This window comes from Limibacter armeniacum, from assembly GCF_036880985.1.
GTDB lineage: Bacteria > Bacteroidota > Bacteroidia > Cytophagales > Flammeovirgaceae > Limibacter > Limibacter armeniacum.
This window is the reverse complement of sequence record NZ_JBAJNO010000009.1, coordinates 115,343-346,028: the sequence shown is the minus strand read 5'-3', so window position 1 is coordinate 346,028 and position 230,686 is coordinate 115,343. Positions and strand designations below refer to the sequence as shown.

Below are 230,686 nucleotides of genomic sequence, written 5' to 3'. Positions count from 1 at the left end.
GAAGGTACCATAAAATTGCATACAGGAAGTGTAGAAAAGTTTCTGACAGCCATTGGAACTCCACACGAGGAGATTTACAATGAAGTAATTCATGACTACGATGTCAGGATTGACGGAGAGTTGGCTAGCGTTTGGACACCTTATACATTCAAATTGGGAGAAAACATCTCACATTGTGGTGTCAATGCTTTTCAGCTTGTAAAACTGGACGGGAAATGGCTCATATTGCAAGTGACCGATACAAGACATAAGGAGAACTGTCAATGAACTGAATCATGGGCAGAATGAGAATACAAAAACGAAGAACTGAATGCTGAAGGACAAGATCTTAAATAGAGAAGCAGGACTGCTGTTTTATGGAATTACACCTCCAAAATTGAACAATGACCCTGAAAAGTTCAAAGAAATAGCAGCCAAGCAGATGGACAGGTTAAGAGGGAAACCAATTGATGGACTGATTCTGTATGATATTCAGGATGAATCTTCAAGAACGGATATGCCTAGACCATTTCCTTATCTGCGAACGCTTTCTCCTCAGATATATGCAGACGAGTACCTTACCGAATTGGAGATCCCCAAAATAGTGTACCGAAGTGTAGGGAACTATTCACAGTCTGACTTTGAAAATTGGATTGAGGAATCGAGAGGGACGGATACTTTTTCAGTATTTGTAGGTGCGCCATCTAAGGATCAGCAGACGCCGTTTTCGTTAAGCCAAGCATATCAGGTCGCTAAAGACGCTGAAGCGGATGTAGTTTTGGGAGGGGTGACCATTCCAGAGAGGCACGACAAAAAGGAAGATGAGCACATGAGGATCTTGTACAAGACTGCCAAAGGTTGTCGCTTTTTTGTTTCTCAGTGTGTATATAGTTTGACCCACGCCAAAAACTTGTTGGCAGATTATTTTTACTATATACAAAAACAGCAATTGCCCGCAATGCCAATCATTTTTACCTTGACGCCATGTGGGTCTTTCAAGACGTTGGAGTTTATGCAATGGTTGGGAATAGACATTCCAAAATGGCTGTACAAGGAGCTGAAATATGCAGATGATCCTTTAGAGAAATCATTGGATGTTAGCCGCAAGATCGCTGATGAACTCTTGGATTATGCCATTGAAAAGAATATTCCAATCGGGTTCAATATTGAAAGTGTAGCGATCCGAAAGAGTGAGATCGAGGCATCTATCCAACTGCTGGAAGATGTAAAAGCAATGATGGATAAAAAGTATGGTGAAGTGGAGAGGATATAGCCAAACCATTCGAAAAAAATATATGTGCAAAGCCTTTTGGGAGAATAGCTGACTGTTTTTCCAAAAGGCTTTTTTTTATTGGGGTAAACTGAAGGCGCTTCCGTATGTGACGTGAGTGATGGATTGCCTCCCTTTCAGGGCTGAAAAGATTATCTACATGACGATGGACCAAAGTCTATCGCTGACATATTTTGTCCTTTCAGGAATTTGCTCTGAAAAGGCAGAATAAGTCGGTTATTTATTCAACCCATCCAAACGAGTGACAAAATTCCTTCGGCTCGGCTCAGGAACCAGATAGCGGTGGCTGAGCGGAGCCTAAGCTCAAATATCGCTCCTTTTGGGAGAACTTGTGGAAATGGCATAATTGTCCAGCCCTCAGTTATGCAGTGACGCATAAAGGTCCGATGTAATTTTTTATTCGATTATGTATCTGAGGTCAGCCTGCGGCTTTCGGGATGTGTGCGAAAAACCCGAATGTAGCAGTGATTGGGGCGTATTCGGCTTTTGGAACAAAAAGGCTTTCAGCAAATGACTTGATCCATGATTGGGCACTGATAAGTGGCATTTCCTTGAACTGCGCCACAATGTCAACAGTCTCAGGTATGTCGTCTTGAAGCACCTGCATTTTTTGTAGCCCCTCTTCGTAAAGTACTTCCAATTTTTCTGAAAGCGATCTTAGTGATTGCTCCCTGATCTTCAGTTCCTCTGCTAGCATAACAGGATAGCTGCGGAAAAAGGATTCAATCCTGCACAGCTTGATCATGCATTTTTGGTACTGTGCCTCATATTTTATCTTGCTCTCCCAAGCAAGCTGTCCAACTTCATTCAGGCATTTGGATACTGACTCCAACTCTCCAGCCAATCGCTTGTACTGTGCTTCCATCTCCATGTATTTGCTCTCCAGCTTGCGGATTTTGACATAGAGCCTCATGCGGTCAAGCTCAATAACTTCCCGTTTCAGCCGCAGTTTGTCTAGGTATCTTTTCATTGTTGCGATTTCAACATTCGGGTTGATCATATGTCTAAGGTTTGGGTAGCAGGTTTATCAGAAGAAAAAAGATAGGAATATATCGGAGTGCAAGAAATAATGAGCGTGGGAGATGGTGTAAGGTAAAAGCCTAGTTTATATTTTTGTTGGCAGCCATAATGGAGGTTGGGCAAATGCTCGTTGCCTTTGCCTTGTGTTGCTTGTCTTTGATAGGGAGTTCTCATCAAAAAAACCATTGAAAACCCAAGGAATGGTCCCAATGAGGTGTTGAATTGCATTTTTTTAGAGCAATTGGACAAAAAAATGGATCCTTTATGGCTTCAAGTAACCTGAATTAGGATTGATACCACCCTTTTAAGGCTAAAAATTGGCGTAAGCCAACGATGGGCAAAGCCCACCGTAAAGAAAGGCATTTTACTCCTTTATAAAATGTTTTCTGCTAACTCCTGAAGCTGTAGTGATTTCGATAATGTAAATGCCCGTTTTCCAGTTAGCAATAGGCTCTTTTACCTGAAGAGTGCTTTGATTAAAAGCTTTCTCTAGTATAGTTTTTCCATTCCAATCAAAGACCTTGATCTGTTGAATATAATTTTCATTTTCTGATGAGATAGCAAGGTGGTTTTGAGAAGGGTTTGGGAAAATTTTTAAAGACAGAGAGGAAGATTGATCAGGTTCAGAGAAGTCAAAGTCTAACTTTTTTTCTGCTTTTTTGGTGGTAATAAGTATAATCCCGTAAATATTTCTTTCACAAAAAAACTGTGATAGTGTATCCCTTTTAAGGACATTGATTGATTCAATCTCGTTAGGGTTTAACTCTTTTAGCATTTTGTCTTCTGAACCTTTATCCAAAGGAATCCCATCAATAATGTATAAGACATCTTGAGGAGTAGAGGTTGCTGTACATCGTATTCTTAGGGGGGCATTCTGATTATCTATGGTTTGGCTTAAGAGTGTAAAGGGACATATGAATAAGCCTAACAGTAAGAGGAACCTAACCTTGTTAATTAAAGAAGCGTTGAACATAGTTTTTTGAGGTTTGATTGAAAAATGATTGACAGATATTATTAGCTTCTCAAGTCATTATTTATCAGAAAAGTGTGAAGGGTAATGTACAGGAGTTAGAAATTTTGGTTGATGGAGAAAGTCGAGGGACAATAGGAGAGTTTAGTTATCTTCAGGTTCAAGTAAAGAGCAATCAGGGTTTTGTTAATCTAGAAATAAAAGGTGAAGAAAGTACTTTCTATACTTTTACTCCTGTAGAGGGAGCTTTAAATTTCTTGAAATGCAAAACCTCAAAAAATAATCCCAAGCCAAAAGTTGAACAGCTTGAGGAAGAGCTGGCAATGGTAGATATAAAATATATCAAGCATGTTCAGAAGAAAAAGAAAGTTCAGTAAAACAATTTAGATGCTTTTGAACTAGATATTTCAAAACAAGAAGCTTTGATAAGAGTGAGTTCTTTTAAGAACTTTCTTTTATCAGGGCTTTTTTTAGGTCAAAATGTGCAACTTAAGTTCAAGTTATTTTCCAATTAGAGATATAGTTTAATCATAATTGAATTTCTACTAAAGGCATTTATAAACGGTAAAACGAAATGTACTCACAATTCTAATCGAATTGTACCTGAATTTATCACAATCACACAAAAATATAAAAGCCTTCCATAACCGGGAGGCTTTTATATTAATAATTAGAATAAAGTATTGTACCATCAACAGTCCGTATTTTCAGTGGTTTATTCTCCAGCGGAGCGGCAATCGTCGAACCATCCGCTACAATGATTTCCAAAGGAAAACCTCCATTGTCAGCATTCTGGTATCTGATTGTCGTGTTGTTCAATGTAACACCTGACCAGTCATTCACACCTCTAAGTTTTGAATCCCTGAAGTCACACACAACCGCGCCTATACTGTTCCCTACTCCAGAAAAAATGAGTTGTTCGGCACTACAATATCTAAATGTAAATCCTGCATTGAGAGATATTACATAATCTGACAAATCCAAATGTATACCTGAATCTACATTTAACAGATTTAGCACGTTTATAGTCGAGCCTAATGGGGCTTTAAACTCATATATACTATTGTAAATAACTTGACTTATAGCAACTTGATTCGAGAAATCAATTTGATCCGCCGTTGAAATTGGGGTATTACCAGCATTAAAAGAGAAAGTATTCTGTGTACTCCATATTTTCCAGCCTTCCATATTGAGGTTGTTACGGATAAATATACCTACCAACCCATCGTCAAACACTTCAAAGTATTTTATCTGATTTAGTATCTGATTACCATCAAACGACACCCCAAAATCTCCTTCTTTCCAAGCTACATTCTCATTTTCAGTATAATCCCCAGAGCCAGTAGCATTAAAACCAGAGAAACCCGAATCAGGACCTATTCTAAGTTTAGGATAAATTACATTTAGATTGTCAATTACTTTAACAGCATCTATCAATTCACTTTTGAGAATATCACCATCTTCATATAAGTCAATTGTTTCACTCGCTAATATATCGAGAGTAAATTCATTTAAAGGGTTGAGTCCTTCTATCTCATATATAAGATTAAATAATACTTGCTTTGATGCAAAACTATTTCTAGCTGATAGTTTTGATCCACTTAACAATGACTGTGTTGGAATAATATTACCTGAAATAATATTGTCGATTATAACATCCATCAAACTAGCAGGCTCCGTATGATAAACCTCCACCACATCATTTTGATTCACATACCCACTAACAAACACTTGCCCATTCACTAGCCACAAATCCTCCCCAGCATTATCTGTGACTCTTCCTCTTGTGTCCAAAAATGTTTTAGCAGAAACTTTAAAAGACAGAAGCTTATCATACACAATCTTCACATTCCAGCCATTCGCTATCAAGTAGTCAATATCAGCCAATAGGTCTGCATCTTCCGCTGGGTCTGTAGTGATAATACCAATATCCAAGGTTCTGTTAGGATTGGCAGCAACATCATTGACCTGTTTAACATGTGCTATAAAAGGTTTTAAAAGGTCTTTAAACACATAGCTATTCACCACTTCAATAGTTACCCCATCCTGATTAATCCAATCACCTACACGCAAATCAAGATTTGTAGCCTTATTGACACAGAGGTACACCAAGGAAGTCCAACCAGCATCTGATACATCCACCACACCAGACACACCCGCATCACATAGGTAAATACCTGAAACAGCAGACTTCCCAGCAGTTGCAAACAAATAAGAAACGCCGCCTTCATGTCTCCACTCTCCAGTACCAGCTATACTGATACCTACAGGATTTGAGGCATTGATAACCAAATCCGCAGAAATAGTGGTAGCCTCTGCCACATTTGAATAATCAACAGCTCCAGCAAAGCCAAGAATACGCACCTTATACTCATAAGTCACCCCATGACCTAGCCCAGTATCAACATAGCCTACTTCTGCCACATCCGTTTCCTCCACTAGCGTAAACTCCAATGCTCCCTTACGCCTACGCCATACCTCAAAGCCATACAAACCTTGGCTGTTATCTGCCCAGCTTAAGGTGATTTCACCGATAGCAGTAGCTACAGCTATAAGTTCTGAAGGTGATGCAGGTGATTCAATATCTCCAGTATTCACCCGAAGGTTACGCCCTTTGAGATAATCCACCACACTACGGCTCTGGACTTCCTCCGTATCCACAACAATCTCAGTACCTGCGGGAATAATCCCATTGGGATTAATACCAGGATTGCGCTGAAGGAAATTTACAATCCCCTCAACGCTTCCCTCTTCGGTTAGTACTATATCCAGAAGGTTCATTCCTTCTGTGGTGCGTTTCTTTAGCTTCATAGTGGTAGCTTTATTACCTTGCCCAAAACCATATAAGGCTGCCTGTTTTCATGAGCTTGCCCACCTCCTTGCATTGGAATGGATTTTGGCGTTGTAATTACATCAGGCTCAACTCCTTTTCCTTCTGCATCCACTGCATCAACCGTCCAACTATTGGTATCAGTAGTGGCAGACCTACGAATCAGACCAAAGTCACCTTGTGCGACACTGGCAGTCCCATTCCCTACATTATGATTATGCTCAGGCATTTGGTTGATGGTAAGGATAACTTCCCTTAAACCTCCCACATTCCCTATTTCAAAATATTCATTCAGGTTGGCTTCTGGGTTTCCACCAGCAAGTGAAGAGTCTCCCTTGCCAATAATCACGCGACCTCGGAGGTCTGGCGTTATGAATTGACCACTTGGAAGGTCATGTGTTTGTCCATTACAAAGGGCATAGCCAATCATGTCGCCAATACCCAAACCAGAACCATTAAAATTTGAAAGACTGCCATAGTAATCCACAATCATCCCTGGCAAAAGCCCCTGAAGTCCCGCAATGGCATCACTGTTTCGCTTTACAGGGTTCTTGATAATGGCATCATAATCAAACAATCCCGTTCCGGCAGCCCCAAACTCAGGCTTTAGCTTTTCCTCGGTACAGAGAAAGAATGAACCTACCTTATTAAAGCCCTCGTAAAGGTCATGAGGCTCATGAACTGCATTTACGGTCTGTAGCTTGAATACAGGTACCTGTGCACCAGTGGCAGTTCCTGAAAATGCTTCCACCTTATAAATGGTATTCTGATACAAAAGCCAACCTTCGGTACAGCTATAATTCGAAACATTCACTGTCCATTCCACGCCTGTAATCCTGACAGGTGCCGCACTCTCGGTGAGTACCCCTGAAAGCGCATCAGCCAGTTCCTTTACAGACTTATACAGGTGCTCAAAATCAGCAGTATTATAGATTGCTCCCTTTGGAGGTGTATTGAATTTTTTCATTAGATATACTCGATTTCATAAATCACAGCTACATGCAAATAGCGGGAAAGAAAAACCTTTATTTCATTTTCCTGCGGCTGCAATGCTACAGGTACCTGTACAGTCAGTTGAGTACGGAACAGGTCAATTGCCTCTCCAGGTGGACGGACCTTGACTTTGGCCACGCCCTTTTCAGCCACAAGTGGCGTAAGTGATCGGTATTCAGGCGGGAATACCAGAAACTCATCCAGTTCCACCAGCTGGGTGACAAGGAATATGTTCTGGTTATTGAACCGCTCCCTAGCGAGTGTTTCCACTGCCAGTTTGGAGCGTCCCCATATCAACTCATCCTTTACCTGTGAGCGGAACAGCTTAAAGTCAGCCGTCAGTATCTTGATGTTATGTACAAGCAGGTAAATCCAAGAAAGTAAAGTCCCTTTCCGCAAAAAGGAAGGCAAAAGCCTGTAAGTGATCAGAGAGAAGTCAATATCAAACATCAGCTATAGGGGTTACATTGTAGTCCTCCAGTTCCATCCAGCCAGAAGCTGGGTAATACCGTGCCTGTACATCCTCATAGGTGCCAATATCCGGGCGGGCACGCAGCACTGTGATATAAAAGTCACGCACGCCTGCCACATCCTTCACATAATCCACCAGATCGGATACTGCCAAAATACCGTTAAAGTCCAGTCCGGAGATATAGGTTTCAACAGCCGACCGGACCGCCGCTTCCACTGTAGCCTTATCCAGTTCCGGCTCATAGTACAGGTCTGCATACAGGGTAAGCTTATCAGAGTCCAGGTTGATCAGTGCCAATTGCGCCCCCGGCTCCTGTATCTCCCGAAGGTAAGCCTCTGCGCCTTGTGCCTCATCTGTCGAGAGCCTACCAGCTACGCCCTTTACCTTCACAAGCGCATAACCACGTCCCGTGACCGCCACACTTTTCACTACCTGTTTACTTTCATCCACTACCTCATAGTAAGGCTGTTTAGTATCTGGATGCAAAAGAATCAGATCACCATGCTGATACTCCAGCATGCGTTCGGCATACCACCCGGCAGTGTGCACCTTGGCAGAGGCAATCAAAGTGTTTACCTCTGCCTTGTGCGCATCAAACACCTGCTCATGAAGCCATATGCAATAGGACACGATATACAGCCAAAGCCTCCATACTGCCACCTTGCTACCGCTCTGTACCTCTGCCATCTCTGAAAGCGCCTCCTTGATCTGCTTCTCATCAGAGAGCACATCCAGCTGCTGCACCCGGTTCTTTTCAGCTATTATTTCGTCGTATATTTCCTTTCGTGTCCTGGCCATTTCTAGATGATTTGCAATGTCCACTCATTTTCACCGATACAATCCCATAGGGCATCACATTGCCTGCGGGAGCTGACCACATCCTTGTGCCCATCCCCGTCTATGTCTATGAAGTCTGTCCCCAATAGCACACACCCTTGGATATCCCTGTGGAAGTTACCAGGGTGGATCAGGATCAAGCTCCTGCCCGGTACCCCACTTATCTCGTAGTGCCAGCCTCTGGCATCGGTATGGCGGGGGACCACCTTGTACGTACCCCTTGGAATGCAGCTAATGTTTCGGGCATTCCCCTTGTCGGAAAGCTCCAGCGTACAGGTACTGAAAACCTGGTCAATTCCCCTGTACACATGCATGCGCCCCAATACCTGCCTGCCGTCATCCGGAAAGCGCTTCAATACGCCTTGAATTTGTCCTTTAGCCATTTCTATACTTTTTCAGATTGATAAAAGTCGCTGCCGCCCCTAAGGCGACAACGACTGCAAATACTACCCAACCCATTTATACATCCGCCTTCACACCAGGCTCGATAATGTCCCTGAGCTTATCCAGGATACCAGCCGCCTTTGCCTCTGTCAGGAATTCGTGCAGCTCATCCACCCCGCCAGCTTCGGCGGTTAGCTCCAGCGTCTCCACTACCTTGGGGATATTCTGTGGTGTCAGTTCCAGTGCCCCGAAAATCTCCTTGACCTTGTCCGCAGCAGCCTTTAGGGGCTCCTTGTGTTCCAGCAGGTTTTTACCCGACTTGACCAGGTAAGTCACCAGGTCAATGATCCATGCGTACTGAAGTACGGCTTTAAGAATTGTGAACAGTTTTCCCATTGTTTAATCACTGTTTAAACGGTTAAAAATAATTACTGGCCCTTCTCTAGGGCCTCGATTCTCCTGACCATTTCCGCTTGGCCCTTCAGCAGTTCCTTATGCTCCTTCTTGCTTTCGCTCTGGTAGTTGTCTATCAACCCAATGAGACTTCTGTTCGTGGATGAGTTCTGCTCGATGACTTGCACGGCCCTGGTGGAGAAATTATAGAACATGCTGCTGACGGTAATGACCCCCGCCAGTAGAATGACCAGCATGCTCACAAGCAGCCTGACCACATAGGGCTGGCTCTTGGTATCTGACAATAGGGAGGCAGACTGTTGCGCCATACTAAGATGCTCCATTGTCCCCCTGGTTAATGATCACTGAGAAATCATCCAGAATGTCAATGTCCACCCCTAGGTAGCCATCCAGTTCCAAATTTCGCTCAATGTCCCTTTTCAAACTGATTTTACTGTTGCCCTCCCGGTGGTTGATGGCTTCCACGCCAAGCACTGGGGATTCCCTCCAGTCCCCCTTAGCTGACTGCATCAGGAGTTCTATGTGCTGCTCATCGCTTTCACCCACCACAAAGTCACCGTTGATGATTTGTGGGTTATGGTCCTCGTCCAGTAGGATGTCTTTTCTAGCCATGTCTTACTCTTTGGTTTTCTATTTCTGAAAAGTCTTCACTCTCCAGGCTGGAGAGTGAAGACACGATACTGGCCTTGAAGGAGGCTCCGCCATCACCGGCGGCCACAGGCGCTTTCCCCAAGGCTTCTATTATCTTGTCCACCCGGTTGCTGAGCTTGCCCAGCTCCCTGACCAGACCTTGCCCCTTGACTGTCGTGTTGGTATTGCCGTCCAGGTTTATCTCTGCGTTGATGGTGACCTGCTCCACCTCGGAGAAGGACACCACCACCCCTGACACCTGGTCTGGAAAAAGCAGTACTACCACCGTGCTACCAACCTTGGGGGTCACAAGGAACTCCTCGGAGGCATTGGGGTTGAGCATAATGTCCTGGTACAGGACCTCACTCTCGAAAGGCTGCACGTCACAGGTGGTCCTGTCCACGGCCTTCACCTCCCCGGCAATCACGGTGACGGGTTGCTGCTCCCTGATCAGCTGTACCAGCAGGCTCCTTACATCCCTCATAACTTCTTGCCTATTTTCACCTTCCGCCTGAAGGTGTCTGAAAATTCAATATCCACCCCATCGGACAGGTACCTGGCATCCTCATCCACATACTGCTGGTCTATAATCCGGACGGCATCCCCGTGTGCGATATAGGGAATGCCAAAGCTTTCCAGGCTTCCCGAAAAGCCATCCACCCTGAGGTTATCCAGCTCCTTGGTGGCAAGTGACCTGAGCTGCTCCTTGCTCAACCCCGGCATGTAGTTGCGGGTGCGTACCGGACCGCTGCCCACTTCCACCACGGTTTTTTTGGCAGTCTTGTCTGCCGCATTGGAAATGGCCCTGATGGTCACCTGCACATCCTCCTTGCCCTGGTACTTCAGGCCCGAGCTGTTGGCTACATTCCTCTGCCGGTGCAGTATGGCTGTATCCTTGTCGGTAACCAGGTCATAGGGGAACCCCACAAACAGGGTGGGCCTGGTGTTGTTGTCCGGGTTATGGCGGAAGTAGGCCACCAGCCCAAAAGTATCCCGCACCTGCATCAGCACATCGGCAATGCTGCCTTTCTCTAGACGAACCTTGCCAAGGTTGACATCCACGACCTCAGAGGCAATGCCCAAGCCCGCAGTAAGGTAGGTCACCAAGCCCTCCAGCGTGACACTTGCCCACGCCTTGGGCTCCACCTTCCTGTCCAGCAGGTAGGCATAATCCTCGCAGTAAATCCTGACGGGCACATCCCGTTCCACCTTCCTGACAAAGCCTGTGAACTCACGCTTGAGGCCACCATTGTACCCCAAGAAAATGTCTACCCGGTCACCACGCTTGACCACCTCATCTAGGGACTTTCCCTTCAGGTCAAGGTTACGGGGCAACTCAATCACTGCCGTATCCGTCAGCTCTCTCCAGGTGGAACGGACCTGTACCCTTGCCACATGCCTGGTCCGTAATTTCCCCGCTGTTATTTCACAGCTCAATACATATATCATAGCAGTGCTGTTTCTAATATCTCCAGTTCGGCACTCTTGATCGAACGGGCACTGATCACAAAGGGCTGAGAGTCCTCATACCCTTCCAGGGCAGGCAGGCTAAGGCTTCTTATGATAAGGTTATCGATGCCGTGCAACGACAGCAGGTAGCTGGAGCAATCCAGTACGGCATTTTCCTTGACCATCCCAAGCAACCGTTTCAGCTCCTTTTCCGGATAGTTCCCGTCAGGGTTCCACAGCACCCCACGTATGGTGATGTCAATGGCTTCCATGCCGGACATCTCCACCACGGACTCGCTGCCGTTGACAGGGGTCTCGGTGATCTTTTTCCGGTATTGAAGCTCCAGTAAGGGGTCTGTCTGGAAACTGTAGGTATTTCCCCCTGAGGTTGCCAATGCTATCCGGTCGAATAGCGGGGTACCAAAAGTGGAGGAACGGTAGCGCACTTCCCTCTGCCTGACGGCTCCCAGCTTGGGTCCTTCTTCAGGCTGGTAGTCAAACCCTGCGTCCTGTCCCAGCACCACGTCCTGAAACGCCGCCTTCAACCTGTCCTTCAGTGCGTCCGTTCTGATCTCCATTTTCCAGTTCCTTTATATATTCAGCCTTGGCGATGTATGTTACCCATTCGTCATCGGATAGGGTTGCGGGGTCCACCTTGAACATGTACTCAATGATGGCATCCCACTTGTCTATCCAGGTTAAGCCTTTTTTTTGATCGAAGAGACCAAGACACCTTTGTAGCCTGTCACGATCTTGTTGATGGTCCTTCCAACCCTGATCGTTAGTTGAAGGTCTTCCAATACCGTTCTCTTGTCACCATGGACAACACATCTTGCGATAAGCTGACGCATGGCATCTACTGGTACTCTTTCTGATTTCTTCAGGAAATCATTCATGATATCCTTGTTCGGTGATTTCACCAGCAAGGATATGAACTCGGTGAATGTCTCATTGGTGGCTACCTCAACAAGGTGCAGGTTAATGCCCTTCTCAGCATACTTCCCTTTCAAGCTGTTGAACTCTTCCGCATCCATATCCAACGCTTTCAAAACCCTTGGTTCTGGTTTGGGCGACTTGGTAAGAATAGGGTCAGACCCATTGATCATTTCCTGCAATGGGGAAAAGGCTGCCATCAACTTTTCTACATCCTCACAGATACGTTCATCACCGGCTACCATACAGCTACGCAAGAAGACAGTGACTGCCTCAATCGGTTTCTGCTCTGCTTTCACCAGATAGTGGTTGACATGGTACCGGTTCGGTTTCTTGACAAGCATATGAATATCAGCCTCTACCTCATCCTCCCGTTCTTCTGTGATTTTCAAAAGAAACAGCTCCCCATACTCCTCAAGCAGTTTTACATAGTCCTTTTCTTTCAAAGACAAAAGTTTGCAGTGCTCCTTCTGCTCTGAGGTGAGGCTTACTTTTTCTTCCAGTTGTTTTTCGGTGTTTTCCATGTGTCTATATGGGGTTTAAACGCCGTTAAACGGCTATGTTGAAATTAATGTCCGAAGCGACACCAGGCAGCTTCCTGGTCAATGAACTGGTCGCCTTGCGCTGCACCACGTCCAATGCTGGTGAACTCAAAGTCCCGGATAATGTCCTGCACCACCCGCTCCCCATTGTCATAGGTCACCGGGATGTCAAACGGCTCCAGGTCCAGCAGGTCATAGCCTTCCCCGTACTTGCCACGGATATAGTCCTCAATCGCCACCACCGTTTCCATCCCAAGCGTGATGGACACCTCCACAGACTTGTTGCCTCTCCCTCTTCGGTTCGGGGAGGAGCCGCGTCCATAGCCGTTGCTCTTCTCCTGGGCCTTGCTGTAACTGATCTCCTGGATATATACCGGGACGGTTCCCAGTATCTCCGTATCGATGTCACTCCACCCGTAAGCTCTCTTAATTGCCATTGTTCAAACTGTTTTTGAGTGCGAAACTAACTTGAATGGTATCGGCAGAACCCACCGGAACCACCTCCAGTGAGACCTTCAGCACGGGGTTGGGCGGCAGCAGCACAGAGTCCTTGTCGACAATCACGCGTCTTGCCGATATCTCGCCTGCCAGCTGGCGGTCAATGGCCTTTTCTGCCGCTGCCTTGAAGGAGGCCACCATGACAGGTGGCAGTTTTCCATTGGCATCCAGCAACTGGGGGCTGTTCACTTTCGGGATCAGGGCTGCATACACCGCTCGTATCGCCTTGTCTGCGGTACGCCCGAAACGCTGCTGACTCTCGTTCATCGTGCCGTCCTCGGCTACCTCCACCTGGGTACAGGTATGGTCCCCATTCCAGCGGAAGCCATCCAGGTGCGGGTACTTGATGGCAAAGATGTACCCCTTGTCATCCAGTGCACCCCAGTCCTGCTGTATGGCCGTGGCTGGCGTATGGTTGGAGAGCCCGGCGGAAAGCCAACGGCCCTTGCCCGCATCGGTCAGGTTGAATTGCTCGACCCATCCCATGCTCTCATGCACCCTTGCGGCAGCCATGGTCCCCAGGGCTGTCCCCACGGCGGCGTAATGGCTGAAGGCTGCATCCCTGGCGGCATGGTTATAATCCTGAGCGACCACTACCGACACGTTGGGAGCCGACACATCTGTCAGGTTCCTAAGGTCCTCCACGGCAGCCACGGGGGGCGTAAAGTTGCGCCCTTCCAGAATGACACGGGTCGGGAACATGGCCGAGAATGCCCAGTCAACCGTTGCCTGTGCCACCGGAATGGCAGCCACCAGGTCACTCTCCAGCCCGTTTACCATCGCATCATCTACCGTTGGGTTGGTGGCAATGCCTACCTGGAACACCTTTCCTTCCGTATCCTGTACCAGTTTCTTGAGGTAGCCCTCACCGGCCAGTACGGTCTGGGTACTGTCTTTCGCCACGGGCATCACATAAAGGGATACCCCCTCACCGGCCATCGCGAAAAACTCACGGATGTGATGGTAGACCACCACACTGTTGGAAAGGTCATAATCCTCACTCAAGCCAGCCGCCTGCGCGTCACGGATACTCAGGAAATGGTAGAGGTTGCCAGCCTCAAACTTGCCCGCCACATCCACCGCCTCGACGATCAGCCCTGAGGTAGCCACCTCCGCCAGCGATGCTGACGGGGATGGTGTAACCTTGATTATCTCTACTCCCTTGATCATTTGCTATCGGGGGTTTCTTCCTTTATCTCTTCCTTGGAAGGTGCAGGGGCCTGTGGCTCCTGTACCTCCTCCTTTGCCTTTATCAAAGCGATCCTGTCCTTATCGCCACCTACCGAGTGCAGGGCCCAGTCTTCCTGTGTGAAGTAATGTCCCTTCGCGTTGACCCATACCCGGTTCACCTGTTGTGCTTGCATGACCTCCTGCGCCAGATCAATCATTTTCTTGGTTGCCTTCATTATACACTTGCGTCTTGGATGAGAGAAACAACACCGGACTGGTCCGTGTAGGAGTGCTTGCCGCCGGCCCTTGCCATGGCAGAGAAGATGTCGCCGTAGTAGGCTGCCTCCCCGGCATTGTGGAAAATCTTCACGTTGCCTTTTGCGTACTTGACACAGTCCTCATGCCAGAACAGCACAGACTCCTTGTCGTCCGCAGCTCCTGCGGCCCCCAGGGCTTTCAGTGAGCCGGCCGTGTCGAAAATCATTGCATGGCTGCGCATGTATACCCAGAAACCGTGAATGCGGCCGATCACCCCGGAAGGGATCACCGCCGCCCCGAAACGCGAGGCATCGATAAAGGCATCGTTGGCCAGCAGGTCATTGTACATGGATGCCGAGAACAGCGCGTAACGCCCTTCGGTATCCACATCCTCCAGATCCAGGATAGACTTTGCCTTTAGGATATCCTTGTTATCCACTGCCTTCCTGTTGCCGGTAGCCGCGGGGGCTGTCGCTTCCCTTTCCCCGCCGGTAGTGGTGATCACCCTTCCCGCTGCCGTGGCTGCCCAGTTGTTCAGGATCAGGCCTGCCGCCTTCTTGTTCAGCGTCTTGCCGTGCTGGGAGATGATGCTGTTGCGCTTGTCGTAGCTGGTCTCGATCTCCTCAATATCCCTGAGCAGGGTGGGGTCGGTGGTCAGCTCGGAAAGGTCCCAGGTCAGGTCAGCATCGGTTCTCTGTGAAATGGTGGCAGGCACCGTAGCCCTGTTGACCGCCACGTTCGGGTCGGCCCCTTCCTGCGGGGAGTGTACGGTCTTGCCGTTGACCACAAACGCTGTCATATCCTTGCCCTTCGTCATGAAGGTGTTGTCCGGATAGAAGTTCCTGGCCAGGTCCCTTTCCCAAATTTCTACTTCTAAAGCCATCCTCTTATTGGTTAATGTATGCTTGAACTAATTCACTGTATTTCTCCGGCTCCTGCTCCTTGATGTGCAGCAAGGCCTTCGGGTCTTTCTTTTGATAGTCATCAAAAGTCCAGTTATCTCTGCCTGCCTGCGCCTTTGGCGAGGTTGGCGTTTGCTTTTCTCGTTGCAGTTGCTGCGATACCACAGCTACCGGCTCCAGGCAGGCCAGGTAATTGCGGATGGCCTCAATGCCGGAAGTCTCCAGCATGGGCTTGAGGTTCTCCGCCTGCTTGGCCGTCAGCTTTCGCTGTGCCACAGCCTCCCCCAGGAGCTGTTCCCCTTCAGAGGCCCTCATCTGTGCCTCCAGCTTTTCCTTTGCCTGTACCAGGGCATTGAACCTGGCGGTAAAGGCGCCCATAAACGCCTCGTCGCTTGCCGAGGCCTGCGGGTCCAGCGACATCCCATGCATCGCCAGCAGTGCCATTAGTTGTTGTTTCATCTTGCTTTTCGGTTTCCCTAAAATCTGCTTATCATAAAATGCGACCATGCGGTCCGCTTCCATTCCTTCCGGGGGCATCATCAGTCTGCTTTCGTAGATGCCGTCAATCAGGCCAGCCTCCAACGCTTCCTGCGCAGACAAGTGCACCTCGTTTTCCCCCAGCCAGTTCTCCAGTACCCAGGAGGCTTCCTTGCCGGTCTTCCCGGCATAGATTTCCGCCATCTGACGGTTCATGCTCTCAATCTCTTCGGCCGCTTTCCTGTACTGCGCGGGGGTTCCCCTCCCGGCAGGTGACACGGCAGCGCCATGCACAAGAAAGCGGGCGTTCCTTGCCGCCTCCACTCTTCCGGCCGCCAGCATCACAATGGTCATCATGCTGGCCGAGATACCATCCACATAGGCATTCACCTTGACAGGCAGGCTCTTCAGGTAAGAGTAGATGGCAGACCCCTCGAACACGGACCCCCCGGGGGAGTGTATCCGCAGGTTAATGGTGCTGTACTTGCCCAGCAAAGGCGCAACCGCTGCCTTGACCGTATTCAGGTCCACCTCGCCCCATTTCATGATATCGCCATGCAGCATGATATCGGCTTCTCTCTGACTGGATTTTGCTACTATCTCGAACATACCTTACGTGTTGAATTCCCTACAAACAAATGAGGTTGAGGCAGTATTTTCAAACCGGGTTTCGCAGCATTGCCTCCCCCTATGCAACCCTTGCAACGCCCTTACGCAGGGTGCGGAAGTTCTTTTGAAGTTGACTGGATTTTCAGGCTCTTTTGTATCAAAAAGGATGGAAAAAGGGGCGCTCACCGAACAGGACAAAAGGAACTATGCACTGCAACTCTATGTGCATACCGACATGACACAGGAGGAAATCTGCAAGATTGTCGGGTGGAAGGACCGCAAGACCTTCACCAACAACAAGGCAAAGTATGATTGGGACAATATCAAGAAGGCCAACACCATCACCTCGGAGGCGGTAATTGCCAACCTGACGGAGAAGATCCACAAGGTCTCCATCTCGGAGGATGCCGTGGAAAAGGCCGACTCCATCGCCAAGCTGGTCAGCTCCATCGAGAAGCTGAGGGGCAACAAGCTGCTGGCCTCCAACTACATCCAGGCTTTCAAGGAGCTGACCCGCTTTATCCAAAGCCGTGATGTGGAAGCGGCCGGAAAGATGAACAACTGGATGAGGCTTTTCATTGATGAGAAAATCAAGAACGGGGAACTATGAACAGGAAGGATTACAACGAGTGGATTGAGTTCTGCGAGCTGGTTGCCGAGGCCACACCCATTGACCTGAACGAAACGGAAGAGGACAAAGGCAGAAGGATACAGCACCTGCTGGGTGACTATTCGGCTTTTTGTTCCTACTACTTTCCGCACTATGTCAAATCGGAAAGTGCCTGGTTCCACAAGCGCATGGCCAACAAGCTGAAGAAGGCGCAGTATGTCAGCGCCGTTTGGGAGGCCTTCCGGGGGGCTGCCAAGAGCACACACGCTGATGTGTTCTTTCCCCTCTACTGGAAAGCCAGCGGGGAGCTGAACTACATGCTGCTGGTGGGGGAAACCGAGGAAAAGGCCAAGCTGCTGCTATCCGACGTGCAGGCCGAGCTGCAATACAACCAGCGTTACATCAATGACTTTGGAGAACAGATGCAATCCGGGGAATGGTCAGAGGGAAGGTTCCAGGCAAAGGACGGCACCTACTTCTCCTGCATCGGTCTGGGGCAATCGCCTAGGGGTATCCGCAAGCGGCAGCACCGCCCGGACTATATCGTGGTCGATGACTGCGACTCAAAGAAGCGTTCCGCCAACCCCCGCAGGGTCAGGGAGGCGGTGGAATGGATACTGGAGGACCTGATGGGCTGCTTCTCGGACTTGCGCCAGCGGTTTCTCCTTGTGAACAACCGCATCCACAAGCAGAGCATCCTGGCAGGCATCCTGGAGGCCTTGCCCAATGCCTACCACTTGCAGGTCAACGCCCTAGACAAGGAGGGGAAGGTGAACTGGCCACAGAAGTACACCAAGGAGTACTGGGACCGCTTGCAGGAGGAAATCCCGCACCGCTCCTTCCAGCGGGAGTACATGAACAACCCGATCGAGGACGGGACGGTGTTCCAGGCAGACTGGATTCGCTGGAAAAAGCCCCTGCAACTGAGACAGTACGACACCCTTTGCCTGTATGGGGACCTTTCCTACACCGAAAACGGGGACTACAAGGCCATCCACCTGGTGGGTAAGAAAGGGCGTGAATTCCACATACTGGAAGCCTTCGTGCGCAAGACCACCATTACCAATGCCGTGCAGTGGTGCTATGACCTGTACGAGGACCGCTTACAGCATGGCAAGGTTCCCTGCGCCATGATGATGGAAGGCAACTTCATCCAGGACAAGTTCATCAATGAGTTTGACGAGGAAGGCGACCGCCGGGGGTACTACCTGCCCGTGGTGGCCGACCGGAAACCCAAGGCCAACAAGTATGAGCGTATAGAGGGGATTTCCCCTTTCTGGGAAAAAGGGATGGTCTACTATAATGAGAAGCATAAGGAGAACCAGGACTTCACTGTTAGCATTGACCAAACCCTTGCTTTTGAAAAGGGGTCCGGGGCGCATGATGACGCCCCCGACAGCCTGCATGGCGCCATCTCGGAACTGATGCGCAGGAACCATGTGGAAAGGCAAAAGCCCAGGACGGGCAAACGCAGGAAAATAGAAACGTATTAAGAGAATGGAAACAGAAACAATCGTAGTGCTGCTCACCTTTGCCACCGTGTGGGCAGTACTGATTTTTGGGGGCTTCTTCAAGGCCTCAGGCAAGCGGGAGCTGCACGAGCTCAGGTTTATCTACCAGTTCGAGTACAAGGGCGAGCACTATACGGCAAGCCTCTCGATGCCGGACCACTTCTACTCTGCCGAGGACTTGCAGCGCCTGATCATGAAACACGCCTGCAATGTGCTCCGCAGCGAGGACGAGGGGCGCTTTATCAGGGAGTCGGAAATCATTTTCACACTAATCAGCAAGGTATGAGATTCCTGACAGACACGGACTACGAAAGCATCGTAGAAGCAGACGAGCTGGAAGTGCTCACCGAAGGAAGGCAGAGCGTCCTGCTCAAGGCTGAGCGCATGGCGGTGGAGAAGGTTCGCAAGATCATCAGCAGGCAGTATGATACGGCACAGCTGCTTATCCAGGTGCTCACCTTCACGGATGGACAGACCTATTACCCCGATGATGTGGCCAGCTACACGGATGGCAACGGGGACACCTACATCTATACGTGCCTCACGGAGACTGCCACCGGTCCGGAAGCCAACCCGGCAAGCTGGCAGGTGGGTGACCCCAGGGACATTACCCTGGTGGAGTACAGCATTTACTTCACCCTTTACATCCTTTACGGGAAGGTGGCCAAGCGCACCGTGCCGGAAGACCGGTACGAACAGTACAAGGAAGCGCGGGATTTTCTTGTCTCCCTCCAGAAGGATGAGGTACATGTGGACTGGCCCAGGCTCCTGGATGAGAAAGGGGAGGAAGAAAGGCCCCTGATCAGGAAGGGAAAGCCCTCCACGGCAAGGCATTACTATTAATGGCCGGAAACACCCCCATTTAAACGCAGTTAAACGGTGTATTTCGGATTATATCAGCATCTAACGTCTATTTGTATATGTATTACACAAAATCAAGCAGGAGCGCTCTAAACCGCCCATCCTCCAAAAGGGTGAAAATGCAGCAGCGCAGCCGCTACCTGGAGCGGATGGATACCGAGAAATGGCGCAAGGCACACCAGGCCGCCATTGACATCTACCGCCCCAGAAGGGAGGAGCTGGTACGCATCTATGAGGACGCCCTTCTCGATACGCACCTGCAAACCGTGCTGAATACCCGAACGCTCTCGGTGCTCAATACGCCCTTCCACATCCTTGATGCGAATGGGGAAAAGAACGAGGCACTCTTTGAGGAGCTGGACAAGAAGTGGATGCACGACATTATCCGCATGGTCGTCGAGAGTATCTACTACGGTTACTCGGTCATTGAGTTTGTCTTGGACAAGGGGCATGTGGTGGCAGTCCAGTCCATTGACCGGGCCCATGCCATCCCGCAGGAATGTGCCGTACTCTCAGATGTGAACGGGGAGCAGCGCTTTTTCCTGGCAGAGCCCCCCTACAATGACTTCTACCTTTTCCTGAAGGACGATACCACGGACCATACCGGGTTGCTCCTGGAGGCCTCCCGCTACACGGTATTCAAGAAGCAGGCCGTAGGCTTCTACAGTCTCTACCAGGAGGTATACGGTTTCCCGTACCGGATTGCCAAGACCGATAGCCGGGACAAGCAGGTACTCGATGGGCTGGAGGAATACCTAGAAGCCATGGGGGAAGCCATGTACGCCATCCTGCCCTTCGATGCACAGTTTGAGATCCATGAGTCCAAGAATACCGATGGGCAGAAGGTGTTCACCTCTGCCATCGAGCTGGCGAACAAGGAAATATCCAAGCGGGTGCTGGGGCAGACCATGACCACGGAGGATGGCTCCTCCAGAAGCCAGGCGGAGGTGCACGACACCACCAGGGAACAAATATACAAGGCCGATATCCGCTATGTAGAATACATGGTCAACGACTACGTGCTGCCGCTGCTGGGCAAGCATGGCTATGCTGTGGAGGGCAACCACTTCCGCTTCGATACTTCCAAGAGCCTCAAGCTGGCAGGAACGCAGCTGGAGGTGGACAAGTGGATCGCCACCCAGTACCGTATCGATCCGGAATACATCACTGAAACCTATGGCACCCCCATCCTGGCAGAGGAGCCCAAGCCAGTGGAAAAGCCGGGAAAGGGTAAGGGGAGCGGACTGGAGCAACAGCTGGTCGCGCTCTACCATGAAACGGGCTGTTGCATCACCGGCCACCAAGAGCCACAAATGGCAGAGGGAAATCCTGAACTGCTTAAACTCTTTCTAAAGGTGGCTGAAAGGCTGTTCAAAAGGGGGTTCAAGGGACTCTGGAAGACCAGGGACTTCAAGGCACTGGCAAACCAGGTGGGTGACACCTTATATAAGGGAGTCGAGCAAGGGTATGGAAAAAGGCTGGTCGACCTGGATTATGACTCCCCGGACCACACCATGCTCAAGTCACTCAAGGAGAATGTCTACCTGTTCTCCTCCTTCAAGGAGGCTGTGCTTTGCCAGGAGATCAATGCCCTGCTGTTGCAGGATGGCCGCCTCAGGGAATGGGATGCCTTCAGAGAGCTGGCTCTGGAGAAGCACCATGCCTACAATGTCACCTGGCTGCGGACGGAATACGATGCGGCCATAGCGCAGGCCACGATGGCGGCCAGGTGGCAGGAAGCCGAGCAGCACAAGGAGGACTACATGCTGCGCTACAGCACGGTCAATGACAGCAGGGTCAGGGAGGAGCACCGAAGGCTGGAGGGGATCACCTTGCCGGTAGACGACCCGTTCTGGACAAGCAACTATCCGCCGCTGGGCTGGGGCTGCCGCTGCGACGTGGAGCTGGTACCCAACCAGACCGCACGGAAGACCCCAAAGGAACGCCTGCGCTACCCTGACAAGGTGCACCCCTTATTTGCAAAGAATGTGGGAAAAGAAAAGGTGATCTTCGATGAGAGTCACCCTTACTTTAAGCTCAAGGGCTTTGAACCTTAAAGCATGTCGTAGATCTCCTTGATCCTGTTGATTGTCATGCTTTTGGACTGGCCGTTGGAAACGGCGAACATCAGGTGAAAAAGCTTGTCCTTGATCAGGGCTTGCCTGCCGGGCTGTTCATTGGTGATAATCTGGTTGTGGTCGCCCTTGACGGTGACCTTGCTGGACTTTACATCAGGCATAAACATTGTAAAAAATATGAAATTTAAAATACATGCTAAAAATATAAACAAAATAGAAGGATTCAAAGAAAGGTTATTGTTTAAAATATTAACATTAGTGAAATTTATATGGGCAGTTTAATTGATATAGGCATACGGTTCAACATCAAGGACAGCTTTTCACAAGGGCTGGACGGCATCCGGAAACAGTTCCGGAAGGTGGAAACCGCTACCGAAAGCCTGAAAACCAAGACGAAGGGGCTCTTCTCCCGCTTCCGCTCCGGAACACAGGAGGCCAGCCAGGGGCTGAAAGCCTTTTCCCTTCAGAATATGCAACTCTATGAGGCCATCTCCAGCAAGGTGCCCTTTATGGACCAGTTGGGGCCTATGCTCTCCAACCCCTACCTGGCAGCGGCAGCGGCGGTGGTCACGCTGGTGACAGGTATCTACAAGCTGGGGCAGCACCTTGTAAAGGTGAGCAAGGAAGCCCGGGAGCAGCAAACCCAGGTGCGCCTGCTCTTCCAGGTGACCGGGCAGGAGCTGGACGACCTCACGGCCAAGGTGATGGGTATCAGCTCGGTGTTCGGAAAGGAAGCCAAGGAGGTCAGGGAGGCTACCAATGCCATGTCAAAGGAATTTGGCATCACAGGCATGGAGGCCGCCAAGGTGATTGAGGATGTGCTGCTGGCTACCGGAGGCAATGCTGACCTGGACTGGATCAAGGAATACTCCACCCAGCTGAAGGCGGCAGGACTGAATGCCGAGCAGTCGGGGGCCCTGATCGTGAAGTCCTTCCGGGAGGGGATCTATCAGGACAAGGCCATAGACTCCATCAAGGAAGCCAACCTGCGGCTGAAGGAACTCCCGAAAGCGACCAGGGACAGCCTGCAAAAACTGGGGGTGGATGTCAATGCCATGTCTGCCAGGATCAAGGGCGGGGCCATGACGACAATGGACGCCCTGCAACAGATCAGTGGCGTGATGAAAAACGCCGACTTGCAGGCGCAGCAGGAAATCATCGCCAACCTGTTTGCCGGTCCCGGTGAGGATGCCGGAAAGCGCTTTATCGGCATGCTCCGGAACATGGACCTGGAAATGGGCAAGCTTATCGACATGAACGATCCTTACATCCGGAAGCAAAAGCAGCGCCTTGCCCTGGAGGAGGCCATCAACAAGGAAGTGTTGAAATTCTCAGGAACCTTCTCCGCTGTAGGAAACTTCTTTGATACGCTGACACTGAAAGCCCGGCTGCTCTTTTACCAGACCATCAACCAGGCAATGGCCTTTATCAATGCCCATGCCGAGCAGTTCCGCATCACCTGGGAATACATCAAGGCTGCCATCGCCCCTGTAGGGCTTGTGCTCAAGGTCGCCATCTGGGCCGTGATGCAATCCATCAAGGCGGTGGCGAAAGAGCTCTACATGGTATGGATGCTGTGGACCTCCGCCCTGAAGGGGATCGGCAAGCTCTGGGATTGGCTGGGGGGAAAGGTCTCGGAATTCTGGCAGAAGATTGGCGGCAAGGCACTGGTGGACCGCCTCTTTGGGGAAGGCAGTACCTGGGACAGGATGAAATCCAAGATCCTTTCCAGCATACAGGCCGTGACGGGAGCGGCAAAGACTGCCTTCGAGATTGTCAACAACCTGCTGGCGGGTGACTTTGACCTGGCAAGCGCCAACTGGGACAAGCTGAAGAAGGACTTCAGCAGTGACCTTGCCGGAAAGAAGGAGATTATCCAGGTGAAAACCACGGATACCCCAAAGGCCAGCAACCCGGAAGCCAACAGCACGATGGCTGGTGGTGGAACCGCAACGCCCGTGACCCCTCCGACGCCGGAGGCCTCCAACTCATTTGGGGGAAGCGGCAGCGGTGCAGGACGGAGCATAACCGTCAACCTGGGGGCACTGGCTCAGAACGTTACCATCCATGTGAAAAACAGCATTGCAGAGGCAGAGGACCTTGAGTCGCAGCTCAGCGAACTCCTGACCCGTGTCGTGCGCAATGCAGAAACAGCTTACTAGATGAAAGAGTGGATAAAGACACAGGATGCACTGCTGAAAGCCTACCGCAAGACCCCACAGCTGGTAGGTGTGACGGCGGTCAGCTTCTACAAGCAGTCCTTCAAGCGGAAGGGCTTTATCGACCGGGGCTACCAGCGGTGGAAACCCACCAAGAAGGATGAGAAGGGCCGATGGGGAAAGACGGGCAAGAAAAAGAACCTGACCACCCTGGTGCAGTCCGGAAGGCTCCGCCGCAGTATCCGTATTGTAAGCAAGAGCCGTGACAGTGTCACGGTAGGCACCGATGTCCCTTATGCAAGAATCCACAATGAGGGATTTAAGGGAACGGTGCAGCAGCGCATCAAGGGTACAACGGTAAGGGAGCATACCCGAAGAGGGAGCAAGGTCAAGGCGCACAAGAGAAGCGGGCACAGCAGAACCATAAAGCAGAATATCCCCAAACGGCAGTTTATGGGAGCTTCTGCCTTTCTGGGAAAACGCATACAGCGGCAGATTGAGGAAACGATTAAATCAGGATTAAAACGTATTTAAATGCTGGATATACTCTACAAGGCAATAGCCGAAGAGCTGAAGAGCCAAAGGGCAAAAGACATCTTCGCCACCTACGGGCTGGAGGACGTGGCGCACGTGGACCTGTTCAACAACCAGTACCTCTACGAGGAGTCGGAAAGGGCTTACCCCCTTCCGGCGGTGTTTGTGGAATTCTCCGAGGCCACCATCAGGCAGCAGGGAAGGAACACGGACGCCAGCCAGGAACTGGTCAACCTGCATCTGGAGAGCAAGGAGCTGGGCAGTACCCGCTACCGGACTATTGACAGCCAGCGCATGGAAAAAGCACTGGAGCATTTGCGGCTGGTTGCCGCCGTCAATGAAGTGGTCAAGGGGATCAGCCACCCCGCTTTCTCCCGCCTGATAGGGATCGGCAGAAAGCTCGACAGTGACCATGAGGGCGTGCCGGTCCATATCATCTCCTACAGCACCAGCCTGCACGACCTGAGCTGCGACAGCTGGAAGGCCCTGACCGAAACCGCCGGTGCTGGGCTTGAGCTTGGCAAGCGGGTGATGCGGCAATAAAAAAATCCCTCCTGCAAGGCAAGGGGGATTTTCAAAACTTCACATAAAACCCAAATGGATACAAATGGAATCCGCTATATATCTTTGCTGAACAGGGAAGAGGAGGAGAGCATCCGCTTCATGTTCTCAGTCGGTTCGAGGATCTCCTCGCAGAAAAGGATATCAGACAGCCTGCGCTTGCTCAGGAAAAACTCATACTGCAATTTTTCCAGCACGATGTCCTTCCGGCTGTCAAAACGCCCGTAGGGCATCTTCTTGATCTCTTCATCAAACCGCTTCTTGATGGCATATTTCTTCAGGTCAAAAAACTTCATACAGTGAATGGTTTCAGGGTACAGGTCTCAAAAATGTTATCTTTTTTAAATGATGGGAACTTTTTTAACAATTCATGCCAAAATAAAAAGCCTCCAATCCGGAGGCTTTGATTAATCGTATTTCCACATGAAGGGGCTGTAAGGGGTTCCATTATTCACCTTGATATCGGGTTATAGGTGGTTAGCTTTCGGCCCCCTATCAGGAACTTTATCCCTGCTGGAGTATGATAGGCATAGTTCACCTCTCTGTGATTCGGTAAGTTAATTGAAACCCATTGAACCTCGTAATCAGATAGCTTGGGTTTTTCCTCACAGACAATGATCCACTTGTATGGGTCCAGCGGGATTCTGATGTAGTAGTCAAACGGCTTGACTCGCTCTTCTGGTTCCAGCCATATCTGCTTTTCCCTGATCCGCCTTGTTTTCAGCAGCATAAACTCCCCCTTTAGCAATGGCTTGATCCGTTTGTAATCCCTGTCGGTTAGAAAGGTGAAATACAGTATGGCTTTAGGGTTACTCATCGTCGGTTTCATCTAGGTGGTATGTTGAATAAGAGAAATGCCGTTCGTATAAAAACCATCGGTTGCAGTTGCCACACCTGGACTCTCCCTCATTGTCATGATACTCATCTACATCCTCATCTTCATAACCACAATGGGGGCAAACTATCTGGGGGGTGAACTCATGGTCTATTTCGTTCAAAAAACCATGCTCATCAATGTATTGTGCCATAGTTAATAGGGGTTAAGGTATGGAATAGGTCACCTGTCTTGTCGCAAAGACCCTGTGTATCACTCTTCCCTCCCCGTTGACAAAGGAGTAGGCCAGCGACTCGAAAGGGTGGTCCTTTGTGGTAGACCCGCAAAGGTGATGCTTCAGCTCGCCTTTCCCCCTTGCCTTTACTATCCAGGACTCCAGGCGGGCAGGCAAGTAGTGGAGTAGCCAGAACCAGAAGTAGAGGTCAAACTCCATTTCCAGCACCATAGCGTTTTGGCGGTTCAGGCCTATTCTCCTATTGTCCCTGGCACACCGTATGGAGCTGTAGCAGGGAGTCCCAGCAGGGATCACCCCATTAAAGAGTAAATTAGCAATCTCAGCACTGCTTGAATACCAGTAAAACCTTGCCTTCACTTTTCTATTCATTATCCTTCTTAGCATAGTACGTTGCTTTTAATGTTGCTGTAGTTTTTTACCTGCATCCTTCCGGCTCCCGGTGCCGGCTCTGCGGGGCTTCCGGCCTTATGCCTGCCGAGAAGTTTTCCCATGTCCCCACCCAGATTGGTATCCTTACCACCTGACCGGTGCTGGAGATGGGTTACCGTGAAGTCCTCCTCCATTTCGGCCACCTTGCCGGCCGTGAGGGGGATGACTTGGAGCAAGGTATAGACCTGTACCTTGTCAAGCGGTTTCCCTTCCCTTTTGAAGGTGCTGTAGAACCGCTCCAGGCTGCCGGTCTCGGGGTGGTACTCCAGTTGCAGGTAGCCCGTCAGGCCTTTTCGCCTTAGCCTGTACTTGAGGGTCCTCTTTGTACGGGTGTATGGGGTGGCTTTTACGCCACAGAACATCAGCCTCTTGGCTGCCTCCACAAGGCTGGTGGCCCTGACCGACACCTTGCCTTTCTTGGTCTCGAAGACGTAATCGTGGTTTATGCGCATTTGATTTTTAAGGTTTTGTTTCCGATACAGGGTGTTTAGGGGTGAAAGGTACAGGGCCACGGAATGGGGCCGCCACCGGGTGGGTGGCAGCTCCGGCCCGTTTGCCTACCCGAGGGAGACGGTCTTTTTGGGGATACTGTCAAAAAGCTCCTCCACGGTGCCGAACACCCTGCTTTCCGGCACGTCTATGCGCTCCTGCCTGCCCACATACACCGAGTAGCCCACCTGCCCGGTCTCCTCGTCCAGCAGGAAGATGGCCGACACCAGCGTTTGCAGGATCATGCCCTTGTGGAACACATATACCGAATCGCAAAGGAAGTAGCGGTTTCTGATTGGGGCCAATACCGTTGTGCCCATCTCTTCGTTCATCATAAGATTTTCCATTGTCGAGTTAGATTAGTTGTTGTTGATTATTGCTCTAAGTGTTTCAAAGGCCTTCATGACCTCCTTGCGGGTCTGCTCGCTCATCTCCCCGTTCACGATCCTCATCAGCAGCTCTATCTGCGCATCCTTCAGGGCCCCGCTGTGGTGCTCCTTCCTTTTGCGGTCCGCATGGGTGAAGTCCTTGGCCCATTGCTTCAGCTTCCGGGCTTCCGGGTGGGAGAAGAAGTCGCACAGCTTGATGATGCCCTGTCGGCTCCAGCAGGTGGTGAGCTGGTAGCCCCCGGCGGTCGGCATCCGGAAGATGATCCAGTCGCTGTCCCGCTTGAGCACGTCCAGGTTGTTGCTCTTGATGTTGCGCAGGTAGCCGGGGTCAACCTTCAGGGCCCTGGCCGCATCGGTGTTGGTCACCACAAAGTTGTTGATGTCCTCGCTGGAGTGGATGCGTATCGTCAGCGTCGGGTCAATCTCCACAATCATTAGTTCCAGTTCTGTTTCCATAGTTTTTAGGCGGTTTTATGTAGTTGTTGTAAAATATTGATGCTTACCCAGCTGTCGAGTGCTCCCCAGAGTGCGCAGATAAAGTGCTTTTCCTCCTGGCTGGCGGCATGGCTGCCCCATGCGGCGCGGACCATGTCTTTCAGTACCACGGTCTCGGACTCCTTCAGTTGCAGGGTGGTCAGGTAGCCTGAGGTGTCCAGCTCCCCGATAGCCCCGGACAGCTCCCGCAGCAGCAGGTAAGGGAGCGGGGGGCCCTGTTTGCCGCTTTCCAGTGCCTTCCTGATGACCTCCCGGAGGATGTCCCATTCCTGCCGGTAGAGCGAGAGTGTAAAGTGTTGGTGATTCATCTTGTGCCGATCTTTAGGTTTTTGAGTTCTTCTTGCAGGTAGGCATTGAAGCGGGTGCGCCGGAAGTTGTCGGCCATCTGCTCGAACTGGCTCACCAGCCGGGGAAGTTCCTTGTATGCGTACTTGCCCAGGGGCTTTTGCAGGTAGCTGCGGCGCTCCATAAAGCCGTTGAACAGGTCCCAGTTGATCTGCCCTTCCGGTGCGAAGCCGCTCTCGCCTGCCAGGTGCAGGATCTTGCTACGCATCCGCTTGACGGATACCTGTTCCCCAGTTACCGGCAGCTTTCCGGCCTGTCTGCCCAGGTCATCGAGCATGCGGCTGACCTCCTGCTGGCTCATGGCGGCGGTGCTGTCGGTGCGCCCTTCGGTGTACTGCAACACCAGCAGCCCCTTCTGCTCCTGCAACCCCAGCTTCTTGAGCAGCACGTAGAAGTATTTCCTTTGCCTTTGGTTCATCTCACTTTCAGGTTAGGGGGCAGCGGGTTGGCCACCGCCCCCGGTGATACATTTACTGCTTGTCTGACGGTGGGTAGGCCGTGATCGTCAGGCGTTTTTTCGGGTTCTCCACAATGCGGATGCCTGCCTGCTCCAGGTCGGCGGCCACCTTCTCCAGCGACATGGCCTTGCTCACCTTGGCCAGCGGCAGCTTGATGTCAACCAGCTCGGGGTACTCCAGGGCAAACTCCAGCGCCTCGAAGTCCGGACTGACCTCCACCTTGCGCTGCGTGGTCAAGGCCAGCTTACCGCCCTCCAGGTTCAGCGTGTTGCTTTCCGCAAACTGCTCCGGGTGCGCGTCCACCCACTCCTGGATCTTGGCCTCCAGCTCGCGCTGCTCCTCGGCGATCCTTTCCTTCTCCAGCCTGATCAGGGCCAGTTTCGACAGCAGTGTTTCCGGGTTGTTGAATTTGTTCTTGTTCATCGTTCAGATTGTTTTTAATTGTTAGACATTATGACTAGGTATGGTATGCTCAGTTGCTGTTCAGGCGTTCCTCCAGCTGCACCTTCATCACCTCCTTGCGGATGCGGCGCATGTCAAAGCCCGCGCTGATGGTCAGGATGTTCTTGATGGCCTCCTGGTTTTTGATCCCCTGCGCCTCGACAATGTCACGGGCCATGGCCCTCATGAACTTCAGCCTTTCGTGCCCCTCCGGGATCAGCCTGGTGTACTTGCCCCCGAAGCGGCTGAATATCTCCTCGTAGCCGTTCTTCCTCAGCCTTACGCCGGTGTCCATCTTCTTCCTGAGCCCCTCGGCCCCCAACATGTACAGGCCACAGGCGAATTCCAGCTCGTTGTAGAGGCGCTTGAGCAGCAGCACAGCGCTCTGCTCCAGGTCACCCGCCTCGTCCAGGATGACGATGGGGTTGGTCAGCGTCTTCAGGTAGTAGACGCAGTCCATGAAAAGCTGCTCCAGGCTGCCCGCCTGCTCAAAACCCAGTGTCCGGGCCAGCAGCTTGATGAAGCCCGACTTCTTGGGCGCCTCCCCGCAGTTGAGGTAAAAGGCGTTGGTGTTCTGCTCGGCGTAGGCCTTGCCCGCATGACTCTTGCCGATGCCGGCGATGTCGCAGAAAATGCCCGTGGTGCTGTGCTGCTGGCAGAAGGTGAGCTGCGCGCTGATCACGGAGAACACCTGCGTGCGGGCGGTCTTCCAGGACAGCTCGCTGTGGTGGCTGTAGCCCACGAAGCGGGCGATGCGCACCCAGTTCTGGTGCGAGAGCAGCGACTTGCCGCCCTTGTTGGTGTACCTGCCGTTCTTGAGCTGGGAGTAGACCCCCTTGTTCAGCCCGATGCTGACGGCAAACTTGGCGTCGCTGCCCAGGCTGGACTGCTCCCGCTTGTACTGGAGCAGGTCAATGATCTGCTGCTTTTCCTCGGTGGTGTATTCCATTACTTGTTCCATGTTCTCAAATTGTGTTTTAGGGTGTATCAGGGACGTAAAAGGGTGAAAGGTACAGGGCGCAAAAGCCCGGGCTAGAGCATGTCTATGGCCTTCTTCCTTAGCTCCTCTTCGGTCATCTTCTTGCTTGTGTTTTTCTTCGGTTCCTTTTTGGGTTTTGCCTGCTTCTGCTTAGGCTTTGCCTCCTCGGCCTTCCCGATGCCAAACCTGTGGGCTTCCGCCGCCTGGTTGTGGGTGTCCTTGTACTTTCCATCCAGACTGGTATCTCCCAATGACCAGTCATAGCGGGCGTGCAGCTCCTGGTCGGCGCCCGAAAGCTGGATGCCCACCGCCTCGTCAGCCTCCTTCAGCCCTTGCTCGAAGGACCTGACCTGCTCATCGACGGAACTGGCGTTCCTGAGGTGCTTGCCCAGGGCGCTCAGGTCCCCGTCGGCTGCCTCCTCCTCAATCACGGCGGCTCTTTGCAGCTTGCCGATGCTGAAGAGGTATTCCTCTTCCAGGCTGTACAGGTCCGCCATTTCCCCGGACTCGTCCCAGTAGATTTTACACTTGGGAGAAGTAGGGTTTTCGCTGTGCTCCACAATGGTTTGGATGTTGTCGTGGTAGTTCGGCAGCTCAAAGGAGTAGTCCTTGCCGCTGTTTGTGACCGTGATCACGTTGCGGCGGTAACTCATATCAATAATGGTGTTGAAGCCGAACACCAGCCTTTTCACCTGGTCATCAAACGGCTGGCACTCCTGGTTTTTATCCTCCTCATACCACTGCATGCGGGTCCTGCCATCCTGCATCACCTGGTTGTTGTTCTCCTGCACCAGCGCCCGGAACTGCTCCAGCACCTCGTACATATCCGGCAGCTCCTCATTGCGGGGGGCATAGTCCGGGTTGTGGGTATTGTTGATGTCCCTGGCATTTAGCCCGACCCCTAGCCAGTTGTCAAACTTACGCCCCAGATTGGAGAGCATCTTGACCGAGATCTCCGCTGGGTTGGCCTTGGAGTTGCCCGGGGTGATCGTGGTGAAGCGGTTGGCGATCAGCCCCAGCCATTCCCTCATGCCCATGCCGGTATTGGCCGAGCCGTTGTCGGAGATAATCACCTTTGGATGGATGTACCCGGCATTTTTGACCGCCATCTGCACGGCTGCCCTTACCAGGGCGCTGTCCTCATTGGCTCCATAGCTCCAGCCCAGCACCACCCGGCTGTGCACGTCGATCACACGGACGAAATACATGTTCTTGCGGACTACCCTGGTCCTGCCTCCAGTGGTGTCTACCGTATGGTAAGCCAGCTTGCCCGAAGAGCCGTCAATGGCCCAGAGGCTGTTGCTGTATTTCACCGCATGGCGTGGCACATAGGGGCGGTAACGGTCGTATTCCTTCTTGCCGTGACGCTGCCTGGCCATCAGCACCTTGTTGTCGAACTTGTTGAGGTAGTTGCCTATCGTCCTGATGCTTACCAGCTCGTGCTCGGCAATCCCGAGGGCTGCCATTCGCTCCGTGTACTGGTCGTACACATCCTTCTTGGTGTACTTATTGGCCTTGTTGAAGTTCATCCACAGGCTGTAGACCATGGCCTCGTGCACGTCGAACTCCATCACCTCCCCGGTCACGGGGTGCGCCAGCTCCATGGCCCCGAACTTGCGGGCGTGGTCGTTGTTATACTTGCCGCTGACCACGAAGTTGTAGCGGTTTTCACCGCCTTCCACCTTCCTGTAGTCCACCAGCCGCTTGCGGATATAGGCCTCGGTGCTTGCCTTGAAGCCCTCCAGGTTGCGGGCAGCCAGATGGATGGCCGCCACCTCGAACAATTCCCTCTGGGACTTGCACCCCCACTGGGTATACAGCTTCTTTTCCACGTTGTCGGACTGGGAAAGGAACTCCAGCCACCCCCAGGCCTCCGCCAGCTCATAGGACTTCTGGATATTGAAGGTCCTGACAGCACTCCGGTACATAAAGAAGTTCACCACTTCCCTGATGCGGCCATCCATAAAGGCATCGTAGGCTTTTACCACCTCGTCCCTGGCCTGCAGCTTGCGCTGGCGCTCCAGCCTGACGGCTCCCTCCCGGGAAATGCCCGCCAGTTTTTCAGCAATTCTTTCCAGCTCCTCCCTTGGCGGCAGTTGCGAGCGGTAATGGGTCGGGCGTCTGTTCGGGATGCGGGCCTCGTCGTAGTAGAAGCGGTCATTGATACGCGCCCAACGCCAGCTCTTGCCGGTGTCGGGAAGCTCCGAAAGGTAACGCTGGGTGGGGGGAACAGACTTTTTATATCTTGGGCGTGATATCTTCATAAAATACTCTGATGATATCTCGCAGATACTCTCCAATATCTCCTGACTAACCCAAACGGTGCCTTCCTGTATCAATATGTCTCCTACATTATACTGCATCCCTTACATTCTGTCTTGGTTTCTTCCTATTCCTTGTTTCTTTGTTTACTTTCATTCTCCAGCTGCGATAGGCTATTAGTGTATGCCACTCTCGCATAATACCCAGGTGATCGGTACGCTGTCCGTTAGCCATAAGGCTGACAAGCTGCTTGCTACAACCTTTGATTTCGGCTATCAAACCGATATCGCCTGATCTCCAACCACAGGGCAAACTGATGTTTGTGTCCTGTTTTTTCATATATTTGATTGTTTACGTATTATCTACACTGCAATCTTACTACATGTATTAAACTTTTACAATATATAGTTTAATAAATGTTGTAAACATTTATCTATATGCCTGAAAATCAAGAAGAAAAAATTAACGAAAGAATTAAGAAGATTCTTGTAATGAGTGGATTATCTAAGTCAGATTTCGCTAGATCTATAGGGGTAACTCCTCAAACCTTAAATAATGTAATAGGACCTAAGCAATCTTCGCCAAACGCAACTATTCTAGCTAACATTATTACTACATATAGTAGTATTAATCACATATGGCTTCTAACTGGTAGTGGCAGCATTCACACTGAAGAAGAGGAGTCGGATAAGGCAGTTAAAATAAGAGGAAAGGGGAATATTGTTGCAGACAATAATACAGGTGTATTAGGTAACAACATTAAAACATCTAGTAGAAGTGAAGAGTCTATTAAACTAGAGTTATTATTAGAAAAGGAAAAAGTAAGATCATTATCTGAAAAAGTTAACTCATTATCTGAGCAACTAAAGACAAAAGATGAGCAGATAAAAACTAAAGATGAGATGATCGAATTGCTAAAATCAATGCTCCAGAAATGATGGTATAATTGATGGTGTAAATGATGGTGTTAGTTTGTAAAACAAAAAGTACAGATTTGCACCATCATTTTACAAAATCAATGCTTCAGAAGTAGGATGAAAAGGGTGGTATAAAGGGTGGTATAAAGGGTGGTGTGTATTTAGAAAACAAAAGGTACAGATTTACACCACCCTTTAATAAAAAAGCAGCCCCTGGGAGCTGCTTCTTTTCGCTAAAACTAAAATGAATGTATCGGTAATCCCTAACCGGGCTAATGTGTGGGCTTATAGTAAGGTGTGTAAAGTTAAGCCCACTATAATTCAATTATTAAACTAATAATCAATTAATTAATCATGATTGAACTTCAGAATTCCTTAGAAAAAGTCAGTAAAGAACTAGGTAGATCAGTTAGTTACCCAGAAATTATAATAAGTATTATAGACACTGTCACCGCCAGTACTATAGGTCTTTGGAAAAAGAACCCTAGCTTATTTCACAATAATGTGAATACAGCTAGGGATTTAGCTTTAAAAACCATTATCAATAATATAAATGGTATTGATAATAAAATCAGAGAAGGATTAAAGACTCAGGATCAGGTGTTTATTGACCATTGTGGTATTGAATACTGTTTCTCACAACCCTTGTTAGAAGATTAGTAAGTTCCTGCTCTAGGTCTTCGGTCCCCTTCTGGATGGCTTTCTGTTGGCTCCAGAAGCGCTGCACCTCTTCCAAAGAAGCGATGTTATTGATTTCTACGATCACGGACTTACTGTCCTCTTTGATTACTTTAATGTTTTCCATGGTCTAATATGATGGCTTATAGTAAGGTGTGGAAGTGTTTTAACAGGAAAAGAGCCATTACCAGGTCTCTCAATACATCTGATGCCGCATCACAATACTTGCTATACAGCTTTCCTTTAACCTCTGAGAGTAGGGATATAACGATTACAACACCCACTAACAGGCTCTCAAAGACAAATAAATAGGCAAATAACCATAAGTAAGGTGCTAATAATAAGTGTCTTGGCAGGTTGTTGATATGAATAACACCTTTTTTTACATCATAATAGAACTCGAATTTCACTAGCAGTATAAAAGCTGCTGTCACTACTAAAACCTGAGTGTATGGATTCATTAAACAAGACTTTAGATTCAACACAATATTTTGATATCCTGGAGAAAGTCGCCAAGCTGGAGGATGGGAATACGATAGGCTCCAGTCTAGACAGCCTCTATGAGGAGTGTCATAAATTTAACCCTAATTATGTTGAATATCTTTACCAGCACGCTACAGCGGTTCAGGATCAGGACAGCTTCAGTACGGAGCCTATGATTGTGGATGGGGATTTCACTATAAGAAAGGGTGATATAGCACTAGGAGAGCGTTTTACGCCTATTCATTATGCCTTATTGTGGTGCCAGTTTAAGTTTATGGATCGTCTTGAGGAAGTGTTAAATTCAGAGTCAGACAATCCTATTGCTGCTATGCAACTCCTTGATAAGGAAGATAACAGGCTTATGAAAGACTACCTGTCTGAAGAATCTATGCAACGCCTGGACCGCAAGAGAGCCAAAAGGATTGCTGATTCCTGTTATCAAAAAATCAAGAACGTTTCCTTTGACTATATGAAAGCTCTTGATTTCGCTGGCAAGGGTCTTGGACTTATACTTGCCATGGATAAATTAAAGGATCTTTAAATATCATTTAAATGGGGATCAAATGAGGGGCGATGTGGAAATTTCACCCCTCATTTCAAAAGGTCATGTGGATCTAATGTGGGGAGGCTGCTCCCGGCTACCTTTGTTTTTGGTTGCGCCTTCCCCCATTTTACCCTGTACCTTTCGTTCTGCCCCTTACACATTATCACAAAACGAACAATAATCTATCATGAAAATACTACTATATGGAGCCAATGGGTATACAGGAAGACTGATTTGTGAACAAGCGGCGGAAGCTGGGCAAGCGCTTGTGCTAGCAAGTCGGAATGCCGAAAAAATTAAACCTATTGCGAAGCATTATGGGTGGGAGTACCGTACAGCAGATCTGAATGATCCTAGGGCGCTGGACTTTCTTCTTTCAGAGATGACGGTGGTGTTACATTGTGCAGGGCCATTTAAGTTTACAGCAAAACAAATGATGGAAGCATGTATTCGCAATGGTGTACATTATCTGGATATTACGGGTGAAATTGAGGTGTTTGAATTGGGGAAATCCCTTGACCAAAAGGCAAAAGCTGCCAATGTAATGGTGATGTCAGGTGTAGGGTTTGATGTGGTGCCTACAGATTGTACTGCTTTATACCTGAAGAAGCAGCTACCTGATGCTACACATTTGCAGTTGGCGTTTACATCAGTAGGAGGTGCTTTTTCTCATGGTACAGCCAAAACAATGGTAGAGAACCTTGGGGAATTTGGTGCAATCAGAAAAGATGGGGCGATTACGCCTGTTCCAATGGGGTATAAAGGAAGGTGGGTAGATTTTGGAAAGAAAAGGCTTTTTGTGATGACCATTCCTTGGGGTGATGTGGCTACTGCTTTTTATACAACAGGCATTCCTAATATTGAGACCTATATGGGTGTGCCAGAGAAAGCATTCAACGTGATTCAAAAATTGAGATCTCTGGAATTTTTGTGGAGCAATGGGTTGGTGAAAAGAATTTTGAATTGGCAGATTGATAATAATTTGACAGGCCCCGACAAGGAAGCAAGAGCAAAATCCCAAAGTATGGTATGGGGTAGGGTGACTAATGCAAGTGGAGAAGAAAAAGAGGCTAGGTTATTTACTCCTGACGGATACACCCTGACTGCTAAGACAGCCTTGCTGATTGCACAAAAAGTTTTGTCTGGAAACTTTAAGGCAGGATACCAGACCCCTGCTGGTGTTTATGGCGAAGACTTGATTTTGGAGATACCTAATACGGTCAGAGAGGGTTAAATCGGTTGGTGTTTGTGCGAATATTTCAAAAACATTGACTTTCGTAATCCCTTTTTGATTTTTTTGAGGGGCATTTTTGCCTTATGAAGGAAGAAATGAAAATCATGCCGTCAAAATTATGGAATGGGGAGCGGCATTATAATGCCCATGTTGACTATTTGAAGCAAACTTATGGAGGAAGAGTCCAGAAGGTTTCCATCAATGCAGACTTCACTTGCCCTAACCGAGATGGGAAGTTAGGGAGAGGAGGTTGTACTTTTTGTAATAATGATAGCTTTACTCCTGCCTACGTAAAGGAAACACCAAGTATCACAGCGCAGCTTGATAAGGGAGTTGCATTTCTGAGGCAACGTTACAAACGGACAGCCATGTTTGTGGGTTACTTTCAGGCATATACCAATACCTATGGTGATTTGGCGTCTATCAAAAAAGTATACGAGGAAGCGTTGGCCCATCCTGATATCTCAGGGCTCGTGATCGGTACCCGTCCTGACTGTATCACTGAAGAGCAGTTGGATTACTTTGAGGCTTTAGCCAAAAAATATTTTATCGTTTTGGAGTATGGCATTGAATCCTGTTACAATGATACATTGGCAAGTGTGAACAGAGGTCATTCTTTTGAGGATACTGTCCAGGCTTTGGAAATGTCTCAGGGGAGAGGGTTTCATGTTGGAGGGCATCTGATGTTTGGTTTTCCGAATGACTCAAGGGAGCGGATGCTTGCTCAAGTTGAAAAAATTAATCAGCTGCCTTTAGATGCTATCAAGTTTCATCAGCTACAAGTCGTGAAGGGTACTGTAATGGCAAAACAGTACAGGGAGTACCCTGAGCAATTCAATTTTTTCACTTGTGATGAGTATATAGATTTTGTTGTTCAGTTTGTAGAAAGGATGCGACCAGATTTGCAGATTCAGCGCTTCACTAGTTCTGCACCACCCAGCATCAAGTTAGCGCCTGATTGGGGTAATGTTCGAGAAGACCAACTGATTCTACGGATTGAAAAAAGGTTTGAAGAACTGAATACTTGGCAAGGGAAGTATTATGAAGGTGATTGGGCTAATTAGTATTGTGAGAAAAAAAAGAGTCCATTGATTGCTGTGAAATCAATGGACTCTTTATTTACGGTGCAGGTGACTTACAAGAAGTCAGGAGCTTGCTCCAATCTCATAATTGGGTAACGCAGGTGCGCTTTTTCGTAATGAGGTGTTTGCTTATAGATAAATACAAGTTGAGCATATGCGTTGTCCGCAAATTCCTTGTCTTCTTTTTTCTTAGCTTCTAAAGCTTCACGGATTTCAGGATGTTCTTCCAGATACTTGGCTGCATGGTCCTCAAAAACGTAAGGAGAGAAATGCTCCTTTTGCTGTAGAATAGCATCAAAGAAGTTCCATGCAAAAAATGAATCTGTTGCATGTGGCTCAAGTGTTTCTACAATATATCGGTTAGCAGACTGGTTTACCTCTACTATATAATCGCCCGCATTGATGGTGACTTCTTGTGGCTTGCTATTTACTTCTACATTATAATGGAGGTAGTGTCCTTCGTATGGAGCTGAAGTTGTTTTGTAGTCAGCAATGTAATACACGCTAGCATTGACAGTCTTGGAGTCGTGTATTTGTGTCACCTTAATATTATTGAGTTTTAATAAGTCTACAACTTTTTGGTGCCCAGCAGGGATGATATAGGCAAAAGGTTTCTGTACTGACTTATCAGCGACATACTGATTGTAAAACTTGATGTCTTTTTCGAAAGGCTTGTTTCTATCGTAATAAAGTCTTGGCAGTCTGCTTACATCACTGATTTTATAACCACCTTCATAACCTTTGAATTTTCTGACCTCAAATTCTAACTTGTTAGCTTTCCAGGCAATCGGGAAAGTCTTTTGCATTTTAACAGCTTCTTCAGTTTCTTTTCTTAAAGCCTTGACTTCTTTTCCATTATTCTTCAAGTAATCAATAGCCTCATCCAGAAAAGCATAAGTAGCTTCTGTTCTTGTCTTGAATGGTTTTAGCATATGTGTTTCGGTCACATAACTCAAGGTATTGAAGAGAGTTGTATAGCCCGAAGAGTAGCGAGGAGTATCAATGAACTGTACATACCCTGAGTCAGGTACTGTTCCCCAAACGTTTACGTAAGGTGTCATGTCAAATCCTTTAGCTGACATCTTTTTTTCCATTGATGGAGTCAGCTGATTTCTCATATAATCACCCAGTTTACCCCCTAATTTATCCTCTTGTGTTGAGAGGTAGGTCATCACATATTGGTAGTCTGCACCGTTACTGACATGCGTGTCAATAAATAGGTCTGGGTTTAGAGAATGAAAAATCTGAGTGAAACTTTTCATGTTCTCCGAATCAGCCTTGATAAAGTCACGGTTGAGGTCAAGATTTTGTGCATTGCCTCTGAAACCATAGGATTTAGGACCAACTTGGTTGGCTCGGCTATGTGAGTTACGGTTTTTGGCCCCGCCTATATTGTAAAATGGGATAACGGCTATTACTACATCTTCTAAAGAGGCGAGACGTTCTTTGTCTTGCAGGATATCTCTTAAGAGCATGAGACTGGCATCAACCCCGTCAGGCTCTCCTGGGTGAATGGCATTATTAATAAGCAGGATGCTTTTATTCTGTATTTGATCAAAATCAAATGTTTGATCTGCTGAAAGTAAAGCGAGATGTAAAGGTTCTCCTGAATCTGTTTTACCAATGGTTTGTAACTTTAGTTCAGGGTGATAAAGGGCGAGTGTTTCCAAGTATTGGATGCCTTCTTCATAAGTGACAGTCTCAGTTCCTTGAGTTTTTTCAAATTTGGTTTCCCATTCAAATGTTGACTTTTGTTGTGCTTTTTGACACCCTATAGCCAAGATTGCTAGGATTGCTGGTATAAAAAGTTTTTTCATGCTAAAAAATATTGCATTAATAAAGTTTGTCGGTATATCTGTTTGTACTATTTAGCAAAGATAGACTGAAATTATGAAAGTGCTAAAAAAGAAAGGACTTCCTGTAAATGCAGAAAGTCCTTCATATATGCTTTGGGAGTGAATACTATTCACCTCTGTGAGATACCATCTGGTCTTTAAATGCAGTGCATCCAAGCCATAAATCCTTAAGTTCCCGATCAGGAAATGCATTGATTTTTCCTTGAATAGAAGCCCTGTTTGCCATCTCAAAATATTTACAAGCTGTTGCAGCATCATGATTGGCGACACAGGCAACGGCAATCATTTGAAAGTAATTTCTTTTTACCTCCATAGATTTTTCACCTTTTAGCCCAGCTGATATATACTCAATGGCAGACTCATATTGTCCTGAGAGTAGGAGCAAGTTACCGTACTCAAGCTTATAGTCTCTTTCAATTGTTTCAGGAGAAAGGAAAGTGTCAACCAAATAATTTTTCTCTTCTAGTGCTTTGGCTGTTTCTTCCAGAGAGTTTCTTAATTCAGAACGACTCATCTTGGTTTGTTTTTGCCATTGATCTAGAATTCTGTGTGCTTGTTTTTCTAAATACTCCAACGGGATAATGCTGGTATGTTCCTGTGAAAGAGCAGGGGATTGCACTACGGATAAGCCCATGGACATAAGGACTGATAAAAGAAATAAGGTCTTGGTAATTTTAGTATGCATAAGCTAGTTGTTTTTGGACCGATTTGGTTAGGTGTGAGCAGGCAGCTGGTTATTGGGAGAAATACCTTTGAGATAAGCGCTGTGGTATCGGGGATAAGCCTGCATAAACAAGTTAGTATTCCATTTGGAATATTACTGTCAAATCTTGTATCGATCTTACAAGTGCAGGAGCGAAGTGGAGTACATTAAATCTTTATAAGAGTCAATAATGGAAAGAGGGAATTAGATTAATCTAATTTTAATATTGACCTAAGGTAAGTCAGGATTGAAGGTTGCAGCTGAAATAGAGAAATTTGGTTATAAATTGCCCGAAAACCTACCTGTCAAGGGTGTGGTTAGGATGTTAAAAGATTGAAATTATAGGGTTTAAGCAAGTGGAAGAAGAGTCCGGCTTTGAGTGTCTAAAGCCGGATATTAGAGTTAACCTCAAATTCCTATTCCATTTCTATAATTAAGCCTCTTAGCCCCATATCAACTACATTTTCCTGAACCACTCCTGTGACATCAATATCCCATTCTCCATTTTGGTTGGTATCGACCCATTCAAAGCTATTGTTGACGGAGAATGACAGGATAACTTGTTTGTCTACTGTTTCATCACCAGTAATAACTAAAGGTTCCTTGAGTTTACCGGTCACGATGCATGAGCCTTGTGGAATGGTAACACCAAACTCATCCAACAGGTTGACAACAGTTGTCGATCCGGCAGGTGCCTGACCCGTAATTGGAATGGAAGCAGTGATGTACTTTTGGTATGGATCATCCAATTGTGGTTCAAAAGCCCAAAAACCTTGTGGTTTTTCTCCATTTACTTTTATGCTGTAATTCTTTACCTGATGGCTTGTTATATAGGTGTTGAACCCAATAAATCCTGCAAGTGTACCAGTTTGGTCTTTTAGTTCACTTGGAAGTGGAGAAGGAAGGTTGATCAGGTTGAAGCGTACATCAGCATTCTGATAGGTTACTGATACCCTCATGTATTCATAAGTACCAATTGGGAGTTTACTGGTAGGGACTTCCAAAAATATTTCATTAGCACCACTTTGAATTGCTTCATCAAAGACAATTGCTTTTTCGAATTCCGAAGAAACAGATGGCATAGATACACCTTCGTATACAACAGCGCCTTCACCAACCATTGTCCATTTGTTTGGCACAAACTCAATATAGTGAACACTCATACTGTTGAACTCAGGAGATAAGGCAGCGTGTCCTTCTGCTATTGTAACTTCATTTCCCAAGTTATCGAGTCTAGCTTGTGTCTTGTCGAATTCAAACTTGAACTGTAGGTTAGGACCTGTTAGTTTAAGATTGTTGTCATCAGACCCCTCACAAGCGGTCAAAATAGTAGTAGCAAGAAGTAGTTGAAGAAGTTTGTTTTTCATCTTTATCACAAAAAGTTAATTCTATTAGAATCAAAAAAAGCCGTCATTTGACGGCTGGTTTTTTAGTAGTTTATACTTTCAATGGTGAATGTTTTCAGTCCGGCAGGGGTCTGTACTTCAACGCTTTCACCTAGCTTCCTGTTCAGTAAGGCTTTTCCGATAGGAGAGACAACACTGAGTGTTTGCTGCTTGATGTTAGCCTCATCTACACCAACAAGTCTAAACTGCATACTTCTCCCTGTCTCATCTTTGAATTTGACATAAGCACCGAATGCTACGATTGATGTATTTCTTACCTCAGGATTGTATACGGTTAGGATCTTAAAACGCTTGTGTAGAAAGCCGATCTTACGGTCAAGTTCACGAAGTCTTTTTTTGCCGTAAATATATTCAGCGTTTTCAGAGCGGTCACCCATTGCTGCAGCTTCAGATACAGCTTCTGTTACCTGTTTGCGCTCATCCCAAAGCGCTTCCATGTCCTTGTTTAATTTCTGCCAGCCTTCAGGCGTAATGAATGTCGCTTCCTTCATATTGATATCAGAATATCTTAGAATTTGCTGCTTTACAAATTAATACTGTTTCCTATTTTCTTGTGAATAAAGGCTTAAACATAGCTTTTATTGCTAATAGCAAGGCACAATATCATAAAATACTAGTGATGTTCAAAAGGGAGTGAATAAGTGAGATGTGTGGTTAGAAGGTTATGCTTAATCTGGGATTGACGATTTTAATATGAAATGGCTTGTAAATGAGTTGGTTAAAAAATGGTAGGCGTAAGTAGAAGTTTGGCAAAAAGTTATGGCCAAAGAATGATAGTTTAAAATGTTTGTGTAATACTCTTTACTTGTATGGAATCAGGTTGACATCAAAATGTAAGATTTGTTTGAAATCAACACCAGCTTCTTCCATATCTTCATCTGTTTCTTCATAATACCAATTGAGAACGACTTCTTTTCTGTTAGCAATTGATTCTAGCACTCGGAACATATCCATCAGACATTTCGCAGTGCTAGTATTAAAGTAGCATAATCGAATGTCGCAAACAGTTCTATCTTGAGGTTGGGAGACATACTCTTTTACCCAATCCATAGTATGGCGGTAAAAGTCAAATGGGTTGGAGACTAAAGCAAAGCCAGAAATGCTGAGATAACCTTTTTTGTAATTCAGACTGATCTCAGGCTTTTTCCTTTGAGCAGGCAGATAATAGTTTTTCATAAAGGGAGCAAATAGGCGTAAAGAATCCGATGAGTTTTAACAAACTGATATCGGTTATGATGTTGTTAAGCGTGTGATATTGTGTTTTTAGAATGCATTATATAGCATTTCTAATGAAATTACCGTCTAATTAAATTTATAAAATAATTTTAAGATTATCCTATCATGTAAGGTTTTTTTGAGAAAAGAAAAAAGACAGCCCTTTAAAGGACTGTCTTAGCATGAAAAGCAGACTTATTTATTTAGTAGGTCTTTTGCTGTTGTCTGTATTTTTAGCTGTAGTCTTGCCATCTCGTCCTCACTTACCTGATGATCGAAAGTGAGGTTCAATGCCTTGTTAAAAGCTTTATAAGCATCTGCTATTTTACCTGTTCGGTAATGATAGTCACCGAGTATTTCAAGGTTTTGTGGCGAAGAGTTCAGCTGTATGGCATGTTCTATCCATGCTTTAGCTTCTTGAAGATTGTAGCCTCTGTTGATACAGATTTGTGCAGCATTGGCATAAGCTTCCGCATTGCTACTTCCTGCATTTTCAACATAAGTTCTCAGCTCTGCAATTTCTTTTGCAGCAGTGGAGTGGCGTAAATCGCCTGTACCGGCAAAAGCATTAAAAGAGATAAGGAAAGCTGACAGGATAACAGTAATTGAGTTTTTGATGATCTGGTTCATTTTTTTAATCAGTAAATTAATTTGACACTAGATTTTTTAAGTAGATGGCTATCTGCCATTTGAAATTTAATTTTTGACACTTGCCCTTCTAATTTGCTATTTGTGTGCCATAAAAATGTAAATGATTGTAATTCAATCTTTTACGATTGAAATCTTTCTATGTGGGATCTATGATTTATGTTCGTTTTTGAACAGAAGGTGTTCAAACTCAGGAAAGTAAAAAGGGATTGAACTTATTTTTAGGTTGCACTTGAGATGTGATTAATCTTAAAATTCATTTAATTGTAATATTACAAATTGAAAAAATCACATCTATATCTATGAGGTTCCCAAGAGTTGTCTATTTCTTTCTACTAATAGTAGCAGTTAGCTGTAATAATAAGGTACATCGATTGGTACATAAGGATTTTACAAAGCATGCCGTTCTTTCTCAAAATTTTAGTGGGCTAGCAATCTATGATCCTGGCCGTAGGGAAATGTTATATGAAGAAAATGCAGATAAGTATTTTACACCTGCTTCTAACACTAAAATTTACACTTTCTTCACAAGTCTAGAAGTACTTGGGGATTCCATTCCAGGGCTAAAATATATCACTAGAGGTGATTCATTGATCTTTTGGGGAACAGGAGATCCTTCTCTTTTGAATCCAAATATGGAACAAACTTCAGATAGAGTATTTGATTTTTTGAAGAGCAGACCTGAAAAGTTGTTTTATGCCAACAAACCATATTCAGACCCTTCTTTTGGTCCGGGTTGGGCATGGGATGATTACAATGACTACTATTCAGCAGAGAGAAGTCCATTTCCGGTTTTTGGTAACGTAGTCTCAGGAGTTAAAGAAAAAGGAGGGCTGAATGTCTCGCTGACTCCATCATTCTTTACTACAGTTTTTGAAGAAGGGATTTATGAAGAATCAGCTTATACCAAAAGGGATAAAAACGATAACAGATTCATTTATGCATTTAAGGAAGAAGACGAATGGAATGAGCAAGTTCCTTTTATTTGGTCATCTGAGTTAGCGATTGAGCTTTTGTCTGATACATTGCACAAAGAGATCGCACATTTCCCATTTAGTCAGGAGTTTTATGACGAATCTGTCCAAACCGTTTACAGTATTCCAACTGATACGCTACTGAAGCGAATGATGCTTCCGAGTGACAATTTTATTGCAGAACAATTACTGTTGGTCTGTCATGATGCATTGACAGATACATTGGCTTCTTCAGAAATGATTGATATCGCGCTGGACTCCATTTTGAATGATTTGCCTGACAGACCTAGGTGGGTAGATGGTTCTGGACTTTCAAGATATAACCTTTTTACACCTCGTAATACTGTTTATATTCTAAATAAGCTCTACCAAAAGCTTCCTGAGGAACGAATTTTTGAAATGTTTCCTGCTGGTGGCAAAAGTGGAACGCTGAAAAACTATTATAAGGCAGATGTACCATATATATATGCAAAGACTGGTAGCTTCTCTAACAATCATTCACTGAGTGGCTATTTGATTACCAAAAAAGGGAAACGACTTATCTTCAGTTTTATGCACAATAATTATATGGTTAGCTCAAGGTTGATCAAGCAAGTGATGGAGGAAGTATTAATCAAATTGAGAGATAACTATTAATAACAACAAACTTGATTCAAACGCTAATTTTTTACTATGAACAAAAAATTGATTTTATCAGGCATATGTCTGGCAGCTACATTCTTTACCGGATGTCAAAAAGAAAAAGCAGATGCTATCTATACAAATGGTATCATATACCAAGTTGATAGTACATTTTCTAAAGCAGAGGCTTTTGCAGTGAAAAATGGGAAGTTTTTGTCTGTTGGCTCTTCAGATGAAATATTGAGTCAGTATGAAAGTGATAAAATGATAGACCTTAATGGAAATCCTGTTTATCCTGGCTTCTATGATGCACACTGTCATTTTGTAGAATTGGGTAATGTTTTGCAGACAGCTAATTTGGTAGGGACAAAGTCGTTTTCAGAAATTCTTGAAAAACTAAAAGGATTTAGAACGGCACATCCTGCTCAAGCGTGGTTAGAAGGTAGAGGCTGGGATCAAAATGATTGGGAGGATAAATCTTTTCCAACGAAGGATTCTTTAGATATCTTATTCCCTGATGTTCCTGTAATTCTGACCCGTATTGATGGACATGCCGTATTGGTCAATAGTAAAGCTTTGGAGTTAGGAGGTGTAGATGAAGGAACTAAAGTTGAAGGTGGAAAAGTAGTGCTCGAAAATGGACAGCCGACTGGTATTTTAGTTGATAATGCTGCCAATTTGGTGATAGAGGCAATGCCTGACCTAACTGAAGCACAACTTGGAGACAACTTGAAAATAGCGGAAGAACTTTGTTTTCAAAATGGAATAACGACTGTTGCAGATGCAGGATTAAGGAAAAAGCAGATTGATTTTGTGGGCAAGATGCATGACAATGGAAACTTGAAAATAAGAATGTATGCGATGGCTCATCCTGCAGATACATCCTTTTATTTTGGAAATGGCCCTGTTAAAACTGATAGGCTAAATGTCACTTCCTTTAAGATTTATGCAGATGGGGCACTTGGATCACGAGGGGCTTGCCTGTTGCATCCTTACCATGATGATCCTGATAATTCAGGTTTTTTGTTAGAAAGTGTGGAAGACTTGAGAAACCTAGTTAAAGCAATTTCATTACTTGATTTTCAGGCAAATACCCACTGTATTGGTGACTCAGCCAATCGTGCATTATTGGATATTTATGGAGAAGTACTGAAAGGTGAAAATGATAAGAGATGGAGAATTGAGCATGCACAGGTGGTATCGTCTGATGATATGGAAAAGTTTGCTAAGTATAATGTAATTCCATCTGTTCAGCCGACACATGCTACTTCAGATATGTATTGGGCTGAAGACAGGCTTGGAAAGGACAGAATTAAAACGGCATATGCATATAAGACGCTATTGGAGCAAAATGGCATGCTGGCAATCGGTAGTGATTTTCCGGTAGAAGATGTTAATCCATTGTATGGTTTTCATGCTGCAGTAGCAAGACAAGATGGCGAAAACTATCCAGAAGAAGGTTTTCAGATGGAAAATGCTATTTCAAGAGAAGACGCATTAAGAGGAATGACAATCTGGGCGGCTTATGCTCAGTTTGAGGAAAATGAAAATGGTAGTATTGAAGAGGGTAAAAAAGCTGACTTTGTTATTTTGTCCGAAGATATTATGACCGCTCCTAATGAGAAGCTTAGGGATGTTAAGGTAATGAATACAATCGTTGGTGGAGAAGAAGTATTTACTCAACAAAAACTTGATAAGGTAAATATGTAAAAGAAGACTTAGTTTAATCGTGAATCAGACTGATCCCTTTCTTATGCAGTAATAACTGTATAGGAAAGGGATTTTTATATTTTTCAATTGGATAAAATGTGGTAAGTATTCGAACACTTTTGTTCGTTTATGAACAATTTAAATTGTGTGAGTAAGGGTTGTTTTTGGTTGTAAGTGTAAGTAAATGAGGTGTTTGCGTTAATTGGTACGCTTATGGAAAAGTAATTGGTATATCGTCATAAGTTAACTAGTGTCAAACAACGTATTAGCGAGCAAGTGAATTTGCTCAAAATCTAGTGTCATCAGAATGCCAAGAGGATTAGCCTCTTGGCATGAACTAACAAATTTCTAGTGTCGAATTTTAAAGATATGAATAATAAGCAAAGTACAATGATAACAGTGCTGTTAATATTGGCATTAGCAATGTCGTACTTTTCAGCTTTTGCAAACTTATCGTCAAAGTTTGCTTCAAAGGAAACAATTTCAACTGTAATACCGAAAGCGATTAGCGAATTCAGCGAAAGCTCCGGAATTAATTGAAAATTGGATAGAAGATAGATAGATTTGGGAATCCTGGTAGCTATTTGGCTGCCAGGATTTTTTATTTTGTTTGATGATCTAAAACCAAGAGCACATGGATATTGACCTTTTGATTTTGGCAATGGCATTATCGATCTGTTGGTAAACAGAGGGAAGTGACTCAATAGAAAACCCATAGAGATGCTCTTCGATGATATATCTTAAGTCTGTGGAAAGACCTTCATCTATAATCTCCCCTTGCTCCATCATTTCAGGATACTGTCTTTCAATATAATGACAACAAAGATTGTAGAGAGAGGTATGCTTGTATTGAAGCAGCTTATCTCTTTCCGTTAGCATCTGAGTTTGTTCGCGATCAGCCAAATTAAAAAAACTTTTCAGTGAAGGGTTATAAAAAGTATATGTATTCATATCTGTATCTTAATCTTCAATAAGTTGACGGTAAAGTTTTCCAAAAGCGCCATTAGTTTTAGCATTAAGCTCGCCCAGCTTATCATATTCATTTCGGTTAACCTTACCAGGTAAGTTTATAGTCATCATTTCTTCTGACCTTAATTTTTGAGCTTTTCTTAACAATGTAGACGCTAATATTTTTTGATCTCGGGTCAAACCTCTATTCAAGTCAATCATACTAAATCAGTTAGACAAACCTTGTTAGGTATTTATTTGAATTGGTCTGTATTTATCTATAATGTTAAATATTGTAACTCAAAATTACTAAATGCTTTTTTTATTGTCAATAAAATACTTAAAAATGTTTATTTAAATAGCATTAAATGGTGGGATTCCGTTCTTGAAATTTTTTAAGTGGTATTGAAATGAAATATTGCTCGTGTAATAGTTATTAAGAATCCCCAAAGTTTTCCCATCCAAAAAAGACCAACTTGTACGACGGTCCCTTGAGTGCTTAGTCGAACAAAGACTCTGTTGATGGGGCTAAAACTGAACTTCTTTTAAACCAGTCACTATGAAGAAATTATTACTACTAATTTTCATTTCAATGATGTTCCACCAAACAACTATTGCACAGCAAGTGCTGAAAGGAAGTATGAGTGGTTCCGCCAGAAACACATTGGTGAAAGAGGCTACTGACATCATCGATGATTGGCGTAATAAAACAGGACACAATACGACAATGCTGAATGACAAACTTAATAAGGCCAATAGTAAGCTGAAGTACTTAGAAGCGGATAGGATATCATTTTTGACCGATGACGAACAGCTATTGAGCTACATGAAAGAGAAGGGGAGACTCAGTTTATTATTAGGTGAATATGATGAGGCAATTGGTAGCTTAAGACAATGTCTGGTACTTGAGGCTAGCCCAGGGTTGGCTGCAAAATACGCTCAAATGCTTGGTGTTGCATGTGTAGCTGCTAGTCAACATGAACGGGCGTGTCAGTATTTTGAATTGGCATCTGAGCTATCAGGAGGAAAAAATGATCATTTTGATCGGGATGTACATCAACTTTGGAAATCTTGCTGTGGATTGTAACTTCTTACTTTAGTTTATCATATGGGCTGTCTAATTTAATTAGACAGCTTTTTTTATCTATCAGTGAGTGATATTGATCAGAATTTGAGGATTGATAGATTTTATCAGTGTCAGAAATTCTTCTTCTGCTTCAGGTGAAATTAGAATATAGCTTTTGCTGTACTTAATCTCTAGCCTTGTAAGAGAAAGGGCTGGGGATGACATCAGGCTGTAGCTTCTATTTATCTGATGGATTTCACTGATAGGAATAACAGAATGGGTAATGGGCCCAATTTTAATGATCATAAAATCATTGGTGATCTGATAGGCTGTACCTAACCATACAGTCCCAACAATTGAGAGAATGGGCGTCCATAGAATAACGATCACCAAAAACTCTTCATACCCCTTATAGGTATTCAGCGCTGTTGTGATATGCATTAACAGAATAGCTAACAATAAGCCCCAAATGCAAATACCCAACGCTTTACTTTTGGCTGAAGGAAAATACTGTGAGACTTGTTTTAAATTTTCTTTCCCTAAGTCCATAATGATGTCATGTATATTCTCTACATTAATTTACCAAAAATCATCATGAATTAATTGCTTGTACCTACAAATGGGTATTTATCTTCTGAAAGAATGATAAGACTCGATATTTATTTGATAAATTCTTTGAATGATTCACATATTTGTTGGAAGACTATTATTACTTTTGATTAATACCACTAACATCTAAGTAAAGACTTTTAATAAAAAGGAATTGTCTTATTTATAGACGTAGTCTTGAACTTATGGTGAGCGACTATCAGTAACTACTTATTACCTCATGCAATTATTTTCAGAGAAGGAAAAGCACCTGAATATTAACCAAGGAGTAAACACTTCAATTGACTCATTATGTCAAAAATCATTGGAAAGGGTATCGAACTTGGTATCTAGACTTTTTGACTTGCCAATTGTATTCATTTCAATTTTCGATACAGATAAATATGTAACGGCCGTTACTCATGGCAATGTTGAGGGTAATAAGGATCAATTAACTTCCTTTTGTGCTTATATAGAAGAACATTCTGTCAGCTTAACAGAAATACAGCACGCATCTGAAAATGATCAAACAAAGCATCACCCTTTAGTAAATGCAAAACTGGGAGTTCGATATATAGTAGGTAGTTTATTAAGGGATGAAAAGAATAATGTAATCGGTGCACTCACTGCACTTGATTACAGACCTAACAAACTTTCAGGAAAAGATAAGATCTCCTTTGAGTTATTCGCTGAAGATGCAGCCAGCCATATTATTTCTGCAACGATCAGAAATCACCAAAAGTCAAACCTTTCCTCACAAAATGTAAGGCATACTCAAAAACTTGATAAGCTAATAGTGGATTTTTTTACTAAGACTGCAGGCTTGTTATGTGTTTTGAATAAAAATGGTGAGATCCTCCGTATCAGTGAAGGTTGGAAGGACATATTTTTTAACCTTGATAAGGTTCCTCATTATGAGTTTTTTACTGATGTTGCGCATGATGAAATGGATGGGCTGAAAAGTCAAATTCTAAATCTAAAAGAGGAAGAATTCCTTCAAGAAATATCGACAAGTTTCAGAACACGTTCAGGTTTATTTCGAGCCATTGAGTTATCAGTATTTAAGAAGTATGATCATTTTTTTATAGAGGGTAAAGATATAGCAAATAAGCTGTTGAACTTTGAAATGCTGACCAATAGGAGTCAACTACTTCATATGCTGTATAATAATATTCCTATGATGATGGGAGTAGTTGAATTGGAAGATCGGGATATCATTCATATAAAGGATAATGTATTTACAGCAAGCTTTTTCAATTTACCAATTGATGAATTAAAGGGTAAGCGCTCAAGTGAGTTGGGGATTGGAAAGGAGTGTATTGACCTTTGGATCAAATATTACAAAAAGGCAGAAGCAGAAGGAAAGCCACAGCAGTTTGAATACCTACAAAGAGTGGGTGGGGAAGATTGGTACCTTTCGGCTACAGCAAGTTATTTAGGAGAGAATCAACATGGCGTAAAGCACTATGCATATTCTGTCAATGATATCACAGAGAAGATAAGCATAGAAACAGAACTGAAAACAACGAATGAACGGCTAGGGTTACTGGAAAACTTTATCAATAGTGGAATTGATGCAATGCAGGTGTCGGATGAAACAGGAACTTTAATCTTTGTCAATACGGCAGCAGCCGAACTGTTGGGAATTCCTCAACATGAAGCCTATAAATATAAAGTGCAGGATTTTGCGCCATTTTATCATACACAGGGAGAATGGGATGACCATGTAAAATGGTTGAGAGATGAAGGAAAGCAGATTGTTGAAAGCACGAATATAAATGTTCAGTCTGGCGAAACATTTCCTGTTGAAGTTACACTCAATTATGAAATTGTGGATGGTAAGGGGTATGTCATTGCTAACACAAGAGAGATTTCTAAGCGTAAAGAGTCTGAAGCAGAATTACGGTTAACGAAGGAAATGCTTGAGCAGACTAACTCAATAGCGAGAGTAGGGGGGTGGGAGTATTCGTTAGAGGATAACCGTCTCTATTGGTCTTCACTGACGAAGCAGATTCATGAAGTCCCAGAAAATTACCATCCAGATTTATACCAAACCCTTAATTTCTTTAGAGAAGGTAAAAACCGAGACCGTATTACAAGTGCTTTGAAAAGAGCTATGAAATATGGAGAGAGTTACGATGGAGAATTTCAACTCCAGACAGCAAAGGGTAATGAGGTTTGGGTACGTATAATAGCCAAGGTTGAATTTCAAGATGGTATTTGTAAAAGACTTTATGGCTCATTTCAGGATATAACAGAAAGGAAGCATGAAGAGGTGATGTTAAGGTTGATGGAGTCTGTGATTACAAACGCCAATGATGCAATTGTAATAACAGAGGCTATCACGATAAAGGGGCGGGAAGAACTAACAATCATTTATGTAAATGACGCTTTTACCAGAATAACAGGTCAGAATCCTGAAGAAGTAATTGGCTTACATCCAAGTGCTGTTGCTAGTTGGCGTTTGGATCCTACCTCATGGCAGGAGCTAAATGAAGCGATGGCTACAAATCAGCCTTATGAATTGGTTTTAGTGGACCAAAGGAAAAATGGTGAATCTTATTGGGTGAACCTCTCGATATTGCCAGTTGTAAACAAATTCAGAGCTGATAAGCAAAAACATTATGTGGCAATAGGACGAGACGTGACCAGACAGAAACTTTATGAAGAAGAAATAATTAAGGCAAAAGAACAGGCTGAGGCAGCGAGTGTTGCCAAGTCAAACTTCTTGGCTAATATGAGTCATGAGATTCGAACTCCACTTAACAGTGTGATAGGTTTTACAGATTTGTTGCTTAAAACGGATCTGGATGAGAGTCAACACGAATACATGCAATACGTAAATCATTCAGCCAATTCTTTATTGGAACTGGTGAATGATGTTTTGGACTTCTCAAAAATTGAAGCAGGAAAATTGGAGCTTTCCATTGAGAAGACAGATTTGTGGGAAGTAGTAGAGCAGGTTATTGACCTTATAAAATATAAGGTTGAGGACAAGGATGTTGAGTTATTGGTGAATTTATCACCTGACTTGCCTCGATATATATGGGTAGATCCGCTTAGGTTAAGACAAGTGTTGATGAACCTGCTAAGTAATGCCGTGAAGTTTACTTATGAGGGAGAGATAGAGTTTTCAATTAGAGAGGCTGAGTCGGCTAATACTGGCAATGGAATGAACCTTGAGTTTGCTGTTAGGGATACAGGCATTGGTATTTCGGAAGAACATCAGCAGAAGATTTTTGAGTCTTTCTCTCAGGCAGATAGTTCAACAACTCGTAAATATGGCGGGACAGGATTAGGGTTGTCTATCTCAAATCAGCTTTTAGCCTTGATGGGAACCAAGTTGAAACTTGAAAGTAAGGAAGGAAAAGGAAGTACATTCTCTTTTAATGTCGTAATCGATTCAGAAGAGTATAACCTGGAGGTTTGGGATGATCTTTCTGCTGAAGTAGAGCATGTTTTATTGGTAGATGATAATGTGCAAAATTTACGAATTCTTGAAAAGTTATTGTCCAAAAAAGGAGTTACCTGCGAAACGGCTGACACTGGGAATAAGGCATTACAGTTGCTTAAAGATGGGTATATTTACGATGCGATTATCATAGATAACCAAATGCCACAAATGAGTGGGTTGGAACTTGCAGAGCAAATCAGGAATTCTCTGCAAAAGGATGAGAAGGAGTTACCAATCATACTGATGCATAAGTTGACTAATGACCTTAACTTATACAGACTTTGTGCAGAATATCGAGTGAAGAATATGTTAGTGAAACCTGTGATGGTTAATCAGTTGTATACTGCATTACTGAATCTCCAAGCAGGCAAAGATACTAGTGAAAACACAATTCATGAGCAGAAGGTATACCATTGCAATTCAACTATTCTTATTGTGGATGATAACCGGTTGAATATGCTTTTGGCAAGGAGTATTATCAGTAACATCATGCCATCAGTTGTTATTGTAGAAGCTCAAAATGGTAAAGAAGCCATTGAAAAGTTTAGGGTACATAATCCTGATTTGGTGCTGATGGATATCCAAATGCCAGTGATGAGTGGCTATGAGGCTACAAAAAAAATCAGAAAGATAGAGCAAGGGAAGAAGCATACCCCTATTATTGCACTGACAGCAGGTACACTGAAAGAAGATCGGGATAATAGCATGAAGGCAGGGTTGGATGATTACATCAACAAGCCTATCATTTTAGAAAGATTGCTGGTGGTACTGGAAAAATGGTTACCTGTAAAGAATATCTCAATAACGTCTGAGCTGGTGGAGAAAGAAGTGTCAAACAGTAGACAGCACTTTAACTTGGAAGCCCTCAGAAATAGGCTTGGTAAGAATATCTCCATTGAAGAGGACTTGAAGCAAGTCGTATTGGGAGGAGAATTGCGGGTTATGTTGAAATTCTTGGATGATGCTATAGCAGAGCGCTCAATCAAAAAGGTAAAATCAGCTGCACACAAGATAAAAGCGACAAGTATTAGTGTATGCTTTGAAGTGTTGGGTGAATTGGCTATACAGCTGGAAGAAATAAATAAATATGATATGCCAAAGGTGGAGCTGCTGCATCAGAAAATAAAAGCCGAGGTAGGCATCTTGGAAAGGTACTTTGGTACAAGAGATTAAATCAAATAAACTAATAACAGGTTCTTTTCTATAAAAGAACGACTGAATACAAATAAATTAGAATGGCGAAAATTGCTTTTTTATCTACTTTTTATCCTTATCGTGGAGGAATAGCTCAATTCAATGCGCAGCTTTATAGAACATTGGAAGGGCAGGGGCATCAATTGAAAGTGTGGAACTTTAGCCTTCAGTATCCTTCTTTACTTTTTCCGGGAACAACTCAGTATGTCAATGAAAACGATAAGGCTGATGCAATTCCTTCTGTTAGATCATTGAACAGCATTAATCCAGTCAGTTATATTTCAACAGCTAACCAGATTCTAGACTTTGCTCCAGATATTCTGATTATCAGGTTTTGGATGCCTTTTTTTGCTCCTTCATTGGGCTACGTAGCAGGCAAACTAAAAAAGAAAGGCACTAAGGTAATTGCTGTGATCGATAACCTCATTCCTCATGAACCTAGATTAGGTGATAAGCAACTGACGGATTATTTCCTGAAGCGTTGTGATGGTTATTTGGTTATGAGTGACGTTGTGGAAAATGACCTGAAAAAGGTTAAGCCAGATGCAAAGTATATTTTTCATCCTCACCCAATTTATGATCATTTCGGAGCCAAGCTGGAAAGAAGTATAGCTAGAAAGAAACTCAATATTGAGGAGGGGCAGAAGGTACTTTTGTATTTTGGATTAATCAGAAAGTACAAAGGGTTGGACATCTTACTGGATGCATTCAATGAGCTGAATGATTCTTACACACTGTTGGCAGTGGGTGAGCCTTATGAAGATTTTGCTCCATATCAAGCCCTGATTGACAAAAATAAGAATAAGGACAGAATCATAACGGTGACGGAGTATGTGAGTGATGAAGAAGTTCCTGTTTATTTTTCAGCTGCAGATGTGTCAGTCTTGCCTTACCGTTCAGCAACACAAAGCGGAGTCGTTGCAATCAGCTATCATTTTGATGTACCTGTGATCGTAACAGATGTTGGAGGACTCAAAGGGTCGGTAGCACCATATGGAGCAGGAATTGTAGTGGACAAGCCTGATTCAACTCTTATCTTGGAGGCCATTCATCAATACTTTGATGGGAATAACCAATCCGAAATGTCAACAGCCTTGCAGCAGTTCAAGGAAGGGTATTCATGGGAAAACTTGGCAACGGAACTGGTAGACTTTGCAGGTAAATGTTAAGAACTATTGAGGAGGGTAATTGATGTTTGGCTTTAAAAAATCTGAAGACGCTTTCATTAATCTATCGTCCTCATTTTGTATTTTTGTTCTCAATATCATGCATTTAACATTTTGCACAGTATGAGGGAAGGGCAACTTTTATTATGGGGAGAGGATACGGTATCTGAGAGTTCATACCCGCAAATATTAATTCCAGAAAAGATTTTAGAGATAGATAAAAAGGAAGCTACAGTCGCAGGAGCCTTACCGGAACCGCCTGCGGAGCCACAGAAGAAGGTTTTTCCTATTTCAAAGCTGATGTATAGTGCTTTTTTTCTGTGTGCCTTTTTAGGGATTATACTGCTGAATAACTGGATATTGGCATTTGTTTGTGGAGTACTGGGTTGTGCGTTTGTATTCTTAGGCACAAAAAGGAAAGTAAACAATATAAGAAGGCATAATGAGCACCTGAAAGAACTGTACAACCGGGAAATGGGAGTGTATAGAAAGGCTTTGATTCATTATGAGAAAATGGTCAAGCAAATGATTTCTCCTGCCGAACATGCATCTTATAGGAAAAAGAAGAAACAGGAAGTCATAAGTGATACGACTGAACCTACTTATCTAGAAAGGGAAGTGAATAGAGGTAGAGCAGAAGCGGAGTTTCGTGACAGGTTAGGGTATTGGTTTCCGGGTAAAATCTATACAGTATTTCAGTTGGGTAACTTTGAAAAACCGTATGTTCCAGATATTGTCTATAAGGATCATACAGGTTTACACATAGACATTGAAATTGACGAACCATACTCTGTTGAGTCAGGGGAGCCTATTCATTATATCGGAGCTGATGACAGGAGAAATCGTTTTTTCCTTGAAAATGGTTGGGTCGTTATGCGTTTCAGTGAGGAACAGGTAAAAAGGTATCCAGATAGCTGCTGCCGTGAAATTGGGCAAGTGTTATCACAACTGAAGCACGAGCCAATTCGGGATGGCTTGAATAAGGTCAGGAAACTTCCTGCACAGAAATGTTGGAATAAGGAAGAAGCCACGTTTTTGGCTCAGAACAACTATCGAAATCAATTGTTGAATTTGGAAAACTAACTAACTGAAGTAGTCAGTTAGTTTTCCAATTTATAGCATTTTAGATGTTAGCCGTTTCTTCCGGTTCTTGAAACCTTGATTCAAGGTGGTGGAAGTCAAATAAGTCGTGGTCCATCAAATGAGACGGTGAGACGTTTTTGATTGAATTGAAAATAACTTCACTTCTTCCCGGATATTGCTGATCCCATTCTCGAAGCATTTTCTTGATGTTTTGTCTCTGCATATTTTCCTGAGAGCCGCATAAGTTACAAGGAATGATCGGGAAGTTGGCGATCTGGCTGTACTTTTCAATATCCTGCTCTTTACAATACGCCAAAGGACGGATGACGACGTGTTTGCCATCATCAGTACGATATTTGGCAGGCATGGCTTCCAGCTTTCCACTGAACATCATATTCAGCAGCAGTGTCTCGATGATATCATCTCGGTGGTGCCCCAATGCAATTTTTGTAACACCCAGCGCATCAGCAGTTGTGTAAAGAGTGCCTCTTCGTAAGCGTGAACACAAACTGCACATGGTTTTGCCTTCAGGGACTTTATCCATGACAATTGAGTAAGTATCCTTCTCAACGATCTTAAATGGAACCTCCAGACTTTTCAGGTAATTAGGCAAAATATCTTCAGGAAAACCAGGCTGCTTTTGATCCAAGTTCACTGCGATAATCTCAAAACTATGTTGCATGGCATTTTGCATATTCAATAGCATATCCAACATAGTATAACTATCCTTACCTCCAGAAAGGCAAACCATTACCTTGTCGCCTTCCTCAATCAGACCAAAATCTTCATTGGCATTCCAAACAGCTTTTCTAAGCTTCTTGGTTAATTTTATATTTTCGTGCTCTTGCTGATTCATAATTTCTCGTATAACTGCAGACGCGCGAATTTCGTGATATCTTTTTTAATGCACAATCTAGCCTTTTAATTAATGTCAAATACAACCATGATGAATTGGGCTTTGATAGTGTGATTGATAAATTTGTCCCTTTCAGATAAACAACACTTAAGATCAACAAGAATGAAAAAAATACTCATAACAGGTGTCAGTAAAGGGTTAGGGTGGGGCATTGCCCAATATTTTTTGAATGAGGGATTTAAGGTTTTGGGGATTAGTAGAGGTATTCTGGAGGACTTGAATAAAAATGAAAACTTTAAGCATTTGGCTTTAGACTTGAGCGATTTGAGCTCAATCCAACCATCTGTGAAAAAGTTTTTAGCTGATGAAGGTGACCTTGAGTATATCGTATTGAATGCAGGTATGCTCGGTGAGATAAAGGATTTGCAGGAAACATCGATGGAAGACCTAAAAACACTAATGGATGTCAATGTATGGTCAAATAAGGAGTTGTTGGATACTGTATTTACTCAACCTAGTAAGGTCAAGCAGGTGGTGGCTATCTCGTCAGGGGCAAGCATCAATGGTAACCGAGGTTGGGGTGGATACTCAATTTCAAAAGCAGCGTTGAATATGATGATCAAACTCTATGCGGCAGAGAAAGAAGCAGTTCATTTCAATACATTGGCTCCGGGGCTGATTGATACAGGAATGCAGGATTATCTATGTGGGGAAGTGGATGAATCAAAATTTGAAAGTACACTTAGATTGAAAGCTGCCAAAGGAACTTCATCAATGCCTAAACCTAAAGAAGCAGGGGTTATTATTGGTAAAGCAATTCCAAAACTGATAGAGTACCAGAGTGGGGACTATGTTGATGTTCGTAAAATGTAAATAGAGCTTGCTTGAGAATTGTCTTGGTTCTCCACAAGACAACTCTCAAGGCTTATGATGATTTATAAACTATCAATGCTGATGATAATGCCAATTGTGTCACTATTTGTTTTATAAAGACTTAAGTGCATGGTATAAGGAATACCATCCCGATGTTTCAGCCTGATCCATTTTTCCTGACCTGTCTGTATTACATCAACAATTGCTTCCAGTACTTCAAGGAAACATTGTTTGTCGAGCATATGCTTGACAGTCGCAATACTTTTTTTGGTAGAACTATCTGTAAGCTTAAAGAAAAAATTAGCCTCTTCGTTATAGCGTTCAATTTCTAGTTCCTGATTCAGGATAATCATAGCTTGTTTGCTATGACCAATCAAATTTTGAACCTCCTCATTCAGTGATCTTACATTGTATTTATACTCATTCAGCAGTTCATTCATCAGGTTCAACCTTGAATGCTGATTGTTGATTCTGAAATTCAGTCGTTTATTTTCTTTCTTGAGGCTGTGGACTTGTTTTTTGAGAAAACTGTGTTCAGAAATATCGACAGCAAATCCTCCAACATACGTTTTAGAACCACTGTACATAGGAATTGGAAATTTAATAATCAGAAAATCTTTATAGGTATCATTTCTGAAGGTGATTCGTTCGATACTCCTATAAACTTTTCTTTTTTTGATTACATACTGATCAGAGCTGACTCTTTCTTTTGCTGTATCTAAATCTGTAAGGTCAAAGTCAGTAAATCCAATAATCCGGTTGCCTACTTGAAGGAAATCATTTTCTAAATGTTGATTGATGTACTTGTAAACTCCTTTTTCAGTCTTGACCCAAGCAGAAGCTGAAAAGGCATCCATGAAGTATTGAAAATAGGAGGCATGTTCGGGAAAGGTATTTTGAGTAGGGGGTGAGGAAGAAAAAGATATAAGCTTATTAATAACTCTTTTGATAGAGTATAGAAATTTGGACGAAAAAGAGTTCATAGTCTTGAGTTAAATAAGAAGGTTTGGGCTGTACTCAAAGAAGTCTACAGTATAATTCCGTTTTTAGCGCTAATCCAATGTTTTAATAAAACACGGATGTAAGTTGTCATATATGACCTATAACACTCAAATTAATTTGAGTAGTAGACCATGAAGATATTTTAAACAATAATAGTTTTTAGCGTACCAGTACAATATTGAATAGTAGTAAGTTGCGAGTGCAAAGTCTTTTCATGTCGTGTGTGTTGTGTTGCCGTTATTTGATCGTAATCTTGCTGAAATATAGGCTCAACACGCTATTTTCTCCAAATAATTAGTACTAAATAGTTTATTTTATTTATACCTCAACACTTCCATTTGACAAAGTTAATTATATAGGCTGTTACCTCATATTACTAATGATGCAATTTTGTCAAAAGTCAATGGCTTAGTCAATACCTTTTCTATAGGAATGAGCGTCTTTACCTCTGAAGGGATAACCCCTTTATCCTCAGAGTCTTTTAAAAGAAATACTTTACAGGTGAGGTCATGGGTACGTAATAACCTTCCAAAATATTTTAGAAACTCAAATGAGTCATGTGAATATGTACTCACATCTATCATCAGTAAAGATGGAAGTATTTGTGGAGAGTTGGAAGTGCTTTGAATATAATCCTTAGCCTCGGCTGGGGCTGTGAAAAAAACGACCTTGTCAGCAACTTTATTGGAGAGGAATAACTTGCTGATTTTCATTATTTCGGCTCTGTTTGACTCAATTAAGAGTACTTTGTTTTTAGTTGACATGTTGATGTTAGTTTAAAAGCTAAATTGTGTTAGTATTAGTTGGCTATAATGTAGTGTTTATTGTTTACTAATGGAGTGATAAAAGTAAAATATTTCTGATTTTAACATAATCTATATGTTTTTTTACTTTTTATGTAAAAGTGTTGCTAGATCTCGCGCAATCACATTATATGATCTATAGGTTGTTATAGGTGGCGTGTTTCTTTTTTTTATCTACCTTTTTAGATTAATCCTATTGATATTGTCAACCTTAAGAATTGGTATGTCATTTAATTAAAATAAGCATTAAATGACCCAACTATGATTTACAGAATTTCAATTCTAGCATTTTTTTGTTTGTGTTTTAGTCAATTGTTCGCCCAGTCTGGGAAACTAGGTCAAATTAAAAATGAGGTAAAAGAGAATAAGTCAAATTCTAGTAGTAAGCATGATCACCATTCATATTCTTCTAGTAATGATTATGATGAAAACGGCTTTTTTGTTGAATTGGTAGGTGATGTTTTTCTCGGTTTGACTTATAATGTCCTTTTTCACTCTCGTTATGAAACACCACCTTTTTTGGCTCCTGAAGTAGGAGGTGTTGCATTCAGTAAATACCCATACATTGCCGATGACTTGGGGAGGTATCATGACAGACCTTTAGACATTCCTAAGAAAGTATCGGCTGATTTTAGTTCCCGATATTTTTATGAAGATGATAAGCTTTATGGTTTGCACCATGAATTAAGGTTTTATCCAACAAGGGCTTTAAGTATGGACGTAAAGTACCTTTTCTTTAGGGAAGGCCTAGATGATGGTACAAGTGACAGACTTGACTTGGTTATGATGAACCTAAATTATCACCGCTTCAGGCTTACATGGCTAAACCTATGGTGGGGGATAGGTTATACCAATCTCAAGACCGATGAAGGCAACGGAGGTTTTAATATTGCGGTGGGTTGTGAGCTATACCCCGGTAAGCCAATTTCACTACGAACAGAATGGCAATTCGGAACAGTTGCCCAAACAAATGTTGCTGTTGGAACGGTTGATATAGGTGTTCATTTAAATCGCTTCAGGCTTTTTGGAGGTTTACAGCGTGTGAAAATAGGAACAGTACGGATTATGGGACCGACAGGTGGTTTATCTTTCTTCTTCTAGAGCTCGTCTAGTTTTTTTACGGTAAAGGAATCTATGTCCCAACCGGCCAACTTTGCACCCGACTGATATGCGCTTTCCAAAAAACTCAATAGGGCTGAAGTCGGGTCTTTTTCTTTCAATAAGTCATGGTATTTCAGGATGGCCATTGGACTTCCATTACTGTCAATCCATTCAGCGTAATTAGGTTTTAGAGGTGCTTTTTCCAACCCTTCAGGAGAGGGGTAGGTGTAAGCGTAAAATGCGGGCTCTGTCATATTGTCGTCGCCTGCCCAAAATCCAAAACTAATTACTTCATGTGAGTAAGCATCCTTATCTGCAGTAGAAGCTTCTGAAGGCATCTTTGGGGCAGATTTACCAGAAAATCTGGTGATGGCTAGATCCATATGATGCCAGTACAGTTGAACGGGGCAGGTCTTGCCATAAAACCGTCCACTGAATTGTTTGAAGACATTACTGACCCAAAGCATGATATGCCAGAACCGTTCTACATATTCTTTTTGGTAATGGTGATAGTTTCGGATCTCTGAAAAGCTTTTATCGAATGGCAAATCATATGGCTTGTCCAATATGTTGACAGGTATTTGTGCTTTATTAAGCAATTCAAAAAGTTCATCATGGAAAGCTGCTACTGATAAGCCATCCTTGAGAGGGAAACTAGCTTCAAAACCTTTACTGCTGGTCAGCTCAAGCTTATGGCTAAGGAAGTTAAGGGTAATTTCAAATGAATGTCGGTCATGGTCAAAAGGGATGGTACCCGTTGTTATTCCCTTGGACGTAATATACTCCGTAACATACCACCAATGATTTTTGCGAGGAGTAAGTTTCAGTCTAATCTTTCCAATAATCTGAAGGTATAAATGGATCGTCATCTTAGTGTCTTTCCATTCTTCAAGAGGAAGTGTAGGGAGTTGCATGGTGTTGTTGAGTTTGGGTGGATTTGAATTGTCTCGAATGGAAGGTATAAATAAAAAATAAGTGGAGACAAGAATAGCTTAAAAATAAGCATCTTCCTGACTCCACTTTTTATTGCTTAAAGCAGGTTTACTGCCTGTTGTGCAATTTCTAACTCTTCATTGGTAGGTACTACCAAGATTTTCACATGTGAAGTGTCTGCCTGTACCTCTTCAATCTTTTTGGCTCTGATATTGTTTTTCTCCAAGTCGATCTTGATGCCCAGTCCCTCAAGACCTTGCATTGATAGGCGTCTAACCCCAGCATCATTCTCACCAACACCTGCTGTAAATACAATGGCATCCAAGCCATTCATCGCCGCAGTATATGCACCTATATATTTTTTGATACGGTATGTGTACATATCTAAAGCTCTTGTCGCCGCAGTGTCTCCTTCTACGAATCGATCCTCGATGTCACGCATATCGCTGGCTCCAGCAACACCCAACATACCTGACTTCTTGTTCAGCAAGTCATAGATCTCATCCGTTTTCATATTGAGTTTGTTCTCAAGGAAGAAGATAACCGCTGGATCAATGTCTCCTGAGCGAGTACCCATCATCAGACCTGCCAGTGGAGAAAAACCCATTGAAGTATCAATACATCTACCATCTTTAACCGCAGCCATTGAACAGCCGTTACCCAAGTGGATTGTAATGATGCGGCTTGAAGCTCCCTCTTTTCCTAAATACTTGTTGGCAGCTGCTGATACATATTTGTGAGAGGTACCGTGCATACCGTAAGAGCGGACACCATACTTTTGGTAAAGCTCTTCAGGAATGGCATATCTGAAGGCACGTTCCGGCATAGTCTGGTGGAAAGCGGTATCAAAAACAGCTACCTGCTTAGCTTTAGGGAAAATGTCCTTACAAACCCTGATGCCTTGTAGGTTGGCGGGGTTGTGAAGAGGAGCCAATGGAATTACTTCCTCAATCTTTTCCTCCACCTCTTTCGTAATTACGGTTGTTTCATTGAAGTATTCACCACCATGAACTACACGGTGGCCAACAGCTGATATATCATCAGGGTTGCTGATTACACCAATTTTCTCATCAGTCAGTAGTTTTACAACTTCAGCTAATCCTACCTTGTGATCAGGAATAGGAAGCTCTTGCTTGTTTTTAGTCTCATTACCTGCTGCATCAAATGTTTTATGTGTGATGATGCCCTCAGGTAAACCGATTTTTTCAACAATACCAGAGCAGAGTACCTGCTCATTATCCATTTCGAAAAGCTGGTACTTGATGGAAGAACTACCAGAGTTGATGACTAATACTTTCATATTTTTTAATTTTCAGAAGGTCTTGAAAAGGAAATGCCGTGGTAAAACAATTCCTGATACCTTTCTGTATTTGTTAGACAGATTATTTGCTTGGTATATATAATAAGAAAACTGACGGAGAGTACAAGAAGCACTTTCCGCCAGCTAATTTCGGTATAAATTACTTGTTGTCCGCCTGAATAGAAGTGATCACCACCGTATTGATGATGTCTTCAACCAAAGCACCACGACTTAAGTCGTTAACAGGCTTGTTCAATCCTTGAAGCATAGGGCCAATAGCAATGGCGCCAGTTTCACGTTGTACCGCTTTATAAGTGTTGTTACCTGTGTTCAGGTCAGGGAAGATCAGTACGTTAGCTTGTCCTGCCACTTCCGAGCCCGGCATCTTCTTGGCACCGACGGTTGGGTCAACCGCTGCGTCGTACTGAATAGGTCCTTCAATTTTTAAGTCAGGACGTTTGGCTTGCGCAATCTCGGTAGCTTTACGAACCTTTTCTACTTCCTCACCTGAACCGGATGAACCTGATGAGTAGGAAAGCATCGCCACTTTTGGTTCAATACCGAAAGCAATTGCTGTTTCGGCAGAAGAGATGGCAATCTCGGCAAGTTGCTCCGGATTAGGGTTAGGGTTTACAGCACAGTCTCCATAAACCAGTACCTTGTCAGGAAGCGACATAAAGAATACTGAAGAAACAACGGAAACACCAGGTTTCGTTTTCACAAACTGAAGTGCAGGACGAATGGTGTGAGCTGTCGTGTTGATAGCTCCTGATACCATACCGTCAGCATCACCCTTATACACCATCATGGTACCAAAGTATGAGACGTCAGTCATCGTGTCCTTGGCATATTCAGGTGTAACCCCTTTATGTTTACGTTGCTCGTAATAAGTGTTGGCGTAGTCTTCAAACTTGCTGTATGAGGCAGGGTCAATGATTTCTACCTGCTCCCAATTGATCTCTACATTCGCCTTTTTAGATTCTTCAATAATTTCCTCTGCATTTCCAAGCAAAATAATCTCCGCAATATCATGAGATGTCAGCATGGCGGTGGCTTTCAGGATACGGTGATCCATTGCCTCAGGAAGTACAATACGTTTCTTGCTGGCACGTGCTTTCTGTACCAGGTTATACTGGAACATCTTAGGTGTCATGCCTCTGACAGTGATAGCCTGCAATTGTGCTTCCAGTGTCGCGATGTCAACATTATTTTCGAACAGCTGCTTGGCGTAGGCAATTCGGGCTTCCTCGTCACTGTGCAGTGTTGAGTTGATATTCTGCAATCTAGCTGCAGTTTCAAATGTGTTGAATTCTACTGACAAAATAGGCAGCGTTTCGTCTAGTCCGGCGATCAGCCTGTCAATGGCAGGTGATGGCTTCAGACCAGTTGAAAGCAGAATGCCTGACATTGGCGGGAAGTTCTTGGATTGGTGTGCCTGAAGTGCTGCCAGAATAATATCTGTACGGTCACCGGGTGTTATCACCAAGCAGTTGTCGTAACGCAACCTGTCAATGACATTGTCCAGCTGCATGGCCGCAATCATATAGTTATCTGACTGGTTGTCCAGACGCTCACCACCATAAAGTACTTCTGCATTCAGGCGCTCTACGATGTCACGCATGGTAGGGCTTCCGATTCTTTTGTCAGAAGGAATTACAGAAAGCATTCTACCTGTTTTACCGAAGGCTCTTTCCAGTTCAGTCTGGTATTCATTCTGATTTTCAGGGTCAGCCTTATTGATAATAACACCTGCAATTTCACATTCTTTTTCCACGAATGAATCAACGGACATTTGAACGTCTGTCAGGGCTTCATTCAGGCTTCTGTTACCTGCATTTCCTAATATAAGGACAGGAGACCCAGGTTCTTGGCGATATCTGCGTTAATATTGAATTCGAAGGCAGTTCCCTCACCTACGTAATCAGAACCTTCTATCAGCACAAAATCGTATTTGGCTTCAAGTGACTTGAACTTTTCAATAATCTTGTTGATTACATAGTCATACTTACCAGTACCGATCAGGTCATTTACATCTTGTCTGTAAAACCCGAAAGCTTCCTCATAAGTCTGTTCAAGGTTAAAATGCTCCAAAATCAAAGCAATATCAGAATCCTTTTTTCCATTAGGCTTTTTGGAAATAATAGGTCGGAAAAACCCCACTTTTGGAGACTTTCGTAACAATGTTTCCATCAGACCTAAACTCACCAAGGCTTTTCCACTATGCGCTTCTGCCGTGCTGATATAAATTGATGTCGTCATGTAATGTAAGGACTGTTATGTTAATTGTGTTTGCTGTCAATCTGATTGAATCGTGGTAAGGATTCAATCAATGGACAAAATTAGACAGATTTAAGTTTCATTTAAGGCTATTTACGAGGGTTAACAAAAAAGTTCAATGACTTCCGTTGCTAAAAACAGGTGATATCGACTTTTTGCAGTAAATAGCGGTTAAATATACTTAACAGGTAAATTGTACTTTATCTTTACGTCCCTATTTGATTCATAGTAAGTTACAGTGTCCTCACTTCTCGAAATAATTTCAATAACAATATACAGAACACTCATTGACTAATTTTCTGTTATGGCAGATAATAAACCCAATCTTGCAGTTATCCTTCCTGTTATCGGAACCGTATTGGTCGCTTTGTTGGGAGGGATCTTTTCTATCTTAAATTTCACGACCCAGAAAAAGGCTGAATACGAACAGAAGAAAAATGAATTCAGGCTTCATTTGTTGGAAAAAACCCTAAAAGGAAGCAGTAAGGACAAGGCCATCGAAAATATTCGCTTTTATCTGGATGCAGGAATTCTGGAAGACAAAGACGGAAAACTGGAGGACCTCTTGCAACGGGAGGACAAAATTCCCACCATGATTACTGTTCCAAATTACTTTGACAGCTGCCTGATCACAAGTCCAAAGGAAGGACAAGAAGTGGGTGCTGGCAATGTGGATGTAGAAGGGGCTTTTCAAGGTTTTTTAGGGACGTCTGAAATGGAGTTGTGGATTGTTGCCGAGCAGGGAGATACCGTATTTGTTTCAGAGAAATCGTCGCTGCTAGCTACTTCCCATAAGTGGAAAGGTAAAATCAATATTGCGGCAAAAGGGAAATATACGCTGATGGCATTTTTGACTACTGAACGGACAGGCAATCACTTGAAAAAGCAAATCAAAGCAGGCATTATTCCCCATGCTTTGGACAGTCTTTGGCTGGTGGATTTTGTCAATATCAAAGTGAAGTGAAAATTATCCCTCCGCTTTTACAGTTTCCATCCAAAATGTGTCCTGATTACATAGTCAGACTTGCTGCCGTCTTCGGCAGGTTGACTATCGTAGTTCAGGCTTCCTCCCAAACGGATATAGAAGTTCAAAGGCAAGTCATAATTGGTGTCGAGACTGAAGTCCGTACGCCAACGGTTATCCTCTGTAATGCTTCTGTAAACCGATACGTTGGTCAGCAGGCTCCAGTCACCCACATCAAAAAAGTTGAGTTCTGTACTGGCAAAGGCTTCCAATGATTGTTTGTCAGGCGTTTCTCCCATGAAATTTTCATTGTTGAAAGCCAAACCTGCTGTCACGCCCCAATAAGTATGGTTCGTCTGGACCAGGTAATTACCAAGACCGGATTTTAAGAGGGTACGTAGGTCAAGGTTTTGCTCGGTGTTGGAAAGGAAGCTTAGGTCAACGAGTAGGAACCATTCCCTTGGCAGAAAATACCTGAATCCAATATTGGCATCCGTACGGTGTACATCTGCTGCATCATCCTGACTTGAGCGGATGTCATTGTATTTCATGTCAATCCACCATCGCTCCGTCAAATAACCCAATGTGCCGCCGATGCTGAACTGTTGCAGGTTATTGGCTTTGGTATGGTTGTACCCTAAATCAATGGAGGTGTAAACCTTGCTCCAAAAGTCTTCTTTGATTTGCTTGAGGTAGACCACATCATCAAAAGGAATCTCAATATCTGCCTCCCCACTTAGCAAATGGATATTCTCGCCCCTGACGCCCGTCAAGTTGCCATTGACCCTTCTGCCATCACTTAAAGAAATCAGGAAATGGGAGTGTGTTTTGACTTGTTGGACATCTTCCCATTTGATTTTGAAGTCATCCTTGCTGTAGTCTGTAGACATGGTAATAATACCTCTGTCCATTCCCTTTATCTCACCGATAAGCTTTTCTTCATCAGATATCTTCAGCGTATCTTTTTGTGCCAATAACGGGAAGCAGATAAAAGCCATGAAAATAAGTGTAAACAGTGTTTTCATATATATTGAGGGGTAATTCTAGTATTGAGGAGGATAAAGTGGTGGGGTACCTACGAAAGGAAACAAAAATAGCAGTAGTATGGTTGCGTCTCAATTAATTTACACATTGTTCTGAATGCTTAAGCGACAGTAGCTGTTCAAGAAGGAGAGGTGTTTCATAATCAATCCCTTATGCTTAAAAAAATTTTAATTTTTGCTGTCACTTATTTGATGTTTGCCTATCAGTGGTCAGCAATAGGGCAGGAGGTCACAGACTCCTTGCAGCAAAAGGGTTTTGTGGAGAAGGTGATGGACATCGTAACAATTGAGCGTCCGCACAGTACCATTTCATTTTATCCAATTATAGATTACGATCAAGAAGCAGGACTTGCTTTGGGCTTTATGAATGTCATTACGCTAGACGATACGGTATCTAATGGAAACTCACCTTACAGCAGACCCACCACCTTGATTTCTTCCTTTTCTTATTCAACCAAAAATGAGCTGGACTTGGATACGGAGCTGATTCGCTATACCAAGTCAGGGTGGGGTATTTTTGCAACAGGTATGGTCTACCGTTTTCCGGCAGCCTATTACGGAACAGGAAAACCCTCCAGCAATATCAGCACCTATACCCTCAACCAGTATGGTGTAATTGGTGGATTTCTGAAAGGAATTTCCAAGAAGCTTTTTGTAGGGTTGGCTTATGAGCTGTCATTTGTAGACCAGAAAAATATAACAGGAGAACTATTAAGCCCAGAAGTGGAAGGTTACGGAGGAGGGTCTATTGTAGGCTTGGGAACAGAGATTCGTTTTGAAAGCCGAGATGATATCCTGTACCCAACAGAGGGCAGACTTTGGAAAGTGAATTACAGACAGTATTGGGGAGCTTATCAGTACGGGCAGTTTGCACTGGACCTTCGGGACTATTACAAGATTGTCAATAAGGAAAATGTAATTGGTATACAGGCATTCTGGAGTTTTGTAGTGGGTGATGCCCCCTTTTACAAGTTGCCTTCTTTGGGAGGAAGCAGAAGGCTTCGAAGTATTGGTAATTCTGCACAGTTTATAGACAATCAGGTATTCTGGTTGCAGACAGAGTATCGAAGGCATATTGCTGGCAGGTTCGGTGCTGCCGCATTTGTTGGGGTAGGCAATACCGTGGCTGATTGGGATACACCATATTTCAAGGAGGTGGAATATGTATATGGATTAGGGGCTAGGTTCCGTCTGCTGCCGAAAGAGCAGTTAAATTTCAGGATAGATTTTGGACTGGGAAATAATAGGACTGCACTTTTCCTGACTGTAAGGGAAGCTTTTTAGTGAGGTGAAAAATGCAACCTATACAGTTTTATTTTCAATGTAATAACAGCGCATAAAATCTGTGTGATTAATCCTACACTTTTCGCACTATAGCAATTTTTTATTGTTGTATTAGCGTAAAGCTATTCGCTGTACTTTTCACCTTACCTTTTTAAGAATCACAACAGTTTCTTTCCAAATCGGCTGATCATCCATTAACCCCAAATACGGATTCAAAATTTTGACAGCATGAAATTCAATAACAAAATTCAGATGGTTTTTACTGCTATAATGTTCATGGCTTTTTTCCTTTGCCACAGTCTTATTGCTTGTACAAGGGTGGTCTATCACGGACCCAATGAAACAGTTATTACAGCCCGTTCAATGGATTGGAAGGATGATATTCCGGCTAACCTTTGGGTCTTTCCAAGAGGAATGGAAAGAAATGGAGGTGTTGGTGCCACTTCCTTGGAATGGCAATCAAAATATGGGAGTGTGATTACCAGCTCTTGGGATATTGCCTCAACAGATGGCATGAATGAAAAGGGACTTGTGGCCAACCTGCTTTGGCTGGCAGAAAGCCAATATCCAGTATTTGACCCTAAGGGCGCAAAGAAAGGACTGGCGATATCCATGTGGCTACAGTATGTGTTGGACAACTTTTCGACAGTGGCAGAAGCTGTCACTGAATTGCAGAAAGAAGAATTTGTGGTGGTTTCTGCCTTGCTGCCCAACTCAGACCGTTTTACCACCATCCATCTTTCCATGTCTGATGCGGCAGGAGACAATGCCATCTTTGAATATATAGGTGGTAAACTGGTGGTACATCACGACAAGTCATATAACGTGATGACCAACTCTCCCATATTTGATGACCAGCTTGCGATTGATAAATACTGGAAAGGAATCCCGGGAGATATTATGTTGCCGGGTACAAATAGGGCAGCAGATAGGTTTGTAAGAGCATCCTTCTATATCAAGGCTATTCCCCAAACTGACAATATTCGGGCAGCTTTGGCAAGTGTGTTTGGTGTAATCAGAAACTGTTCTGTACCACTTGGCATCTCTATGCCGGATGAACCCAATATTTCGTCTACCCGATGGAGAACTGTGGCAGACCAAAAAAATCTGGTCTATTATTTTGACAATGTATTGAACCCTAATGTGGTATGGGTTGATTTCAGTAAGCTGGATTTCAAGGAAAATGCACCAGTCAAAAAATTAAGTCTTTCAAATAACGAAATATATGAAGGCGAATCTTCAGCCAAGTTTCAGGAGGCTAAACCAATGAAGTTTCTTGGGCTAGACCAATAGAAGCACCCGTTTTTTACTTCTGTATTAACGTATAAATTTTTAGCGTAAAACCTGAACCCTGAAAATTGAGGGCAAAAAATAAAGGCAGATTTTACTACGGAATCACACAAGCCATACAGGAGTAGTTGCAACACACCCCGAGCAATACATCCAAAAAAAATCGGCATCCGAAAACGTGCCGATTTTTTTATCTCCAATGGATGTAATATTTGATCCTGAATTATTGGAAGGGGATATTTCCCTCAAAAATGGTAGCACCGGTAGGTACTGTACCTTTATAGACATAAAATAATAGAGCCAAGAACAAAGAGACAGCATCGACTTCTTTGTTTGTCGTATGGTTTGATCGCCAAAGGGGAGAGGTTCCTAAAAAGAAGGGCGTAACAAGTACCTCCATCATGGTTGCCGATTTTTCATTCTGTAACTGAACAGGCCTTGGGCATGTTGCTACAGCTACTACCTGTTGCTGTCTGCAATTTTGGAACCTGCTTAACTTCCTAGTAATGTATAGCCTGATTCCCTTCTGTAATACAGCCTTACCTAATCCAGTGGGTTTGGGTTCATACCGAAACAATCCCAGAAAATAGCGCTTGGCATTTTCACGGTACAGCTGCCACCAGTCCCGTTGGCGGTCTGCATTTCGTCTCTGTATTTTTTGAAGCTGACCAAACGATACAAATCTTCTGCGGTATTTCCTCAAGTCCCAATACCAATGGGTTATACGCCCCTTGCGGCTTTTCCAACGCTGATATTTCAAAGGTAAATTCAGGTATTTTTTACGGTACCTGTTTTTGACAGGTGCCTTGCCACCCCTCGGCATAGGCATAGGTTTACGGTTATGGAAAGATTTGACCCCACCAATCACCCTACGAAGATGCGCTTTCTTTTCTGCCTTGTCAGCACAGTAGCTGCCATCCGCTTCCCCGTTTCTGTCCAGTTCCCTTTTGACTGTGGAACGGTGCACCCCCAAGGCACGGGCAATGGCTGCCAGTGATTGGGCAGTTGCCAGCATCTGCTGTAGCTGTCTTCTATGTCCGTAATGAAGTGTCAAGTTTGGAATATATTTTTAGTGGACAGAGTTTTAGCAAATTGAGTTATGGATTAGCATTACCTCCTCCTTTTTGGGCAACAGTCCAAAAAGGACAAAATATTATAAGCGAAAGACTTTAGTCCATCGTATGTAAGTGATATTTTCAGTCCTGAAAAGGGAGGCATAATCCATAGTTCAGGTTAAGCAAAAAAGAATGGATATAAAAAAGGGGGGTGACGTAAGGAGGTAAGTAAAATAGGTTATTTGATGTAAGTGATGGGTAGAATGGTTAGTTAGGGGATGTGCTGAATTATAGTGTAACACAATCTTTTGGAGAACGAGGATACACAAATGAATTTTGTATAGGAGCTGATTGAGGTAACGCTAAATTGTTGATATATGTAATTTTATTATGATAGAAATTGAATTTGAAAAACCAGATATTTACGATTGCAATTGCTGTGACAATAAAACTGTACGTCTGACTCGGTTTGTATATAAAGACGGGGATGCCCATGCGGTGTATTATAGTCAATATACAATTGGTCATAAAGAAAAGGTGGTGAATGGTGTACTTAGTTTAGGGAAATGGTGGGAAGGGTCAACTCCAGCAGATAGGATTGCTTTTCCATTCCGTATTTGGATGAATGAAGGAGAGTATCTAGTAGGATTGATGGATAAAGCAGAGTGCCAATGGGCTGATGTTAAAAATTTGGGGGAAATGCTAGATAGAAAAGATGGACTAGAACACCCGTGGATAAAAGAAGTGTTCCATATTACAAATCACATCGTTACAGAAGATGAACCCATTATTGATTACCTAAACGCTTAATTATAGTTACGTAAAACAGGTATTAAGCAAGTATTGAATTGGAATAGAGATTTCCTACTCTAATCCTTTCACATATTATGATCTACTAAATGATGTTATCCTGTTCAACCCTTTCAGGGTTATGATATATTGATTGCTGTAAAATCCAGATTGCCATCTGGAGCTAATATGGTTTGTTTCCTTCGGAAACGGTGTTTGCTGTATGAAAAAATAATCCCGAAGGGATTGAACAATAGTAGCCTTAGGCGTAAGCCTGAGGTATAAGTAAATTACATTTATCCAACTCCAAAGGAGTTGAACCTATAAACCATCGATGAGTTTAAAACTTCCGATTTCAATTATACCTCTGCTTAAATCACTTTTCTAGATAATTTTGGAAAGGACTATGATAAATAAACCCTGAATAGGTCTAAGAATTATCACTACGATTCTTGGACCTTTTTTTGTATATAGGAATATACCCCTTATATATGGTTACATAACAATGTGTATTACATTGTGTGTGACACATTGAAACCAAATCCTTTAAAAAAGTTGCCTCCTTTTTTATATAAAGAAAAGGTATAGCATAATTTGCTGAAGCAGTATCAGGCACAAACTCAGAGGTCATCAGGAAAAGCTATCTATAACGAATGAGGTATTACATCAAAATATTATGGGTATCGCTGTTTAGCTTGGCTTTTAATACAGCAATAGCACATGAAATTCGTCCTGCTTACTTACAGGTTCAACAAGTTTCTTCCAATGAATATACGGTGTTGTGGAAAGTGCCAAGCACAGCAGAAAAAGTATTGAATATTCAACCAAAATTTGAAGAAGGGTTTTCCTTAAGCGAATCGTCTCAACCTAAAATGCGGGAAGCTTTTATGTTGTGTGTTTATCAGCTCAAAGGAAATAAAAGCCTTGCAAATACAACATTGACAATTGATAAGCTAAGCACTACTAATATGGATGTTTTGGTTGATATTCGTCTCTTAAATGGAGAACATCACACATTTATCTTACAGCCGACAAAGAGTTCAGTACGTATTCCTGAAACACCAAGTAAGTGGCAGGTTTCGGAAACCTATGTGGGTTTGGGACTAGAACATATTTTGTTGGGTTTTGACCACTTACTTTTTGTATTGGCTTTAACCATCCTCACTGTTGGAATTAAAAATCTAATAAAAACGATTACAGCATTTACCATTGCCCATAGTATCACACTTAGTTTTTCTGTATTGGAGATAGCCAGTCTTCCAGGACCTCCAGTTGAAGCCGTGATTGCGTTAAGTATCGTTTTTTTGGCAGTAGAAATTTTAAAAGTGCAAGAAGGAAAACCTACTGTTACCAGTAAAAAGCCTTGGTTGGTTGCCTTTAGTTTTGGTTTGTTACATGGTTTTGGGTTTGCAGGAGCTTTGGAAAGTATTGGGTTGCCGCAAAATGAAATTCCATTGGCTTTAGCCATGTTTAATGTTGGCGTCGAACTGGGGCAACTTTTATTTGTGCTTGTTGTACTGGCTATTATGAGATGGACTTTACCCTTAATCCCAAAAAATGGATGGGCTTACAAAATTATTCCATATGCCATTGGTTCTATTGCGGCTTTTTGGCTGATTGAGCGTATTGCAGGGTTTTAGTTAAGATATAAAGAGAAGGAAATACTGTTTCTTATAATATGAAGTGTTGTAAAAAAGAGAAAACTCACTTTCCATTTATTAATAGCCCAAAAAGATAATCATTTGAGTGAGTCTGATGAGTATAATTGAATCCGAAAAAATGCTGATGGAGAAGTAGTTATATATGTCTGAATAGATGTTGTGAAATTATGAAGAGAGTTAGTGGGTAATTGATTTGAGGTAGTTGAACTATTCAATTAATCTGTAACACAATAAATTTTGATAATCGATTACTTAAAAAAACCGATTTTTTTGACATGAGAAAAATCAACTCAATTCAAAGTATAGCTTTATTATTCCTTATGCTGTTAGGTTGTAATTCACCTGAGAAAGGACCTGTTGTTATTTACCTGATAGGAGACTCTACAGTTGCTGATTATGCAGACAACTATGATGTAGGGAAAGATTATTTTAAAACGAGATATCCCATCACAGGGTGGGGACAAGTATTTCAGGAAAAGTTTGAAAAGGCAGACCTGACAACTTTTACGAATATATTCAATTCAGACAGTGTTATTGTTGATGATAGAGCGCGTGGAGGAAGGAGTACACGTACATTTTTTCAGGAAGGAAGATGGAGGTCTGTGTTCGAAAAGCTAAAAAAAGGGGATGTGGTACTGATGCAATTTGGGCATAATGATGCGGCAGTCAATAAACCTGCACGATATGTTGATGTGGAAGGATATAAAGAGTTTTTGAGGCTTTATGTTTCACAAACAAGGGATAAGTCAGCAACTCCTATTATTCTGACACCTGTATGCAGAAACTATCCTTGGAAGGATGGGCATTTGGAAAATGTACATGGAGAATACCCCAATGCAGCTTTGGAAGTGGCAAAAGAAATGGAGGTTCTTTTTATTGATTTGAATAAGCTTTCAATGAATGCATTCAGTCAAAAGGGGGAAGCATATGTGACAGCAAATTATTTTATGAATTTACCTCCTGCCAAATACGAAGCATATCCTGAAGGGCTTTCCGACAATACACACTTTCAGCCTGAAGGTGCTCACACTGTTGCGGGTCTAGTGTTTGAAGCGCTGAAAACCTTGCATAGATAAGGTTATAAAATACTTTGTGACATTAAAAAAGTGAATCTTTAATTTATAGAGACTCACTTTTTTTGATGACTATATTTTAGCCAATATAAACACTGCACAACTTAAGGAATGCCTTGAATGTCTTGAGAAACTCCTTGGGGATACTTCTTTTAGGAAACTGAGTGATGATCTGTTCCTCTCCCCATGGTTGCGTAAAATAACTTCGAAGGCGAGGATCTTTGGGGTCAACCACAAATTCAATTTTATCTTTCCATTCATAGCGAACGGTCATCAGGTTGGGTTCTGTATTCAATAACATCTTGTAGGCAAGAGACTGGCGTTGAAGCTGATAAAGAAATAGCTCTCCAAAATCACAGGTCTGTGTAGTCATTCCTATATCCTTTTTACGAACGCAAACCACTTTACTGTCAATTTCCAAAGCTACCCATTCGTGAGATGGTTTTGGAGCCAAAAACTCCCCCAGTAAAGATGGAACTTCCAAGTATCCTTTTTTTCCTACCCTGCTAAGTTCATTCATAAACCTATCAGGGTGCGGAACGTGTTCCATCACATGACAGCAAATTACATAATCAAAAGCATTGTCTTTGAAAGGGAGCTTTTCCCCATCAGCCTGAATAAATTGCTGATGAGGTAAAATTTCGATCTGACCATTTCGGTGGGTATCATCATTATAGTATTTGTCCACCACCACTTGTGCTTTCGGATGAGGATGATTGCCTCCTCCAACATCCAGCACCTTGTCTTTAGGTCGTATGGAGAGTGCCGATCTAGATGACGGATTTTTGATTTTCATAAGTATGCAGTTAGTTTTTGGATGAAAGGCAAGCATTGATTCGTCCAAATTGGTATCGGGGAAGTGATACCATATAACCATAATAGTTTAGAGCGTCTGATAGTTCCGAGGGTGCGAAAAGTCATCTAACGGGGAGAGTTAATATTTTGACTAATAAAGTTTAAAAGTATGTAAGGCTTCCCACGTATTAGCGTGACATTTAGATATGAATAAATTCACAATTAAATGAAGAGCGTTTTTCGAACCTTAATTATTTTGAAATCAACTTAATCATGATAAAGTCTAATGATTGGGTATATGGTTAATCCTAAAATAGAGGTGTAGTCCTATAAATTTTTCACCATAAATTCGTGGTAAATACTTTTTTGTTTTTTTGGCACAACATTTCATCACTTTTTATAGCAGGAGTGAATCTGCTTCGAGATTCAGTAATGGATAGAATTTTGTCTATGGACTGAAATACAAGAATAACATTGAGCTTATCTATTTAGGTTGAGTTGGTAAGAGACAGATTTTCTGTTTCAAACAGGAGAAAAAATATTGCTGAGAATACCCTTCATACATACCCCTCTATTTATTTTATATTGAATGAATATGATTTTGTGTAATCAATAACTGATGGTGCTTTTTGTGTTTAAAAATCAAATCAACAATTAATTGTACTGAATTTTTGATGAAAATTCACTGAGAATATTTTGTAGTTAAATAGCTACATATATATTTGTAGTCAAATGACTACGCGATGAATTTAAGAAGAGATGTATTTCAGGCTATAGCCGACCCAACAAGAAGAGCAATTCTTGTTTTGGTAGCCACACAGTCTATGACGGCAGGAGCCATTGCCTCCAATTTTAACACTGCAAGGCCAACAGTTTCAAAGCATTTACAGATACTGACAGAATGTGAATTGCTTGAACAGGTGCAAAATGGTAGGGAAATCCACTATCACCTAAACCCAAATAAAATGAAAGAGATAGCTGACTTTATTGAGCCATTCCGAAAGCTTTGGGACGACAGGTTTAACAAGTTGGAAGCGATCATGAAAAACTATAAAACAGACCAATAGAAGTATGGAACTAAAGACCAAGATACATGCTGAAGATGACCGGCAGGAATTGTTGATCACCAGAGAATTCAACTTGCCCTTGGATTTGCTTTTTAAGGCTTATGAAGTACCTGAAATTGTAGAGCAATGGATGGGAACTAAAGTTTTGAAACTTGAAAACAAGAAACATGGATGCTGGCAGTTTGAAACAACTGATCCTAAAGGAAACAAACATGGTTTCAATGGGGTGATTCATGATTTTATCCCTAACCAAAAGATCACCCGAACATTTGAGATGGAAAATACTTCATTTCCTGTTCAGCTTGAATATCTGGAGTTTGAAAAACTGACGGATGAGACAAGTAAACTGAAGATGCATATTGTCTATAAATCCGTAGCGGACAGGGACCAGATGCTCAAGTTACCTTTTGCCCAGGGATTGAATATGGCACATAACCGATTAGAAGAAATTGTAATCAAATTAAAATAAACTACTATGACTAAGAGAGACAAAATTATCTACTGGATTGCTACTATTTGGCTTTCACTTGGAATGTTATCAACTGGAATTGTACAGTTAATCAAAATGGAAGAAGAAGTGGCAAATATTACCCAATTGGGGTATCCTGTTTTTTTCCTTACTATCCTGGGTGTATGGAAGGTTTTGGGCGTTGTGGCAGTGTTGATTCCAAGGTTTCCTTTATTGAAAGAATGGGCTTATGCTGGTTTTTTCTTTGCTATGTCAGGAGCCACATTTTCTAGAATATTGGCAGGCGGTACCCTCACTGAAATGTTGCCATCTTTGTTGCTTCTTCTTCTGACAGCTGTATCATGGTATTTCAGACCAGTTGATAGAAAACTAATCACAGTAAGCCAGTAAAATTATCAACGAACAGTTTGTGACAGGTTAATTACAAACTGTTCATTTGATGAAACTTGTCAGGAATAAAGTGAAACCCCAAAAATTGAATTCAAACGTATTTATAGGTCACTATAAAATGTATTAACAAGAGTGATTATAATTTTTTGATTGATAAAGTTGTAAAGTAGGCTAAGCTATTTAGTATGGCATATAATAGTATTTATCACGATTAACAATCTATGTATTAACAAGTCTTCTCCTTCGAGATCTGAAGTTATGTAAACCCGCTCCAATTTTCATCACTCTATCTAATGCCCCTTCTCTTCTTAGCCTGAAAATATCCTTGAGGATTCTGAGCCTTTTAATCCCGCAGATAGCATGCTCAACACGAACCCTTATACTTGCCAGCTTTCTATTCGCCTCTTTCATAAAATCAGGTAGCTCAATCCCTTTGTGTTTTTTGATAGGCACAATGAATGTAACATTATCAAGATCAATGCCCTTGAAGGCTAAGTCCCCCAGTAGCTTGATACCTTTTTTAGGAAAGGCAAACTGTTGTTGATCAAAAAGCTTTTTATCATGAATACTACCTGCTACAGTCTCAGAAAGATAGAGCACTTGCTTACCCTCTTTGTCGGTGATGACAAGGTTCTTGGTAGTATGTCTCTTCTTCTTTCCACTGTAGTTCATCTTTTGCTTTTCCGAGTCCTTTGGACGCTGTATGAGGCGTTCTACTCCATCCACTAAGAATACTTCACTCCAGTAAGGCTTAAGTTTTTTTCGAAACTCTTCCATTACATTGGCAGGTAGCTCTCCTACATAATTTAATGTTTGTAGTAAGCAGTTTCCCAGGAAATATAGCCATTCACTTACCTTACTTTGACTGATATTGAAATACAATCCTAGTGATTCTTGCGTGGGATTCTCCTTCAAGCTATATAGAATAAAAAAGAGTTTAGTCTCTATCCCTTGGAGACTGCTGTTACGGTAATCATCCAGCTTCTTCAAAGGCTTCCTGCGAGGCCTCCCTTTCATGGTATACTGCTGTAAGGCTTCAACATAAACATATGAGAAAATTCCTTCCAATTCTCTCAACTCTTCCTTGGTCAAGGACGTTAAACTCTGTAGGCGACGGGCACTTATGGATTTAGGTTTCACAACTAAATGAGTGCTTTGTCGCCTTCTTTTGTTCCTAATTCACAACTTTTTGTTAATCGTGATAATGTCTAATCAAATGAAATTGTTTTTACCGAGCTTGGGCATCAATTGGAAGAGAGGAGATTGGTTCAATGATTCCATTTTAGGTGATAAAAACATGTAATAGCCATTCTTACTGAACACTAATAAAAAAACCATCCGTCTTATTAATCAATGTGAGCTTATTTGTCAATTTTGTGAATAAATTTGGAATGAATATTCCGCAATTCTACATTTGTCCCATGAATAAGAGAGAGATGATATTGCAGGCAGCTGTCAGGCTGTTGGTGGACAATGGTATACATGCTACCCCGATGTCAATGATTGCCAAAGAGGCGCAGACGGGAATGGGTACGATTTATAACTACTTCGAGAGCAAGGAAATTCTGATCAATGAAATTTACAGGACAATAAAGCATAAAGAAAAAGTCGTGCTGGAAGCATCCTTTCACACAGAGTTGCCTGTGAAGTTACAGTTTGAACAGTTCTACCGCTCTATGGTAATGTTTTTCGTAGAAAACACACTCTATTTTAGGTTTTTGGAGCAATTGCAGACATCTCCAATCATTACAGATGAAAGTGAAAAGGAAGGATATGAAGCCGTAGAATGTGTGATGCAGCTATTAGAAAGAGGCAAGAGGGAATATATTATCAAAGATATTGACACGGATAAATTACTGCAGTTTATAGGAGGTGCTATATTTTCTTATTTGAGATGGCTCAATAAGTCAGGCAATACTGTCACACTTGAAAAAACAATGGAGACGCAGCTCCGCTTGGTTTGGGATGGAATCAGGGCATAAAAATTTTTATTTAAAAATTGGAATGATTATTCACTCCAAAAATAACCGTTATGAAAAAGAACGTATTAATTATTGGAACATCAACTGGTGTTGGATTGGAAGCTGCAATCATTTTTGCAGAGAAAGGCTATAAGGTATATGCCAGCATGCGCAACCTGTCTAAAGCAGCTATGCTGAAAGAGAAAATAGCAGAGAAGCAACTGGATATAGAGTTACTTGAACTGGACGTGACCAAGCGTGATACCATTACAGCTGCCGTAGAGACCATCATACAGAAAGATGGCAGGATTGATATGCTAATCAACAATGCAGGGGCAGGGTTTGCCAAGACTATTGAGGAAGCTTCTGAGGAAGAAATCAAGTGGGTAACGGATGTCAATTATCATGGTGTGGTGTACTGTACCAAGGCGGTAATTCCTTATATGAGAAAGCAAAGGAGTGGTCATATTATTACAGTTTCTTCAGTAGGAGGGCTTGTTGGTCAGCCTTTTAATGAACTGTATTGTGGGGCAAAATTTGCCGTTGAAGGTTTTATGGAGGCATTGGCAACCTACGTTGGCGCTTCTTTCAATATCAAATTTTCGGTTGTGGAGCCGGGAGGTATTTCTACAGAATTTATGAAGTCAGCAGTTGGAAAGACCGTAGTGGACGGACAGCTTGCTACTGGTGAATATTTGCCACTGATGCAAAAGTACTTGGGTGGAAGCCAAAAGAGGGCGAATGAAGGAGATTCACAAGTGTTTCAGACAGGATTGGAGGTTGCACAAGTGATTCTGGATGTGGCTGAAAGTGAAAACCCTCCAATAAGGATCAGAACTTCACAATGGGCAGAGGAATTTACAAGACTGAAAACTGAGGCAGACCCTGATGGGACAAAACTCGTGGAGGAGGTAACGAAGCATTTCTTATAGACCACAACAAAAAAAGGCTACCCAAATAGGTAGCCATTTTTTATAGACTTAAAACAACGTAGTAATCACGTATTAACCTAAGATTGTATTGAGTTTCATGGCTACACTCATGTCTCCCGAAACTCTGATTTTACCAGCCATAAAGGCATTCATTGGGTTTAGGGAGCCACTCAAAAGATCGTCAAAATCGGCTTTGGAAAGGTTGACTGTACAGTCAGCATCCTTGTCCTCATTGCTGACTAGGTTGGCTGCAGCAGAGCCATCCAAATAGATAATACCTTCACCAAGGTCAAATTTCATGGTAGAGCCAAGTGGAGCCGCATTGGAAGCTCTTTCCTTTAGTACGCTTGTGGTCGATTCGATACTCATGGTTTTTGTCGTTTCAGAACTTTTTGAATGATTATTGGAAATGGGGTTAGATTTGATAGGTTGGCTTCCTTGTGGGAAAGAGGCTCCTTCAGCCCTGTCATATTGTTTCTCATCAATGATCATCTTGGAAATGATCTCCCGCATAATTTCAGAAGATCCGCCACCAATGGTAAGGATACGGTTGTCACGGAAGAGTCTTGCTACCTTGTAATCCTCGATATAGCCATAGCCCCCAAAGAATTGCAAGCACTGGTCTACCACCTTGTTAGACAGTTCTGTAGCCAGCAGTTTGGCCATTGAGCATTCTTTTACGGCATATTGGTCATCGTTGTGCAGGCGACAGCAGTGATAGACAAACTGCTTGGTACATTCAATCTCAGATGCCATTTGTGCTACCCGATGCCTGAGTACCTGAAAACGATTGATCTTTCTGCCGAATGCTTCCCGTTGGTTCATATACTCAAGGGCGTATTCCAAAACATGCTCACTTCCTGCTACCGCACCTACTGCTCCGGTAAGCCGTTCAAGTTGTAATCCTCCCATCAGGTAATAGAAGCCCATTCCTTCTTCTCCAATCAGGTTTTCAGCAGGGACTTTTACGTCGTCAAAATTCAGTTCGGCAGTGTCTGAGGCATGCCAACCAAGCTTTTTCAGTTTCCGTTTGGAGATACCTTCTGAGTCAAGGTCTACAACAATCAGGCTGAAGCCGTCAAAGCCTTTTTCGGGTGCTGTTTTGGTAACCAATACGATATAGTCACCATAATAGGCATTGGTGATAAAGGTTTTGGCGCCGTTGATGATATAGTGATCACCCTGTCTGACAGCAGTTGTCTTGATATTGGCTACATCCGAGCCTGCTCCAGGTTCTGTAATGCCGATGCTGCCCAGTAATTCACCTGAGATGGCTTTTGGAATATATTTTTCTTTGAGCTGATCAGAGCCATGTTTCAGGATATAGGGAGTGGACATATACTGGTGGACGGATGGGATTACGGCAAAACCACCAGAGAAGCAGCGTGAGACTTCCTCCATAAAGATGACTGAATAGAAAAAGTCTGCTGCAGTGCCTCCATATTGTTCAGGCATGTTCAGCCCGAGGTAGCCCATGTCTCCAAACTTTTTCCAGAGGGACTTGGGTACCTGCTGCTTTTCTTCCCATTCGTCAATATGTGGCAATACTTCCTTGCTGAGAAAATCCCGTAAACCTTGTCGGAACATCTCGTGCTCTTCAGTGAAATAGTAGCTTTTCATGTATGTTGGGTTTTTATCGTTGTGTATTGGTTTATGCCTTGATCATTTTTTCAGTGGTTTGGTTTTCAGCCCAGATGACAGCATGTTGCTGATCGTACCATTGCTGGTAGTGTTGGTGGTAGCGTTCGTGAATGGCTTGCCTTTTCACTTTAAGGGTAGGGGTGAGCAGGTTATTGGAAACACTCCATTCTTCATTGAGAATAACGATGGCTTTTACCTTTTCAAACCGTGAAAGAGTTTGGTTGATCTTATCCAAGGTTGGTGTCAATTGCTTGAACACATCGTTCCGTTCCAGTTTTTTGCCCGTTTCGGAGAGTACAACCAAGGCAATGGGTTGTGGAATACCAATTCCGACTATGCATATCTGCTCGACTAGGTAGTTGTGCGCAAACTGCATCTCAATGGGATTAGGAACCACATACTTTCCCTTTGAGGTCTTAAAATTATCATTGACCCTGCCTGTGATACTCAGAAAACCTTCATGGTCTAAGCTTCCTTGGTCGGCTGTGTGTATCCAACCTTCCTGAATTACTTTGGCAGTCATTTCAGGTTCATTGTAATAACCTACCATTTGCCAAGGTACCCGCATAATGACTTCTTGGGTTTCCTGGTCAATTCTTAACTCTACATTAGGTAGCAATTGACCTACTGTGCCCTGTTTGTATTGTACTTTTGGCATAAGCGTACAGCCTGCACAATTTTCAGTCATGCCATAGACTTCCTGTAAAGGCAGTCCCAGTTTTCTGTACCATTTGTGCAGACTTTCGGGAGTAGGTGCAGCACCCGTCAGAAGGATTTTAGCTTGACTTAACCCCAGTTTTTTGCGGAGTACTTTTTTAAGTAAAACTGAAATGATTGGAGTTGATAGCAGCATATTCAGGACAGGGATTTTTTCCAGAATTGCCATCTGGAATTTGGTATAAATACGGGGCACACCCATAAACAGGGTAGGCTGAACAGCTTCAAGGTTTTGAGCAAAGGTGTCAATCGATTCAGCAAAAGATACCGTTCCTCCTGTAAATAAGCTGGCACTTTCCACGATGATGCGCTCTGCAATATGGTTCAATGGCAGGTAGGAGAAAAAACGTTGGTCTCCCTGCTGAAATATTGTCAGGTTGTTGTGTTCCCTTTCATTCTGAAGCAATTTGGTCGCAGACCCGAATGGTAGCATTACCCCTTTTGGTGTTCCTGTTGTACCCGAGGTATAGAGTATCGTCCAAAGGTCATCTAGTTGGGGGATATGCCCTTTTGGAAGTGGATCAAATTGCTGTAGAAGATCATCCCAATTTTTACCTTCATTGATCAGGGAATTGTTTTCATAATGAGGGAAACGGATGATTGGCAAGTTTTGGTCAACGCCTTCTTTTTGCTGCTCCCACTCTTCTAGCTTGCCAACAAACAGGGCCGCACAATCACTTTTATCCAAAACCAGTTTGAGCTGTTCTGCTGTCATATTGGGGTAGAAAGGAACCGATACATACCCTGCCATCATAATCGCCAAATCAGCCATGACCCAATGGACACAATTCTTTGACAGTATTCCGATATGACTTCCCATAGGAAGTTGCATGTCCTGAAGTGCTGCCGCAATTCTTCGGGCATTATCTCCTACTTCTTTCCAAGTGTATTCTTTCCAGACTTTGCCAAATGGTTGTCTCAAGTAGACTTCGTTGGGCTTTTCTTTTTCCCAATGATAAAAGTATTCGATCAGTGTCCAGTTTTCCATTTTTTAGTTCGTGTGCTTAGTGAAAAGTAGGAGAGGTTATATCTTGAAAACATCTCCCCAAAGTCGCTGACCGCCGTCAATGTAGATGGTTTCTCCTGTGATATAGGCAGCGAGAGGACTTCCCAGAAACAGGCAAAGGTTGGCCACTTCTTCTGTGGTACCGAGTCGCTTCATCGGGATATTGTCACTGAGTCCCTTCAGCATTTCAGGGGGATACTGTTCCAATCCTGTTGACTTGATAATGCCGGGTGCTACAGCATTCAGACGGATATTGTATGGACTCCATTCCACAGCAAGAGTCTTGGTCATATTTTCGACACCGGCTCTGGCGGCTCCTGTATGTACCATGCCAGGGAAACCTCTGAATATGTTGGCGATGATATTGACAACATTACCTTGTTTTTGAGGAATGAAAAACGTTTTGGCTAGTGTTTGGGTCATCAGCCATGTACCGTTCAGGTTATTGTTGATAACAGCATTCCATCCGTTGTTGGAGATGTCTTCTGCCCGAGAAGGGAATTGTCCGCCAGCATTATTGACAAGGATATCCAGTTTACCTTCCTGTTCCTTGATGTCTGTGGCAAGTTTGGAGATCATCTCGGGCTCCCGAATATCACAGACGATGTAACGACACTGCCCGTATGTCTGTAATTCTTCCAAGGCAGTTTGCAGTTTCTCTTCTTTTCGGGAGGCAATGATTACTTGTGCTCCGTGCTGTAAACAGGCTTTGGCGATGGCTTTTCCGATACCCGATCCTCCACCAGTTACCAAGATGGTTTGATCTTTCAGTAATTCTTTTGAAAACATGGTCTACGTTATTTTAATCCTGTTTGACGGGTAGTTTCAGAATCTCTCTTGCTTCATGTACTGAAGTTGGTTCATAACCGAGGGTACGTACCAAAGTTGTAGCTTCCTTTACCAAGTCTCCATTTGAAGAAGCCATATCACCATTTGGCATATAGAGGTTGTCTTCCAGTCCGACACGGATATTACCTCCCATCGTAATAGCGGCTGCTACCATGCGCCATTGTTTTTTACCTATTCCGATTACCTGCCAGTGAGAACCTTCGGGTAATTGACTTACCTGATGGACAAGGTTCTGTGTGGTGGCAGGGATTCCTCCCAAAACACCCATAATCAGGCTGAATTGAAAGGGTGGTTCCAGTATTCCCATATCAATCAGCGGTCTTGCATTGTGAATATGTCCAGTGTCAAAACATTCCATCTCGGGGCGTGTGCCTGCCTTGTTCATTCTCTCCAAAAAGAATTGAATATCCTTGAAAGGGTTGGCAAACACATGGTCGTGATAGAACTGTTTATGCTTTGCTGAGTATATTGCATAGTTCATTGAGCCCATGTTAAGGGCTGCCATGTCTGGCTGCAAGGCATCAATTTGGTGGATACGTTCTTCCTGTGAAATTCCAATGGCACCTGTAGAGTAGTTGATAATCGCCTCAGGACAAAGTTTTTTTACTTCTTCATCTATCCGTCGATAGGTTTCCACATCGTAGGCAGGCATTCCATTATCCTGTCGGGCATGGATGTGCAAAATGCTAGCCCCTGCATCTATAGCCCTTTTGCCTTCCTTAGCGATTTCTTCAGGAGTATAGGGGATGCCGGGGCATTGCTGACGGGTAGCCAATACACCCGTCAGTGCAGCAGATATGATAATCTTGTTATTCATGGTTTTGGGTTGTTTTTATCGTAGCGTTAGGATCGTAGAGCCTAAATCGGGATCAGGCTCCTGTCCATTGGGGCTTTCTTTTTTCCTTGAATGCCGTAATACCTTCCTTGGCGTCCTCGGTGGCTAATGCTTTTTGAAGCATATTTTTGAGGTAATGATGTCTCTCTGCAGTACTGCTGTCACAGATGTTTCGGTAAGCTTCAATACCTAACCTAATCGCTGAAGGTGAATTCTGTTTCAGCTCCTTGATTATTTCAGCTATCGTTTGGTCAAGTGTTTCAGATGTAGCCAAATGTGTAACCAACCCATATTCAAAAGCCTTTTCAACTGGAAGGTTATATCCACCCATACTCCAGTCCAGTACTTTTCTTGGTGGCATAATTTCCATTAGGCTAGCCATCACCTGAAATGGGAAAATACCCCTCTTGACTTCCGGTAATCCAAGCTTGATATGGTCAGCTGCTACCACATGTGTACAGCCTGCCAGCAGCAGGAATGCGCCTGCATATACATCGCCATGCACTCTGGCAATACTGGGCTTAAAGGTCTTGTTAAAGATTTCGCCCATCAGTATTTCCTCATTGGATTGGGGAACAGTTGAGTTGTGTTCTTCCGTAGCACCCATAAATGCCTTCAGGTCTGCTCCCGCACAGAATACTGGCCCGTTGGCTTGCAATACCACAGCCCAAACATGATTGTGGTGGTGTGCATAGGCATAGGCAAAAGCCAGCTCATTCAGCAATGGTGGATGCATGGCATTTCGTTTCTCAGGTCTGTTGAGGGTCACGGTCAGGATATTGTCCTGCTCTTCGACCTGAATGAAAGCAAAAGTGTGCTGGTGAATATTGGAAGTTTGCTCTTTAGAGAAATAAGCCATTTCAGTAAATATTAAATGTGTGTTATATGGTTAGTAATTTATTCAATGACAGGAATTGCTTCCTTGGAAAGTGTGAGTAAAGTTCTACCTGCCTCTATATTGTCTCCTGTTTTGACAAAAAGCTCCTGTACAGTACCGTCTTCAAATGCAGTGATGGTGTTTTCCATTTTCATGGATGACAGCACGACTAAGGCATCCCCTGATTTAACAGTCTGTCCTTCGTTGACCAGTACACTGACGACCTCGGCAGGCATTGGCGCATGGTAACCGCCTTCAGCTTTTGAAGAAGTAGTGTTTGGAAACCTGTCCAGTATTTCAATCCTTGCGGTTCCGTTTTCTATACTTTGAAGGAAGTATTCCTTGTGGTTCTCAGTTGCCACCTGATAGGTTACTTGTTTACCATTGATGGTCAATCGAATAGAATTGAGATCAGTATTTTCCAAATTAACCTGATAGACCTGATCCGCTATCCAGAAGTTGAATACCTCTTTAACCTGTCTGTATTTTACCGCTAGGGTTTGACCGTAAACCTGACAGTTTTCCTGTTGAGGTTGGTTAAAGCTGTTTCTCCATCCTGATGGCAATGCGGTCAGCAATTTTCTTTGGTGATTTCTTTCAGCCCATCTATAAAGTACGAGTGCAATACAATCCTCTGAGATGTGGTTGATTCTTTCCTGTTGAAAAGCATTCAGGTCAATCCTGTTCTGAATAAAATGGGTGTCGTAGTTTCCTGCCTGAAAATCCTCTTTACTCAATAAGTGAAGTAAGAAGTCTTTATTGGTGGTAATACCTAAGCAGGAAGTGTTTTGCAAGGCATATGTCATCTTTCGGATGGTGGCTTGCCTATCAGTGTCATGGGCGATGATTTTGGCAATCATCGGGTCATAGAAAATAGACACCGCTGAGCCTGTTTCAATACCGCTGTCATAGCGCATTCCTTCTATATTTGGCGTGTCCCAAAGCAATACTTTACCTGTCGCAGGCATAAAGTTTTGGGCAGCGTCTTCTGCATATAGTCTGCACTCCAATGCATAACCATTGGCTTTGATCTCTTCTTGCTTGATGGAAAGCGGTTTGCCTTCTGCTGACTCAATCTGAAGTTTAACTAGGTCAAGCCCTGTAATCGCTTCAGTCACGGGATGTTCCACCTGTAAGCGGGTATTTACCTCCAAAAAGTAAAATTCGTTTTCATCAGTCAGGATAAACTCAACTGTTCCGGCATTGTCATATTGCAGTGCTTTAGCTGCCTTTACTGCAGCATTGCCCATTTGTTCCCTAAGTGAATCGGAAAGGGCAGGGGATGGACTTTCTTCTATAATCTTCTGGTAACGGCGCTGAATACTGCATTCCCGTTCCAACAAGTGGATTGCATTGCCATGTTTGTCTCCAAAAATCTGAAACTCGATATGACGGGAAGATGGAAAGTATTTTTCAACCAGCAGCTCATCATCCCCGAAGGCATTGGCAGCTTCTCTTTTGGCAGACAGAATTGCTTCCTTTAGTGCTGTAGACTGATTGACAATACGCATTCCTTTGCCTCCTCCACCAGCAGCTGCCTTGATCAGGACAGGGAATCCGATTCGCAATGCTTCTTCCGAAAGTTTTTCTTCTGATTGCTCTTTACCTCTGTAACCTGGAATAATGGGAACGCCATGTGCCTCCATCAATGCCTTTGCCTCAGACTTGGAACCCATCTTGGCGATTGCCTCAGGGTGTGGTCCAATAAAGGTCAAGCCTTCGTCTATACAACGTTGGGCAAAGGCAGCATTTTCGGAAAGAAAACCGTAACCAGGGTGTACGGCATCAGCTCCTGTTGCCTTGGCGGCAGCCATCAGTTTTTCAATGTGCAAGTAAGTGTCGGAAGGCTGGTTACCTTCCAGTGAAAAGGCTGTGTCAGCCTCCTGAACATAAGGGGCATGCCGGTCGGCATCTGCATAAACTGCAATGCTGCGGATGCCCATTGACCGGCATGTACGGATAATCCGTCGGGCAATTTCCCCCCTGTTGGCTATTAGTATGGCTTTCATATGTGTCAATTACTTTGGGTTATCGGGGTGACCAATTCCTTGTCAATCTTATCTTTCTTGTTGGAAACCCATGCAGGAGCGTCTTTTGGAATTTCTTTTTTCAGCTTTTTGAGAAAAGCATGGTAATGCACTTCAATGGTGTGTCTTTTTGATTTCCTGAATTCCTTTTCAATAATATCAGCATCTTTCTCTGCCAGCTTTTGGATAGTGGTTGGCAATTGCCATTTCCCTGTTACATAATTAGCTGCCAGCTTGGACTGGTAGTCACTTAATGGCCATATAGCACCCTGCGGCTGAAATAGTCCGATAAAGAGCAAGGTCGGATGTTCGGGGTGAAACATTCTCAGGAAAAGCGGAATGCGGTCTGCCACTTCATAATTGATGAAATCCTTGTCAAAAAAAGGCAGGGCAATCTTGTAGCCCGTTGCTGTAATAATGGTATCATAAATGGCACTTTTACCATCTTTGAACCATACCTTTTTGCCTTCAATTTTTTCAATCCCTGTTTTGGGATGCACCTTTCCATGCTTAATCATGTACAGCAGTTCGGAGTTGACTGTTGGGTGAGCAGCGATGACAGGATAGTCAGGCTCTGGTAACCCATATTGTTTGTAGGTACCCACCTGAAATTTGAGTGATATTTTCCTCAGAAACCCTGCCATGGGTTTAGGCATCCAAAGGAGTCCTTCGTTGAATGTGTCAGAAGGTTTCCCCAAAAAGAACTTTGGTACGATATATTGCGGATTTCGCATACTGATGGAGACATATGCTGCCACACGGCTAATTTCCACAGCACAATCGCAACCCGAATTACCTGCACCGATTACCAGTACCCGTTTTCCTTTAAATGGTCTGCTGTTTTTATACTGATGGGAGTGTAGCAATTCCCCTTCAAATGTTCCCGGCAAATCTGGCATTCTCGGTACAGAATGGTGTCCGTTGGAGACAAAGAGATAGTCAAATTCTTGAGCTTCTCCTGTAGAAAGTGATACCTTCCATCTTTGTCCTTCCAACTTTTCTACCTGACTTACCTTGGTATTGAACTGGATGTAAGGCAATAGCCCAAAGTGCATGGCATAGGACTGGAAATAAGCCAATACCTGTCTGTGAGAAGGGTAATCGGGGTAGTGGTCAGGCATTGGGAAATCCATATACTCAGACATGGTTTTCGAGCTGATCAGATGGGTGGTCTCACAGACACTGGAATGGCTCTCATTCTCGGAGTAAATCCAGTTGCCACCAACTTGATCATTCTGATCATAGCAAGTAATGTCTGTAACGCCCGCCTGAAGCAGGTTTTTAATGGCTGTAATACCTGAGCAGCCAGCACCGATTACACAAACTTTCATATAGTAACAGTGATTGTTATTGGTTAAGGTTAATTCAGTCTCAATTCTAATTACATTCTGAAGACACCATACTCCTTGCTGCCTTTGATCAGAATATTGTTGACGATAGCCAAACAGAATCCTAAGTAGTTTCGGGTCTCTCTTGGGTCAATAATCCCATCATCCCAAAGTTGTCCTGTGGAATAAAAGGCATCGGATTGTTTTTCCACCTCACCCATCATATAAGTTCGCATGGCTTCAGCCTGTTGCTCATCAAAAGGTAGCCCCGCTTTTTGTGCCGCTTCACGTTGAATGATTTCCATTACACCTGTCAGTTGTTCAGGGCCCATCACAGCAATTCGGGCATTGGGGTAGGAAAAAAGGAATCGTGGTTCGTAAGCCCTGCCGTTCATGGCATAGTTACCAGCACCAAAAGAGGCGCCCATCATGATGGTAATGGCAGGGACAGTACTGTTGGTAACGGCATTGATCAGTTTTGCGCCGTGTTTAATAATACCCCCTTCCTCATATTGCTTACCTACCATAAAACCCGTTATGTTCTGTAAATACAGAAGTGGAATATCATTCTGGTTACAGAGCTGAATAAAGTGGGTGCCCTTGTTGGCTGATTCAGAAAACAGTACGCCATTGTTGGCCAATATTCCAACTTGATAGCCGTGAATCTTAGCAAATCCGGTTACCAGTGTACTGCCATATTCAGGCTTGAACTCTGAAAAATCTGAACCATCTACAATACGGGCGATTACCTCTCTGGCATCAAATGGAACTTTGATATCTGAGGAGACAATACCTAACAACTCTTCCGTATCGTAAACTGGGTTTTTGATGCTCGAAGGATCAGGGATAAAGTGTGTGTCGGGCTTTTTGAGGTTGGAAATTATTTCCCTAGCAATCCTGATACCATCCAGTTCATCTTCTGCGAGGTAGTCAGATACGCCTGAGGTTCGGGAATGCATTTCGGCACCTCCCAAAGATTCATCATCCACTATTTCATTGGTTGCCATTTTCACCAGTGGCGGACCAGCCAGAAATACTTTTGCCTGTTGCTTAATGAAGATAGCATAGTCTGACATACCTGGAACATAGGCACCTCCTGCTGTACTGTTGCCAAACACAACTGAGATGGTTGGTATGCCATTTCGTGAACGTCGTGTAATTTCCTTGAAACTGGCGCCCCCATAGTTGAAGATTCGAGCCTGTTCAGGAAGATTGGCTCCTGCCGACTCCACCAGGTTGATGACAGGCAAGGCATTTTCAGCGGCAATCTCACTAAGCCGAAGGCTTTTCTGAAGCGTGGCATAATCTACGGAGCCACCTTTGTTGGTACCCACATTGGAGATTACCATACAGAGCCTTCCTTCTACAAATCCGACTCCACCAACCGTGGTACCACCGGGTCCGAAACCTTTTCCGCCTAAGCCTGCTAAAGGCAATAGCTCCAGAAAAGGTGAATCCTGATCAAGCAGTAACTCAAGCCTTTCCCTTGCCAATAACTTACCCTTACTGCGGGCTTTGGCAATATGCTTTTCCTTACCCTGAAAACGGCTTTCTTCCATTTTCTCTGCCAGCTTCTGAAGCAGGAGTCTCATGTCATCCGCATTGGTCTTGAATTGTACAGATTGCGGATTGATGTTGGATTTGATAATACTCATGTGAATTGACCAGAATGGTCTTTTCGTTAGTTTTGGGTTTCTTTATTATCAGGACACTTTCAACTGAAAGCGCCCATTTTTTGAAAATGTAGCATTCCCTGTTCGGTAAGATGGGGAAGTACCAGTTCCCACATGACTTGCAGTACCTTATACAGTTCTTCTGAAGTGGATTCAACACCTCTGACCTTTTCCTGCATCAGCCAGAAGAAAATAACCATCCAAACCGTATGGGCGAGTCTTTGGTATTGACCTTTTACAGCTTCAGGTCTCATATTGCCAATACCGACCGAGTGATCCAGCATCGCTTTGATATACTGGATATGCCCTTCAATGTAGTTCCGGTGCATTTCTGCCAGATTGGGATATGCCCTGACAATGTCCAAGACATCCAGATAGAAAAACTGATACTTATCAGTAAGGTCTAGTATCTGTCTGACTTGTAGGTTGATATTGTCAAATGAAGGAATCAGTTGCGCTTCTGTCAGCATGCTTTTCCGTTCCTCTTCCATTTGCATAAACAGTTCCTCTACGATGAAGTCCTTGTTTTTGTAATGGTAAGCAAGGTTGCCGGGACTGATTCCCACCCGTTCGGCGATATCCCGCATGGTACTATTTGAAAAGCCTTTCTCATTGAAGAGTTGAATGGATTCCGCCAGTATTCTTTCCTTAGTACTCATTGGCCCTTCTGAACTTATCAAATAGAACTTACTTTTTAATTACTTTTAATAAATTAGAACAAAAATACTAAATGTCAAAATTACAATAATTATTTTAACTAATAGGATACCGTATTTTCCAATAAAGCATAAATGGTTGGTTTTAAAAAAAGCCTGTCAAAATTAGATCTTGACAGGCTTGATATTTTGAAGATGAGTAAGTCTATATCTAGTTTAGACTAATCAAAATACCATCCTCATGCATCTTTTTAATGTATGTTTTACTTCCTTTCTTGTTGATATGCAGGTAATCAGCAAAGGCAGTCGGGTCATTGATCAGAAGGCTGTAGTCGTATAAAGGATGGCCAATCCTTTCACTTAAGGCCTCTTTGTAGGCATCAAAGTTTGATGCGGTATTACGGAATTCAGGATAGTACGGACTTACGATAAAGTGTACTTCAGACCCTTTGCTCTTGCAGAGGTCTATGATCTTGTTGAAGTCATCTACTGCTCTTTCGTCAAGCTTGACGTCAAATTGCTTCATATATTTTTTATCTAGCAATCGAGTGTTGATAACCCTGTCGTTAAGCCAAGTGGTATCACTTTTATCCATGTAGTATAGAGAACGTTGAAAGACTTCACTATTGAACTTGTACAGATGGAACATTTCAGAAAAGAAAAGGGCTTTGGGATTTGTATCCATTAAGACACCTCTTAGCCTTTCAGATTTGTCTGTATAAAGTTTGAAATTCTCTGTCAGCTCTGGACGCTGACCTCCCATTGTAGCCTCAATCAATACAGTCTTGGGAGGTTCATACATTTCAAAATAATCTTCAAGCAGGGGCAAGGCTACTTTTGTAGGTAAGCCATTGTAACTGATGTTAAATGTCTTTTTCCCCGTCTCATTCTCAATGTAAGGCTGGTATAGTGGTAACCCTCTTGAATTGCCAACCAATAAGATGTCACATTGTGCTTCTCCTCGGTACATTCTTGAGTAACGGAATTCTGAACTGTCGACCAGATGCATCAATGCAGCAGATAAAAGTCTGTCTCCAGCAAACAATATGATAATGAATGAAACCAGCCAAAGTGTAAGTTTATAGTTCTTTTTCATGTTAATCAGAATTGGAAGTAAATAAATTGGTTATCCAAAAAAGTTCCCGCAAATGAGATGATCCATATAACAACGGCATACATACCTGCACGAAGTATTGGAGAGTAGCTAACAAAGCGTTGTAAGTTGTAGCGTAAGTTCAGGTTTTCCATCAAGAAAAGAATACAGATGAGCAGGATTCCTTTCATTACATGGAACTTGTTGACAATTGAAGCCAAAGACATACCATTGAAAGCAAAAGCTCCAGTGAGGTAGCTCCATGTGTGGTTGAAGTCAACAGTTCGGAACATCACAAAGGCAATACAGACTCCTGAGAATACGATTATAATTCCGAGTCCTTCAAACACCTTGTGGAATATGCCACTTTTTGGGTAAAGGTCTATTCTTTTGAGGTTGGTAACCCATAACCTTTCGATTACCAGATAACTGCCATGCAAGATACCCCAACCAATAAAGTTCCAGCTTGCACCATGCCAAAGACCTCCCAATACCATGGTCAGCATCAGGTTACGATAGGTATTAAACTTTCCTTTCCTGTTTCCTCCCATAGAGATGTATAGGTAGTCACGGAGCCATGATGAAAGGGAGGTGTGCCACCTTCTCCAAAACTCAGAAAACGATCTGGAAATAAAAGGAAGGTTAAAGTTTTTGGGAAATTCAAATCCCATCATTCTTGCAAAACCGATAGCAATATCAGAGTACCCAGAGAAATCGCAGTAGATCTGGAAGGTGAAAAATACCATTCCGATAATCAGGTTGATGGAATTGAAGTTGGCTTGGTTCTCAAAAATCTGTCCTACTAGAGGCGAAAGAGAATCAGCTATGACCACCTTTTTGAAATATCCGATCATTACAAGGTCAAGCCCTTTCAGAATGTTTTTTAGCTCAGGTCCCTTGTTCATATCATTCATTTGTGGAAGAAAGTCTGCCGCTCTTACAATGGGTCCTGCTACAAGCTGAGGGAAAAATGAGATATAGGAAGCAAACTTTAGAAAATCGGTCTCTACAGGTATTTCCTTTCTGTAAACATCTATGGTATAGCTCAGTGTTTGGAAAGTGTAGAATGAGATTCCGACAGGAAGTATAATATGCAATACCACACCTGAAGGAGGTAAGCCAATCACTCCTAAAGTTGAGTCCAAAGAGTCTATAAAGAAGTTAAAATACTTGAAGAAGGCCAACATCCCCAAATTGGTGATCAGGCTCAAGATCAGTAGTAGCTTTCTATTGGTTTCACTTTGTGTTTTTCCAATCTGATATCCAATCAGGTAATCAGAGAAAGTACTGAAAACAATAAGGCTTAGAAATCGCCAATCCCACCAGCCATAGAAAAAATAGCTTGAAAGTAGAATAAAGAGCATTCGCATCCTTCCTTTGAGTAAGTAGAATATCGGGATGACAGCAATAATAAAAGCCAGAAAAGGGATACTATTGAAAATCATAGATGCTTTTGATTAAGTAGTTATCAGTTTTAGCTATTGGGTATGTGACAGTGGTTTTTGTTTGTTTTGTCACTTTGTGTATTGTTATTAAATCAAGTGAGAGGATCACTTCTCCTCTTTTTTAGCTTCAGCTAGAGTTTTGTTGATAGTGGTTCATAGGTTTTAATTTCCGGTAATGAGATCTTTTTCATTTATAATATCCTTGAGGTAGTGAGCAGTATAATACTTGATACCTTCAGTGTTTAAGTGATGGTGGTCTTTATATAAAGTAGGCTCTAAAACTGCTTCAGCATGATCATAGTATTGAATGCTGTATTGCTGATGCATTCTTTCAGCAAATTTTACTACTTCTTGATGCCCAGGCCATTTTCCAAATAAAGCTGGCGGAATCACGAAGGCGAATGATATGCCATGTTTCTGACAGAATATTATTTCTTCTTCCAATACCTTACAGGATTTTAAGAAGCGATCATTACTTGGTCCGTTTTCACCATATGCCTCTATAAACCCTTTTTTGACAACATCCTGATCAATCTTGTCTAATTTGTTGTATATGCCATTTTGTTTGCTGCCATTATGGAAAAGCCAGCTGGGCTTAAGTTTTGACTTGATATAGGAAAAGATCCTTTGTCTTTTATTTTCACTTTCAGAGTTCAGGTACGCCCATAAAAAACTGAAGTCAAATCTTTCGTAGTCGAAAGTATTGGACGCAATCGGTAAAGTTTCAGAATAGAGCATAGGAGGAGAAAGAAAATAAACCAATTGCCTAGTTGTATTGCCTTGATCTAAAAAGAATCTTAAATAAAAATACTGCTCATTGACACCGCAAATATTGGAACCTTGTCCTATGTTAATCATTTTTTTATCTAAAAGCCCCTCTACAATCTGGTGATGTTGGTAGCGGGAGAAAAATCGGGCGTGTGATATGCCGGATATCATCAGGTCATATTGTTCATTCTCATGAAAAACTAGTGTATTGCTTTCGGTAGACCCATTATTGAACTCTTTACTGTCTACAATAGCAGAGGTACTCATGACACAGATCATCAAGGTTGTGAAAGCGATCAAGACAAATGCAACGATATTGAACAGGAACTTTTTCATAGTAATCAGAAAGCAAAGTAGATAAATTCAGTTTCTTCAAAAATACCAAAGGTCAGCAGGTAAAATGAAAGCATTATGTACATGCTCCATCTGAATGGTTTAGGTATAGATAAGTTTTTGAACTCCAGTCCATGTTCTTTCTCTCTCTGTAGCCATTCAACCATGAGCAGCAATACGATATGAATCAGTACAAACACCAAAGTTTTGATATCAATCTCAGGAATGCTGAAAAAGCTTTTTGAAAAGATGCCATCTATATAGGCAAATGCTGTAGAGATATCTGCTGCCCTAAAAAAAATCCAGGCCAGTAAGGTGAGTGCAAATGTGCTGACTACTCCTAACAGTTCTTTAAAGGAAGGTAGCAATTTGCCTTTGGCTAGTGTATCAATATTGTTTCGGTTGGAAGCAGCTAACAGCAGAGGCAAGAAAAACAGTGCATTTAAAAAACCCCATACAACAAAAGTCCAGTTTGCACCATGCCAAAAGCCGCTGACGATAAATATGATGAAAGTGTTTTTGAGTTTCATGTATGAGCCTCCTTTACTTCCTCCCAATGGAATGTAGAGATAATCTCTAAACCAGGTGGATAGTGAAATATGCCAACGTCTCCAGAATTCTGCTATATCTCTTGAGAAATAGGGGAAGGCAAAATTTCTCATAAAGTTAAAGCCAAAGAGTCTGGCACAGCCAATGGCTATATCAGAATACCCGGAAAAGTCTCCATAAATTTGAAATGCAAAAAAGAAAGCACCCAACAGTAATGTGCTGCCGGAATATTCAGTGTAATTGGCGAATATATCATTGACCAGCATGGCACAATTATCAGCAATGACAATTTTCTTAAATAGCCCCCACAGTATTTGCCTCATGCCATCAACTGCTTTCGCATAATCAAACTGTCTGTTCCGTTCAAATTGTGGCAATAAGTTCGTGGCCCTTTCGATAGGTCCGGCAACCAGTTGAGGAAAGAAACTTACAAAAGTGAAAAAGGAAATGATGTCAGAGGATGGCTGGAGTTTTCTTCGGTATACATCAATGGAGTAGCTTAGTGTCTGAAATGTATAGAAGCTGATTCCGACAGGAAGAATAATATTAAGTCGGGCCGCATCTATATTTTTACCCATTAATGAGAATGCATCAGCAAAGCTTTCTGCAAAGAAATTGTAATATTTGAATACACCTAAAAAACCAAGATTGATGGCTAGGCTTAAAAAGAGTAGTATTTTTCTTTTTCCTTCCGCTTCTGTATGGGACAGTTTTCGTCCGATACTGTAATCAACAAGTGAGCTGAAGGCAATCAAGGAAAGAAAACGAACGTCCCACCATCCGTAAAAAATGTAGCTGCATAGCAGCAGGAAAGCATTCTGGGCTTTCAGGCTTTTATTGAAGACGAACCAGTACAGTATAAAGACGATGGGTAAAAAAAAAGCAAAGTCTATTGAGTTAAATAACATATTGATTTGGGTTATTCAGAAGTCTAATTAGTTTAAAGCCATTATGAGACTTACAGCAGCCTGAATAGTAATCATCAGGTGTGCTGTTGCTGTATAGGGTACATGTACTCAAGTTGTTGCAATTCACAAGACATCACTTGCTTGTGAAAATAATCTTAGTTAATAGCTAAAGGATAATATAGTATCAGTAATCCATGACCTGTATCGGTCATTTGTTACATCCACTGACAAAATGATATTGTAAACAATGAATAGATTAGTACATATTGGAATTTTTACGTTGTAACAGCAAGCGTACAGATTTTATAGAGAAAGTCTCTTGAAAACAATATTCAAGATGGAAATTATGATATAAATAAAACCGTAAAATACTTATTATGCAATAACAACATGTAAAAAGTAAACGATTTTTGATGCTTGCTAAAGCATACACTGTACAGTTCTGTGATGTTTTGTGTGTTGTTATTGTTCAGTTAAAGAACAGAAATGAAAAAACGACCTGTACATTGTTTGTGAAGCCAAGTACAAGTCGTTTATAATGGGATTCAAATTAAAATAATAATTGTTGAACTTTTGATATCAACCCAACCTGATTCTAAAGACCAAACCCTAATTGGTATTTCAGCTTATCTTCTATCTTTTCTGTTGAAAGGTCAATGGGTGAAATTCTGAAACTCCAGCTGTATTGTTTTTCTTTCAGTAGTGATTCCTTGGAAAAGTTGTAAAGAAAACTTTCACTGCCCAACCCTGATTGCTTATAGTCTACATTAAAAGTCAAGAACTCACCATCTTTCAAGTCTTTGAGATGATTAGCAGTTGACAGGTTATCGATGGAATAATGATGTGCGCTAATATTCATTTCTTTGCCAATTACCATAATTCCTTTTCCATTTGAGTTTGTAAGTGTCGCCCAATTAACATGTGTTCTGTTGCCATTTTCCTGTGGCCTGATATAAGGGACTTGCAGCTCTTTTACTTGAGCAGCATAGATTCCCATTTTGTATCCGCTTTGTCTGTCAGGGTAATTTTCCTGAGGTCCTTTTCCCCACCATTTGATATTGTCAAAATCGTGAGAGAAGTACAGTTGACAGCCTACTTTAGGTAATGGTGGTGTACTCAGGCTCCAAAAATTATTTCTGGTTAGTGAGTTTCTTATCTGAATGTCACCATTCCCAAAAATCTGATAAGTGGTTTGGAGGTCATAATCTACTTTTTTACTTGCCAGATTTCCACTAACGATAAGAGTTATACTGTTAGCTGATGTCTTTTCAGTTTCTACCTCTACCTTTTTAAGCGTAAGGCTGTCTAATCCCATTTTTCGCCAGAGGGGTCCGTGAAATTGAACACGGGGATCAGGGTTAAATTGGGAACCTTCATCATTGTCTGTCGGGCTTCGCCAAAGGTTTACAATAGGCCCTGCTAACATGATTTTCTCACCTTTATAAGTGAAATTGCTAATCATCCCATTGGCTTTATGAAAAGCTAACCTGAACACATCGTTACCAATCAGTAGTAGGTTGCCACTGTCTTCGGATGTCAGTTCTGGAATGTTATTGAGGTCTAGAGGCAATGGCTGTTGTTCAGCTTGTTTTATGATAAACTGTTCCCATGCCATCTCTGTACCTTTGTCAGCCCAAGGTGTGTCTGCTCTCAATAAGGCAGAGATAGTAAGGTGATAAGTACTGTTTAAGCTGTTTTTGGGGAGTTCAAAGGGAATACTTATGCGTTTTGACTCATTTGGGAGTAAGGATAACTTTTGTAACAAGCCTTTTTGGATGGGTTTGCCATTTTCTAATAATTGCCACCTGAACTCAAAATTGCTTAAATCCTGAAAGGCGTACGCATTTCTAATTTTTACCTGTTGACCTTCCAATTCAAAATCTTCAAACTTGATAAACTGGTGCGCCTTTTTCACTTCTTGCAGAGCGGGCTTGGGTTTTCTATCAGGAAAGACCAACCCATTCAAACAAAATGCTCCGTCGTGGACTTTTTCTCCAAAATCTCCTCCATATGCCCAATAAGGATTCCCTTTTTTGTCATGTTTCAATAATCCCTGATCAACCCAGTCCCAAATAAAGCCTCCTTGCATGGTACGGTGTTGTTCAAATAAGTTCCAGTAATCCTGAAACAAACCAGTAGAGTTTCCCATTGCATGTGCGTATTCACATAGAATCAATGGTCGTAACGAATCGGCCTTGTGCATTGCCTGTACACGCCCAATAGTGGGATACATGGCACTGTTGATATCGTAGCCTGAGAGACTTTGAGACCATTTTAACCCAGCCCAAAGACTTTGAGCTGATTGAAGCAGCCCTACTTCACTTTCCTGCATGATGGGGTAATCAATCGTACGGCCTTCGTAATGTATGGGGCGTGAGTGGGTATCCTTGATTTTGATCCATTCTGCCATGTCTTCCATATTAGGACCATTGCCCGCTTCATTACCCAATGACCACATAATCACACAAGCATGATTTTTACTGCGTTCAAACATTGCCATTCCCCTTTCCAAGATTGATTGTTGCCATTCGGGAGCCTTTACAGGTGACTCATTTCTGTACGCCCATAAATAGTGACTTTCAATATTGGCTTCATCCATAACATACATCCCGTATTCGTCACATAGCTCATACCACCGTGATTGATTGGGGTAATGGGCATTCCTGACCGCGTTGATGTTGTGCTGTTTCATCAGGAGGATATCCTTAATCATGGAAGCTTCAGAAATAGCCCTGCCATTTTCCGGTTCAAATTCATGCCTGTTAACTCCTTTGATATAGATTGCCTGTCCATTGATCAAAAGTTGACCCTTTTTTATCTCAACTTGTCTGAAGCCAACTTTTGTAGAAATGCTATAAAATGGGGTTTCATCATCGACAATCGTTAGGGTCAAGGTATAGAGGTGTGGCGTTTCGGCATTCCACTTTATTGGCTTTTCAATTTTCCGGTTCAGTTTTAAGGTCACTTCCTGGTGACTGTTGACTTTTTTGGAGTCAATTTCCTTTTCAAATTCAAGGGATTGGTCAGGTGCATAAAGCTTGGCGATTATTTTTCCATCAAATGTTGTCGCTGATAAGTTGGCTAGCTGGATGGAAAGGTTTAGTGATGCATCTTCATATTTTTTGTCAAGGTCTGTTTGGACCGAAAAATCCTGAATAAATACTTCCGGTGTTCTGAGTAGGTAAACATCCCTGAATATTCCACTTAACTTCCAATAGTCTTGTCCTTCAAGATAACTGCCGTCTGACCAACGAATAACTTTGATCGAAATACAATTTTCACCTTCAATAAGGAAGCTGGTAATGTCAAATTCAGCAGGAGTCATACTGTCCTGACTATAGCCAACTTCTTTTCCATTTACCCAAACATAAAATGCAGATTGTACCCCATCGAAATGCAATACAAATCGCTCGTTTTCTTGAAGTTGTTGTACTTGGAAAGTCCTGAAGTAAAGTCCTGTTTCATTGCCATTGTGTGGGACAAAAGGAGGGGTGGCAGGGAACGGGTAAACGATATTGGTGTAGATAGGCTGACCAAAACCTTGGAGTTGCCAGTTTGAAGGAACGTTGATATCATTCCAGTGGGAGTGGTTAAAGTCAGGTTTGAAGAATTCTTCAGGTGCATGGTCGGGATTTTTCAGAAATTTGAATTTCCATGTGCCATTCAGCATTGAAACCATATTGGAATTCTGACGGATTCGGCTCAGGGCTGAAACCTCATCCTGATACGGAATATAGGAGGAGTGAACAGGTAATTTGTTGATTCCTGTGATAGTTGGGGTTTCCCAATCTGGCGTTGTTTGTGCCATCAGTAACTGGTTAAAAAGAGTGATATATAGAATTAGGGGATAAAGTACTTTCATGTAATTGGGTTTTGGTATTTGCCTGAGCCTTAGCTGGTATTCATATATGTCAATTTGGGTATTTCACTGAATAATACAATAAAATTGAAAAGATGATAGAAATTAATTCTCAGGATAAGTTAATTCAAGACTGTTGAAAGAATTCTTTCAAGATTTAATATTGGAAGTATAAAAAAATAACCAGACCAATGAATATACTGATTGCCCCCAATGCTTTTAAAGGAAGCCTTTCTGCTAAACAGACTGCTGATATCATGTCAGCAGCAGTGAAAGATGTAGCGCATGATGCGGTTGTAACAAAAATACCTATTGCTGACGGTGGAGATGGCTTTACAGAGGTAATGGTGGAAACACTTGGTGGAGAATTGCTGGAATGTGATACAGTTGACGCCAATAACAAGGCAATAAAAGGTAAGATCGGGGTTGTAGGACAGGATTTGGCAATTGTAGATGTAGCGACGGCTTCAGGTATTGCTAGACTGGATGAGGGTGCGTTACAACCAATGGAGGCGAGTACTTTTGGTACAGGGCTTTTAATCGCCAAAGCATTGGACTTGGGTTGTGAAAAAGTGATACTTGGATTAGGAGGCAGTGCGACAACTGATGCCGGAACTGGTATTTTGAGGGCTTTAGGAGCTAAGTTTTTGGATGAAAACGGGAATGAAGTAACAGGAGGAGGAGGGAGTTTGGGAAGTATTACAACCATTGATTTGAGTGGATTGAGAAGAGAACTTCAGACTGTAAAGATCGAGTTGGCTTGTGATGTAGAAAATCCACTTTTTGGTAAGAATGGTGCGGCTTACGTATATGCGCCCCAGAAAGGTGCCAATAACAATCAAATCATTGAACTGGATAACAACCTGAAGCATTTTTGTGGAGTATTGGAAAAGAAAACAGCTAAGAACATAAGTTCACTGAAAGGAGGTGGTGCCGCAGGAGGGATATCGACAGGGCTTTATGCTTTATTAGGGGCAGAGCTTAAGCGAGGTGCTGAACTGGTTATGGATGCCACAGGTTTTGATGAGGCTGTAAGAAATGCTGACCTGGTATTGACAGGAGAGGGGAGTTTGGATATGCAATCAGCTTCAGGGAAAGGGACCTTTGCCATTGCTGAGAGGTGTGCCAAATACAGAAAACCGGTTTTGGTTTTTGCGGGAAGTATTCCTGTCGAGAACAATACTTCTTTGGATATTTTTGCTGGAGTATATTCTATTTTAAATGAACCAATGTCATTAAAAAAAGCTGTCCAACATTCTGAAAAATTACTTTTCAATGCTGTCAGAGAGGTAATAAAGGTGATAAATATTATAAATAATTGTTAATGCTGATCACACTGTTCATTAGTTGGTAGTTTTTGTTATCTTTTTATTGGATCAATTACACTTAAATTTGCGAAACCGTAAGCCAAACACTTACTGGTGAACTAATCAACCACCTATAATTTTTGAACAACGATTGACAGAGATCAGATAATGGAAAAATCATTAAAAAATCAACAGACAGCTGCCAGACCCAATTATACTATTCCATTGGTGGCAATGGTGATCATCTTCTTTATTTTTGGAGGATTGACTGCCTTGAACAGTAACGTTCTGACACCTTATGCTAAAAACACTTTCGGTCTGACACCAGGACAATCCCAAATTGTCAACTTTGCCTTTTTCATCGCTTACTTTGTAATGTCATTGCCAGCCTCAACCTTGATATCTAAAATAGGATATAAGCTATCAGTAGTGGTAGGTTTGGCTGTAGTGGCCGCAGGGTCGTTGAGTTACTTGCTGGCGGTAAATATGGCCTCTACGTCAGTTTTCCTGATAGCGACATTTATTGTGGCAGCAGGAATTGCAATTCTTCAGACAGCAGCCAACCCGTATCTGGCAAAGCTTGGAGACCCTAGTGGTGCCTCTATGCGTATTACCATTGCCGGAGCACTTAACTCGTTGGCAACTTATATTGCACCAACCTTGGGAGGTGCTTTTATTTTGAATGCTGCATTGAATACGACTCAACAAGGTGAAAACCTTAGACTGACGTACATTTTCCTTACAATTTTGGTCGCACTGATTACCGTGATCATTTTCTTTTCCAAACTTCCTGAAATCGTAGATGAGACAACAGAAGAGGTGAAGGAAGCAGAGGCTAAGTCAGTAAAAGGCCCTTTCTCATTCAGAAACCTTCGCTTTGGCGTATTGGGTATTTTCTGTTATGTAGGTGCTGAAGTAGGGGTTGCATCCTTTATCGTATTCTATATGACAGAGACGATCGGAGGATTTTCAGCAGAAATAGGTGCCAAGTTTGCGGCATACTACTGGTTAATGGCAATGATTGGTAGGTTTGTAGGTGTGCCAATCCTGAAGACGGTAGCTTCCGAAAAAGCATTGTTGGTGGCTGCAGTGATCAATATTGGGTTGATTGCCGGTAGTATTCTGATTAGCAATGATATTACAGTTTCTATGTTCGGTATGAATGTACCTGTAATTATCCTGATGCTGATTCTTGTTGGTTTGTTCAACTCGGTAATGTGGGGTTGTATCTTTGCCTTGGGTGTTGATGGGCTTGGTATCCATACGACTAGAGCATCAGGCTTTATGATGATGGCTGTAGCTGGTGGTGCGATTATGCCATACATACAAGGGTTGCTTAGTGACGCAGTTGGTATTAAGCTGGCTTACATCATCCCATTGCTATGTTATGCTTACTTGGCATATTTTGCTATCAACGGACATAAGAAAGCTTAATAGTTAAATAAAATACAGTTTATATGAAGCCTTCTGGTATAGAAAACCAGAAGGTTTTTTTGTATCCATTAATTAATAATTGAAAATGAAAATGCCTGTGATTTGAATATGTCAATCCCCATTTATGGTGAAAATTGAGCCGTATAAAATTCTGAAAACTGGTATAAAGTCAACATTAGTTTGGGCTAGCATAGGATAATTAGGATAAAAAATTATATTCGTTCTTAGTATTTGCTTAATATTTCAACTAAATAAATAACACGTTAATGGCTACACAAACTGTAAAAACCACACAGGAAAAGAGCTTTTTATTACCGATTACCATCATTGGAGTGATGTTTTTTGTAATCGGTTTCGCTCTGGGAATCAATGGTTACCTTATTCCATTTCTGAAGAAGGCGCTGGACCTTTCTTCAACACAATCTTACCTTGTATTGGCTGCTACTTTTTCAGCATTTATAGTATTTGGTTATCCATCAGGTCTGATCATTAAAAAGGTAGGGTATAAGAAAGGGATGATGCTGTCCTTTTTCTTTTTTGCTATAGGATTGGCTCTTTTTGTTCCTTCCGCAAGACTTGAAAGCTTGCCATTGTTCTTGTTAGCCTCTTTTATCAGTGGTTTGGGTAATACTTTGCTTCAAGCTTCAGTAAACCCTTATATCACTATTTTGGGTCCACAGGAAAGTGCTGCAATGAGAATCAGTATTATGGGGATTATCAATAAGGCGGCATGGGCAATTGCTCCAATCTTCTTGAGCTTGTTTATGAACCTTGAGTCTCCATCACTGGAATCTATCAACTTTCCTTTCTACCTGATCATCGGCATTTTTGTGATCTTGGGTATCTTCTCCAATTTTGCGCCACTTCCAGAAGTGAAGGCAGCAGGAGAAGATGAGGAAGACAGTGAGACACCGGCTTCTTCATATGCTAGCAGCAAGACGAGTATCATGCAGTTTCCTCACCTTATCTTGGGGGTTGTAGCCTTGTTTGCTTATGTAGGTGTTGAGACGATTGCTTTGGCTACAATTGTAGACTATGCTGACAGTGTTGGACTTGAAAACCCAGCGACTTACACGACTTATACGGTGATCTTTATGGTGGTAGGTTACCTTGTAGGGGTATTCTTTATTCCTAAAGTAATCTCTCAAAACTTGGCACTTAACCTTTGTGCATGGTTGGGTGTAGTTAGTTCAGCGCTTGTTATTTTCTCACCTGCAGCAACTTCAATTTGGTTCGTTGCAGTACTTGGTCTGGCAAACTCACTGATGTGGCCTGCAATTTGGCCGTTGGCAATTGCTGACCTTGGCAAGTTTACCAAGACGGGTGCTTCTCTACTTGTAATGGGTATTGTAGGTGGTGCTGTGCTGCCATTGGTATTTGGTTTTGTAAAAGATGAGCTGGGTGATATTCAGTCTGCTTATTGGGTAACAGTACCTGCATACCTGTTTATTCTATTCTATGCGATCAAAGGTCATAAAGTCAGGTAATCAAATTCTGAAAATATAGATATCTTGGAGCCATCATAATTAAGTTTATGGTGGCTTTTTTATTTACCATAATATGGCTGAGATATATGGAAATCAATTTTGAGAAAGGAGTACTAAGAGAATGGCGCAACGAGGATATTCCTGCACTGCTGAAATATGCCAACAACCCGAAGATATTCAATAATGTGAGGGATCGGTTTCCTCATCCTTATACATTGGATGATGCAGAAGTATGGATAAAACTGGCGAATCTGGCAGACCCGTTAGAGAATTTTGCCATAGTTGTGGATGGTGAGGCAATAGGCAGCATTGGCATTATGAAAATGACTGATGTATATAGGCTAAACCTTGAGATTGGCTATTTTATAGGAGAGCCGTATTGGGGGAAGGGTATCGTCACACAAGCAGTCAAGGCTATGGTAGATTATGCTTTTGAAACTTTTGAGGTAGTCAGGATTTTTGCAGGAGTTTTTGAGCATAATAAAGCTTCCATGAGGGTATTAGAAAAAGTGGGATTTCAACTGGAAGCGATCCATAGGAAGGCTGTGATAAAGAACGGAAAGCTGATGGATGAGTACTTGTATGTTTATCATAAAAAGAGTCTTGCAGAATAGCTTTCGGCAAGACAATGGCTTATTTAGACAAAATGTTCTTGGTATATCTGGAACAGGATCTCAGGTGATAATGGTTTGTTTTTGAATCCATTGATTTCCGGTATACTGTTAGCTTTTTCCTTATCATCGGGGTTAATGGAAGTGGTTAGCATGATGACCACGATTTTGTTTTGCTTGGAAGTGTCCAGTTTTCGATACTCTTCCATAAACTTCCAGCCACTCATTCCAGGCATATTGGCATCCAATAAAATTAGGTCAGGTATTTCTTGCTTGAGATAGTTCAGCGCTTGTGGTCCACTTTGTAAAGTCACGACAGATTTTGCAAATGCAGCTCGCTCTATGATTAGTTCATTGAGAAAGTTAGTGGAGTCATTGTCGTCAATAAGAAGTATGCTATTAATTTTTGGTCCCATGACTATAATTAGGTCTTGAAAATAAAAATGAGCTACCAATTAAAACCGTTCTAAATTTTAAGATGAATATTGGTTGTTTTAACCTTAAAAAGTGTTGAAAATTAAGTGTTTAAACATGAGATTTTAATTGATATAGAATATAGTATTATTATCAGTAATTCTATTTATCATAACTGATTTTATAGAGAAAAATGGATTGGAAGAAGTTTTTTTTATCTGATAGCATATGTTTCTAAAGCAAAAAAGCGGTACAGAATGTGAATTCTATACCGCTTTGATATTATTATATTATGCTGATTATTTCAACAGACCAAGTTCTCTTAGTCTTTCAGTCAAAAATTCTCCAGCTGTCATATCAGTATACTGTTTAGGATTTTTATCACTAACACAGCTTTCAAGGCAAGTAAGATCCATTTCCGCTCTAGGGTGCATAAAGAATGGCATCGAGTAACGAGAAGTTTTGAGGTTCTCTTTCGATGGGTTGATTACCCTATGGATCGTTGATCTAAGCTTATTGTTGGTTAGCCTTGCCAGCATGTCTCCAATGTTGATAACAATCTCATTTGGATTAGGCTGAACATTAATCCACTCGCCACTTAAAGCTTGTGCCTGAAGTCCTTCAGCGCTTCCACCCATCAGCAAAGTAATCAGGTTGATATCACCATGTGCGGCAGCCCTGATAGCACCGTCAGGAATGTTGTCGACATTTTCCTGAGGGTAGTAGTGAAGCATGCGTAGGATACTGTTACCGTTATGGATTTTATCATCAAAATAGAATTCATCCAGTCCAAGGTACAAGGCAATTGCACGAAGCAGGTTCTTTCCTGTCTGTTCGAAAGTCTTGTAAATCTTTAGGGAGATTTCCTCAAGTTCGGGCACTTCTTCAGGCCAAACATTGTCAGGATAGTTATCTTTGATCGGATCGTTGTCCTCAACTTCCTGACCTACGTGGTAAAACTCCTTAAGGTCTGGAAGGTCACTACCTTTTGCGCTTTCCTTGTTTCTGCCTGTATGTCCACGTTGGCCACCAAGCCCTTCGATTTCGTATTTGGCTTTTACATCTTCAGGAAGCTCAAAGTATTTTTTGGATACTCTGAAAAGTTCTTGTCTTAAATCTTCAGTCACACCGTGGTTAGAGACAATAACAAACCCCATATTGGAGAATGAGTCTCCCATTTCTTTTACAAACGCTGCTTTTTTCTGTGCATCGCCAGACATTAAATCATTAAAGTCAACGGTTGCAATCTTGTTAATATCCATAAAGAACGTATAAATGTGTTATGATTTAATATGTATGTTAGTGGTGCAAATATAACACTTCACTTTGAATAGCTATTAATTAGAGAACTAATCATTCATTTCCTGTGAGAGTCCAAGCACATTTCTGAGGCTGTCAAACTGATGGCTGTTCTGGTTCCAGTACGGAGACCAGATTCTTTTTTTCTTGGTAGCTTTCAAGGTTAGTTCCTGTCCATTCATGCTGCTCTTGAATGACTCTTCCCAACTTTCAATGGCATATGGTGCCTCACCTTCAAAGTTAATGACAAGTTTTCTAGGCAAGTCAGTGTAGGATAATGTATAGGTCATCAGGCCATTTTCATTTTTCTTTAAAGATGCTTCTGCACTATGGGCAGCATGATCCTGATGCAGCATTTCTGTAGTAAGCAAGTTGGGGATTATGGTAAGTTCCCCTGTTGGCAGGATTTCAGGATTGATTCTGATGACATTAAAAAGCTCATCTTCCAGAAGGTCTACTGCTAATGTTTCTTTTTTGGTTTCAGCTCCCTCAAAATAGGAATGGTGTTGAATATAAAGCCCTTTCCCTGTGTGTGTCATGGAGCTGAAGTACTGACCGCACCAGTCTTGATTCGAATAGGTTACTTTGAGGGATGCCGGTAAAGAGGCTTTACTAACTGGAGTGAATACGGACTCCATTTGAGAGTAATCATAGATACCTGTTGTAAAGCGTTTAATCAGGTTGTATTTCAAGACAGTTACGGCATCTTTAGCTTCAGGGTCATCGGATTTTACATATTTCGTTTTGTTGAAAGGCTCAGTCACCATTACCAATATAGCATGTCCTTTTCGCATCTGCCCATATCGGGGCTGTTGCAATTCATAGGTAGTAATTTCAGCCTCTCCCTTGTACCAGTATTTACCAAAGCCTTCGTAATGAGAAAAAGGAGCGCCTTCAGGGGCAGAAGTGGAGGAAGTGCATGCAATCAGCAGAAGCATCATGCATAGCGTTTTCAGGTAATACATAGTTAGTTTGGGTTAGTGTTCTATAACAAAAAACCGATGTGCCACTCTAATAAGTGATCCATCGGTTTAATGTTGATTTATGCTTCTATCGATTCAGGTTCTAGCCAGTTGCCATCTTCCCGAATAATTTCAATCAGTTCATCTACGGCCTTTTCAGAAGGAACGCTTCGCTTCACGACTTCTTGACCTCGGTAAAGCGTGATCTTACCTTTACCTGAGCCTACGTAACCGTAATCCGCATCTGCCATTTCTCCAGGGCCATTTACAATACATCCCATGATGCCTATTTTCACACCTTTCAGATGGTCTGTTCTTTTACGGATCATGGCGGTAGTTTCTTGGAGATCAAACAGCGTTCTTCCACAAGAAGGGCAAGAAATGTATTCAGCCTTGGTCATTCTTGTACGTGCTGCTTGCAGAATATTGAATGCCGTACTGTTATATGTTTTTAATAGTTCAATTGTGCGCTCTCTATTGGTCTCCTGATCTAATGCAGGCGTCAGCATAATACCGTCACCCAAGCCATCAATCAGTAACCCACCAACATCTGTAGCACTGTAAAGCTGAAGCTGATCATTGTCCAAATCAGAAGAGTAGGTTCTCCAGGCAACAACAGGCGTTTTGATTTCCTGCTTATAAAGCTCCAGAAGAAGTGCTCTCAACTCAGGCATTGCATGTGCATTGTCTGTGGCGATTACCAGTACTATATTATTTTTTGATTGAAGCAATTCATTCATGGAACTATCCATATCCTGAATGGAAGCTTTGACAAAATTCAAGGTAGGGTGAAGAGTTACACCTTCTTTCAACTCCTTGGCTGTGAGCATTGGAATATCATTGGATTTGTCAGCTGAATTGACCCAAGCAGAATAGTCCAAAACTTCCTTAACCCCATTAGGCAACATAAAATCCAGTTTGTTGTTGCCTGTATAGATATAGTCACAACCGTGGTCATTCATCGCCCATTTGTCTGTAGCTGGCAAATAGAAATGACCGACAGCTTTCAGGTCTTTCATCTCTATCTGTGACAAATGGCTTAAGTCTGCAATGACCCTTGGCACGTTATGGTCACCAAAGTTTTCTACTTCCTTGGTAACACGTCTTTCATACTTAAAAGGGTCTTTTGGCGTAACTTCCAGTTTGGTAGGAATCTCCTTGGACTTGGCAGCACGATCGTTGTAACGGTTGATAAGTGCTGCTGCCACTGGTGCTTCAGCCTCAGGAGCTTCTGTTAGGGATACACGAACAGTGTCACCTAAGCCATCTTCAAGCAGTGTTCCGATACCTACAGCAGACTTGATTCTGCCGTCCTCTCCTTCTCCTGCTTCTGTTACTCCCAAGTGGAGTGGGTATGGCTTGAGTCCTTCCTCTGCCATTTTTTGTACAAGCAACCTATAAGCCTGAACCATCACCTGTGTATTGCTGGCTTTCATCGAAAGGACAATATTGTGGTAATTCAGGTCTTCGCAGATACGCAGGAACTCTAGTGCAGACTCAACCATACCGATAGGTGTATCACCATATCGGCTAAGAATTCTGTCTGACAAAGAGCCATGGTTGGTGCCGATACGCATGGCAGTACCATATTCCTTACAGATATCTACCAGAGGAGTGAATTTTTCACGGATTCGTTCCAGTTCAGCCTCATACGTATAATCATCATATTCAATGATTTCGAATCGTTTCTTGTCAGCATAGTTTCCTGGGTTGATACGCACTTTCTCAACCAGTCTGGCTGCCATTTCAGCGGCATTTGGGGTAAAGTGGATATCAGCCACAAGCGGAGTTTCGTAACCTCTTGCACGTAATTCCTTACGAATTTCCCCAAGGTTCTCTGCTTCCTTGATACTTGGTGCTGTAATACGTATGTACTCACACCCTGCCTCAATCATTCGGATTGACTCTTCAACAGAACCAATTGTGTCCATTGTGTCAACGGTAGTCATGGATTGGATGCGGATAGGATTGTCTCCTCCAAGTGGTACACCTCCAATGTTTACCTCAATGGTTTTCCTTCTCGAATATTCCGTCAGACTGTTACAGTATGTGTAAGGGTGAATAATGGTCTTCGAATCCATAAAAAGTTTAGTATGATCAAAATGCAATGAAGAAAGACTGTTTTGTTTCTTCAGTCATTGATTGTTATCAGATTGAAAATATGTGACTTAGTGACTTATGTAGCCTTAAGTGATCGCATATACGATGCAAATTTAATATAACTGATGTATGTTTCCGTGTAATCCGGTATGAATTAAACTTAAAATATGCCAAAAATGTGAGGTGAAAGCTGGATTAATTTAAAATAAAAAGAGCCGACAGTGATTGCTGCCAGCTCCTTATAGTATTGTATAGCTACTTATTTGGCTACACTGATATAAATGATTTTGTCCTGAAACTCTTTATTCATTCCCTTATTTTTACTGAGCCATTTCTCAAAATCTTCAGGAGAAAGTGTCTTGAGTCCCCCATTTTCCTCATCAAGTATAGGTTTCTTATAAGGTTTAGGTGAGAACACAACATATACCCGATTGAAAAGCCTGTCTTCTCCCATGGTAGTCAGTTGCAATTCATCCACTATTCTTGGACTTATTCCCATTTCAGTGGCATGCTCTGGTGAGAAAACAATATACTCCTGATCTGCTTTTACTTCAGCCGCATTTCCCTTTTCACCATTGGTACTTGAGTAGGGGAAAAGGCGATAGACTTTATCCTTTTCTCTCATAAAAATACTCATATAGCCATTTACAGGAGACTGGAAACCTACATAAAGGCTTTGCATATCCTGAAAGGTGGTTGTTTCACAATTTCCTGTTTGATTACACGAGAGGGTAGATGCTGTAAACCCGATTGGTGTGTCATCAATTGCTCTGGCTTTTCCTTCTACACTGCATTTTAGGTATACTACCTGCTTGCCACCTTCCTGTTTTAGAATCCACTCAAAAGAGGATTCAGTTGTGGAAATCCATTCACCTTTTACTTCAGATGATGTAAGTGTAGTTAACTCAGTTCCACTGCTTGCTTCAAATCCATTTTCTTTATTGGTAACGGTTAAGTCGTTTCCTTGCTGTACAATGGTTCCAAACTCTTTTGCCAATGCCTTAATTTGTGTTTGTCTTAGAAGGTCCTGCTTAAAGGATCCTACACAATGGCTGTCTTCCAAAGGTAAAGTCATCGTTGCCGCAACTTTCTTTGTACGTTGTGCAAATGTGTTGGTACTACCGAAAATGGTCAGTACAAGTAATATGATAAAGTAAGGGTGTGTTCTCATTTTTAGGATATTCTTTATTAACAAAGACCATTCAGTACCCCAATTTGACAGAAGAAAATGGATATAATTACAAATAGTACTTTTTCTTTTCTCAGATTAACTGAAACTAATATACTAACAGTTGGATTGATTTATATAAAGAAGGGGATGTACTTTTTCTTTTTGAAGCTTATATCTAAATTCAACACATGATGGCTATTTCAAGCGGTATAATATAAAGGAAACGAAGTAAATTAGAGGTGATCGATTTATTTCAAATGAGATAAATGGCTAACAGAGAAGGTTTTCTATGAAGAAAAGTGATTAGATAGCACTAAAAGTTTATAGGATTGTCTGTCCAAAAGTCTTTAGTAAGTGTCTAATCATAAAGCAAAAGGTTACGACTACCAAAATTAATATTATATGAAGTTAATCAACACAATTTTATCCTTGTTCCTAGTAGCTGCAATTGTTACAGCTGGTTCAATTGGTTCGGCACAGGCTCAAACCAAAGAGGAGAGAAAGGAAGCGCTAAAACTTGCCAATAAGCGATCTATTAAGATTGCAAGAAAAGAAGCAAAGCAATATGAAAAGAAAGGGTTCTCTGCTATTCTTGGTGATCCTCCAATTCACAAGCAGTTAGAAGACTCTTATGCCCTACATTATGTAACCAATGACAGAGGTCAGAAAAAATACTTCCTGACTACTCAGGAGGCAATGGCAGAAAACTATGCAGCCGCCAAGCAGCAGGTTTATCAACTTTGTCTGGCAGATTTTGCTAACCAAATAGGTAGTGAAATTGTAGGTAAGATTAAGTCAAATGTTGCCAATTCAGAAGGCTTGGAGGATGCTGTTTCGGTAACAGAAGTAATTGGTGCTTACCAAAACAGGGTAGCAGCAAGATTAGGTAGAACAGAGCCGGTTGTAGTTTTGAAGAAGAAGGAAGGCAAGTATACCTATATGGTGATGACGATGAAATATGATGTGGCTTCTGCTGAGGAAATGGTCAGAAATGACCTTCGTCAGGAGCTGAGAGATAAGGCTAACCTTCAGCAGGAAGAAATCGACGGACTGCTGGACCTGAAATAGGGGGTTAGATTTTGTTGGATATATAAAGCCGGAAGGAGTTTTCTCCCTCCGGCTTTTATGTTTTATACAAAATAGGAAACAGGGTTGGTGTTCGTTTCGCACAATACGGTATTTAATTCAGGGAACCTTTTACTAACCCAATCATGCAATAGGTTTTTGGTAAATACTTCACTTTCATAATGACCGATGTCCGCAATGATGATACGCTCTTCAGCATCAAAAAACTCATGGTATTTATAGTCAGCTGTTATGAAAATATCAGCTCCTGATGCTTTGGCTGCTCCCAATAGAAAACTTCCTGCACCCCCACAAATCGCTACCTTTTTGATCTGATCCTTAACATTCAAGTTTGTATGCTTGATAACATTTAGGTTCATCGCATTTTTTAGGTGATGAAGGAATGCTTTTGGATCCATTGGTGCATCCAATTCACCTACCATACCCGAACCAACTTCCTGATTGGTATTTTCCAGTTTATGTAAGTAATAGGCTACCTCTTCGTATGGGTGGGCATGGTTCATGGCTGCCAGTACTTGACCTTTCAAGTGTGCAGGGAATAGCACTTCTATTCTTGTTTCAGCAACTGTCTCCAGTTTATTAGCTTCTCCTATATGAGGTTGGGCAACTTCATTTGGCATAAAAGTACCTTTGCCTTCCAGTTGGAAACTACATTTTTTGTAGTTGCCAATGTTGCCAGCACCAGCTTCAGCTAAAGCATTTAGCAGTTCTTGCTCATTCTCATTAGGGACAAAGACAGTCAGCTTCAGGAGTGTATCCTGTTTTGGAACCATTATTCTGGTATTGCTAAGCCCTAACTTGGATGCAATTTTTGCATTTACCCCTGTATGTACATTATCAAGGTTGGTATGAATGGCATAAATACAGATGTCTAGCTTGATAGCGCTGATAATGGTACGTTCCACATAGTTTTTTCCATTGAACCTTTTGAGCCCTTTGAATACTATAGGGTGGTGTGCAACGATCAAATTACATCCTTTTGCTGCGGCTTCAGCAACGACTTCCTCAGTGCAGTCAAGAGAGAATAATACACCAGTTACACTTTCTTGACCTGTTCCTGTAATTAGCCCTGCATTGTCATAGCTTTCCTGATAGCTGGCAGGGGCTTCGGCTTCCAGAAACCTGATAATATCATTAACCTTCATGGTAAGTCTGTTTTTGAATTTGAAATATGCTTGCAAGATAACAAATGCGTTGAAACCATCTCAAGGACAGATGTTCAATGGGAATCAATAAAAAAGCCCACCGAGTGGTGGGCTTTCAAACAAACTATATGAACTTAACTTACCTACTGGAGACTTTTCTTATTTGTAATGCTCATTGAAAGTCAATACTGATTTGTGAGAGTGGTTTGCTACCTCTTCAGCGATGCTACCCAAAAGCATGTGAGAAATTCCCTTTCTACCGTGAGTTGACATTGCGATCATATCTGCATTGATCTGATCAGCAAACACCCTGATACCTTCTTCTTCAGAGAAGAAGTTGAAAGTATGGATCTTGTAGTTTTCAAAACCGTACTTCTTCGCAAACTCCTCGATTGTTTCGATGGTATAAGTAGTTGCTTCAAAAGTGTTTGGTGTAATCACCTTTACAAGGTGAAGTGTCGCATTGAACAACTCTTGGAATACTTTCAGTGAAAGTGCTGTCTTATCAGATACTTTATCAAAAGTAGAAGCGAATACCATTTCACGAGGGTAGAAGCTGTCTTCTTTCTGTTTGATAGTAAGTACTGGAGCTTTAGCCAGACGGATCACTTTTTCTGTGTTTGAGCCAATGAACAGCTCATCGATTCCGTGGATGCCACTTGATCCCATCACGATCAGGTCAGTCTCATCTTTTGTTACAAAAGAGGCAATATGACGTTGAAGGGAGTCAAATACAATATGTTCGTGGATCAGTACATTAGGGTACTGCTCGCTGATTTGCTTCATTTTTGCCTCAACTACTTTTTGTAGTGAGCCAGTATATACATTGTAAAGTTCAGGGGATTCATCTACACCTCCAATGGCGGTTACACTGTCGTAGTGTGTAACAGAAGGTACATCTACCACATGAAGTAGAGAGATTTCAGCATTCGCAATATCTGCGATTTCTACAGCAACATCTAAAGCATTGTTCGCTTCTTCAGAGAAATCGGTCGGAACGAGTATTCGTTTGAGTTTCATGGTTATGATCTGTTTAAGTCAGAGAAAAGAGTAAAATTTTTGTGTTATTCCTTGATTGTATAACAAATGTACAGGGTCTCTTCTCCTAAAATGTTGACTTTAGTCAACCATGAAAGGTGATTGTCATTCCTATAGTAGATTAATAGCGCATATAGACTCTTAATGTGCCGCCAGGATGGATGATATCACTGCTTAACTTGTTCAGTTTTCGAATATCCTCTATCTCTATATTGTACTTGTAAGATATCAGTCCAAGGTTTTCTCCCTGCTGTACTTTGTGGTCAAAGTACATAACCGGTAAACCTATCTTAAGCTTTGTAGCATTTTTTATCACCTTTTCCTCTGGTACTTCTTTTCCGTTGGAAGCATATAGAATATTGTCCGAGATAATATTGAATCTTGCAGCAATATCTTCAGCGGTTTCTCCACTCTGAGATGTATAGAATTTCCAGAACAGTCCTTTTTTGTAATCTGCAAGATTGTCTTTCAACTCCTCCAGCTTGGTATTGTACTTTTTGATGGATTCCTTTTGAGCTTCTGAAAAGTCATAGTCTACCAAAGCTTCATCCAGTATAGCTTTGGCTTTCCTTATTTGTGGGATGCCCTGATGGTAGTTGCTAAAGTGGTAGACAAGGTCTCGTGCCTTTTGCATTGTGCTTTCATAGAGCTTGTCATTGCTGGAGTTTTCAGTATTACCTGAATTGGCTTGAGCTATTTCTGTGCTGTCGTTATTGCTGCCAGAAGAAAATGCTAACCTAAACAAACCGTTCAAAGAAAGTGTAAGGATACATGCAACGGCTGCTACTATACCATATCGGGTGAGCTGTAACTTAACGGAAGGGTAATACTTTTCTACACCCTTTGGTTGAGTTCTTTCCTTATGTTCTTCGCTTTCAGGTGGTGTGAATGTGTTGACCTTTTCTTCTTCAGATATTTTCTCTATCAGACTTATAGCATCAGTTCTTCCAAGTTTGACTGCCTCATTAAGAAAAACCTTTGCTTGAGTCCTGTTTTTAAAGGTACCTAACCCATGAAAACACATCCAGCCTAACATATATAATGTTTCCCCATCCAATAGAAGTTGGTCCTTGTAATTATATACCAACCCTTTGAAAGCGTCTTCATATTGCTTGGCATAAAAACAGGCTTTTATTGACTTGAGTTTTTCATCAGGATTGACTGGTAACATTTCCATAGACTCCAGTAAAGCGGCCTCCAGTTCGAGCTGCTTATCTTCATCTTTAGTGGATTGTAACTGTTCAATTAGTTGGATTATATCCTCAGAGAGCATCTCAAAAGTATATATGCTATAAGACTTTAAGCCAAAGGATGCTTGTTTAGGAACAGAAGGGGTGTCTTCCAGTACAAGGCGTTGCCCTACTTGGAAGCCTGACGATGTCTGTGTAGTGATTAGGCGTTCGTTTTCAATAACCTTGATAAGCGCTTTGTTTTCAGGGTCATTATCAGAGATATAAAGCCAGCATAGGTCTCCGGCCGCCAGTGGTAAATTGGCGTCAAAAGGATATAGTTCAACCAATTCCTGATAGGTCATGTCAACAGCTTGGTTTTGTTTTAACGGTTTATTGCAAAATCAGCTGTAAGAGTATTTATTATCAGCTAGTAAAAAGTCTATACTGACAGTGATAAAACACATTTCTTATCAGCTAAATATGTATGTAAGTCATTCAAATGTAATGAAATATGTGATTTTTTATAGTTTTTTCTTCAAAATACTGAGTTGGCATTGTGTTTTACCCATATTCTCAAGGCTTTCAAAGGATGGAATTATAAAGGGAGAAATTTTGTATAGTTTAAATACGAAAATGTAAATACCCCTTTTAGGGAATATTCTTTCATGCTATTGTGAATTGTACATATTTAATAAATGCTTCTCATATATGACTTTATTGAGAGTAACTCATAATTATTATTAATGAAGGAACTTTTTCTATTATAAGTTAAAATTAGAGGGTCGATTCACTGAAATTCGTTCAAAAACGGATAAATGCACTGCTATTAACATTTGAGTCTGAAAAAAATTAAAAAAAATATAAGTTTTTTACCCTTCAATAGAAATGGTAATTTTCTAGTATGAATTAAAGATGAATAAGTTGTTAATGGAGAAGGGGAGCATTTATGATAAGTACAAAATTGAATCTCAGGTAAAGTGTATGTTCATTCATTTATATATGCTGATTAAAGGGTGGGAAAGTGCTGTAAAATTCTCCTGATTTGTTAAAAATCGTATGTTTATTCTTTAAATCAGATTGAAATAAAACAGAGGGGTTGAAAACGCGTCCTTTGAATAGTACAATATTTACGCTTGTTTGAACTTTGTGTTAAGGCACTGATTTATATTCATTTATTATAGAATTATTCAAGGGTTTATTAGTGAAGTGCATAACTTTCGTCAATGTTTTAACTTGGATTAACGTTTTGACGAGATGAATTAACAGTTACCTTTGCATTGAAATTCAAAGTTCACAAAAACTTCAACTTTGATAAACAAAAAAATGCAGATTAAACTTCATCAATTATTCGCACTAGTGCTGGGCTTTGTGTTTTTCACCGGCACAGCTATCGCACAGAATACGACCGCCTCTATTAGCGGTGTAGTAACCGACAACAATGGAGAGCCTCTTCCAGGCGCAGCCGTAATAGCTGTACACACTCCATCAGGTACTCAGTATGGTATTTCCACTCTTTTTGATGGAAACTATACACTAAGAGGTATGAGAGTAGGTGGTCCTTACACAATTACAGTATCTTTTATTGGTTACCAAAATCAGGAAATGACAGATGTTTACCTGAAACTTGGTACAACTAAGAAATTAAACATCACACTGCAAGAAGATGCTATCAGCCTTGCGGAAGTTGAAGTCTCGGCTAATAAAGGTGGAGACATTAACAGTGACAGAACAGGAGCTGCTACAAGTGTTAGTAGTGAGCAACTGAAAACACTTCCGACAATCAGCCGTTCAGCTTCAGACTTTACTCGTCTGACTCCTCAGTCTGATGGTAACAGCTTCGGTGGTAGAAACAACCTTTACAACAACTTCTCCCTTGACGGTTCGGTATTCAATAACTCATTTGGTCTTGATGTGTCAACGCCAGGTGGACAAACAGGTGCACAGCCAGTTTCATTGGATGCGATTGAGCAGGTGCAAGTATCATTGGCTCCGTTCGATGTAAGAGAGGGAGGTTTTACTGGAGCAGGTGTGAACGCTGTAACCAAGTCAGGTACAAACGAATTCCACGGAACAATCTACGGCTTCGGTAGAAATGAAGGTATGATTGGTAGCAAGGTTGCGGGTTCAACTGTTGAAAACCTTGACTATAGAAATGTACAGTCAGGCTTCTCTTTGGGAGGTCCGATTATCAAGAATAAATTGTTCTTCTTCGTAAACGGAGAGATTGAAAGAGCAAATGAAAGAGCGCACGGATTCGTGGCTCAGCGTGAAGGCGAAGAAGTAGGTGGTAACATTACTTCAGTGAGATATGATGACGTGATGGATGTGAAAAACATCATGATGGAGAGATGGGGATATGACGCTGGCGACTTTGAAAATTATAACCATGAGAAATACAATGACAAGATCTTGGTGAAACTTGACTGGAACATCAATGATGATCATAACTTCTCGATTCGTTATAACTACCTGAAAGCATGGAAAGACATCCTTCCTCACCCTGAAGCGATTGGTGGTAGAGGTCCACAACCTTACCGTCTGCCATTCTCGAACTCATCTTACAGAATGAACAACAACATCAACTCGTTGATGGCTGAGTTGAACTCACGTTTCGGTAACAAAGCTTCTAACAAGTTACAAGTAGGTTATTCAGCATTCCGTGATTTCAGAGAGCCTTGGTCTGAGCCATTCCCAGTAATTGACATTCTGAATGCACAAGGTCAGACTGCAATCACTGCTGGTTCAGAGATGTTCTCAACTAATAACTTACTGGATCAAGATATCTTTCAGTTCCGTGATGACTTTACATACTATATGGACAAGCATACAATCACGGTGGGTACTAACTTGGAAATCTTCAAGTTTAACAACTCTTTCAATTTGTTCTACTATCCTCAATATGTTTACAATAATGTAGAGGATTTTAAGATAAATCAGGCTTGGGATTCAAATGCTAACGATGGTGTAGGTGCATATTATACGCCAAACCCTAGTGCAGACATTGCTGCATCACAGCAAAATCCTTATGCTATGGCTGAAGTAGATGTAGCTCAGCTAGCGTTCTACGCGCAGGATGAGTGGCAGGCAACAGACAACTTCAAATTGACAGTAGGTTTGAGAATGGATATGCCGATCTACTTGAACAAAATTGCTTATGATGCTACTACTGCTGAATTTGACGGATGGGTTGATACAGACGGAAACAAAGCAACAGTTGATCCTTCTACATTCCCTGACGCAACGCCATTGTGGTCTCCAAGAGTTGGTTTTAACTGGGATATGAAAGGTGATCAATCACGTCAATTGAGAGGTGGTTCAGGTATCTTTACAGGTCGTATTCCATTTGTATGGTTAGGTAACCAATCTTCTAACCCTAGAATTGACCCAGGTTATGAGTTCCAGGTAAATGATACAGAAGATGATTTTAAATTCCCTCAAGTTTGGAAAACTAACTTGGCATATGATCACTCATTCGGTCAAGGATGGTTCGCTTCAGTTGAAGGTATCTACTCTAAGGACTTGAATGCTGTAGTACACAGAAACTACAACATGACAGCTCCTTCACAAAATGCAACAGGTACAGACAACAGACCAATCTACGGAGGTTTTAACGAAACAAATATCTACTCAAGTTCTGCTGATGCAGTTGGTTTCCTTGAGGCAGGTGCAATTGTATTGGAAAACGTAGACAAAGGTTACCAATACTCACTTACTGGTACAGTGAAGAAAGCATTCCTTTCAGGACTGAACGTTATGGCTGCTTATACTTTCCAGGAGTCTAAGGACTTTACATCAATTCCTGCGGAGATTGCTGCGGATGCATTCCAACGTAACCCTCAGGTAATGGGTCCGAACAACTCTCAGTTCGCGCACTCAAGATACGGTTTGCGTCACAGGTTTATCACTTCTGTAAGCTACAGAAAAGAGTACTTGGGTGGTAAGATGGCTACTTCAATAGCAATGTTTGGAGAAATCGCAAAAGGTAACAGATACTCTTATACTTACTCAGGTGATATGAACAGAGATGCGATTGCTAACAACGACCTGATCTTTGTGCCAGCTACTTCAAGCGATATCAAACTGGTAGACACACCTCAGGCTTCGGCTGCTGATCAGTGGACTGCGTTGAACGCATTTATTGAGCAGGATCCTTACCTGAGCGAAAGAAGAGGTGACTACGTTGACCGTAACGGTGCTATGCTGCCTTGGTATTCTCAATTTGATATTAGAGTATTGCAGGACTACAACTTTGAGTTTGCAGGTAGAAAGAACACGCTGCAACTTTCACTTGATATCCTGAACTTTGGTAACATGCTGAACTCTGATTGGGGTGTAAGACAATTGCCAACAACTACAAGACCTATCACTTTCGAAGGTTACGAGGATGGTACAAACGTTCCTACATTCTCATTTGATACTGAATTGGCTGAATCTTTCACAGAGGATGTGTCAATCCTGTCTAAATGGCAAATGCAAGTTGGTGCTCGTTGGATCTTCTAATTGGTACACTGACTTTAAAAATAAAGAAGCGCCACTTTCCAGTTATGGAAAGTGGCGCTTTTATTTATTAGAAGAAAAGCGATTAGGTAAATTCTTCACAACCTAATTCTTCAATTTTTCTGTTGATCAACTCTTTAACCTCATTAGTAGTGGTTGCCCATCCACAGTTTTTCCATTGTCCTTCTCTATAAGAGTAATAGGAAGGGATGTAGTGAGGAATACCGTCATTGAAACGAAGGCCAACAGCCCAGTTGTAGTCTCTTGACGTAAAAGAAAGCCACATAAATTCAGGGAAAATCCTTGAACTTCCTTGTAATGAGATCTCCTGATAGGTTTCATCCTCATTGTAAAGGCTCTCTTCCAGCTCTTTCAGTTTGGCGAAAAGATTCTGATACAGGTGGTTGATCTTAAGGTAATGTGTTTTGATCAAACTAGAGATTTGCTTGGTGTCTTTTGTCTCTATATAATCCTGTAGTTGGTTATGTGTCTGGTAATTACAGGTCTCGGCTACAAAAGTACCTTCCTGATTTAGGTACCGAACCACAATCTCATGATAAGGACTAAGTTTGAATGACAAGTAAAATGGCGCTTTGACTACATTGGCTAACTCAAATGTGTCATGCCATATATGGCTAAAATACTCTGTGTGTTCAACGATCTTACCTTCTATCTCTAACTGACGGTTGATATCCTGAATGCCCTGAAGCAATACTTTTCTTTGTTGGAAGCATAATGTGGATTCTGCTTTAAATTCATTCCAGGATTTCCAGTTAGCTTTCCAATCATAAAACTCTAGGTTGTTTCCTCTCAGTTTGTAATCGAAACAGGAAGGACCATCAAGTGTATACCCCGGATAATAGTAGTCGAGTCCCAACTCCATGGCTAAAGTTGTTTCTTCCAGCATAGAATAGAAACCTAGACTGTAGGAAGTGTAGTCAGGGTCAAAAGCACACAAGAGACTTGCCATCGCTTTTTCACCTATATCAACAAAGCTGATGGCCGCTAACTTATTTCCGTCATAGAATGCTATTTCCCATGTATCATAGGCTTTTTTAGCATAAGGGTTTCCAGTCAAGCCAAAGAAGTCACTGAGAGACCGTTCTACCTGCTCTTTAAAGCGGTAGCTTTTATATTGCCTGTATAAGCGGTCTTTTTCTGCTGTTATTTTTAGTGGGCGAACCTCTTTCCTGAACCTGTCCCGGTTTTTTCTAATTAGCTTACGCTGTCTTTTGGAAAACTCATAGCCTTGAAGCCTGCTTCTTAACGGGACAACCCCTTGTATCTTTTCATCAAAGTACATCATTTCATAGGCGGCTACAATGTATCCATGCCTGAAGTAGCCTTGAGCCAATAGCCTGTCAAGGCTCTTTCTGCCTACGGGTTCCTGATGTGGGGTGATTACACCGAAAATCATAACGAATAAGGTATTTTCAGATTCCTAATCCTAACAAGCCGACCGCCAATAAATGGCATCGGCACTTTCAAAACACTGATATGGTGGTTGCTAGCTTATTTCCTTTAACAAATCCTGTATCTCTTCATTAGCTTTATCCATATCAAATGCTTCTAGTTTAGCGACACGTAATGAGGCATCATGTATAAAATCAAGAATAGTGGGGCGCTGAGATGCAGCTACCACAATCCTTTTATCATTTTTCATCGCCTTGATTACCTCATCTAACATATCCTCAGAAACCTTTCCAATGTCTTTGACAATGACTGTGTTTTTGGAAACTTTATTGGCTGTAAACTGTGAACCACTAAATACATCCGCATCATGTACCATTGAGGTAAGCCAATTAGCAAAATCATTGACAGTAGTGGGGTCCTGTTCTGTATATACAAACAGTACAGGCGTTTTTTTGTCTCCCGTTCTCCATTTTTTTAGATACTCGAAGCCATTTTCTTTGCTTCCAAATACATCTTTCAGTACTTGTTTGGTATGTCTCATATAATAATTAGGTATTGATAGTAGTAAAGTAAAGCTAATAGGATGTTTGTGCTGAGATTATTTCCACTTTCCCTGAAAGGTGAAATCCTCAAGTGATTTTCTGCTTCTTGGTGCTGTCTCTTTTTCTCTAAGACCATCAGGTAATGAGTTGGGATCGCCTATATATCCTACAGCAATCATGGCTACAGGTTCGAACTCATCAGGTATGCCCAGTGTTTTTTGTGCTTTTTCTGAGTCAAACCCTGCCATTTGGTGCATATATAATCCTAGTTCCGTGGCTTGGATAGCCATAGTTGCTGCTGCTTGTCCTACATCGTGCCAAGCATGACGGTTGACGGTGTCATTATGTTGGAATTTTTTGCTTGCAACTGAAAGGATTAGCAAAGGAGCAGAGGTGGCCCACTGCTGGTTGAATTCGACCAAACAATCTAGCAGGTTTTTATATCCTTCCGGTTGGTCTTTTGTCGCATAAATAAAACGCCAAGGTTGCTCATTAAAGCTTGAGGCAGCCCAGCTGGCAGCTTTAAATAGTTGGTGGATTTTATTGGGTTCAATCAGACGGTCTGAAAATGCTCTCGGACTCCATCTTCTTTCAATCAGACTATTGATAGAAAGTTCTTTTTCGTTCATCACGTATTGGGTTTATTGTTTAAAGTGGGTTATAGTGTACTTAAATTAAAGAAAATTAAAAATAATTAAATATCTCAGGTACATTCTTTAATGTGCTCATTCTAGTTTGTGTCCAAAGCGTATTATTAGGTGTACGATATTTCGAACTCCAGTAAGTGAAAGGTTAAACGTTCAGTTTAATTGGACGAAATATTTAAAGAAGATACTCGATAAAAGTTCCCCAAAAAAATATAATGTCTGTAATCAGAGCTGAATAGATCACAATAGTATTTAATTTTTACAAAGAAGCCTTTTTTTACGAAAGGCTTTCTTATTTTTGCAGCTTTTGAATAGCGAAATGTACATTTCCGGTAGAAGTGAATCATTGCTATTTCACCATCCGAACCATTAAACCATACGAAGACAATGCTCGATTTCAACAGTGTAAAGCTGAAGCATATCGCCCTTCACAAAGTGGGCAACAAGGTACAGGAAGAAGATCTTGTTTTAGGGGAGTTTGAATTGGCTCTTGAAGAGGGTAGCAACCTTCAAAAAGGAGTGATGGAATATTTCCTGAAGCCTATAAAGGAAGGGGCTATGTACCATTTCTGGGATGAGTCAGGTGATTTGAACCTGAATGAAATGTTTGGGTTTGCCCGTAGGCTTTTTGCCAACCCTTTTGATGAGTTTATGCTTCAGTCCCAAAATATGGCGAAGCACCTTTATGGAAACTCGACACACCCACGTATCAAAGGTGGTGAATTTTATGTTGCTTACTTGGAAGACTGCATCGTGGATGGTGATGTAGTGGATGCGATCGGACTTTTCAAATCTGAGAACAAGGAAAGGTTCCTGAAGGTAAGCGATTCGGAAAATGGTCAGTTTGAGTTGAAGCAAGAGGAAGGGGTTAATATCAAGAAACTTGATAAAGGTTGTCTGATTGTGAAATCTGAAGAGGATAAAGGTTTTAAGGTAATTCTTAAAGACAGTCCTCAAAAGTCAGTGGAAGCCCAATACTGGAAAGAGAGTTTCTTGCGTTTGATGGCCCGTGAAGACAGTTATTACCATACACAGAACTATTTGCAGCTTTGTAGAGGTTTTGTGGAGGATGTCTTTAATGAGGACCATAATGTGGAGAAACCTCAGCAGATTGACCTGTTGAACCGTTCTCTGAAATATTTCTCTGAAAAGGATGAGTTCAACGTGGTGGAGTTCGAAAACGAAGTGATTGAAGAGCCACAGGTGATTGATGCATTCTCGGACTACAAGAAGGACTTCAAGGAGAAATATGAGATTCCGGTATATGATGAGTTCAATATTTCCTCACAAGCAGTTAAGAAATCGAAAAAAGACTTTAAGAGCCTGATCAAGTTAGACGGTGGTAAAGTTCAGATTGCTGTCAAAGGAAATGAGCAGTATATCGAGAAAGGATTTGATAACGATAAGAACATGAATTACTACATCGTGTATTTTCATGAAGAAGAATGATAGAAGAAGCCAAAATTGGCTGCCAATAGGTAACAAAATAACTTCTTTTGTCAAATAAATGATAATTGCATTATAGCGGATAAAAATTGAAATAATTTTTTTCCTAGCTTTGCGCAAACCAAGAGTAAACAGTTAAAATGTCTTCGCAAACTAAGTATATCTTCGTAACAGGGGGTGTGACCTCCTCATTGGGTAAAGGTATTATCTCCGCATCATTGGCAAAGCTTCTTCAAGCAAGAGGCTATTCTGTCACCATCCAAAAATTCGATCCATATATCAACATTGATCCGGGTACAATGAACCCGTATGAGCATGGTGAGTGCTATGTGACCGATGATGGTGCAGAAACAGACCTTGATTTGGGTCACTATGAGCGTTTCCTGAACATCCCAACTTCTCAAGCAAACAATGTAACTACCGGACGTATCTATTACAATGTCATCAAGAAAGAAAGAGATGGCGAGTATTTGGGTAAGACGGTTCAGGTAGTACCACACATTACAGACGAGATCAAAAACAACTTCTACAAAGTTTCTGAAGACAGTAAATATGATATTGTAATTACAGAGATTGGTGGTTGTGTAGGTGATATCGAAGCCCTGCCATTTATTGAGGCAGTTCGTCAGGCTAGGTTTGACCTGGGGTCGTCAAATGCACTTAACATCCACCTGACGTTGGTGCCTTATTTGAGTGCTGCTGGAGAATTGAAAACCAAGCCAACACAACACTCTGTAAAACAGCTGCTGGAAGCAGGTATCCAACCTAATATTCTGGTTTGCCGTACAGAGCATGAGTTGCCGATGGACATGCGTCGTAAGATCGCACAGTTCTGTAACGTAGACCTGAATGCTGTAATCGAATCACGTGATGCATCTACGATTTATGATGTGCCACTGATGATGCGCAAAGAGAAGTTGGATGAGATTGCTTTGATGAAGCTGAATCTTCCTGCTTACAATGAGCCAAATCTTACAAATTGGAATGCGTTCCTTCAGAAGCTGAAAAATCCAACTCAGACTGTAAAAGTAGGTTTGATTGGTAAATATGTAGAGCTTCCTGACGCTTATAAGTCAATTACGGAAGGATTTATTCATGCTGGAGCTATCAACGAATGTAAGGTAGACCTGGAGTGGATTAAGGCTGAAGAGCTGGAAGATAATGACAATGCTGAAGTTCGCCTGCAAGGTCTTGACGGGATTCTGGTAGCACCAGGTTTCGGTGAAAGAGGAATGGAAGGTAAGGTCAATGCAGCTAGCTTTGCAAGAAAAAATAATGTGCCTTTCTTCGGTATCTGTTTGGGTATGCAGGCAAGTGTGATTGCATTTGCAAGAGACATGCTTAACCTACCAGGCGCAAACTCTGCAGAGATGGCTGACACGCCAGATCCTGTAATTGATATTATGGAAGAGCAGAAGTCAATCTCTCAAATGGGAGGAACTATGCGTTTGGGTGCTTACCCTTGTGAACTGAAAAAAGGAACTTTGGCTTATAGAATCTATGGCAAAGGATTGATCAGTGAAAGACACCGTCACAGATACGAGTTCAACAACAAATACCTGGAAGAATTTGAGAAGAAAGGTATGATTGCTTCAGGTATCAACCCTGAGACTGGTTTGGTGGAAATCGTTGAGATTCCTGAGCATCCTTACTATATCGCAGCCCAATTCCATCCGGAATATAAGAGTACTGTAGAAAACCCTCATCCACTTTTTGTCAACTTCATCAAAGCGGTGGTTGAAAATAAAAAATAAGGGTGTAGGGTCCTGAACCCGAAGGAACCAAACCTTCGGGTTTTTTATTGATAAATTGACAGGTAAAAGATAAAGTGAAAGTTGGGGAATCAGACCTTCCAATGCCTATAGTCATCGACTTTTATTACTATTCTTCATAATGTAATAAGCAATATTTGGTTTGTGGACTGATTAATTTCAAATTGTTCTTAAATTTGCAGTCATTTTATAGACAATTGTATTTTTTGGATTGAAGAAAGCATTGGTGTAGAAAGCAGCACATAATAAGCTAGGTAGGGCTAGTTGGCCTGACTTGCTGAAGAGTGGTGTGTTTTCTCAACAAATTGAAACAAACATTAGAATGGACAAGAATCAGACGATTGGACTTGTATTGCTATCTGGGTTACTGATTGCTTACATGTTCTTCTTCAGCCCTGATCCTGCACAGCTGGCAGACAATCAGGTAAAGACAGAGCAGTTGGCAGACTCAGCAAACTCTACTCCTAAAAAAGAAGTTACCCTAAGCGATTCAGTACTGACACAAAAGTTTGGCAGCTTTGCTGCTGGCATGAAGGGAGAGTCAAAGGAAGTAGTACTGGAAAACAAAGACGTAAAGATCACTTTTGATACATTCGGCGGTAAGGTGAAACAAGTCTTACTGAAGAATTATGTGACTTATACAAAAGAACCTCTTGTATTGCTTGATGAGACTTCAAGTAAGGTAATTGAGGAAGTTGCTACAGACAAAGGAAAAATTGACTTGAACAGCCTTTACTATCAGGCTAGCAAGAATGGTAACAGCATTACCTTTACGTTGGCTGACAGCAGCAACAAGATGGTGAGCCGTACTTATAGCTTGGCTGATGAAGGTTTCGTTCTGAACTATAGTGCAGACCTTTCAGGCGTAAACCTGAAAGTACCTCAAGTAGATTTCTATTGGCAAAATGACATGAAGCGCCTTGAGAAAGGACTTACAGAGTCTCGCCAGAGATCAACAGTGAACTACTACACTACAGAGGAAGACTTCGATTACCTGTCAATGAGTAACAGCTTGCAGGAAGAAACTGTAGAAGAGCCTATCAGATGGGTATCTTCAAAACAGAAGTTCTTTAACTCTGCACTGATTACAGACAAAAAATTCACAGACCTGAACATCACTTCTCAAGTAAATGATGACAACGATCAGGTTGTGAAGTCTACTAAGATCGCTCTAGCGATTCCAGCTGACGGATTATCCAAAGATGCGAACCTGCGTTATTACTTCGGTCCGAACGAATATCATATTTGTGAGACAATCACTCCAGGTTTTGAGAAAAACGTTTATTTGGGTTGGTCTCTGTTTGCTCCGCTAAGTAAGTATATTATCCTTCCATTGTTTGACTTCCTAGATGGTTTCATCTCAAACTATGGGGTCATTATCCTGATCATGGTATTGATCGTGAAAGGATTGTTGTTCCCGCTTACTTACAAGTCTTACCTGTCAATGGCTAAGATGAGAGTATTGAAGCCTGAACTGGATGCGATCAAGGAGAAGCATGGTGACGATATGGCTAAGGCTCAACCAGAGCAAATGAAGCTTTATCAGCAGGCAGGTGTAAACCCAATCAGTGGTTGTATTCCAATGTTGGCTCAGATGCCTGTTTTCCTAGCGCTGTTCAACTTCTTCCCGAATGCGATTCAATTGCGTCAACAGTCATTCCTGTGGGCAGATGACCTTTCATCTTATGACTCTATCCTGAACCTGCCGTTTGAGATTCCAATGTACGGTGACCACGTATCACTGTTCACATTGCTTTGGGCAGCGTCTACGATTGTGTTTACATACTACAACAACCAGATGAGCAGTGGTATGCAGAACAACCAAATGAAAATGGTGTCTTACATCACACCAATTTTCTTCCTGGTATTCTTTAACAGCTACTCTTCAGGTCTGACGTACTACTACTTTATCTCTAACCTGATCACAATCGCTCAGCAGGTATTTAGCCGTAACTTCATTGATGAGGACAAGCTGAAGCGTATGATGGAGGAGAACAAGAAGAAAAATGTTAACAAGAAGAAATCTGGCTTCCAGAAGCGTCTTGAAGATGCTATGAAAGCTCAGGAAGATGTGGCAAAACAAAGAAAAGGCAAGAAGTAATATTTAGCTTTTCTATATATAATCCCCCGAAAATGGTTACGACTATTTTCGGGGATTTTTTTTGTGCTGAAATGTACTGATGTATGGAAACAAAAAAAGGTATGCGAAATATTCACATACCTTTAACCTTAACCAATAAACAACACATAAAATAAACACATGCTTGTAGTCAGTGAGGAATTGCACCTCAGGTCATTTTTCCGCTCAGATCGGAACTGACTTTAGGATCTGTTACAATCCTTTCTCAATAACATGCTGCAAATTTAAAGCTGAAATCTATTAAATGAAAGCTTTTTAGACTTATTAAGTAAAATTTCAGTACAATTCTTAGTCAGCTTTAGTAATAGCCAATAATCTAGAACAAAATATCTTACCTACCTAATGTCTCTATTAAAAATTAATATTATTGGCTGAAATTTTGATAAATCATCAAAATGTGAGGGTATTTCTTCTTAAATATTCAAAAACAGATGTAATGTTTGTTATGATGGTGGAAAGTAAGAATAGTGTATGGTTGGATATTTAGAAATTTCTTCAGAAAGGAGGAACTAAATTGATAATTGCTACTTATTAACGGTAAATTTTACAATAAATAAAGGGTTTATTTCTATTTTACTGATATATTTGCTCCGAAACGGCACATATATTACAATAATTTCAACGAGATGGAGAGAAATTTGGAAATTGATGAGATAGACGTCAAAATACTAACCGAACTACTCAAAGACGCAAAAACTCCTTACACTGAAATAGCTGAACGAATTCCTGTCTCCGGAGGTACAGTGCATGTACGTATGAAGAAGATGGAGAAAATGGGAATCGTTAAAGGTGCAACGCTCGATATCGACTTTGGAAGATTGGGCTACGACATTACGGCATTTCTAGGTATTTTTCTTGAGAAAAGCTCCCTTTATGAACAGGTGAGCCAAGAGTTGGCTAAGATTCCTGAAATTCTGAACCTCCACTACACTACAGGTGATTGGAGTATTTTTGTCAGGATTGCTTGTAAAGACACAAAGCACTTACGTGAAGTGTTGCACGACAAGATTCAGAAAGTAGCGGGCATATCAAGAACAGAAACCTTTATTTCATTGGAGGAAAAGTTCAATAGACCTATCTCTTTTGCAAATGATTATGGCATTTAATTAAGTGCTATTTAAACTAAAGCTTTTGGAAAACACCTGTCAGCCTAGCTGGTGGGTGTTTTTTGTTTTAGTATATCTAAATAGGTTATGAAAAGGTTATAAGGATAAATTTTTGGAATGAATGGTTATTTTTGCATCTGAAAATGTATTTTCATATTCTAAATCAAATATATGTTTCCGTTAAGAAAACGACTTGTACTAGCTTCAAAGTCACCAAGAAGGCAGCAATTGCTTCAAGAAATGGGGTTTGAGTTTGAGGTGAGAACCAAAGATGTTGAAGAAATATTTCCTTCATCCATTCCTGTGGATCAGGTGGCTACTTATTTAGCTGCTTTAAAGGCGGATGCTTTTGCAGGAACATTGGGAGATGATGAATTACTGATTACTTCTGATACGGTTGTTGTCAATAATGGTCAAGTGTTGGGAAAACCTGCTGACAGGGATGAGGCATATGAGATGATTGAGGCAATGTCAGGAAAAGAGCATGAGGTTTATACAGGGGTTTGCTTGATGGGGAATGAGAAGAAAGTGACTTTTTCTGATGTTACAAAGGTTCGCTTTCATCAGCTGACAGCTTCAGAAATCGATTATTATATTGACCAATATAAACCTTTTGACAAGGCTGGCGCTTATGGTATTCAGGAGTGGATTGGATTGATTGGAATTAGTGCGATTGAAGGTACCTACTTTAACGTGATGGGATTGCCAACTGATAAGCTCTACCAGCAACTGAAAACATTCTAAACTGATTTTAAAAACTAATTATCAAATAATATGATGGTTTACTTTTTACCAGTCATCTCGGCTGCGATTGGCTGGTTTACTAACTACGTGGCGATCAAGATGCTTTTCCATCCTCGTAAGGAAATGGACCTTATCATCTTTAAGCTTCAGGGTATTTTCCCAAAACGAAAGCCTACTTTGGCTAAAAGGTTAGGCAAGATTGTGGCAAAAGACCTTTTTACACCAGATATGATCTCGACCAAGCTCCAATCAAATGATAGCCATGATCAGATTAAGTCGGCAGTGATGGAGAAACTGGATGAGTATCTGGAAGAGAAACTGAAAGGGGCTGAGGCGATGTTAAGCCTGTTCGGTGGAGATCAGGTCGTGGTCCAGATTCGTGGCAAAGTGGAAGGCATGGTAGATGATATGGTACCACAGATGACGCTCAAGATCTCAGAGAAGATTGAGAATGTAGATATTGAACAAATGGTGACAGACAAGGTAATGGCATTCTCGGATGAGAAGTTTGAAGACCTACTCATGTCCGTGATCAAGAAAGAGCTTACCTTTATCGAAGTTATGGGTGCAATCTTAGGTTTCTTGATTGGCTTGCTTCAGGTAGGTTTGGTTTTGATGTCATAATTTTAATTTCATAAAACATAAAAAATCCCTTCATTCTATAAATGAAGGGATTTTTTGTGCTGATATATTTCAATTATTCTTGAGCTGTTTGCTTGTCAAAATTGTAGACCTGCTGAACCAATGAAGTAATATCAATTTCCTGATCATCCTCTAGTACAATATCGGCTTGCTCATAGAAGCCAATTCTCTTTTCCCGCTTACCTGCCAGCAGGCGTGTCATATCTTCAAGATTCTCAATTCCGTCCAAAAGTGGTCTGTCTCCAATCTGCTTCATCACTCTTGAGGCAAGCTCTTTGACCGGTGTGTCAATGAAAATGGAGACACCATTGTTGTTGATGAAATCCATGTTGTCATAAAAGCATGGAGCCCCTCCACCAGTAGCAATAATGGTATTGTCAGGGGTGGTTTTTTGAAGAATATACTTTTCAATCTTTCTGAAATAGTCTTCTCCATCATGTTCAAAAATATCAGGAATAGACTTTCCTTCGCTTGACTCGATTTCAGTGTCAAGATCCACGAAAGCATATTGCATTGCTTCAGCTAGTTTCTTTCCCAAGGTTGATTTTCCGGACCCTGGCATTCCGATCAGATAAACACGCATGTATTAGTTTCGATTGCTTTTTACAGAATAATTAGCCTTCTATTCACTACTAACTTATTCCAAGCCAATATAGTTGCCGAAGAAGATATTTTAGTGAAATGATTTCTTCTTAGTCCTTCAAATGCTTGAAATATTAATAGAGTCTTACCCTTGGGTCAATGACCGCATATAATATGTCTACGATGATATTGATTAGAATAAAAATAGATGCAATCATCAAGGTAGAACCAATGATAATTGGAAGATCCAAAAACTCAATTGCCTGAATCGTTTTCAGACCAATGCCTTTCCACTTAAAGATATATTCAACAAAGAAAGCACCTGTCGTTAAGGAGGCAAGCCATCCTGATACAGTTGTAATAACAGGGTTTAGTGCATTTTTAAGTGCATGCTTCAGGATAACGGCAATTGGAGCAAGTCCTTTGGCTTTTGCCGTTAGGATATAGTCCTGAGAAAGCACGTCAAGCATTGAGCTTCTTGTAAGCTGCATAATGATAGCCAAGGGTCTGATACCAAGGGTAAATGCAGGTAATATGATATTTTCAAGGTGTAGTTCTCTTCCGTATATGGGGTGGTTTTCCCATAGTGAGCCTGTCATACTTAAATGTGTGAAGTCAGACAGGTAATAGCCAAATGTGATCGAAATAAGGATCGCTGAAACAAATGAAGGTGTTGAGATACCGAATACAGAAGTTGTGACAAAAAAGTTGTCCCAAAACGTATTGTATTTCAAGGCAGCAATAAGTCCTAATATAATTCCTACAACGGTAGCAAACAGCATAGAAGCCAGTGCCAGCCAAAGTGTACCCGGTAAGCTGTCTATCAGGATTTCATCAACTCTTCTGTTTGACTGGAAAGACCTTCTGAGATAGGGCATCTTTGCTGTCAAAACCTTGTCACCTAATCCTATCAAGATGTGATAATCATACTTGGCTTGATTAGCAGGAGTGTTGTTGTAAACACTGATTGGCGAAAGGTCATTCAAGTAATATGCATATTGTACATGCAGCGGCTTATCCAAACCAAGGTCTTGCCTGATCATCTCCCTGGTTTGGATGTCAGCATTTTGCCCAGCCATCAGTTCAACTGGGTCACCTGGTAGGGTGTGAAACAGAAAAAATGTAATCAGGATTACCCCCTGAAGAACAAAAAAGCCATTTACCAGCCTTTTAGCAATGTATTTTAGCATCCTGCATTAGGTTTTAGATTCAGCTACCAAGAATCGTTAGATCAACAACGATTGGAGATTGGCTGAAAAGTGGCGGCTAAGCCAACATTTTCAGCAGTTTTAGTTTTATCAGTCAAATGTAAAAAGTTCAAGGCTAAAGTAAGAACTCTACATCAGTAACTATTTTATGAGCAGTTGTCCTACCTCTTCAATTTGAGGAGTATCGTTATAGTGCCACTTACCTTTTACAACGCCATCTTCCATTAGAATAATACCTGGATTGGAACGAATCATTGTTTTTAGTACAGTAGCATCTGACAAATAAATGTCCTCTGTCAGGTTATGCTGTTGAGCAAAGTTAGTGATACCAGATGCATCAGATGTAAGAATCATAGGGTGAATGCCTGCTTCTTTAGCATCCTGACACAGCTCGTTGATTCCTGCCCAGATGGTCTTGTCTGCTTTCTTGGTATCATGAATGATAATAAGGAGTGACTTGCCTGTTAAGGTTGCCTGCGTAACATCATCACCTTCCAAGGATGAAACAGCATAATCCGTGATTTTTGGTTTACAAGCTTCCTCATTCAGAATTCTCATTTCCTTGTATTTGTATGAAGGGTCAGTAGGGTACTGTTTCATCTCAACCGTTTCTCCATCCTTTTCCATGATATACAAATACTCACATTGCTCAGCAGGTTGCATAAGCTCAGGAATATTAGCACCAACTGCATATACTCTAAAATCAATTGGAGGTAAGTGGCGAATGGCATAAATACCCACACTCAAAGATGCTGCAGTAGCCAAGAATGTGAAGATACCCCCAAGTGGAGTCTTGAAGTTATCTTTGGATGAAGGATGGATCAGTAACAGCAATGAAGCGGTCAACAAGATCATGTCCTTGGTGAATGAACCCCATGGTGAAAATTTGATAAAGTCCCCAAAACATCCACAGTCAGTTACACGATTGAAATAGGCTGAATAGAACGTTAGGAAACCGAAGAAGGCAAGCAGCAGCAATAGCAACCTTAAAGTTACCTTTTTGTAGAAGTTGGTCAGTAGGGCAGCGCCCAATACAACCTCCATTGTGGAAAGTACTACCGAAATAACCAATGCGTAAGGCATTAGTTCTGTAAACAGGCTTTCCAGTGCTGGAAAAGAGTCAGCAACATCAGCTGCAAATACATAGAAGTATTCCTCTAGCTTAATGGCAGTTCCCTTTGGGTCAATAATTTTGACCGCTCCAGAAAAGATGAAAGTAGCTCCTACAAAAAAGGTCAGTAACTTGTTGAGTGTCTTCATGGTTTGTCTCTTCAGCTTATGTTCTAAAAGTCTTATTCGGCAAAGCCGGAAAGGATGAGGCAGAATACAGCATAGTTGATCATGTCCTGGTAATTAGCATCAATGCCTTCTGATATCAATGTATGACCTTGATTCTCCTCAATCTGTTTTACCCTCAGTAGTTTCATCAGAATAATATCTGTAATGCTGCTGATACGCATTTGTCTCCAAGCCTCCCCATAGTCATGGTTTTTGTCAAACATCAGTTCCATGGTTTGCTGTGCATGCTTGTCATATTGTTCCATGACAACTTCCACAGGAAGTTCCATCCTTTTGTCATTTGCCAGCTCAATTTGTGTCAGTGCCATCAGGCAATAATTGATAATGCCAATAAATTCACCACTGATATCATCAGAAACCTTTTGTTCACCTTTCTCCTGAATGGACCTTATACGCTGCGCCTTGATATAGATCTGGTCAGTAATGGACGGCAATCGCAGGATACGCCATGCTGTACCATAGTCTTTTGTTTTCTTCTCAAATAGCTCTCTACACTTACGGATAACGGCTTTGTACTCCTGTTCTGTATTCGTTGTCTGTTCCATATTTATACTCAGGTAACAAACATTCGGGTTTGGCTGATATGGTAAAATCCGAATGCTGCTTTCAAATTAAGATTGTATTTTTTGAGTAGCGAATTTAACAGAATGTTTTTTCAAGGGAAAGAAAATTATGCATCTGAAACTAGCCTTGAAGACACTTGGTTTTACATTATTAATAAGGGGTAAATGTAATAAACAGGTTATCAAAATGTTGTAGAATGTAAGAGAAAGTTTGGTTGTAATATTTTAAGATGCACTTTAATCATTTTTAAGAATAGTGATTTTTCCTCTTTCATCAACGACCTATATCGAAGAGAAATAGGTGAATTTGAAAAATAATAAGACGGAACTGTACTTGTTTGTGATAATTTCAAACATCCTATTCCTTGAATTGTTAATTATTATGTAGGTTCTTTATATCATAGAGGGCATATTCTTTATTTTCTGGAAGTAGTAAGCATTTTCAAATCTAGGGTGGGGTATTGAATGAAAAATTGTATTTTTACATTCAGATTCGGAAATGAAATGCGCAATCAGAATTATATTGCTTCAGTATCTGAAATGTTCTTTTAGAAGAAAGGTTGAAAACCTTTTGAAAGAGTGACTAGCGAGAAGAAAGAAGGGTGAGAATTGTGCTTGGAGCTTAGTAAACAGAGGTTTTATAAGTTAAATATTTACAGCGGGAGACTTTGGGTAATTTTACTGAATTTACAGTTAAGAAGACTTTTAATCTTAGAGGTCGGCTTTGGGAGATTGATCGTCCACAAGTGATGGGTATTTTGAATTTAACACCTGATTCATTCTATGATGGAGGTCAACACAATCACGAAGACAAAGCAATGCTCAAGGCGGAGAGTATGCTTGAAGCGGGTGCTGACATATTGGATATTGGAGGGTACTCTTCTAGACCAGGAGCAGAAAATGTAAGTGAGGCTGAGGAGCTGGAACGTATTTTACCAGTTGTCGCTGCCATCAAGAAAAAACACCCCAACGCTATCATTTCTATAGATACATTCAGGGCAGAGGTAGCCAAAAAGTCTATTGGGGCAGGTGCAGACATCATCAATGATATTTCAGGAGGTACTTTGGATGCAAACATGCTAAAGACGGTAGCAGATTTGCAGGTGCCTTATATACTAATGCATATGCGGGGCACTCCTGAAACAATGCAACAAGATACTGCTTACAAGAATCTGGTAGAGGAAGTGCTGGATTTCTTTGTGGAGCAGTCAAACAAGTTTTATGAGCTAGGGGGGAAGGATTTGATTTTGGATCCAGGTTTTGGTTTTGCCAAAACAACGGAGCAGAATTATGAATTGATGGATCATTTGCCTGAACTAAAAGTCTTGAATTTACCGTTGCTAGTAGGGATTTCAAGAAAATCAATGATCTATAAGAAGTTAGGGATTATTCCTCAAGAGGCACTTAATGGAACAACAGTGCTCAATACGAAAGCAGTAATGAAAGGTGCTGATATATTAAGGGTACATGATGTAAAAGAAGCTGTAGAAGTTGTCAAGCTTTTAGGCTATCATACAGCATAATAGACGGCTAATTAATGTGGTGCCAAACACTTTATGATTATTTAAAACTAAAAAAAGTCCAAGCTTAATTATCTTTATTCTCACTTAGAAAAACAATACAGCCGTTAGCGAATGTTATTATTTGAAATTGGGTTTCTGGAAATAAAACTGGTGGATGTAGTGGATATCTTAATGGTATCTATACTGCTATTTAACCTCTACAAGCTGATTCGGGGTGGTGTAGCCCTGAAGATTTTTGTGGGGATTTTGGCGCTATATCTCACTTACCAAGTGGTGAAGGCAACAGAAATGGAACTGCTTTCGGCTATTTTGGGACAGTTTATGGAAGTAGGTGTCCTTGCCGCAATCATACTTTTCCAACCTGAAATCCGAAAGTTTTTGATATTGGTAGGTAATTCCACAGACTTTAAAAACTTTCCTTTATACCGCTATTTCAGAAGTCGCCGTACGGGAGAAAACACCTTGAAGTTGGCACCTATCATTGAGGCAATGAAGGAAATGGGTGCTACTAGCACAGGAGCTTTGATTGTTTTGTCTAAGGATGACCCATTGGACTTCTTCGCTGATACAGGCGACAGGATTGACGCAGAAATCTCGAAAAGGATTCTGTTGTCAATTTTTTATAAAAATAGCCCTTTGCATGATGGTGCTGCCATAATTCACAACAACAGGATCAAGGCTGCCCGTTGTATCTTACCTGTAACAGATAAGCAGAATATTCCTGCAACTATGGGACTTAGGCACAGGGCTGGTATTGGTATGACAGAATCAACCAATACAGTGGTGCTGGTAGTTTCGGAAGAAACAGGTCAGATGTCTTTTATCCATGCAGGTAAAATCTATCATAACCTTTCCTCAATGGAAATCAGGCAGAAAGTAAGAGATTACTTCTCGGATGATTTTAAAGATGAGAGTAAAATCTCGCTTAAAAAGCAGCCTGATGAGACTGTAGAAGTAGACTCTTGAATTGAGTCATTATACAGAATGATTAAAATGCAGCCGTTGAGACGATTTCTCAAGGGCTTATTTTTTTATATTGGGATGAAAAAGTACCCATTTTTCCTCATTTGGGTATGAAAGCTCCCTTTTAAAATCAAATAACATGAAACTAATAAAAGTAGCTGGAGGTGAACTGAATCAGATTCCGTTGGATTGGGATCATAATAAGCAGAATATCCTCGACAGCATTGAAGATGCTAAGAAACAGCAAGTCTCTATGTTGTGCCTGCCAGAACTCTGTATAACAGGCTATGGATGTGAGGATGCTTTCTATTCTACAGGGGTTCACCAGATGGCATTGGAAGTACTACATGAGTTGCTTCCTGCTACAAAAGGGATTGTGGTTTCTGTAGGTCTGCCATTGGTATACCAGAATCGAGTATTCAATGCAGCTGCATTATTAGTGGATGGCGAGATAGCAGGTTTTGTAGCCAAAAGATATCTGGCAGGCAATGGGATTCATTATGAGCCAAGATGGTTTACTCCGTGGACAGAAGGAGCTGTTGGTGAGGTGAGTTTTGAATACTATGATTTACCAGAAAAGTTCCAGAAGAAAGTTTATCCGATAGGGGAGCTGTTTTTTGAAGTTGATGGCGTAAGAATAGGCTTTGAAATATGTGAGGATGCATGGGTCGCTAACCGCCCGGGACGGAACCTCTATGCTTATGGTGTGGATGTGATTTTGAATCCAAGTGCCAGCCATTTCGCTTTCGGTAAACTGGAAGTTAGAAAGCGTTTTGTGATGGAAGGTTCAAGAGCTTACGGAACTGTTTATGTATATGCGAACCTTCTGGGAAATGAAGCAGGTAGGGCAATTTACGATGGAGGTGTTGTAATCGCATCAGTTGGGCAGCTTAGAGCAATTAGTGAGCGATTGACATTCCATGATTATAAGGTGACTTCAGCAGTGGTAGATGTAGACCTTGGAAGGTTAGAAAAATTCCAGAGTAGTTCATTTGAACATATCACAAAGGAATCAGGTCATCATATTTGTATCAAGGACTATAAGTTTCCGGAAGCAAAACTGGAAGCGTATGAACGGGATGAAGCTTCTTGGGAGTTTAGTGAAACTTTACAAGAGGAGGAGTTTGCGAGAGCTGAAGTTCTTGGACTGTTTGACTATATGAGAAAAAGCTACTCAAAAGGCTTTGTTGTTTCCTTGAGTGGAGGTGCTGATTCTTCTGCAATTGTTTCCTTGATATGGTTGATGGTTCAAATGGGAATCAAGCAACTGGGAATGGACGGTTTTAAAAAGAAGCTGTTTTATTTCAAAGAGATACAAGAAGCTTCAACTGAAGCTGAAATAGTGAATGCCTTACTGACCACTGCTTACCAGCCGACAGAGAACAGTGGTGATGTGACGTGGAATGCAGCCAAGTCTTTGGCAGAAGCAGTCAATGCCAAGTTTTATAGATTGGATGTCAACAACGTTTTCAAGGAATATATTCGAATTGTAGAGGAGAGTATCGAAAGACCGTTGACTTGGGAGCAGGATGATTTGGCACTCCAAAACATTCAGGCTAGGGTAAGGGCTCCTTCAGTTTGGATGTTGGCAAATATCAATGGAGCACTGTTGTTGTCAACAAGTAACCGTTCAGAGGCTGCTGTTGGGTATGCCACTATGGATGGTGATACAAGTGGAGGACTAAGCCCGATTGCTGGTATTGACAAGGCATTTTTGCGTCAATGGCTGGTTTGGTTGGAGAAAGAAGGTGTTGACAGGAATTTGACGATTCCTGCATTGAAGTTTGTAAATGACCAACAGCCTACTGCTGAACTTCGCCCACAGGACTCCAAACAAACTGATGAAGGAGACCTGATGCCATATGACCTGCTCGATGAGATAGAAGGTGCGGCCATTCGTGATAAGAAGATGCCAGTTGAGTGCTACAGCATTATGCGTTACAAATTTCCTCAGTATAGCAGTGAGCAACTGAAAGGTTGGATTACGAAGTTTTTCAGGTTGTGGAGCCGTAACCAATGGAAACGTGAAAGGTACGCTCCGTCATTCCATTTGGATGACAAAAACCTTGATCCGAAAACTTGGTGTCGATTCCCAATTCTTTCAGGAGGTTTTAACCGTGAGCTGAGAATGTTGGAAGAACTGAAAGACTAAAAGCCATAAGTTGGCAAAAGAAAAAAGCCTCGTCAATAGACGGGGCTTTTCTTATTTACTCGCAAATTTAGTATAAATAATGGCAGTTTATACATGTTCAATATTTACTCATGTCGGTATCGAGACCTTAGTTTTCGGATTTTTTCAGCCCTTTCAAGTTGTGTATATCTGTATTTTGATAATAGCTCATTTAGGTTGATGGTAACTTTTTCCAGCACATATAAGGTGTCATCACCCCCACCAATATGCAGCTGAAGCCATTCGACTACTTCAAAGTATGGAATAGGAGCATCAACGCCTGCATCTTTCAGGAAATTCACGGTAAGCCTTGTCCAATTATCACCTTCCTGAACGATATAAGTGACAGAAGCTTTATTAGGATATTCGTGGGCACGAGCTTGGGATTCGCAATGAGTGAAAATTAGTAATCCAATCAGTAATAAAAGTTTAGCAGAGACGTGAAATAGTAGTTTCATGATTTTATTATTTTGATTAGTTATTTGTCATTATTTAGTTAAATGATTGTGTTTGTTTGATTTGATAATGCTAATATAAATAACATAAAGTGTAAATGTCAAAATAATTACCATAAAATTGACATAATTTATATCAGTGTTAATTTTTTGAACTTTCATTGGGCTTATTCAAATAGAATGATTCAGAACGTAATAGAAGTACGGAGTCGAAGAAATATGAAAAAGAAATATGTCGGTTTGATAAAATATGGATACATTCAGTAAATAGCATTCTGCTAAGTCACGAGATAATAACCCACCACTTTATGACATCATTATGGAAGAACAGCTACCTCCTGCTGTGGCTGATTATGGTGTGCCTTACTCATTCAACCTTTGCTCAAGAAAAAGAAGCCAGTACATTTTCTCCTAATATTTCATATGGATCTAAAGGGTTTGAGTTCAAATCGGGCAATGACCTATTTAGCCTTCAATTTCAGTCCAGACTCCAGTTTCGGTTTGCCACGCCTAGAGATCAAGACCCCTTAAGTTTTGATGATTTTAGGGAGGTTCCTCAGGTTGTATTTAAGATTAATAGGGCGCGGCTTAAAGTAGGAGGGCATGCTTACAAGTCTTGGTTGAAATACTACTGGGAGTATGAACTGGCACGAGGCAACCTGCTCGATTTTAGGATCATGATTGAAAAGTGGGATTTCTTTCGGGTTAAGGTAGGGCAATGGAAGACTTATTATACCCGAGAAAGGGTGATTTCTTCTGGTAAGCAACAGATGGTAGACCGTTCTATCGTCAACAGGCCATTTACGCTGGATAGGCAACAAGGTGTTGAGATAAGTGGGAGAGTTGAGACTATAGTGGATTTTAGTTATTACTTGTCTGTATTGACAGGGACGGGTAGGGCAGTATTGGAGAACGACGACCGAAACTTGATGTATGTAGGGCGTTTACAATGGAACATCTTCGGAAAAGAAGTCGATATGTCGGGTTCAGATATACCCGTACACGAATCTCCAGCTGGAATTATCGCACTGGGAGCAGCTACTAACCAAAGTAGGTATACCCGCTTTTCCTCAGCAGGTGGAGGTCAGTTGGAAGGGTTTGAATCCGGAGAGGCAGGGCAGTATAAATTAAAGCAGTATTTGGTAGAGACTGCCTTCAAATGGAAAGGCTTTTCTTGGCAACATGAAACCCATTGGAAAAGAATTGACGATCGGTTAAATGGTACAGTGTCAGATTTAGAAGGAAGTTACTTTCAGGCAGGATACTTTTTTGGAAATATTTGGGATTGGTTTCCAATGCCATTAGAGCTGGCAGGAAGGTTTGCTTATTACAGACCAATCTATCTAAGAGGTGAAGACAAGCAGGATGAATACGGACTTGCCTTCAACTGGTTTTTTGTAGAACATCGTAATAAACTGACTGCCGAGTGCTCTTACTTCAAGATCAGTGAAAATGAATTCGATGAAGTTGGAGGTGCTAGGTTCAGGGTTCAATGGGAAATATCATTCTAGCTATTCTCCTCATTATATTGCAAAGCGTGAAGCTGTAGTCCTGAAGCTTGAGCCATAAAACTGATCGGACCGTCTCCTCCACTTTTGAGGGCTGTATCAAATTCTTCCCAAGTTAGTGACCCTCTTCCAAGACTGCATAGTGCACCCATCATTACACGTACCTGATGCCTTAAAAATCCCTTTCCTTTTATCCTAAATAAGTAACTCTTTTCAGGAAAGAAGCTGGCAGTATATAAGTCATTGTCGACAATTTCACAAAAGTCAATTTCACGCTCAAAAACAGCATCCTTGGCTGGCTTTACGCAAAATCGTTGGAAGTTATTAAGCCCTTCATAGCGCTTGGCGCCTTTTTTCATCAGTTCGATATCCAACTCCTCAGGAAAGTTGGACATGTATGGAGCACAAAAGGGATGTATCTTTTCACCATAGGAGAAAAGGTAGATATACTCTTTTTGCTTGGAGTCTTGAATAACGTTGAACTTATCATCGACTTCCTCTACACTCAATACCCTGATATCACTAGGCAAATTGATATTCAGTGCTTCTTTTAGCGTTTCAGGATTTTGTTCCTGCCAAACGAAAAGTTCAAACGCAGCATGATTGGCAGAAACCAATGCATCTGTTCTGCTGGCAGCTAACGTGGTAAACTTAACTTCTCCTCCAAAGATATAATTGAAGGTTTTGTCCACCATTTCCTGAACAGTCTTAGCATTGGGCTGTTTCATCCAGCCGTGGTAGCGGTAGCCTAGATATTGAAATTGTACGAGGTAGTAGTAACGCTTCTTTTTCATGGGGCGCAAAACTACAAAAGAATTGCTTTGGCTACCAAATTGAGATAAAAAGAAAACCCGCTTAGATCACTCTAAGCGGGTTGTGGTAAGTATTGATTAATCTAGTACATCAAGTACGTCACTCACCAATCCAAATAGGAATCCTAATAACCCTCCACCACTTTCAGGAGTATTAGGGTTGCCCAATATTCCATCTTCTATTGCATCAAGAAGTGAAGTATCTGTATCGGCAAGCTGTAAGTCATCAAGTAAGTCAAGGACTTCAAGTAGGTCTTCTAAAGCACTTTCATCAAGAGCCAAAATTAGACTTTCGATTGTATCACTTAAAACATTATTAAGTAAATCGTCGATTGTAGTTAGAATACCATCATTTAGGAACTCTAAGTTATTCAGCTCTTCAATCAAGTCATTCAGTTCACTATCTGAAAGTCCATTCAATATTTCTTGAATTGTATTTGCAAGGCTGTCATTACCTCCTAGCAATTCATTAAGTGCTTCAAATAGCTCAGCGTCTTCACCTAACATTTCCAGAAGATCAACAAGTACATTTACATCATTGATACCTGCAATATTAAGTCCTTCTTCATCTAGAAGTAAACTGATCACATCATTCTCTACAACGATATCAAGAAGGTCATCCAACAAGTCTACATTGATTTCCCCAAGGTTCAGAGAGGTTAGTAGGTTGATTAGGTTTTCGCCTCCAATCTCGATTTCGATTCTTACAATTTCATTCTCTGATGACAGGTCAATATCAATATCATTGTCATTCAACTCACCTTGGTCAAGAAGCAGTACCTCAGTTCCTGTACAACCGAAGATTTTTGCATCAATCACATTGATTAGACCTAATCCTTCTAGTGGAACTGTGATATTTGTCGTAACTGAAGGGTCTGCACAGATTGTGATTTTAGCAATAGGGGTGTCATCTGTCAATGATGCCAAATCTAGCTCAAGTGCCGCTTCAAGGATTTCAAAATCAATAACAGGAGCACCACTTGGTGAAATATTACAAACGTCACATTCAGAGCCGCCTGGAGGCATGAATCCTTCACAGTCAAAGCTACCATCATCTTCAAAAGAGAAGAAGTCGTAACCAGTTGGGTTAATTTGACAAGGTTGGAAACAAGCTTCTGGGAATAGGTGATACCAGTATGAGCCATCTGAGTCAGACATTGCTTCGTGCAGACCACCTGAACCATAAAACTGGTCCAAAGTAAACTCATACTTCACAATAACACCGTCTTCTCTTGTGAACTCAAGCTTGTACATTTCATTACCATTCTCATTGTTTCTGGCAGGGATTGGTAAGCACAGGATTCTATTGTCCTCTACTTCACTTCCAGGTTCATTCGAATCAGCATATGCTTCAACATATACATTATCAATCATCTTGTAAAGTTTGCCACTGATCTGTGCTACTTTATGTTCTCCTTCATACGAACAGATGTTTGAGAAGAAATACACTCTGTTTACGTTTACAGAAACTTGAGTGAAATTAAAGTACGCATAACCGAAATTAGGCAATACACCTTCTTCTTCGATACAAAGTACCTGTACATCGATTCTTTTCTTTTCAAATTTCTCTACTTCAAATTGGAAGCTAAGTGTTTTGCCTTCTTCTACATATGAAGCATAAGGAGATCCTGTTAGAGGAGCAGCTGCCAAGAACTCATCAGCTTGGTTTTTTACTTCAAACCTTTCGAGGCTATAAGTCTTGCCTGGGATCAATTTGATAGGTTGTGTGAATTGTGATGTATTGCCTTGCCCGTCAGGGGTTAGGAAGATGTCAGGGTCTCCACCATCTACACTGTTGTAGGCATACACACCATCTGTTTCATTGTAAATCTTGATACAGATTTTAGTCGCCTCATCGAGCATGTCACAAGAGTTGATTTCCTCTTCAGAAACTCTACCATTTGCAGGAGGATTTCCCATAGACTGAATGTCAAACTGAAGCTCAACGGATTCATTCGGAGATTCAACTATATCATCTTCATGTTTGGTACATGAAAACAATAGGGTGATAAGCATGGCGCATAAAGCCATGAGTTTTACATTCTTTTTCATCTTTCAAAAAGGTTAATAATACATTAGAAATTATCATGGTTTTTCCCCAGTAAGTCTAGATTTTGATTTGGCGCTAACCCCTTTGGAAATAAATCAGAAGGGTGTAAGCAGCCGGTATCCTTCCAATTTGTTTTTGGTCAAACTAGAGGGCATAAGAATTCAAGGTGTCAACTGGCAGGTTGACAGGTATTCATAGAAATGTGAATCAAAAGCAGGTTGTCTGCTTTTTAGAAAATTAGGATAAGAAGGGTTATTGGGGAATTGGATAGGTTGGGGTTTTTTAACGAATCATAGCACTTTCATTAATGGTTAAACATAGATTAATTATCATGGAATTTGCCTTAAAGGCAGCTTTTCAATTGTTTGATTGTGATGTTTAAAAAGTGATGATTTATGAGAATGTTCAGCTTGTTGAATCAAAAGTAGGGAGAATTATAGATGTAAGTTTTGTAAAAAAGCGACAAAAAGATTATTGAGGGGTAATCAATTGTAGTAGTGATAATTATCATTGTTTTGTAGAGGTGATAGATCAATGTTTTTTAGTAGTAAATAGACGAATTTAAAGTTGATATCAGAGAGGTATCGCTACTAAAAGTGGCATGTTTTCTTATTTACTTTACTACTATGTTTGACCATAAATATTCGATCGTTAGATGGCGTGCTCACAGTAGCACTTTGGACAGTAAGCCAGTTCATACATTGGAAATGCTTGATAATAACATGAGCAGAGAAGATGTGTATCAATTGCAACAAAAAATGAGACACCCTAATAATGCTACAGAGCAGGGTCTTCGCAGTCAGTACCAACATGCTTTTGTAGTACCAATGATTGCTTTGGAAGAGTTTGACGTAAGGGTAGAGTTCTAAAGTTTAAATCAACTATAAATGGTACAATTGAAGCAATGTCAGGGCAGGTTCCATAATGGAGATCTGATTTGAAAGCGATGCAGTAATAGTTATACTGTATCGCTTTTTCTGTTTATATGGATTGTAATTTACTTTTTTGGCTGATGACTTGATGAGAGGCAAACATCAGGATAATTGCTATTGAAATCAGTAGCACAAAAGTAGTCTGAAACCAGATTTCAAACATGTAGGCAAATAGAACGGGAGCTAAAGCCGTGAGGAATACCATAAAGGTTGAGACTTGGCTTTTGACTGTACCCATTTTATCTACACCATACAACTCTGCCCATAGAGCGCTCCCAGCCACACTTCCAAAGCTGATACTGACACCAACCATCCCCATAAAAAAGATCAATGTGTAAGCATGATTAGAAAACAATACAGCCAGCATTCCAATTACAAGAGGAAGCAAGGTGAAAGGGATAATTCTTTGGGCTGTAAACCTGTCAACCAAAGGCCCTGTAAAGATGGTCGTAACGATTCGGCATGTTCCGAATGAACTGATTGCGGCGGCGAACCACATTAGGTCTAATCCCATGGCATCAACAATCAAGTTCTGGTTAATCAAAAAGCCAGCAGTGATAAATGGCGTATAGACAATCATAAATGCCAATATCAAAAAGCTGGGTGAGGTACGTAGTCTTTTGATGAAAGCTTTATTGTCCTTGAAGTTTTGTTTGTTGGTCTGCTTTTCCTCAATGTTTGGCTTGGCTTCTTTTCTGCCAAATGCCATAATGCTAATAGGAAACAGCGTGATAATGGCAAGTGAGATAAATATCCATACTGTACTCCAATCGTATTGTTTCAGCAAGATGACAATTAGGGTAGGAGCCATCAGTTCTCCTATAGACATACCTAATGTTGCAAAGGAAAGTGCTTTGCCTCTGTTTGCTTCAAAGTACCTACCCATGGCTGTTGCTCCCGTAAGTGGCATCAGACCTTGAGCTGACAGGCGAATACCAGTAAGGGAAAGCCCCAGCATAATCCAGTTTTGAGATTGGGAGAGTAAAAAGCAGCATACAGCCAAAAGGACTCCATTGGCAAGCGTGAAAGTCTTGATCCTGACTCTATCAATTAAAGGGCCTACAACAGACAATGCCACTGCTCCACCTAATGTTGCCATACCATACAACTTTGCAAATTCAGCATTATCCAGATTTACTGAAGTGATCCAAGCAGGGACAAACAGGCTAATGAAGAACGATTGCCCACAACAGGAAAAAAGGTAGTGTAAAAGCCCAAAAATGGTATCATGAGGATGTTTGCGTACAAGTTGCCAGTAGTTCATGAAGTTGAGAGTCTTTTGGAAATAAAAAAACTGACCGAAGTCTTCACTTCGGTCAGTAAAATATTAACCTAACCTGATATAGATTAAGCGTTCAGTTTTTCAATAGCTGTTTCAATTCGGCTGGCAACTTCTTCCTTGCCTAAAATCTCCTGCATAATCATCAGGTCAGGGCCATTGCCTACGCCTGATACAGCAACACGAAGTGCTTGCATCACTTGGCCGATCTTCATATCATGAGCAGCCAAAGTGTCATTCAGTTGCGTGTGTGCATTTTCAGCATTGAACTCCTCAATACCACGGATTGCATTGGCATAGTCGCCAAGTGCCGCAGCTACTTCAGGTTTCCACTTCTTTCTGACTACTTTTTCATCATAGCTGTCAGGAGCTACAAAGTAGAATTTGCCTTTTGGCCAGAATTCATTAGGGAAAGTTACACGCTCTTTCAGTTGGTTTGCTACTTTGGCAGCTTTCTCCTGTGAGCATTCAATACCTTCGGCTTTCAAGTCCTCCAATAGGTATTGAGCCAACTCATTGTCATCTTTCTCTTTCAGGTATTGTTGGTTGTACCATTTTGCTTTGTCGAAGTCAAACTTAGTACCTGCTTTTCCAACACGCTCAATGGTGAATCTTTCGATCAGTTCATCCATAGAGAAAATCTCTTCAGTTGTACCAGGTGCCCATCCAAGGAATGCCAAGAAGTTGATAAAGGCATCTGGAAGGAAGCCATCCTGCTTGTAACCAGAAGACTTGTCTCCTGTAGTAGGGTCAGTCCACTCAAGTGGGAATACAGAGAAGCCCAGTCTGTCGCCGTCACGCTTGCTCAGTTTTCCATTGCCATCAGGCTTCAGGAGAAGCGGAAGGTGTGCGAATTGAGGCATTGTATCTTCCCAGCCTAAGAATCTATATAGCAATACGTGAAGGGGTGCTGAAGGAAGCCACTCCTCACCACGGATTACGTGTGTGATTTTCATAAGGTGGTCATCTACCACGTTAGCCAAGTGGTATGTAGGCATACCATCTGATTTCATCAGGATTTTATCATCAATGGTATGTGCGTGTACCATCACCCAACCACGAACCATGTCGTTCAGGCGGATTTCCTCTTTGCGAGGAACTTTCAGACGGATTACATAAGGTTCACCAGATGCGATGCGCTCTTTTACTTCCTCTTCTGAAAGTGTCAGAGAGTTTTTCATCTGCATTCTTGTGATAGAGTTGTACTGCTGGTTGGCAACGTTGGCAGCCTTAAGGCGCTCACGCATTTCTTCAAGTTCTTCAGAAGTGTCAAATGCATAGTACGCATTGCCTTCGTCAATCAATCGCTGAGCATACTGCATATAGATGTCCTTGCGTTCAGACTGACGGTATGGTCCGCACTCGCCTGGGTTCCAAGGAGACTCATCAGTGAAAATACCAGCCCATTCCAATGATTCTTTGATGTACTCTTCAGCACCCGGAACAAAACGGGTACGGTCAGTATCCTCAATTCTCAAAAGGAAATCACCACCGTGGTGTTTGGCAAAAAGGTAGTTGAAAAGTGCGGTCCTAACCCCACCAATATGCAGAGGACCTGTTGGGCTTGGAGCAAATCTTACCCTTACTTTATCCATTATTCAGCGATATTTATTACTTAAAAACTTAGTATCTCTTTATTTAAGAAGGATTTGTGACAAAATAGTCCAATTCCTCCCTTGCAGTTTGCAAGTGCGAAGGTAGTGAATTTTATCTTCGTAATAAACTTTACTGTACTGTGAGAAGGACTTCTATGAAGTGAGGAAATCTAATGCGGAATGTTCGTTTGGGCAGGGATAAATCAACGGAGTTGATAACAGGTTGACTTGCTATAAGATAGGAGGGGTTATTTCAAAAACTGAACTCAACATTGACCTGAAGGCGTTCCATATTGGTTTTAAGATCACCTAGCGGTTGAATAAGTTTTCCTAAATAAAGAATACCAGAAAATCGGACATTATTGGTTAAGCTATACCTGCCTGTCAGCCGGTGACCCTTGATGTTGGTACCGGGTCTGTACCCTGACTCTTCACCTGAGTTGGGTAATGGATTCTGATAGTATGCCCCAAAGTCAGAGTCCACTATTTCTTCATACCATGAGTCCTTTTCTAGGTACTTATATCGGTACGTAAATGACCAAGTGTTTTTCTTTCCATCTTCACCAAAACGTACTGCAATTGTCCAAGCCTTATTATCCTGTTCAGGGTCAAAGTTATATAAATACTCTGCAGCCAATTGAATTGAGAATCGATCAAATCCTCCAAACTTCCCAAAGTTATAACCGATAGCCCCATCCAGAATCAAGTTCTTGAAAGCATAGATAGGAGCTCCGTCTTCGTCTCGAGTGTTGCCAATATTGCTATTGGGGACAGCTTCGTTTGTCAATGCTTTGGCGTCCCTGATTTCAGCATAAGCTCCCCCAAAAAGAAGGTGGATATTCTCATTGTGATAATCGTGCCCTAAATAGGCACCTACAAGGTGAGGGTCTTCTGAACTATCAGCGTTCTCATCCAGTACCAGATAAGCACAGTTTAAAACAATGTTCTGTCTTTTGTCAATATTGAAATACCACTTGTTAGCAATTCCCTCAGGGGTATAGTCATTGTCAAAAACAATATCAGAAAACTCATTAGGGTTTTTGAATTTGCCTACCGAGAGCCTTGTTTTGATTTTACTGCCAATAGATGGTGTCCAAGATGCGTAAGCCCAATCGGCAAAAATATATTTTTTGGAGCCGTTGGAGGTAAAGCTGGTATTTCCAGAGATGGGATCACCACCGTATTCAGGTCCTACAAGATCACTGGAAGTAAGTTTGATACCTACCTCAAAGTTTTTGGGCAGTTCTATGATAAAAGCGATACGTACTCTGTACCTCAGTCTTCTTCTGTTTTTAGCACCTAATTGCTGCTCACTATTTCCGTAGATGGCATCATATCTAGCCCTGAAATCTCCATTGAAATAAACGGAAACAGTATCCTGTTCACTGATTTCAAACTTGAGCATTTTGGCAAGCTCTTCATTGCTGAATGCTGTTTCAAAATCTTTCTTGACTTTGGGGTTTCGTTCTTGAGCGAAGCAGGCGATTAGGGTAAAATGGGATAGGATTAGGAATAGAAACAAACGTTTCATGATGTTGGATATGGGTTTGAAAAGTTATTAGAAGAAAAATAACGGTTGTGAAGCTCAATAACCGATAATGAATGGTAAGAATTGTTAGCTGAAAAAGATTAAAAAAAGGCTTATCGAATGGGTGTTCGATAAGCCTTTTTGATATAGTGTTTTAGCCTTTATTACTTGACCTTTTTTACGGCAAAACTGACTAAGATAACTGCCATACACCCGATGACATTGTACCAAAGGAAAGGCACTTCTGTAAAGAAGAAACAATAGAGTACCACGATTTCGGAAATGATACCTGCAATAAATACTGCCTTGCTGCCAATCTGCTTGAAGAAGAAGGCCACCATAAAGATACCTAGGATTACACCGTATACCAGTGAGCCTAATATGTTTACAGCTTCAATCAAGGTGCCTAACCTGTTGGCGTACATGGCAAAGATAATGGCATATATACCCCAAAAGATAGTGACCAGTTTTGAAACCATGACATAATGCTGGTCTGTTCCATTCGAGTTGAAAATTCTTTTGTAAAGGTCGACAACTGTTGTGGAAGCTAATGCATTCAGCTCGGATGAAGTAGAAGACATGGAAGCTGATAGGATAACGGCAATGAGTAACCCCACCAAACCAGAAGGTAGGAAATCCTTCACAAAGGTCAGGAATATATAATTCGTATCGTTAGTGTCAGCTTCCGGCATAGCCTTCTCAATAGTGGCTATTGCCTGCTTTCTTAATTTCTGTGATTGAGCATCGGCAGCTTTCAAAGATTCAGTAGCTGCAGCTTGTTGGGCGATGTCTTGGTTTTCCAGCGCATCTACTAGATTAAAGGCTTCCTGTTTCCTGTTTTCTTGTGCCAGTTGGTATTGCTGTTCAATCTCTACCAACTCTGTTTTATATGCTGTTTCATGGGCAGATTCTAACAACACTTTATTAAAGAAAATAGGGGAGGTGTTGAAGAAGTAAAATACATATACCATTGCGCCAATAAACAAAATCAGGAATTGCATTGGAATCTTGATCATACCATTGAAAAGTAATCCAAGACGGCTTTGCCCGATTGAACTTCCTGATAAATAACGCTGTACTTGAGACTGGTCGGTGCCAAAATAGGAGAGTGCAAGAAAGAAGCCGCCAATCAGACCTGTCCAGATATTGTATTTGCTGGTTGGGTCAAACTCAAAATCTACGGCATTCAGCCTACCCATTTTACCTGCCAAATGAAGGGCATTGTCAAAAGAAACCGTTTCAGGTAAGAACCATACTACGAGAATTCCCGCCATCAGCATCCCGATAAAGATGACTGCCATTTGGAGTTTCTGTGTTTGGTTAACGGCTTTTGTACCTCCTACAACGGTATACATTACTACTAGCAGACCAATTGCGATAATGGTAAAGTTAATGTTCCAGCCTAGTAAAGAGGAAAGTATTAAGGCAGGGGCAAAGATGGTGAATCCGGCAGCTAAACCTCTTTGTGTCAGAAAAAGCAAGGCTGCAAGAATTCGTGTATTTACATCAAAACGCTTTTCGAGATATTCATAGGCAGTGTAAACGTTTAGCCTGTGATAAATGGGTACAACAGCAACGGAAAGGACTACCATTGCCAGCGGCAGACCAAAGTAAAACTGCACAAAACGCATTCCATCAGTATACGCTTGTCCAGGCGCTGAGAGAAACGTAATGGCGCTTGCCTGTGTCGCCATGATGGAGAGCGCAACCGTAAACCATTTAGCTTCACGATTTCCCAGTAGGTAGCTTTGCATGTCGTTCTGTTGGCGTGTTTTCCATATACCATAGATGACAATAAATGCCAAGGTACCACCAAGAACTGCCCAATCTAAAAAAGTCATATATCTAAGTCTGTTAGTTGATCTGTATTATCGCTGAAATTGTAATTACTGAAGTCGTTGTAACAATGTATGAAATGATTATTCGAATGATTTTGTAAACCAGTAAAACAGCAGGATCAACAATGCTAGCTCTCCAATGACAACAGCATAAAGTTGCTTCCAGCTTTTAAAGATTTTTGGGAGGCTTTCATTTTCATACTCCTCCATTTCATTTTTAGAGTCAGAAATATTCATTTTCAAATAAATACTTTGTGTAAAAACTATATTTCGCTTATTTTCACTTAAATACATATTAGAAAAACCCAATTCTATTTAATCCTCATTACCATGAATAACAAAGTTTACAAGCTGGGCTACCTTGGTGCTATCACAAGTGCTGTGGGTATCCTGATGAAACTGGGCAATTTGCCAGGTGCTACTATCGCCATGATGAGTGGAATCGTCCTGACGGTCATATTCATCAGTATCTTTTTGTATTTTAATAAGAACCTTCTCTAGTGAAAACGGAATGCCCGAAGTGTTTTCAAGACTTCGGGCAAGTGATTTTGTTATTTGGCTTTTGAGTCAAGACTCGCTTCTGCATCAAATGCAATCATGTTTGCGAACAACCTGAAAGCACCAGGTACAGCGGCAGGTAACTCCCTGAACCATGAAATACCTGTGTAGATGTAGGTACCTTTACCGTATTGAGTTGCTAGTGTAGCACCCGTTTTTACTTCTTCTCCAGGATCGTGCATTGAGAACAGTGGCGTATAGTGTTCATCCCATTCATTTGGGAAGTACAAGCCTCGTTCCTGAACCCAATTGCTGAAGTCAGCAGCAGTGATCTTGTTTGGGGAATTTACCAAAGGATGCTCAGGTTGAAGTACAGTAACTTCAGCTTCTTCTACAGTAACTCTGTCACGAGATAGCTGAAGTGGGTATGGACCCAAGTCATTGGTAACAAGTCTGTGTGAGGTATTGTATTGGACAATCAAGTTACCGCCGTTTTCTACGTATTTCATCAGTTCCTTTTGGTGGAACTTCATTCTCGGGTTGACGTTGTAAGCACGTACACCTGTAATGACTGCATCGTATTTTTGTAAAGTGGCTGCATTGATGTCTCCATTTTCCAGAATGTCTACTGTATATCCTGCAGCCCTCAATGCTTCAGGAATGGCATCACCAGCACCTTCTATGTATCCTATTAGTTCTTTGCCTCCTCTGTCAATATCAAGCTTAACAAGTTTAGCTTCAGCAGAAGGGAATAAAGTCTGAATTGGAATGTGTGCATAGTCTATGACATTCAGTTCATAAGATGTAGTGTGGCCATCTACGATAGATTCAATCTTAAGCGTTGCTTCAGAGGCACTGGCAGGAGGTGTCACCATAAAGGTTAGTAACTGCTCATCAAACTTGTCGTTCAGTTTTACTTCAACTGAAGCAGGTGTCACGCTCCACCCTTCAGGAACTACCGGTCTGACAGTAGCAGAAGTATTAGCTTTTTGAGCTTTCGCTAAAACCTTGATCGCTTTGCCTTTTCCGTTGGCAAAGATCATGACTTTGTCTTGAAGGTTCGTAGTGATAGCCGGTGTAACAGCCAGTGGTCTGTATCGTTCTCCATCAACCGGGTCTGTCCACTTGTAGAGTACAGGAATCTCGTGGTTGACATTTACACCATTGATATTGTAAGTGATTTTTACAGGAACAGCAGCAGGGTTTTGAGGAAGCCCGATTACTTTTTGGTCACTTACTACAAACATGCCTTTTGTTTCCTTTTCAGCTAACCAGTAAGGCTGTGAAATAGGGTAGGCAGCAGGCACTTTAAATGTCGCTTCAGCTGAAGTCATCTTGTTGAATGCTGGTGTCGCTTCTTCAAGCTTGATCGTACCTAGCTCATCCACCTTGATATTTTCAACTTTAACTTCAGTGTTACTTCTTCTGATCAAATTGATTCTAACACTCAAACTGTCACCTTTTGCAATGCTATAAGCTTCACTGGTTGCTTCTTGCCAGATGCCAGCACATTGAAGAATCAGTTCTTCCACTTCTTGCTCCTTGATTTGTACCCATGCAGATTCATCTTTCAAGTTACGGATATCAGTCAGAAGTGAGGTGAGTGCCTCGACACTAGCAGCAGGGTTTTCTACACTGAAGTTGCTGTTGATGGCTTTTACTTTTTCAGCGATTTTCTTTCCACCTTTTATGCGGTTCCATGTTAGGTCGATGCCTTCAAAAAGGTCATTTTCAGCTTTGTCACCTTTTAGGTGTGAAAGGTATTCTATTTCCATACCTCTTTGCATGGCAGCTCCAAAACCTTGGCTTTTATGCTGAGAGCGACTTGTTGAGGCTATTTCACCCAAGGATTTTCCCAATAATGCATTATAACCGCCAACGTCTATGGATAAGTATTTTGACGGGTCGAACTCAGCTCCTGTGGTTCTGAAAAACCAAGAAGAAGTGTTCCATAAGATTCTTTTAGGTTGCCAAGTATCTACATACTTCAGTTGCTCAGGAAAACGCTTAGGGTCGGCTGCAGCTTCAAAAGCTTCTACAGCGATCAATGCAGAGGTAGTGTGGTGTCCGTGAGTGAGGCCTCCTCTATCTGGAGAGAAACGGGTAACCATTACGTCAGGTCTGAATTTTCTGATCGCCCAAACTGCATCTGCGAGCACCTGTTCCTTGTCCCAGATATTTAAGGTCTCTTCAGGGTTTTTGGAGTATCCAAAGTCATTAGCACGTGAAAAAAACTGTTGACCTCCATCTACATGTCTGGCAGCCAATAGTTCCTGAGTCCTGATGATTCCTAACTGTTCACGTATTTCCTTGCCTATCAGGTTTTGTCCGCCATCACCACGTGTAAGCGACAGGTAAGCTGTACGGATTCCCATTCCCCTCGAAAAATGGGTGATCATGCGGGTATTTTCATCATCAGGGTGTGCAGCCATGTACATCACGCTGCCCAATACACCAAGTTTGTTCAAGCCAGCCTTTATTTCGGAAGCATTCAGACTTTCTGTAGGCTTTACCTGCGCATAGGTCGTAAAAAATGAAGTGATTAGTAATGTTAAGAGTGTAAGTTGTTTCATGAATGAAATTTTAGATGCTGGAAGCAGAAGTTTAGAGTTCAGAACCAGAGGAGAATGCCGTTTGTTTGATAAGGCTCAATATTAAAGTAGAGACGCACAGTTTATATGCGTCTCTACAGTATTCAGAAGGAATTGCACCTCTCTGATTCTTAGTTCTTTTTGCTGTAAGCCTTCAGCCATTTTTTGGAAGCATTTTCTTTCCAAACAGCAAAATCTTTTTCCATTTGTGGCTGGAAGTACTCATAAGTACCGTCAGGGTTAGCCTTGCCAGCTTCCTGTGCTTCCAACATCAGGTCAAGGGCAGCATCCCAGTTTTCTTGCTCAGCAAGGAAACCAGCTTTTACCCACTTGTTCCAGAAATAGTCTTTTGTTGCAATTGATTTGTCGATCATGGCCATTGCATTTTCCATGTCTCCATTAGAAGCATAGTACTGAGCAATTCTTTGGTAATTTCTCCAAGCATTACCCAGTTCCTTTTTGGTTTGATCAATATTAGCCATTGCTACCTCATTAGTAGGAACGGTAACATTGAAAGAAACCATAGTTTTGTTCCACCAAAGCGTCACTTTACCTTCTGTTTCAGAAACAGGTTCAATCAGGTAAGCCAATCTTTCTTTCATTGGAGCTTCAGCAGGTTTTGCAGCAGCAGTCGCTACATCATCAGCTTTAAGCGCTTCAGTGTCTTGCTTACCGCCTTTAAGGTAAGTGAAAACACTGCTACCTTTGCCATTGAAGTGGAAAGTCCAATCTCCTTCAGCCATAGGTGTCAGGAAAATGTGGTAAGCGCCCGCTTTAAGGTCTTTACCGCCCACTTTTACGTCAGTGCTAAAAGTGATCTTTGTTGGTCCATTGGCACCGGCTCTCCATGCAACTCCATATGGCTCCAACTCGCCAAATACTTTTCTGCCTTTTACCGCAGGAGAAGAGTAGTCAACTGTGATGTCTGTCAGACCGACACGTGCCATTACACTTGCAGCAGGGCTAGGAGCAGGAAGTTCTTGTGCATTAGCGAAGTTGGCAAAGACCATTGCAACAACCAGCAAAAGTGCATTCATTAGTTTTGAGTTTCTCATAGGTGTTTAAACAGAGATTACTGTGAAAATTACAATTACAGGTTGCCAAAATAATAAAGACCATCTACTTATAACCTCCAACTGGTGTTAAAAAAAGTTGTGATTGTCTATTTCAGAGATAGCCCAACTTGAGTCTTACAGAATGAATATTAATTCAGTTTCTCGATTTTCAAGCTTTCAAGTACTTCATTGCCTCTGTCGGGGTAGTCTGTGATAAAACCATCGACACCCCACTCCAATAACTTGATCATGTCTTCTTTTTCATTAACAGTCCAAGGAATCACCTTCATTCCTTTTTTATGAAGATTCTTGATTGACTTTTTGTCTAGCAAGTGAAAGTCAGGGCTGTAAATCTGTGGAGTGAAGCCTAGGGCTGTTACGGCTTTTTTGTAATCCTTTTCACCCTCTACCAATAAAGCCAAGACCACATTTTTATGATGCCGCTTGAGGTATCTCAATGGACGGACGTCAAATGATTGAATGGTGAACCTGTCATAAGGAATCTTTTCATCAAGAATTACTGCCAAAACCAATTCTGAAAAACGATCGGGACTAGGATGATACTTGCCATCACTTTTTTCTGAACTCTTTATTTCAATATTGTAGCGAACGGGCGGAAGTCCTCTCTGTCTCTTATAGTCTTCAGCCATACGAAGTACTTCTGAAAGTAGTGGTTTGTAGACTTTCATTTGTTGTTGATCAGGAAAGCGCGGATGTTGTTTGCTACCTACATCAAACTGTTTGATTGTTTGATAATCCATCTCATATAGGTTGTAGCTTTTCTCTTGGTCAGCTGATATTGCTTTTCCGTCAGGGGCTAGGCTGATCTCATGGTTCATAAATGGCTCATGTGAAACCACGACAAGACTGTCTTTGGAGATGATAACATCAAGCTCCAAGGTGGTAACCTCTAAAGATAAAGCCTTTGAGAAAGCAGAAAGAGAATTTTCGGGTTCTAAACCTCTGGCACCCCGATGGCCTTGCAGGTCTATTTTTATTTGCGCATTTACATTGAAATGAGTCATCAGTAGCAGCGATAGTATTGGGTATAGTTTCTTTAGTAGCAGTTGCATTTAGGGTAGTTTAGTTTGATTTAGATTATATGGAAAGATTGAGTTTTATGATCGTACTAATCTAAGTTTAAATATGAAAATAATAGTCTTTTGAGATGTTTTATATAGAAATGCAAGGAATTTGAAATGAATGTTTTGGAACTTACTTGAAAAGCCAAAATAGAATCGTTAGATAGGAGTATTTGAAGCCATACTGAACCAAAAGACTTTAACCCTGCCATATGAAAAATGAAACCTTTAATGTAGTGGAACCCAATCAGTCTCTTTTGAAAATCAGGACATTTCCTGTGATGCACACGCTTCGAACCAACCTTCGTCCTTTGGTACTGCCTGATGCAGATAGATTGTATGAAATTTACTCTGATAGGGAAGCAATGAAGTACAGGGCATCACCGCCAATGAGGTTACCTGAAGATGCTTACACGATGATTGACGAGAGTTTGGAAGGTTTCAGGGATCTGAGTAAGATCAGGTGGGCCATTGCAGATCGCAATAATTCAGAACTGATAGGTACAGGTGGTTTTATGCACTTCGAAAATAGTGGCTGGTTAGGCGAAATAGGCTATTCTCTTGATAAGAACTATTGGGGAGTTGGAATTATGACGGAAGTAGTAATTAAACTATTGGAATTTGGTTTTGAAAAACTGGAACTGGAAAGTATTACAGCTACTTGTTTTATCAAAAACACAAGATCAGTGAATATGTTGGCAAAGTTAGGCTTTGAAGAAATAGAGCGTTTTTCAGCAAGTGGAAATTGGTATTCTCCTTTTGCCAACGCAATCAAGTATGAGCTTAAGAATAAGTAAGGTATATCTTCAGTGTATAGAAAAAGGCTGCCTTTGGAGCAGCCTTTTTTTATATGTATTGAGTGAAAAGTCTGATTTAGTTTTTAATCAGGTTTTCTCTCAGGTTTTTTTCCCATTTCCAAGCTGTTTCCATCATGTTGTCTAGGTCACGCTCAGTTTTCCATCCCAATTCCTTATTGGCAATGTCTGTATCTGCCCAGATTTTCTCGATATCGCCAGGTCTTCTGTCTACAATCTTGTAGTTCAACTTGATGCCGTTCACTGATTCGAAAGCTTTGATTACTTGCAGTACAGTGCTGCCTGTACCAGTACCAAGGTTAAAGAATTCGAAATCAGCTTTACCTTTTGCTTCAAGCATACGTTCAGCGGCAATGATGTGCGCTTTAGCCAAGTCAACTACATGGATGTAGTCTCTGATACAAGTGCCATCAGGCGTGTCATAATCACTGCCAAATACACTCAGTTGCTCACGCAGACCAATTGCAGTTTGCGTAATGAAAGGAACCAAGTTCATAGGAACTCCTTTTGGTAATTCACCAATCAGTGCTGAATCGTGGGCACCAACAGGGTTGAAGTATCTAAGGGCGATTGCCTTGATTTCAGGGTAAGCACTTGCAGTGTCTCTCAGGATTTCTTCACAAATTTGTTTTGTGTTTCCGTATGGAGATTCAGCAGGCTTAGTAGGAGCCTCTTCAGTTACAGGTAAGACATCAGGCTGTCCGTATACTGTACATGAAGATGAAAATACCATGTTTTGCACATTGTGCTTTCTCATGGCATTCAGAAGGTTGATCAGTGAAGAAATATTATTCTGATAATAGAGTAATGGTTTTTCAACTGATTCTCCTACTGCTTTTGAAGCAGCAAAATGGATTACAGCAGATAGGTCATTGTGTTTGGCAAACAGCGCATCCGTTTTTTCAGCATCAATCAGGTTAAACTGCTCAAATGTAGGTCTGATACCAGTAATTGTTTCGATTCTGTCCAAAACCTCAATATCAGAGTTGGAAAGGTCATCCACAATAACCACTTCATAGCCTTGCTGTTGCAGTTCTACCACAGTATGTGATCCAATATAGCCTGTGCCGCCTGTTACCAGTATTTTCTTATTCATATTCTCAGAAGGGTTTAATTCGTTAGCTAGCAAATATAACCTATCAGATTTTTGTTGGAAGTATTTTGTTAAGAAAATAATGAGGCGAGGAGGAATTGCTTGTTAAGAACAGTATTGGTTAGTTTGTAATCAGAAATCAACTTTTGATATATAAATATAGCGTGATGGCAAAGAAAAAACAGGAAGAAAACGATTGGAAAGACCGTTTGGGTGTAGTGTTCTCCACCAATGAGGAATTTACTTATGACTACGATGAGGAAGATGAGCAAGAAACCCTGCCTCCAAATCAGCAGCAGCTCAGAGTACAGATGGAGAAAAAAGGTAGGAAAGGTAAAACGGCAACACTTGTAGCAGGTTTTGTGGGGTCGGAAGATGATTTGAAAGAGCTTGGAAAACTCCTGAAAACAAAGTGTGGAGTAGGAGGGACAGCCAAAGATGGAGAAATCATTATACAAGGGGATTTTAAGCAAAAAATTGTAACTATTTTGAAAGAAGCAGGCTATTCAAATACAAAATAGTCTTGTTGTTCGTAGAAACCTTGGTGAGGTAGATTTAGAAGTATATTTCTTTGTCTACCTTTTTTATATCCAAAATGTTTGTCGTATAATTATATTTTCATGTATAAAATTTTAATTATTAGTTAAAAACTATACTGATCATTCTTTATAACAACATCTTCATGAAGAAATTATCTTTAATGGCCCTTGCGGCACTCTCAATGTATGCTTGTACCAAACCAGGTGCAAAAGAAGGAGTAGCTTCTTATAACTTGACTGTTAACTTGGCTGATGTTCAGAACGGAACAGCGATCCTTTTCAATGAAGCAGGTAACGATACTGTATCTATTGAAAATGGAGTAGCTACTTTTGCTGGGTCTGTTGCTTCGCCTGCAATGACAAGTATTCAGTTTGCTTCTGATTCCTTAGAAAAGCCGTTTGGAACTAGCCTTTTCCTTGAGAATAGTGAGATTACAGTGACAGTATCTGAAATGGGCACCAAAAAAGAGGTTACAGGATCTGTGGCACAAGCAGAGTTGGATTCTATTGTTGCAGGATTTGCAGGAAAAGATGCAATGGATGATGTGATTGCTCAATACAGAGCAGCTTCAAATGAAGACACGGTATTGATAGCAAAATTGAATGCAGAATACGATAGTCTGGAGGCGCTTAAAAACGAATATTACAAAGGACAAGTAGCTGAAAGACCAAATAGCCATGCGATGGCATATATTGTGAGAAGAATGATTTACAGCACTCCATTTGAAGAAATAGAGCAACTTGTAAGTCAATTTGCTCCTGAGATGCAAGAAACTAAGTATATCACTTATCTGAAAGAATATGTGGAGAAGGAGAAAGCATTGCAGATTGGTAATGTGGCACCTGACTTCAAACTGGCAAGTCTTGACAGTACAGAGATCGCACTGTCTGATTTCAGAGGAAAGTATGTACTGGTTGACTTCTGGGCTACTTGGTGTGGACCATGTATGAGAGAGCTACCTGAAATCAAGAAACTATATGCCGAGTTCAAGGGGGATAACTTTGAAATGCTTGGTGTGTCGTTTGATACTGATGGCGAAAAGTGGAGAACAATTGTGGAGAAAAAGGAAATGGTTTGGCCTCACGTTTCTGACTTGAAAGGTTGGAAAAGTGCAGCAGGTAAACTTTACAATGTAAACGCTATTCCAAATAATGTACTGGTAGGTCCTGATGGTAAAATCCTTGCCAAAAACCTGCACGGAGAAGAATTGGAAAACAAATTGAAAGAAGTGCTTTCAGCTACGGCAAGTCTTTAGTCATTTAGTTGATAATAAAAGAACTAAGGTTGTTTACGTGAGTAAGCAACCTTTTTTCATTTAAAAACCTATCTCAGAAAAAGTAAGTCACTTTGCCGCTTTCAATACTAATCTTTTTATTTTCGGCGAGCAGTTGGAGAATATCAGTAGGTTCACAGTCTGTATTATCGTGTCTGATCAGTGAACTGATATAATTGAGGAGTGTTTTTTCTTTTCGTGGACGGTTTTTGCCATGAAGGTTTTTGAGTGTGTCCATTACTCTTTGAAAGGTAGTGATGCGTTGGAATTTTTCAGCGTCGATATAGATTGGTTCTCCCGTTCGGATTAGGGTTCCTCCATTGTGGAACTCGGTAAATTCAAGGGTATGTGTCTGCCTGTAGCAGGTTCTTCCCATCTGTTGTATGTAGGTGATCAGTCCGTCAAAACCTTTATCCTTAGAGATAATTATAAAGGCTGCCGTTTTATCAGCACGGTGATGGTATTGCCCGAGAAGAAAGGAGAGATGGAAGTCGAGGTTGTTCCTGCCCGCAGTGTTGATCTGTATCCATTTTACCTTATCTCCCAATGGCTGGAGTTTTTGGACAAGCTCAAGGGGAATCTTGTTTTGGTGCCCACCAAGTAATAAAACAACTTCTTCCAGTTCTGTATTGATTAGTTTGGTGGGAAGTGACTGTACATTCTCAAAATCAATGAAGATATATTTTTTCATGTGTATTGGGCATTGCAGCAGTTTGAAGCCAATAAGATTAGACACACTATAAATATAACATTTCAAGGACATCAATGTTGGTTGTGGTATGAAAAAGTCATTGTTATGGCTATTGTTACAAGGTTGGGTGATATCTGAAGCTTCAGGGCAGTGCAGTATTCGCTTTTTAGCGGAAAGAGCTTCTGTACAGGAGTTTGTGGAAAAACAAGAGGGAGTATATGTACCTGTCTCTAGAATTACGATCGATTATTTGGGAATGCCTGTTGGGTTGCCTTTTAAGTATGCCAGTGTTGCACCTGCATGGAGTGTGGAAAACAGTCCGTCTTTCGCAGGGAGAAATACAAGTTTGAAAAAGATCGATGGGCTGAAGTTACGGAATGAAGCCTATCTGGGGCTGAAAAGGCTGAAAAACAGTGCAGCTTTGTCAGGGATAAAGCTAGAAGTTTCAAGTGCATTCAGGAATGGAGCGTTTCAAGCGTCATTGTATAGGAAGTTGGGTAGTAACATAGCTGAAAGGACAGGCTATTCGGAACACCAGTTAGGTACGACGGTTGATTTTACGGCTGTCCATGCTGGGAGTAAGACTTTTTTATGGTTGTTGGAAAATGCTTTTAGGCAGGGATGGATTCCTTCTTATTATTTCAGGGAAAATACAGCCATCAAGAAAGAGCCTTGGCATTGGCGATTTGTAGGACCCGAAGCTGCTGAGGAGTTTTACTGTATATGGCAAAATGAAATTTCGCAGGAAGTGCTCCAAATAAAGGAACGGTTTGCGCAATAGCCTTAATTTTACCCAATGGAAAAAGCCTGAATCTTAACCGGATTCAGGCTTTTTCTATTTAAACAAGAAGAATTATTTAGCGTCTTTAGTAGACTTTCTTCTTGAAGTTCTTCTTTTTGGTTTTTCCTCTTCCACTACTTCCTCTACCTCAACATTTGAGAAGATTCTACCGCAGTGTTCACAGATGATAAGCTTTCTCTGTTCTTTGATATCAGCTCTTTTCTGTGGAGGTACAGCGTTGAAACAACCACCACAAGCACCTCTTTTAATAGGTACTACAGCCAAACCGTTTGATGAGTTATCACGAATTTTCACGTATGCTCTCAGCAGACGGTCTTCGATTGATTTCTCAGCTTTTTCTTTTTGCTTGAGCAGCTTTTCTTCCTCTACCTCAGTTTCTGAAAGAATGCTGTCCAACTCAGCTTTCTTGACATCAAGGTCTTTTTGTCTTTCATCAAGAACAGACTGTGTCTGCTGGATTTGGTCATCCTTAGCTTCGATTGCGATCTTTGACTCACGGATTCTTTTTTCAGCTACCTGAATATCCAGACCCAAAGTTTCCAGTTCCTTGTTGATGGCATCAAACTCACGGTTGTTACGCACGTTCATTTGCTGCTCCTCAAGGTGTTGGATACGCTTCTCGTAGTCCTTGATGTTATCTTTGTTTTCCTTGATACTATCTTTGTAAGCTGTCAGCTCGTTGTCAAACTTCTCAATTCTGGTTTGATAACCAGCGATCTCATCTTCAAGGTCTTGAACTTCTTCAGGTAAGTCACCCCTGATTTTTTTGATTTCGTCTAATTGCGAATCCAGATTCTGAAGTTTTATCAGTGCGTCGAGCTTTTGAGCGACAGTATTTTCCATAAAAGTGTGAAGTGTATTTTATAGAGATATGTGAAAATCTATCAATATGCATTAATAGTATTAACCCTTTTAGGCATTCATCTTACAAACGAAATTATAAATTTTCAATTCGAGGATGACTGTTTTTAGGGGAAATATCCTGCAATTTTAATAAATAATAAGTTAAATAGCTTGTTTAATTAGGATATTATTTAGCTAAATATGGTCGGTGGTTGACTATCAGCTATTTAAAATTGGAGTGGTGAGGGAATAAAAAAGCCCTGAAGCGATATCAGGGCTTGTGAAATATCTATTATTTAGATTCTTTTCTTCTTTTCATTTCTTGTTTGACAAGCATGAATTCTCTACTGCTTTGTCCTGCAATGGAAGTGTTTTCCTCTGCTCTACGGAACAGGTAAGGCATTACTTCTTTTACAGGGCCGTAAGGAACATACTTGGCTACATTGTATCCGCTGTTGGATAGGTTGTAAGAAATATGGTCACTCATACCGTATAGCTGGGCAAAGTAGAAGTCCTTGTTAGACTCACTGATTCCCATTTTGCTCATTAGCTCAGCGAGGTACATGCTACTTTTCTCATTATGTGTACCAGCACACAAGGCAAAGTGGTTGTGATTTTCTACGATCAGCTTAAGTGCTGCATTGTAGTCGTTGTCACAGGCTTCCTTGCTTGGTTGAATTGGGTTTTGGTAGCCCATTTCAGCAGCTCTTTTAGCCTCTTTCTCCATGTAAGCACCTCTTACCAGTTTTACACCTAACTTAAAGCCTTCTGTTTTGGCAACTTCCAGGTCACCTTTCAGCTGTTCTAGCTTTGCGTGCAAGTACATTTGGTAAGTATTGTAAACAATGGCTTCTTCCTTGTTGTACTTGCGCATCATGTCCATTGCTAGGTCATCAATGACTTTCTGGATCCAAGTCTCTTCAGCGTCTATGAAAATTCTTACACCATGTTCGTATGCTGAACGACAAAGGTGATCGACTCTTTCCTGAGCTTTGTCCCAAGTTTCCTGCTCTTTCTCAGAAAGTGCTTCACCTGCCTGAACTTTTTCCAGCAGTGGTACAGGGGCAATACCTGTTACTTTGAATACAGAGAAAGGAACGTGTTTAGACGTGGCAGCTTTTTGAATGGTAAGGATAATTTCCTTTTCCGTCTCATTAAAGCTTTTGTCATTGTGAGCGCCTTCTACTGAGTAATCGAGGATAGTACCAATCTTGTACTCACCCAGTTTCTCAATTGTGTTTTGACAATCCTTGATTGACTCACCACCACAAAACTGAGTAAACAGTGTGTGTTTTACCAATGGCTTGATTGGTAAATTAATCTTGAATGCTCCTGATATAAGGAAGGTGCCGACCTTTACAAGTGATGGGTAGTCCATGCTTGCAAAGAGTGCGTAAGTTTTCATTAACTCTGAATCGCTTTTAGAAGAAAATGCAATCTGAGTGTCAGTGAAGCTGAGTTGAGCGTTTTTCACCATTTTCAATATCCTGTTTAGTGGCTTTTGGCCCGTTAGTAAACCTGGTCGTTATTTACTTTTAAAGATATTACTGTTAATACCTTCAGTGTGTTTGATTATGTGTGTTAGCATGGATACAATTTCCAGTTTCCACAGTGGTTGGCTAATCTGAACAGAATAGCTATTTTTGTGGTTATTTTGAAGTATTATTAATAACCACTTATATATGGCGACAAAAGTAGTAAAATCCGAATATAATTTAGTACAGTTAAACGAACTTATTAAGAAAAGAAGATCATATTTCCCTGCTGAATATACAGGAGAGGAGGTTCCAAAGGCTGTCATTGAGCAAATGTTGGAAAATGCCAACTGGGCACCGACGCACGGGAAAACCGAACCTTGGAGGTTTTTCGTGTTTGAAGGTGAGGCAAAAAAGACATTTGCAGACTTTCAAGCAGACTTGTATAAGGAACTGACACCCGAAGCTGACTTTGATGAGAAAAAGTTTACCAAGCTGTCAACAATGCCCCTAAAAGCCTCTCATGTTATTGCAATTTGCATGAAGAGACAGCAGAGTGAGAAAATTCCAGAGATCGAAGAAGTAGAGGCGGTAGCTTGTGCTGTTCAGAATATGTATCTCACAGTATCAGCGTATGGCTATGGTGGTTACTGGGCAAGTGGAGGAGTAACCTACAAGGAAGAAGCGAAGGAGTTTTTCGGACTTGGAGACAAGGATAAACTGTTAGGTTTCTTTTACGTTGGAGTGCCTGCCATTGATGAAAAAGAAGGTTTCAGGAATCCATATCAGGAAAAAGTGACTTGGATTTCGGAATAAGGGGCTTTTCCGTAATGAATTGTTAACCAAGTAGTGAAGCTTCAGACGTACAATTTTCTTGAGCTTCCTAAACTTTTTTCAAAAAAGTTTGTTTTAATTTACGTCACTCTTTTGAACAGATGACTAAGCGTTCATAAGTAATTAATTCCTTTCATTAAAAATATTATTACAATGGCAAAAGCAATCGAGATCACCGATGCAAACTTCGAAGAAGTAGTATTGAATTCAGACAAGCCAGTTTTGGTAGATTTTTGGGCAACATGGTGTGGACCTTGTATCATGATGGCTCCAATCGTAGACGAACTTGCAGGTGACTTTGACGGAAAAGCTGTTATTGGTAAATTGGATGTAGATGCAAATCCTGAAACTGCAGGTAGATTCGGTATCAGATCTATCCCTACAATGCTTGTATTCAAAGGCGGTGAAGCGGTAGATAAAGTGATTGGTGCAGTAGCCAAGAATGAGCTTGAAAACAAAATCAACGCTCAGTTGGTATAATTACCTGACTGAAAGATATTTCGATTGAACCCATACTTCTGAAAAGGAGTATGGGTTTTTTGTTGGGAAAGAAATCGAACACATTCTTGTGTATTGGTTCGCTTGATTAGATTGTATAGTTCTTTTCGTAGTTAGTAAAGATGCTGAAAATCAACACTCAAAAAATGTAAGCATTGTGCATTATAAGTGTATAGAAGTCATTTAGGTGAAAATCCTCAATAATGTGGCTTGAAATGCTATTGAGACGTGTTGCTGTAAGGAAATGATAGGGAAATGTAAAAAATACAATTATTTCTCCCTCATTGCTTGCATATGAAAAAATACTTCGCTTTATTTGAACATCCTAACCAATAAACACCACAAACACATAGATAAACACATAGACATTCAGAGCTAAGACATGTAGAAAGAGCGAAGTCCACGACTTCGCTTTTTTTTTTGTTTATAACCTTTTGTAACAAACCATCTTCATAAGATGATGAATGGATGTTTAAAGCTTGATTATTAGTTATTTCCAATTTTATTTTGAAATAAGAATAAAATTACGAAATTAAACTAAAGAGAGATTTTTTTATCTAATTCAAAGTGAATCAGGTTTCTGCCTGATCTTGCCCCGAAAGTGATTGATGTTTAAAAGCAATGGTTGGAGTTGACTCAAATAGGGTAGGGGCAAATAGAAAAAGAAAAGAACACATGTATAAATCATAGGAGATTACGGATACTTCAAAGTAAGTGTCTTCAACCTCTTGTGAATATATTAGGCTTTGTGCCAAACGATTATGAACTTTTTCTAACCCAAAACAAAAACCATAGTGATTGATTCTGCTCTACAACATTTCAAAGCGAAACGCTACAATCAATCGATAGCCCTTTTGCGGCAATCGATTAAAGATGATAATGCTGAGGTCGAAACCTACCAGCTGTTGGCGAAGTGCCACTTTGCCAAGGGTAACCTCAATGCTGCTGTAAAGACAGTCCGTAAAGGGCTTCAGAAGTTGGGTGAAACACCGGCTCTTTGGGAAAGTCTTTTGTCATACAACCGTCGTGTGAAGCAGTTGGAGGATGCCTTTCGTGAAATCAGTAAAGGACTTCATACCTCTGCCAATATTAATTTCCTTCGGAATAATATCCGTCAACTTATCGAACACCAATGTTTTGAGGAATCTATTGTACAGTTGAGAAGGGCTACTGAGGTTCGAAAACACAAGACAACGACAATCTTATGGATTGGACAGTACTTGAAAGAAGTTTACTTTTCTCCGTATGCAGAAGATTACAGAGAACATTTTGATGAACTGTTGCTTGATGAGATACTTTTCTATTACCTGAAAAGCTGCAAGATGTTTGAGAAAGGTTTTGGAGAGGTGCAAAAAGCCAGACAAAAGTTGGATATGATGATATAAGAAATCCCCCTTCTGCTAAAATGCGAGAAGGGGGATTTTAATTTTATAACACCTTGATGTGTCAAAGATATTAATTGCTCTTGTTTCGAAGTTTCATCCATCCAAATGCAGCTCCCAAACATAGAAGTCCTACAATGATAAAGGCGATGGTTTTTTCAACAAGACTGAATCCAGACAGGTCGAAAAGGAATAGCTTCAGAGCACCACTCGCTAAAAGTATTAGCTGTAGCCTGTTAAGGAATTGGTAATTAGGTTTAGTAGTATGGAAAAGTATCAGAATTCCATGTATAACCAGTAATACAGTAAATGCAGGGTTTGAAAAATGTATACCTAAGTAGTTAAGTACAAGTGCGTAAGTGGCAACTAAGGTGATGTTGAAAACCCACAAAGCGACTTTTTGCCCATTTTCCTTTAGCCAAGACTTTTTACCATATGCAAATCCTAAATAAGCGATATTCAGAAGTGCAGTGATAAAGACTGAGGTAAATGTAATTGGTGTACTATCAAATACAACCCACATGATAGCCTTGAGCGTTACCAAAGCCCCAAACAGTCCTGTCATGATCCAGAAGTACTTATACAGGCTACCTTTGACAATGGTTAGCTGTTTATGTGCTAATGCAATCATTAGAGAAGGTACGAGTGTTACCAGAATAGCTTGGTATAGATTTCCTGAATATTCCCAGAAGACAATACCTCCCACGATAGGAACGTAATATACAGCTACTCTCAGTAACCCTTTCCATTCTGCTGCTTTCTCGTTGTAACTCATTTTATACCCTTTCAGGTAGAAGAAAAGTGCAGTCAAAATAATAAACCCACTGAGTACATTAATCCATATCAGCTCCTGTCTCATAAGTATAGTCAAAAGCGCAGTGATTAAGATAAAGTAAGTTTGGATACGGTAGACATTCTTTTGGAATACCTGATACAGTATAAAGCTACCAAGCATACCAACCCATAGGCCAGTGTTCATCAAGTTAGGGAGATGCCTGTTGAAGGACCCGATGATAGCTATTGGGATGATCAGGTACGCTACAGTTTGGAGGTGTTTGCTCCAGTGTTTTTTATCCTGGAGTATGTATTGGAAGTAATAACGGATAGACCACATCACTAACCAGCTCAAGATAGCTGCTGTTTTACCGTAAGCTGGTTGCTGGTGGAATACTAATGCCTCAGACTCCCCAATCCCATAGAAGAAGCCAACAAGTATCAGAGCACCTGAAGCCCAACCTAGTAAGTTGATTAGCTGTCTTTCCCGCTTATTACCCCAGTATAGAAGTGTCAGCATAGGAATTAGGAATGAACAGAATGCATACCTGTCCAAAAAGTAAAAAGCAGTAATGGCAAAGGTGATACTTGACCAGATAGCGAGTAACCCTTCCTGTAACTTTGCTATTTGTCTGGTGTCAATATCATTGATTTTTCTATTGAAATAGACCGCTATGCCTGCCATAAATGCAAAGAGTACCCCAGCTTCTATCCAATGTATAAAAGCTTCAGTAAATAATGCTCCTGTATAATCAACAGTTAGCATCGAGATAATAGCTACACTGCGGTACAGAATAGTAGCTACTGCCACTAAGTACAATAGCTGCCCTTGATTTCGGAGACTCTTGATGCTATATGCATAGCCAAAATACATAAGCAATAATGCTTCAGCTCCCCATACAATGCCTTTCAGAGATGGAGTGAACAGGAATTGGATACCAAGTGCCGTTAGCCCTGTAGCCATGGCTATCAGAATAGGAGTATACTTTTTTGAAAGTGTTTTCCTGAATTTGAGCAGTACAGTAATTGGTATTACAGCGTTAGCGACATAAAGCCAGCCAGCTGTATGCTCTTGAGGGCTAAGCAAGTAGATATTGGTTAGGAAAATTGCGAGGTTGGTTATGAGTAAGCCCAAGTTCTCTTTTTCAAGAGGACGTAGCTTTTTACCGTCAAACAAGCCAATGTAGATAAAGAAATAGGTAAATACATGTGCATAGATCAAGTATGGGAATGTGGAAGATGTTTGCTCCAAATCATTGAAGATAAGTTCCATTAAGACAACGCCTAGGGCAAAGCCCAAATAAGATATACTTTCCCATTTTATTCGCTTGCCAACATAGATAGAGGCAGATATAAGTAAAAGTAAATATACCAAGTAGCCGATTGGAGCTGATGATGATTCCAACATCATCGGAGCTAGTGCACCACCAAGTAATGTCAAGGTAGCCACAATGCGAGTCTCAAATCGGAAAGCGATAAACAGAGATAAGGAGGTGTTTAATAGAATAAGTAAACTTCCGAGCCATGAACTGTCATTGTTGTTGATGACAAAGGCAATGATGAGATAGTTCATGGATATCATCAAAGCCTGTATGGCAGAGGCAAACTCCTGATACCTTTCATCTTTATGGTGTAGTTTCTTACTCCATAGAAGTAACACTGATGTAGTGCTTCCTCCTAATATCAGTACAACCCATTCAGTACCTATATTGAAATACTGAGTAGCCACCTGTTGCAAAAGGAAACCTACGCCAATAATCATGGCTGCAAAGCCGAAGATAGTCAGGAAGAATACAGGTAGTTTCTTTTCTTCTTTGTAATGCAGGTATACGTCCATAAACCAATCCTTGAAACTTTCTAAAGGTCCAAAGCTTAGTAGGGCATTAAATAAAAGTGTACTAAGAGGAACGGCCTTCTTCTTAGGAGTTTTAGGTATGTGTGGAGTTACTATGGTCTCCACCTGAGCAGGCTCTTCCTGAGTTAAAGACTGCGCATCACTTGAAAAAATAGTTTCCGGTTGGGTTTCCTCTTGTGTAGGTAATGGAGTCTCCTCAACTTGCTCTTGTGAAGCTTTTTTAAGTTCAAGTGTCATTAACCTATCAGAGAGCAGTGTAATTTCATTTTGTATCTGCTCATATTGTCGGTTTGAAAATAGCTGCAAATTGGCTATTTCCCGTTTTAGCTCATTCAGTTCAAAATCCATGCGTTATGGTTTTATCCGCAAAAAATTTGGTTCATTCTATTTGTACACGAAATTGTTTAATAAAGGTTTGAAAAAAAGTTAAAATGAAGTTAAAGGTAGGAGGGGTAGTCTAGTGGTTTTTATTGACTGTAAATTAGCATTGAGATTACATAAGCGTGAAATTTAATTGAATTTAGAATTGAGTAGAAGTTAAATAACATCGATAAAGTTTATTAAAACAATTGTGGTATGTATGCACTTTTTGTAGTTGTATTAAGAATACTAACTTGCGGTAATCATTTGTAGTACAAGAAGTCCTCACAGGATTTATATGCAGGTGGTTAACTATCAATCTGATGTGTGTATTTTTTGATAATACCTAATCCTTTTAATAATGATCAAACAGTTTTATATCGTAAGACACGGGCAAACGGAATATAACCTTAAGCGCTTGGTGCAAGGGAAAGGAATTGATGCTGACCTAAATGGTTTGGGGCAGGAGCAGGCTTCCAGACTTTATGAAGCGTATAAACATATTTCTTTTGACAAGTGCTATACTTCCTCATTGAAACGGACAACACAGACGGTTAAACACTTTCTGGAGGCAGGGTTAGTATCGGAACCTTTGTCAGGTTTAGACGAGATGGGGTATGGGTTTTTTGAAGGAAAGGAGATTGACCTTCATAAAATCGATGGAAAAACAGTGTTGGACATTTCTAACGAATGGGAAGCTGGGAACTTTGAAGTCAAACCTTCAGGTGGAGAAAGTCTTTATGATGTTCAGCAGCGTGAACGTGAGGCATTTGATTATATCCTTTCAAATGAAGATGAATCCGTGGTGTTAGTTTGTATGCATAGCCGAGCTATCAGGATTTTGCTTTGTACGTTACTGGATTTGTCTTTTGACAGAATGAAGACTTTTGTACCAAAAAATACAGGAGTTTCTATTTTGAACTATGACACTGATACAAAGAAATTTGAATTGGAGTCCTTCAATATGGCTGACCACCTTAACGGAATCAAGGTGTAAACAACTTAGCTATAAACAAGAAAAGGAAGCGTCAGGCTTCCTTTTCTTAGTTTATGGGGCTGTGCATGACTAGCCATTCTGTAATACTTCCTAGAACAGTTGCTAGAATAGCCCAACCTAACCATTTGATTTGCTTTCGGTAAACATTCTCCTTGTCCATAAACTCTTGGGCGTGAGCTTCAAGAGCTGCCCTTCTGTCTACTTTAGTGACCGTAATGTAGACTTCCACTCCATCCTTGTTGTAAAGCTCCTTATTACCTACTGTAGTGTAAGGTGAAATCTGGCTCATCTCTCCAACCATTTGCAATATTCTCTGATGTGGCGGGTTAACTATCTTCTGAATACTAGGTTTATCATCACTTTTCAGAAACCGTCTAATAATCAGTAATAAAGCAGTTAGGAAAAAAAGTAGAAATACAATGGTCACCATCAGTTTCAAAAACACTTCCATCATGCTCTTTAATTTGGTTTATACTCAAATTTAGGAGCCCAGTCCGTAAAGGAAGTGAGGAGTGCTTTTGACTAACAAAAAAAGTGTAAAAATATAAAGTAAAGGTGTTGAATGGACTTGGGAAAATACTATTTCCCTTCACAATATTTGATCATGTATTTTTTGACTTCTTCATAACCAAACTCATATGCTTTTTCCCAGTCACGGCAGGCGCCTTCCCGGTTTCTTATACTGAACTTTGCCATCCCTCTATTTGAAAGTGCTCCATAATGGTGAGGGAATATTTTTAGCGTTGAGTTGTAGTCTTCAATTGCAAGTTGGTACTGTTTCATTCTTAGGAAAGTATTGCCACGATTGAAATAGTATAAGTAAAGGAGGAATGAGCTTTCTGTTTGTTCGCAAATTCGGATGGCATTGGTGTAGTCAGAAATGGCTTTTTCGTATTGTCCCATCTTCTGGAAAATATCCCCAGAGTAATAGAATATGTCAGAATTGTCAGGGAAGTGCCTTTTGGCTATGTCATAACCTTTTGAGGCAAGTTCGTAATCTTGGGACTGTAGACAAATATCACCAAGACTCAAGAAATAATCGATGTTAGTGGAATCGATTTCGATGGCTTTCCAGTAATATTCTTTGGCACTGCTGAGATCTCCTTCTTCTTGTAGAAGATGGCCTCTGCCACTCATGTCTTCAGCTCTAGGTTGAGTATTGAAAGTTTTGGCTTTAACAACTTCGTCTGATTGCGCATAGAGTGTTAAGGATATAGGTGTCAGTAGTAGCAGAATACAGATAGTCTTCATAAAGTGCAAATTACTATTTGATTGCTTATCAGGATATGGTAATTAGGGTAGCTTGTTTTTAAGGTAAAAAAAATCCCTTTAACATGTGGGAATTCGACACAATTTTATGGTGAAGATTAACTTGCGGTCTAGTACTGTCAATTGTTTAGCTCAATGACTATTCACACTTGTGATTGATGTAAATCATGGCTGTGTCAAGGTCGGTCTTGTCCTGAATGTAAAGTGTTCCAATAAGGCTTAGGGCATCTTGAAAATCTGGATTCCACATTAATGCTTTCTTACAATGATCAATCGCCTTGGTTTGCTGTTTTTGTGAAGCTAGAAGAAGTGCCAACTGATGATGGTAATGTGGATTCTGCGGATAAGTGGAAACCAGTTCTTCCAAAAGTATTCTGGCTTCATTGAGCAATCCTGACTCATTGAGCTCCATCGCTTTTCTGTAGAGAGGATGCCAGGTGTCAGAGTGAGGAACCATCATAGAGATGTGGACTGCATTTTTTGAAACATCAACATGTGGACGACTGCTGCCCAAAGTATATTTGTCTTCGAAATAAGCTTTTAGTGCATTTCTGTCCAGTAGGTATCTCTTGCTCTCAGGAAAGAGTTGGAAGAGAAAGTCGTTTATTGGGAGAGAGATAGTCATGGGAGGAGGTGGTTGATGACATAAGTGACTCTATATCCGAATATTTATATGTATTTAGTGCAGGTTTTCCTCTTTAACAAATGTTTTTATATAAAAATGGCTATTCAGCTTTAATTTTTTTGAAATAAAATAAAAACCCCTTTAAAACACTGTGAAACAATGCTTTAAAGGGGGTGTGAGGTGCGGTGAATTTTTATCGTAGTGTAATGACTGTTACACCTGCACCACCTCTGTCCGGATGTTCATCTGAAACGTTTTTGATACCTCCAAAAGTCTTCAGATGGTTTCTGACTACTTCCCTCAAAGCACCCGTTCCTTTTCCATGGACAATTCGTAAACTTGTTTGACCCAGCATGATAGCTGTGTCCATAAAGTCATCAAGCAGGAACATTACTTCTTCAGCTCTTTTGCCTCTCAGGTCAAGATTAGGAGAGAAGTCCACCTGTTTTTGGTGAAGGTTAGCCCCTGCACTTGTTGTTGAATAGCGGTCACGAGTTTCTTTGCGATACTCTTTTGAGCTGATACGAACAAGTCGGTTCAACCTGATGAAAGATTCCAATTCACCTATCATTACTCTGGCTTCTTTGCCATTGATCTCCATGATTTCACCAAAGGTTTCTTGGTCTTTTAGCTTCACCTTGTCACCGATGGTGATAGTGCCGCCAATGACTTCGTATTCCTTGGTCTTTTCAGAGAGTTTTTCAGGTTTTACCTTTTCCTTGAAGGAGTCAATATCCGCACGGAGTTTCTTTGCACGTTCCTTATCGGCTTGTGTCTCACGAATCTCCTTGATGGTATGCTCAATCTTTTTGTTGGCAGTTACCAGGAGTTTCTCCGCTTCAATTCGAGCTTTGTTCATGACTTTTTCCTTACTGGTCTCAAGTCTTGTTTTCAGGTGCTCGTATTTGTCTATTAACTGCTTTAGTTGGTTCTCTTTCTGCTTCAGTTGAAAGTTCTGCTCACGAAGCGTCTTTTTCTCGCTTTCAAGATCAAGTAACAATTGCTCCATGTTGATCTTCTTACGGCCAGCCTTGTGTCTGGCAATGTTGACCACTTTTTTCGGAAGACCGATCTTACCTGCGATTTCCAGTGCAAACGAGCTACCAGGCTGACCTTGCTCCAACTTGTAAAGAGGCTGAAGGTTTTCCACATCATAGCGCATGGCACCATTCATTAGCCCTTCTGTCTTGTCAGCGTAGAGTTTTAGGTTGGCGTAGTGCGTAGTGATCACACCAAATGCCTTTTGCCTGTTCAGCTGCTCCAAAATAGCCTCAGCAATGGCTCCACCCAGTTCTGGTTCCGTACCTGCTCCAAACTCATCAATCAAAATCAAACTCTTGTCGGATGATTTCTTGAGGAAGTGACGCATATTGGTTAGGTGAGAACTATACGTACTCAAGTCATTTTCTAGAGACTGCTCATCACCATAGTCCATAAACAGGTCTTCGAAAATACCCATTTTGGAACCTTCAACCATCGGTACTAACAGTCCACACTGAAACATGTACTGAATCAGTCCGACTGTTTTCAATGCAACGGACTTACCACCTGCATTGGGGCCAGAAATCAGTACAATCCTGCCAACTTCTTCATCAAGCTTGATGTTTTGGGCTACAACGGAACGGTCAGTATTTTTGTAACTCAAAACAAGGAGAGGGTGCTTTACATGGTACCACTCTACTTTTGGTTCAGCAACAAAGTCAGGTTTGATGGCTTCAAGTTCTACCGCTAATTTAGCTTTGGCACGGATAAAATCCATTAATCCTAAGTATTTGTTACCCCTAGTCAGGCTAGGGATTTCAGGGCGGATTTTATCAGTGAGTTTAGTCAGAATCCTCACCACTTCCTGACGCTCTTTCAACATCAGGTCCTTGATCTCGTTATTGAGGTTCAGCAGTTCTTCAGGTTCAATGAAAACCGTTTGTCCTGATGACGATGCATCATGGACAAATCCTTTTACTTGACGCTTGTATTCTGCCGCAACAGGAACCACAATCCTTCCTTCACGGACTGTAGGGTTAACATCTTCTTTAGCAAACCCTCTTTGCTTCAGGTTACGAAGTACACTTTCTACTTTATTTCGAATACTAGCCTGTTCTGCATTTAGTCTTGACCTGATGCGTTGCAACTCAGGGGATGCATTACTCTTGACTTTTCCTTTGTCATCGATGATCGCTTCAAGCTCACGCAAAAGTTGTCTGTCAAATTCAACAGTACTACTAATGGCAATCAGTTCAGGGTATTCACTCTTTTCTCTTCCTCTAAAGAAATTGAGACATTCGTCCAGTGTAGTGAAAGCACGTTTTAGGTCATACATTTCCTCTTCCAAAAGGAATGTGCCTTCCAATGATGCTTTACTTAAGTACCTGCTTACGTCAATATAGTTACTGACAGGGAAGTCATCTTCACCTGCCATGATTTTCATGAATTCATCTACCTGAGAAACCCTTTTGCGAATAAGGTCCTCTTTGGCGCTGAACCTGATCTTGTCAACCAGTTGCTTACCAACCTCACCGCTACATTTTTCTTTCAGTATTTCACGGATTTTATCGAATCCGATTTTCTCCTCTAAATTTCTCGGATAAAGCATTTAGTCTAATTCTAAAAATATTCTGTAAATATGCTCTATATGTCAGGCAGAGGTTTTTCTTTTGAAATAGGCGAAACCTCCGCAAAGAGAACAAAGCTACAAAATTTTCTAAAAAGGAAGTGTTTTTGACTCTTCATTCAGAATAGCTAAAAATAGATTTGAGTAGGAGCTTCATAAAAAAGGTGCATTAGAATGACTAACGCACCTTTTTGTTACTGGTTTTTAGAGTTCTGATGTGTGACTTTACTCCTTCTCTTTTCCTTCCGCTTTCATTTTTGCTTTCTCTGCCTTTTCCTTAGACCACTCCATGGAAGGGTCCATTTCATATGCTTTCTCATACATCTCACATGCTTTTTTGTAATCTCCTTCTTCCATAAAGTAATCCCCTTTGGAGTCATAAGGATTGGCTAGGTCAGGAGCAAGTGCTATATACTTGTCAAAGTGCTTTTTGGCTTTGTCCATTTTCCCTTCTTTCATAAAGATATAGCCAAGCATATTGTGGGGTGCAGCCTTGTCCTTGTAGCTTTCTGTAAGGTACTGGTAAATCTCTTTTGCCTGATCATACTGTTCATTTTCAAATGAAAAATAGGCAAGCTGAATCTGAACGATATAATCCTTTTGGTATTTCTCTGAGAGTTCATCTATCGTAGCACTGACATCTTTTAGAGGTCCACGGGTAGTGCCCCAAATGTCTTCTCGGGTAGATTTCCAGACTTGAGCAAGTTCCTGTTCATCTTCATTTGTACTGCTTTCGAGCAAATCCTCAAAGTGGCTTTTATTTTGGGAAGCATAAACAGAATCAAAACTCATTTTCATCATGGTTGCCATCAAGTTGTCTTTGTCAAGTTCCAAGGCTTGATCAACTAACTCTTTGGACCTGTCCATTTGCACATTGCTGCTGCATTCAATTGCCTCTCTTACTAACCTGTTTGCTTCTTCACTTCCAGATAAAGGCATTTCTTCTTGGGCATAAAGTGCAACAGGTATTGCCCAAAGCATTGCCAATATTTGAATGAAGCTTATAAGCTTTTTCATAGTATATTACTTTTTATCCTCTTCCATTTGCATTTTTGCTTTCTCTGCCTTCTCTTTTGACCAGTCCATTGTAGGGTCCATTTTGTATGCCTTTTCATACATCTCACATGCCTTTTTATAATCTTTTTGTTCCATGTAATAGTCCCCTTTGGAGTCGTATGGGTTCGCCTTGTCAGGAGCAAGCTCTATGTACTTGTCAAAGTGCTCTTCTGCTTTGTCCATCTTACCCTCATCCATGAATACATAACCAAGCAGGTTGTGAGCAGGTGCAAACTCTTTGTCACGTTCGGTAATAGATTCCAAAATGCTCTTGCACTTATCCTTTTGGTCGTTGTTCATAGCAATCATAGCCAATTGCAGTTGCAGGTAGTTGTCTTTTTCATACTTGTTGGAGAGGTTGTCAATATCCTCTTTGACATTGACAGTTGCACCTCTGGTTTTACCCCATTTCTCTTCGTTTGTGTTTCTCCACAAGCTGATTAGCGTTTTTTCATCATCATTACCCTGATCCATTAGATCGTCTAATCTTCCTTTATTCTGAACGGCGTAGTTTGAATCAAGACTCATTTTCATGAAGTTGGCCATTAAGTTATTGGGGTCAGCCTCAAGAGCCTGGTCAACTAGCTTCTCACACTTATCAATTTCAGCATTGGCTCTACATTCCATTGCTTCTCTGACCAATTTTGTTGCTTCATCTGATTCACCAGATAGCGGCATCTGGTCCTGTGCTACCAACAGGAGAGGACATAAAATCAAAAGAGAAATTACCAGTACGATGTTTAGGTGTGTTTTCATAGCGTTTTCATTTTTTTGCGTCTTTCAACTTCATTTTCGCTTGTTCGGCTTTTTCTTTTGATATGGTCATGGCAGGGTTGATTGAATACGATTTTTCAAACATTTCCAATGCTTTGGCATAATCACCTTTGGTCATGTAATAATCCCCTTGCGAGTCATAGGGGTTGGCAAGTTCTGGTGCTAAGGACAGGTACTTATCAAAGTATTTTTTGGCAGTATCAAGCTGTCCTTGTTCCATATATATATAGCCCAACATATTGTAAGGTGGCGCCATTTCATTGTTGCCTTCTAAGATGCTCTGAAAAATTTCAATCGCTTTGTCAACGTCATTCATACGTTTAGCAATTACACCCAGCTGCATCATTAGGTATGGATCACCTTTGTACTTCTTTGCGAGTTCATACAAGAGTGGCCGTAAGTTTCTAATGGCAATGCGTTCACTTTTCCATTGCTCTGACAAGCTTACATTTTTCCATAGCTTTATGAGTTTCTGTTCATCTTCATTTCCATTAGCCAGCAACTCATCAAATTGATTTAAATGTTGAGATGCATAGAACGGGTCCATGTCAATTTTCAGGAAGTTAGCCATCAAATTATCATGGTCTACCGTAAGAGCTTGGTCAATCATGACCCTGTATTGCTCCAGTTCAAAATTAGCTCTGCATACCATTGCTTCTTTGACTAGTTTTTCTGCTTCGTTGTCACCAGAAAAATCCAGTTGGTTTTGCGCTGATAGGGGAATTGAATTGAAAATGAAAACCAAGAGCAATATTGCTCTGATTAAATTTTGTACTACAGTATACATTCTATAGGTAAAACTGATTGGGTTACTGTATCCAGTTTGTCTAAGATTTGATTGAAATCTTTCACTGTTGTAACTGACTTTACTATTGAAATAGTTCTTTTTGATACTGAGGAGTGGATAATTTGATGAAGTCTCCAAAGTGGGGGAAAAGTAGGTGTTAGATCGTTAGGTGAATGCTACGGGGAATATCGTACAGTAAAAACTTAGGATGGTCAAATAATTTTCTTTCATAGGAATACGCTTCAATTTTATTACTTTAACATATGAAGAGTACCTTCGGTCTTACTTTTAATGTCATTTTGATTAATTACAAATTCATTATGAAACTGAACCTGAAATTAATTTTGATTATGGTCATGTCTCTAGTCATTTCTAGTACTATGGCACAAGGGAAAAAAGGCAGAGCAGGAAAAGGGCAAAGTCAAGCCCAGAATATTGAAAAAAGAATGGAAAGGGTGTCTATCATGATGGAGCAGCAACTGGCCTTAAACCAGCAGCAATCTCAAGAAATCAAGACTTTAAATGAGGAGTTTGCCATTGAACTGATCAAAGTGAGAGACAGTAACCTTTCAAAGGAAGAAAAGAAGTCTCAGGTGAAAGCTTTGGTGGATAAAAGGCAGGAGGATTTGCAGCAAGTCTTGGGAGATGAGAAATGGGAACAATGGAAGGAAAAGCGAAAGGAACTAGCTGAGAGACGTGCTGAAAAGATGAAAAAGGAAAAGAAAAGTAAAAAAGGAAAAAAAGCTTCAGGAGAGGGAGATGGATTGACAGAAGATGAAATTAATGAGATGTTAGAAGATTACTGATAATAAGTTAGTTATTTGTATTTTTTAAGGGTTTTGCTCACAAATATTTGGTTAATTTATTTCCGATTGAATTGAAAATGAAATGACGATTGTGAAGGTTGTTAACCCTTGAAAAAATTTTAATTTCTTAAGATTTTTTTTATCCCTTTTTATTTGGATAACCACAGGTATCGAGTTACCTTTAGCCAAGATTTATTAATGAAGTCCACAATTAGTACTGGGCATTTACTTGAATTGCTTTTTTAGTTTTTGGCATCTCTGCATTGTTCTTCCTACTAAAGCTGTCCTTTAAATTCTCTTGCTAGAGGGTCCTCATGAATAACTCACATCTTTAATTTTCTTTATTAAATTATTTTATTGAAATGAACATTTTTGTTGCAAAATTGCACTACGATACTACTAGCGAGGATCTGCAAGAAGTATTCGGTGCTTACGGTGAGGTTGATTCCGCAAAAGTTATCTTTGACAGAGAGACTGGTATGTCTCGCGGTTTCGGTTTCGTAGAAATGCCTAATGACGCTGAAGGTTTCAAGGCAATTGAAGGCCTGAATGAAACAGAACTGAATGGAAGAACAATTGTAGTGAAGAAAGCCAAGCCTAGAGAGGAATACAACAATCAAAGCAGAAGACCTTCATTTAGAGAGAGATTCTAATTCTATCGACGATAGAAAGTAAGAATAAATAAAAAGCCCAGAAGCAATTCTGGGCTTTTTTGTTTTATGAAATTATAATTCAGGAATGGTGTGCCGTGTTTTCTACTTCTTCCCTGAGCTTTGTTTTTAGAATCTTTCCTGTAGCATTCATTGGCAGGGTTTTTCTAATGTCTATAACCCTTGGGTATTTATGAGAAGCCATTTCAGCTTTTACCCATTCGAGTATTTCAGACTCAGATGCATTGGTGCCTTCTTTCAGTACGATGCAGGCTTTTACTTCCTCGCCATGCTTTTCATGAGGAATGCCAATAACAGCAGCCATCGAAATGGCAGGGTGGTTCATAAGGGTTTCTTCCACTTCTCTAGGGTAAACATTGTATCCACCCCTAATGATCATATCCTTAACTCTATCTACAATATAGAGATATCCATCTTCGTCCATTTTACCAATATCTCCCGTATGTAGCCAACCGTTATCCAAAGCTTTAGCAGAAGCTTCAGGGCGTTTGTAGTAACCTTTCATTACATTGAGGCCTTTGATCAAAATCTCACCTTTTTGACCAGTATTGGTTTCTTTGCCATTTTCATCTACAACCTTTACACTGACACCCCAAAGTGGTAATCCTACCGATCCAGGCTTTCTGATCTTATCCATAAAGTTGAAAGTAGCGACAGGACTTGTTTCTGAAAGTCCGTACCCTTCCAGAATGGTTGTCTGAAACTTGTTCTCAAAGTCCTTTAATACTTGAACTGGCAATGAGGACCCGCCAGCAGCACAGATTCTCAAGGTTTCTTTCAGTTTGTCTTTATAGTCGTCGGCTTCTGGATGGTTGAGTAGCGCCCAATACATGGTAGGAACACCGCAGAATATGCTGACACGATGTCTTACAAGTAGGTTCAGTACTGTTTCAGGATCAAACCTAGGAACCAATACTGAAGTGATTCCTTTTAGTACGGCAGCATTCATCTGTACCACTTGCCCAAATGAATGGAATAGGGGTAAGGTTATGAGACTAATGTCATCGTTCTGCATTGTTAGCAGGTCTCTGGAGGCTTGAGCATTTGAGAATATATTGAAGTGAGAAAGCTCAGCCCCTTTTGGTTTACCTGTTGTTCCTGATGTATAGAGAATGACAGCAGTGTCATCTGGATTGGTCATTTCCGTATCAAACTCTGGTGATTGGTTTTTCATCAATTCACTCAAAGTGGATACTCCTTTGATTGGTGATGGACTACCCGCTTTGGCAGACATCATAATAAAGTGTTCACAGGTTGGTGTCTTTTCAAACCCTGCATAACCTTCTTTGCTGATAGGCAGTTCAGCTGTACCTTCAAAACAGAAATATGCTTTTGCATCGCTATTGTCCAAGTGATAAGCTACTTCATCCTTTTTGAGTAGGACATTAAGTGGTACAACGATGGCACCTGTCTTCAAAATCCCATAATAGACCATAGGGAAATAAGGAAGGTTAGGACAACTAATGGCGACTTTGTCTCCCTTATTGATGCCCAAACTTCTGAGTCCATTGGCAATCTGGTTGGCAGCTGTATTAAGTGCAGAAAAGCTGATTCGGTTATCACCAAAGATAATAGCATCTTTTTGGGCAACCCTTTGTGCACTTTCTTCTAATATTATTGAAAGGTTAAGCATATAGCAGCAATGTAAATATTAAAGGTGTTTGAGTTGATTTAATAAATTAATGTAAAATATACACTTTTATGAATAATGGCTAGTCTGTCTCTGAAAATAATTCAAAGTTTTTATTGGTAGGGTATTGTGGGGTGTTTGAGGAGTGGTAGGTAGAATGTCCCTGACATTAATGAGGAATAGGTATCAATACAGGGACATTTTTGAATTTATTCATAAGACCATAACATCTCAATATGTGGGATATCATCTTCCAGATACATTGCTGAAACTTGTTTAAATCCAAGATCTTGATAGAATTTTAGCAGATATTCCTGAGCTGAAATTCGGATATTCTTTTCTTGCATCTCCACTTTCATATATTCAATTGCTTTTTGCATAACAGCTTTTCCAAGCGCCTGTTTTCTGAAGTTTTGAGAAACCAGTACTCTGCCGATTGACGCTTCATTGTAGGAAATGCCCTGAGGTAGGATTCTGACATAAGCAGCGATTTCTCCATTGCTTTCAGCATATAAATGAAATGCTGAAAAATCCTTACCATCAATATCCTGATACGGACAGGTCTGTTCCACTATAAAGACTTCACTTCTTGCTCCGAGGAGTTTATAAAGCTCTACATTTGTTAATTCATCGAATTTCTTGATATGCCAATTCATCTAAAAAGTCAGTATAAGGTTTAAAACTGGTCAAAGATAAAAATTGTAAGCTGTTTCAGCCAATACTGATCCTACAACTCGATGTCAAGTGTGTCAGAGATACTAAAGTTGGCATTTGATTCATTGAAATTCTTGGACGTTTCAAGAACATTACCTTCGCTTCTAGCTTCAATTCTCAATAGGATATTTCCAGTTGTTAACCTTCCACTGACTTCCATAAAAGCTTGGTTTCCGGAGTTGATGCTCAGTTCTCTACTCCAAGGTAAGGTGGGGTCTAGTACAGTTGTCAGTGTGCCATCATTGAGCGCGTAGCGAATCATGGAAACAGCAGCAGTTCCTTGGCTTGACTCTGTAACAGTATAGGTGATAATATATGGTACCGAAGGCGATGGAGGAGGGGTCTCTTGAAGTGTGGTCTCATCACAGCTGATAAGTATACAGACAGTGAGAATAAGCATGAGCAAAGTGAAGCGAAACAGTTTCATACGTGTGGTCAGTTAAGTCATGAATGTCCAAATAGGGGAGACATTCTAAATAGTAAATGAATTTTAACATAAGAGTGTTCCTTTTAGCTTAAGAATAGGAGGTTAAATAACTAAAAAAGGCAGTGCCACATTAGTGGTCACTGCCTTTGCAATATATGTTGACTATCTAATACAGTCGAAACTATTAATAGTTGTATACCTTTTCGTAGTACTGTTGTGCCATACGACCTGAGTCGAAGAATGGAAGTACATCACGCATAGAGTTTTTCATATAACGTAACCACTCTTCTGGCTTATCATAGTACATTGGAATGATGGTCTCTTCCAACATTTCCAATAAGCTGTTCATATCCTGATTGTCTTGATCATGAACAGGCTTACTCATATCCGGACGAGGGATTACGAATGCGTTTTCACCACTAGCGAATTCAGGAATCCATCCATCGTTAGTTGAGAAGTTGATAGCACCATTCATAGACGCTGTCATACCTGAAGTACCAGAAGCTTCTCTAGGTACACGAGGGTTGTTCAACCAGATATCTGCACCTTGTTTCAGTTTTCTTGAAAGCTTCAATTCGTAGCCTACCAATACTGCAAGGTTCTTATATTTCTTAGCAAGGTGTACCAGGCTATTGAAGATCGATACAGCGCCGTAGTCCATTGGGTAAGGCTTACCTGACCAGATGATCTGAATTGGTCTTTCTGTGCTTGCAAGGATTCGCTCGAAACGCTCCTTGTCTTTTGTGATCAAGTCAGCACGTTTATATGCAGCGAAACGTCTTGCCCAAACAATAGTCAGAGCATTCGGATCCAAAACTTTACCTGTTTGGTCAGCTACTGTTTCAAACAGTTTCTCTTTCAGGTATTTCTTGCGGGTAATCAGTCTTTCGTTTTCACCTTTCTCCATTGCTTCGTACAGCTGGTAATCTTTCCAGTAACGCGCATTTTGAGCATTGGTAATTGAAACGATCGGACAGATGTTGTCATACTTAGCCCACATTTGTCTTGATACTTCACCATGAAGGGCAGATACGCCGTTGGCAATTTTTGAGAATCTCAATGCAGCCAGTGAGTGTGCAAACATGTCACCCGTGATGCCAGTGACTTTTCTAACTTCCTCAAGTGGTTTACCACAGAAGTAACCCATCTTGTCAAGCAGTGTGATCTCATGCTTTTCATTACCTGCTTCCTCTGGAGTGTGTGTAGTGAATACCAATCTCTTTTTCACCTCTTCCACGCTGTTATACTTGCTGTACAAGTAGAAAGCCGAAGGAAGTGCGTGAGCCTCATTCATGTGGTAGATATCCGCATTGTATTCCAGTTCGTCAAGCAGTTTTGCACCACCGATACCCAACAGGATATACTGTGCTACCTTAGCGTTAGCATCTGCATCATACAGCTTGTGACTGATCGACTGAGATAGGTAGTCGTTCTCAGGAAGGTCTGTAGTCAGGAAGAACATTGGTACTGTATTGAAGACTTCAGGAGCCAAATACTTGGCAGTTACCCAAACTGGGTGTCCGTCTACTTCAATCGTGAATTTGATGTTTGTATCCTCAAGGAAGTTGTAGATTTTTTCCTGGAACAGCACATCCATTTCTTGGTTACCTTTTCTGATTTGGTCATAATAACCATACTTCCAAAGTACACCGATACCAATAAAGTTTTGTCTCAGTTCATAAGCACTTCTCATATGGGATCCAGCCAAAAAGCCAAGACCACCTGAGTAGATTTTTAAAGGTTGGTCAATGGCGAACTCCATGCTGAAGTATGCAACACGCGTTTTGTACTTTGGATCGTACGCATAAGAATGCTTGAATTGCTCGAAACGTGACATATTTGTGAATTTTGATTTTTTCTGTTTCTATCAGAAAATAGCATCGGGTTAAAATCCTATTGCTATTATTTAAAGTAATAATCTTATAAGCGGGGCAAATTTTCGCAATTATCAAGGAGAATTTTATGACTTACATCATCTATTCAGAAGGTCATATTCCGAAACCCGTTGCGAAACCGAATGATGTTTTACAAATAGATGTTATTTTTACATTTTTTGAGGTTTATGATTAATTGGTTTTAGGAAAATTTGGATTGTTAGAAGGGGAAGTCCTCCTTCTTACAGCGGCTAACACCATTACCGATAGCTGGATCGGAAAGTTGTTTTTATTGCAATTGAAAATACTTTTAATATTTAAAAATTAGAAGAAAGCACTCAAGAAAATCTAAATAGTAGGAACTAATTTTGAAATCTGTAAGCTTAATTTCAAATTCAATGGGAAAAGAAACAGAAATACAGAATTGGTTTGAAAGAAATGAAAGTCAATCTGAAATAAGTGAGACTTAAATCATCACTATTCCGTCTCGAATTTGGTTATTATTAAAGTGAGTAAGCTCAAAGTCTGAAGCTGTACTCTTGAAATTGCCATTTGGCATAAAACGATCTAAATGGACGATACAACCATGGCTATTATCAGCAGAAAAAAAGTGCCTTACAGAATTCAGGAACCGCTACACAGGTTTTTGGAACAATACAATAGAATTTCCCCGATTTCAATCCACTATGAGGATTTGCTCAGGTACGAAAATGTACTTCCTCTTTATGACAAGCATGGGGAAGATACCCTTTGGTATACTGTTGTGTATAACCATGCAGATATGGAAGCAATCCATGAAAACCTCAAGATGATTTATGCCACTCTGAAAGCGGACGGAGATATTTCCTTGATGGAACACCTTTACATTGATCGGGTAGACTTGTGTTCTTACGGAAACACACAGCCGTTTAGGGTAAGAGTGGTCAATAGGGTTAATGACAACTTTGATTACTTCTATATAAAAGTGGCAGATGCTTCGAGGGTGTATGGTCTTGAGTTGGAAGATATTTTATCCCCGAATAGGGTCAATTTTTTGGTGCATGAACAGACGCTGATTGAAGAGCATATAGCAGGGATACCAGGTGATATGTTTATATCAGATTATTTGGAAGATGGGCATCAAAACAAAATTCGCTTGGCAAAAGAATTTATCAAGTTCAATGAGCGATGTTTTGTGCAGTTGTTGGGAGATATGCATTCAAGCAACTTTGTGGTAAACATTATCCCTGATTTTGATGAGATCAATTATAGGATCAGGGCAATTGACTTTGACCAGCAGTGTTATGAAGGCAGGAAGAATATTTACTTGCCTCAGTTCTATAAGCAGAACATGCCGATCATAGAGTTAGGGATGGGGAGAATATCACCCGAATCAACTAGGCAGTACCAGGCTGAGGAACGTTTTATGATGGCTACAAGGTTGATCGGTTCCAGACATAGGGCGAGGGATATCTTACGTGCCATGCGCTCTGATAAGATAGCACCCCGAAATAATGTTGTCTCACTTAGAGAAGACCTTCAGAAACATTTTGACCATGAAAAGTTTTTGAAGTGTGAGAGTATGGGAGAAATCCTGACTGAGAATATGGAGCTGCTACTTAAAAAGCAAAACAAGTATAAGGCGATGATCTAATGTTTATTGATTATTAACAGGTAAGTTTGCACAATTTTAAGTCTGGTCGTGTTTACATTTTGGCAATCAACAAAAAAGCCAATCCTAACTTCCATTTGTTATAGTGGGGGTTTTGATATGTAACAATAACTGACTTACTATTTTATGCAACTATCAGAAAAAATCAGCTTGCTTGAAGATTACTTGAGCGACAAACTCCACAATTCTGGTTTTGAACTTGTTGAAGATGCTCCATTTGTAAACATAAGGAGGGCAGAAGATGGGACGATCCTACTGGCAGGGAAATCAATGACAGAAAAGGACCGTTTTTATACTTTGGAACGGTTCGTTGAATCTTTGGAATATTGGACAGTTGAAGAGTTGGTTGCTAAAAGCTACTCACTAAACTAAGTCTTAAAAGCATAATAAAAGGTCCGCAATAACAAATTCAGGTTTGTACTGCGGACCTTTTCGTATTTAAAGAAGATATAAAAATCAAATTACACTGAACTCGATTCTACGGTTTTTGGCGCGGTGTTCCTCAGAGTCATTTGGTACCAATGGTTTTGACTCACCATAACCGATTGATTTCATTCTTTCTGCTGGAATACCATGCTCTTTTAAGTAATTAACCACTGTTTCAGCCCTTTTCATGGAAAGTTGCTTGTTATGGTTTTTATCACCTGTATTATCTGTATGGCCGCTAATCTCAATATTCAAATCGGAGTTGCGTTTCAGAAAGTTTACTACATGATCAAGCTCTGATTTGGATTCATCTAGCAAGGCGTATGAGTCGTGCTCAAAAAAGATGTTGTTCAATGTAATGGACTTTCCTTTTTCAATTGGGTCAAGGTAAATGTCCATTTCCAATCCTTCCGTATCCTGACTTCTATAGTCAAAAGACAAAGTCTTAAAGAGATAGCCAGGTCTTGAAACATACATGCCATATTGCTTGCCTCTTGGAATGACAGTCAGGTAATCTCCATGTTTAGGGTCAGAGAATACAGCAGATACCAGTTCGTCAGAGCTTAGTTCTTTCAGTTCCAAATATGCCTTGATTGGCTGTTTTGTTTTAGCATCATACACAGTTCCTTTTACAAACCCAGTTGGAGTACTAAGTTCCATGCCTGATGGTAAGTCAAAAACAGTGATATGGCTTCTGGTAATACCATCTTCCTGACGGGCTACTTCTTTAGAGTAATAGGCTTTTTTGCCATCAGCAGTGATGTAAAGCGATACTTGTTCCTGTTGGTCATTAAGAGGGTATCCTAAGTTTTTTGGTTCCCCCCATGTGGTAGAGTCCATTTCTGAAATAAAGAGGTCTAGCCCTCCAAAACCAAGGTGTCCTGCTGAGGCGAAATACATGGTTTTTCCATTGGCGTGAAGGAACGGTGATAAGTCGTCACCTTCGGTATTGATAGGTTTTCCCACATTGTCCGGTTTACTCCAGTTTCCATCGAAGTCCATCGTAGAAACCCATATGTCTTTTCTACCAACTCCTCCTGGTCGGTCAGAAACAAAGTAGAGCTTTCTGCCATCAGCGGAAAGTGCAGGCTGTGATTCCCAGTATCTTGAATTGACTGGTAATCCCATATTTTGGGGCTTGCCCCATTCCCCTCCAATTTTTCGGCTTATAAAGAGGTCACAGCTACCGTAAGAGTCACGCTCCCTTGTTCTTTCACATGAAGTGAAGATGATGGTTTTTCCGTCAGCAGAGATACTGCAAGTACCTTCATTGTAAGGGGTATTTAAGACTTTAATTTCGGTAGGTTCTGACCAATGGTCTCCCTGCCAGCTACATTCGTAAAGGTTCTCATCATCCATGGCATTTCTAGCAGTGAAAAATAATGTTTCATTGTCTGCTGTAATGACTGGGAAGTACTGTTGCTCTAGCTGATTGACAGTGTCGCCAAGTGAGTGTGTAACAATATCTAGTGGATGCTGTTTCGCATCAATGGCAAAATCTGAAATCCTGATGATTTTATTAGCCGCGTTTATTTCTCTCTTGGTTCTAGGGTCTTTGTTTTTAGCCAGAAAGTTCTCTGCATATTCTTTAGCTTTTTCATAGTGGCCATCACGGATCTCGTACTGAGCTAAGGTGAAATAGACTGAACTAAACCTGATATCTTCACCACAGCACCTTATGATCTCTTCATACTCTTTGCGTGCCTGATGGTCCCTACGAGTCATCATGTAGGTATAGGCAAGTAGGTAATGTGCTTCTCCATAGTCAGGCTCCATGCTTAACAGTTTCTGAAGCTCTTTTTCAGCTTCCAGTGTCTGCCGTGATTTGACATAGGCCTCAGCTTTTTTTAGCATTTTCTGAGCCTTTGAACTTTGTGCTTGTAACCCTTGAAATGAAAGCAGAAGCAGTATAACTAGTAAATAGGGGGTCTTCATTGAATATAAGAATCAGATAGTAAATGTTGTAATTGCAAGTATTTATTCAAAAGTATAAAAATATCCTGATTGAAAAAGTGCAATTTTAATGAAGGGATTTCACTCAAATCATATGCCGCAATAAATAGAGCTACAGGTGTTGAGCCAAAGAGGGCTTAAGAAAAGGTATTTGTAATACATTCCCTTAAGCCCTCCTGTAAAGACGAAAGTTATTGCTGAGTAATTTTATCTCAAGAAAATAGGCTTTCAGTAAGTTCATCTAACCTAGCTACTGGATGAACCTTGATTTTATAATGATCTAATTCCAGTCCTTTCAGGTTGTATTTCGAAACAAATATATGCTTGAAACCTAGCTTTTCAGCTTCTGAAATTCTGTTTTCAATTCGGCTGACAGCCCTGATTTCACCTCCCAAGCCCACTTCAGCAGCAAAGCAGATGTCATTTTCCAAAGACCAGTCTTCATGAGAGGAAATCATGGATGCACAGATTGCCAAATCGATGGAAGGGTCTTCTACCCGTAAACCACCTGTGATGTTCAGAAATACATCAGAGAAATTGAGCCTGAATCCACCTCTTTTTTCCAGAACCGCCAAAAGCATATTCAAGCGTTTGGTGTCAAAACCATTGCTGTTTCTTTGAGGGTTGCCATATACCGATGGGGTAACCAATGATTGTACCTCCACCAGCAGCGGACGGTTACCTTCCATGACAGTTCCGATGGCAATGCCACTTAAAGCTTCATCCCTTTGTGAAAGAAGTATCTCTGACGGATTATTTACTTCCCGAAGTCCCGAAGACTGCATCTCATAAATCCCTAACTCTGATGTTGAGCCAAACCTGTTCTTGTTGGTTCTTAGAATACGGTATGCCATATGGCGATCTCCCTCAAATTGAAGTACAGTATCTACCATATGTTCGAGTACTTTTGGTCCAGCAATATTACCATCCTTGGTGATGTGACCAATCATAAAAACCGGTGTTCCTGTTTCTTTGGCAAAACGAATCAGCTCAGCTGTACACTCTTTCACTTGGGAGACACTTCCTGCCGCCGCCTCCAGAAAAGAAGAGGAAAGGGTTTGGATGGAGTCAATTACGACAACATCTGGCTTGAGCTGTTCAGTCTGCTGAAAAATATTCTGAGTGTTTGTTTCTGTCAGGATAAAGCACTGCTCAGAAACAAATGGGATTCTTTCTGCCCTTTGTTTGATCTGCTGGTCGCTTTCCTCACCTGATACATACAACACCTTCTGCTTGTTGAGGGTAAGGGCAATCTGTAACATCAGTGTGGATTTACCGATACCGGGTTCACCACCTATCAGTACAACAGAGCCAGGCATAATGCCTCCACCCAATACCCTGTTGAGTTCCTGATCTGTTGTGACAATCCTGTTTTCTTCTTTGTAGGATATTTCCTTGATGGCTACAGGTTTGTTTGCCACTTTTTTTGCAGGTTCACTACTGCTTGTGGGTTGCCAGCTTCCCTTTTGTGGAGCGGCATTTTTGTCCTGAAGGATTTCTTCTACAAATGTGTTCCACTCGTTGCATGAAGGGCACTTTCCTTGCCATTTGGCAGATTCAAAACCACAGTTCTGACAGAGATATGCCGTTTTCACCTTTTTTGCCATGATATATAAGATACAAGATTTTAGACTTAAGCTTAAAGGGAAATAGGAGTCCTTTCATTAAGAATGGACATAGGCCTGATCTGATCTCCCTTTTGAAATTCAAACAATAAATTAAGTTGAACTTTAAAAGGATAACAAATTTTACTCAATATTGATAAAATGATCTTGTAATGACTTTTACTAAGGCGATGAAAGGAATAAAAGAAGGTCAGGTACTTACGTACCTGACCTTTATATTGTGTAACCTGAAATGGTGCTTATCAAGTGTGATGATTAATCGCTTCGTCTAGTAGTGGATGGTTTACAGGAATCAGAGAATGTTTGGTTAACCCTTTGAATACTGTAAAAGCAAAACCTGCCAAAAATACCAAGCCAACTCCTACGGCAAATAGGCTCATACCACCCATGGATTTAAGTGTACCTGGTGTGATCAATAAATAGAAGTCCAGCCAGTGTCCAATAAATACAATTGGGCAGATAACTTTTAGGAAAGTCTTTTTCCGTTTGGCATCTCTTGTCATCAGTGCCAGCAGAGGGAACAGGAAGTTTAGGAACAGCATGAAGAAGAAAAGTCCTTTATAATCAGGGTTGCCCAATCTATCTACAAAATAAATAGTTTCTTCAGGCATGTTGGCGTAATAGATCAACAAGAACTGTGAAATAAATAGGTATGACCAGAAGATGGAGAAACCAAAGATGTATTTGCCTAAATCATGCAAATGGTTTTCATTGACGATCTTGAGGTATCCTCGCTGCTGAAGCATAATCGTAATAAAGGTCATGGCACAGAGTGCTGCTACCAACCAGCTGGATAAGCAATACCACCCAAACAAGGTAGAGAACCAGTGTGGGTCTATCGACATTATCCAATCCCAAGAGGCAATGGATTCAGATACACCAAAGAATATGAGAAAAGCAACAGAGATCCGTTGTGACCTTCTGAAGTGCACTACAGAGTCTATATGCTGATCTTCATTGACAGTGATTTTGTTAAGCATCCACCAGAACAGGGTCCAAACGCCAACAAAGAAAACCATCCTGATCAGGTAGAAGGGAATATTGAGAAAGCCTCGTTTATTATAGAGAATTGGATCAAAATCTGGATTTCCTTTTTCATATAGGTAGCCATGTGTCCAGTGGAAAATCTGGTGGTTTCCCCAAAGGAAAATGAGAAACAGCAGTATACCCATTATAGGTACATATCTTCCAAATGCCATCATGACGCGGACAATAGGAACTGACCACCCCGAATTAGCTGCATATTGAACAGCAAAAAAGAAAAACCCGAGCAAGGACATTCCTAAGAAGAACACTGTATTGGTCCAAAGGTTGGATTTGATGATATCAGTCCAGTGGAATACAGCATGATGTTCGCCTGCATGTTCTCCTCCGTGACTGCCCGCAGCTCCATGTGCTGCATCATGACCCCCAGTGTGAAAAATCCCCTCTACACCTCCCAAAAGGATAATGATCAGTCCAACAACTGTTACGATACCACCAATAATGGCCAGTCTTGCGATTAATCCTTTGAGGGCAGGGGTTAGTACAAAATTTTCCTTTACATCGACAGGAGTGTGTGTGTGTTCATCCATAAGTTGCAGTTTTTGGGTTGGGAATTATGCAGACTTACGCCTGTAATCAGTGTGCTATTGATAATATATAATTCTACAACACATATTTACAATGATCTTTTCCATTTATAGGAAAAATCTGATTTTTAAAAGGTTGGCTAGAGGGAATAGGGAAGGGAGGTCGATTAGTAATTGCCCCTCAAAAAATAGGATGAAACTATACAGTCCTAAATGAGGGCAATGTCTTGTTGGTGATTAAATAGGCACATTCGTACAAAGGACCACTTTCTTTTTGAAGAAAATGCTCATGCTTATTTATGCTATTTTGTTTTGTATAAATCAAAGCAATCATTTTATGTTGTATCAGCTACTCGAAGTCTGATTGCTTCAGAACATTTTCTGTATTGTCGGAATCAGCACCTGTAGGGGTATCTTTAAACTGACTGAGATTTGAAAACCCCAAAAGCAGGAATAAGATAATAAACATCACTAATGCATACAGATTTTCTTTTGTCATAGCAGTAAAGGTTTAATTTGTAGTTATTTGTATAAGTGTAATGTAGACGTTTTAACTTGAAGTTAAGTTGATGAGGATCAATAGAAAAGGATGATTTTAAGCAGGGATGTGCTTTTGATAATAAAAAAAGGCTGTCCCTTTAGAGACAGCCTCGAAGTATATTGAAATAAAAAGATAGATAGATTAGAATTTGTAATTCACAGACAAGTTAAATAGTGTACCTAACTGACTGAAGTGTGAACCATCATAAGTCATTTGAGAGTAACGTTGGTTAAATGTGATCAGGTTTGACTGATCTTCAATTGGAGTAAGACCTGAAGCTGTCACTTCCTTGCTATCCATCAGCTTTTGGCCTTCCTCGTTTTCTGCAACAAATTTCCATTCTGGCAATACATTCAGGATGTTATTGATGTTGGCAGCGATTGTCAACTTCTCAGTAGCATTGTAAGTAACAGACAAATCAGTTACAATTTTAGGGGTAAACTCAGTTCTCAGATTTTCATCCAGACCTTGCTGCTTAAAGGTTGTTTTACCGAAGTAAGTATTGTTGACTGCTACATTGAACTTGCTGATACTATAGTCAACACCGAATATCCATTTTGTTTTTGGTCTTGAAGTAAAGAATAATGCTTCCTGAGTAGCGTTTACAACTGATTGTCCTGCATCCTCTACAAGCTTAGGGTTTTTTACTTCACCTTCTCTTTCGTTTTGGATAGTATAGTTACCTGAAAGGTTCAACCCAATAAAGCCTGTACCCAATGGAAGGTCTCTGTAGCTTGCTACAAAGTCAATACCTGAAGTTCTTGTGTCAATAGCATTTACAAAGAAGCTTACGTCACTCATATTATTGTCTTCTAGCACTTGATCAAGAGGTGTGTCACCTGCTTCAGTACCTGAGATCTCCGTACTCAATACAATACGGTCTTCAACCGCAATGTTGTAGTAGTCGAGTGTCACACTGAAATTACTGTTAGGCTTAAAGCCCAAACCAGCTGTCAGGTTGGTCGATTTTTCAGCTTTTAACTGAGGAATACCCAAAAGACTAGCTTGAGGTGAAACGTTGTTTACTAAACCTCCAACTTGGATACCTTGACCAGGTACAAATGAATACTGTGCTTTCTGGGTGTAGATCTGATGTAGAGTAGGTGCTCTAAATCCAGTTGAGGCAGAGGCTCTGATTGTCATCTTGTCATCCATCATTTTGTACCTAGAGCTAAGCTTCCATACAAATGTGTTACCGAAGTCACTATAGTTTTCACCTCTGATGGTACCATTAACTAGGAAGTTGTCAGTGATGTCCCAAGCCAAGTCAAAATAACCACCCAAGTTATAGCGGTTGAAAGCGCCTGAGTTCTCTGGTGTATTACCGGCAAATGAGTCAGCACCACCACCATCGTACGAAGCTAGAATCCCTTCGATCACTGTGAAAACCTCTGTTCTGAATTCTGCACCAAAACCAATACTTAAACTTGGAACCACTCTTTTTGATATATCCAAGTTTCCTACCAAATGGTTAAATGCAGTTCCCCCTACATCAAAAGTTACAGGACTATTCTCTCTATATAATTGATTATCTTGGGTAACCTCTCCATCATCCACAACATTGTTGTTATTTTCATCTACCCAAGTTGCAGGTGCAAGCACCTTATTTCGGTTGTGAGAATTACTTACTGTATAGACTTGTGAGTTACCGCCTGCTGTTAGGCTGACATCGTGGTTCCAGCCATTTGTTTGTCCCTTGAAACCAACTGTTGCATTGTAGTCATTCAGTTCACCTTCAAAAGTAGGTACATAGCCATCATAGCCGTTTGGCGTACCTGGGGCAGGGAAGAAATCAGCCAAGTATGGCATATCTGCTACTGTTCTCCAATAAGGCGTACGGTAGTTAGCAAAGCTGTTTACTTTCTTGTAAACATAAGCCGCATTAAAGTAAAGTTGTGAGCTAGCATTCAAATTAACACCACCGTTAACCAAGAACTTGGCTGCAGTAGTCTCAGGAGAACCATTGATATTACCTGCATCGGGTTTTCTAGAAAGGAATTCCTCAACTGTTGCCAGATCAGCTTCAAAGTCAAATGCATCACCTTCAGCATTTACAGTACCTGGGCGGTTAGCCAAGTAAACCTTTGAAAGGTCAATTGTATAGTTCAAAAAACCTTTGTCTTTTAGGTTGATGCCATTGTTTAGAGCCAAGCCAAATGATTCACCATCACCTTCTGAGGTAATGCCAGTGTTCAGCTGAATTGAGCCGTAGTCAGCGTCATCTTTCAGAATAATGTTCATTACACCAGCGATGGCATCAGAACCGTATTGAGCTGAAGCACCATCTCTTAGGATTTCTACACGCTTGATCGCAGAAGTTGAGATAGCTGAGATATCAGCACCCGTTTCACCACGTCCTGGTGCTGTTTGGGTGTAAAGCAGCGAACTAAGGTTTTTTCTCTTGCCATTGATCAGAATCAGTGTTCTGGATGGCCCCATATTACGGATTTCATATGGGTCAAGTAGTGAAGTTGCATCATTTACAGGAGTTTGAACCGTGTTAAATGATGGTATTTTGTATTGCAGTGCCTTGTCAAAAGTAAGCTGACCAGTTTGTGCTAGTTCTTTTGTTCCCACTACATCAACTGGGACAGGGGTGTCAGCGTCACTTCTTGGAGCACCTCTGGTACCTACAATAACAACTTCTTCTAGTTGATCCAATTCCATTGTTACATCGAAACTTTTGGCTGTGCCCAAGTTGATCTCAGTCTCCTTGAATCCGATATAACGGACAACAAGTATAGCATCTCCTTTAACTTTAATTGTATAGAGACCGTTTACGTCTGTGGTTGTACCATTGTTGGTGCCTTTTTCCATAATTGTGGCTCCAACTAGCGGTAGTTGGTCATCTCCAAGTATTGTACCTTTGACAACACGTTCTTGAGCATATAAGCTGCCTATTCCCAATAAAAAGGTGGTAATAAAAAGTGCAATGATTTGTTTCATAAATAATATGATTTGTTGAATTGAACTGGATATTAAAAGTTTGTTAATAAGATTTAATTATAGTTGAAATATTTTGTTGAGTTCTGTGTAAATCTATATTAATTCTTTATAAACGCACAATATCAGTATAAAATATTATATGTAGATAAGTTTGAATAATGAATATTTACTCATTTAAGTGTAATGTTAATACTTAACTAATTCGTTATATAAATAATTGATTATCAATACTTAAGTGTTAACTATTTGAATAGAAGGTTTATTCAATAAGAATGAATCAGCTTTTTATGCTAGGAAACTTTTTTTGAAGAAATTTTTGGAATGAATACTTAAATGTTCGGTTATCATCTAGCTTTTATAGGAAAAGAGCTGTTTCTAACTATCACGATGTATTGAGGAAGAGGAGTGTTTTGGCTTAGAGAGAAAGAAGGCGAATATAAGTATGCAGTCAGAGTACTTAAGCCCTGACTGCAATAGTGATTTTATAGAAGATGCTTTTGTAAGATCAAAGGTGGGTGTAGGAGTTGTTATACAAGTTAAAATCCGATTTTGTTGGCTTTTTCCACCTGCTCAAACCCTTTGTCTGTATAATTGAAGATATCTGCTAATGTCATTTCTTCCTTCTCTGAATGATGTCCTAAAGTGTCAAGCAGCTTATTTGTTTTATCACTGGTAAGCGGTTCAAACTCATAATCAGCGATCATCCTTCCTTTTCGTAACAGTGCTTTGTCTATCTTGTCAATACTGGTATTAAAGGTGCAAATAATTTTTATGCTCAGATAGTCACTGAAAAGTCCGTCAGTCAGTTGAAGAATGTTCGACACAACAGAGTTTACTTTGGAATCCTCTCTGGTTGTAATCACTTTTTCTGCATCCTCAATAATGAGAATGGCATTCCGGTGTTTGAGCAAAAAAGAAATAAACTCAGGGTCAAGAAGTTCTTGTACGAACTCATTTTGAACAAAAATAAATGACTTCTCCTTGTGTTGACTGATAAGGCTCTTGATGTAAGAAGTCTTCCCAGTACCTGGAGTGCCATGAAGCAGTATCAAGCCTGCTTTATCCTTCTCAAGAGATGTTTGTATAATTTTATCCACAGGTTTGAAACTGTCATTATACAGGTTGTCAAGGTCTATCTCAAAGTGATCTGCCTTTACTTCCTCTGTATCAAACTTATCCCTTCCTTTTGTCAAGACTTTAAAAATGGGTGTTTTCCTTAACCCCAATTGTGACCTAAGTTTATGGTTAGTTTCTAATACCCATTTTTCAAGTGCTTTATCTGCAGCATCATAGAGAAATTGGACAAATAATTCATTGTTGTTCAATTCTACCAATACCATAATGCTATTCGACTTTCCCTTGAAAGTATAGTCATAAGGGTAGTCTTTTTCCAGTGTAGCATCATTGGAGTCTTCCGTGTTCCAAACTTTGTATATGACTTCCAAGTTCATCGATGCTGGGTTGATAAGCTCGATCGCCAACTCCATATTCTCCTTATTTTCTTTCAATGGGAGTTCCATGGTGAGTTGAGATGGAATGGTATCATAGCAAAGAACAAAATATTTGTTTTTACGGAAGTCATCGTAATCATCAAATGCGTTAATCAGGTCTTTTACCATAAGAATGTAAATCTGTTTGTGAAAAAATTAACTGGTTATAAAATTTGCCAATATGAAAAAATGCCCATTAAAATAGGCATTAGCATAATTGGTTTTTCAAAAGTGAGTCAAAACATGTGTGACCTTAGTGAAACTTTTGAGCGACTCTATTTAGCTATTTGATCAGTTGCTTTTCTTCAATTGGTCTTTTGTCCGTCTTTAATTTTCTTGTCCAGAAAATGATATACATAGTGCCAACAATGGTTGGACTGATCCATGCAATTGTGCTATTCAGGTTTAAGCCTGCTACAATAAAAGCTGTAAAGGATGCGATTAAAGCACCCACCATTCTGCCAATATGATTCTTTAGCCTGAGGCTCTTTTGTTCTTTGAAGGTCTTGAATGACTTAAAGTCTGTGATGGTCATGAAAAGTCCAAACCCTCCAAAAAACAGGAATAATGTACCTTCATTGTTATTTTTGGTCAGGTTATAACCCCCAATGGCAAGCATGGCAATAGAGCCAAGTAACATGAGACCTGATATTGACTTATCAATAATATCAGCTTGACTTTTGTTGGGGTACTTTAGCGTTAGTGCTCGATTACCAGCCAAAACCATGTAAATGGTGAAGATCCCTATCAGAAATAAGAAGAGATTTTCATGCTCCGGCACTCTCGCAACAATCAGCGATAGGACAGCACTTCCAATCATGGCAATGGAAAAGACTTTTCCTGATTGGGTGTGTGGCTTGCTTCCTTTTTTTGTAATAACACTGGCTATACCACTGAGAAGTCCTAAGCCACCAAGGAATGCATGAATGTAGATAAGGGTTTGTGTTAGTTCTTTCATTTTTGAATAGTTAAATAGCCTAATGGCAGGGTTTGAAATAAAGAATTGGTTTGGTTTTTCCTTTGTCAACTAAACTTGGAGAACAGGTCTAGTGACTGTGCTGAAGTTTGAAAGAAAAAATTGCCTTGATTAAAGAGTAAAAAATCCTTTCGAAGTTCAATTTAGTATTTTCCTGTATTTCCACATGAATATTCTTTTACAAGTATTCAATTAACAGTTGGGTATTATTTTTTGACTTGTTCTTTCTTCCAAAGAATATCTTTCTATTAGGAGAAGGAATTGTGGTCAAGTGTACTAGCCAAGTCTTCCGCAATTAGGCTTCAAAACCTTGTCTGAGCTAAATGTTTTGGTAAGTGTATCAGGGGGTAGATGTACGCTCGTTAGGCAATGATTGAAAATATTACGATTAGTTGTGAAGGTTTCTTTATTGAAATTTTGTCTTAGATGATTGCAAATGCTACTTTTGCGGGGGATTTTCGAAAGACAAATAAACAATGCTTTAATTAGCACCATTCTTATGAAGAAATACACTTATACGGAGAAAAAAGACACTAGATCTGGATTTGGCGCGGGTCTGCTTGAATTGGGAAAGAACAACAACGAAGTAGTAGCACTTTGTGCTGACCTTACAGGGTCGCTTAAAATGGATGCTTTCGCTGCTGAGTTTCCAGAGCGTTTCTTTCAAGTAGGTATCGCAGAAGCCAACATGATTGGTATGGCTGCAGGTATGACAATTGGTGGTAAAATTCCTTTTACAGGTACTTTTGCTAACTTCTCTACTAGCCGTGTATATGACCAAATCAGACAGTCGGTAGCTTATTCCCGTAAAAACGTTAAGATCTGTGCTTCTCACTCAGGAATAACACTGGGCGAAGATGGTGCTACACACCAAGTATTGGAAGATATCGGTATGATGAAGATGCTTCCTCATATGACAGTAATCAACACTTGCGACTTCAACCAAACTAAGGCAGCGACGATTGCTATTGCTGAATACGATGGTCCTGTTTACTTGCGTTTCGGACGTCCTGCAGTGCCTAACATCATGCCTGATGACAAGTTTGAGATTGGTAAAGCTGTGATGTTGAACGAAGGTGCTGACGTTACAATCGTAGCAACTGGTCACTTGGTATGGGAAGCGATTCAAGCTGGTGAAATGTTGGCTGAAAAAGGTATCGATGCTGAGATTATCAATATCCACACTATCAAGCCACTGGACGAAGAAGCAATCCTTAAGTCTGTGAAGAAAACAGGTTGTGTTGTGACAGCTGAAGAACACCAAATCTTTGGTGGTCTTGGTGAGAGCGTTGCCGGTGTATTGGCAAGACAGTTCCCAGCTCCAATCGAGTTCGTTGGTGTAAAAGACGTATTCGGTGAAAGCGGTACTCCTGATCAACTGATGGTCAAATATGGATTGAAAGCTGAAAATATTGTGGCTTCAGCAGAAGCGGTAATGCAACGTAAAGCTGCATTGGTATAAGCTGAACTCCATCACAAGAATATATAGGCTCCTGACAGTTTTTCTGTCAGGAGCTTTTTGTTTTTATAAGGTATCTCTATAAACCCTTTCTGGTGTTGTACCATAACTTTATTCAAATCATGCATTTTTCAGTTGTAATTGAGCGTTAAGAACACTAATTTAATTAGAGCCTAATAGCCAGTATTTAGACCTAGTTATAGGACTCATTGACTTTCACTTTGTACACTTCTTTTTTTCTTATCCCTGACTGCAACAATTACATAGCAGTTGATTGTGACTAATTGCTACCCATTGAGATTTGACAACCTTTGCATGAAAAACGCATTACTTTTATTCTTTTTACTTACAGGATTAGAGGTGGTTGCGGGCTTGCCCAATAAAGCCTTAAACCAGATTGACAGTCTAAAAAGCCTGTTGAATGATACTGCTATGCATGACACTACAAAGGTGAATGTATTGGGGGAGATTGCTTGGATGTATCGATATTCCTCTACCGATCAGATGCTCGCTTATTCAACTGAAACCTTAGAGCTGGCAACGCAACAGAATTATTTGCCGGGGATTTTATTAGGATCACTCTCATTGAGTTATGTCTATTTCAAAAAGGGGAGTTATGATGAGGCTTTGAAACATTGTGACTATATACTCAGAAGAGCAGAGGAAATAGGGGATAAGGAGTATATGAGTTATGCATTTGTCGGAATGGCAGAAATATATATTGAAAAGGCATTTTATGAGGAGGCAAGCCGGTATGTGGTAGAAGCAGAGGAGATAGCATCCAATACAGACTATGAACTTTGGGCTCGGATTCTTTCTTGTAAAGGGATTGTTGCAAAATATAGCGGTGAGATGGTGCAGTCATTGGAGCTGTTCGAAAAAGCATTGCTTTACAGCCAGTACATTCGGGACGACTTTTTTGCCATGAAAGTATTGTCGTCAATGGGAGACCTGTTCTTGGAGACAAAAAAATACCGAGAAGCGATTGAATATTACAACAAGGCTCTTGGACTTCAGGAAAAAGGAAATCTTGAGACGGGATATAAGGCTGAGTTGTTGAATAAGATAGCAATGGTTTACCTGAAGTTGAATCAACCTCAAATGGTAGAGTATTTTACTTTAAGGGCAATTTTCATTGCGAAAAATGTACAGGATTACGAGGAATTGCAGGAGGGGTATTATTTCCTTTACAAAATAGAAAAGATGCAAGGAGACCCCTCTAGAGCATTGAAATACTTAGAGCTTCAAGGTGTGTATAAAGACAGCTTGTTAAGTAGTCAGCATGAAGATGAAATGGAATACCTGATGATGCTGAACTCTGTTGAGGAGCTTGAACGTAAATTGAGGTTATCAAGAGAGACACATATTGAGCAGCGAGAACAGCATATGACAACTGTTATCGTAAGCTTTGTGACCATTGGTGTGCTGATCTATTTTGCGGTAGGTATGTATCGGGAGAATAAGGCTAAGAACAGTGCGTATGATGAACTGACGGAAAGGCAACAGGAAGTTGAGAATATAAATGAAGTACTTGAAGGAGCTAACAAAAAGCTGAGTCAATATATTGATGATAGACACTCAAGCTTGCGGTATGCTCAGAAAATCCAAAATGCATTGCTCCCTGATCTGACAGAGATCAGGGAGAAAGTAAGCGAATCATTTTTTATGCTGAAACCAGTTGATGAAGTAAGTGGAGATTTCTATTGGTATGCATATTTGGATGGGATGGCCTATATCGCATGTATTGACTGTACAGGACATGGTGTGCCTGGTGCATTTATGAGTGTGATAGCAGATAGTTTATTGGGAGAAATGGTCTTCTTGAATCGGATGAGAAGTCCGGGAGATATCCTTGCAGGAATGCAATATGCATTGGAAAGCAAGTTGAGTAAACAGTCTTCCAAAGTTTCGGATGGAATGGATATAGGTTTGTGCTGTATCGACTATGAAGAGCAGGAACTCCATTTTTCAGGAGCAAAAATTTCATTGGTATACTACGATGGTGAAGGGCAAAAGGTAATTGCAGGAAACAGGAGGTCAATCGGAAGGCAACTTGGAGAAAGAGAACCCCATGACGAGTTTGAAGACCATGTATTACCAATAGGAAATGATCAGATGTATTATATGTTTTCCGATGGATATGCTGATCAGTTTGGCGGTAAAGCAGGAAAGAAATTAAAGAGGAGAGGTTTGTATAAGATTTTGGAAGCCATTCAGCACTTGCCAGCCCAAGATCAGTATCAGTTGTTGGAGTCAACCTTTACGACTTGGAAAGGCGATTGTGAGCAGGTTGATGATGTATTGGTGATTGGATTTAAAGTTTAAAAGAAAGCCCTCAAAGAGAATTTTCACGCTTTGAGGGCTTTTTTATTAATGATATTACTTAATCAATTTTTTCAGGGTCTGTTTCCAGCGGTTCTGCAATACCATATTCATCAAAGTAGATTTTGAATTCAACTCTTCGGTTGATTCTTTTCTCTTCGTCCGAAACGGGGTTCGGGATAATAGGTTCAGTATCTCCTTTACCATCAGCAATTACCCTGCTTGGGTGAAAGTTGCCATAAGATAGAATATACCCTCTAATTGCTTCAGCCCTTCTCTTTGACAGAGTCAAGTTAAATGTTGGATCTCCATCAGAGTCGGTATGCCCAGTTACTCTTAATCGGTACTTAGGACGTTCTGCCAAGAAATCAATCACAAGGTGCAGGTTGTTTTCCATACCTGGTAGGAGTCTTGCACTGCCTTTTTCAAAGTCAATTGACTTAAATGTAAGTACACTATTGATGCTTACGGCAGGGATTTGGACTTCTTTATCACCATCTAGATAGAACATTTCTTCTATTCTGAAGAAATTGTCTCCTTCCACTACCAGTAAGTATTTCTTCTTGTTGATCAACTCAAAATCAAATGAGCCATCCTCCCGGATTTTTCTTGGTGCTACCTCTATACCATCTGTCAGGTCAATGATTGTCACTACACCTTGAAATACTTCACCTGTTGTCTTTTCAATAATTCTACCTGAAAAACGAACTAAATTGTTTGGTTTAGCTTCCATCGGCAGAGGGAACGATTGCAAGTCCATATTAGGCGCATCCTGTTCATAAGACTTGGCATAGAACAACCATTTAGATTGTGAATCTATGGCAAAGTAAAACTCATTGCCCTCACCATTGACCAATGGACCTACATTTTTAGGTTCAGTCCATTCTCCTTCTACCACATATGATTTAAAGATGTCATAGCCACCAAAGTTTAGAAGCTGACCGTCAGAACTGAAGTACAGCAAATGGTGCTTGGCATGAGGGTAGGGGCTAACCTCATTGCGCATGGAATTGATTACAGGGCCTACATTTTTGCATTCCTCCCATTCACCTTTTTTGTCTTTGGTAGTGTACCAGATGTCGAGACCACCAAATCCACCTTTTCTGGCAGATGAAAAGTACAGAGTATCCTCAGTCATGTTTAAGGCAGGGTGAGAGTCCCACGCATAGCTGTTGATCTTTGGGCCTAAATTGGTTGCTTCAGACCAAGTTCCATCTTCCTGTAGAGAGGAGGTGTACAAGTCGCAGTCACCTGAGCCATCAGGTGCATGGCAACGTACAAAAAAGATCGTTTTACCATCTTTTGAAATACAAGGCGAACCCTCGTTATACTGAGTGTTGATTCCGTCAAATGGTTTTGCCTCCTGCCATGTACCGTCAGGGTTTTTCTGAGAACTGTAGATGTTTTCGATTACACGTTCACCGTACAGGTCTTTATTGATGGTAGAGGTGTCTAATACCACTCTCTTGGAGGTGAAAATAAGTTGTGAATCATTTTTGCCACCGATGGTCATTCCATACTCATCAAAGTGTGAATTGATTTCACTACCCATTTCAGTCAAAACTTCTTTAGGTGGCTTTAATGTATCTATCTGGAGCCTTTTCTCTACCAGTCGATAGTAATACTCAAGATCAGCATACAGCGGTTTTTCAAACTTGATAAGTGAGTCATAAGTATAAAGGGCATCTTGTACATCACCTCTGTAATGTTTAAGAATCAATCTGTATAATTCTTTCGTTAGCTCAGTTTGGTCAAAATATTCAGAAACACGAGCCAACCTCCAGACAAGATCCATATCTCGCTGGAGAACGAAGTTGTTGACCCCAAAATTAGAAATGTACTGATAGAGTGCTTTTAAGTAACCCTCCCAATCTTTGTTTTTTTCTAATTCATAAATTCTTTTTAGCTCTTTTTTATCATAATAATAGGCTACCTTATTAATGTTGTGAAAGCGGATTCCTGGAAGCTTCAAAACTGAGTTAATTTCTCTAGGTGAGAAGTTTTCAAGCAACAGACCAACTTCTTTTTTTGGGTTAGGCTCTTTTTTCTTTTGTCCGTACAGGTTCATGCAATTGAGTAAAATGAATGTACTTAAAAAGAGAAATAGAGTAGAAAACAATGTATGTTGTTTGTATCTCATTGACTAAGCCTTACTTGATATTCTGGTTATGTTTAATAAGTTGAAAGCTAGGTGATTTTTGGCGAAAAATGATGACCAAATTAATCCATGTAGTCCTTCCAAGTGTTGACAGCTATACTTTACTACTGTCAGTCGTATTGTTACATGTGCTATTGACATAAGGCTGTTTTTCTATCAGTAGCACCATGTAGATAATATGGTTATTGACTCAAAAATATGAAAAGTTCTATAATTATTAGAATGTAGAAGAGAACCCTTAATTGTTTACAGAGAATTTAATTAAGATAAAATAATACTTAATAAGTAAGTATCGAGATGATGTAGTGTCGATTTTAAAGGGAAATCCAATGAAGGAATGACAATCAACTGATATGAAAATTGGAGTGTCAGGAGCAGCGCCTTTAGACTGTCAAGATGACAAACTGCAATTTTGTCATGAGATAAGTATATTTTTCTGTCAGTATGGCAATGTAGCAATCAATGTAATTCTTCAACCTGTAACTTAGTTAATTTGACTGTTAAGTGTTGATAATGAATATCAAATAAGTGGAATTATGGTAAGTTGTGGTAACTGCCATTCAGCTGTCCCAATTTTTTATAATGGGAGACCTATATATCATTATGTCAGTTATTCCGATTGGCAAGCCAATTGATTACTTTTATATCTTGATTTGGTATCAATTGAGATTTTCTCATAATAAATTTGAGTTAACGTATCAATTGAATCCATACCACAAATAGCATTGAAAATATCATTGTATGCTTGATGAGCATGCACATTATAAAGTGTGAATTGATCAAAATGGCATTGAAAAGAAATAGTATAGTATTAAGTGAGTTATCTGGAATGGAGTCAGACGATCAATTGATTTCTGTAGTTCCTGCGGAAGAAGATGACGGGGAATTTGACGGCGTTGAAGGTCTTGAATTACCCTTGCTGCCATTGAGAAATGCAGTTCTTTTTCCTGGAGTTGTAATTCCTATCACTGTTGGGCGTGAAAAATCAGTGAAACTGGTGAAGAATGCTTATAACACAACAAAAGTGATTGGAGTTGTTGCACAGAAAAACAGCAGTAACGAAGACCCGAGATTAGGGGATGTGTATAAAGTTGGTACGGTAGCACGTATCCTGAAGACCCTTACTTTGCCTGATGGTAATACTACAATCATCATTCAGGGTAAGCGAAAATTTGAAATCGAAGAGCTAGTTTCTGAAGACCCTTATATGGTTGTAAAAGGCAATGTATTGGGTGATAACTTTGATTTTAGCAGTGAGAATGAAGAGTCAGCTTTGATTGATTCACTGAAGGAGACGGCTTACAAAATCCTTAAACTGAACAAAGACATTCCTGAGGAGGCTCGCACTGCTCTGGATAATATTTCAAGTCTGTCGTTCTTGACATACTTCTTGAGCTCTAACCTGAATGTAGAGGTAAGGGACAAACAGAAGTTGTTGGAAATTCATGACGGCAGAACAAAAGTGACTACGTTGCTTGAGTACATGTTCAGGGAAGTTCAAATGCTGGAACTGAAGAATGAGATCACTAGCAAAGTGAACTTTGATATTGACCAGCAACAGCGTGATTACTTCCTGCGTCAGCAAATGAAGGTATTGCAGGATGAGTTGGGTGTGGACAGTCCTGATCGTGAGATTGAAGACCTGATTGTTAGGGCTGAGAAAAAAGAATGGCCTGAGATAGCTAAAAAGCAATTTGATAAAGAAATCCAAAAGCTTAAGCGAATCAACCCGGCAGCAGCTGAGTACCCGATAACGTTGAGTTACTGTGAGTTCCTGTTGGACTTGCCTTGGAGCGAGGCCACTGAAGATGATTTTGACCTGAAGAAAGCACAGAAGATTCTGGATAAGGATCACTATGGGTTGGATAAGGTGAAAGATAGAATCATTGAATATCTGGCTGTACTGAAACTGAAGCAAGACTTAAAAGGTCCTATCCTTTGTTTGTATGGACCTCCAGGTGTAGGTAAAACCTCTTTGGGTAAGTCGATTGCGAAGGCATTGGGTCGTAAATATGTACGTATGGCTTTAGGTGGAATGAAGGACGAGTCTGAAATTCGAGGTCACCGTAAGACGTATGTGGGAGCAATGCCTGGTAGGGTGCTCCAAAGCCTGAAAAAGGTCAATTCATCTAATCCTGTTTTCATCTTGGATGAACTGGATAAGTTGGGTGCTGATTTCAGAGGTGATCCCTCTTCAGCATTGCTTGAAGTACTTGATCCTGAGCAAAACCACACTTTTGTAGATAATTATCTTGAGGTTGAATATGACCTTTCAAAGGTATTGTTTATAGCGACGGCCAATTCCCTTGATAGCATTCAGCCTGCTCTAAGAGACAGGATGGAGATTATTGAGATCACAGGATATACGGTTGAAGAAAAAATTGAAATAGCCAAGAAACACCTGATTCCTAAGCAACGTAAGGAGCATGGTTTGAAAGGTAAGGATGTTTCTTTTTCTGATGCATCCATTCGTTTCCTGATTGAAGGTTATACTAGAGAGTCTGGTGTTCGTAATCTTGAAAGAAAAATTGGGGCAGTAGTCCGAAATATTGCGAAGTCAGTAGCATTGGAAGAGGAGTATAAAAAGAGTATAGGAGCAAAAGAAGTAGAGAAGATACTTGGAGCACCTGTATTTGATAAAGAACTCTACCAAAATAATGACATTGCTGGAGTAGTTACCGGATTGGCATGGACATCAGTTGGTGGTGAGATTCTGTTTATTGAATCGAGCCTTAACCCAGGAAAAGGTCGATTGACTTTATCAGGTCAATTGGGTGATGTAATGAAAGAGTCAGCTACTGCTGCACTTTCTTACCTGAAAGCAAATGCCAAGAAGCTGGATATTGATCAGCGTATTTTTGATAAGTACGATTTGCATATCCACGTACCGGCAGGTGCTGTACCTAAGGATGGTCCTTCAGCAGGTATTACCATGCTGACATCAATGGCTTCTATCTATACTCAAAGAAAAGTAATGGATAGATTGGCTATGACAGGTGAGATTACTTTGAGAGGTAAGGTATTACCTGTAGGGGGTATTAAGGAAAAACTGCTGGCAGCCAGAAGAGCTGGTATCCGTGACATTATTTTCTGCAATAAGAACAAGAAAGATGTAATGGAGGTTGATGAACAGTACCTTGAGAACCTGAATATTCATTTTGTAGAAAATGTGGATGAAGTATTGAAGATTGCCTTGCTGGATGAGAAGGTAAACGATGCGATAGAGTTCGATTTGGATTAATGTTCAATCCTTGAAAATATAAAAAGGTAATTTCTCTTTTGAGGAATTACCTTTTTTTGTTTGTATCAGCCAATAGCAAATAATATTTCACATTTAATAAAAATAAAGAACTGCTTGTGAGTGTGTTACGATTTTAAGGTAGATTACATTAGTGTTAATATTTGTTATAAACAGAGGAATATTTATATATTTGCTGAGCAATATCCTTCAAATAGGGTGCTGAAACCAATTAAGTAATCAAACAATTTTCTAGCTAAGAACTAAAACCAATTAATTACTACTATCCTGCTACTTTCATTTATTTTTTCCTTGATTCAATTCTGAATTTACTTTTTGGCTTGCATATAAATAATCGGTTGGAACCTGAATACTCTTAGGGTAGCATATTTATAATTACAGACCCAAGCTTCAATCAAAGAATCAGCTTGGCAGACCGCAACTCCAACAGGGCCACCTTTTGATTCCCATCTTCCCAATCTTTTTAAATCTGAAGTACGGTACACCTCCAATTGATCATCACCATAAGAAGTACAAAATAGTAAGCCTTTATCGTATGAAAGGTCAAGCGTTCGGGGATCATCACCAGTTACTTGTTCCAGAATAGGGTAGTGGTCACTTTTGCTGATTTTAACGAGTTTCTCCGGACTACTTAAGGTTACATATAAATAGTGATCATCCTGTACAATATGTCTGGGAGTAACCATTCTTTTCAGAACAGTATCTTCCTGTGAGGTAGATAAGTTAAGTACAGAGATACTGGCACCACCCATATTGTTGACGTATAGCTTTTTGTCATTTTCGGATATAAGAAGCCCTCTAGGAACTGCACCTGTTTTCAGGTCTGTTACTTTTTTCCAATCATCAGGATCTGAAGAGGATATATCAATAACACTGACAGAGTTACTATGCCAATTTGAAACATAGAGGGTCTCACCATCAGTTGATTTGGTAATGACTTTTGGTGTTTTACCTGTCGGGATAAATTTTAAGGAAGTGACTTCCCGTGTATTATCCGAAAGTATGATATGGGCTTTTTTTGTTCGTGACTCATATTCTTCTGTATGGTGAAGGTTCCATGCCACGATTCCTCCAGCATTGTGTAGCGAAATCCATAGGTATTTACCATCATGAGAAAAACAGCCTTCTACCGGTTTTTCCTGATAGGATTTAATCCATTCTCTTTTACTGTAATCATATCCTTCTCCTTCTGTAGGTATAAACCTGAGTTCACGGTGTTTCTTAAGGGTAACCCTGTCAATCTCATAAACACTCATGCCTTCAAGATTGAGCGTGTAAACATACTTTTGGTTAGGAGAAATCAATACTGATTTGACACCTCTTCCAACAGGGATTCTAGCAGATTTTATCAGCTCAAGGCTGTCATAATAAGGTGCGGCAGGTTTATAATCAAATGGTTCGTGGTCATCATTCTGGAGGCTAGACATTAACACCTGCTCTGCTTCACTATTGGTATGTTGGTTAGGAAATAGAGACTGGATATTAATGCCATTTAGAAGAAGTAAGATTAAAAGCAGATCAAATGAGGCAATTAGCGTCAGGACGAAAACCTTGTTTTTAGACATGGTAAATTTAATCGTTAAGGTTCTTCAGTTTTTAGATAACAGTATTAAAGTCAATGAGTTTGACAGAAAGAATAAATATGGGAGGGAATGAAACCTTCTGTCATTTATTAATAACTGTAAATGAAATACACTATTTAATATAAAAAAAAGAAGTCGATAGTTTTCTATTGATATAGTAAACTATCGACTACCTGTAAAATCATCAATGTGTCTAAGCTTCCTTGTAATCTGTGTTGCTGAACAGGAAAAAGAAAAAGACCAACCAAGCAATAGCCAAAACAGGAATTACATAAAGCAATGTTGTGAGATCTGGCGCCTCTTCGTAATGATAAGAGAAAATCACTCCAACAAAGGCTAATAGAAGCAGGTTAAAAATGGTAGCCAAGCCCCTTGTCCATCCTTTTGTTCTTTTAACCAGCTCCTTGCGGTTGTCTTTCGACTTTAGCCAGAAATCCTTTTTCGGAATCCATATCAACTGCTTGGGGAAATACATAATGCTGTTGCCGAAAACAGTGATGGAGATGTTCACGAGTAGTAGTGCCATCATCGATGCATAGAAGAAATCTCCTCTTTGCATCATTGTAACACTCTGACCATTTGCATCAAACCACACATTCACTTTTTCAGGCATGTAAATGTAAATCAGTAAGCTAACGCCCAAAAAGGCAAGCAGTGACAATGCCCAAAAGAATTTGATCATCTTCATAGAGTCTGGTCTTTTTTAGGAAATAATCTATAAATAAGGCAAACCTGCCCCTTAATCAATATATTTTTGTGGGGCAAATATAAGGAATAGAACATTGAGATACCTCATTAATCACTCCATGATCTTAAAAGGATATTGTAACCCAAAATTCTATTGCAGCTAACGTGTTGAGAGAGATTTATGCATACTCAATTTGAGTATCGGAAGTGGAAAGTTCTATTGTCAATGATAATGAATCAGATATCAAATGATAGATATGAGAAAAAGAAAGAAACTGATAGGTGTAATAGGTCCAAATGCATCAGCCTGTACCGAAGAAATTTATCATTTTGGAATAGCATTAGGTAAAGCATTAGTCGATGAAGGGTATGTCATTGTAAATGGAGGGATGAAGGGGATTATGGAAGCAGTTTTTAAAGGGGCACATCAGTCTGAAGCATATACATTTGGGACAACTGTTGCCATTATTCCTCATGATGAGAAGGAGTACGCCAATGAATACGCTGACATAGTTATACCTACAGGAATCGGCATTGCCAGAAATCAGGTGATAGTCAATACTGCTGATATCATTGTAGCTGTGGCTGGCGGCGCAGGAACACTTTCAGAACTTGCTTTTGCATGGCAAAAAGGAAAAAGTGTGGTATGTGCTACCCAATTTGGTGGGTGGGCACAAGCGTTGGCAGGAAAGCAATTGGATAAGAGAAGAACTGAACAGTTTGGAGTGGCTGATAACCTAGCGGATATCTTACAGTTTTTGAAGCATAATGATTAAGGAGAAACAAGAAACCTGTATGCAGATGGATGAAATCAAGATTAGGGATGGCGTACTTTTTTATGATGAACATTTTTATAAAAATGATGAAGCAGATCAATTGTATCAGCTCCTTGAAAATGAAATAGAATGGGAGCAGGAGGAGTTAAAGATTTTTGGGAAATGGTATAAGGTGCCACGGAAGACCGCTTGGTATGCAGACAAGGGTGTCCGGTATAAATATTCTGGAGTGGTTCATGAACCTATTCCTTGGACGGCAGGGTTGCTTGAAATGAAAGCAAAAATTGAAGCATATACTGGACATAGCTTCAATAGTGTTTTGCTTAACTGGTACCGAAATGGTTCTGACAAAATGGGATGGCATGCTGACAATGAATCTGAGTTGGGGGAGAATCCTATAATAGCCTCTTTGAGTTTTGGGGAAACCCGTCGGTTTGACCTCCGATATCAAGCAGATAAAACAGAGCCAAAGGTGCAATTGCATTTGGCTCATGGTAGTTTACTTATAATGGGAGGTACAACCCAACATTTTTGGCAACACCAGATTCCTGTTCAGAAGAAGATTGAAAAGGGAAGAATTAACCTGACTTTTCGCCTGATAAAAAGCCGAACCTAGATCTGCGTTACAAAGACCTTGGAAGATTCTACTCTTTCTACCCGTATAGGTAATCCACTTTCCAAAAAGCGTCCTTGCGTTCTGACTTCATAAATCTCACCGCCAAATTCAGCAGTACCCATTGGTCTCAAAGCAGAAATTGTTTTGCCAAGGTCTCCTACCTGAAGCGGAACCACATCTTCATTGACTTTGCTTGTGATCTGGTCTTTGAGTGCAAACCTGTTCCAAGTATTAGACCTGAAACTCCAGATAAAGGCAATAGCTGTAGCTATACCAGTACCTAGTAGAATTAGGTGTCCGGTGGTGTCGCCGAAATAATCATAGCCAAGGTATACACCAGTAACAGCAGACAGAAAGCCGAGAATTCCTGCAACTGTGGTTCCTGGAATAAAGAAAAACTCGACAATCATTAAGATTACCCCAACTCCAACCAACGAAAATACTGTTATCAGTTCACCCATTATTACTGAATTATTTTTTGAAAAACTTACCTGAAGTGTTGTCATAGCTAATGTGATAGCTACCACTCTGAAGCTCTCCGCAATCGACCTCTTTTGCAGTTCCTTTCATGACAACCTTTCCATATTTATCCATTACCATATAATTGACCTCTCTAGAGAAGTGAAGCATTTTGGAAACCCTCTGTGGAAAGAAGGATACTTGCTCCAGTTCAGCCATATAATCAACGACTGGCGATAGTTCTGTAGCCTTGTCAGGTCTTACATATTGTATCTGATATAGGTTTTCACCACTGTGGTGGACTACCTTGAATTCATAGGCATTGTGTTTGCCACTTCCTTTGCCATAGACCAAACCGTATTCCTTCCATTCGCTATGTTCCCTCTTAAGTATAACAAAATAACTGTCCGCAACTTCACCGGTGGTTTTCCATGTGATAAGTGCAGGCGTAGCTTCTGTAAAGGTAAAGGCAAAGTTTGATTTTTGCTTAATGGCGTTTGGATTAAGGATTTTGGGTTCGCATCCTGATCGGTGGAATATTCTGATAGTTACATCCGTGTTCTTTTCAAGATAGGATAGGTCAATCTCAAAAGCAGAAGCACTGGGAGTCTTTAATTCCTTGTCATTGACTGTAATTCTTTCAATACAGAAATTGCCTGATTCATCCGCAGAATTTTGGATGTATAGGTTAGTTCCTTGGTATGTACCTTGGATTACAAGCTCAGCAGCATATGATGACGCAGACGCGATCAATGCCAAACAGGTTACCGCCATTAAGATCGGTAAGCGTAGTAGATTGTAGTTCATAAATTGCTTGGTTAAAGCTTTTAGAATGCAATAGAAGTAATTGGGTTCATTATTATCAGAATGTGGCAGTCAATCAATTCGCCAAAAAATCCCTTCCCAATATGCTATATTCACTGCAATTCTGAATACTTTGTTTAGCGCTATTTAATGATAGATGCTAATAATTGTATATTTCATATATTCATCACAAATATAAAAACTATAATCAATATTAAATAAATTGAAATAAATCTTAACATTATCGCTTATAGACATAGGCAGTTGTCTTAATGTATACATTTGTGTTAATATAAGATTGACTTGCATTTAGCTAACTAATAAGGAAAACCAATATTACTATAACTATTAAAAATGAGACTTTTCAAAGATTTATGGATAGGAGTGAAAATTCTGCTCCTACTTGTATTTTTCCAATTTCAAGGAGTGCAAGAAGGTGTAGCTCAGGTAAGAAGGGCGCTCTTGATCGGAATCAATGAATACAATTCCAATAATGCTGTAGGAGAATGGCAAAATCTGGAGGGTGCTGTCAACGATGCTCAGTCAGTTGCGAGTATGCTAAAAGCCCGCTATGGCTTTAAGTCAAGAAATATTGAACTGTTGACCAAAAATGCTGAAACAAGTAGAAAAGGTATCGTCAAGGCATTTGAGAAAATCACAGAAAAGGTGGAATCAGGAGATGTGGTTATGTTCTATTATGCGGGACATGGTACGCAAGTCCGTAACAGTTCCTTTTATGAGGAAGACAAGCTTCATGAAGCAATTGTACCTTCAGACGGTAGCAAAGGGATAGACCGTTATATTTTGGATGTTGAAATGAACCACTATTTCAATCAGATTCTGGATAAGGGCGCACAACTAAATGTGATCATAGACGGGTGTCACAGTGGTTCAGGTAGTCGAGGTAAGTTGAGTATTGAGAGCTATAAGACTCGTTACGTGCCATCTTCAGCCTTGGATATCAAAAAGAAATTTGAAAAGTCAGTCAGCCTTGCAGAAAGAGGGGCAATGGTACTTTCGGCAGCCCATGACTTTCAGTTGGCAAAGGAATTCAAGGACTTAAACAACAACTCACACGGTGCATTTACCTATGCGCTTCTGAAAGCTATGCAAACAGGAAATGCGAATGAGCCTGTTGCCAACTTGCATAAGCGTATCAACTCCATCATGAAGTATCATGCAATACCTAAGCAAAATCCTGTGATTGAGGTAAGTAGTGACCGAGCGTCACAACCACTTTTTGGTGGTGTATCAGATGGTGGTCAGTCAGAGAAGTTGATGATTGGTGTGATTGATGCCAAGGAAGATGGTTATCTGGTATTGGATGGAGGGTATGCAGTTGGCATTAATAAAGGAAGTAAACTTGTTAAGCAACTTGATAATGGAGATAAGGTTGAGGTAGAAGTAGAGAGTGTCAACGGGTTAGTAGAGTCTGTAGGAAAAGTTAAGTCTGAGGCTGATTATGGTAAAATAGAAGCAGGAGATTTACTCGAACTGGATGGTTGGATGATTGGCGGCGAAAGCTTCTTGACTGTTTGGAGTCCTGATGCCGTATTTTCTGAAGCAGAATTGAAGACTCTTTCTGAAGAAGTACAGCGACTAAAGTCTGACATGATCACCCTTGTAAAGGATCCAGTTGAGGAAGAAGTAACGCATCTGCTCACTTTTGTAAATAATGAATGGGTATTGGTTGACTGTTGTGGAAGCCCTGAAGTGAAATTAGGAAGTAAATTGACGGCAAAGAAGTTACGTAATATTCTGAAGGCTGAAAAGTGTGGTAAAGTAGCTTCAGTAAAGTTATTTGTGAATTTCCCGCCACCAACTTCATTGCTGACAAAACTGAAGCAAAGTTTTGGAGACAATAGCAGCGTTCAGTTTACCACCTCACCGTCCTCAGCAAACTATATTTTGACAGGAAGCTACAATAGTGGAAGTGGACTGTCTTACGGTTGGGTACATGCTCATCTTGATGCTCAAAAAAGTCAGCAGGCAGGAGAGAAAGAACTTGATCAGGATCACCCAATGCCTATCAATTCTGATTGGCAGTCATTGAAAGATGGTGTAGAGTCTGTAACAGGTATGTTGGTAGACCATGCCTTGCAACTTGGTAAAATCAAGTCGTGGTTGACGTTGGAGTCTCCTCCTTCGACTTTCCCCTACAGTATCGCCATGAAGAATGCCAATACTGGAGCCATATTGGATGGCGGAGTTCTGACTTCGGGTAACTCATATGGGTTGGTACTTGTGAAAAATGTTGAGTTGTACAAACAATGGGATGAGCAAAACCAGTTTGTCTATGTTTTTGTAATCGACAGCCATGGTGGTATGTCATTGGTTTTCCCAACTGCTAATTCAGGGTTGGGGGAAAATGGTATCAAACAAATGGGCTTGAAGGATGGCTTCTATATCAAGGAAATCCCCATAACAGGTCCGACAGATATTGGAGTAGTTCCTCCATATGGAACAGATAACCTTATAATGCTGACATCAGATAACCCAATTAGCGATTTGTCTGTTTTTCAGTCTGTGGGAGTCAAACACGGCACTACAACTGCTCGAGGTAGTAGTCCAGTTAAGCTTTCAGCATTGGAGAAGTTATTGCAAAGCAGAAGCAAATCTACACGTTCTAAACCTGAAAGAACTCCAAATACATGGTCTATAGAGCATGTTCATTTTACTTCAGTAGAGCGAAACAATGATTAAAACCTTGACAAATAAAACCAAATTAAGAATGAGGCTGAAAATATGGTTGCTATCAATGCTATGTCAGTTGATGGCTTTCGGACTGATGGCGCAGAATATTCCTGATGAGCTGTATGTCTTGAATACAAAAGTTAGGATTACACAAGGAGGAAAAGCTGAAATTGCGAAAAAGGTCAACTCTCTAACGAGTTACAGCATAGGTTTTCAGGAATATGTTCACCGATGTGATATTTATTTTCCACAGATCACCAAAGTGTTCAGAAGAGAGGGTGTCCCTGAAGAGTTTAAGTTTTTGGCGTTACAAGAAAGTACGCTGAAACCTGATGTTGTCTCCAAGTCAAATGCAGTTGGGTACTGGCAGTTCAAGATCGAAACAGCCCGTGAAAGAGGCTTAAGGGTAGACGGTAATCCTGAAGAAGCAGGAGTTGAGATTGACGAACGCATGAATATTATCAGTTCCAGCGAGGCAGCGGCAGCTTACTTGAAAAAAAGCTATAAGTACCTTAACTCATGGGTATATGCACTTTTGAGCTACAATACAGGGTTGACAGGCTGTAAAAACTGGATTGAGCAAAACAGACTCGATCCTTACAATATTACAGTAGATGAAAATACCCATTTCTACATACTGCACTTTTTGGCAAATTATATAGCCTTTAAGGATCAGGTTGAGTTAAATGCCCCTGCAATCAGTTTGGTGCCTTTCAATACCAATGGCAGAACACTCCAAAGTATTTCAACTGCTGTAGCAGTGGACGAAACTAAAATGTCAGAGTATAACCAGTGGTTAAGAGTAGATGGTTACATCCCCTCAGATAAGGTTTATACAGTTTTGCTTCCTGCAGCAAACTTTGAAGAGGCAACTGACTTGATGGCTGCAGTAACACCTATCAGTTCTTCACGATCAAGAGGACGTAAAAACTATGTTTACGATGAGGCATTCCTAAACGAGTACCCATTTATTTTTAAAGACCCAATTCTCTCAGAAACAACAGATGTTAAAAAGTTGAGAAGAGTAAATGGCTTAAGGGCAATTGTGGCGAAAGAGGGTGATGACATGAAGTCTTTGGCAAAGAGTGCAGGAATTTCAAGATGGAAATTTAGAAAGCTAAATGACTTGTCTCGAAAATATAAAGTGGAAAGTGGTACATTTTTCTATTTGGAGGAAAGGCCAGATCAAATCATGTTAGGATCATATTACTTGACGCAAAGCGGAGATAAGTTACCTGAAATCGCAAAACGATTTGGTATTGAACTCAAAAGCCTCAGGAAGTTGAATGGAATAGGGAAGAATGAGGAAATAGGAATGGGGAGAAAGATATTTTTCAGTAAGTAAAATTTAGGATTAAGTATATACTGATTGCGTAGGGTTTCTTAGGATTGCCCTACGCAATTTTTTTTTAATGGCTTTTGTCAGTAAAATTGGAAATATTTTATCTATGAAAGGAAATTCAGTCCTTTAATATGGAATAAGATGACTAAATGAATAAATAACCCAACCAACCTGTGAAAATAACCGAACATCTGGCTAAGGCAAAAAAGCCGCTTTTCTCAATAGAGCTACTGCCACCACTGAAGGGACAAAGTATTCAGTCTTTTTTTGACTCAATAGACCCCCTGATTGAGTTCAAGCCATCTTTTATTGATGTTACCTATCATAGGGAAGAGTATATTTACAAGAAAAGGGAGAATGGGCTATTGGAAAAGCAAAAGGTCCGAAGACGTCCCAGTACTGTAGGAATCTGTGCTGCGATTATGAATCGGTATCATGTAGACACAGTTCCACATATAATTTGTGGAGGTTTTAGCCGAAAGGAGACAGAGGATGCGTTGATTGACCTAAGTTTCTTGGGGGTTGAAAATCTATTGGTACTTCGAGGCGATGCACTGAAGTCAGAGAAGGCTTTTGCTCCTCATCCGGAGGGAAACCAATTTGCAACAGACTTGATTTGTCAGGTTTCGAATATGAATAAGGGAGTGTTTTTGGAAGAGGTTGTCCAAGAACAAGCTTGCACAGATTTTTGTATTGGCGTGGCAGGATATCCTGAAAAGCACTTTGAGTCGCCTAATATGGAAAGAGACCTTTTCTACTTGAAACAAAAAGTAGAGATGGGAGCGCAATATATCGTGACACAAATGTTTTTTGATAACCAGAAGTATTTTTCTTTTGTAGAAAAATGCAGGGAAATAGGTATTACAGTGCCTATTATTCCAGGACTAAAACCTCTTATTACAAAAAAACAGATGACTGTATTGCCAAGTATATTCAAGATTGATATTCCGAATGAGTTGGCTTTGGAAGTTGAGAAATGTAAGAATAATGATGAAGTGAAACAAGTCGGAATTGAGTGGGGAATACAACAATGCAAAGAGTTGATAGAGCATGATGCACCTTGTCTTCACTTTTATACCATGAACAGGTCAACCTCTGTTCAGGAGATTGCCTCAGCTCTTTTTTAGGTGGTTTGAATTGATTAATATAAAACTGAGTCGGTCTGAGAAGTCGATAAAAGCTAAAAATATAGCCTTTTGGAAGGGATTATGATTTTTTTTGGAAATGCTATCTTAATTGCCCTATTGGTTTATGGATTGTGGCAGAAGAGCAAAGGAATGCCATTGGAAAGGCACTTTTTCCTATCGTTGGTAGTAAAGGTGGCAGCAGGTTTGGCTGTAGGGCTGATTTATCAGTATTACTATGGTTATGGAGATACCCTGGTACTTTTTAAGGATGGAGAAGTATTGAGACATATCGCTGTAGCTGATTTTTCAAGGTATGTAGAATTCTTATTCAGCCGAGACTATTATGAGCCGCAAGATATTACGGCACTTTTGAGTAATAATAACCCTCGTGCCATACGTTTTGCCAAATATATCAGTGCTGTAAACTTTCTGACTAATGGCAACTATTGGATAACTAGTGTTTATTTTAGCCTTTTTGGGTTCGCAGGAATTTGGTTTTGTGCGAATATGCTTGCCCATACAGTAAAAGGAGCATCTAATGCTGCTGCTATAGCCTTTTTTTACTTTCCATCATTTGTCTTCTGGAGTAGTGGTATTTTGAAAGAAAGTGTGCTTTTGGGTGCGATAGGAGGTCTGACAGCGATTCTAGTACCGTGGGTATTAGGGTTTAGAGAAGGGAAGTGGAAGCTATCGGCTCCAAAAGTGCTATTGACGATCTTTCTTACCTACATCATCTTTAAGCTGAAGTATTATTATCTGGGTGGGTACCTTCCTGCGATGATGGCTTTGGCGCTAACAACGTGGTTGAATGGGAAATTTTCTTTTCCAGAAAAAAGAGGAATGGTACTGCTGGTAGGGATTTATTTTTTGGTGCTGTTTATGTCAACCAAGTTACATGTCAATCTACAGTTGGAAAATTTCTTGGGTGTATTGGTCGAGAATACGGAAACCATGAGTAGGAGTACACCAAACAAGGAAAACCTGATTATATACCATGATCTTTCACCGAGTGTTGTGTCCATTTTGAAAAATTTGCCCAAAGCCTATTTGGAGGGAACCTTCAGACCTTATATATGGGAAGAAGGAAACTGGCTGAAGAAAGTGGCAAGTATTGAAAACATTTTGCTTGCAGCAGTGCTGGTATTGGCAGCATTGCGTCTAACCAAGTTCAAAGTTTGTGATCAGTACAGGTTTTTGATGTTGAGTGGCCTGCTATATATCTTGCTTATGACACCACTGCTGGCAATAGCAGCCCCAAATATTGGAACATTGGCACGGTATAAGGCAGGGTTTTCCCCGTTTCTGCTATTTATAGTTTTGGTCGAATTGCTACCGAAAACAGCCTCTAAGAAAATATTACAAGAAAAAACCCTCTCAAAAGTATGAGAGGGTTACTGCTGTTATATTAAATAGCTTCTTCTTCTGATTCTCCGTCTGCTGATCCCAGTCTTCCAATTTCTTGGTCAATCAACCACATACCTTGAGGGCTGTCTTCTCCGATGATGTCAAATACATCAATCACTCTTCTTGCCAAATCTTCCTCTTCACGTTGCTCTTCTACAAACCATTGCAGGAACTGGAATGTACCCCAATCTTTGTGTTGGAAGCAGTAGTCTACCAGTTCATTGATCGACTTGGTTACTTTTACTTCGTGTTCCAATACGTTTTCAAAGATTTCTCTCAACGAGTTAAATGAATGACGTACTGGTGGAATATCAGCAGCCAATGCATGTCCGCCAACAGTATTGATATATTTAAAGATCTTCAGCATGTGACCTCTTTCCTCTTCAGCGTGTCCGTAAAGAAAGTTGGCTGATTGTTGAAAACCTTCTTTCTCACACCATGATGCACAAGACAAGTAAAACTGAGAAGACTCATCCTCCATCTTCACTTGATTGTTCAGCATTTCTTCTACTTCTTTTGCTAGTGAAGTCTTTAACCTCTTAACTTGTTTCATGTTTACTTATTTATGGAGTTTTGTTTGAAATTTCGAAAAAATAATAATTTTCAAGTTGTATTCAGAAAGTAAAATGATCCATTTTACCAACATTATGTTTTTGAGATGTGTTTGTCAAAATTGATAGATGATCTAATAATGACAAAATCAACGACATAAAGTAACGATATTGGACATTTGTTACTGATATATTCTTTTGAACTTTTTACTACCAAAAACATGCTACTATGACTACTGACAACACATTCATTCCTTATACCCCTCAGCAGTTTAGTGAAGAGGAGATGCAAAGCCGTGTAGCGGCATTTAGAGCGTATATGGATCAACGGAGAAGTATCCGTGAATTTTCTGACAAGCCTATCCCTGATGCTATCATCAGAGATATTATCATGGCAGCATCAACGGCTCCTTCAGGTGCTCACAAACAACCTTGGACTTATTGTGTGGTGACTGACCCTGAAATTAAAAAGCAAATCAGGAAAGCTGCTGAAGAAGAAGAGTACGAAAGCTACCACAACAGAATGTCAGATCAATGGCTGAAAGATCTGGAACCACTCGGGACTGATTGGCATAAGCCATTTTTGGAGGTAGCCCCGTGCCTGATTATCATCTTCAAGCGAGTGTATGAGCTAGACCAAGATGGTAAAAAGCGAAACAACTATTATGTGAATGAGTCTGTAGGCTTATCAGCAGGAATGCTGTTGACAGCAATTCATCAAGCAGGGCTAGTCTCACTTACCCATACACCTAGTCCGATGAACTTTCTTCAGAAAATATTGGATCGCCCCGAAAACGAAAGACCTTACTTGTTGATTCCTGTAGGGTACCCTTCAGCGGGTGTTACAGTTCCAGACCTTACGAGAAAACAAGAAGATGAAGTAATTGTTTATTACTAACCTTCATTTTTACAAAAAACAAGCAGCCATAAACATCATCCTGTTTTGGCTGCTTGTTATTTCATTTATCAGGTATTACCTGTTCATCATATAGGCGCCTGCCACCAGTAAGCATCCACCAATAACTTTTTGAATGGAGATAGATTGTTCGGGTAAGCCAAGGAAACCGATATGGTCATAGAGCATCCCGATAATCAACTGGCCAGCAATAATCAAAGTAAAGAAAGCGGCTAACCCAATCTTTGGTCCAATGATTACACTGGAAGTAACAAAGATTGCCCCAAGCATTCCTCCCAAAAACTTCCACCAACTGATTTCACCAATACTTCCGAAATTAGATAGGTATTGGCTGTTGCCTGAGCCAAAGGTGAAAATTAGCAGGCAAATTACGCCAACGGTAAAGTTGGTGATAGCAGCCATTAGCGGATGTCCCAAGTCCTGTTTGATGGCGTTGTTGATGGAAACTTGTGTAGCCAGTAATCCACCAATGATGATGGACGCGGTATAAAAAATCCAGTTCATTTTGTTACAAGTACTTTTCGTTTCTTTAATCTTCCTACATACCTCATCACGATGTAGGAAATGACTATACCTGTGCCAAGCCCTTCCATTACGATGATAATTGAAAGTGAAAGGGGAGTCAGGTAACTTCCGTGAGAGGCTTTTTCTCTTAGCTGTGACATGTCGTCAGGCTGCAAGTTAAAATAAATGAACAGGAAAAAAGCAAAACATAACACGCCTATGGCTGTGGTAAGAATGCCTACAATAAAGCCATTGAAATAATTAAAGTGTTCAGGATATTTTTTTCGGTATTCTCGTACTGCTTTTAGTACATATATCAGGTGAATGATAAAGTTAAAGATGCGGAGTTCCATTCTTTCAAAAAATCCCGCCCATTTCATTCCAAGGAAATAGCAAATCAAGCAGAAAGCCATCAGCAGGCCATGCTTCCATTCAATTTTGTTGTCTGACATAAGTTTTTGGGTTGGTGAGTTAGTGTTTTGATCGGGTTATCAGTTGTCGCGTTGATATGCTTGTACAGCAAGTTAGTGTTTGTATCTAAAATACAAATTTGAGTATAAAAACGATAGGTCTTGATCTGAATCTCTATTGGACTTAAAGAAGAATAAGTTCAGGGGAGGTGAAGTAACCTTTGGAGTTCGGGAAATAAAAAAACACCTCATTAATCATTGAAATTAATGAGGTGCGTTCTGCTTTATCTTGACTTGAAATTACTTGATTCCAAGTTTTTTCTTCAGTTCTTTAGGAATTGCATCCCTGTGAACCATAAAGTTCATGGTCTTGTACTTAGTGTAAGCTTCTGAAGCATAGAAGTAGCCATCACAGTAGTTTGACTTGCCCCAAGAGTTTTTCACGATGTAGTACTTAGTTCCTTTTTGGTCTTTGGCAATACCCACAATGTGCATTCCATGGTCATCAGTAGTTTGGAAGTTGTCAAATGCTTCCTGACGCATCTCCTGAGTGATTTCCTTTTCCTTTACAGGGTGGATAAATGCTTCGCCATATTTTTGGGCCCCAGCATCGTTGAAGTATTTGCTATCTTTTCCTTGAACGCTCAATGTGTTGGCATCCTCAGGCATGATAGCCAAACCTGCACGGTAGTTAAATCCTTTTTCAGAAACGTCAGCACCCCAGGCTATTGAGTAACCATTCATCAGGGCATTGTCCATTACCTGCATCATTTCGTCTAGTGGCAGGTTGTAAGACTGCAGTCCCATCCAGTTGTCAGGCACTTCCAGTGCAAATTGGTTATAGAAAGGGTGATGTGTATATGAAGTGATCGAAACATAGTCATCCATGTTCAGTCCAACTTCCTTGGCAAATGACTCAGGTGTATATTCCTTGCCATTGTACTCAAATTTTTCAGGAAGTGCTCCTACGTATGAGTCCAGTGTTCCTTCAACTGCATTTCTCCAATAGGTAGAAGGTTGCTTTTGCTTTACAACAGCATCCACAATGCCTTTCAGTACATCATCCATTTCCATATGGTCATAACGCTTGGCATTTTCGTCAAGACCAGTGTATACGTCAAATGGAACAATACCGTAATTTTTGATCACATATGCCACATCGTGGAAGGCTCCACCTGCACCAAAGTTCAGGTTGCCGTGCATGCGTATATATTTTTCAGCTTTATCAGGGTAGGTATGTCTTACCACGAACATGGGAGAGAGATCGATTTTCTCTTTGCCCATTCTTTCCATTTCAGTTTCGAAGAAAGAAAGCGTTGAGAAGCTCCAGCAAGTACCGGAACGTCCTTGGTTTTTGACAGCTGTCGCATCCAAAGACTTTACCACATTAAACTGGTATTCACTTCCCTCATTGTTAGTTAATTTGACCTCTTCCTGCGCATGTGCTGCCCCAAATGTTAGTCCTGTAGCAAATGCTGCTACAGCAATTTTTTTAACGAGTTCTTTCTTAGTCATGAATATGTTATTTGGTTAACAATGCTGCAATGTAATATTTTCATTTCAAATAGGATAAAACACATATATGTTCATGTGGAATTGTTAACAATAAATAGAGTGCTGATAATGAAAAACTTTGCTTTTCAAGATGAGTTTTGAAAGGAAAAATCATTTTACACGAAATGAAGTTTTAGTAACATTGCATTTGGCGAAAATTATATTGCTGCCCACATCTATTTTCGTGACTAAAATCTTTCAGACACAACGACAACCACATATATCCATGAGAGTTGTAGATATAATTCAAAAGAAAAGAGATAAGCAACCACTTTCAGATGCTGAAATCAGGTTCTTGCTCGAAAACTATTTGTCAGGAGATGTTCCTGATTACCAGCTGTCAGCATTTCTGATGGCAGTGTATTTCAATGGGATGAATGATGAAGAGTTATTTGAATTCACTGATGTTATGATGAATTCGGGTGACTTGATTGATTTTGCTGGCATTAACAGGTTCCTGATTGACAAGCATAGCACAGGTGGTGTGGGAGATAAGACCAGTATTGCCTTGGCTCCTCTACTTTCTGCTTTTGGTATTGGAACGGCAAAACTGTCAGGTAAAGGCTTGGGGCACACAGGTGGTACAATTGATAAGTTTGAGTCCATTGCTGGCTTTAGCTTTCCTCAAACAAGAGAAGAGTTGGTAAATGTAGTCAACAGTACAGGAATCGGAATCATGGGCTATTCAGATTCAATCGTGCCATTGGATAAGCAGCTGTATGCTTTACGCGATGTTACAGGTACGGTACCAAGTATTCCGTTGATAGCCAGCAGTATTATGAGTAAGAAGCTGGCAGTACACGCTGACGGCATTATACTGGACGTAAAGGTGGGAAATGGCGCCTTTATGAAAGACATTGATCAGGCAAAGAAACTGGCGGATACCATGCTGAGAATTGGCAAGCGATTCGACCGGAATATTATGGTAGTGCTTTCCAATATGGATCAGCCATTAGGGAATGCTGTTGGGAATAGTCTGGAAGTGATTGAGGCGATTGAAACATTGAAAGGATTGGGTCCTGAAGATTTCACTGAACTGGTAGTGACTTTGGCGGGTATTGCCCTTTTGATGAAGAAAGATGTTAAGACCTTGGAAGAAGGGATTGAAAAAGCCAACGACATGATCAATTCAGATGTGGTTTTGGACAATCTAAAAGCTTTTATCAAGGCATGCGGCGGTGATGAGAAGATCGTCAATGACTATACTAGGTTGCCGATCGGAAGGGAGACTAGAGAAGTAGTGAGCATGAAAGAAGGGTATATACACCGAATCATGGCAGAAGATATTGGTAAGGCTGCGATGATTTTAGGTGCAGGGCGAGCTACAAAAGATGATGTCATTGATCATGGAGTGGGAGTTGTTTTGAGAAAGAAAGTTGGTGATACAGTGCAGACAGGAGAGTCTTTGGCTACAATCTATTACAATGATATGGAACATGTAGATAGCGCTAACAAGATGATACTTGGAGCTTACAAAGTGGAACCACATGAGACCTCTACGCCACTTGTGATAAAAGAGATTTTGAAATAGCCGTTTAGCTTTACTTTAAAGCTGTATATTGATAAGTGTTAATTGTTTGGGTTAGGAATTACCTGAAGTGTAGAAATTATGATCGGGTAATGATAAACCATTCAACAAAATAATTAAGAAGATGAATTTGAATAAATATATCGACCATACTGTACTTTTTGCTTATGCTACCGAAGAAGACGTAAAGAAACTTTGTACAGAAGCCAAAGAGTATGAGTTCTTCTCTGTTTGTGTCAATTCAGGATATGTCAAATTGGCGAAACAGGAACTGGCAGGCTCTCAAGTGAAAGTTTGTTCAGTAGTAGGTTTTCCGCTAGGGCAAATGGATACTGCTTCCAAAGTATTTGAAGCCAAGCAAGCTGTTGCCAATGGAGCAGAAGAGATTGACATGGTGATCAACGTTGGGATGCTTAAATCAGGCAAGTCTGAATATGTATTTGAGGAAATCCGTCAGATCAAGGAAGCAATTGGTGACTATGTACTGAAGGTAATTATCGAGACATGTTACCTGACTGATGAGGAGAAGAAGTTGGCTTGTGAGCTTTCGATAAAAGCAAAAGCGGACTTTGTGAAAACTTCTACTGGTTTTGGTACAGGTGGTGCTACTTACGAGGATGTACAGCTGATGTTGGATACTGTAGCTGGAAAAGCGAAAGTAAAAGCTTCAGGTGGAGTAAGAGATGCTGAGACTGCCAAGAAGTATATCGATATGGGAGTACAGCGATTGGGTACCAGTAGCGGTATCAAGATCGTAAAAGGTGAAAATGCTGGGGAAGGAAGCTACTAGGTAGCAATATTTAGAAATTGAAATTAGGAATATGAGTAAGATCAATAGAATTGCACTAATCGTTTTGGATAGTGTAGGTATTGGGTTTGCTGAGGATGCCGCAGATTATGATGATCTTGGGGCTAATACCCTTGGGCATATTTCTGTAGCTGCAGGGCTGAGTGTGCCAAATATGGCAGCTTTAGGACTTGGAAATATTGCCAAGCTGAAAACCGTTCTTCCTGCGCAAATACCTACAGGTGCATATGGCAAGGCGAAAGAGGTATCAAAAGGAAAGGATACAACCACTGGACATTGGGAGATTGCCGGTCAGGTATTGGAGCAAGCATTCCCAACATACCCTGATGGTTTTCCTGAATCTATCATAAAGGAGTTTGAACAAAAAACAGGTAGAGGTACTATTGGTAACAAGGTTGCATCTGGAACTGCCATTATTCAGGAGTTGGGTGATGAGCATGTGAAGACAGGAAGCCTGATTGTTTATACCTCTGCGGATTCGGTGTTTCAGATTGCGGCTCACGAAGAAGTGGTGCCGTTGGAAGAACTTTACCGTTATTGTCAGATTGCCCGTGAAATGACAGATGTTGGGCGTGTAATTGCTCGACCTTTTGTGGGAGAAAGTGGTGCATATGTTCGTACTTCCAATCGTCATGACTATTCTTTACAACCTGACCACACCGTATTGGATGACCTAAAGGCGGCTGGACAGGAAGTAATGGGAGTAGGGAAAATTTCTGACATTTTTGATGGTAAGGGCATTACACAAAGTACTCGTACCAAAAACAATATGGAAGGGGTAGATGCAACCATCAATTACCTAAAACAGGATAATAAAGGGTTGATTTTTACCAATCTGGTGGATTTTGATATGCACTTTGGCCACAGAAGGGATGTGATAGGCTACCGTGATGCCTTGGAAGAATTTGATGCAAGGCTTCCAGAGCTATTGGCAGCCATGAAGGAAGATGATTTGATGATCATTACAGCAGACCATGGCAATGACCCTATATTTAAAGGAACAGACCATACGAGGGAACATATCCCGATTATTGTTGCTGGACCTAAAGTAAAGCCTGTAGATATTGGTTTCAGACAATCATTTAAGGATATAGCAGATACTGTAGGGGAGTTGCTTCTTGGTGAGAAAAAAGCAGGCAGCTTTGCCGACCATATTGTCTGATAATCGCTGCTGTTAAATGCCCTTTTATCTATTTTAACTTGAATTACTTTTACTAAAAATCTTCATAGAGATGAGTATACATATTGGAGCGAATCCTGGAGACATCGCAGAAGTTGTACTGATGCCAGGAGATCCTTTGAGAGCAAAGTTTATAGCTGAAAACTATCTTGAAAACCCAGTGCAATACAACAATGTAAGAGGCATGTTGGGTTTTACTGGAACATATAAAGGACACCGTATCTCGGTTCAAGGGTCAGGTATGGGAATTCCTTCAATTGGAATTTATGCCCACGAGCTAATTACTGAGTTTGGTGTAAGGAAACTGATTAGAGTAGGGAGCTGTGGCTCTTTCCAGCCTCATGTGAAAATTAGGGATATTGTATTTGCAATGTCAGCTTCAACGGATTCGTCACTGAACAAGAATGCATTCAGGGGAATGGACTTTGCACCAACAGCTGATTTCGGAATGCTGATGAAGGCATATGAAACGGCTACAGAAAAAGGAATTAAGCCACACGTAGGAAATATCCTTTCTTCCGATGTTTTTTATGGGGATGATCCAGATGAGTGGAAGCGTTGGGCAAAGTACGGTGTGTTGGCTGTAGAAATGGAGACAACAGCATTGTATTCAATTGCAAGCAAACTGAGAGCTAAAGCAATGACGATACTTACTGTAAGTGATAGCTTGGTGACTTCAGAGGAAACAACTTCAGAAGAGCGTCAGAACTCATTTACTGAAATGATGGAGATTGCTTTGGAAGTGGCCATTTCTTAAGCGTATACCTGTAAAACAGAAAGACCTTGCTTTATTGGAAGCAAGGTCTTTTTGTTTTCTCTTTTTACTATGCTATTTATTAGCTTTCCAGCTGTTATACACTTGAACAACTTTCTGGAAATCATCCTTCTTGTGTTTTTTAGCTTTCAAGTCCTCACAAAGCTTGGGGTAGTCTTCAAAATATTTACTTGCCTGTTTGATAAACCACTTGTCCTCCCCAAAATTAAAGGTAGCATGCGTTTCTTCTGCGATCACAGTAGTGTGTGGTTCTCCATTCCTGAAACAAGTGTAAAATGTAGAGCCTGGAATAACAGAAGTGCCACTTCGGGTATCTTCTTTTTTGTAGGAGTAAAGGGTAGCTGGACCTCTCTCTAATACAAACATCCAATAAGGCCCATAGACCTTATTCTTGCGCACGTAGGATTTTACTTTCTGTTGCTCCATTTCTAAAGTTCCATCTTCAAAATGGAAAGCAACCTTTTCAAGTTCCTCTCCCATAACCATAATTTTCTTACCATCCTCTGAAGGTTTGAATTTTATGCCTTTGTTTCCATGGTCAGGAAGTTTGGCAAATCCTTTTGTGGTATGTCCGTCTTTGTAGAAAAGTGTTGCAGGTAAAAACTTTTTCGCAAATGAAGCAGAGGAAATCAGAATAAGGAAGCACAAGGTTAAGGCTAGTGATAATCTTGTTTTCATAAAGTAGGGTTTTGAGTGATAGAAAAAATCATATTATCTCAAAACGGGTTCGTCAAAATGTAGTTGTAGCACATCAACTATTTGAAAGACAAGACATGTAAGGTTCAAATTTCTTCTACAAAAAAAGACAGCCCATATAGAGTTGTACTTTTAAGCTTAAGTTCATTGATCATCCAAAAGAGGGATAGTAGACTACAGCTGGATTAGTAAAACTGAATTGAGGCTGTCTTAAGTGATGAACTTTAGAATGAAAGAACGTTTTTAACAAGCGTCTTTTTTCAAATCTTGTCCTTCTGTTGAGTTAAGGTCAAACCCAGGTGTCAAACACTCAATGATATTGACTAAGTCACCTAGTAAGGAAGTAAGGACGTCATCAAGGAAGTCAAGTAGGCTACCTATAATTCCGCCAAGCAATCCGCCACCTAAAGTAGTTTTTGTCTCATGTCTTAAGTACAGGCCTTCCGATAATAACTCAGGAGTCAAGTCAATACAGATTGTGATTTTGGTATATGGATCCATAGCCTTGGCGACAATTCCGTCTGTTTCTGAAGTTCCTGTTCCTGAGCATAGTGCAATGATGTTCTCGTTACTTGTATTGTTGTTGATTTCTACCACTAGCTTGTTGCTGAGTCCTAAGCCACTATTGTCTACCCATCCAACAACATTGGCATGAACACCATCACCTAAAGAAGCATCTGCAGCTGCAATAAGCCCTTCTTCATTACAGATTAAACAATCGGAACTTCCAGATGTACAGTCTTCAGGTGAGTTCAGGAATACTTCTGTATAACTATCCAGTTCGTTGATATAAATGGCATTGGACTGTATGGAAGTCTTTCCTTCCATCTCATATTGTACTTGAATCCCAATGATATTGTCGGCGTATTTGATTCTTAGGTAAGTATTCTCTGTTGAAGTACCTTCAGTGTACAAAGAGCCATCTGCATTGAGGTAAACAAATGGTAATGGATCGGCTGTTATTGTACCATAGTTATCCAAAACTCCGTAAACGGAGAAGCCTGTCTGTACTGGAAGCACACTATTCCACCCCTCGGAACCACAATCATAGTATTGTGTACTGATTTGAATATCCAACATTTTTTGGAGTCCAACTTCATATCCTGACATGCCAAAATCAAAGCTGTAATTGATTTCACCTACCCAGTAAACCAATATTCTTTGTTCATTGATGGTGCGGGCTTGAATGCTGATACATGTTGGGGCAACGTCTAAGAAAAGCAGGTTGGCGACTTCGTCTTCAATGGTTGGCTTGGCAAAAATAGGTTTGTAAAACTTACCTGAGATGGAAATAGCACCTGCTATCGTATTTTCTTCTCCATCTTCCAGTTCTACTGTGATTAATAAGTTGGTAAGTCTCCATTCTCCTGCATCAAGTTTCTGTATTTCGGAGGCAATGATTTTACCATTGTAAACTTTTACCGACTTGCTGTACCATTTCTTTTCAATAAAGGTTTCACTGTCGCAGCTTGTTACTTTCTCTAAGCTGTAATGCATTACAAGTGGGCGATCCTTTAGGGTAGGGTCCAAATGTTCCCAGAAATTATAGAAGTTGACCACTTCTGCAATTCTTGAGTTGTTTTGTGCATGGTTTACAAACGAGAGGGAAAGTGATCCTTGATCGGGGTTAGGGTCGTCAGAATTGTTACAGGCATATATACCCAATAACAAGACAGCCAAAAGCATTAGGGATTTGGTTTTCATGGTTTTAGTTAAGTATGAGTGTATAATGGGTGAGTCAAAAAAGTGGTTGATAAATTATTCGCATTTTAAAATTGCCTAATAATGGGAGACAAGACATTGTAAAGAGGCGACAAAGTTGATTTAAAGCGGAATAGAGGATTAGTATTTAACGTGGATTACGGATAATACCGTCCTTTCAGGGCTGAAAATATCATTTGCATGGCGAAGGACTAAAGTCCATCGCTGATATATTTTGTCCCTTCAGGATTTTTGCACTGAAAGGGCTTTATCTAATAGCGATGGTTGTTGCATGCGCGATTATCCCATCGACACGATGTATCCAATATCTTACCCTAAAAGGACGTAATAATGGTTCTGCAAATCCAAAACTTACGTTATTTAGGAATTTGACCTAAAAAAAAAGCCCCTGCACATATTGAATGGCAGGGGCGTATATTTTTAAGTCTGTAAGACTAAATGCTCAATTAGTAAAGTGCTGGGAAAGTCTTAGGGTCTGACTCGCTCATCAGTTCATAAGCTGCATCGAAGATGTCCTCAGCATTTGGCTTAGAGAAGTAATCTCCATCTGAAGCATATGCAGGACGGTGTTCTTTAGCCGCAATACATACTGGTTTTGAGTCTAACCAACGGTATGCATCCTGCTCATCCACCACTTTCTGCATCATGAAGGCAGTAGCACCACCTGGTACGTCCTCATCAGCAAAGATGACACGATTAGTTTTCTTGATTGACTCAACAATGCTGTGGTCAATGTCAAAAGGAATCAGTGACTGAACGTCAATTACTTCAATGTTGATGCCTACTTTAGATAGTTGCTCAGCTGCATCCATCACGATTCTACACATTGAACCATAAGTAACTACTGTAATATCTGATCCTTCACGGATTACTTCAGGCTGTCCAAGAGGAGTTGTGATCTCTCCGATATTCTTAGGCATTTTTTCCTTCAGTCTGTATCCATTCAGACATTCAATGATCAGAGCCGGATCGTCAGATTTAAGCATGGTGTTGTAGAAACCTGCTGCTTTAGTCATGTTTCTTGGCACCAATACATAAATACCTCTCAAGCTGTTTAGCAACATACCGATCGGTGAACCGGAGTGCCATACACCTTCCAGTCTGTGTCCTCTTGTACGGATAATCAAAGGAGCTTTCTGACCGCCTTTAGTTCTGTATTGTAGACAAGCCAAGTCATCAGCCAATGTCTGTACAGCGTAGTATATATAGTCAAGGTACTGGATTTCTGTGATAGGTCTCAAGCCTCTCAGTGCAGCACCGATACCTTGTCCGATGATGGTTGCTTCACGGATACCTGTATCAGTCACTCTCAGCTCACCATGTTTTTCCTGAAGTCCAGCAAATCCTTGGTTTACGTCACCGATTCTACCAACATCCTCACCGATAGCAAAAACACGTGGGTCACGGCTCAGGATGTCATCAAAACAAGCCTGCATTACCTCACGGCCATCTACCATTGGGCTGTTGTCATCATATTCAGGAGTGATTGCCTCAATATTCATGGCAGACTCCTCAGACTCACTGTAAAGGTAAGAGCTAAAACGTTCCTTGTTTTCTTCAAGGGACTTAGTCAACCAGTTCTGTAATTCTGATTTGATAGGCGCATTGTCAAAACGAAGCTCTCTCAAAGCCTTACGAACAGCCTTTACAGCATCCATTCTGATTGGGTTGAGTGTTTTTTCCAACTCATTCGCCAATGACACCAATACCGCTTTCTCAGGCATAGACTTGGCAACTCTCTTGAGCAGGTCAAGTGCTTCGTTATGCTCAGCTTTCATTGATTTTACAAATGCATCCCAAGCATTCTTACGAGCTTGTTTCACACGATCAATGGCCGCTTTTTCGATGCTTTCAATCTCTTCTTCAGTAGCGAAGCCTTCTTCAATCACCCACTTCTTAAACTGAAGTACACAATCGTGTGCTGCTTCCCATTCCAAACGCTCTTTTGTCTTGTAGCGCTCGTGAGATCCAGAAGTAGAGTGACCTTGAGGTTGTGTTACTTCCTGTACGTGCAACAGTACTGGTACATGTTCGTCACGACATACTTTCTCAGCAGTAAGATATGCCTGAATCAGCTCTGTGTAGTTCCAACCTCTAGCACGGATAATCTCGTAACCATTGCTACCTTCTTCTCTTTGGAAACCTTTCAATACCTCAGAGACATTGTCTTTAGTCATTTGGTAGCTGTTTGGTACAGAAATACCGTAGCCATCATCCCAAACTGACATTAGCATAGGAACTTTCAGTACACCTGCTGCATTGATAGACTCAAAGAAAAGTCCTTCAGCAGAAGATGCGTTACCAATCGTACCGAATGCAATTTCATTACCTTTATTTGAGAACTGCGTAAATTGGTGCAGATCTTTATTTTCTCTATATAGTTTTGAAGCATAAGCCAAACCTACCAGTCTTGGCATCTGTCCAGCAGTAGGAGAGATGTCTGAGCTGGAGTTTTTCTGCTCCATCAGGTTTTTCCAAGAACCATCCTCGTTGAGACTTCGCGTAGAGAAGTGAGAGTTCATACAACGTCCAGCACTCGAAGGATCTGCTTCTACATCAGTATGGGCATACAGTTGAGCGAAGAACGCTTCAAGTGTAAGCTCACCAATGGCA

General features: G+C 41.2%; 209 protein-coding genes (2 of these 209 cut by a window edge). 78 read left to right on the top strand and 131 right to left on the bottom strand.

The genetic code is table 11. The annotated features are described in order from the left end of the window. Positions 1–267 carry the 3' portion of a nuclear transport factor 2 family protein gene (locus tag V6R21_RS19130; RefSeq protein WP_334245161.1) on the top strand. It extends 207 nt beyond the left edge of the window, so 267 of the gene's 474 nt are visible here — the last part of the coding sequence; its start codon lies off the left edge, out of view; it ends in the stop codon at positions 265–267. Positions 268–310: 43 nt separating this feature from the next. After that, positions 311–1,252 carry a methylenetetrahydrofolate reductase gene (locus tag V6R21_RS19125; protein WP_334245160.1) on the top strand — a complete coding sequence of 314 codons (942 nt, stop codon included), beginning with the start codon at positions 311–313 and terminating at the stop codon, positions 1,250–1,252. Between the two features lie 436 nt (positions 1,253–1,688). Here V6R21_RS19125 and V6R21_RS19120 read toward each other — a convergent pair whose 3' ends face one another. Continuing rightward, positions 1,689–2,270 (bottom strand): hypothetical protein, encoded by a 582-nt coding sequence (locus V6R21_RS19120; RefSeq protein ID WP_334245159.1) that lies wholly within the window; start codon positions 2,268–2,270, stop codon positions 1,689–1,691. Positions 2,271–2,654: 384 nt separating this feature from the next. After that, positions 2,655–3,089, bottom strand: coding sequence for a T9SS type A sorting domain-containing protein (locus tag V6R21_RS19115; RefSeq protein ID WP_334245158.1), 435 nt, complete (start codon positions 3,087–3,089; stop codon positions 2,655–2,657). 248 nt (positions 3,090–3,337) lie between these two features. On the opposite strand from V6R21_RS19115, the gene V6R21_RS19110 reads away from it, so the two are divergent. Then, entirely contained in the window at positions 3,338–3,637 is a 300-nt protein-coding gene (locus V6R21_RS19110) for a hypothetical protein (RefSeq protein ID WP_334245157.1), read from the top strand. Between the two features lie 286 nt (positions 3,638–3,923). Here V6R21_RS19110 and V6R21_RS19105 read toward each other — a convergent pair whose 3' ends face one another. The 18 genes from V6R21_RS19105 to V6R21_RS19020 form a co-directional block, all read right to left on the bottom strand. Further along, positions 3,924–6,071: a fibronectin type III domain-containing protein gene (locus V6R21_RS19105; protein WP_334243688.1), complete on the bottom strand. Its 2,148-nt coding sequence runs from the start codon at positions 6,069–6,071 to the stop codon at positions 3,924–3,926. Next, the gene (locus V6R21_RS19100; protein ID WP_334243687.1) at positions 6,068–7,057 is read right to left on the bottom strand and encodes a phage tail protein; all 990 of its coding nucleotides are present in this window, start codon (positions 7,055–7,057) and stop codon (positions 6,068–6,070) included. The genes V6R21_RS19105 and V6R21_RS19100 overlap by 4 nt, the downstream gene beginning before the upstream one ends. Further along, on the bottom strand, positions 7,057–7,533 hold the full coding sequence (locus V6R21_RS19095) for a hypothetical protein (protein WP_334243686.1): 477 nt from the start codon (positions 7,531–7,533) through the stop codon (positions 7,057–7,059). Before V6R21_RS19095 ends, V6R21_RS19100 begins: the two co-directional genes overlap by 1 nt. Beyond that, complete coding sequence (locus V6R21_RS19090; RefSeq protein WP_334245156.1) at positions 7,526–8,353, bottom strand: hypothetical protein; 828 nt, start codon at positions 8,351–8,353, stop codon at positions 7,526–7,528. The genes V6R21_RS19095 and V6R21_RS19090 overlap by 8 nt, the downstream gene beginning before the upstream one ends. A gap of 2 nt (positions 8,354–8,355) precedes the next feature. After that, a complete protein-coding gene (locus tag V6R21_RS19085; RefSeq protein WP_334243684.1) occupies positions 8,356–8,775 on the bottom strand; it encodes a DUF5675 family protein in 420 nt (139 codons plus the stop codon). A gap of 76 nt (positions 8,776–8,851) precedes the next feature. Then, positions 8,852–9,172, bottom strand: coding sequence for a hypothetical protein (locus V6R21_RS19080; RefSeq protein ID WP_334243683.1), 321 nt, complete (start codon positions 9,170–9,172; stop codon positions 8,852–8,854). 32 nt (positions 9,173–9,204) lie between these two features. Continuing rightward, positions 9,205–9,513: a hypothetical protein gene (locus tag V6R21_RS19075; protein ID WP_334243682.1), complete on the bottom strand. Its 309-nt coding sequence runs from the start codon at positions 9,511–9,513 to the stop codon at positions 9,205–9,207. After that, the gene (locus V6R21_RS19070; protein WP_334243681.1) at positions 9,500–9,802 is read right to left on the bottom strand and encodes a hypothetical protein; all 303 of its coding nucleotides are present in this window, start codon (positions 9,800–9,802) and stop codon (positions 9,500–9,502) included. Before V6R21_RS19070 ends, V6R21_RS19075 begins: the two co-directional genes overlap by 14 nt. Next, positions 9,795–10,304 (bottom strand): hypothetical protein, encoded by a 510-nt coding sequence (locus V6R21_RS19065; RefSeq protein WP_334243680.1) that lies wholly within the window; start codon positions 10,302–10,304, stop codon positions 9,795–9,797. Before V6R21_RS19065 ends, V6R21_RS19070 begins: the two co-directional genes overlap by 8 nt. After that, on the bottom strand, positions 10,301–11,269 hold the full coding sequence (locus V6R21_RS19060; RefSeq protein ID WP_334243679.1) for a hypothetical protein: 969 nt from the start codon (positions 11,267–11,269) through the stop codon (positions 10,301–10,303). Before V6R21_RS19060 ends, V6R21_RS19065 begins: the two co-directional genes overlap by 4 nt. Continuing rightward, on the bottom strand, positions 11,266–11,841 hold the full coding sequence (locus V6R21_RS19055; protein ID WP_334244924.1) for a DUF6046 domain-containing protein: 576 nt from the start codon (positions 11,839–11,841) through the stop codon (positions 11,266–11,268). Before V6R21_RS19055 ends, V6R21_RS19060 begins: the two co-directional genes overlap by 4 nt. Continuing rightward, complete coding sequence (locus V6R21_RS19050) at positions 11,765–11,932, bottom strand: hypothetical protein (protein ID WP_334243678.1); 168 nt, start codon at positions 11,930–11,932, stop codon at positions 11,765–11,767. The genes V6R21_RS19055 and V6R21_RS19050 overlap by 77 nt, the downstream gene beginning before the upstream one ends. Before the next feature lie 35 nt (positions 11,933–11,967). Continuing rightward, positions 11,968–12,726 (bottom strand): DUF6848 family protein, encoded by a 759-nt coding sequence (locus V6R21_RS19045; RefSeq protein WP_334243677.1) that lies wholly within the window; start codon positions 12,724–12,726, stop codon positions 11,968–11,970. A gap of 44 nt (positions 12,727–12,770) precedes the next feature. After that, positions 12,771–13,181, bottom strand: a complete 411-nt coding sequence (locus tag V6R21_RS19040) for a hypothetical protein (RefSeq protein ID WP_334245155.1) — start codon at positions 13,179–13,181, stop codon at positions 12,771–12,773. Next, positions 13,171–14,412 carry a DUF2586 family protein gene (locus tag V6R21_RS19035; RefSeq protein ID WP_334243675.1) on the bottom strand — a complete coding sequence of 414 codons (1,242 nt, stop codon included), beginning with the start codon at positions 14,410–14,412 and terminating at the stop codon, positions 13,171–13,173. The genes V6R21_RS19040 and V6R21_RS19035 overlap by 11 nt, the downstream gene beginning before the upstream one ends. Continuing rightward, positions 14,409–14,648: a hypothetical protein gene (locus tag V6R21_RS19030; protein ID WP_334243674.1), complete on the bottom strand. Its 240-nt coding sequence runs from the start codon at positions 14,646–14,648 to the stop codon at positions 14,409–14,411. The genes V6R21_RS19035 and V6R21_RS19030 overlap by 4 nt, the downstream gene beginning before the upstream one ends. After that, positions 14,648–15,553: a phage capsid protein gene (locus V6R21_RS19025; RefSeq protein ID WP_334243673.1), complete on the bottom strand. Its 906-nt coding sequence runs from the start codon at positions 15,551–15,553 to the stop codon at positions 14,648–14,650. Before V6R21_RS19025 ends, V6R21_RS19030 begins: the two co-directional genes overlap by 1 nt. 4 nt (positions 15,554–15,557) lie before the next feature. Then, positions 15,558–16,658 carry a head maturation protease, ClpP-related gene (locus V6R21_RS19020; protein WP_334243672.1) on the bottom strand — a complete coding sequence of 367 codons (1,101 nt, stop codon included), beginning with the start codon at positions 16,656–16,658 and terminating at the stop codon, positions 15,558–15,560. Positions 16,659–16,824: 166 nt separating this feature from the next. Here V6R21_RS19020 and V6R21_RS19015 point away from each other — a divergent pair, with 166 nt between their 5' ends. The 5 genes from V6R21_RS19015 (at position 16,825) to V6R21_RS18995 (ending at position 21,697) form a co-directional block, all read left to right on the top strand. Next, entirely contained in the window at positions 16,825–17,268 is a 444-nt protein-coding gene (locus V6R21_RS19015) for a hypothetical protein (RefSeq protein WP_334243671.1), read from the top strand. After that, complete coding sequence (gene terL, locus V6R21_RS19010) at positions 17,265–18,761, top strand: phage terminase large subunit (RefSeq protein WP_334243670.1); 1,497 nt, start codon at positions 17,265–17,267, stop codon at positions 18,759–18,761. Before V6R21_RS19015 ends, terL begins: the two co-directional genes overlap by 4 nt. A gap of 4 nt (positions 18,762–18,765) precedes the next feature. After that, on the top strand, positions 18,766–19,065 hold the full coding sequence (locus tag V6R21_RS19005) for a hypothetical protein (protein WP_334243669.1): 300 nt from the start codon (positions 18,766–18,768) through the stop codon (positions 19,063–19,065). Further along, positions 19,062–19,622, top strand: coding sequence for a hypothetical protein (locus V6R21_RS19000; protein ID WP_334243668.1), 561 nt, complete (start codon positions 19,062–19,064; stop codon positions 19,620–19,622). Before V6R21_RS19005 ends, V6R21_RS19000 begins: the two co-directional genes overlap by 4 nt. 137 nt (positions 19,623–19,759) lie before the next feature. Further along, positions 19,760–21,697: a phage portal protein family protein gene (locus V6R21_RS18995; protein ID WP_334243667.1), complete on the top strand. Its 1,938-nt coding sequence runs from the start codon at positions 19,760–19,762 to the stop codon at positions 21,695–21,697. Here V6R21_RS18995 and V6R21_RS18990 read toward each other — a convergent pair. After that, entirely contained in the window at positions 21,694–21,879 is a 186-nt protein-coding gene (locus V6R21_RS18990) for a hypothetical protein (RefSeq protein WP_334243666.1), read from the bottom strand. The genes V6R21_RS18995 and V6R21_RS18990 overlap by 4 nt on opposite strands. 108 nt (positions 21,880–21,987) lie before the next feature. Between V6R21_RS18990 and V6R21_RS18985 the strand changes: the two genes are divergently transcribed. From V6R21_RS18985 to V6R21_RS18975, 3 genes are read left to right on the top strand one after another with little or no spacing between them, the layout of a single operon-like run. Beyond that, the gene (locus V6R21_RS18985) at positions 21,988–23,880 is read left to right on the top strand and encodes a phage tail tape measure protein (RefSeq protein WP_334245154.1); all 1,893 of its coding nucleotides are present in this window, start codon (positions 21,988–21,990) and stop codon (positions 23,878–23,880) included. Beyond that, the gene (locus tag V6R21_RS18980) at positions 23,881–24,411 is read left to right on the top strand and encodes a phage virion morphogenesis protein (RefSeq protein ID WP_334243664.1); all 531 of its coding nucleotides are present in this window, start codon (positions 23,881–23,883) and stop codon (positions 24,409–24,411) included. Then, positions 24,412–24,954: a hypothetical protein gene (locus V6R21_RS18975; RefSeq protein ID WP_334245153.1), complete on the top strand. Its 543-nt coding sequence runs from the start codon at positions 24,412–24,414 to the stop codon at positions 24,952–24,954. A 74-nt stretch (positions 24,955–25,028) separates the two neighbouring features. On the opposite strand, the gene V6R21_RS18970 is transcribed toward V6R21_RS18975, so the two are convergent. From V6R21_RS18970 to V6R21_RS18910, 13 genes are all read right to left on the bottom strand, one after another. Beyond that, the gene (locus V6R21_RS18970) at positions 25,029–25,268 is read right to left on the bottom strand and encodes a hypothetical protein (RefSeq protein WP_334243662.1); all 240 of its coding nucleotides are present in this window, start codon (positions 25,266–25,268) and stop codon (positions 25,029–25,031) included. A 155-nt stretch (positions 25,269–25,423) separates the two neighbouring features. Further along, a complete protein-coding gene (locus V6R21_RS18965) occupies positions 25,424–25,801 on the bottom strand; it encodes a hypothetical protein (protein ID WP_334243661.1) in 378 nt (125 codons plus the stop codon). Continuing rightward, positions 25,782–26,000, bottom strand: a complete 219-nt coding sequence (locus tag V6R21_RS18960) for a hypothetical protein (protein ID WP_334243660.1) — start codon at positions 25,998–26,000, stop codon at positions 25,782–25,784. Before V6R21_RS18960 ends, V6R21_RS18965 begins: the two co-directional genes overlap by 20 nt. A 12-nt stretch (positions 26,001–26,012) precedes the next feature. Further along, positions 26,013–26,426 carry a hypothetical protein gene (locus V6R21_RS18955; RefSeq protein WP_334243659.1) on the bottom strand — a complete coding sequence of 138 codons (414 nt, stop codon included), beginning with the start codon at positions 26,424–26,426 and terminating at the stop codon, positions 26,013–26,015. Next, positions 26,420–26,923, bottom strand: coding sequence for a hypothetical protein (locus V6R21_RS18950; RefSeq protein WP_334243658.1), 504 nt, complete (start codon positions 26,921–26,923; stop codon positions 26,420–26,422). Before V6R21_RS18950 ends, V6R21_RS18955 begins: the two co-directional genes overlap by 7 nt. A 105-nt stretch (positions 26,924–27,028) precedes the next feature. After that, complete coding sequence (locus tag V6R21_RS18945) at positions 27,029–27,307, bottom strand: hypothetical protein (RefSeq protein WP_334243656.1); 279 nt, start codon at positions 27,305–27,307, stop codon at positions 27,029–27,031. A gap of 12 nt (positions 27,308–27,319) precedes the next feature. Beyond that, positions 27,320–27,805, bottom strand: coding sequence for a BRO-N domain-containing protein (locus V6R21_RS18940; protein ID WP_334243654.1), 486 nt, complete (start codon positions 27,803–27,805; stop codon positions 27,320–27,322). A gap of 5 nt (positions 27,806–27,810) precedes the next feature. Continuing rightward, the gene (locus V6R21_RS18935; protein ID WP_334243651.1) at positions 27,811–28,152 is read right to left on the bottom strand and encodes a hypothetical protein; all 342 of its coding nucleotides are present in this window, start codon (positions 28,150–28,152) and stop codon (positions 27,811–27,813) included. Continuing rightward, entirely contained in the window at positions 28,149–28,607 is a 459-nt protein-coding gene (locus V6R21_RS18930; RefSeq protein WP_334243649.1) for a hypothetical protein, read from the bottom strand. The genes V6R21_RS18935 and V6R21_RS18930 overlap by 4 nt, the downstream gene beginning before the upstream one ends. Before the next feature lie 52 nt (positions 28,608–28,659). Further along, entirely contained in the window at positions 28,660–29,070 is a 411-nt protein-coding gene (locus V6R21_RS18925; RefSeq protein ID WP_334243647.1) for a host-nuclease inhibitor Gam family protein, read from the bottom strand. Positions 29,071–29,119: 49 nt separating this feature from the next. Then, on the bottom strand, positions 29,120–30,049 hold the full coding sequence (locus tag V6R21_RS18920; protein ID WP_334243645.1) for an ATP-binding protein: 930 nt from the start codon (positions 30,047–30,049) through the stop codon (positions 29,120–29,122). Positions 30,050–30,120: 71 nt separating this feature from the next. Beyond that, positions 30,121–32,331: a transposase family protein gene (locus tag V6R21_RS18915; protein WP_334245152.1), complete on the bottom strand. Its 2,211-nt coding sequence runs from the start codon at positions 32,329–32,331 to the stop codon at positions 30,121–30,123. Between the two features lie 88 nt (positions 32,332–32,419). After that, entirely contained in the window at positions 32,420–32,668 is a 249-nt protein-coding gene (locus tag V6R21_RS18910; protein ID WP_334245151.1) for a hypothetical protein, read from the bottom strand. A gap of 98 nt (positions 32,669–32,766) precedes the next feature. On the opposite strand from V6R21_RS18910, the gene V6R21_RS18905 reads away from it, so the two are divergent. Further along, positions 32,767–33,267: a hypothetical protein gene (locus V6R21_RS18905; protein ID WP_334245150.1), complete on the top strand. Its 501-nt coding sequence runs from the start codon at positions 32,767–32,769 to the stop codon at positions 33,265–33,267. Between the two features lie 583 nt (positions 33,268–33,850). On the opposite strand, the gene V6R21_RS18900 is transcribed toward V6R21_RS18905, so the two are convergent. Then, entirely contained in the window at positions 33,851–34,051 is a 201-nt protein-coding gene (locus V6R21_RS18900; RefSeq protein ID WP_334245149.1) for a hypothetical protein, read from the bottom strand. A gap of 16 nt (positions 34,052–34,067) precedes the next feature. Further along, on the bottom strand, positions 34,068–34,385 hold the full coding sequence (locus V6R21_RS18895) for a hypothetical protein (RefSeq protein ID WP_334243634.1): 318 nt from the start codon (positions 34,383–34,385) through the stop codon (positions 34,068–34,070). Here V6R21_RS18895 and V6R21_RS18890 point away from each other — a divergent pair. From V6R21_RS18890 to V6R21_RS18880, 3 genes are all read left to right on the top strand, one after another. Then, positions 34,376–34,948 carry a hypothetical protein gene (locus tag V6R21_RS18890; RefSeq protein WP_334243632.1) on the top strand — a complete coding sequence of 191 codons (573 nt, stop codon included), beginning with the start codon at positions 34,376–34,378 and terminating at the stop codon, positions 34,946–34,948. The two genes, V6R21_RS18895 and V6R21_RS18890, sit on opposite strands and share 10 nt — an antisense overlap. Positions 34,949–35,138: 190 nt before the next feature. Beyond that, positions 35,139–36,185, top strand: a complete 1,047-nt coding sequence (locus V6R21_RS18885; protein WP_334245148.1) for a saccharopine dehydrogenase family protein — start codon at positions 35,139–35,141, stop codon at positions 36,183–36,185. Positions 36,186–36,289: 104 nt separating this feature from the next. Further along, positions 36,290–37,249, top strand: coding sequence for a TIGR01212 family radical SAM protein (locus V6R21_RS18880; protein WP_334245147.1), 960 nt, complete (start codon positions 36,290–36,292; stop codon positions 37,247–37,249). A gap of 71 nt (positions 37,250–37,320) precedes the next feature. Here V6R21_RS18880 and V6R21_RS18875 read toward each other — a convergent pair whose 3' ends face one another. From V6R21_RS18875 to V6R21_RS18850, 6 genes are all read right to left on the bottom strand, one after another. After that, positions 37,321–39,084, bottom strand: coding sequence for a M14 family metallopeptidase (locus V6R21_RS18875; RefSeq protein WP_334245146.1), 1,764 nt, complete (start codon positions 39,082–39,084; stop codon positions 37,321–37,323). Between the two features lie 145 nt (positions 39,085–39,229). Then, positions 39,230–39,808 (bottom strand): hypothetical protein, encoded by a 579-nt coding sequence (locus tag V6R21_RS18870; RefSeq protein ID WP_334245145.1) that lies wholly within the window; start codon positions 39,806–39,808, stop codon positions 39,230–39,232. Between the two features lie 434 nt (positions 39,809–40,242). Next, positions 40,243–41,193, bottom strand: a complete 951-nt coding sequence (locus V6R21_RS18865) for a hypothetical protein (RefSeq protein WP_334245144.1) — start codon at positions 41,191–41,193, stop codon at positions 40,243–40,245. Between the two features lie 62 nt (positions 41,194–41,255). Then, positions 41,256–41,723 carry a GreA/GreB family elongation factor gene (locus V6R21_RS18860; RefSeq protein ID WP_334245143.1) on the bottom strand — a complete coding sequence of 156 codons (468 nt, stop codon included), beginning with the start codon at positions 41,721–41,723 and terminating at the stop codon, positions 41,256–41,258. A 310-nt stretch (positions 41,724–42,033) separates the two neighbouring features. Next, positions 42,034–42,408, bottom strand: coding sequence for a DUF1987 domain-containing protein (locus tag V6R21_RS18855; protein ID WP_334245142.1), 375 nt, complete (start codon positions 42,406–42,408; stop codon positions 42,034–42,036). A 234-nt stretch (positions 42,409–42,642) separates the two neighbouring features. Beyond that, positions 42,643–43,077, bottom strand: a complete 435-nt coding sequence (locus V6R21_RS18850; protein ID WP_334245141.1) for a tetratricopeptide repeat protein — start codon at positions 43,075–43,077, stop codon at positions 42,643–42,645. A gap of 320 nt (positions 43,078–43,397) precedes the next feature. Between V6R21_RS18850 and V6R21_RS18845 the strand changes: the two genes are divergently transcribed. Both V6R21_RS18845 and V6R21_RS18840 read left to right on the top strand, forming a co-directional pair. After that, a complete protein-coding gene (locus V6R21_RS18845) occupies positions 43,398–44,705 on the top strand; it encodes a D-alanyl-D-alanine carboxypeptidase (RefSeq protein ID WP_334245140.1) in 1,308 nt (435 codons plus the stop codon). Positions 44,706–44,741: 36 nt separating this feature from the next. Then, positions 44,742–46,400, top strand: coding sequence for an amidohydrolase (locus tag V6R21_RS18840; protein WP_334245139.1), 1,659 nt, complete (start codon positions 44,742–44,744; stop codon positions 46,398–46,400). A gap of 618 nt (positions 46,401–47,018) precedes the next feature. Here V6R21_RS18840 and V6R21_RS18835 read toward each other — a convergent pair. Together V6R21_RS18835 and V6R21_RS18830 are read right to left on the bottom strand one after the other, a co-directional pair. Beyond that, a complete protein-coding gene (locus tag V6R21_RS18835; protein WP_334245138.1) occupies positions 47,019–47,279 on the bottom strand; it encodes a hypothetical protein in 261 nt (86 codons plus the stop codon). A gap of 81 nt (positions 47,280–47,360) precedes the next feature. Next, positions 47,361–47,570: a hypothetical protein gene (locus V6R21_RS18830; protein ID WP_334245137.1), complete on the bottom strand. Its 210-nt coding sequence runs from the start codon at positions 47,568–47,570 to the stop codon at positions 47,361–47,363. 337 nt (positions 47,571–47,907) lie between these two features. On the opposite strand from V6R21_RS18830, the gene V6R21_RS18825 reads away from it, so the two are divergent. Next, the gene (locus V6R21_RS18825; protein WP_334245136.1) at positions 47,908–48,435 is read left to right on the top strand and encodes a hypothetical protein; all 528 of its coding nucleotides are present in this window, start codon (positions 47,908–47,910) and stop codon (positions 48,433–48,435) included. 60 nt (positions 48,436–48,495) lie between these two features. Here the strand turns inward: V6R21_RS18825 and V6R21_RS18820 are convergent, their stop codons facing one another. Beyond that, a complete protein-coding gene (locus V6R21_RS18820) occupies positions 48,496–48,855 on the bottom strand; it encodes a PH domain-containing protein (RefSeq protein ID WP_334245135.1) in 360 nt (119 codons plus the stop codon). 388 nt (positions 48,856–49,243) lie between these two features. Between V6R21_RS18820 and V6R21_RS18815 the strand changes: the two genes are divergently transcribed. The 3 genes from V6R21_RS18815 to V6R21_RS18805 all read left to right on the top strand — a co-directional run bounded on the left by V6R21_RS18815 (position 49,244) and on the right by V6R21_RS18805 (position 55,899). Further along, a complete protein-coding gene (locus V6R21_RS18815; RefSeq protein WP_334245134.1) occupies positions 49,244–53,629 on the top strand; it encodes a PAS domain-containing hybrid sensor histidine kinase/response regulator in 4,386 nt (1,461 codons plus the stop codon). Positions 53,630–53,691: 62 nt separating this feature from the next. Then, positions 53,692–54,819 carry a glycosyltransferase gene (locus V6R21_RS18810; protein ID WP_334245133.1) on the top strand — a complete coding sequence of 376 codons (1,128 nt, stop codon included), beginning with the start codon at positions 53,692–53,694 and terminating at the stop codon, positions 54,817–54,819. 120 nt (positions 54,820–54,939) lie between these two features. Beyond that, complete coding sequence (locus V6R21_RS18805; protein WP_334245132.1) at positions 54,940–55,899, top strand: hypothetical protein; 960 nt, start codon at positions 54,940–54,942, stop codon at positions 55,897–55,899. Positions 55,900–55,939: 40 nt separating this feature from the next. Here the strand turns inward: V6R21_RS18805 and ttcA are convergent, their stop codons facing one another. Then, positions 55,940–56,755 carry a tRNA 2-thiocytidine(32) synthetase TtcA gene (gene ttcA, locus V6R21_RS18800; RefSeq protein ID WP_334245131.1) on the bottom strand — a complete coding sequence of 272 codons (816 nt, stop codon included), beginning with the start codon at positions 56,753–56,755 and terminating at the stop codon, positions 55,940–55,942. A gap of 162 nt (positions 56,756–56,917) precedes the next feature. On the opposite strand from ttcA, the gene V6R21_RS18795 reads away from it, so the two are divergent. Beyond that, the gene (locus V6R21_RS18795; protein WP_334245130.1) at positions 56,918–57,628 is read left to right on the top strand and encodes an SDR family NAD(P)-dependent oxidoreductase; all 711 of its coding nucleotides are present in this window, start codon (positions 56,918–56,920) and stop codon (positions 57,626–57,628) included. A gap of 62 nt (positions 57,629–57,690) precedes the next feature. On the opposite strand, the gene V6R21_RS18790 is transcribed toward V6R21_RS18795, so the two are convergent. Together V6R21_RS18790 and V6R21_RS18785 are read right to left on the bottom strand one after the other, a co-directional pair. Then, positions 57,691–58,485 carry a PAS domain-containing protein gene (locus V6R21_RS18790; protein WP_334245129.1) on the bottom strand — a complete coding sequence of 265 codons (795 nt, stop codon included), beginning with the start codon at positions 58,483–58,485 and terminating at the stop codon, positions 57,691–57,693. Between the two features lie 513 nt (positions 58,486–58,998). Then, positions 58,999–59,394 carry a response regulator gene (locus V6R21_RS18785; protein WP_334245128.1) on the bottom strand — a complete coding sequence of 132 codons (396 nt, stop codon included), beginning with the start codon at positions 59,392–59,394 and terminating at the stop codon, positions 58,999–59,001. Positions 59,395–59,694: 300 nt separating this feature from the next. On the opposite strand from V6R21_RS18785, the gene V6R21_RS18780 reads away from it, so the two are divergent. Continuing rightward, positions 59,695–60,534 (top strand): hypothetical protein, encoded by an 840-nt coding sequence (locus V6R21_RS18780; RefSeq protein ID WP_334245127.1) that lies wholly within the window; start codon positions 59,695–59,697, stop codon positions 60,532–60,534. Here V6R21_RS18780 and V6R21_RS18775 read toward each other — a convergent pair. The 4 genes from V6R21_RS18775 to V6R21_RS18760 all read right to left on the bottom strand — a co-directional run bounded on the left by V6R21_RS18775 (position 60,531) and on the right by V6R21_RS18760 (position 65,026). Then, positions 60,531–61,448, bottom strand: a complete 918-nt coding sequence (locus tag V6R21_RS18775) for a DUF5996 family protein (protein WP_334245126.1) — start codon at positions 61,446–61,448, stop codon at positions 60,531–60,533. The genes V6R21_RS18780 and V6R21_RS18775 overlap by 4 nt on opposite strands. A gap of 116 nt (positions 61,449–61,564) precedes the next feature. Next, positions 61,565–62,767 (bottom strand): acetate/propionate family kinase, encoded by a 1,203-nt coding sequence (locus tag V6R21_RS18770; protein WP_334245125.1) that lies wholly within the window; start codon positions 62,765–62,767, stop codon positions 61,565–61,567. Between the two features lie 160 nt (positions 62,768–62,927). Beyond that, entirely contained in the window at positions 62,928–64,574 is a 1,647-nt protein-coding gene (gene pta / locus V6R21_RS18765) for a phosphate acetyltransferase (protein WP_334247587.1), read from the bottom strand. Between the two features lie 32 nt (positions 64,575–64,606). Continuing rightward, on the bottom strand, positions 64,607–65,026 hold the full coding sequence (locus V6R21_RS18760; protein WP_334245124.1) for an AAA family ATPase: 420 nt from the start codon (positions 65,024–65,026) through the stop codon (positions 64,607–64,609). A gap of 322 nt (positions 65,027–65,348) precedes the next feature. Between V6R21_RS18760 and V6R21_RS18755 the strand changes: the two genes are divergently transcribed. Next, a complete protein-coding gene (locus V6R21_RS18755; RefSeq protein ID WP_334245123.1) occupies positions 65,349–66,008 on the top strand; it encodes a hypothetical protein in 660 nt (219 codons plus the stop codon). A 17-nt stretch (positions 66,009–66,025) separates the two neighbouring features. Here the strand turns inward: V6R21_RS18755 and V6R21_RS18750 are convergent, their stop codons facing one another. Beyond that, positions 66,026–67,033 carry a DUF481 domain-containing protein gene (locus tag V6R21_RS18750; protein ID WP_334245122.1) on the bottom strand — a complete coding sequence of 336 codons (1,008 nt, stop codon included), beginning with the start codon at positions 67,031–67,033 and terminating at the stop codon, positions 66,026–66,028. A 171-nt stretch (positions 67,034–67,204) separates the two neighbouring features. Here V6R21_RS18750 and V6R21_RS18745 point away from each other — a divergent pair, with 171 nt between their 5' ends. Continuing rightward, positions 67,205–68,335, top strand: a complete 1,131-nt coding sequence (locus V6R21_RS18745) for a BamA/TamA family outer membrane protein (RefSeq protein WP_334245121.1) — start codon at positions 67,205–67,207, stop codon at positions 68,333–68,335. 228 nt (positions 68,336–68,563) lie between these two features. Continuing rightward, on the top strand, positions 68,564–69,628 hold the full coding sequence (locus tag V6R21_RS18740) for a linear amide C-N hydrolase (protein WP_334245120.1): 1,065 nt from the start codon (positions 68,564–68,566) through the stop codon (positions 69,626–69,628). 220 nt (positions 69,629–69,848) lie between these two features. Here the strand turns inward: V6R21_RS18740 and V6R21_RS18735 are convergent, their stop codons facing one another. Beyond that, positions 69,849–70,679, bottom strand: a complete 831-nt coding sequence (locus V6R21_RS18735) for a helix-turn-helix domain-containing protein (RefSeq protein WP_334245119.1) — start codon at positions 70,677–70,679, stop codon at positions 69,849–69,851. A 391-nt stretch (positions 70,680–71,070) separates the two neighbouring features. Between V6R21_RS18735 and V6R21_RS18730 the strand changes: the two genes are divergently transcribed. The 3 genes from V6R21_RS18730 (at position 71,071) to V6R21_RS18720 (ending at position 74,206) form a co-directional block, all read left to right on the top strand. Further along, on the top strand, positions 71,071–71,490 hold the full coding sequence (locus V6R21_RS18730) for a hypothetical protein (protein ID WP_334245118.1): 420 nt from the start codon (positions 71,071–71,073) through the stop codon (positions 71,488–71,490). Positions 71,491–72,122: 632 nt separating this feature from the next. Continuing rightward, complete coding sequence (locus V6R21_RS18725) at positions 72,123–73,109, top strand: HupE/UreJ family protein (protein ID WP_334245117.1); 987 nt, start codon at positions 72,123–72,125, stop codon at positions 73,107–73,109. A 296-nt stretch (positions 73,110–73,405) separates the two neighbouring features. Further along, positions 73,406–74,206 carry a rhamnogalacturonan acetylesterase gene (locus V6R21_RS18720; protein WP_334245116.1) on the top strand — a complete coding sequence of 267 codons (801 nt, stop codon included), beginning with the start codon at positions 73,406–73,408 and terminating at the stop codon, positions 74,204–74,206. A gap of 76 nt (positions 74,207–74,282) precedes the next feature. On the opposite strand, the gene V6R21_RS18715 is transcribed toward V6R21_RS18720, so the two are convergent. Further along, a complete protein-coding gene (locus tag V6R21_RS18715; protein WP_334245115.1) occupies positions 74,283–74,999 on the bottom strand; it encodes a class I SAM-dependent methyltransferase in 717 nt (238 codons plus the stop codon). A gap of 742 nt (positions 75,000–75,741) precedes the next feature. Here V6R21_RS18715 and V6R21_RS18710 point away from each other — a divergent pair. Genes V6R21_RS18710 through V6R21_RS18700 form a run of 3 tightly spaced genes read left to right on the top strand, consistent with a single transcriptional unit; the run spans position 75,742 to position 76,924 of the window. Beyond that, on the top strand, positions 75,742–76,065 hold the full coding sequence (locus V6R21_RS18710) for an ArsR/SmtB family transcription factor (protein WP_334245114.1): 324 nt from the start codon (positions 75,742–75,744) through the stop codon (positions 76,063–76,065). A 4-nt stretch (positions 76,066–76,069) separates the two neighbouring features. Further along, positions 76,070–76,534, top strand: coding sequence for an SRPBCC domain-containing protein (locus tag V6R21_RS18705; protein WP_334245113.1), 465 nt, complete (start codon positions 76,070–76,072; stop codon positions 76,532–76,534). Between the two features lie 6 nt (positions 76,535–76,540). Beyond that, positions 76,541–76,924, top strand: a complete 384-nt coding sequence (locus V6R21_RS18700) for a DoxX family protein (RefSeq protein ID WP_334245112.1) — start codon at positions 76,541–76,543, stop codon at positions 76,922–76,924. A 219-nt stretch (positions 76,925–77,143) separates the two neighbouring features. On the opposite strand, the gene V6R21_RS18695 is transcribed toward V6R21_RS18700, so the two are convergent. Next, positions 77,144–78,064 carry a transposase family protein gene (locus tag V6R21_RS18695; protein ID WP_334239830.1) on the bottom strand — a complete coding sequence of 307 codons (921 nt, stop codon included), beginning with the start codon at positions 78,062–78,064 and terminating at the stop codon, positions 77,144–77,146. Positions 78,065–78,345: 281 nt separating this feature from the next. Here V6R21_RS18695 and V6R21_RS18690 point away from each other — a divergent pair, with 281 nt between their 5' ends. Together V6R21_RS18690 and V6R21_RS18685 are read left to right on the top strand one after the other, a co-directional pair. After that, the gene (locus V6R21_RS18690; protein WP_334245111.1) at positions 78,346–78,906 is read left to right on the top strand and encodes a TetR/AcrR family transcriptional regulator; all 561 of its coding nucleotides are present in this window, start codon (positions 78,346–78,348) and stop codon (positions 78,904–78,906) included. A gap of 50 nt (positions 78,907–78,956) precedes the next feature. After that, positions 78,957–79,817 (top strand): SDR family oxidoreductase, encoded by an 861-nt coding sequence (locus V6R21_RS18685; protein ID WP_334245110.1) that lies wholly within the window; start codon positions 78,957–78,959, stop codon positions 79,815–79,817. Positions 79,818–79,889: 72 nt separating this feature from the next. Here the strand turns inward: V6R21_RS18685 and V6R21_RS18680 are convergent, their stop codons facing one another. The 14 genes from V6R21_RS18680 to V6R21_RS18615 form a co-directional block, all read right to left on the bottom strand. Further along, positions 79,890–81,437 carry an acyl-CoA dehydrogenase family protein gene (locus V6R21_RS18680; RefSeq protein WP_334245109.1) on the bottom strand — a complete coding sequence of 516 codons (1,548 nt, stop codon included), beginning with the start codon at positions 81,435–81,437 and terminating at the stop codon, positions 79,890–79,892. A gap of 31 nt (positions 81,438–81,468) precedes the next feature. After that, positions 81,469–83,163, bottom strand: a complete 1,695-nt coding sequence (locus tag V6R21_RS18675; RefSeq protein ID WP_334245108.1) for an AMP-binding protein — start codon at positions 83,161–83,163, stop codon at positions 81,469–81,471. A gap of 36 nt (positions 83,164–83,199) precedes the next feature. Beyond that, positions 83,200–83,970, bottom strand: coding sequence for an SDR family oxidoreductase (locus V6R21_RS18670; RefSeq protein ID WP_334245107.1), 771 nt, complete (start codon positions 83,968–83,970; stop codon positions 83,200–83,202). A 13-nt stretch (positions 83,971–83,983) separates the two neighbouring features. After that, positions 83,984–84,847 (bottom strand): BKACE family enzyme, encoded by an 864-nt coding sequence (locus tag V6R21_RS18665; protein WP_334245106.1) that lies wholly within the window; start codon positions 84,845–84,847, stop codon positions 83,984–83,986. Between the two features lie 52 nt (positions 84,848–84,899). Continuing rightward, positions 84,900–85,724 (bottom strand): enoyl-CoA hydratase-related protein, encoded by an 825-nt coding sequence (locus tag V6R21_RS18660; protein ID WP_334245105.1) that lies wholly within the window; start codon positions 85,722–85,724, stop codon positions 84,900–84,902. A gap of 38 nt (positions 85,725–85,762) precedes the next feature. After that, positions 85,763–87,751 carry an acetyl/propionyl/methylcrotonyl-CoA carboxylase subunit alpha gene (locus V6R21_RS18655; protein WP_334245104.1) on the bottom strand — a complete coding sequence of 663 codons (1,989 nt, stop codon included), beginning with the start codon at positions 87,749–87,751 and terminating at the stop codon, positions 85,763–85,765. 5 nt (positions 87,752–87,756) lie between these two features. Next, positions 87,757–89,100 carry a flavin-containing monooxygenase gene (locus V6R21_RS18650; RefSeq protein ID WP_334245103.1) on the bottom strand — a complete coding sequence of 448 codons (1,344 nt, stop codon included), beginning with the start codon at positions 89,098–89,100 and terminating at the stop codon, positions 87,757–87,759. Positions 89,101–89,150: 50 nt separating this feature from the next. Continuing rightward, positions 89,151–90,752, bottom strand: coding sequence for an acyl-CoA carboxylase subunit beta (locus V6R21_RS18645; RefSeq protein WP_334245102.1), 1,602 nt, complete (start codon positions 90,750–90,752; stop codon positions 89,151–89,153). Between the two features lie 59 nt (positions 90,753–90,811). Then, on the bottom strand, positions 90,812–91,429 hold the full coding sequence (locus tag V6R21_RS18640) for a TetR/AcrR family transcriptional regulator (protein ID WP_334245101.1): 618 nt from the start codon (positions 91,427–91,429) through the stop codon (positions 90,812–90,814). A gap of 208 nt (positions 91,430–91,637) precedes the next feature. Then, on the bottom strand, positions 91,638–92,522 hold the full coding sequence (locus V6R21_RS18635) for a hypothetical protein (RefSeq protein WP_334245100.1): 885 nt from the start codon (positions 92,520–92,522) through the stop codon (positions 91,638–91,640). A 5-nt stretch (positions 92,523–92,527) separates the two neighbouring features. Then, a complete protein-coding gene (locus tag V6R21_RS18630) occupies positions 92,528–93,964 on the bottom strand; it encodes an MBOAT family O-acyltransferase (protein ID WP_334245099.1) in 1,437 nt (478 codons plus the stop codon). Positions 93,965–94,126: 162 nt separating this feature from the next. Further along, positions 94,127–95,068: a hypothetical protein gene (locus tag V6R21_RS18625; RefSeq protein WP_334245098.1), complete on the bottom strand. Its 942-nt coding sequence runs from the start codon at positions 95,066–95,068 to the stop codon at positions 94,127–94,129. 5 nt (positions 95,069–95,073) lie between these two features. Continuing rightward, entirely contained in the window at positions 95,074–96,522 is a 1,449-nt protein-coding gene (locus V6R21_RS18620; protein ID WP_334245097.1) for an MBOAT family O-acyltransferase, read from the bottom strand. 595 nt (positions 96,523–97,117) lie between these two features. Continuing rightward, positions 97,118–100,384, bottom strand: coding sequence for a glycoside hydrolase family 2 TIM barrel-domain containing protein (locus V6R21_RS18615; protein ID WP_334245096.1), 3,267 nt, complete (start codon positions 100,382–100,384; stop codon positions 97,118–97,120). Positions 100,385–100,572: 188 nt separating this feature from the next. Here V6R21_RS18615 and V6R21_RS18610 point away from each other — a divergent pair, with 188 nt between their 5' ends. The 4 genes from V6R21_RS18610 (at position 100,573) to V6R21_RS18595 (ending at position 105,223) form a co-directional block, all read left to right on the top strand. Further along, a complete protein-coding gene (locus V6R21_RS18610; protein ID WP_334245095.1) occupies positions 100,573–101,706 on the top strand; it encodes a glycerate kinase in 1,134 nt (377 codons plus the stop codon). A 150-nt stretch (positions 101,707–101,856) separates the two neighbouring features. Continuing rightward, complete coding sequence (locus tag V6R21_RS18605; RefSeq protein ID WP_334245094.1) at positions 101,857–103,122, top strand: sugar MFS transporter; 1,266 nt, start codon at positions 101,857–101,859, stop codon at positions 103,120–103,122. 266 nt (positions 103,123–103,388) lie between these two features. Continuing rightward, on the top strand, positions 103,389–104,609 hold the full coding sequence (gene gluP / locus V6R21_RS18600; protein WP_334245093.1) for a glucose/galactose MFS transporter: 1,221 nt from the start codon (positions 103,389–103,391) through the stop codon (positions 104,607–104,609). Positions 104,610–104,695: 86 nt separating this feature from the next. After that, the gene (locus V6R21_RS18595) at positions 104,696–105,223 is read left to right on the top strand and encodes a GNAT family N-acetyltransferase (RefSeq protein ID WP_334245092.1); all 528 of its coding nucleotides are present in this window, start codon (positions 104,696–104,698) and stop codon (positions 105,221–105,223) included. 23 nt (positions 105,224–105,246) lie between these two features. Here V6R21_RS18595 and V6R21_RS18590 read toward each other — a convergent pair whose 3' ends face one another. From V6R21_RS18590 to V6R21_RS18570, 5 genes are all read right to left on the bottom strand, one after another. Further along, on the bottom strand, positions 105,247–105,636 hold the full coding sequence (locus tag V6R21_RS18590; protein WP_334245091.1) for a response regulator: 390 nt from the start codon (positions 105,634–105,636) through the stop codon (positions 105,247–105,249). 297 nt (positions 105,637–105,933) lie between these two features. Continuing rightward, positions 105,934–106,896: an isopenicillin N synthase family dioxygenase gene (locus tag V6R21_RS18585; RefSeq protein ID WP_334245090.1), complete on the bottom strand. Its 963-nt coding sequence runs from the start codon at positions 106,894–106,896 to the stop codon at positions 105,934–105,936. Between the two features lie 87 nt (positions 106,897–106,983). Continuing rightward, the gene (locus V6R21_RS18580; protein ID WP_334245089.1) at positions 106,984–107,898 is read right to left on the bottom strand and encodes a hypothetical protein; all 915 of its coding nucleotides are present in this window, start codon (positions 107,896–107,898) and stop codon (positions 106,984–106,986) included. Between the two features lie 77 nt (positions 107,899–107,975). After that, positions 107,976–109,976 (bottom strand): (E)-4-hydroxy-3-methylbut-2-enyl-diphosphate synthase, encoded by a 2,001-nt coding sequence (gene ispG / locus V6R21_RS18575; RefSeq protein ID WP_334245088.1) that lies wholly within the window; start codon positions 109,974–109,976, stop codon positions 107,976–107,978. Between the two features lie 278 nt (positions 109,977–110,254). After that, positions 110,255–111,166, bottom strand: a complete 912-nt coding sequence (locus V6R21_RS18570) for a hypothetical protein (protein ID WP_334245087.1) — start codon at positions 111,164–111,166, stop codon at positions 110,255–110,257. 402 nt (positions 111,167–111,568) lie between these two features. On the opposite strand from V6R21_RS18570, the gene V6R21_RS18565 reads away from it, so the two are divergent. Continuing rightward, entirely contained in the window at positions 111,569–112,234 is a 666-nt protein-coding gene (locus V6R21_RS18565; protein WP_334245086.1) for a beta/alpha barrel domain-containing protein, read from the top strand. 62 nt (positions 112,235–112,296) lie between these two features. On the opposite strand, the gene V6R21_RS18560 is transcribed toward V6R21_RS18565, so the two are convergent. From V6R21_RS18560 to V6R21_RS18550, 3 genes are all read right to left on the bottom strand, one after another. Next, complete coding sequence (locus tag V6R21_RS18560) at positions 112,297–113,397, bottom strand: Nif3-like dinuclear metal center hexameric protein (protein WP_334245085.1); 1,101 nt, start codon at positions 113,395–113,397, stop codon at positions 112,297–112,299. Between the two features lie 159 nt (positions 113,398–113,556). Next, entirely contained in the window at positions 113,557–114,417 is an 861-nt protein-coding gene (locus V6R21_RS18555) for a universal stress protein (RefSeq protein WP_334245084.1), read from the bottom strand. A gap of 139 nt (positions 114,418–114,556) precedes the next feature. After that, complete coding sequence (locus V6R21_RS18550; RefSeq protein WP_334245083.1) at positions 114,557–115,969, bottom strand: LysM peptidoglycan-binding domain-containing protein; 1,413 nt, start codon at positions 115,967–115,969, stop codon at positions 114,557–114,559. A gap of 961 nt (positions 115,970–116,930) precedes the next feature. On the opposite strand from V6R21_RS18550, the gene V6R21_RS18545 reads away from it, so the two are divergent. Further along, positions 116,931–120,107, top strand: a complete 3,177-nt coding sequence (locus V6R21_RS18545) for a TonB-dependent receptor (RefSeq protein WP_334245082.1) — start codon at positions 116,931–116,933, stop codon at positions 120,105–120,107. 82 nt (positions 120,108–120,189) lie between these two features. Here the strand turns inward: V6R21_RS18545 and V6R21_RS18540 are convergent, their stop codons facing one another. The 3 genes from V6R21_RS18540 to V6R21_RS18530 form a co-directional block, all read right to left on the bottom strand. Further along, positions 120,190–121,521 (bottom strand): hypothetical protein, encoded by a 1,332-nt coding sequence (locus V6R21_RS18540; RefSeq protein ID WP_334245081.1) that lies wholly within the window; start codon positions 121,519–121,521, stop codon positions 120,190–120,192. Between the two features lie 90 nt (positions 121,522–121,611). Continuing rightward, positions 121,612–122,058: a hypothetical protein gene (locus V6R21_RS18535; RefSeq protein WP_334245080.1), complete on the bottom strand. Its 447-nt coding sequence runs from the start codon at positions 122,056–122,058 to the stop codon at positions 121,612–121,614. Between the two features lie 57 nt (positions 122,059–122,115). Then, the gene (locus tag V6R21_RS18530) at positions 122,116–122,688 is read right to left on the bottom strand and encodes a nitroreductase family protein (protein ID WP_334245079.1); all 573 of its coding nucleotides are present in this window, start codon (positions 122,686–122,688) and stop codon (positions 122,116–122,118) included. Between the two features lie 405 nt (positions 122,689–123,093). On the opposite strand from V6R21_RS18530, the gene V6R21_RS18525 reads away from it, so the two are divergent. From V6R21_RS18525 to V6R21_RS18500, 6 genes are all read left to right on the top strand, one after another. Further along, positions 123,094–124,155 carry a nucleoid-associated protein gene (locus V6R21_RS18525; protein ID WP_334245078.1) on the top strand — a complete coding sequence of 354 codons (1,062 nt, stop codon included), beginning with the start codon at positions 123,094–123,096 and terminating at the stop codon, positions 124,153–124,155. A gap of 137 nt (positions 124,156–124,292) precedes the next feature. Beyond that, positions 124,293–125,906, top strand: a complete 1,614-nt coding sequence (locus V6R21_RS18520; protein WP_334245077.1) for a CTP synthase — start codon at positions 124,293–124,295, stop codon at positions 125,904–125,906. 340 nt (positions 125,907–126,246) lie between these two features. Next, positions 126,247–128,025 (top strand): membrane protein insertase YidC, encoded by a 1,779-nt coding sequence (yidC, locus tag V6R21_RS18515; RefSeq protein WP_334245076.1) that lies wholly within the window; start codon positions 126,247–126,249, stop codon positions 128,023–128,025. Between the two features lie 665 nt (positions 128,026–128,690). Next, the gene (locus tag V6R21_RS18510) at positions 128,691–129,170 is read left to right on the top strand and encodes an Lrp/AsnC ligand binding domain-containing protein (protein ID WP_334245075.1); all 480 of its coding nucleotides are present in this window, start codon (positions 128,691–128,693) and stop codon (positions 129,168–129,170) included. A gap of 171 nt (positions 129,171–129,341) precedes the next feature. Beyond that, entirely contained in the window at positions 129,342–129,914 is a 573-nt protein-coding gene (locus V6R21_RS18505; protein ID WP_334245074.1) for a Maf family nucleotide pyrophosphatase, read from the top strand. 30 nt (positions 129,915–129,944) lie between these two features. After that, positions 129,945–130,538: a DUF445 domain-containing protein gene (locus tag V6R21_RS18500; protein ID WP_334245073.1), complete on the top strand. Its 594-nt coding sequence runs from the start codon at positions 129,945–129,947 to the stop codon at positions 130,536–130,538. A 73-nt stretch (positions 130,539–130,611) separates the two neighbouring features. Here V6R21_RS18500 and V6R21_RS18495 read toward each other — a convergent pair whose 3' ends face one another. The 4 genes from V6R21_RS18495 to V6R21_RS18480 form a co-directional block, all read right to left on the bottom strand. Then, a complete protein-coding gene (locus V6R21_RS18495) occupies positions 130,612–131,139 on the bottom strand; it encodes a shikimate kinase (protein ID WP_334245072.1) in 528 nt (175 codons plus the stop codon). Between the two features lie 133 nt (positions 131,140–131,272). Then, entirely contained in the window at positions 131,273–132,328 is a 1,056-nt protein-coding gene (locus V6R21_RS18490; protein ID WP_334245071.1) for an ABC transporter permease, read from the bottom strand. A 159-nt stretch (positions 132,329–132,487) separates the two neighbouring features. Continuing rightward, positions 132,488–133,606 carry a BT_3928 family protein gene (locus V6R21_RS18485; RefSeq protein WP_334245070.1) on the bottom strand — a complete coding sequence of 373 codons (1,119 nt, stop codon included), beginning with the start codon at positions 133,604–133,606 and terminating at the stop codon, positions 132,488–132,490. 32 nt (positions 133,607–133,638) lie between these two features. Next, positions 133,639–134,190 carry a DUF1599 domain-containing protein gene (locus V6R21_RS18480; RefSeq protein ID WP_334245069.1) on the bottom strand — a complete coding sequence of 184 codons (552 nt, stop codon included), beginning with the start codon at positions 134,188–134,190 and terminating at the stop codon, positions 133,639–133,641. A gap of 686 nt (positions 134,191–134,876) precedes the next feature. Between V6R21_RS18480 and folP the strand changes: the two genes are divergently transcribed. From folP to nadE, 3 genes are all read left to right on the top strand, one after another. After that, entirely contained in the window at positions 134,877–135,731 is an 855-nt protein-coding gene (gene folP / locus V6R21_RS18475) for a dihydropteroate synthase (protein WP_334245068.1), read from the top strand. A 111-nt stretch (positions 135,732–135,842) separates the two neighbouring features. Beyond that, entirely contained in the window at positions 135,843–136,697 is an 855-nt protein-coding gene (cdaA, locus tag V6R21_RS18470) for a diadenylate cyclase CdaA (RefSeq protein WP_334245067.1), read from the top strand. A 136-nt stretch (positions 136,698–136,833) separates the two neighbouring features. Then, positions 136,834–138,846, top strand: coding sequence for an NAD(+) synthase (gene nadE / locus V6R21_RS18465; protein WP_334245066.1), 2,013 nt, complete (start codon positions 136,834–136,836; stop codon positions 138,844–138,846). A 104-nt stretch (positions 138,847–138,950) separates the two neighbouring features. Here the strand turns inward: nadE and V6R21_RS18460 are convergent, their stop codons facing one another. Beyond that, positions 138,951–139,322: a hypothetical protein gene (locus V6R21_RS18460; RefSeq protein ID WP_334245065.1), complete on the bottom strand. Its 372-nt coding sequence runs from the start codon at positions 139,320–139,322 to the stop codon at positions 138,951–138,953. Positions 139,323–139,627: 305 nt separating this feature from the next. On the opposite strand from V6R21_RS18460, the gene V6R21_RS18455 reads away from it, so the two are divergent. Beyond that, positions 139,628–140,830, top strand: coding sequence for a porin (locus tag V6R21_RS18455; RefSeq protein ID WP_334245064.1), 1,203 nt, complete (start codon positions 139,628–139,630; stop codon positions 140,828–140,830). Here V6R21_RS18455 and V6R21_RS18450 read toward each other — a convergent pair. Both V6R21_RS18450 and V6R21_RS18445 read right to left on the bottom strand, forming a co-directional pair. Further along, positions 140,827–141,621, bottom strand: coding sequence for a tRNA pseudouridine synthase A (locus V6R21_RS18450; protein ID WP_334245063.1), 795 nt, complete (start codon positions 141,619–141,621; stop codon positions 140,827–140,829). The two genes, V6R21_RS18455 and V6R21_RS18450, sit on opposite strands and share 4 nt — an antisense overlap. A 96-nt stretch (positions 141,622–141,717) precedes the next feature. Then, positions 141,718–143,691 carry a hypothetical protein gene (locus V6R21_RS18445; protein ID WP_334245062.1) on the bottom strand — a complete coding sequence of 658 codons (1,974 nt, stop codon included), beginning with the start codon at positions 143,689–143,691 and terminating at the stop codon, positions 141,718–141,720. A 624-nt stretch (positions 143,692–144,315) separates the two neighbouring features. Between V6R21_RS18445 and V6R21_RS18440 the strand changes: the two genes are divergently transcribed. After that, positions 144,316–144,558: a hypothetical protein gene (locus tag V6R21_RS18440; RefSeq protein WP_334245061.1), complete on the top strand. Its 243-nt coding sequence runs from the start codon at positions 144,316–144,318 to the stop codon at positions 144,556–144,558. Between the two features lie 112 nt (positions 144,559–144,670). On the opposite strand, the gene V6R21_RS18435 is transcribed toward V6R21_RS18440, so the two are convergent. The 5 genes from V6R21_RS18435 to V6R21_RS18415 form a co-directional block, all read right to left on the bottom strand. After that, positions 144,671–145,885: an MFS transporter gene (locus V6R21_RS18435; RefSeq protein WP_334245060.1), complete on the bottom strand. Its 1,215-nt coding sequence runs from the start codon at positions 145,883–145,885 to the stop codon at positions 144,671–144,673. 83 nt (positions 145,886–145,968) lie between these two features. Further along, entirely contained in the window at positions 145,969–147,498 is a 1,530-nt protein-coding gene (gltX, locus tag V6R21_RS18430; protein WP_408613137.1) for a glutamate--tRNA ligase, read from the bottom strand. Between the two features lie 250 nt (positions 147,499–147,748). Next, the gene (locus V6R21_RS18425; RefSeq protein ID WP_334245058.1) at positions 147,749–149,026 is read right to left on the bottom strand and encodes a putative porin; all 1,278 of its coding nucleotides are present in this window, start codon (positions 149,024–149,026) and stop codon (positions 147,749–147,751) included. Positions 149,027–149,187: 161 nt separating this feature from the next. Further along, on the bottom strand, positions 149,188–150,864 hold the full coding sequence (locus tag V6R21_RS18420; protein ID WP_334245057.1) for a sodium:solute symporter: 1,677 nt from the start codon (positions 150,862–150,864) through the stop codon (positions 149,188–149,190). A 78-nt stretch (positions 150,865–150,942) separates the two neighbouring features. Then, positions 150,943–151,098 carry a hypothetical protein gene (locus V6R21_RS18415; RefSeq protein WP_334245056.1) on the bottom strand — a complete coding sequence of 52 codons (156 nt, stop codon included), beginning with the start codon at positions 151,096–151,098 and terminating at the stop codon, positions 150,943–150,945. A gap of 93 nt (positions 151,099–151,191) precedes the next feature. On the opposite strand from V6R21_RS18415, the gene V6R21_RS18410 reads away from it, so the two are divergent. Beyond that, positions 151,192–151,362, top strand: a complete 171-nt coding sequence (locus tag V6R21_RS18410) for a hypothetical protein (protein WP_334245055.1) — start codon at positions 151,192–151,194, stop codon at positions 151,360–151,362. A gap of 50 nt (positions 151,363–151,412) precedes the next feature. Here the strand turns inward: V6R21_RS18410 and V6R21_RS18405 are convergent, their stop codons facing one another. The 3 genes from V6R21_RS18405 to V6R21_RS18395 form a co-directional block, all read right to left on the bottom strand. After that, positions 151,413–153,932 (bottom strand): PIG-L family deacetylase, encoded by a 2,520-nt coding sequence (locus tag V6R21_RS18405; protein WP_334245054.1) that lies wholly within the window; start codon positions 153,930–153,932, stop codon positions 151,413–151,415. A 149-nt stretch (positions 153,933–154,081) separates the two neighbouring features. Beyond that, entirely contained in the window at positions 154,082–155,005 is a 924-nt protein-coding gene (locus tag V6R21_RS18400; RefSeq protein ID WP_334245053.1) for a DUF2911 domain-containing protein, read from the bottom strand. Between the two features lie 149 nt (positions 155,006–155,154). Next, entirely contained in the window at positions 155,155–156,078 is a 924-nt protein-coding gene (locus V6R21_RS18395; RefSeq protein ID WP_334245052.1) for a glycerophosphodiester phosphodiesterase, read from the bottom strand. A gap of 221 nt (positions 156,079–156,299) precedes the next feature. Between V6R21_RS18395 and V6R21_RS18390 the strand changes: the two genes are divergently transcribed. Further along, positions 156,300–156,884 carry a GNAT family N-acetyltransferase gene (locus V6R21_RS18390; protein ID WP_334245051.1) on the top strand — a complete coding sequence of 195 codons (585 nt, stop codon included), beginning with the start codon at positions 156,300–156,302 and terminating at the stop codon, positions 156,882–156,884. Between the two features lie 76 nt (positions 156,885–156,960). Here V6R21_RS18390 and galE read toward each other — a convergent pair whose 3' ends face one another. Then, the gene (gene galE / locus V6R21_RS18385; protein ID WP_334245050.1) at positions 156,961–157,998 is read right to left on the bottom strand and encodes a UDP-glucose 4-epimerase GalE; all 1,038 of its coding nucleotides are present in this window, start codon (positions 157,996–157,998) and stop codon (positions 156,961–156,963) included. 164 nt (positions 157,999–158,162) lie between these two features. Here galE and V6R21_RS18380 point away from each other — a divergent pair, with 164 nt between their 5' ends. Together V6R21_RS18380 and V6R21_RS18375 are read left to right on the top strand one after the other, a co-directional pair. Beyond that, the gene (locus V6R21_RS18380; protein ID WP_334245049.1) at positions 158,163–158,516 is read left to right on the top strand and encodes a translation initiation factor; all 354 of its coding nucleotides are present in this window, start codon (positions 158,163–158,165) and stop codon (positions 158,514–158,516) included. Positions 158,517–158,677: 161 nt separating this feature from the next. Further along, positions 158,678–159,790, top strand: a complete 1,113-nt coding sequence (locus V6R21_RS18375) for a redoxin domain-containing protein (protein ID WP_334245048.1) — start codon at positions 158,678–158,680, stop codon at positions 159,788–159,790. A gap of 73 nt (positions 159,791–159,863) precedes the next feature. Here the strand turns inward: V6R21_RS18375 and V6R21_RS18370 are convergent, their stop codons facing one another. Beyond that, the gene (locus V6R21_RS18370) at positions 159,864–160,499 is read right to left on the bottom strand and encodes a PIN domain-containing protein (RefSeq protein WP_334245047.1); all 636 of its coding nucleotides are present in this window, start codon (positions 160,497–160,499) and stop codon (positions 159,864–159,866) included. A gap of 88 nt (positions 160,500–160,587) precedes the next feature. Here V6R21_RS18370 and V6R21_RS18365 point away from each other — a divergent pair, with 88 nt between their 5' ends. Further along, positions 160,588–161,280: a M15 family metallopeptidase gene (locus V6R21_RS18365; protein ID WP_334245046.1), complete on the top strand. Its 693-nt coding sequence runs from the start codon at positions 160,588–160,590 to the stop codon at positions 161,278–161,280. A gap of 72 nt (positions 161,281–161,352) precedes the next feature. On the opposite strand, the gene V6R21_RS18360 is transcribed toward V6R21_RS18365, so the two are convergent. Together V6R21_RS18360 and V6R21_RS18355 are read right to left on the bottom strand one after the other, a co-directional pair. Then, positions 161,353–162,144, bottom strand: a complete 792-nt coding sequence (locus V6R21_RS18360; protein WP_334245045.1) for a zinc ribbon domain-containing protein — start codon at positions 162,142–162,144, stop codon at positions 161,353–161,355. A gap of 292 nt (positions 162,145–162,436) precedes the next feature. After that, on the bottom strand, positions 162,437–163,621 hold the full coding sequence (locus V6R21_RS18355) for a proline dehydrogenase family protein (protein WP_334245044.1): 1,185 nt from the start codon (positions 163,619–163,621) through the stop codon (positions 162,437–162,439). A 205-nt stretch (positions 163,622–163,826) separates the two neighbouring features. Between V6R21_RS18355 and V6R21_RS18350 the strand changes: the two genes are divergently transcribed. The 3 genes from V6R21_RS18350 (at position 163,827) to V6R21_RS18340 (ending at position 166,336) form a co-directional block, all read left to right on the top strand. After that, complete coding sequence (locus tag V6R21_RS18350; protein ID WP_334245043.1) at positions 163,827–164,435, top strand: nitroreductase family protein; 609 nt, start codon at positions 163,827–163,829, stop codon at positions 164,433–164,435. Positions 164,436–164,606: 171 nt separating this feature from the next. After that, a complete protein-coding gene (trxA, locus tag V6R21_RS18345; protein ID WP_334245042.1) occupies positions 164,607–164,933 on the top strand; it encodes a thioredoxin in 327 nt (108 codons plus the stop codon). Positions 164,934–165,745: 812 nt separating this feature from the next. Beyond that, positions 165,746–166,336, top strand: a complete 591-nt coding sequence (locus V6R21_RS18340; RefSeq protein WP_334245041.1) for a tetratricopeptide repeat protein — start codon at positions 165,746–165,748, stop codon at positions 166,334–166,336. A 70-nt stretch (positions 166,337–166,406) separates the two neighbouring features. Here the strand turns inward: V6R21_RS18340 and V6R21_RS18335 are convergent, their stop codons facing one another. Further along, positions 166,407–169,310, bottom strand: a complete 2,904-nt coding sequence (locus V6R21_RS18335; RefSeq protein ID WP_334245040.1) for a DUF2339 domain-containing protein — start codon at positions 169,308–169,310, stop codon at positions 166,407–166,409. Positions 169,311–169,683: 373 nt separating this feature from the next. Here V6R21_RS18335 and V6R21_RS18330 point away from each other — a divergent pair, with 373 nt between their 5' ends. Further along, on the top strand, positions 169,684–170,319 hold the full coding sequence (locus V6R21_RS18330) for a histidine phosphatase family protein (protein WP_334245039.1): 636 nt from the start codon (positions 169,684–169,686) through the stop codon (positions 170,317–170,319). Between the two features lie 46 nt (positions 170,320–170,365). Here the strand turns inward: V6R21_RS18330 and V6R21_RS18325 are convergent, their stop codons facing one another. The 7 genes from V6R21_RS18325 to V6R21_RS18295 form a co-directional block, all read right to left on the bottom strand. Beyond that, a complete protein-coding gene (locus V6R21_RS18325; RefSeq protein ID WP_334245038.1) occupies positions 170,366–170,773 on the bottom strand; it encodes a hypothetical protein in 408 nt (135 codons plus the stop codon). Between the two features lie 125 nt (positions 170,774–170,898). Continuing rightward, entirely contained in the window at positions 170,899–171,570 is a 672-nt protein-coding gene (locus tag V6R21_RS18320; RefSeq protein WP_334245037.1) for a tetratricopeptide repeat protein, read from the bottom strand. A 157-nt stretch (positions 171,571–171,727) separates the two neighbouring features. After that, positions 171,728–172,213: a tetratricopeptide repeat protein gene (locus V6R21_RS18315; protein ID WP_334245036.1), complete on the bottom strand. Its 486-nt coding sequence runs from the start codon at positions 172,211–172,213 to the stop codon at positions 171,728–171,730. Positions 172,214–172,406: 193 nt separating this feature from the next. Further along, complete coding sequence (locus V6R21_RS18310; RefSeq protein ID WP_334245035.1) at positions 172,407–174,803, bottom strand: endonuclease MutS2; 2,397 nt, start codon at positions 174,801–174,803, stop codon at positions 172,407–172,409. Between the two features lie 243 nt (positions 174,804–175,046). Continuing rightward, the gene (locus tag V6R21_RS18305) at positions 175,047–175,838 is read right to left on the bottom strand and encodes a tetratricopeptide repeat protein (RefSeq protein ID WP_334245034.1); all 792 of its coding nucleotides are present in this window, start codon (positions 175,836–175,838) and stop codon (positions 175,047–175,049) included. A gap of 6 nt (positions 175,839–175,844) precedes the next feature. After that, on the bottom strand, positions 175,845–176,633 hold the full coding sequence (locus V6R21_RS18300) for a tetratricopeptide repeat protein (protein WP_334245033.1): 789 nt from the start codon (positions 176,631–176,633) through the stop codon (positions 175,845–175,847). A 7-nt stretch (positions 176,634–176,640) separates the two neighbouring features. Then, a complete protein-coding gene (locus V6R21_RS18295) occupies positions 176,641–177,438 on the bottom strand; it encodes a tetratricopeptide repeat protein (RefSeq protein ID WP_334245032.1) in 798 nt (265 codons plus the stop codon). A 320-nt stretch (positions 177,439–177,758) separates the two neighbouring features. On the opposite strand from V6R21_RS18295, the gene V6R21_RS18290 reads away from it, so the two are divergent. Both V6R21_RS18290 and V6R21_RS18285 read left to right on the top strand, forming a co-directional pair. Then, positions 177,759–178,244 (top strand): hypothetical protein, encoded by a 486-nt coding sequence (locus V6R21_RS18290; protein WP_334245031.1) that lies wholly within the window; start codon positions 177,759–177,761, stop codon positions 178,242–178,244. 362 nt (positions 178,245–178,606) lie between these two features. Further along, positions 178,607–178,897 (top strand): RNA recognition motif domain-containing protein, encoded by a 291-nt coding sequence (locus tag V6R21_RS18285; RefSeq protein WP_334245030.1) that lies wholly within the window; start codon positions 178,607–178,609, stop codon positions 178,895–178,897. Between the two features lie 79 nt (positions 178,898–178,976). Here V6R21_RS18285 and V6R21_RS18280 read toward each other — a convergent pair whose 3' ends face one another. The 4 genes from V6R21_RS18280 to glgP all read right to left on the bottom strand — a co-directional run bounded on the left by V6R21_RS18280 (position 178,977) and on the right by glgP (position 183,523). Continuing rightward, positions 178,977–180,548, bottom strand: a complete 1,572-nt coding sequence (locus V6R21_RS18280) for a long-chain-fatty-acid--CoA ligase (RefSeq protein ID WP_334245029.1) — start codon at positions 180,546–180,548, stop codon at positions 178,977–178,979. Positions 180,549–180,754: 206 nt separating this feature from the next. Beyond that, positions 180,755–181,201, bottom strand: coding sequence for a GNAT family N-acetyltransferase (locus tag V6R21_RS18275; protein ID WP_334245028.1), 447 nt, complete (start codon positions 181,199–181,201; stop codon positions 180,755–180,757). A 71-nt stretch (positions 181,202–181,272) separates the two neighbouring features. After that, complete coding sequence (locus V6R21_RS18270) at positions 181,273–181,686, bottom strand: hypothetical protein (protein WP_334245027.1); 414 nt, start codon at positions 181,684–181,686, stop codon at positions 181,273–181,275. 184 nt (positions 181,687–181,870) lie between these two features. Then, positions 181,871–183,523, bottom strand: coding sequence for an alpha-glucan family phosphorylase (gene glgP / locus V6R21_RS18265; protein ID WP_334245026.1), 1,653 nt, complete (start codon positions 183,521–183,523; stop codon positions 181,871–181,873). A gap of 623 nt (positions 183,524–184,146) precedes the next feature. On the opposite strand from glgP, the gene V6R21_RS18260 reads away from it, so the two are divergent. Together V6R21_RS18260 and V6R21_RS18255 are read left to right on the top strand one after the other, a co-directional pair. Then, positions 184,147–185,193: a hypothetical protein gene (locus tag V6R21_RS18260; RefSeq protein ID WP_334247586.1), complete on the top strand. Its 1,047-nt coding sequence runs from the start codon at positions 184,147–184,149 to the stop codon at positions 185,191–185,193. Positions 185,194–185,337: 144 nt separating this feature from the next. After that, on the top strand, positions 185,338–185,583 hold the full coding sequence (locus V6R21_RS18255) for a hypothetical protein (protein WP_334245025.1): 246 nt from the start codon (positions 185,338–185,340) through the stop codon (positions 185,581–185,583). A gap of 84 nt (positions 185,584–185,667) precedes the next feature. Here the strand turns inward: V6R21_RS18255 and V6R21_RS18250 are convergent, their stop codons facing one another. From V6R21_RS18250 to V6R21_RS18220, 7 genes are all read right to left on the bottom strand, one after another. After that, on the bottom strand, positions 185,668–187,491 hold the full coding sequence (locus tag V6R21_RS18250; RefSeq protein WP_334245024.1) for an OmpA family protein: 1,824 nt from the start codon (positions 187,489–187,491) through the stop codon (positions 185,668–185,670). A gap of 311 nt (positions 187,492–187,802) precedes the next feature. Beyond that, positions 187,803–189,197: a DNA repair protein RadA gene (gene radA / locus V6R21_RS18245; protein ID WP_334245023.1), complete on the bottom strand. Its 1,395-nt coding sequence runs from the start codon at positions 189,195–189,197 to the stop codon at positions 187,803–187,805. 260 nt (positions 189,198–189,457) lie between these two features. Further along, positions 189,458–190,789: a quinol:cytochrome C oxidoreductase gene (locus tag V6R21_RS18240; RefSeq protein ID WP_334245022.1), complete on the bottom strand. Its 1,332-nt coding sequence runs from the start codon at positions 190,787–190,789 to the stop codon at positions 189,458–189,460. A 346-nt stretch (positions 190,790–191,135) separates the two neighbouring features. Next, the gene (locus V6R21_RS18235) at positions 191,136–191,285 is read right to left on the bottom strand and encodes a hypothetical protein (RefSeq protein ID WP_334245021.1); all 150 of its coding nucleotides are present in this window, start codon (positions 191,283–191,285) and stop codon (positions 191,136–191,138) included. 183 nt (positions 191,286–191,468) lie between these two features. Next, positions 191,469–194,273 carry a TonB-dependent receptor gene (locus tag V6R21_RS18230; RefSeq protein ID WP_334245020.1) on the bottom strand — a complete coding sequence of 935 codons (2,805 nt, stop codon included), beginning with the start codon at positions 194,271–194,273 and terminating at the stop codon, positions 191,469–191,471. Between the two features lie 536 nt (positions 194,274–194,809). Beyond that, positions 194,810–195,892, bottom strand: coding sequence for an AAA family ATPase (locus V6R21_RS18225; RefSeq protein WP_334245019.1), 1,083 nt, complete (start codon positions 195,890–195,892; stop codon positions 194,810–194,812). A 154-nt stretch (positions 195,893–196,046) separates the two neighbouring features. Next, the gene (locus V6R21_RS18220) at positions 196,047–196,721 is read right to left on the bottom strand and encodes a hypothetical protein (protein WP_334245018.1); all 675 of its coding nucleotides are present in this window, start codon (positions 196,719–196,721) and stop codon (positions 196,047–196,049) included. Positions 196,722–197,238: 517 nt separating this feature from the next. On the opposite strand from V6R21_RS18220, the gene V6R21_RS18215 reads away from it, so the two are divergent. Both V6R21_RS18215 and V6R21_RS18210 read left to right on the top strand, forming a co-directional pair. Next, positions 197,239–198,201: a transketolase family protein gene (locus tag V6R21_RS18215; protein WP_334245017.1), complete on the top strand. Its 963-nt coding sequence runs from the start codon at positions 197,239–197,241 to the stop codon at positions 198,199–198,201. A gap of 312 nt (positions 198,202–198,513) precedes the next feature. Next, positions 198,514–200,523, top strand: coding sequence for a tetratricopeptide repeat protein (locus tag V6R21_RS18210; RefSeq protein WP_334245016.1), 2,010 nt, complete (start codon positions 198,514–198,516; stop codon positions 200,521–200,523). A gap of 58 nt (positions 200,524–200,581) precedes the next feature. Here V6R21_RS18210 and V6R21_RS18205 read toward each other — a convergent pair whose 3' ends face one another. Further along, positions 200,582–202,588, bottom strand: a complete 2,007-nt coding sequence (locus V6R21_RS18205) for an OmpA family protein (protein ID WP_334245015.1) — start codon at positions 202,586–202,588, stop codon at positions 200,582–200,584. Between the two features lie 874 nt (positions 202,589–203,462). Here V6R21_RS18205 and lon point away from each other — a divergent pair. Beyond that, positions 203,463–205,919 carry an endopeptidase La gene (lon, locus tag V6R21_RS18200; protein ID WP_334245014.1) on the top strand — a complete coding sequence of 819 codons (2,457 nt, stop codon included), beginning with the start codon at positions 203,463–203,465 and terminating at the stop codon, positions 205,917–205,919. Positions 205,920–206,245: 326 nt separating this feature from the next. Here the strand turns inward: lon and V6R21_RS18195 are convergent, their stop codons facing one another. After that, a complete protein-coding gene (locus tag V6R21_RS18195; RefSeq protein WP_334245013.1) occupies positions 206,246–207,502 on the bottom strand; it encodes a YncE family protein in 1,257 nt (418 codons plus the stop codon). A gap of 211 nt (positions 207,503–207,713) precedes the next feature. After that, positions 207,714–208,208, bottom strand: coding sequence for a hypothetical protein (locus tag V6R21_RS18190; protein WP_334245012.1), 495 nt, complete (start codon positions 208,206–208,208; stop codon positions 207,714–207,716). Positions 208,209–208,464: 256 nt separating this feature from the next. Here V6R21_RS18190 and V6R21_RS18185 point away from each other — a divergent pair, with 256 nt between their 5' ends. Next, a complete protein-coding gene (locus V6R21_RS18185) occupies positions 208,465–208,983 on the top strand; it encodes a TIGR00725 family protein (protein ID WP_334245011.1) in 519 nt (172 codons plus the stop codon). Continuing rightward, a complete protein-coding gene (locus V6R21_RS18180) occupies positions 208,976–209,599 on the top strand; it encodes an alpha-ketoglutarate-dependent dioxygenase AlkB family protein (protein WP_334245010.1) in 624 nt (207 codons plus the stop codon). Before V6R21_RS18185 ends, V6R21_RS18180 begins: the two co-directional genes overlap by 8 nt. On the opposite strand, the gene V6R21_RS18175 is transcribed toward V6R21_RS18180, so the two are convergent. Together V6R21_RS18175 and V6R21_RS18170 are read right to left on the bottom strand one after the other, a co-directional pair. Then, on the bottom strand, positions 209,596–210,060 hold the full coding sequence (locus tag V6R21_RS18175; protein ID WP_334245009.1) for an NfeD family protein: 465 nt from the start codon (positions 210,058–210,060) through the stop codon (positions 209,596–209,598). The two genes, V6R21_RS18180 and V6R21_RS18175, sit on opposite strands and share 4 nt — an antisense overlap. A 10-nt stretch (positions 210,061–210,070) precedes the next feature. Beyond that, a complete protein-coding gene (locus V6R21_RS18170) occupies positions 210,071–210,865 on the bottom strand; it encodes a hypothetical protein (protein ID WP_334245008.1) in 795 nt (264 codons plus the stop codon). A gap of 351 nt (positions 210,866–211,216) precedes the next feature. On the opposite strand from V6R21_RS18170, the gene V6R21_RS18165 reads away from it, so the two are divergent. The 4 genes from V6R21_RS18165 to V6R21_RS18150 all read left to right on the top strand — a co-directional run bounded on the left by V6R21_RS18165 (position 211,217) and on the right by V6R21_RS18150 (position 217,411). Next, positions 211,217–213,565, top strand: coding sequence for a caspase family protein (locus V6R21_RS18165; protein ID WP_334245007.1), 2,349 nt, complete (start codon positions 211,217–211,219; stop codon positions 213,563–213,565). Positions 213,566–213,593: 28 nt separating this feature from the next. Beyond that, the gene (locus tag V6R21_RS18160) at positions 213,594–214,901 is read left to right on the top strand and encodes a lytic transglycosylase domain-containing protein (protein ID WP_334245006.1); all 1,308 of its coding nucleotides are present in this window, start codon (positions 213,594–213,596) and stop codon (positions 214,899–214,901) included. A gap of 170 nt (positions 214,902–215,071) precedes the next feature. After that, the gene (metF, locus tag V6R21_RS18155) at positions 215,072–216,025 is read left to right on the top strand and encodes a methylenetetrahydrofolate reductase [NAD(P)H] (protein ID WP_334245005.1); all 954 of its coding nucleotides are present in this window, start codon (positions 215,072–215,074) and stop codon (positions 216,023–216,025) included. A gap of 81 nt (positions 216,026–216,106) precedes the next feature. Then, complete coding sequence (locus tag V6R21_RS18150; protein WP_334245004.1) at positions 216,107–217,411, top strand: hypothetical protein; 1,305 nt, start codon at positions 216,107–216,109, stop codon at positions 217,409–217,411. Positions 217,412–217,430: 19 nt separating this feature from the next. On the opposite strand, the gene V6R21_RS18145 is transcribed toward V6R21_RS18150, so the two are convergent. Next, positions 217,431–217,982 (bottom strand): ferritin, encoded by a 552-nt coding sequence (locus tag V6R21_RS18145; protein WP_334245003.1) that lies wholly within the window; start codon positions 217,980–217,982, stop codon positions 217,431–217,433. 227 nt (positions 217,983–218,209) lie between these two features. Between V6R21_RS18145 and V6R21_RS18140 the strand changes: the two genes are divergently transcribed. Continuing rightward, entirely contained in the window at positions 218,210–218,878 is a 669-nt protein-coding gene (locus V6R21_RS18140) for a nitroreductase family protein (protein WP_334245002.1), read from the top strand. A gap of 75 nt (positions 218,879–218,953) precedes the next feature. On the opposite strand, the gene V6R21_RS18135 is transcribed toward V6R21_RS18140, so the two are convergent. The 3 genes from V6R21_RS18135 to V6R21_RS18125 form a co-directional block, all read right to left on the bottom strand. Continuing rightward, a complete protein-coding gene (locus V6R21_RS18135) occupies positions 218,954–219,400 on the bottom strand; it encodes a DMT family transporter (protein WP_334245001.1) in 447 nt (148 codons plus the stop codon). Further along, positions 219,397–219,852 (bottom strand): DUF4199 domain-containing protein, encoded by a 456-nt coding sequence (locus V6R21_RS18130; RefSeq protein WP_334245000.1) that lies wholly within the window; start codon positions 219,850–219,852, stop codon positions 219,397–219,399. Before V6R21_RS18130 ends, V6R21_RS18135 begins: the two co-directional genes overlap by 4 nt. Before the next feature lie 258 nt (positions 219,853–220,110). Next, a complete protein-coding gene (locus tag V6R21_RS18125; protein WP_334244999.1) occupies positions 220,111–221,325 on the bottom strand; it encodes a C1 family peptidase in 1,215 nt (404 codons plus the stop codon). 265 nt (positions 221,326–221,590) lie between these two features. Between V6R21_RS18125 and V6R21_RS18120 the strand changes: the two genes are divergently transcribed. The 4 genes from V6R21_RS18120 (at position 221,591) to deoD (ending at position 225,637) form a co-directional block, all read left to right on the top strand. Next, positions 221,591–222,895, top strand: coding sequence for a thymidine phosphorylase (locus V6R21_RS18120; protein WP_334244998.1), 1,305 nt, complete (start codon positions 221,591–221,593; stop codon positions 222,893–222,895). Positions 222,896–223,016: 121 nt separating this feature from the next. Then, positions 223,017–223,682, top strand: a complete 666-nt coding sequence (gene deoC, locus V6R21_RS18115) for a deoxyribose-phosphate aldolase (RefSeq protein ID WP_334244997.1) — start codon at positions 223,017–223,019, stop codon at positions 223,680–223,682. Between the two features lie 31 nt (positions 223,683–223,713). After that, positions 223,714–224,862, top strand: a complete 1,149-nt coding sequence (locus tag V6R21_RS18110) for a phosphopentomutase (protein ID WP_334244996.1) — start codon at positions 223,714–223,716, stop codon at positions 224,860–224,862. Between the two features lie 70 nt (positions 224,863–224,932). Next, positions 224,933–225,637, top strand: a complete 705-nt coding sequence (gene deoD, locus V6R21_RS18105) for a purine-nucleoside phosphorylase (protein ID WP_334244995.1) — start codon at positions 224,933–224,935, stop codon at positions 225,635–225,637. Between the two features lie 72 nt (positions 225,638–225,709). On the opposite strand, the gene V6R21_RS18100 is transcribed toward deoD, so the two are convergent. The 3 genes from V6R21_RS18100 to V6R21_RS18090 form a co-directional block, all read right to left on the bottom strand. Next, complete coding sequence (locus V6R21_RS18100) at positions 225,710–226,333, bottom strand: hypothetical protein (RefSeq protein WP_334244994.1); 624 nt, start codon at positions 226,331–226,333, stop codon at positions 225,710–225,712. A 261-nt stretch (positions 226,334–226,594) separates the two neighbouring features. After that, positions 226,595–228,055 carry a hypothetical protein gene (locus V6R21_RS18095; RefSeq protein ID WP_334244993.1) on the bottom strand — a complete coding sequence of 487 codons (1,461 nt, stop codon included), beginning with the start codon at positions 228,053–228,055 and terminating at the stop codon, positions 226,595–226,597. Positions 228,056–228,519: 464 nt separating this feature from the next. Next, positions 228,520–230,686 carry the 3' portion of an alpha-ketoacid dehydrogenase subunit alpha/beta gene (locus V6R21_RS18090; protein WP_334244992.1) on the bottom strand. Its footprint extends 224 nt past the window's final position, so the window shows 2,167 of its 2,391 coding nt (coding positions 225–2,391); its start codon lies off the right edge, out of view; its stop codon occupies positions 228,520–228,522.

Excerpts from the sequence above, each read along its gene's own strand:
- V6R21_RS18185 (WP_334245011.1), top strand. The coding sequence starts at position 208,465 with ATGAGAAAAAGAAAGAAACTGATAGGTGTAATAGGTCCAAATGCATCA.
- V6R21_RS18930 (WP_334243649.1), bottom strand. The coding sequence starts at position 28,607 with ATGAACCAAAGGCAAAGGAAATACTTCTACGTGCTGCTCAAGAAGCTG.
- V6R21_RS18110 (WP_334244996.1), top strand. The coding sequence starts at position 223,714 with ATGAGTAAGATCAATAGAATTGCACTAATCGTTTTGGATAGTGTAGGT.
- V6R21_RS18500 (WP_334245073.1), top strand. The coding sequence starts at position 129,945 with ATGATGGTTTACTTTTTACCAGTCATCTCGGCTGCGATTGGCTGGTTT.
- V6R21_RS18400 (WP_334245053.1), bottom strand. The coding sequence starts at position 155,005 with ATGAGAAACTCAAAACTAATGAATGCACTTTTGCTGGTTGTTGCAATG.
- V6R21_RS18290 (WP_334245031.1), top strand. The coding sequence starts at position 177,759 with ATGAAACTGAACCTGAAATTAATTTTGATTATGGTCATGTCTCTAGTC.
- V6R21_RS18940 (WP_334243654.1), bottom strand. The coding sequence starts at position 27,805 with ATGGAAACAGAACTGGAACTAATGATTGTGGAGATTGACCCGACGCTG.
- V6R21_RS18640 (WP_334245101.1), bottom strand. The coding sequence starts at position 91,429 with ATGAGTACTAAGGAAAGAATACTGGCGGAATCCATTCAACTCTTCAAT.
- V6R21_RS18895 (WP_334243634.1), bottom strand. The coding sequence starts at position 34,385 with ATGAATCCATACACTCAGGTTTTAGTAGTGACAGCAGCTTTTATACTG.
- V6R21_RS18670 (WP_334245107.1), bottom strand. The coding sequence starts at position 83,970 with ATGTTTTCAAAAGAATTACTGAAAGATCAAACCATCTTGGTAACTGGT.
- ttcA (WP_334245131.1), bottom strand. The coding sequence starts at position 56,755 with ATGAATCAGCAAGAGCACGAAAATATAAAATTAACCAAGAAGCTTAGA.
- V6R21_RS18120 (WP_334244998.1), top strand. The coding sequence starts at position 221,591 with ATGAGAGTTGTAGATATAATTCAAAAGAAAAGAGATAAGCAACCACTT.
- V6R21_RS18525 (WP_334245078.1), top strand. The coding sequence starts at position 123,094 with ATGCTCGATTTCAACAGTGTAAAGCTGAAGCATATCGCCCTTCACAAA.
- V6R21_RS18745 (WP_334245121.1), top strand. The coding sequence starts at position 67,205 with ATGCTTAAAAAAATTTTAATTTTTGCTGTCACTTATTTGATGTTTGCC.
- cdaA (WP_334245067.1), top strand. The coding sequence starts at position 135,843 with ATGTTATTATTTGAAATTGGGTTTCTGGAAATAAAACTGGTGGATGTA.
- V6R21_RS18685 (WP_334245110.1), top strand. The coding sequence starts at position 78,957 with ATGAAAAAGAACGTATTAATTATTGGAACATCAACTGGTGTTGGATTG.
- V6R21_RS18435 (WP_334245060.1), bottom strand. The coding sequence starts at position 145,885 with ATGAACTACTGGCAACTTGTACGCAAACATCCTCATGATACCATTTTT.
- V6R21_RS18190 (WP_334245012.1), bottom strand. The coding sequence starts at position 208,208 with ATGAAGATGATCAAATTCTTTTGGGCATTGTCACTGCTTGCCTTTTTG.
- V6R21_RS18915 (WP_334245152.1), bottom strand. The coding sequence starts at position 32,331 with ATGAAGATATCACGCCCAAGATATAAAAAGTCTGTTCCCCCCACCCAG.
- V6R21_RS19005 (WP_334243669.1), top strand. The coding sequence starts at position 18,766 with ATGGAAACAGAAACAATCGTAGTGCTGCTCACCTTTGCCACCGTGTGG.
- V6R21_RS18945 (WP_334243656.1), bottom strand. The coding sequence starts at position 27,307 with ATGGAAAATCTTATGATGAACGAAGAGATGGGCACAACGGTATTGGCC.
- terL (WP_334243670.1), top strand. The coding sequence starts at position 17,265 with ATGAACAGGAAGGATTACAACGAGTGGATTGAGTTCTGCGAGCTGGTT.
- V6R21_RS19065 (WP_334243680.1), bottom strand. The coding sequence starts at position 10,304 with ATGAGGGATGTAAGGAGCCTGCTGGTACAGCTGATCAGGGAGCAGCAA.
- V6R21_RS18620 (WP_334245097.1), bottom strand. The coding sequence starts at position 96,522 with ATGTTATTTAACTCAATAGACTTTGCTTTTTTTTTACCCATCGTCTTT.
- V6R21_RS19050 (WP_334243678.1), bottom strand. The coding sequence starts at position 11,932 with ATGTTCAAGGTGGACCCCGCAACCCTATCCGATGACGAATGGGTAACA.
- V6R21_RS18195 (WP_334245013.1), bottom strand. The coding sequence starts at position 207,502 with ATGTCTAAAAACAAGGTTTTCGTCCTGACGCTAATTGCCTCATTTGAT.
- V6R21_RS18900 (WP_334245149.1), bottom strand. The coding sequence starts at position 34,051 with ATGGAAAACATTAAAGTAATCAAAGAGGACAGTAAGTCCGTGATCGTA.
- V6R21_RS18310 (WP_334245035.1), bottom strand. The coding sequence starts at position 174,803 with ATGCTTTATCCGAGAAATTTAGAGGAGAAAATCGGATTCGATAAAATC.
- V6R21_RS18995 (WP_334243667.1), top strand. The coding sequence starts at position 19,760 with ATGCAGCAGCGCAGCCGCTACCTGGAGCGGATGGATACCGAGAAATGG.
- V6R21_RS18710 (WP_334245114.1), top strand. The coding sequence starts at position 75,742 with ATGAATTTAAGAAGAGATGTATTTCAGGCTATAGCCGACCCAACAAGA.
- V6R21_RS19125 (WP_334245160.1), top strand. The coding sequence starts at position 311 with ATGCTGAAGGACAAGATCTTAAATAGAGAAGCAGGACTGCTGTTTTAT.
- V6R21_RS18815 (WP_334245134.1), top strand. The coding sequence starts at position 49,244 with ATGCAATTATTTTCAGAGAAGGAAAAGCACCTGAATATTAACCAAGGA.
- V6R21_RS18570 (WP_334245087.1), bottom strand. The coding sequence starts at position 111,166 with ATGAGAACACACCCTTACTTTATCATATTACTTGTACTGACCATTTTC.
- V6R21_RS18485 (WP_334245070.1), bottom strand. The coding sequence starts at position 133,606 with ATGAAGACACTCAACAAGTTACTGACCTTTTTTGTAGGAGCTACTTTC.
- V6R21_RS18655 (WP_334245104.1), bottom strand. The coding sequence starts at position 87,751 with ATGAAAGCCATACTAATAGCCAACAGGGGGGAAATTGCCCGACGGATT.
- V6R21_RS18480 (WP_334245069.1), bottom strand. The coding sequence starts at position 134,190 with ATGGAACAGACAACGAATACAGAACAGGAGTACAAAGCCGTTATCCGT.
- V6R21_RS18420 (WP_334245057.1), bottom strand. The coding sequence starts at position 150,864 with ATGACTTTTTTAGATTGGGCAGTTCTTGGTGGTACCTTGGCATTTATT.
- V6R21_RS18965 (WP_334243661.1), bottom strand. The coding sequence starts at position 25,801 with ATGAAACCGACGATGAGTAACCCTAAAGCCATACTGTATTTCACCTTT.
- V6R21_RS18260 (WP_334247586.1), top strand. The coding sequence starts at position 184,147 with ATGGCTATTATCAGCAGAAAAAAAGTGCCTTACAGAATTCAGGAACCG.
- V6R21_RS18920 (WP_334243645.1), bottom strand. The coding sequence starts at position 30,049 with ATGGAACAAGTAATGGAATACACCACCGAGGAAAAGCAGCAGATCATT.
- V6R21_RS18390 (WP_334245051.1), top strand. The coding sequence starts at position 156,300 with ATGAAAAATGAAACCTTTAATGTAGTGGAACCCAATCAGTCTCTTTTG.
- V6R21_RS19040 (WP_334245155.1), bottom strand. The coding sequence starts at position 13,181 with ATGGCAATTAAGAGAGCTTACGGGTGGAGTGACATCGATACGGAGATA.
- V6R21_RS18425 (WP_334245058.1), bottom strand. The coding sequence starts at position 149,026 with ATGAAACGTTTGTTTCTATTCCTAATCCTATCCCATTTTACCCTAATC.
- V6R21_RS18635 (WP_334245100.1), bottom strand. The coding sequence starts at position 92,522 with ATGAAAAAGAACTATAAACTTACACTTTGGCTGGTTTCATTCATTATC.
- V6R21_RS19035 (WP_334243675.1), bottom strand. The coding sequence starts at position 14,412 with ATGATCAAGGGAGTAGAGATAATCAAGGTTACACCATCCCCGTCAGCA.
- V6R21_RS18380 (WP_334245049.1), top strand. The coding sequence starts at position 158,163 with ATGGCAAAGAAAAAACAGGAAGAAAACGATTGGAAAGACCGTTTGGGT.
- V6R21_RS18175 (WP_334245009.1), bottom strand. The coding sequence starts at position 210,060 with ATGGGTGAACTGATAACAGTATTTTCGTTGGTTGGAGTTGGGGTAATC.
- V6R21_RS18255 (WP_334245025.1), top strand. The coding sequence starts at position 185,338 with ATGCAACTATCAGAAAAAATCAGCTTGCTTGAAGATTACTTGAGCGAC.
- V6R21_RS19100 (WP_334243687.1), bottom strand. The coding sequence starts at position 7,057 with ATGAAAAAATTCAATACACCTCCAAAGGGAGCAATCTATAATACTGCT.
- V6R21_RS18125 (WP_334244999.1), bottom strand. The coding sequence starts at position 221,325 with ATGACTAAGAAAGAACTCGTTAAAAAAATTGCTGTAGCAGCATTTGCT.
- V6R21_RS18300 (WP_334245033.1), bottom strand. The coding sequence starts at position 176,633 with ATGAAAACACACCTAAACATCGTACTGGTAATTTCTCTTTTGATTTTA.
- radA (WP_334245023.1), bottom strand. The coding sequence starts at position 189,197 with ATGGCAAAAAAGGTGAAAACGGCATATCTCTGTCAGAACTGTGGTTTT.
- V6R21_RS18870 (WP_334245145.1), bottom strand. The coding sequence starts at position 39,808 with ATGCATACTAAAATTACCAAGACCTTATTTCTTTTATCAGTCCTTATG.
- V6R21_RS19080 (WP_334243683.1), bottom strand. The coding sequence starts at position 9,172 with ATGGGAAAACTGTTCACAATTCTTAAAGCCGTACTTCAGTACGCATGG.
- V6R21_RS18445 (WP_334245062.1), bottom strand. The coding sequence starts at position 143,691 with ATGAAAAAGAATGTAAAACTCATGGCTTTATGCGCCATGCTTATCACC.
- V6R21_RS18725 (WP_334245117.1), top strand. The coding sequence starts at position 72,123 with ATGAGGTATTACATCAAAATATTATGGGTATCGCTGTTTAGCTTGGCT.
- V6R21_RS18560 (WP_334245085.1), bottom strand. The coding sequence starts at position 113,397 with ATGAAGGTTAATGATATTATCAGGTTTCTGGAAGCCGAAGCCCCTGCC.
- nadE (WP_334245066.1), top strand. The coding sequence starts at position 136,834 with ATGAAACTAATAAAAGTAGCTGGAGGTGAACTGAATCAGATTCCGTTG.
- V6R21_RS18680 (WP_334245109.1), bottom strand. The coding sequence starts at position 81,437 with ATGAAAAGCTACTATTTCACTGAAGAGCACGAGATGTTCCGACAAGGT.
- V6R21_RS18875 (WP_334245146.1), bottom strand. The coding sequence starts at position 39,084 with ATGAAAAAACTTTTTATACCAGCAATCCTAGCAATCTTGGCTATAGGG.
- V6R21_RS19030 (WP_334243674.1), bottom strand. The coding sequence starts at position 14,648 with ATGAAGGCAACCAAGAAAATGATTGATCTGGCGCAGGAGGTCATGCAA.
- V6R21_RS18495 (WP_334245072.1), bottom strand. The coding sequence starts at position 131,139 with ATGCGTGTTTATCTGATCGGAATGCCAGGGTCCGGAAAATCAACCTTG.
- V6R21_RS18145 (WP_334245003.1), bottom strand. The coding sequence starts at position 217,982 with ATGAAACAAGTTAAGAGGTTAAAGACTTCACTAGCAAAAGAAGTAGAA.
- V6R21_RS19070 (WP_334243681.1), bottom strand. The coding sequence starts at position 9,802 with ATGGCTAGAAAAGACATCCTACTGGACGAGGACCATAACCCACAAATC.
- V6R21_RS18970 (WP_334243662.1), bottom strand. The coding sequence starts at position 25,268 with ATGAAGTTTTTTGACCTGAAGAAATATGCCATCAAGAAGCGGTTTGAT.
- V6R21_RS18170 (WP_334245008.1), bottom strand. The coding sequence starts at position 210,865 with ATGAACTACAATCTACTACGCTTACCGATCTTAATGGCGGTAACCTGT.
- V6R21_RS18100 (WP_334244994.1), bottom strand. The coding sequence starts at position 226,333 with ATGAAAACAAGATTATCACTAGCCTTAACCTTGTGCTTCCTTATTCTG.
- V6R21_RS18845 (WP_334245140.1), top strand. The coding sequence starts at position 43,398 with ATGAGGTTCCCAAGAGTTGTCTATTTCTTTCTACTAATAGTAGCAGTT.
- V6R21_RS18785 (WP_334245128.1), bottom strand. The coding sequence starts at position 59,394 with ATGTCAACTAAAAACAAAGTACTCTTAATTGAGTCAAACAGAGCCGAA.
- V6R21_RS19090 (WP_334245156.1), bottom strand. The coding sequence starts at position 8,353 with ATGGCCAGGACACGAAAGGAAATATACGACGAAATAATAGCTGAAAAG.
- V6R21_RS19020 (WP_334243672.1), bottom strand. The coding sequence starts at position 16,658 with ATGTTCGAGATAGTAGCAAAATCCAGTCAGAGAGAAGCCGATATCATG.
- V6R21_RS18980 (WP_334243664.1), top strand. The coding sequence starts at position 23,881 with ATGAAAGAGTGGATAAAGACACAGGATGCACTGCTGAAAGCCTACCGC.
- V6R21_RS18355 (WP_334245044.1), bottom strand. The coding sequence starts at position 163,621 with ATGGTGAAAAACGCTCAACTCAGCTTCACTGACACTCAGATTGCATTT.
- V6R21_RS18840 (WP_334245139.1), top strand. The coding sequence starts at position 44,742 with ATGAACAAAAAATTGATTTTATCAGGCATATGTCTGGCAGCTACATTC.
- V6R21_RS18750 (WP_334245122.1), bottom strand. The coding sequence starts at position 67,033 with ATGAAAACACTGTTTACACTTATTTTCATGGCTTTTATCTGCTTCCCG.
- V6R21_RS18905 (WP_334245150.1), top strand. The coding sequence starts at position 32,767 with ATGCCTGAAAATCAAGAAGAAAAAATTAACGAAAGAATTAAGAAGATT.
- V6R21_RS18705 (WP_334245113.1), top strand. The coding sequence starts at position 76,070 with ATGGAACTAAAGACCAAGATACATGCTGAAGATGACCGGCAGGAATTG.
- V6R21_RS18410 (WP_334245055.1), top strand. The coding sequence starts at position 151,192 with ATGAATAACAAAGTTTACAAGCTGGGCTACCTTGGTGCTATCACAAGT.
- V6R21_RS18095 (WP_334244993.1), bottom strand. The coding sequence starts at position 228,055 with ATGAAAACCAAATCCCTAATGCTTTTGGCTGTCTTGTTATTGGGTATA.
- V6R21_RS18715 (WP_334245115.1), bottom strand. The coding sequence starts at position 74,999 with ATGAAAATCAAAAATCCGTCATCTAGATCGGCACTCTCCATACGACCT.
- V6R21_RS18550 (WP_334245083.1), bottom strand. The coding sequence starts at position 115,969 with ATGACCTATCAGGAATTGGTTGAACTATATCCTTTTGACGCCAATTTA.
- V6R21_RS18165 (WP_334245007.1), top strand. The coding sequence starts at position 211,217 with ATGAGACTTTTCAAAGATTTATGGATAGGAGTGAAAATTCTGCTCCTA.
- V6R21_RS18295 (WP_334245032.1), bottom strand. The coding sequence starts at position 177,438 with ATGTATACTGTAGTACAAAATTTAATCAGAGCAATATTGCTCTTGGTT.
- V6R21_RS18605 (WP_334245094.1), top strand. The coding sequence starts at position 101,857 with ATGGAAAAATCATTAAAAAATCAACAGACAGCTGCCAGACCCAATTAT.
- V6R21_RS18720 (WP_334245116.1), top strand. The coding sequence starts at position 73,406 with ATGAGAAAAATCAACTCAATTCAAAGTATAGCTTTATTATTCCTTATG.
- V6R21_RS18305 (WP_334245034.1), bottom strand. The coding sequence starts at position 175,838 with ATGAAAAAGCTTATAAGCTTCATTCAAATATTGGCAATGCTTTGGGCA.
- V6R21_RS18130 (WP_334245000.1), bottom strand. The coding sequence starts at position 219,852 with ATGTCAGACAACAAAATTGAATGGAAGCATGGCCTGCTGATGGCTTTC.
- V6R21_RS18645 (WP_334245102.1), bottom strand. The coding sequence starts at position 90,752 with ATGAGTATTATCAAATCCAACATCAATCCGCAATCTGTACAATTCAAG.
- V6R21_RS19085 (WP_334243684.1), bottom strand. The coding sequence starts at position 8,775 with ATGGCTAAAGGACAAATTCAAGGCGTATTGAAGCGCTTTCCGGATGAC.
- V6R21_RS18510 (WP_334245075.1), top strand. The coding sequence starts at position 128,691 with ATGGAGAGAAATTTGGAAATTGATGAGATAGACGTCAAAATACTAACC.
- V6R21_RS18505 (WP_334245074.1), top strand. The coding sequence starts at position 129,342 with ATGTTTCCGTTAAGAAAACGACTTGTACTAGCTTCAAAGTCACCAAGA.
- V6R21_RS18350 (WP_334245043.1), top strand. The coding sequence starts at position 163,827 with ATGGCGACAAAAGTAGTAAAATCCGAATATAATTTAGTACAGTTAAAC.
- V6R21_RS18275 (WP_334245028.1), bottom strand. The coding sequence starts at position 181,201 with ATGAATTGGCATATCAAGAAATTCGATGAATTAACAAATGTAGAGCTT.
- V6R21_RS18890 (WP_334243632.1), top strand. The coding sequence starts at position 34,376 with ATGGATTCATTAAACAAGACTTTAGATTCAACACAATATTTTGATATC.
- V6R21_RS18490 (WP_334245071.1), bottom strand. The coding sequence starts at position 132,328 with ATGCTAAAATACATTGCTAAAAGGCTGGTAAATGGCTTTTTTGTTCTT.
- V6R21_RS18235 (WP_334245021.1), bottom strand. The coding sequence starts at position 191,285 with ATGACAAAAGAAAATCTGTATGCATTAGTGATGTTTATTATCTTATTC.
- V6R21_RS18855 (WP_334245142.1), bottom strand. The coding sequence starts at position 42,408 with ATGAAAAACTATTATCTGCCTGCTCAAAGGAAAAAGCCTGAGATCAGT.
- V6R21_RS18440 (WP_334245061.1), top strand. The coding sequence starts at position 144,316 with ATGTTTGACCATAAATATTCGATCGTTAGATGGCGTGCTCACAGTAGC.
- V6R21_RS18335 (WP_334245040.1), bottom strand. The coding sequence starts at position 169,310 with ATGGATTTTGAACTGAATGAGCTAAAACGGGAAATAGCCAATTTGCAG.
- V6R21_RS18230 (WP_334245020.1), bottom strand. The coding sequence starts at position 194,273 with ATGAAACAAATCATTGCACTTTTTATTACCACCTTTTTATTGGGAATA.
- V6R21_RS18760 (WP_334245124.1), bottom strand. The coding sequence starts at position 65,026 with ATGACGACATCAATTTATATCAGCACGGCAGAAGCGCATAGTGGAAAA.
- glgP (WP_334245026.1), bottom strand. The coding sequence starts at position 183,523 with ATGTCACGTTTCGAGCAATTCAAGCATTCTTATGCGTACGATCCAAAG.
- V6R21_RS18625 (WP_334245098.1), bottom strand. The coding sequence starts at position 95,068 with ATGAAAAAGTTCCTGTTCAATATCGTTGCATTTGTCTTGATCGCTTTC.
- V6R21_RS19095 (WP_334243686.1), bottom strand. The coding sequence starts at position 7,533 with ATGTTTGATATTGACTTCTCTCTGATCACTTACAGGCTTTTGCCTTCC.
- V6R21_RS18545 (WP_334245082.1), top strand. The coding sequence starts at position 116,931 with ATGCAGATTAAACTTCATCAATTATTCGCACTAGTGCTGGGCTTTGTG.
- deoD (WP_334244995.1), top strand. The coding sequence starts at position 224,933 with ATGAGTATACATATTGGAGCGAATCCTGGAGACATCGCAGAAGTTGTA.
- galE (WP_334245050.1), bottom strand. The coding sequence starts at position 157,998 with ATGAATAAGAAAATACTGGTAACAGGCGGCACAGGCTATATTGGATCA.
- V6R21_RS18665 (WP_334245106.1), bottom strand. The coding sequence starts at position 84,847 with ATGAATAACAAGATTATCATATCTGCTGCACTGACGGGTGTATTGGCT.
- V6R21_RS18810 (WP_334245133.1), top strand. The coding sequence starts at position 53,692 with ATGGCGAAAATTGCTTTTTTATCTACTTTTTATCCTTATCGTGGAGGA.
- V6R21_RS18395 (WP_334245052.1), bottom strand. The coding sequence starts at position 156,078 with ATGCAACTGCTACTAAAGAAACTATACCCAATACTATCGCTGCTACTG.
- V6R21_RS18630 (WP_334245099.1), bottom strand. The coding sequence starts at position 93,964 with ATGATTTTCAATAGTATCCCTTTTCTGGCTTTTATTATTGCTGTCATC.
- deoC (WP_334244997.1), top strand. The coding sequence starts at position 223,017 with ATGAATTTGAATAAATATATCGACCATACTGTACTTTTTGCTTATGCT.
- V6R21_RS19075 (WP_334243682.1), bottom strand. The coding sequence starts at position 9,513 with ATGGAGCATCTTAGTATGGCGCAACAGTCTGCCTCCCTATTGTCAGAT.
- V6R21_RS19025 (WP_334243673.1), bottom strand. The coding sequence starts at position 15,553 with ATGGCTTTAGAAGTAGAAATTTGGGAAAGGGACCTGGCCAGGAACTTC.
- V6R21_RS18365 (WP_334245046.1), top strand. The coding sequence starts at position 160,588 with ATGAAAAAGTCATTGTTATGGCTATTGTTACAAGGTTGGGTGATATCT.
- V6R21_RS18700 (WP_334245112.1), top strand. The coding sequence starts at position 76,541 with ATGACTAAGAGAGACAAAATTATCTACTGGATTGCTACTATTTGGCTT.
- V6R21_RS19015 (WP_334243671.1), top strand. The coding sequence starts at position 16,825 with ATGGAAAAAGGGGCGCTCACCGAACAGGACAAAAGGAACTATGCACTG.
- V6R21_RS18455 (WP_334245064.1), top strand. The coding sequence starts at position 139,628 with ATGACATCATTATGGAAGAACAGCTACCTCCTGCTGTGGCTGATTATG.
- V6R21_RS18460 (WP_334245065.1), bottom strand. The coding sequence starts at position 139,322 with ATGAAACTACTATTTCACGTCTCTGCTAAACTTTTATTACTGATTGGA.
- V6R21_RS18865 (WP_334245144.1), bottom strand. The coding sequence starts at position 41,193 with ATGAAAAACAAACTTCTTCAACTACTTCTTGCTACTACTATTTTGACC.
- V6R21_RS18975 (WP_334245153.1), top strand. The coding sequence starts at position 24,412 with ATGCTGGATATACTCTACAAGGCAATAGCCGAAGAGCTGAAGAGCCAA.
- V6R21_RS18985 (WP_334245154.1), top strand. The coding sequence starts at position 21,988 with ATGGGCAGTTTAATTGATATAGGCATACGGTTCAACATCAAGGACAGC.
- V6R21_RS18740 (WP_334245120.1), top strand. The coding sequence starts at position 68,564 with ATGAAATTCAATAACAAAATTCAGATGGTTTTTACTGCTATAATGTTC.
- V6R21_RS18205 (WP_334245015.1), bottom strand. The coding sequence starts at position 202,588 with ATGAACCTGTACGGACAAAAGAAAAAAGAGCCTAACCCAAAAAAAGAA.
- V6R21_RS18585 (WP_334245090.1), bottom strand. The coding sequence starts at position 106,896 with ATGGATATTAACAAGATTGCAACCGTTGACTTTAATGATTTAATGTCT.
- V6R21_RS18330 (WP_334245039.1), top strand. The coding sequence starts at position 169,684 with ATGATCAAACAGTTTTATATCGTAAGACACGGGCAAACGGAATATAAC.
- V6R21_RS18180 (WP_334245010.1), top strand. The coding sequence starts at position 208,976 with ATGATTAAGGAGAAACAAGAAACCTGTATGCAGATGGATGAAATCAAG.
- V6R21_RS18530 (WP_334245079.1), bottom strand. The coding sequence starts at position 122,688 with ATGAACGAAAAAGAACTTTCTATCAATAGTCTGATTGAAAGAAGATGG.
- V6R21_RS18950 (WP_334243658.1), bottom strand. The coding sequence starts at position 26,923 with ATGCGCATAAACCACGATTACGTCTTCGAGACCAAGAAAGGCAAGGTG.
- V6R21_RS18285 (WP_334245030.1), top strand. The coding sequence starts at position 178,607 with ATGAACATTTTTGTTGCAAAATTGCACTACGATACTACTAGCGAGGAT.
- V6R21_RS18595 (WP_334245092.1), top strand. The coding sequence starts at position 104,696 with ATGGAAATCAATTTTGAGAAAGGAGTACTAAGAGAATGGCGCAACGAG.
- V6R21_RS18955 (WP_334243659.1), bottom strand. The coding sequence starts at position 26,426 with ATGCTAAGAAGGATAATGAATAGAAAAGTGAAGGCAAGGTTTTACTGG.
- V6R21_RS18590 (WP_334245091.1), bottom strand. The coding sequence starts at position 105,636 with ATGGGACCAAAAATTAATAGCATACTTCTTATTGACGACAATGACTCC.
- V6R21_RS18140 (WP_334245002.1), top strand. The coding sequence starts at position 218,210 with ATGACTACTGACAACACATTCATTCCTTATACCCCTCAGCAGTTTAGT.
- V6R21_RS18415 (WP_334245056.1), bottom strand. The coding sequence starts at position 151,098 with ATGAATATTTCTGACTCTAAAAATGAAATGGAGGAGTATGAAAATGAA.
- V6R21_RS18280 (WP_334245029.1), bottom strand. The coding sequence starts at position 180,548 with ATGCTTAACCTTTCAATAATATTAGAAGAAAGTGCACAAAGGGTTGCC.
- V6R21_RS18555 (WP_334245084.1), bottom strand. The coding sequence starts at position 114,417 with ATGAAACTCAAACGAATACTCGTTCCGACCGATTTCTCTGAAGAAGCG.
- gluP (WP_334245093.1), top strand. The coding sequence starts at position 103,389 with ATGGCTACACAAACTGTAAAAACCACACAGGAAAAGAGCTTTTTATTA.
- V6R21_RS19045 (WP_334243677.1), bottom strand. The coding sequence starts at position 12,726 with ATGGAAAACACCGAAAAACAACTGGAAGAAAAAGTAAGCCTCACCTCA.
- V6R21_RS18775 (WP_334245126.1), bottom strand. The coding sequence starts at position 61,448 with ATGCAACTCCCTACACTTCCTCTTGAAGAATGGAAAGACACTAAGATG.
- V6R21_RS18990 (WP_334243666.1), bottom strand. The coding sequence starts at position 21,879 with ATGCCTGATGTAAAGTCCAGCAAGGTCACCGTCAAGGGCGACCACAAC.
- lon (WP_334245014.1), top strand. The coding sequence starts at position 203,463 with ATGGCATTGAAAAGAAATAGTATAGTATTAAGTGAGTTATCTGGAATG.
- V6R21_RS18730 (WP_334245118.1), top strand. The coding sequence starts at position 71,071 with ATGATAGAAATTGAATTTGAAAAACCAGATATTTACGATTGCAATTGC.
- V6R21_RS18225 (WP_334245019.1), bottom strand. The coding sequence starts at position 195,892 with ATGGTAAAAGACCTGATTAACGCATTTGATGATTACGATGACTTCCGT.
- V6R21_RS18610 (WP_334245095.1), top strand. The coding sequence starts at position 100,573 with ATGAATATACTGATTGCCCCCAATGCTTTTAAAGGAAGCCTTTCTGCT.
- V6R21_RS18755 (WP_334245123.1), top strand. The coding sequence starts at position 65,349 with ATGGCAGATAATAAACCCAATCTTGCAGTTATCCTTCCTGTTATCGGA.
- V6R21_RS18135 (WP_334245001.1), bottom strand. The coding sequence starts at position 219,400 with ATGAACTGGATTTTTTATACCGCGTCCATCATCATTGGTGGATTACTG.
- V6R21_RS18960 (WP_334243660.1), bottom strand. The coding sequence starts at position 26,000 with ATGGCACAATACATTGATGAGCATGGTTTTTTGAACGAAATAGACCAT.
- V6R21_RS18795 (WP_334245130.1), top strand. The coding sequence starts at position 56,918 with ATGAAAAAAATACTCATAACAGGTGTCAGTAAAGGGTTAGGGTGGGGC.
- V6R21_RS18450 (WP_334245063.1), bottom strand. The coding sequence starts at position 141,621 with ATGAAAAAGAAGCGTTACTACTACCTCGTACAATTTCAATATCTAGGC.
- V6R21_RS18375 (WP_334245048.1), top strand. The coding sequence starts at position 158,678 with ATGAAGAAATTATCTTTAATGGCCCTTGCGGCACTCTCAATGTATGCT.
- V6R21_RS18150 (WP_334245004.1), top strand. The coding sequence starts at position 216,107 with ATGATTTTTTTTGGAAATGCTATCTTAATTGCCCTATTGGTTTATGGA.
- V6R21_RS18240 (WP_334245022.1), bottom strand. The coding sequence starts at position 190,789 with ATGGATGAACACACACACACTCCTGTCGATGTAAAGGAAAATTTTGTA.
- V6R21_RS19060 (WP_334243679.1), bottom strand. The coding sequence starts at position 11,269 with ATGATATATGTATTGAGCTGTGAAATAACAGCGGGGAAATTACGGACC.
- V6R21_RS18580 (WP_334245089.1), bottom strand. The coding sequence starts at position 107,898 with ATGTATTACCTGAAAACGCTATGCATGATGCTTCTGCTGATTGCATGC.
- V6R21_RS18215 (WP_334245017.1), top strand. The coding sequence starts at position 197,239 with ATGAAGAAATACACTTATACGGAGAAAAAAGACACTAGATCTGGATTT.
- V6R21_RS18520 (WP_334245077.1), top strand. The coding sequence starts at position 124,293 with ATGTCTTCGCAAACTAAGTATATCTTCGTAACAGGGGGTGTGACCTCC.
- V6R21_RS18160 (WP_334245006.1), top strand. The coding sequence starts at position 213,594 with ATGAGGCTGAAAATATGGTTGCTATCAATGCTATGTCAGTTGATGGCT.
- V6R21_RS18935 (WP_334243651.1), bottom strand. The coding sequence starts at position 28,152 with ATGAATCACCAACACTTTACACTCTCGCTCTACCGGCAGGAATGGGAC.
- V6R21_RS18790 (WP_334245129.1), bottom strand. The coding sequence starts at position 58,485 with ATGGATGCCTTTTCAGCTTCTGCTTGGGTCAAGACTGAAAAAGGAGTT.
- V6R21_RS18770 (WP_334245125.1), bottom strand. The coding sequence starts at position 62,767 with ATGAAAGTATTAGTCATCAACTCTGGTAGTTCTTCCATCAAGTACCAG.
- V6R21_RS18850 (WP_334245141.1), bottom strand. The coding sequence starts at position 43,077 with ATGAACCAGATCATCAAAAACTCAATTACTGTTATCCTGTCAGCTTTC.
- V6R21_RS18885 (WP_334245148.1), top strand. The coding sequence starts at position 35,139 with ATGAAAATACTACTATATGGAGCCAATGGGTATACAGGAAGACTGATT.
- V6R21_RS18910 (WP_334245151.1), bottom strand. The coding sequence starts at position 32,668 with ATGAAAAAACAGGACACAAACATCAGTTTGCCCTGTGGTTGGAGATCA.
- V6R21_RS18860 (WP_334245143.1), bottom strand. The coding sequence starts at position 41,723 with ATGAAGGAAGCGACATTCATTACGCCTGAAGGCTGGCAGAAATTAAAC.
- V6R21_RS18320 (WP_334245037.1), bottom strand. The coding sequence starts at position 171,570 with ATGAAGACTATCTGTATTCTGCTACTACTGACACCTATATCCTTAACA.
- V6R21_RS18315 (WP_334245036.1), bottom strand. The coding sequence starts at position 172,213 with ATGACTATCTCTCTCCCAATAAACGACTTTCTCTTCCAACTCTTTCCT.
- V6R21_RS18220 (WP_334245018.1), bottom strand. The coding sequence starts at position 196,721 with ATGAAAGAACTAACACAAACCCTTATCTACATTCATGCATTCCTTGGT.
- V6R21_RS18210 (WP_334245016.1), top strand. The coding sequence starts at position 198,514 with ATGAAAAACGCATTACTTTTATTCTTTTTACTTACAGGATTAGAGGTG.
- V6R21_RS18675 (WP_334245108.1), bottom strand. The coding sequence starts at position 83,163 with ATGGAAAACTGGACACTGATCGAATACTTTTATCATTGGGAAAAAGAA.
- V6R21_RS18370 (WP_334245047.1), bottom strand. The coding sequence starts at position 160,499 with ATGAAAAAATATATCTTCATTGATTTTGAGAATGTACAGTCACTTCCC.
- trxA (WP_334245042.1), top strand. The coding sequence starts at position 164,607 with ATGGCAAAAGCAATCGAGATCACCGATGCAAACTTCGAAGAAGTAGTA.
- V6R21_RS19105 (WP_334243688.1), bottom strand. The coding sequence starts at position 6,071 with ATGAAGCTAAAGAAACGCACCACAGAAGGAATGAACCTTCTGGATATA.
- V6R21_RS18535 (WP_334245080.1), bottom strand. The coding sequence starts at position 122,058 with ATGAGACATACCAAACAAGTACTGAAAGATGTATTTGGAAGCAAAGAA.
- V6R21_RS19000 (WP_334243668.1), top strand. The coding sequence starts at position 19,062 with ATGAGATTCCTGACAGACACGGACTACGAAAGCATCGTAGAAGCAGAC.
- V6R21_RS18270 (WP_334245027.1), bottom strand. The coding sequence starts at position 181,686 with ATGAAACTGTTTCGCTTCACTTTGCTCATGCTTATTCTCACTGTCTGT.
- V6R21_RS18780 (WP_334245127.1), top strand. The coding sequence starts at position 59,695 with ATGATTTACAGAATTTCAATTCTAGCATTTTTTTGTTTGTGTTTTAGT.
- V6R21_RS18405 (WP_334245054.1), bottom strand. The coding sequence starts at position 153,932 with ATGAAACAACTTACACTCTTAACATTACTAATCACTTCATTTTTTACG.
- V6R21_RS19120 (WP_334245159.1), bottom strand. The coding sequence starts at position 2,270 with ATGATCAACCCGAATGTTGAAATCGCAACAATGAAAAGATACCTAGAC.
- V6R21_RS18565 (WP_334245086.1), top strand. The coding sequence starts at position 111,569 with ATGAAGTTAATCAACACAATTTTATCCTTGTTCCTAGTAGCTGCAATT.
- V6R21_RS18690 (WP_334245111.1), top strand. The coding sequence starts at position 78,346 with ATGAATAAGAGAGAGATGATATTGCAGGCAGCTGTCAGGCTGTTGGTG.
- V6R21_RS18835 (WP_334245138.1), bottom strand. The coding sequence starts at position 47,279 with ATGCTAACGGAAAGAGATAAGCTGCTTCAATACAAGCATACCTCTCTC.
- V6R21_RS18540 (WP_334245081.1), bottom strand. The coding sequence starts at position 121,521 with ATGATTTTCGGTGTAATCACCCCACATCAGGAACCCGTAGGCAGAAAG.
- V6R21_RS18615 (WP_334245096.1), bottom strand. The coding sequence starts at position 100,384 with ATGAAAGTACTTTATCCCCTAATTCTATATATCACTCTTTTTAACCAG.
- V6R21_RS18250 (WP_334245024.1), bottom strand. The coding sequence starts at position 187,491 with ATGCTAAAAAAAGCTGAGGCCTATGTCAAATCACGGCAGACACTGGAA.
- V6R21_RS18820 (WP_334245135.1), bottom strand. The coding sequence starts at position 48,855 with ATGCATATCACAACAGCGCTGAATACCTATAAGGGGTATGAAGAGTTT.
- yidC (WP_334245076.1), top strand. The coding sequence starts at position 126,247 with ATGGACAAGAATCAGACGATTGGACTTGTATTGCTATCTGGGTTACTG.
- V6R21_RS18825 (WP_334245136.1), top strand. The coding sequence starts at position 47,908 with ATGAAGAAATTATTACTACTAATTTTCATTTCAATGATGTTCCACCAA.
- V6R21_RS18925 (WP_334243647.1), bottom strand. The coding sequence starts at position 29,070 with ATGAACAAGAACAAATTCAACAACCCGGAAACACTGCTGTCGAAACTG.
- ispG (WP_334245088.1), bottom strand. The coding sequence starts at position 109,976 with ATGGATTCGAAGACCATTATTCACCCTTACACATACTGTAACAGTCTG.
- V6R21_RS18830 (WP_334245137.1), bottom strand. The coding sequence starts at position 47,570 with ATGATTGACTTGAATAGAGGTTTGACCCGAGATCAAAAAATATTAGCG.
- V6R21_RS18880 (WP_334245147.1), top strand. The coding sequence starts at position 36,290 with ATGCCGTCAAAATTATGGAATGGGGAGCGGCATTATAATGCCCATGTT.
- V6R21_RS18650 (WP_334245103.1), bottom strand. The coding sequence starts at position 89,100 with ATGAAAGTTTGTGTAATCGGTGCTGGCTGCTCAGGTATTACAGCCATT.
- V6R21_RS18660 (WP_334245105.1), bottom strand. The coding sequence starts at position 85,724 with ATGGCTTATTTCTCTAAAGAGCAAACTTCCAATATTCACCAGCACACT.
- V6R21_RS18805 (WP_334245132.1), top strand. The coding sequence starts at position 54,940 with ATGAGGGAAGGGCAACTTTTATTATGGGGAGAGGATACGGTATCTGAG.
- V6R21_RS18360 (WP_334245045.1), bottom strand. The coding sequence starts at position 162,144 with ATGGAAAATACTGTCGCTCAAAAGCTCGACGCACTGATAAAACTTCAG.
- V6R21_RS18325 (WP_334245038.1), bottom strand. The coding sequence starts at position 170,773 with ATGATGGAAGTGTTTTTGAAACTGATGGTGACCATTGTATTTCTACTT.